This is a genomic window from Methylobacterium sp. 1973 (assembly GCF_040545035.1).
Classification (GTDB): Bacteria; Pseudomonadota; Alphaproteobacteria; order Rhizobiales; family Beijerinckiaceae; genus Methylobacterium; species Methylobacterium fujisawaense.
The window spans coordinates 1-226,647 of the sequence record NZ_JBEPLA010000005.1 but is presented as its reverse complement, the minus strand read 5'-3'; the positions used below and the strand labels follow the sequence as shown (position 1 = coordinate 226,647).

General features: G+C 70.4%; 199 protein-coding genes, 2 tRNA genes and 3 pseudogenes (1 of these 204 only partly in view). 99 read left to right on the top strand and 105 right to left on the bottom strand.

The window, feature by feature from the left end:
- Positions 1-1,930, bottom strand: partial view of a rhamnan synthesis F family protein gene (locus tag ABIC70_RS12300; RefSeq protein ID WP_043350000.1) — the 5' portion only. Its footprint begins 1,217 nt before the window's first position; the window shows 1,930 of its 3,147 coding nt (coding positions 1-1,930); the start codon lies at positions 1,928-1,930; its stop codon lies beyond the left edge, outside the window.
- 356 nt (positions 1,931-2,286) lie between these two features.
- Here ABIC70_RS12300 and ABIC70_RS12295 point away from each other — a divergent pair, with 356 nt between their 5' ends.
- From ABIC70_RS12295 to ABIC70_RS12260, 8 genes are all read left to right on the top strand, one after another.
- The gene (locus ABIC70_RS12295; protein ID WP_043381190.1) at positions 2,287-3,291 is read left to right on the top strand and encodes an AAA family ATPase; all 1,005 of its coding nucleotides are present in this window, start codon (positions 2,287-2,289) and stop codon (positions 3,289-3,291) included.
- Positions 3,292-3,394: 103 nt separating this feature from the next.
- The gene (locus ABIC70_RS12290; RefSeq protein WP_043758949.1) at positions 3,395-4,306 is read left to right on the top strand and encodes a DUF58 domain-containing protein; all 912 of its coding nucleotides are present in this window, start codon (positions 3,395-3,397) and stop codon (positions 4,304-4,306) included.
- 7 nt (positions 4,307-4,313) lie between these two features.
- Positions 4,314-7,133 carry a DUF4159 domain-containing protein gene (locus tag ABIC70_RS12285; protein ID WP_354439790.1) on the top strand — a complete coding sequence of 940 codons (2,820 nt, stop codon included), beginning with the start codon at positions 4,314-4,316 and terminating at the stop codon, positions 7,131-7,133.
- 214 nt (positions 7,134-7,347) lie between these two features.
- The gene (locus ABIC70_RS12280; protein ID WP_043381197.1) at positions 7,348-9,432 is read left to right on the top strand and encodes a membrane protein; all 2,085 of its coding nucleotides are present in this window, start codon (positions 7,348-7,350) and stop codon (positions 9,430-9,432) included.
- 150 nt (positions 9,433-9,582) lie between these two features.
- Entirely contained in the window at positions 9,583-11,496 is a 1,914-nt protein-coding gene (locus ABIC70_RS12275) for an extracellular solute-binding protein (protein ID WP_354439789.1), read from the top strand.
- Positions 11,497-11,558: 62 nt separating this feature from the next.
- Positions 11,559-13,358, top strand: a complete 1,800-nt coding sequence (locus ABIC70_RS12270; protein ID WP_354439831.1) for an extracellular solute-binding protein — start codon at positions 11,559-11,561, stop codon at positions 13,356-13,358.
- A gap of 4 nt (positions 13,359-13,362) precedes the next feature.
- The gene (locus tag ABIC70_RS12265; RefSeq protein WP_043381203.1) at positions 13,363-14,469 is read left to right on the top strand and encodes a microcin C ABC transporter permease YejB; all 1,107 of its coding nucleotides are present in this window, start codon (positions 13,363-13,365) and stop codon (positions 14,467-14,469) included.
- 224 nt (positions 14,470-14,693) lie between these two features.
- On the top strand, positions 14,694-16,157 hold the full coding sequence (locus ABIC70_RS12260) for an FAD/NAD(P)-binding protein (protein ID WP_354439788.1): 1,464 nt from the start codon (positions 14,694-14,696) through the stop codon (positions 16,155-16,157).
- Positions 16,158-16,170: 13 nt separating this feature from the next.
- On the opposite strand, the gene ABIC70_RS12255 is transcribed toward ABIC70_RS12260, so the two are convergent.
- Positions 16,171-16,962, bottom strand: coding sequence for an AraC family transcriptional regulator (locus tag ABIC70_RS12255; protein ID WP_043350024.1), 792 nt, complete (start codon positions 16,960-16,962; stop codon positions 16,171-16,173).
- Between the two features lie 80 nt (positions 16,963-17,042).
- Here ABIC70_RS12255 and ABIC70_RS12250 point away from each other — a divergent pair, with 80 nt between their 5' ends.
- Together ABIC70_RS12250 and ABIC70_RS12245 are read left to right on the top strand one after the other, a co-directional pair.
- Positions 17,043-18,239, top strand: coding sequence for an MFS transporter (locus tag ABIC70_RS12250; protein ID WP_043758956.1), 1,197 nt, complete (start codon positions 17,043-17,045; stop codon positions 18,237-18,239).
- Between the two features lie 64 nt (positions 18,240-18,303).
- Positions 18,304-18,813, top strand: a complete 510-nt coding sequence (locus ABIC70_RS12245) for a GNAT family N-acetyltransferase (protein ID WP_354439787.1) — start codon at positions 18,304-18,306, stop codon at positions 18,811-18,813.
- 81 nt (positions 18,814-18,894) lie between these two features.
- Here ABIC70_RS12245 and ABIC70_RS12240 read toward each other — a convergent pair whose 3' ends face one another.
- Positions 18,895-20,076 carry a multidrug effflux MFS transporter gene (locus ABIC70_RS12240; protein ID WP_043381210.1) on the bottom strand — a complete coding sequence of 394 codons (1,182 nt, stop codon included), beginning with the start codon at positions 20,074-20,076 and terminating at the stop codon, positions 18,895-18,897.
- Positions 20,077-20,219: 143 nt separating this feature from the next.
- The gene (locus tag ABIC70_RS12235) at positions 20,220-21,197 is read right to left on the bottom strand and encodes a c-type cytochrome (RefSeq protein WP_179697108.1); all 978 of its coding nucleotides are present in this window, start codon (positions 21,195-21,197) and stop codon (positions 20,220-20,222) included.
- Between the two features lie 308 nt (positions 21,198-21,505).
- Between ABIC70_RS12235 and ABIC70_RS12230 the strand changes: the two genes are divergently transcribed.
- Positions 21,506-22,249, top strand: a complete 744-nt coding sequence (locus tag ABIC70_RS12230) for a 3-deoxy-manno-octulosonate cytidylyltransferase (protein WP_043347096.1) — start codon at positions 21,506-21,508, stop codon at positions 22,247-22,249.
- Between the two features lie 24 nt (positions 22,250-22,273).
- Complete coding sequence (locus ABIC70_RS12225; RefSeq protein ID WP_354439786.1) at positions 22,274-23,131, top strand: prephenate dehydratase; 858 nt, start codon at positions 22,274-22,276, stop codon at positions 23,129-23,131.
- A gap of 3 nt (positions 23,132-23,134) precedes the next feature.
- On the opposite strand, the gene ABIC70_RS12220 is transcribed toward ABIC70_RS12225, so the two are convergent.
- Positions 23,135-23,860: a tyrosine-protein phosphatase gene (locus ABIC70_RS12220; RefSeq protein ID WP_354439830.1), complete on the bottom strand. Its 726-nt coding sequence runs from the start codon at positions 23,858-23,860 to the stop codon at positions 23,135-23,137.
- Between the two features lie 223 nt (positions 23,861-24,083).
- On the opposite strand from ABIC70_RS12220, the gene ABIC70_RS12215 reads away from it, so the two are divergent.
- Positions 24,084-24,590: a GNAT family N-acetyltransferase gene (locus tag ABIC70_RS12215; RefSeq protein WP_043347102.1), complete on the top strand. Its 507-nt coding sequence runs from the start codon at positions 24,084-24,086 to the stop codon at positions 24,588-24,590.
- 111 nt (positions 24,591-24,701) lie between these two features.
- Entirely contained in the window at positions 24,702-25,235 is a 534-nt protein-coding gene (ppa, locus tag ABIC70_RS12210; protein WP_043347104.1) for an inorganic diphosphatase, read from the top strand.
- A gap of 39 nt (positions 25,236-25,274) precedes the next feature.
- Here ppa and ABIC70_RS12205 read toward each other — a convergent pair whose 3' ends face one another.
- Positions 25,275-25,808 (bottom strand): gamma carbonic anhydrase family protein, encoded by a 534-nt coding sequence (locus ABIC70_RS12205; protein ID WP_182592839.1) that lies wholly within the window; start codon positions 25,806-25,808, stop codon positions 25,275-25,277.
- A 157-nt stretch (positions 25,809-25,965) separates the two neighbouring features.
- Here ABIC70_RS12205 and ABIC70_RS12200 point away from each other — a divergent pair, with 157 nt between their 5' ends.
- Positions 25,966-26,244, top strand: a complete 279-nt coding sequence (locus ABIC70_RS12200) for a hypothetical protein (RefSeq protein WP_043347108.1) — start codon at positions 25,966-25,968, stop codon at positions 26,242-26,244.
- 604 nt (positions 26,245-26,848) lie between these two features.
- Here the strand turns inward: ABIC70_RS12200 and ABIC70_RS12195 are convergent.
- A complete protein-coding gene (locus ABIC70_RS12195) occupies positions 26,849-27,364 on the bottom strand; it encodes an META domain-containing protein (RefSeq protein WP_043381219.1) in 516 nt (171 codons plus the stop codon).
- A gap of 221 nt (positions 27,365-27,585) precedes the next feature.
- On the opposite strand from ABIC70_RS12195, the gene ABIC70_RS12190 reads away from it, so the two are divergent.
- From ABIC70_RS12190 to ABIC70_RS12175, 4 genes are all read left to right on the top strand, one after another.
- Positions 27,586-27,909, top strand: a complete 324-nt coding sequence (locus tag ABIC70_RS12190; protein WP_354439785.1) for a helix-turn-helix domain-containing protein — start codon at positions 27,586-27,588, stop codon at positions 27,907-27,909.
- Between the two features lie 171 nt (positions 27,910-28,080).
- Positions 28,081-28,818, top strand: a complete 738-nt coding sequence (locus ABIC70_RS12185; RefSeq protein ID WP_354439784.1) for a PIG-L deacetylase family protein — start codon at positions 28,081-28,083, stop codon at positions 28,816-28,818.
- Positions 28,815-29,408 carry a class I SAM-dependent methyltransferase gene (locus tag ABIC70_RS12180; RefSeq protein ID WP_182592837.1) on the top strand — a complete coding sequence of 198 codons (594 nt, stop codon included), beginning with the start codon at positions 28,815-28,817 and terminating at the stop codon, positions 29,406-29,408. Before ABIC70_RS12185 ends, ABIC70_RS12180 begins: the two co-directional genes overlap by 4 nt.
- Positions 29,405-30,256 carry a glycosyltransferase family 2 protein gene (locus tag ABIC70_RS12175; protein WP_354439783.1) on the top strand — a complete coding sequence of 284 codons (852 nt, stop codon included), beginning with the start codon at positions 29,405-29,407 and terminating at the stop codon, positions 30,254-30,256. The genes ABIC70_RS12180 and ABIC70_RS12175 overlap by 4 nt, the downstream gene beginning before the upstream one ends.
- A 204-nt stretch (positions 30,257-30,460) precedes the next feature.
- Here ABIC70_RS12175 and ABIC70_RS12170 read toward each other — a convergent pair whose 3' ends face one another.
- The 8 genes from ABIC70_RS12170 to ABIC70_RS12135 form a co-directional block, all read right to left on the bottom strand.
- Positions 30,461-31,432 (bottom strand): HpcH/HpaI aldolase/citrate lyase family protein, encoded by a 972-nt coding sequence (locus ABIC70_RS12170; RefSeq protein ID WP_043355694.1) that lies wholly within the window; start codon positions 31,430-31,432, stop codon positions 30,461-30,463.
- A 147-nt stretch (positions 31,433-31,579) separates the two neighbouring features.
- Complete coding sequence (locus ABIC70_RS12165) at positions 31,580-34,330, bottom strand: phosphoenolpyruvate carboxylase (protein WP_053609022.1); 2,751 nt, start codon at positions 34,328-34,330, stop codon at positions 31,580-31,582.
- Positions 34,331-34,618: 288 nt separating this feature from the next.
- Positions 34,619-35,509, bottom strand: coding sequence for a succinate--CoA ligase subunit alpha (gene sucD / locus ABIC70_RS12160; RefSeq protein ID WP_043355698.1), 891 nt, complete (start codon positions 35,507-35,509; stop codon positions 34,619-34,621).
- A gap of 15 nt (positions 35,510-35,524) precedes the next feature.
- Positions 35,525-36,703 (bottom strand): malate--CoA ligase subunit beta, encoded by a 1,179-nt coding sequence (locus ABIC70_RS12155; protein ID WP_111473641.1) that lies wholly within the window; start codon positions 36,701-36,703, stop codon positions 35,525-35,527.
- A 237-nt stretch (positions 36,704-36,940) separates the two neighbouring features.
- A complete protein-coding gene (fchA, locus tag ABIC70_RS12150; protein WP_043355701.1) occupies positions 36,941-37,585 on the bottom strand; it encodes a methenyltetrahydrofolate cyclohydrolase in 645 nt (214 codons plus the stop codon).
- A gap of 14 nt (positions 37,586-37,599) precedes the next feature.
- On the bottom strand, positions 37,600-38,463 hold the full coding sequence (locus ABIC70_RS12145) for an NADP-dependent methylenetetrahydromethanopterin/methylenetetrahydrofolate dehydrogenase (protein ID WP_043381233.1): 864 nt from the start codon (positions 38,461-38,463) through the stop codon (positions 37,600-37,602).
- 234 nt (positions 38,464-38,697) lie between these two features.
- Positions 38,698-39,639 carry a D-2-hydroxyacid dehydrogenase gene (locus ABIC70_RS12140; protein ID WP_043355704.1) on the bottom strand — a complete coding sequence of 314 codons (942 nt, stop codon included), beginning with the start codon at positions 39,637-39,639 and terminating at the stop codon, positions 38,698-38,700.
- Positions 39,640-39,742: 103 nt separating this feature from the next.
- On the bottom strand, positions 39,743-40,951 hold the full coding sequence (locus ABIC70_RS12135; protein ID WP_043385155.1) for an aminotransferase class V-fold PLP-dependent enzyme: 1,209 nt from the start codon (positions 40,949-40,951) through the stop codon (positions 39,743-39,745).
- 537 nt (positions 40,952-41,488) lie between these two features.
- Here ABIC70_RS12135 and ABIC70_RS12130 point away from each other — a divergent pair.
- The 3 genes from ABIC70_RS12130 (at position 41,489) to rnhB (ending at position 44,110) form a co-directional block, all read left to right on the top strand.
- On the top strand, positions 41,489-42,286 hold the full coding sequence (locus ABIC70_RS12130; protein ID WP_502916020.1) for a UDP-2,3-diacylglucosamine diphosphatase: 798 nt from the start codon (positions 41,489-41,491) through the stop codon (positions 42,284-42,286).
- A gap of 10 nt (positions 42,287-42,296) precedes the next feature.
- Positions 42,297-43,343: a glycosyltransferase family 4 protein gene (locus tag ABIC70_RS12125; protein ID WP_043355708.1), complete on the top strand. Its 1,047-nt coding sequence runs from the start codon at positions 42,297-42,299 to the stop codon at positions 43,341-43,343.
- A gap of 167 nt (positions 43,344-43,510) precedes the next feature.
- Positions 43,511-44,110, top strand: a complete 600-nt coding sequence (gene rnhB, locus ABIC70_RS12120) for a ribonuclease HII (RefSeq protein WP_043385177.1) — start codon at positions 43,511-43,513, stop codon at positions 44,108-44,110.
- A 16-nt stretch (positions 44,111-44,126) separates the two neighbouring features.
- Here rnhB and ABIC70_RS12110 read toward each other — a convergent pair.
- Both ABIC70_RS12110 and ABIC70_RS12105 read right to left on the bottom strand, forming a co-directional pair.
- Positions 44,127-46,228: pseudogene (locus ABIC70_RS12110) on the bottom strand (methyl-accepting chemotaxis protein).
- Positions 46,229-46,495: 267 nt separating this feature from the next.
- Positions 46,496-47,611 carry a PA0069 family radical SAM protein gene (locus ABIC70_RS12105; protein WP_354439779.1) on the bottom strand — a complete coding sequence of 372 codons (1,116 nt, stop codon included), beginning with the start codon at positions 47,609-47,611 and terminating at the stop codon, positions 46,496-46,498.
- 157 nt (positions 47,612-47,768) lie between these two features.
- Between ABIC70_RS12105 and ABIC70_RS12100 the strand changes: the two genes are divergently transcribed.
- Together ABIC70_RS12100 and ABIC70_RS12095 are read left to right on the top strand one after the other, a co-directional pair.
- Entirely contained in the window at positions 47,769-48,299 is a 531-nt protein-coding gene (locus tag ABIC70_RS12100; protein WP_081948715.1) for a hypothetical protein, read from the top strand.
- Between the two features lie 134 nt (positions 48,300-48,433).
- Positions 48,434-49,882 carry an amino acid permease gene (locus ABIC70_RS12095; protein WP_043385144.1) on the top strand — a complete coding sequence of 483 codons (1,449 nt, stop codon included), beginning with the start codon at positions 48,434-48,436 and terminating at the stop codon, positions 49,880-49,882.
- Positions 49,883-49,967: 85 nt separating this feature from the next.
- Here the strand turns inward: ABIC70_RS12095 and moaB are convergent, their stop codons facing one another.
- A complete protein-coding gene (gene moaB, locus ABIC70_RS12090) occupies positions 49,968-50,525 on the bottom strand; it encodes a molybdenum cofactor biosynthesis protein B (protein ID WP_043355725.1) in 558 nt (185 codons plus the stop codon).
- Between the two features lie 140 nt (positions 50,526-50,665).
- Between moaB and maiA the strand changes: the two genes are divergently transcribed.
- The 4 genes from maiA to ABIC70_RS12070 all read left to right on the top strand — a co-directional run bounded on the left by maiA (position 50,666) and on the right by ABIC70_RS12070 (position 53,455).
- Positions 50,666-51,313, top strand: coding sequence for a maleylacetoacetate isomerase (gene maiA, locus ABIC70_RS12085; RefSeq protein ID WP_043385141.1), 648 nt, complete (start codon positions 50,666-50,668; stop codon positions 51,311-51,313).
- A gap of 131 nt (positions 51,314-51,444) precedes the next feature.
- Complete coding sequence (locus ABIC70_RS12080; protein WP_043355729.1) at positions 51,445-52,776, top strand: NAD(P)/FAD-dependent oxidoreductase; 1,332 nt, start codon at positions 51,445-51,447, stop codon at positions 52,774-52,776.
- Between the two features lie 65 nt (positions 52,777-52,841).
- Complete coding sequence (locus ABIC70_RS12075; protein ID WP_179697114.1) at positions 52,842-53,153, top strand: EthD family reductase; 312 nt, start codon at positions 52,842-52,844, stop codon at positions 53,151-53,153.
- Positions 53,150-53,455 (top strand): hypothetical protein, encoded by a 306-nt coding sequence (locus ABIC70_RS12070; protein WP_043355733.1) that lies wholly within the window; start codon positions 53,150-53,152, stop codon positions 53,453-53,455. Before ABIC70_RS12075 ends, ABIC70_RS12070 begins: the two co-directional genes overlap by 4 nt.
- A 60-nt stretch (positions 53,456-53,515) precedes the next feature.
- Here ABIC70_RS12070 and ABIC70_RS12065 read toward each other — a convergent pair whose 3' ends face one another.
- The 3 genes from ABIC70_RS12065 to ABIC70_RS12055 form a co-directional block, all read right to left on the bottom strand.
- Entirely contained in the window at positions 53,516-56,854 is a 3,339-nt protein-coding gene (locus tag ABIC70_RS12065; RefSeq protein ID WP_354439778.1) for an ATP-binding protein, read from the bottom strand.
- 54 nt (positions 56,855-56,908) lie between these two features.
- A complete protein-coding gene (locus tag ABIC70_RS12060) occupies positions 56,909-58,180 on the bottom strand; it encodes an O-antigen ligase family protein (RefSeq protein WP_043355737.1) in 1,272 nt (423 codons plus the stop codon).
- Between the two features lie 125 nt (positions 58,181-58,305).
- Entirely contained in the window at positions 58,306-59,313 is a 1,008-nt protein-coding gene (locus ABIC70_RS12055; protein WP_043385135.1) for a CobW family GTP-binding protein, read from the bottom strand.
- 293 nt (positions 59,314-59,606) lie between these two features.
- Between ABIC70_RS12055 and ABIC70_RS12050 the strand changes: the two genes are divergently transcribed.
- From ABIC70_RS12050 to ABIC70_RS12040, 3 genes are all read left to right on the top strand, one after another.
- On the top strand, positions 59,607-60,929 hold the full coding sequence (locus tag ABIC70_RS12050; RefSeq protein ID WP_043385132.1) for an efflux RND transporter periplasmic adaptor subunit: 1,323 nt from the start codon (positions 59,607-59,609) through the stop codon (positions 60,927-60,929).
- A 16-nt stretch (positions 60,930-60,945) separates the two neighbouring features.
- Positions 60,946-64,095, top strand: a complete 3,150-nt coding sequence (locus ABIC70_RS12045; RefSeq protein WP_354439777.1) for an efflux RND transporter permease subunit — start codon at positions 60,946-60,948, stop codon at positions 64,093-64,095.
- 143 nt (positions 64,096-64,238) lie between these two features.
- Positions 64,239-65,774: an efflux transporter outer membrane subunit gene (locus tag ABIC70_RS12040; protein ID WP_043358068.1), complete on the top strand. Its 1,536-nt coding sequence runs from the start codon at positions 64,239-64,241 to the stop codon at positions 65,772-65,774.
- A 100-nt stretch (positions 65,775-65,874) separates the two neighbouring features.
- Here the strand turns inward: ABIC70_RS12040 and ABIC70_RS12035 are convergent, their stop codons facing one another.
- The 4 genes from ABIC70_RS12035 to ABIC70_RS12020 all read right to left on the bottom strand — a co-directional run bounded on the left by ABIC70_RS12035 (position 65,875) and on the right by ABIC70_RS12020 (position 70,145).
- Positions 65,875-66,666: a flagellar hook basal-body protein gene (locus ABIC70_RS12035; protein WP_043358075.1), complete on the bottom strand. Its 792-nt coding sequence runs from the start codon at positions 66,664-66,666 to the stop codon at positions 65,875-65,877.
- A 211-nt stretch (positions 66,667-66,877) separates the two neighbouring features.
- The gene (locus ABIC70_RS12030) at positions 66,878-67,360 is read right to left on the bottom strand and encodes a secondary thiamine-phosphate synthase enzyme YjbQ (protein WP_354439776.1); all 483 of its coding nucleotides are present in this window, start codon (positions 67,358-67,360) and stop codon (positions 66,878-66,880) included.
- Positions 67,357-69,090 carry a cisplatin damage response ATP-dependent DNA ligase gene (locus ABIC70_RS12025; protein WP_354439775.1) on the bottom strand — a complete coding sequence of 578 codons (1,734 nt, stop codon included), beginning with the start codon at positions 69,088-69,090 and terminating at the stop codon, positions 67,357-67,359. Before ABIC70_RS12025 ends, ABIC70_RS12030 begins: the two co-directional genes overlap by 4 nt.
- Complete coding sequence (locus ABIC70_RS12020; RefSeq protein ID WP_043358063.1) at positions 69,087-70,145, bottom strand: ligase-associated DNA damage response exonuclease; 1,059 nt, start codon at positions 70,143-70,145, stop codon at positions 69,087-69,089. Before ABIC70_RS12020 ends, ABIC70_RS12025 begins: the two co-directional genes overlap by 4 nt.
- A 68-nt stretch (positions 70,146-70,213) precedes the next feature.
- Between ABIC70_RS12020 and ABIC70_RS12015 the strand changes: the two genes are divergently transcribed.
- Together ABIC70_RS12015 and ABIC70_RS12010 are read left to right on the top strand one after the other, a co-directional pair.
- The gene (locus tag ABIC70_RS12015; protein WP_354439774.1) at positions 70,214-71,161 is read left to right on the top strand and encodes a methyltransferase domain-containing protein; all 948 of its coding nucleotides are present in this window, start codon (positions 70,214-70,216) and stop codon (positions 71,159-71,161) included.
- Between the two features lie 69 nt (positions 71,162-71,230).
- Positions 71,231-72,025: a YoaK family protein gene (locus tag ABIC70_RS12010; RefSeq protein ID WP_043358073.1), complete on the top strand. Its 795-nt coding sequence runs from the start codon at positions 71,231-71,233 to the stop codon at positions 72,023-72,025.
- A gap of 24 nt (positions 72,026-72,049) precedes the next feature.
- On the opposite strand, the gene arfB is transcribed toward ABIC70_RS12010, so the two are convergent.
- Both arfB and ABIC70_RS12000 read right to left on the bottom strand, forming a co-directional pair.
- Entirely contained in the window at positions 72,050-72,481 is a 432-nt protein-coding gene (arfB, locus tag ABIC70_RS12005; protein ID WP_342141548.1) for an alternative ribosome rescue aminoacyl-tRNA hydrolase ArfB, read from the bottom strand.
- 169 nt (positions 72,482-72,650) lie between these two features.
- A complete protein-coding gene (locus ABIC70_RS12000) occupies positions 72,651-72,947 on the bottom strand; it encodes a BolA family protein (protein ID WP_043385118.1) in 297 nt (98 codons plus the stop codon).
- A gap of 109 nt (positions 72,948-73,056) precedes the next feature.
- On the opposite strand from ABIC70_RS12000, the gene ABIC70_RS11995 reads away from it, so the two are divergent.
- The 4 genes from ABIC70_RS11995 (at position 73,057) to cobT (ending at position 77,300) form a co-directional block, all read left to right on the top strand.
- Complete coding sequence (locus ABIC70_RS11995) at positions 73,057-73,683, top strand: J domain-containing protein (RefSeq protein ID WP_043358056.1); 627 nt, start codon at positions 73,057-73,059, stop codon at positions 73,681-73,683.
- A 208-nt stretch (positions 73,684-73,891) separates the two neighbouring features.
- Positions 73,892-74,875 (top strand): cobaltochelatase subunit CobS, encoded by a 984-nt coding sequence (cobS, locus tag ABIC70_RS11990; RefSeq protein WP_043358054.1) that lies wholly within the window; start codon positions 73,892-73,894, stop codon positions 74,873-74,875.
- Positions 74,876-74,892: 17 nt separating this feature from the next.
- On the top strand, positions 74,893-75,387 hold the full coding sequence (locus ABIC70_RS11985; RefSeq protein ID WP_354439773.1) for a DUF29 domain-containing protein: 495 nt from the start codon (positions 74,893-74,895) through the stop codon (positions 75,385-75,387).
- 5 nt (positions 75,388-75,392) lie between these two features.
- A complete protein-coding gene (gene cobT, locus ABIC70_RS11980) occupies positions 75,393-77,300 on the top strand; it encodes a cobaltochelatase subunit CobT (protein WP_043385115.1) in 1,908 nt (635 codons plus the stop codon).
- A 276-nt stretch (positions 77,301-77,576) separates the two neighbouring features.
- Here cobT and rpmB read toward each other — a convergent pair whose 3' ends face one another.
- Positions 77,577-77,879 carry a 50S ribosomal protein L28 gene (gene rpmB, locus ABIC70_RS11975; RefSeq protein ID WP_043351177.1) on the bottom strand — a complete coding sequence of 101 codons (303 nt, stop codon included), beginning with the start codon at positions 77,877-77,879 and terminating at the stop codon, positions 77,577-77,579.
- A gap of 370 nt (positions 77,880-78,249) precedes the next feature.
- Here rpmB and ABIC70_RS11970 point away from each other — a divergent pair, with 370 nt between their 5' ends.
- The 8 genes from ABIC70_RS11970 to ABIC70_RS11935 all read left to right on the top strand — a co-directional run bounded on the left by ABIC70_RS11970 (position 78,250) and on the right by ABIC70_RS11935 (position 86,677).
- Positions 78,250-79,191 (top strand): DUF3108 domain-containing protein, encoded by a 942-nt coding sequence (locus ABIC70_RS11970; protein ID WP_396652030.1) that lies wholly within the window; start codon positions 78,250-78,252, stop codon positions 79,189-79,191.
- Positions 79,192-79,263: 72 nt separating this feature from the next.
- Positions 79,264-79,554 (top strand): DUF1330 domain-containing protein, encoded by a 291-nt coding sequence (locus ABIC70_RS11965; RefSeq protein ID WP_043351173.1) that lies wholly within the window; start codon positions 79,264-79,266, stop codon positions 79,552-79,554.
- A 192-nt stretch (positions 79,555-79,746) separates the two neighbouring features.
- Complete coding sequence (locus ABIC70_RS11960) at positions 79,747-80,064, top strand: hypothetical protein (protein ID WP_043351171.1); 318 nt, start codon at positions 79,747-79,749, stop codon at positions 80,062-80,064.
- Entirely contained in the window at positions 80,030-83,506 is a 3,477-nt protein-coding gene (locus ABIC70_RS11955) for a helicase-related protein (protein ID WP_391526417.1), read from the top strand. Before ABIC70_RS11960 ends, ABIC70_RS11955 begins: the two co-directional genes overlap by 35 nt.
- Positions 83,507-83,518: 12 nt before the next feature.
- The gene (locus tag ABIC70_RS11950) at positions 83,519-83,812 is read left to right on the top strand and encodes an RNA-binding S4 domain-containing protein (RefSeq protein WP_043385109.1); all 294 of its coding nucleotides are present in this window, start codon (positions 83,519-83,521) and stop codon (positions 83,810-83,812) included.
- A 219-nt stretch (positions 83,813-84,031) separates the two neighbouring features.
- A complete protein-coding gene (fdxA, locus tag ABIC70_RS11945; RefSeq protein ID WP_043354612.1) occupies positions 84,032-84,370 on the top strand; it encodes a ferredoxin FdxA in 339 nt (112 codons plus the stop codon).
- A 506-nt stretch (positions 84,371-84,876) separates the two neighbouring features.
- Positions 84,877-85,482, top strand: coding sequence for a CarD family transcriptional regulator (locus tag ABIC70_RS11940; protein WP_043354614.1), 606 nt, complete (start codon positions 84,877-84,879; stop codon positions 85,480-85,482).
- A gap of 319 nt (positions 85,483-85,801) precedes the next feature.
- Positions 85,802-86,677: an RNA polymerase factor sigma-32 gene (locus tag ABIC70_RS11935; RefSeq protein ID WP_012320644.1), complete on the top strand. Its 876-nt coding sequence runs from the start codon at positions 85,802-85,804 to the stop codon at positions 86,675-86,677.
- A 206-nt stretch (positions 86,678-86,883) separates the two neighbouring features.
- Here the strand turns inward: ABIC70_RS11935 and ABIC70_RS11930 are convergent, their stop codons facing one another.
- Both ABIC70_RS11930 and secB read right to left on the bottom strand, forming a co-directional pair.
- Positions 86,884-88,116, bottom strand: coding sequence for an MFS transporter (locus tag ABIC70_RS11930; RefSeq protein ID WP_278305951.1), 1,233 nt, complete (start codon positions 88,114-88,116; stop codon positions 86,884-86,886).
- Positions 88,117-88,524: 408 nt separating this feature from the next.
- The gene (secB, locus tag ABIC70_RS11925; RefSeq protein WP_012320646.1) at positions 88,525-89,025 is read right to left on the bottom strand and encodes a protein-export chaperone SecB; all 501 of its coding nucleotides are present in this window, start codon (positions 89,023-89,025) and stop codon (positions 88,525-88,527) included.
- A gap of 349 nt (positions 89,026-89,374) precedes the next feature.
- Here secB and ABIC70_RS11920 point away from each other — a divergent pair, with 349 nt between their 5' ends.
- From ABIC70_RS11920 to mltG, 5 genes are all read left to right on the top strand, one after another.
- The gene (locus ABIC70_RS11920) at positions 89,375-90,088 is read left to right on the top strand and encodes a Tim44/TimA family putative adaptor protein (protein WP_043354619.1); all 714 of its coding nucleotides are present in this window, start codon (positions 89,375-89,377) and stop codon (positions 90,086-90,088) included.
- Between the two features lie 32 nt (positions 90,089-90,120).
- The gene (mltA, locus tag ABIC70_RS11915) at positions 90,121-91,317 is read left to right on the top strand and encodes a murein transglycosylase A (RefSeq protein ID WP_354439772.1); all 1,197 of its coding nucleotides are present in this window, start codon (positions 90,121-90,123) and stop codon (positions 91,315-91,317) included.
- Positions 91,314-91,949 carry a Smr/MutS family protein gene (locus ABIC70_RS11910; protein WP_075380804.1) on the top strand — a complete coding sequence of 212 codons (636 nt, stop codon included), beginning with the start codon at positions 91,314-91,316 and terminating at the stop codon, positions 91,947-91,949. Before mltA ends, ABIC70_RS11910 begins: the two co-directional genes overlap by 4 nt.
- A gap of 152 nt (positions 91,950-92,101) precedes the next feature.
- Positions 92,102-92,992 carry a bifunctional DNA-formamidopyrimidine glycosylase/DNA-(apurinic or apyrimidinic site) lyase gene (mutM, locus tag ABIC70_RS11905; protein ID WP_043354623.1) on the top strand — a complete coding sequence of 297 codons (891 nt, stop codon included), beginning with the start codon at positions 92,102-92,104 and terminating at the stop codon, positions 92,990-92,992.
- A 175-nt stretch (positions 92,993-93,167) separates the two neighbouring features.
- The gene (mltG, locus tag ABIC70_RS11900; protein WP_043354625.1) at positions 93,168-94,583 is read left to right on the top strand and encodes an endolytic transglycosylase MltG; all 1,416 of its coding nucleotides are present in this window, start codon (positions 93,168-93,170) and stop codon (positions 94,581-94,583) included.
- A gap of 71 nt (positions 94,584-94,654) precedes the next feature.
- Here mltG and ABIC70_RS11895 read toward each other — a convergent pair whose 3' ends face one another.
- Positions 94,655-95,278, bottom strand: coding sequence for a PAS domain-containing protein (locus ABIC70_RS11895; RefSeq protein WP_274927716.1), 624 nt, complete (start codon positions 95,276-95,278; stop codon positions 94,655-94,657).
- A gap of 255 nt (positions 95,279-95,533) precedes the next feature.
- Here ABIC70_RS11895 and ABIC70_RS11890 point away from each other — a divergent pair, with 255 nt between their 5' ends.
- Both ABIC70_RS11890 and gmk read left to right on the top strand, forming a co-directional pair.
- Positions 95,534-96,391 (top strand): YicC/YloC family endoribonuclease, encoded by an 858-nt coding sequence (locus tag ABIC70_RS11890; RefSeq protein ID WP_043385162.1) that lies wholly within the window; start codon positions 95,534-95,536, stop codon positions 96,389-96,391.
- 52 nt (positions 96,392-96,443) lie between these two features.
- Positions 96,444-97,106, top strand: a complete 663-nt coding sequence (gene gmk / locus ABIC70_RS11885; RefSeq protein WP_043354630.1) for a guanylate kinase — start codon at positions 96,444-96,446, stop codon at positions 97,104-97,106.
- A gap of 13 nt (positions 97,107-97,119) precedes the next feature.
- On the opposite strand, the pseudogene ABIC70_RS11880 reads toward gmk, so the two are convergent.
- Positions 97,120-97,398: pseudogene (locus tag ABIC70_RS11880) on the bottom strand (DMT family transporter); the annotation flags it as partial.
- Here ABIC70_RS11880 and ABIC70_RS11875 point away from each other — a divergent pair.
- Positions 97,396-97,662 (top strand): annotated as a pseudogene (locus ABIC70_RS11875) (LysR substrate-binding domain-containing protein); the annotation flags it as partial. The pseudogenes ABIC70_RS11880 and ABIC70_RS11875 sit on opposite strands and share 3 nt — an antisense overlap.
- Before the next feature lie 5 nt (positions 97,663-97,667).
- On the opposite strand, the gene ABIC70_RS11870 reads toward ABIC70_RS11875, so the two are convergent.
- From ABIC70_RS11870 to ABIC70_RS11825, 10 genes are all read right to left on the bottom strand, one after another.
- Positions 97,668-98,261 (bottom strand): biliverdin-producing heme oxygenase, encoded by a 594-nt coding sequence (locus ABIC70_RS11870; RefSeq protein ID WP_043385097.1) that lies wholly within the window; start codon positions 98,259-98,261, stop codon positions 97,668-97,670.
- Positions 98,258-100,873: a histidine kinase dimerization/phosphoacceptor domain -containing protein gene (locus ABIC70_RS11865; protein WP_354439771.1), complete on the bottom strand. Its 2,616-nt coding sequence runs from the start codon at positions 100,871-100,873 to the stop codon at positions 98,258-98,260. The genes ABIC70_RS11870 and ABIC70_RS11865 overlap by 4 nt, the downstream gene beginning before the upstream one ends.
- Before the next feature lie 84 nt (positions 100,874-100,957).
- The gene (locus ABIC70_RS11860; RefSeq protein ID WP_354439770.1) at positions 100,958-102,343 is read right to left on the bottom strand and encodes a dihydrolipoyl dehydrogenase; all 1,386 of its coding nucleotides are present in this window, start codon (positions 102,341-102,343) and stop codon (positions 100,958-100,960) included.
- Positions 102,344-102,477: 134 nt separating this feature from the next.
- Complete coding sequence (gene truB / locus ABIC70_RS11855) at positions 102,478-103,494, bottom strand: tRNA pseudouridine(55) synthase TruB (protein WP_051044951.1); 1,017 nt, start codon at positions 103,492-103,494, stop codon at positions 102,478-102,480.
- Positions 103,495-103,561: 67 nt separating this feature from the next.
- Positions 103,562-103,990 (bottom strand): 30S ribosome-binding factor RbfA, encoded by a 429-nt coding sequence (gene rbfA / locus ABIC70_RS11850; protein WP_043354641.1) that lies wholly within the window; start codon positions 103,988-103,990, stop codon positions 103,562-103,564.
- 103 nt (positions 103,991-104,093) lie between these two features.
- Positions 104,094-107,024, bottom strand: a complete 2,931-nt coding sequence (gene infB / locus ABIC70_RS11845) for a translation initiation factor IF-2 (RefSeq protein WP_043385089.1) — start codon at positions 107,022-107,024, stop codon at positions 104,094-104,096.
- A gap of 76 nt (positions 107,025-107,100) precedes the next feature.
- Positions 107,101-107,823, bottom strand: coding sequence for an RNA-binding protein (locus ABIC70_RS11840; RefSeq protein WP_043354654.1), 723 nt, complete (start codon positions 107,821-107,823; stop codon positions 107,101-107,103).
- Between the two features lie 25 nt (positions 107,824-107,848).
- Entirely contained in the window at positions 107,849-109,492 is a 1,644-nt protein-coding gene (nusA, locus tag ABIC70_RS11835; protein WP_043354656.1) for a transcription termination factor NusA, read from the bottom strand.
- A gap of 64 nt (positions 109,493-109,556) precedes the next feature.
- The gene (gene rimP / locus ABIC70_RS11830; RefSeq protein WP_043385087.1) at positions 109,557-110,321 is read right to left on the bottom strand and encodes a ribosome maturation factor RimP; all 765 of its coding nucleotides are present in this window, start codon (positions 110,319-110,321) and stop codon (positions 109,557-109,559) included.
- Positions 110,322-110,688: 367 nt separating this feature from the next.
- Positions 110,689-111,699, bottom strand: a complete 1,011-nt coding sequence (locus ABIC70_RS11825; protein ID WP_043354665.1) for an aldo/keto reductase — start codon at positions 111,697-111,699, stop codon at positions 110,689-110,691.
- A 209-nt stretch (positions 111,700-111,908) separates the two neighbouring features.
- Here ABIC70_RS11825 and msrQ point away from each other — a divergent pair, with 209 nt between their 5' ends.
- Entirely contained in the window at positions 111,909-112,838 is a 930-nt protein-coding gene (gene msrQ / locus ABIC70_RS11820; protein ID WP_111473635.1) for a protein-methionine-sulfoxide reductase heme-binding subunit MsrQ, read from the top strand.
- A gap of 68 nt (positions 112,839-112,906) precedes the next feature.
- The gene (locus ABIC70_RS11815; RefSeq protein WP_179697127.1) at positions 112,907-113,302 is read left to right on the top strand and encodes a hypothetical protein; all 396 of its coding nucleotides are present in this window, start codon (positions 112,907-112,909) and stop codon (positions 113,300-113,302) included.
- Positions 113,303-113,799: 497 nt separating this feature from the next.
- Here the strand turns inward: ABIC70_RS11815 and ABIC70_RS11810 are convergent, their stop codons facing one another.
- Together ABIC70_RS11810 and ABIC70_RS11805 are read right to left on the bottom strand one after the other, a co-directional pair.
- Positions 113,800-113,976, bottom strand: coding sequence for a hypothetical protein (locus ABIC70_RS11810; RefSeq protein ID WP_164706367.1), 177 nt, complete (start codon positions 113,974-113,976; stop codon positions 113,800-113,802).
- Positions 113,977-114,113: 137 nt separating this feature from the next.
- Complete coding sequence (locus ABIC70_RS11805) at positions 114,114-114,512, bottom strand: DUF4174 domain-containing protein (protein WP_043385084.1); 399 nt, start codon at positions 114,510-114,512, stop codon at positions 114,114-114,116.
- A 124-nt stretch (positions 114,513-114,636) separates the two neighbouring features.
- Here ABIC70_RS11805 and curA point away from each other — a divergent pair, with 124 nt between their 5' ends.
- Together curA and ssb are read left to right on the top strand one after the other, a co-directional pair.
- Positions 114,637-115,656 carry an NADPH-dependent curcumin/dihydrocurcumin reductase gene (curA, locus tag ABIC70_RS11800; protein WP_354439769.1) on the top strand — a complete coding sequence of 340 codons (1,020 nt, stop codon included), beginning with the start codon at positions 114,637-114,639 and terminating at the stop codon, positions 115,654-115,656.
- A gap of 168 nt (positions 115,657-115,824) precedes the next feature.
- A complete protein-coding gene (gene ssb, locus ABIC70_RS11795; RefSeq protein WP_043354664.1) occupies positions 115,825-116,400 on the top strand; it encodes a single-stranded DNA-binding protein in 576 nt (191 codons plus the stop codon).
- Positions 116,401-116,704: 304 nt separating this feature from the next.
- On the opposite strand, the gene ABIC70_RS11790 is transcribed toward ssb, so the two are convergent.
- From ABIC70_RS11790 to xth, 7 genes are all read right to left on the bottom strand, one after another.
- Complete coding sequence (locus tag ABIC70_RS11790) at positions 116,705-117,181, bottom strand: hypothetical protein (protein WP_043759047.1); 477 nt, start codon at positions 117,179-117,181, stop codon at positions 116,705-116,707.
- Positions 117,182-117,344: 163 nt separating this feature from the next.
- Positions 117,345-117,644: a GCG_CRPN prefix-to-repeats domain-containing protein gene (locus ABIC70_RS11785; RefSeq protein WP_043385077.1), complete on the bottom strand. Its 300-nt coding sequence runs from the start codon at positions 117,642-117,644 to the stop codon at positions 117,345-117,347.
- Between the two features lie 139 nt (positions 117,645-117,783).
- A complete protein-coding gene (locus ABIC70_RS11780) occupies positions 117,784-118,098 on the bottom strand; it encodes a hypothetical protein (protein ID WP_043354509.1) in 315 nt (104 codons plus the stop codon).
- A gap of 89 nt (positions 118,099-118,187) precedes the next feature.
- Entirely contained in the window at positions 118,188-118,475 is a 288-nt protein-coding gene (locus ABIC70_RS11775) for a hypothetical protein (protein ID WP_279901298.1), read from the bottom strand.
- 91 nt (positions 118,476-118,566) lie between these two features.
- On the bottom strand, positions 118,567-119,349 hold the full coding sequence (locus ABIC70_RS11770) for an SDR family NAD(P)-dependent oxidoreductase (RefSeq protein ID WP_043385070.1): 783 nt from the start codon (positions 119,347-119,349) through the stop codon (positions 118,567-118,569).
- A gap of 277 nt (positions 119,350-119,626) precedes the next feature.
- Positions 119,627-120,505 (bottom strand): SDR family oxidoreductase, encoded by an 879-nt coding sequence (locus ABIC70_RS11765; protein WP_043354517.1) that lies wholly within the window; start codon positions 120,503-120,505, stop codon positions 119,627-119,629.
- A 276-nt stretch (positions 120,506-120,781) separates the two neighbouring features.
- Entirely contained in the window at positions 120,782-121,591 is an 810-nt protein-coding gene (gene xth / locus ABIC70_RS11760; protein ID WP_043354519.1) for an exodeoxyribonuclease III, read from the bottom strand.
- A 160-nt stretch (positions 121,592-121,751) separates the two neighbouring features.
- On the opposite strand from xth, the gene ABIC70_RS11755 reads away from it, so the two are divergent.
- Positions 121,752-122,492: a lysophospholipid acyltransferase family protein gene (locus tag ABIC70_RS11755; RefSeq protein ID WP_043354521.1), complete on the top strand. Its 741-nt coding sequence runs from the start codon at positions 121,752-121,754 to the stop codon at positions 122,490-122,492.
- A gap of 9 nt (positions 122,493-122,501) precedes the next feature.
- On the opposite strand, the gene ABIC70_RS11750 is transcribed toward ABIC70_RS11755, so the two are convergent.
- Together ABIC70_RS11750 and ABIC70_RS11745 are read right to left on the bottom strand one after the other, a co-directional pair.
- Entirely contained in the window at positions 122,502-123,416 is a 915-nt protein-coding gene (locus ABIC70_RS11750) for a LolA family protein (protein WP_053610096.1), read from the bottom strand.
- A gap of 283 nt (positions 123,417-123,699) precedes the next feature.
- Complete coding sequence (locus ABIC70_RS11745; protein ID WP_354439768.1) at positions 123,700-126,963, bottom strand: DNA translocase FtsK; 3,264 nt, start codon at positions 126,961-126,963, stop codon at positions 123,700-123,702.
- A 343-nt stretch (positions 126,964-127,306) separates the two neighbouring features.
- On the opposite strand from ABIC70_RS11745, the gene ABIC70_RS11740 reads away from it, so the two are divergent.
- From ABIC70_RS11740 to ABIC70_RS11730, 3 genes are all read left to right on the top strand, one after another.
- Positions 127,307-129,370 (top strand): NAD(+) synthase, encoded by a 2,064-nt coding sequence (locus tag ABIC70_RS11740; RefSeq protein WP_354439767.1) that lies wholly within the window; start codon positions 127,307-127,309, stop codon positions 129,368-129,370.
- Between the two features lie 116 nt (positions 129,371-129,486).
- Positions 129,487-129,717 (top strand): hypothetical protein, encoded by a 231-nt coding sequence (locus ABIC70_RS11735; RefSeq protein WP_043351157.1) that lies wholly within the window; start codon positions 129,487-129,489, stop codon positions 129,715-129,717.
- 293 nt (positions 129,718-130,010) lie between these two features.
- Positions 130,011-130,415, top strand: a complete 405-nt coding sequence (locus tag ABIC70_RS11730) for a PilZ domain-containing protein (RefSeq protein WP_043351152.1) — start codon at positions 130,011-130,013, stop codon at positions 130,413-130,415.
- Positions 130,416-130,418: 3 nt separating this feature from the next.
- Here the strand turns inward: ABIC70_RS11730 and ABIC70_RS11725 are convergent, their stop codons facing one another.
- Complete coding sequence (locus tag ABIC70_RS11725; RefSeq protein WP_043387800.1) at positions 130,419-130,856, bottom strand: HIT family protein; 438 nt, start codon at positions 130,854-130,856, stop codon at positions 130,419-130,421.
- A 193-nt stretch (positions 130,857-131,049) separates the two neighbouring features.
- Between ABIC70_RS11725 and ABIC70_RS11720 the strand changes: the two genes are divergently transcribed.
- Complete coding sequence (locus ABIC70_RS11720; protein WP_043351145.1) at positions 131,050-132,009, top strand: cation diffusion facilitator family transporter; 960 nt, start codon at positions 131,050-131,052, stop codon at positions 132,007-132,009.
- A gap of 547 nt (positions 132,010-132,556) precedes the next feature.
- The gene (locus ABIC70_RS11715) at positions 132,557-132,817 is read left to right on the top strand and encodes a PepSY domain-containing protein (RefSeq protein ID WP_078947335.1); all 261 of its coding nucleotides are present in this window, start codon (positions 132,557-132,559) and stop codon (positions 132,815-132,817) included.
- A gap of 182 nt (positions 132,818-132,999) precedes the next feature.
- Here the strand turns inward: ABIC70_RS11715 and ABIC70_RS11710 are convergent, their stop codons facing one another.
- The 5 genes from ABIC70_RS11710 to ABIC70_RS11690 form a co-directional block, all read right to left on the bottom strand.
- Entirely contained in the window at positions 133,000-133,854 is an 855-nt protein-coding gene (locus ABIC70_RS11710; RefSeq protein WP_354439766.1) for an SDR family oxidoreductase, read from the bottom strand.
- 10 nt (positions 133,855-133,864) lie between these two features.
- Positions 133,865-134,044 carry a DUF1328 domain-containing protein gene (locus ABIC70_RS11705; protein WP_043351142.1) on the bottom strand — a complete coding sequence of 60 codons (180 nt, stop codon included), beginning with the start codon at positions 134,042-134,044 and terminating at the stop codon, positions 133,865-133,867.
- 112 nt (positions 134,045-134,156) lie between these two features.
- Complete coding sequence (locus tag ABIC70_RS11700; protein WP_052083668.1) at positions 134,157-135,536, bottom strand: chloride channel protein; 1,380 nt, start codon at positions 135,534-135,536, stop codon at positions 134,157-134,159.
- A gap of 103 nt (positions 135,537-135,639) precedes the next feature.
- The gene (locus ABIC70_RS11695) at positions 135,640-135,927 is read right to left on the bottom strand and encodes a GCG_CRPN prefix-to-repeats domain-containing protein (RefSeq protein ID WP_043351140.1); all 288 of its coding nucleotides are present in this window, start codon (positions 135,925-135,927) and stop codon (positions 135,640-135,642) included.
- A 284-nt stretch (positions 135,928-136,211) separates the two neighbouring features.
- The gene (locus ABIC70_RS11690; RefSeq protein ID WP_354439765.1) at positions 136,212-137,600 is read right to left on the bottom strand and encodes a deoxyribodipyrimidine photo-lyase; all 1,389 of its coding nucleotides are present in this window, start codon (positions 137,598-137,600) and stop codon (positions 136,212-136,214) included.
- A gap of 541 nt (positions 137,601-138,141) precedes the next feature.
- On the opposite strand from ABIC70_RS11690, the gene ABIC70_RS11685 reads away from it, so the two are divergent.
- On the top strand, positions 138,142-139,254 hold the full coding sequence (locus tag ABIC70_RS11685; protein WP_075380821.1) for an NHL repeat-containing protein: 1,113 nt from the start codon (positions 138,142-138,144) through the stop codon (positions 139,252-139,254).
- A gap of 114 nt (positions 139,255-139,368) precedes the next feature.
- On the opposite strand, the gene ABIC70_RS11680 is transcribed toward ABIC70_RS11685, so the two are convergent.
- Positions 139,369-140,781, bottom strand: coding sequence for a phosphatase PAP2 family protein (locus tag ABIC70_RS11680; protein WP_043351132.1), 1,413 nt, complete (start codon positions 140,779-140,781; stop codon positions 139,369-139,371).
- 138 nt (positions 140,782-140,919) lie between these two features.
- A complete protein-coding gene (locus tag ABIC70_RS11675; RefSeq protein ID WP_236952723.1) occupies positions 140,920-142,053 on the bottom strand; it encodes a TRAP transporter substrate-binding protein in 1,134 nt (377 codons plus the stop codon).
- Between the two features lie 147 nt (positions 142,054-142,200).
- Here ABIC70_RS11675 and ABIC70_RS11670 point away from each other — a divergent pair, with 147 nt between their 5' ends.
- A complete protein-coding gene (locus ABIC70_RS11670; RefSeq protein WP_043387791.1) occupies positions 142,201-142,770 on the top strand; it encodes a tyrosine phosphatase family protein in 570 nt (189 codons plus the stop codon).
- 12 nt (positions 142,771-142,782) lie between these two features.
- Here the strand turns inward: ABIC70_RS11670 and ABIC70_RS11665 are convergent, their stop codons facing one another.
- The 4 genes from ABIC70_RS11665 to ABIC70_RS11650 all read right to left on the bottom strand — a co-directional run bounded on the left by ABIC70_RS11665 (position 142,783) and on the right by ABIC70_RS11650 (position 146,236).
- Entirely contained in the window at positions 142,783-143,919 is a 1,137-nt protein-coding gene (locus ABIC70_RS11665; protein ID WP_182592810.1) for a branched-chain amino acid ABC transporter substrate-binding protein, read from the bottom strand.
- A gap of 150 nt (positions 143,920-144,069) precedes the next feature.
- The gene (locus tag ABIC70_RS11660; protein WP_043761414.1) at positions 144,070-145,239 is read right to left on the bottom strand and encodes a polysaccharide biosynthesis/export family protein; all 1,170 of its coding nucleotides are present in this window, start codon (positions 145,237-145,239) and stop codon (positions 144,070-144,072) included.
- A gap of 261 nt (positions 145,240-145,500) precedes the next feature.
- On the bottom strand, positions 145,501-145,749 hold the full coding sequence (locus ABIC70_RS11655) for a Flp family type IVb pilin (RefSeq protein ID WP_053608421.1): 249 nt from the start codon (positions 145,747-145,749) through the stop codon (positions 145,501-145,503).
- A 202-nt stretch (positions 145,750-145,951) separates the two neighbouring features.
- Positions 145,952-146,236, bottom strand: a complete 285-nt coding sequence (locus ABIC70_RS11650) for a DUF3072 domain-containing protein (protein WP_354439764.1) — start codon at positions 146,234-146,236, stop codon at positions 145,952-145,954.
- Between the two features lie 175 nt (positions 146,237-146,411).
- Here ABIC70_RS11650 and ABIC70_RS11645 point away from each other — a divergent pair, with 175 nt between their 5' ends.
- The 7 genes from ABIC70_RS11645 to ABIC70_RS11615 all read left to right on the top strand — a co-directional run bounded on the left by ABIC70_RS11645 (position 146,412) and on the right by ABIC70_RS11615 (position 152,075).
- Positions 146,412-146,984, top strand: coding sequence for a gluconokinase (locus tag ABIC70_RS11645; protein ID WP_051044788.1), 573 nt, complete (start codon positions 146,412-146,414; stop codon positions 146,982-146,984).
- Between the two features lie 4 nt (positions 146,985-146,988).
- Positions 146,989-147,810: a Cof-type HAD-IIB family hydrolase gene (locus ABIC70_RS11640; RefSeq protein ID WP_354439763.1), complete on the top strand. Its 822-nt coding sequence runs from the start codon at positions 146,989-146,991 to the stop codon at positions 147,808-147,810.
- Between the two features lie 188 nt (positions 147,811-147,998).
- Positions 147,999-148,994: a lytic transglycosylase domain-containing protein gene (locus ABIC70_RS11635; protein WP_354439762.1), complete on the top strand. Its 996-nt coding sequence runs from the start codon at positions 147,999-148,001 to the stop codon at positions 148,992-148,994.
- Positions 148,995-149,226: 232 nt separating this feature from the next.
- A complete protein-coding gene (locus tag ABIC70_RS11630; RefSeq protein ID WP_391526971.1) occupies positions 149,227-150,213 on the top strand; it encodes a helix-turn-helix transcriptional regulator in 987 nt (328 codons plus the stop codon).
- A 227-nt stretch (positions 150,214-150,440) separates the two neighbouring features.
- Positions 150,441-151,292 (top strand): serine O-acetyltransferase, encoded by an 852-nt coding sequence (gene cysE, locus ABIC70_RS11625; RefSeq protein WP_043388169.1) that lies wholly within the window; start codon positions 150,441-150,443, stop codon positions 151,290-151,292.
- Between the two features lie 93 nt (positions 151,293-151,385).
- Positions 151,386-151,601 (top strand): DUF3126 family protein, encoded by a 216-nt coding sequence (locus ABIC70_RS11620; protein WP_007565940.1) that lies wholly within the window; start codon positions 151,386-151,388, stop codon positions 151,599-151,601.
- Between the two features lie 144 nt (positions 151,602-151,745).
- A complete protein-coding gene (locus ABIC70_RS11615) occupies positions 151,746-152,075 on the top strand; it encodes a DUF6949 family protein (RefSeq protein WP_043358025.1) in 330 nt (109 codons plus the stop codon).
- A 6-nt stretch (positions 152,076-152,081) separates the two neighbouring features.
- Here the strand turns inward: ABIC70_RS11615 and ABIC70_RS11610 are convergent, their stop codons facing one another.
- Complete coding sequence (locus ABIC70_RS11610) at positions 152,082-152,789, bottom strand: transglutaminase-like cysteine peptidase (RefSeq protein WP_051976324.1); 708 nt, start codon at positions 152,787-152,789, stop codon at positions 152,082-152,084.
- 319 nt (positions 152,790-153,108) lie between these two features.
- On the opposite strand from ABIC70_RS11610, the gene ABIC70_RS11605 reads away from it, so the two are divergent.
- The gene (locus ABIC70_RS11605) at positions 153,109-153,366 is read left to right on the top strand and encodes a hypothetical protein (RefSeq protein WP_043358027.1); all 258 of its coding nucleotides are present in this window, start codon (positions 153,109-153,111) and stop codon (positions 153,364-153,366) included.
- A 6-nt stretch (positions 153,367-153,372) separates the two neighbouring features.
- On the opposite strand, the gene ABIC70_RS11600 is transcribed toward ABIC70_RS11605, so the two are convergent.
- From ABIC70_RS11600 to ABIC70_RS11570, 7 genes are all read right to left on the bottom strand, one after another.
- Positions 153,373-154,005 (bottom strand): transglutaminase-like cysteine peptidase, encoded by a 633-nt coding sequence (locus ABIC70_RS11600; protein ID WP_043356110.1) that lies wholly within the window; start codon positions 154,003-154,005, stop codon positions 153,373-153,375.
- 322 nt (positions 154,006-154,327) lie between these two features.
- A complete protein-coding gene (locus tag ABIC70_RS11595; RefSeq protein WP_278305980.1) occupies positions 154,328-156,061 on the bottom strand; it encodes an AMP-binding protein in 1,734 nt (577 codons plus the stop codon).
- 64 nt (positions 156,062-156,125) lie between these two features.
- Entirely contained in the window at positions 156,126-156,905 is a 780-nt protein-coding gene (locus ABIC70_RS11590) for an enoyl-CoA hydratase (protein WP_043347510.1), read from the bottom strand.
- On the bottom strand, positions 156,902-157,795 hold the full coding sequence (gene mmsB / locus ABIC70_RS11585) for a 3-hydroxyisobutyrate dehydrogenase (RefSeq protein WP_278305981.1): 894 nt from the start codon (positions 157,793-157,795) through the stop codon (positions 156,902-156,904). Before mmsB ends, ABIC70_RS11590 begins: the two co-directional genes overlap by 4 nt.
- A gap of 182 nt (positions 157,796-157,977) precedes the next feature.
- Positions 157,978-159,039 (bottom strand): enoyl-CoA hydratase/isomerase family protein, encoded by a 1,062-nt coding sequence (locus tag ABIC70_RS11580; protein ID WP_354439761.1) that lies wholly within the window; start codon positions 159,037-159,039, stop codon positions 157,978-157,980.
- The gene (locus tag ABIC70_RS11575; RefSeq protein ID WP_043347504.1) at positions 159,036-160,181 is read right to left on the bottom strand and encodes an isobutyryl-CoA dehydrogenase; all 1,146 of its coding nucleotides are present in this window, start codon (positions 160,179-160,181) and stop codon (positions 159,036-159,038) included. Before ABIC70_RS11575 ends, ABIC70_RS11580 begins: the two co-directional genes overlap by 4 nt.
- A gap of 196 nt (positions 160,182-160,377) precedes the next feature.
- Positions 160,378-161,874 carry a CoA-acylating methylmalonate-semialdehyde dehydrogenase gene (locus ABIC70_RS11570; protein ID WP_043385717.1) on the bottom strand — a complete coding sequence of 499 codons (1,497 nt, stop codon included), beginning with the start codon at positions 161,872-161,874 and terminating at the stop codon, positions 160,378-160,380.
- Positions 161,875-161,990: 116 nt separating this feature from the next.
- Between ABIC70_RS11570 and ABIC70_RS11565 the strand changes: the two genes are divergently transcribed.
- Both ABIC70_RS11565 and ABIC70_RS11560 read left to right on the top strand, forming a co-directional pair.
- On the top strand, positions 161,991-162,899 hold the full coding sequence (locus tag ABIC70_RS11565; protein ID WP_274926762.1) for a LysR family transcriptional regulator: 909 nt from the start codon (positions 161,991-161,993) through the stop codon (positions 162,897-162,899).
- Between the two features lie 88 nt (positions 162,900-162,987).
- Positions 162,988-164,151 carry an iron-containing alcohol dehydrogenase gene (locus ABIC70_RS11560; protein WP_179697174.1) on the top strand — a complete coding sequence of 388 codons (1,164 nt, stop codon included), beginning with the start codon at positions 162,988-162,990 and terminating at the stop codon, positions 164,149-164,151.
- 104 nt (positions 164,152-164,255) lie between these two features.
- Here the strand turns inward: ABIC70_RS11560 and ABIC70_RS11555 are convergent, their stop codons facing one another.
- Positions 164,256-165,485 (bottom strand): ABC transporter substrate-binding protein, encoded by a 1,230-nt coding sequence (locus ABIC70_RS11555; protein WP_354439760.1) that lies wholly within the window; start codon positions 165,483-165,485, stop codon positions 164,256-164,258.
- Positions 165,486-165,743: 258 nt separating this feature from the next.
- Here ABIC70_RS11555 and cpaB point away from each other — a divergent pair, with 258 nt between their 5' ends.
- The 7 genes from cpaB to ABIC70_RS11520 all read left to right on the top strand — a co-directional run bounded on the left by cpaB (position 165,744) and on the right by ABIC70_RS11520 (position 173,739).
- Positions 165,744-166,559: a Flp pilus assembly protein CpaB gene (gene cpaB / locus ABIC70_RS11550; RefSeq protein WP_043349290.1), complete on the top strand. Its 816-nt coding sequence runs from the start codon at positions 165,744-165,746 to the stop codon at positions 166,557-166,559.
- A 5-nt stretch (positions 166,560-166,564) separates the two neighbouring features.
- Positions 166,565-168,127, top strand: coding sequence for a type II and III secretion system protein family protein (locus ABIC70_RS11545; RefSeq protein ID WP_420845322.1), 1,563 nt, complete (start codon positions 166,565-166,567; stop codon positions 168,125-168,127).
- A gap of 36 nt (positions 168,128-168,163) precedes the next feature.
- Positions 168,164-168,907, top strand: a complete 744-nt coding sequence (locus ABIC70_RS11540) for a CpaD family pilus assembly protein (RefSeq protein WP_051044735.1) — start codon at positions 168,164-168,166, stop codon at positions 168,905-168,907.
- Positions 168,908-168,982: 75 nt separating this feature from the next.
- Positions 168,983-170,227 carry a CpaE/TadZ family protein gene (locus ABIC70_RS11535; RefSeq protein WP_043349286.1) on the top strand — a complete coding sequence of 415 codons (1,245 nt, stop codon included), beginning with the start codon at positions 168,983-168,985 and terminating at the stop codon, positions 170,225-170,227.
- A 57-nt stretch (positions 170,228-170,284) separates the two neighbouring features.
- Positions 170,285-171,727 carry a TadA family conjugal transfer-associated ATPase gene (locus ABIC70_RS11530; protein ID WP_043759097.1) on the top strand — a complete coding sequence of 481 codons (1,443 nt, stop codon included), beginning with the start codon at positions 170,285-170,287 and terminating at the stop codon, positions 171,725-171,727.
- A 4-nt stretch (positions 171,728-171,731) separates the two neighbouring features.
- Positions 171,732-172,730, top strand: coding sequence for a type II secretion system F family protein (locus ABIC70_RS11525; protein WP_043385699.1), 999 nt, complete (start codon positions 171,732-171,734; stop codon positions 172,728-172,730).
- A gap of 31 nt (positions 172,731-172,761) precedes the next feature.
- A complete protein-coding gene (locus tag ABIC70_RS11520) occupies positions 172,762-173,739 on the top strand; it encodes a type II secretion system F family protein (protein WP_043385697.1) in 978 nt (325 codons plus the stop codon).
- Between the two features lie 25 nt (positions 173,740-173,764).
- Here ABIC70_RS11520 and ABIC70_RS11515 read toward each other — a convergent pair whose 3' ends face one another.
- Complete coding sequence (locus ABIC70_RS11515; protein WP_020095642.1) at positions 173,765-173,998, bottom strand: GcrA family cell cycle regulator; 234 nt, start codon at positions 173,996-173,998, stop codon at positions 173,765-173,767.
- Between the two features lie 403 nt (positions 173,999-174,401).
- Between ABIC70_RS11515 and sseA the strand changes: the two genes are divergently transcribed.
- On the top strand, positions 174,402-175,247 hold the full coding sequence (gene sseA / locus ABIC70_RS11510; RefSeq protein ID WP_111473628.1) for a 3-mercaptopyruvate sulfurtransferase: 846 nt from the start codon (positions 174,402-174,404) through the stop codon (positions 175,245-175,247).
- 162 nt (positions 175,248-175,409) lie between these two features.
- The gene (locus ABIC70_RS11505) at positions 175,410-175,886 is read left to right on the top strand and encodes a hypothetical protein (protein ID WP_354439759.1); all 477 of its coding nucleotides are present in this window, start codon (positions 175,410-175,412) and stop codon (positions 175,884-175,886) included.
- Positions 175,887-176,094: 208 nt separating this feature from the next.
- Here ABIC70_RS11505 and ABIC70_RS11500 read toward each other — a convergent pair whose 3' ends face one another.
- The 4 genes from ABIC70_RS11500 to ABIC70_RS11485 are packed head-to-tail and all read right to left on the bottom strand — an operon-like array spanning position 176,095 to position 179,319.
- The gene (locus ABIC70_RS11500; RefSeq protein WP_043351362.1) at positions 176,095-176,919 is read right to left on the bottom strand and encodes an FTR1 family iron permease; all 825 of its coding nucleotides are present in this window, start codon (positions 176,917-176,919) and stop codon (positions 176,095-176,097) included.
- Between the two features lie 53 nt (positions 176,920-176,972).
- A complete protein-coding gene (locus tag ABIC70_RS11495; RefSeq protein WP_043385688.1) occupies positions 176,973-178,406 on the bottom strand; it encodes a 4Fe-4S binding protein in 1,434 nt (477 codons plus the stop codon).
- A complete protein-coding gene (locus ABIC70_RS11490) occupies positions 178,403-178,738 on the bottom strand; it encodes a cupredoxin domain-containing protein (protein ID WP_043351359.1) in 336 nt (111 codons plus the stop codon). Before ABIC70_RS11490 ends, ABIC70_RS11495 begins: the two co-directional genes overlap by 4 nt.
- Positions 178,739-178,755: 17 nt before the next feature.
- On the bottom strand, positions 178,756-179,319 hold the full coding sequence (locus ABIC70_RS11485; RefSeq protein WP_354439758.1) for an iron transporter: 564 nt from the start codon (positions 179,317-179,319) through the stop codon (positions 178,756-178,758).
- A gap of 353 nt (positions 179,320-179,672) precedes the next feature.
- Between ABIC70_RS11485 and ABIC70_RS11480 the strand changes: the two genes are divergently transcribed.
- Positions 179,673-181,799 (top strand): carbohydrate porin, encoded by a 2,127-nt coding sequence (locus ABIC70_RS11480; RefSeq protein WP_354439757.1) that lies wholly within the window; start codon positions 179,673-179,675, stop codon positions 181,797-181,799.
- Positions 181,800-181,833: 34 nt separating this feature from the next.
- Here ABIC70_RS11480 and lipB read toward each other — a convergent pair whose 3' ends face one another.
- Positions 181,834-182,565 carry a lipoyl(octanoyl) transferase LipB gene (lipB, locus tag ABIC70_RS11475; protein ID WP_354439756.1) on the bottom strand — a complete coding sequence of 244 codons (732 nt, stop codon included), beginning with the start codon at positions 182,563-182,565 and terminating at the stop codon, positions 181,834-181,836.
- Between the two features lie 88 nt (positions 182,566-182,653).
- On the opposite strand from lipB, the gene ABIC70_RS11470 reads away from it, so the two are divergent.
- The 3 genes from ABIC70_RS11470 (at position 182,654) to ABIC70_RS11460 (ending at position 185,229) form a co-directional block, all read left to right on the top strand.
- Entirely contained in the window at positions 182,654-182,959 is a 306-nt protein-coding gene (locus tag ABIC70_RS11470; RefSeq protein WP_043351350.1) for a FliM/FliN family flagellar motor switch protein, read from the top strand.
- Positions 182,960-183,080: 121 nt separating this feature from the next.
- Positions 183,081-183,165: transfer RNA gene (locus ABIC70_RS11465), tRNA-Leu, on the top strand.
- A 513-nt stretch (positions 183,166-183,678) separates the two neighbouring features.
- A complete protein-coding gene (locus ABIC70_RS11460) occupies positions 183,679-185,229 on the top strand; it encodes a DEAD/DEAH box helicase (protein ID WP_043759103.1) in 1,551 nt (516 codons plus the stop codon).
- A 319-nt stretch (positions 185,230-185,548) separates the two neighbouring features.
- Here ABIC70_RS11460 and ABIC70_RS11455 read toward each other — a convergent pair whose 3' ends face one another.
- The gene (locus ABIC70_RS11455) at positions 185,549-187,687 is read right to left on the bottom strand and encodes a molybdopterin-containing oxidoreductase family protein (RefSeq protein WP_043350130.1); all 2,139 of its coding nucleotides are present in this window, start codon (positions 187,685-187,687) and stop codon (positions 185,549-185,551) included.
- 138 nt (positions 187,688-187,825) lie between these two features.
- Complete coding sequence (locus ABIC70_RS11450; protein ID WP_354439755.1) at positions 187,826-189,724, bottom strand: tetratricopeptide repeat protein; 1,899 nt, start codon at positions 189,722-189,724, stop codon at positions 187,826-187,828.
- A 303-nt stretch (positions 189,725-190,027) separates the two neighbouring features.
- Between ABIC70_RS11450 and ABIC70_RS11445 the strand changes: the two genes are divergently transcribed.
- From ABIC70_RS11445 to ABIC70_RS11430, 4 genes are all read left to right on the top strand, one after another.
- Positions 190,028-190,213 (top strand): YegP family protein, encoded by a 186-nt coding sequence (locus ABIC70_RS11445; RefSeq protein WP_043385745.1) that lies wholly within the window; start codon positions 190,028-190,030, stop codon positions 190,211-190,213.
- A gap of 166 nt (positions 190,214-190,379) precedes the next feature.
- A complete protein-coding gene (locus tag ABIC70_RS11440) occupies positions 190,380-190,649 on the top strand; it encodes a hypothetical protein (RefSeq protein ID WP_043385676.1) in 270 nt (89 codons plus the stop codon).
- 149 nt (positions 190,650-190,798) lie between these two features.
- The gene (locus ABIC70_RS11435; RefSeq protein WP_164706365.1) at positions 190,799-190,936 is read left to right on the top strand and encodes a hypothetical protein; all 138 of its coding nucleotides are present in this window, start codon (positions 190,799-190,801) and stop codon (positions 190,934-190,936) included.
- A 26-nt stretch (positions 190,937-190,962) separates the two neighbouring features.
- The gene (locus tag ABIC70_RS11430; protein WP_051976177.1) at positions 190,963-191,415 is read left to right on the top strand and encodes an acyl-CoA thioesterase; all 453 of its coding nucleotides are present in this window, start codon (positions 190,963-190,965) and stop codon (positions 191,413-191,415) included.
- Here the strand turns inward: ABIC70_RS11430 and ABIC70_RS11425 are convergent.
- Complete coding sequence (locus ABIC70_RS11425; protein ID WP_043348341.1) at positions 191,408-191,947, bottom strand: superoxide dismutase family protein; 540 nt, start codon at positions 191,945-191,947, stop codon at positions 191,408-191,410. The two genes, ABIC70_RS11430 and ABIC70_RS11425, sit on opposite strands and share 8 nt — an antisense overlap.
- A gap of 109 nt (positions 191,948-192,056) precedes the next feature.
- On the opposite strand from ABIC70_RS11425, the gene ABIC70_RS11420 reads away from it, so the two are divergent.
- The 5 genes from ABIC70_RS11420 to ABIC70_RS11400 all read left to right on the top strand — a co-directional run bounded on the left by ABIC70_RS11420 (position 192,057) and on the right by ABIC70_RS11400 (position 197,701).
- Positions 192,057-192,836, top strand: a complete 780-nt coding sequence (locus ABIC70_RS11420) for a TlyA family RNA methyltransferase (RefSeq protein WP_075380836.1) — start codon at positions 192,057-192,059, stop codon at positions 192,834-192,836.
- Positions 192,833-194,086: a class I SAM-dependent RNA methyltransferase gene (locus tag ABIC70_RS11415; protein WP_287089336.1), complete on the top strand. Its 1,254-nt coding sequence runs from the start codon at positions 192,833-192,835 to the stop codon at positions 194,084-194,086. Before ABIC70_RS11420 ends, ABIC70_RS11415 begins: the two co-directional genes overlap by 4 nt.
- Before the next feature lie 53 nt (positions 194,087-194,139).
- A complete protein-coding gene (locus ABIC70_RS11410; protein WP_043348336.1) occupies positions 194,140-194,412 on the top strand; it encodes a hypothetical protein in 273 nt (90 codons plus the stop codon).
- Between the two features lie 501 nt (positions 194,413-194,913).
- Positions 194,914-195,918, top strand: coding sequence for a magnesium transporter CorA family protein (locus tag ABIC70_RS11405; RefSeq protein WP_043348324.1), 1,005 nt, complete (start codon positions 194,914-194,916; stop codon positions 195,916-195,918).
- A gap of 97 nt (positions 195,919-196,015) precedes the next feature.
- The gene (locus ABIC70_RS11400) at positions 196,016-197,701 is read left to right on the top strand and encodes a methyl-accepting chemotaxis protein (RefSeq protein ID WP_354439754.1); all 1,686 of its coding nucleotides are present in this window, start codon (positions 196,016-196,018) and stop codon (positions 197,699-197,701) included.
- Between the two features lie 3 nt (positions 197,702-197,704).
- Here the strand turns inward: ABIC70_RS11400 and ABIC70_RS11395 are convergent, their stop codons facing one another.
- The 5 genes from ABIC70_RS11395 to ABIC70_RS11375 all read right to left on the bottom strand — a co-directional run bounded on the left by ABIC70_RS11395 (position 197,705) and on the right by ABIC70_RS11375 (position 203,603).
- Positions 197,705-198,025: a DMT family transporter gene (locus ABIC70_RS11395; protein ID WP_043348319.1), complete on the bottom strand. Its 321-nt coding sequence runs from the start codon at positions 198,023-198,025 to the stop codon at positions 197,705-197,707.
- Positions 198,026-198,305: 280 nt separating this feature from the next.
- Positions 198,306-199,991, bottom strand: coding sequence for a B12-binding domain-containing radical SAM protein (locus tag ABIC70_RS11390; protein ID WP_043348316.1), 1,686 nt, complete (start codon positions 199,989-199,991; stop codon positions 198,306-198,308).
- A gap of 243 nt (positions 199,992-200,234) precedes the next feature.
- Positions 200,235-201,041, bottom strand: a complete 807-nt coding sequence (locus ABIC70_RS11385; protein ID WP_043348313.1) for an SDR family NAD(P)-dependent oxidoreductase — start codon at positions 201,039-201,041, stop codon at positions 200,235-200,237.
- 32 nt (positions 201,042-201,073) lie between these two features.
- Positions 201,074-201,853, bottom strand: coding sequence for an enoyl-CoA hydratase-related protein (locus ABIC70_RS11380; RefSeq protein WP_354439753.1), 780 nt, complete (start codon positions 201,851-201,853; stop codon positions 201,074-201,076).
- 10 nt (positions 201,854-201,863) lie between these two features.
- Positions 201,864-203,603 (bottom strand): acyl-CoA dehydrogenase family protein, encoded by a 1,740-nt coding sequence (locus ABIC70_RS11375; protein WP_354439752.1) that lies wholly within the window; start codon positions 203,601-203,603, stop codon positions 201,864-201,866.
- Between the two features lie 137 nt (positions 203,604-203,740).
- Here ABIC70_RS11375 and ABIC70_RS11370 point away from each other — a divergent pair, with 137 nt between their 5' ends.
- Entirely contained in the window at positions 203,741-204,739 is a 999-nt protein-coding gene (locus ABIC70_RS11370) for an L-threonylcarbamoyladenylate synthase (RefSeq protein WP_179697185.1), read from the top strand.
- A 133-nt stretch (positions 204,740-204,872) separates the two neighbouring features.
- On the opposite strand, the gene wrbA is transcribed toward ABIC70_RS11370, so the two are convergent.
- Positions 204,873-205,475 (bottom strand): NAD(P)H:quinone oxidoreductase, encoded by a 603-nt coding sequence (gene wrbA / locus ABIC70_RS11365; protein WP_043348306.1) that lies wholly within the window; start codon positions 205,473-205,475, stop codon positions 204,873-204,875.
- A gap of 131 nt (positions 205,476-205,606) precedes the next feature.
- Between wrbA and ABIC70_RS11360 the strand changes: the two genes are divergently transcribed.
- Positions 205,607-206,479 carry a LysR family transcriptional regulator gene (locus ABIC70_RS11360; protein WP_111473622.1) on the top strand — a complete coding sequence of 291 codons (873 nt, stop codon included), beginning with the start codon at positions 205,607-205,609 and terminating at the stop codon, positions 206,477-206,479.
- Between the two features lie 6 nt (positions 206,480-206,485).
- Here ABIC70_RS11360 and greA read toward each other — a convergent pair whose 3' ends face one another.
- The 16 genes from greA to ABIC70_RS11280 all read right to left on the bottom strand — a co-directional run.
- Positions 206,486-206,959 carry a transcription elongation factor GreA gene (gene greA / locus ABIC70_RS11355; RefSeq protein WP_274926751.1) on the bottom strand — a complete coding sequence of 158 codons (474 nt, stop codon included), beginning with the start codon at positions 206,957-206,959 and terminating at the stop codon, positions 206,486-206,488.
- Positions 206,960-207,057: 98 nt separating this feature from the next.
- Complete coding sequence (gene acuI, locus ABIC70_RS11350; RefSeq protein WP_043348299.1) at positions 207,058-208,062, bottom strand: acrylyl-CoA reductase (NADPH); 1,005 nt, start codon at positions 208,060-208,062, stop codon at positions 207,058-207,060.
- Positions 208,063-208,128: 66 nt separating this feature from the next.
- Positions 208,129-208,713 carry a hypothetical protein gene (locus ABIC70_RS11345; protein WP_043348296.1) on the bottom strand — a complete coding sequence of 195 codons (585 nt, stop codon included), beginning with the start codon at positions 208,711-208,713 and terminating at the stop codon, positions 208,129-208,131.
- Positions 208,714-208,925: 212 nt separating this feature from the next.
- On the bottom strand, positions 208,926-210,023 hold the full coding sequence (locus tag ABIC70_RS11340; protein ID WP_043348328.1) for a cell wall hydrolase: 1,098 nt from the start codon (positions 210,021-210,023) through the stop codon (positions 208,926-208,928).
- A 266-nt stretch (positions 210,024-210,289) separates the two neighbouring features.
- Entirely contained in the window at positions 210,290-214,498 is a 4,209-nt protein-coding gene (gene rpoC, locus ABIC70_RS11335) for a DNA-directed RNA polymerase subunit beta' (protein WP_043385733.1), read from the bottom strand.
- 176 nt (positions 214,499-214,674) lie between these two features.
- Positions 214,675-218,799, bottom strand: coding sequence for a DNA-directed RNA polymerase subunit beta (rpoB, locus tag ABIC70_RS11330; protein ID WP_043385649.1), 4,125 nt, complete (start codon positions 218,797-218,799; stop codon positions 214,675-214,677).
- Between the two features lie 246 nt (positions 218,800-219,045).
- Positions 219,046-219,423, bottom strand: a complete 378-nt coding sequence (gene rplL, locus ABIC70_RS11325; RefSeq protein WP_012320773.1) for a 50S ribosomal protein L7/L12 — start codon at positions 219,421-219,423, stop codon at positions 219,046-219,048.
- 48 nt (positions 219,424-219,471) lie between these two features.
- The gene (gene rplJ, locus ABIC70_RS11320; protein WP_043348291.1) at positions 219,472-219,990 is read right to left on the bottom strand and encodes a 50S ribosomal protein L10; all 519 of its coding nucleotides are present in this window, start codon (positions 219,988-219,990) and stop codon (positions 219,472-219,474) included.
- Between the two features lie 516 nt (positions 219,991-220,506).
- Positions 220,507-222,150 (bottom strand): B12-binding domain-containing radical SAM protein, encoded by a 1,644-nt coding sequence (locus ABIC70_RS11315; RefSeq protein ID WP_043348289.1) that lies wholly within the window; start codon positions 222,148-222,150, stop codon positions 220,507-220,509.
- A 478-nt stretch (positions 222,151-222,628) separates the two neighbouring features.
- Positions 222,629-223,327 (bottom strand): 50S ribosomal protein L1, encoded by a 699-nt coding sequence (gene rplA / locus ABIC70_RS11310; RefSeq protein WP_043348287.1) that lies wholly within the window; start codon positions 223,325-223,327, stop codon positions 222,629-222,631.
- A gap of 11 nt (positions 223,328-223,338) precedes the next feature.
- On the bottom strand, positions 223,339-223,788 hold the full coding sequence (gene rplK, locus ABIC70_RS11305) for a 50S ribosomal protein L11 (protein ID WP_043348285.1): 450 nt from the start codon (positions 223,786-223,788) through the stop codon (positions 223,339-223,341).
- A gap of 217 nt (positions 223,789-224,005) precedes the next feature.
- Positions 224,006-224,539 carry a transcription termination/antitermination protein NusG gene (nusG, locus tag ABIC70_RS11300; RefSeq protein ID WP_012320778.1) on the bottom strand — a complete coding sequence of 178 codons (534 nt, stop codon included), beginning with the start codon at positions 224,537-224,539 and terminating at the stop codon, positions 224,006-224,008.
- A 73-nt stretch (positions 224,540-224,612) separates the two neighbouring features.
- Positions 224,613-224,909: a preprotein translocase subunit SecE gene (secE, locus tag ABIC70_RS11295; RefSeq protein WP_043348282.1), complete on the bottom strand. Its 297-nt coding sequence runs from the start codon at positions 224,907-224,909 to the stop codon at positions 224,613-224,615.
- A gap of 182 nt (positions 224,910-225,091) precedes the next feature.
- Positions 225,092-225,168: transfer RNA gene (locus tag ABIC70_RS11290), tRNA-Trp, on the bottom strand.
- Positions 225,169-225,232: 64 nt separating this feature from the next.
- Positions 225,233-226,123, bottom strand: a complete 891-nt coding sequence (locus tag ABIC70_RS11285; RefSeq protein ID WP_354439751.1) for a DUF1444 domain-containing protein — start codon at positions 226,121-226,123, stop codon at positions 225,233-225,235.
- Positions 226,124-226,326: 203 nt separating this feature from the next.
- On the bottom strand, positions 226,327-226,647 hold a 321-nt coding region (locus ABIC70_RS11280; RefSeq protein WP_455709732.1), incomplete at its 5' end, for an EF-Tu C-terminal domain-related protein.

Sequence of the window (226,647 nt, the reverse complement as noted above, 5' to 3'; positions counted from 1 at the left end):
CGAGGTCGAAGCCGCGCTCGGCGATCGCCTCCCGCACCGCCGCCCCGCCGATCGCGGCGTGCTCGCCCAGCAGCGAGCGCTTCACGAACGGGAAGCCCTGGGCCAGCATGTTCTCCCAGTCGAACAGGGTGCGGTTGTTGCGCGGGTCGTTGACCAGCGACATGTGCTTGTTCTGGGCCGAGAACAGGCTGCGCATACCGAGGCCGGCGGCGCGCATCCGTCCCGAGAAGGTCAGCTCGCACTCGGTGATCACCGCGTTCTTGTCCGGCCAGTTCGCCACGGCCTGGAGGAACTGGCTGAACGCATAGGAGGACAGGCAGCGCTTCTTCAGGGCCAGGAAGAAGCTCTGGAGGTGGTGGCTGTAGTAGAAATTGTCGGCGAGCCCGATCACCGCCTCCGGGAAGGCGTCGATCTTGGCGAGCAGGCCGGCGAAGTCGGCGCGGTCGAGGGGCCCGACGAGGCTGTCGTTGGCGAGGTAGAGCGTCTCGGAATCGAGGAGGTCGGTGTCCTCTAGGAGGACATGCGCCCAGGCGGCGAAGTCGAAGCCACGGTTCTCGCGGAGATAGACGGAGGCGCAGAGATCCAGGATCGCCTGGGGCACGGCGTTCTTGTGCTGGTCGGCGGCGATGATCAGGACGAGGTCGGTCCCGTTCTCCGCGAAGGCCCTCAAGTAGGGCTCGACATGGCCGCGGATCCGCCCCTCGGGGCAGTGGGTGATGAACAGGGCCGTGCGGCCGTGCCGGCGGGCCGTGCGCTTCAGGCAGGAGAGGCGCGCGTCGGAGGCTTCCGGCACAGCGGCGCCGGGGACGCGGCGGGTCAGGCGGCCGGCCTCCAGGCCGGTGGTGACGTAGTCGACCAGCGGGTTGAGGCCCAGCGCGGCGACCTTCGGGTAGCGGGCGCGGTACCAGGGCGCGTCGAAGCGCGGCGACGGGCTCGTCGTGCGCCCGCCATCGGCGAGGAAATGCGCCAGCGGGTTCTGCCCGGCCGCGTCGTCGGCCGCGCGGGTCGCCAAGTAGGTCTCGGCGTACCAGCGCGTGTCGAACCAGGGCCCGGGATCGAGCCCCTCGGCGGCGCCGTGCTCCAGGTAGTGGACCAGGGGGTTGAGGCTGTCGGCCCGGACCGCGGCGGATTGCGCCGCGTACCAGTCGGGATCGAACAGCGGATGGGGCGCGTAGCGGCGGTAGCCGCCGGCCATCACGTAGTGCTCCAGCGGCTCGAGCCCGCTGGTCTCCGCCTCGGGGCAGCGCGCCCGGTAGAACGCCGCGTCGAACAGGCCCGACCGGCGGATCAGGTCGACATGCCGGGACAGGCCGGCGAATTCCTCCGGGTTGCGCAGGTAGCCCTGCTTCCGGCCGGTCTCGAAGAAGTGGCTGAGGGCGTTGCCGCCGGCCGCGCGGGCATCCGGGTAGCGGGACAGGTACCAGGCGGTGTCGAACAGCGGCGACGGGTCGGTGTCGGACCGGGACAGGAAATCGGAGAACGCCCGGGCGCGGTGCTCGGCGCCGCCGAGATAGCGCTCCGCGTACCAGTCCGGATCGAACAGGGGGTTGGGCCGGAGACCCGCCGCGGCGCCGCGGTCGATATAGTGGAGCAGCGGGTTGATGCCCTCGGCCCGGAGGCCGGGAACGGAATCGAGGTAGAGATCGCCGTGGAACAGCGGGTGCGGCCAGCGGCCCTCGCGGCCGCCATGGACCGCGTAGTGGAGCGCGGGATCGAGTCCCTCGCCGACGACGTCGGGATAGCGCCGCGCGTACCAGGCCGGATCGAACAGGCCGGATTCCTTGACCGCGCGGACGAGGTCCGCCTGACGGGGCTCGCTGCGGCGGCGGCGCTTCAGGCGCCGGGTCAGCGGGCGCGCGAGGGATTGCGCCGCACCGGCGAGGCCGGCCTTCTCCGACGATCCGACGACGAACACATCTCGAAGGCGCATGGTCAGGTCCGGATACGCGGGAAGCCCGCAAAGCTGCCCACGCCGCGATCCGCGAGAGACATCAGAGGGTTCGGCCGGCCCGGCGGTCGCGGGTGAGGACCGCCCCGGCTTGGGCGCCTTCCTAAAGGTCCGGGTCGCCGACGCCAAGACCTGCGCCCGGGGAGGCGGTTTCGCTTCGGGTTGTGGTGTCGGGTCCACGCCGCGATAGCGGCGCCGCGGACCGAATCATCCGGGCAAAATCGTGCGACGATGGCGTGCGGCGATCCCGACCTTGCCAGCCCGGCACCAGAAGCCCCACACTTGTCGGAATGGCCAGAGGGGTCCCGCGGGGCTCCGGACAGGAGATGGATAGCGGCATGACGCAGGGGATCAGCCCGGCCACGACCCTCGACGACGGCATCGTGGCGACCGCGGAGAGCTGCCTCGCTGCCGTCGGCGCGGCCCGCGAGGCGATCCACGGGGTGATCTTCGGCCAGGAGAAGGTCGTCGATCTCGCCCTCGTGACCATCCTGGCCGGCGGCCACGGGCTGCTGGTGGGCCTGCCGGGGCTGGCCAAGACCAAGCTCGTGGAAACGCTCGGCACCGTGCTGGGCCTCGACGCGCGGCGCGTGCAGTTCACCCCGGACCTGATGCCCTCCGACATCCTCGGCACCGAGATCCTGGAGGAGGATGCCGAGCGTCGCCGCGCCTTCCGGTTCGTGCAGGGGCCGGTCTTCACGCAGCTCCTGATGGCCGACGAGATCAACCGGGCGAGCCCGCGCACGCAGTCGGCCCTGCTCCAGGCCATGCAGGAGGGCCACGTCTCGGTGGCGGGCGCCCGCCACGACCTGCCGCGGCCGTTCCACGTGCTGGCGACGCAGAACCCGATCGAGCAGGAGGGCACCTACCCCCTGCCCGAGGCACAGCTCGACCGGTTCCTTCTGGAGATCGACGTCGGCTATCCCGACCGCGCCGCCGAGCGGCGGATCCTGATCGAGACCACCGGCGTCGACGAGGCGCGGCCGCGCGCGGTGATGTCCACCGAGCAGCTGCTCACCGCCCAGCGCCTCGTGCGCCGGCTGCCGGTGGGGGAGGCCGTGGTCGAGGCGATCCTCGACCTCGTCCGCGCGGCCCGGCCGGATAGCGGCGACGCCCTGGTGAAGGACAAGCTCCTCTGGGGGCCGGGCCCCCGCGCCAGCCAGGCCCTGACGCTCGCCGCCCGCGCCCGGGCCCTGATCGAGGGCCGGGTCGCGCCCTCCGTGGCCGACGTGAAGGCGCTGGCCGAGCCGGTGCTCAAGCACCGCATGGCGCTGAGCTACACCGCCCGCGCCGACGGCGAGACCATCGAGGGCCTGATCGCCAAGCTTGCGGAGAAGCTCTGAGCCTTCGGCAGTATCGAGTGAGGCGGATGCCGGCGAACGTGAAGAACATGCGTGGTCCAAAGCCGTCGTCAGCGCGGAACCCCGCCGAAGGACTGCGCTGACGATGGTGGCGACGAACGCCCTCGACGCGGGCAGGCGCACCCCCGGCCGGCGCGAGAGCGAGGGCGCGGCCGCCCTCTCCGACAAGTTGCCCCGCCTCGTCCTGGAGGCGCGGCGCGTGTCGAGCCTGCTCGCCCACGGCCTCCACGGCCGCCGCCGGGCCGGACCGGGCGAAAGCTTTTGGCAGTTCCGCCCCTTCGTCACCGGCGAGGCCGCCGCCCGGGTCGACTGGCGCCGCTCGGCCCGGGACGACCGGCTCTACGTGCGCGAACGGGAATGGGAGGCCGCCCACAACATCTGGCTGTGGATCGACCGCTCGGCCTCGATGGGCTTCGTTTCCGATCTCGCGTCGGCGTCCAAGATCGAACGGGCTCTGGTCCTCGGTCTGGCCCTGGCGGACGCCTTCGTCGAAGGCGGCGAGCGGGTGGGCCTCCTCGGGCTGACCCGTGCAAGCGCGTCGCGGGGGATCGTCGAGCGTCTCGCCCAGGCGCTGGTGGCCGACCCTGCGGGCCTCACCCAGGACCTGCCGCCTCGGGCCAATCCCGCCCGCTTCGACGAGGTGGTGCTCATCGGCGACTTTCTGACCGCGCCGGACCGGATCGCCGCCGCCGTGCAGAACCTCGCCGGCCGCGGCAGCCGCGGCCATCTCCTGATGGTGGTGGACCCGATCGAGGAGACCTTCCCCTTCACCGGGCAGGCGGTCCTGCACGATCTGGAGGGCGGCCTCAGCCTCGATATCGGCGACGCCGATGCCTGGGGGGCGCGTTACCGCGCCCGGATCGCCGAGCACCGGGCCGCCCTTTCGGCGATCACCCGCGGCCAGGGCTGGACGCTGACGATCCATCGGACGGACCGGCCGGCGAGCGAGGCGGCCCTGCGGCTCGCCACGCTGATCGCCGCCCGCGGCACGGAGTGAGGTGGCCATGCTGGGTCTGACCTTCGCCGCCCCGCTGGCGCTCGCCGCCCTGATCGGCCTGCCGGCCCTGTGGTTCCTGCTGCGGGTGACCCCGCCGCGCCCGCGGCGGATCAATTTCCCGCCGCTGAAGCTCGTCGCGGACCTGATGCCGCAGCGGCAGACCCCGGCGCGGACACCGCCCTGGCTGCTGATCCTCCGGCTGCTGATCGCCGCCGCCCTGATCCTGGCGGTGGCCGGCCCGGTCTGGAATGCCGGGGGCATCGGGGCCGGTGGCGGCCGCAGCGCCCTCCTCGTGCTCCTCGACAACGGCTTCCCCGCCGCCCACGACTGGCGCGACCGGCTGCGCGTCGCCACCGACGCCGTGGAGGGCGCGGCCCGTGACGGCCGTCCGGTGGCGGTGATCGGGCTCGCCGACGCGCCATCGGCCTTCGAGGCGAAGACGCCGGCCGCCGCCCTGGAGCGTCTGCGCGCCCTGGCGCCGCGCCCGATCCTCCCCGCCCGCGACACGCATCTCGCCACGATCGAGACGTTCCTGGACAAGAACCGGGGTGCCGCCCTCGTCTGGATCAGCGACGGCGTCGCCGGCGCGAACGATACGCGCTTCGCAAAGGGTCTCGCCGATCTCGCCGGCGACAAGGGCGCCGCCCTCACGGTGCTGCGCGCCGACAGGCCGCCGGCCCTGGCCCTCACCGCCACCGAGAACGCCGGCAAGCTCGTCACGCACGCCCTGCGGGCCGCGCCGAACGGGCGCGATACCGGTTTGATCCGGGCGCTCGACCAGAAGGGCCTGCCGCTCGCCGAGCGCGACTTCGCCTTCGCGGCCGACGCCACCGAGGCGGACGCGACCTTCGAGCTGCCGGTGGAGCTGCGCAACAGCATCAGCCGGCTTGAGATCGCGGGCGAGCGCTCGGCCGGCGCGGTGGTGCTGCAGGACGAGCGCGGCAAGCGGCGCCGGGTCGGCCTCGTCTTCGGCGGCACCCTCGACCAGGCACAGCCCCTGCTGGCGCCGACCTACTACCTGTCCCGGGCGCTTCAGCCCTTCGCGGACGTTCAGGAGCCGCGGGGCGCCAAGGGGATCGCCGAGTCGATCAACCAGCTCCTCGACAATCAAGTCTCGGTCCTCGTTCTGGCCGATGTCGGCGCGCTGGACGAGAAGACCACCGCCCGGATCGAGAGCTTCGTGAAGGAGGGCGGGATGCTGCTGCGCTTCGCCGGCCCGCGGCTCGCTGCCGGCAACGATCCGCTGGTGCCGGTGCGGTTGCGCCGGGGCGGCCGGACGCTCGGCGGCACCCTCTCGTGGGACAGCCCCAAGACCTTGGCGCCGTTCCCGCCCGAGAGCCCCTTCGCGGGCCTGACGCCGCCGGCCGATATCGGCGTGCGCCGCCAGATCCTGGCCGAGCCGGACGGCGACCTGCCGAATCGGACCTGGGCCTCCCTCCAGGACGGCACCCCGATCGTCACCGCGCAGAAGCGCGGCCAGGGCACGATCGTGCTGTTCCACGTCACCGCCGACACGACGTGGTCGAACCTTCCGCTCTCGGGCCTGTTCATCGACATGCTCCGGCGCGTCGTGGCGTTGGCTGGCGCCTCGGCACCCGTGCAGGGGGATCCTTCCCGGGCCACCGCGCCGGTGCTCGCCCCGCGGGTGACCCTCGACGGGTTCGGCGCATTGGGCTCGCCGCCGGCCTCGGCCACCGCGGTGTCGGCCGACTACGCCGACCGGGCGACCCTTGAGCATCCGCCGGGCTTCTACGGCCCGCCGGACGGAGGCATCAGCGTGAACGCCCTGAAACCGGATGATCGGTTGAAGCCCCTCGACGCCGCAGCCCTCGACGGCGCCCGGTTCGGCTCCCTGGCGGGCGCCGAGACCCTGGACCTGCGACCGAGCCTGTTCACCCTGGCGCTGCTTCTGCTGGCCCTCGACACCCTGGCGGGCCTGTGGCTCGGCGGCTTCCTGCGGCGCGGCGGCCTGGCGGCTCGCCTCCGCGGGCGGCCGGTCGCTCTGGCTCTCGGCGCCCTGCTCCTGCTCGCCGCCCTGCCGGTGCGCCCTGCCCAGGCCGAGGAGCCGCCGGCCAACCGGCCGAACGGCGTCGAATCGGCACTGGTCACGCGCCTCGCCTACGTGATCACGGGCGACGCCGCCGTCGACGAGGCGAGCCGGACCGGCCTCACCGGGCTGACCCAGATGCTCGCCGCGCGCTCCGCCCTGGAGCCGGGTGAGCCCGCCGGCATCGATCCGGCCAAGGACGAGTTGGCCTTCTACCCGCTGATCTACTGGCCGATCGCCCCGAACCGGCCGCAGCCCTCGGACGTGGCGATCCGCAAGATCGACGCGTTCATGCGCAACGGCGGGACCGTTCTATTCGACACCCGGGACGGACTCACCGCCCGGCCCGGCGGTCCGCCCACCCCGGAGGCCGCGTATCTCCGCAAGATGCTGGCGACGCTCGAGGTCCCGGAGCTGGAGCCGGTGCCCCTCGACCACGTGCTGACCAAGGCGTTCTACCTGGTGGACAGCTTTCCGGGTCGCTACGCCACCGGCCAGACCTGGGTGGAGGCTCTGCCACCGGCCGCCGATGGCGTCGAACGCCGTCCCGCCCGGGCCGGTGACGGCGTGAGCCCGATCATCATCACGAGCAACGACCTCGCCGCCGCCTGGGCGGTGGGGCGTCGGGGCGAGCCGCTCTATCCCGTCGTGGGCGGTGACCAGCGCCAGCGCGAGATGGCGTTCCGGGGCGGCGTGAACATCGTGATGTACACGCTCACCGGCAACTACAAGGCGGATCAGGTCCACGTGCCCGCGCTGCTGGAGCGGCTGGGGCAGTGACGACCGTCGCGACGTTCCCAAGGCCGCGCGTGCTCCCATCCATCGTCCTCGTCCTGAGGTGCGGCCGCGCAGCGGGCGCCTCGAAGGAGCCCTCCAGAGGTCTCGGCGATCCCTGGAGCCCTCCTTCGGGGCCGCCGACGCGGCGCCTCAGGCTGAGGGGATTTGATCGGTCGACCGCCTTGTCCCGCATACGCATCCCGGAGGCCGGACCATCATGCTGAGCCTCAGCTTCACCCCCCTCCTCCCCTGGCCGGCGATCGCCGTCCTGGGCGTCATCGTCGTCGTCCTGGCGGTGTTCGCCGTCCTGGCCCGGGGCCGGACCGCTCTGCTGCGCGTGCTCGTCCTCGCTCTCGTTCTGGCAGCGCTCACCAACCCGGCGCTGGTGCGCGAGGACCGGGAGCCCGTGAAGGACGTCGCCGCCATCGTGGTCGACCGGTCAGGATCCCAGGCCCTGGGCGACCGGCCGCAGATGACCGACGCGGTCCGTGCCGAGTTGCAGCGCCGGTTCGGTGCGCTCACCGACATCGAGCCCCGCTTCATCGACGTGCCGGATTCCAAGGACGGCGATGACGGCACCAAGCTGTTCACGGCCCTGAGCCAAGCCCTCGCCGACGTGCCGCCGGAACGCCTGGCCGGGATCGTGATGCTCACCGACGGCGTGGTGCACGACATCCCCGCCTCCCTGGCGCAGCTCGGCATCAAGGCGCCGCTCCACGTCCTCGTCACCGGTCATCCGGACGAGCGCGACCGGCAGATCAAGCTCCTGGAGGCGCCCCGCTTCGGCATCGTCGGCAAGGATCTGACGATCCGCGCCGAGGTCATGGAGCGCGGCGGGACCGGCCACGCCGTCGTCACCGTGCGCCGCGACGGCGAGGAGATCGGCCGGCGGGACGTCGCCACCGACAAGCCGTTCTCCCTCAACCTGCGCATCGAGCATGGCGGCCCGAACGTCGTCGAGATCGAGGTCGAGCCGCTGCCGGGCGAGCTGACCACGGTGAACAACCGCGCGGTCCTGCCCATCGAGGGGATCCGCGAGAAGCTCAGGGTGCTCCTCGTCTCCGGCGAGCCGCACCAGGGCGAGCGCACATGGCGCAACCTTCTGAAGTCAGACGCCAATGTCGACCTCGTCCACTTCACCATCCTGCGCCCTCCGGAGAAGCAGGACGGCACGCCGATCTCGGAACTCTCCCTGATCGCCTTCCCGACGCGCGAGCTGTTCGTCCAGAAGATCAAGGACTTCGACCTGATCATCTTCGACCGCTACGCCAATCAGAGTGTGCTGCCGCAGGCCTATTTCGACAACATCGTCCGCTACGTCCGCGAGGGCGGCGCACTCCTCATCGCGGCCGGGCCCGAATTCGCCGGACCGGCGAGCCTGGCGCGCACCCGGCTGGCCGGGATCCTGCCGGGCGACCCGGACGGGCGCGTGGTCGAGAAGCCCTACAAGGCGACGCCGACGCAGGTCGGCCAGCGCCACCCGGTGACCCGGGCCCTGCCGGGCTCGGATGCGAACCCGCCCGCCTGGGGCGACTGGCTGCGCATCGTGGAGGCGCGCACCCGCCCCGGCATCCAGCCGATCCTGTCGGGGGCCGAGGGGCTGCCGCTGCTCGCCCTCTCGCGCGAGGACAAGGGCCGGGTCGCCCTGCTCCTGTCCGACCACGCCTGGCTCTGGGCCCGGGGCTACCAGGAGGGCGGGCCGTATCTGGATCTGCTGCGCCGCCTCGGCCACTGGCTCATGAAGGAGCCGGCCCTGGAGGAAGAGGCGCTGCGCGCGCAGACCACCGGACGCGGCCGCGAGGTCCGGGTGGAGCGCCAGACCATGGCGGATCAGGCCGAGCCGGTCACCGTCACCGGTCCCACGGGCAAGGTGACGACCCTCACCTTGAAGCCCGGTGAACCGGGTCTGTTCACGGCGACCTTCGATGCGGAAACACTGGGGCTGCACACGCTGCGCTCGGGAAACCTCGTGGCCTTCGTGAGCGTCGGCCCGGCCAATCCGCGCGAACTCGCCGACGTGTTCAGCGACACCGACCGCCTGAAGGCCGTGGCCGACGGATCGAGCGGCTCGGTGCGCCGGGTCGCCGAGGCCGGCGGCGGCATCCAGGTCCCGCGCCTCGCCCTGGTGCGAGGCGGTCGCCTCGCGGGCAGCGACTGGATCGGCTTCCGGCCGAGCGACAGCGCCAATATCCGCGGCGTCGAGGTCTATCCCCTGGCACTCGGCCTCGCGGCGCTGGCCGCCCTGGCGGCCGCCCTGCTCGCCATGTGGCTGGTCGAGGGCAGACGGGGCCGGGCGGCGTGACAGGCCTTCGGATGGGGAATGGCCGTCGCTCGCGCCGGGCGGCGTGCGGCCCCGCATGGTCGACGGATGGCGGCCCGCGTCCTATGACCCCCTGATATTTTCGAGTTGTCCGCGCCCGCGCGGGCCCGATGCAACGGAGACAGCCTGCCCGTGACAGCGCAGACCGTGACTCGACGCCTCCTCGCCGCGACGCTCCTCCTCGCCTGCCTCCAGCTCGGTCCGGCCCACGCGCAGGAACCGGTCGCGATGCCGTCGACGCCGGCCACCCTGCCGGCCGCCAACGGCCAGTGGACCCACGCGATCACGCTGATGGGCCAGCCGAAATACGGCCCCGACTTCAAGCATTTCGACTATGCCGACCCGGCCGCGCCCAAGGGCGGGATGGTCCGGTTCGGGGCCCAGGGCGGCTTCGACAATTTCAACATCGTCGTCGCCGGCCTGAAGGGCGACCTCGAGAACGGCATCCAGCAGATCTACGATTCGCTGATGACCGAGTCCTCGGACGAGCCGTTCACCTCCTACGGCCTGCTCGCCGAGGCTGTGCGGATCGCCCCCGATCTCGGCTCGGTCTCGTACCGGCTGCGCGAAAACGCCCGCTGGCATGACGGCAAGCCGATCACCCCCGAGGACGTGGTCTGGTCTTTCGACGTGCTGAAGGCCAACAGCCCGTTCTACGCCGCCTATTACCAGACCGTGGCCAAGGCCGCGGTGACCGGGCCGCGCGAGGTGACCTTCACCTTCACGGAGACCGGCAACCGCGAGCTGCCGCAGGTGATCGGGCAGCTGCGCGTCCTGCCCAAGCACTGGTGGACCGCCCAGGACGCCAACGGCAAGCCGCGCAGCGTCACCGAGACCACCCTGGAGCCGCCGCTCGGCTCGGGCCCCTACCGGCTCGCGAAGTTCGAGCCGGGCCGCACCACGACCTACACCCGCGTCCCCGACTACTGGGGCAAGGACCTGCCGGTGAATGCCGGGCGCTACAACTTCGACACCGAGCGCTACGAGTATTTCCGCGACGGCACCGTGCTGGTCGAGGCGCTTAAAGGCGATCTCTACGATTTCCGCGTGGAGAACATCGCCCGGAACTGGGCGACCGCCTACGAGGATTTCCCGGCCGTGAAGGAGGGGCGGCTGATCAAGGAGGCCTTCCCCGAGCGCGGCATGGGCATCATGCAGGCCTTCGCGTTCAACACCCGCCGGGACAAGTTCAAGGACCCGCGCGTCCGCCGGGCCTTCAACCTCGCGATGAACTACGAGGAGATGAACAAGGCCCTGTTCTACGGCCTGTACAAGCGCATCAACTCCTACTTCTTCGGCTCGGAACTCGCCTCATCGGGCCTGCCGGAGGGCGAGGAGAAGGCGATCCTCGAGAGCGTCCGGGACAAGGTCCCGCCTGCCGTCTTCACCACGCCCTACGCCAACCCAATCAACGACGGCCCGGAGGCGGTGCGCAAGAACCTGCGCGAGGCCGTCGGCCTGCTGCGCGAGGCCGGCTTCGAGCTGCGCGGCGGCAAGATGGTCAGCAAGGCGACCGGCGAGCCGCTGACCGTCGAGTTCCTGGAGTTCCAGAACACGTTCGAGCGCGTGATCCTGCCGTTCTCGGCGCAGTTGAAGCTGATCGGCATCGACGCCACCCTCCGGGTGATCGATCAGGCCCAATACCAGAACCGCATCCGCAACTTCGATTTCGATGTCACCACGACGTCGTGGGGCGAGTCGCTCTCGCCGGGCAACGAGCAGCGCGAGTACTGGGGCTCGGCGGCGGCCGACAAGCCCGGTTCGCGCAACCTGATCGGCATCAAGGATCCCGGCATCGACGCCCTGATCGAGAAGGTGATCTTCGCCAAGGACCGGCACACCGTGATCGCGGCGACGCGGGCCCTCGACCGCGTGCTCCTGGCGCATGATTACGTCGTCCCGCAATGGTCCTCCGACCAGCAGCGGACGCTGCGCTGGAACCGGTTCGGCCACCCGGCGATCCTGCCGCTCTATGCCAGCTCCGGCTTCCCGACGACGTGGTGGTACGACGAGAAGCTGGCCACCAAGACCGGGGCGCCCCGTTGACGGGCGGTCCCGGGTTGCCGACCCGGCGCGGGCTGGTCCTCGGGGCCGGCGCCCTGGCGGCGATGCCGCCGTGGCGCCGCGCCAAGGCGGCCGACGCCGCCGAGCGCCACGGCCTGTCCAGCTTCGGCGAGCTGAAATACGGACCCGACTTCGCGCATTTCGACTACGTGAACCCGATGGCGCCGCGCGGCGGGCGCTTCTCGGCGCAGCTCGCCGCGACGACAGGAAACCAGTCGCTCAACACCTTCAACACGCTCAACATCTACGTGCTGCGCGGCGACGGGGCCGCCGGCATGCCCCTGACCTTCGACAGCCTGATGGTCCGGGCCCTCGACGAGCCGGACGCCCTCTACGGGTTGGTGGCGCGCGCCGTCACGGTCAGTCCGGACGGCCTGACCTATACCTTCGCCCTGCGCCCGCAGGCGCGGTTCCACGACGGCTCGCCGCTGACCGCGCGGGACGCGGCCTTCAGCCTCAAGCTCCTGCGCGACAAGGGCCACCCCGAGATCGCCGAGGTGATCCGGCCCATGACCGACGCCCGGGCCGAGGGCGACGGGCGGCTGGTGGTGACCTTCGCGCCGGGCCGCGCCCGGGACCTGCCGCTGTTCGTAGCGCAGCTGCCGCTCTTCTCCGCCGCCTACTACGCCGGCCGGGACTTCGAGGCCTCGACCCTGGACGCGCCCCTCGGCTCCGGGCCCTACCGGGTCGGCACGGTCGATCCGGGCCGGTCCATCGGCCTGGAGCGCGTGCCGGATTACTGGGCCGCCGAGCTGCCGGTGAATGTCGGCCAGAACAATTTCGACGCGATCCGCTACGAGTATTTCCGCGACCGCACCGTGGCGTTCGAGGCGTTCAAGAGCGGCGCCTTCACGTTCCGCGAGGAGTTCACCGCCCGGGTCTGGGCGACCGGATACGATTTCCCGGCGATGACCGAGGGTCGCGTGGTCCGCGAGATGGTGCCGGATGCCCGGCCGAGCGGCACCCAGGGCTGGTGGATCAACACCCGCCGCGCGGCGTTCCGCGACCCGCGGGTGCGCGAGGCGATCGGCCTGTGCTTCGATTTCGAATGGTCGAACCGCAATCTGATGTACGGCGCCTACACGCGCACGGCCTCGTTCTTCGAGAATTCCGACCTCAAGGCGACCGGCAAGCCCTCGGCCGAGGAACTCGCCCTGCTGGAGCCGTTCAAGGACCTGCCGCCGGAGGTATTCGGCGAGGCCTGGACGCCGCCGGTTTCCGACGGGTCCGGCCAGGACCGGGCGCTGCTCAAGCGCGCCGACGCGCTCCTGCGGGAGGCCGGCTGCACCCGCCAGGGTGGCAGCCTCATGCTGCCCGGCGGCCAGCCCCTGACCCTCGAGTTCCTCGATGAGGATCCGGTCTTCCAGGCGGTCACGCAGCCGTTCATCCGCAACCTGGGCCTGCTCGGCATCAAGGCGAGCCTGCGCACGGTCGACCCGTCCCAGTACCAGGCGCGGCTCAAGGATTTCGACTTCGACGTCACGCCGCGCCGCTACAGCAGCGGGCTCACCCCCGGCGCGGAGCTGCGCGAGACCTACGGCTCCCGGTCCGCCGGGACCGCGGGCTCCAACAACCTCTCGGGGATCGCGAACCCGGCGATCGACGCGCTGCTCACCGCCGTCGCCGACGCGACGTCGCGGGCGGACCTGACCACCGCCTGCCGGGCCCTGGACCGGGTCCTGCGGGCCGGGCGCTACTGGGTGCCGATGTGGTACGCCTCGACCCACCGCCTCGCCCTGTGGGACGTGTTCGGCCGCCCGGCCACGCCGCCGAAATACGATCTCGGCGCCCCCGGGACGTGGTGGTTCGACGCCGACAAGGCCAAGCGGATCGGCCGGGACTGACGCCATGCTCGCCTACATCCTGCGCCGCATCGGTCTGATGATCCCGACCCTGTTCGGGATCATGCTGATCACCTTCACGATCGTGCAGTTCGCCCCAGGCGGCCCGGTGGAGCGGGTTCTGTCGCAGCTCCAGGGCCAGCGCGACGGAGCCATGTCCCGCGTCACCGGCGGATCGGGCGACCTCGGCGGCGCCAGCCGGCCGTCGGGCGGTGGCGGCGACGCCAGCTCCCGCTATCGCGGCGCTCAAGGATTGAGCCCGGAATTCATCGCCAAGCTCGAGAAGCAGTTCGGCTTCGACAAGCCTGCACCCGAGCGCTTCGCCAAGATGCTCTGGGACTATGTCCGGTTCGATTTCGGACGCAGCTACTTCCGCGATGTCAGCGTCATCCAGCTGATCAAGGAGCGGCTGCCGGTCTCGATCTCGCTCGGCCTGTGGATGACGCTCCTGTCCTACGCGATCTCGATCCCGCTGGGCATCCGCAAGGCGGTGGCGGACGGCACGCAGTTCGACCGCGCGACCTCCTTCGTGGTGATCATCGGCTACGCGATCCCGGGCTTCATGTTCGGACTGATGCTCATCATCCTCTTCGCCGGCGGATCGTTCTACCAATGGTTCCCGCTGCGCGGGCTGACCAGCGAAGGCTGGGAGAGCTTCTCGACCTGGCACAAGGTGACCGACTACGCGTGGCACATGGTGTTGCCGCTCACAGCCCTGGTGATCGGCGCCTTCGCAACCTCGACCCTGCTCACGAAGAACTCGTTCCTCGACGAGATCCGCAAGCAATACGTGCTCACCGCACGGATGAAGGGGCTCTCCGAGCGGCGCGTGCTCTACGGCCACGTGTTCCGCAACGCCATGCTGATCGTGATCGCGGGCTTCCCCGGGGCCTTCATCTCGGCCTTCTTCACCGGCTCGCTGCTGATCGAGACGATCTTCTCCCTCGACGGCCTGGGCGAGCTGTCGTTCCGGGCGATCGTCGGGCGCGACTATCCGGTGGTGTTCGCCACCCTCTACATCTTCTCGCTGCTTGGTCTCGCGGTGAACCTGCTCTCCGACCTGATCTACGTCTGGATCGACCCGCGGATCGACTTCTCCGCGCGGGCGACGTGAAGATTTTCCAGGGCGCCCACACCATACGAAAGGATACGGATCGCTGAAATTTCTTCCGCATCCCGCGGGACAGAAAAGATTCACCCCGACCCAGACCCCTTCAACACGCATACGCCGGCTGACACAGACCGCCTTTGCTGGCAATGTCAGGGCAGGATCGATCCTGATCCGCGACTTTAGGCAGACGGGTCGTGGCATTGTCTTCTGGCGCAGGCTCGTCGTCGATGTCGGACCAGCACGAAAGCTTGGAAGCCGGGCCGCACCCCGCTCCCATTGCCGTCATCGGGGCAGGCTTCAGCGGCACGATGGCGGCGATACAGCTGCTCGCCCGCTTGCCGCCGCACCAGTCGGTTCTGTTGTGTGAACGGGCGGAGCGCTTCGGGAGCGGTCGCGCCTACGCCACCGGGAACCCCGACCACCTGCTCAACGTGCGCGCCGCCAACATGAGCGCCTATCCCGACCGGCCCTCCCATTTCGAAGACTGGCTTTCGAAGATCGCCGCGGGTGAGGCGGGCACCGGTGCCGGCAACCCCGCGATCGGGCAGGGACATGTGGGCATCTGGCGGACCCCGGCCGGGACCTTCGCGGCACGCGGGCTATACGGAGATTATCTGGCGGCGCTTCTGACCGAAGCGGTGACAGGCGGTTCGACGCCGCGGCTGCACCTGATCAACGACATGATCATCGACCTCGTGCCGGACGAGGACCGTCTGGTCATGGTTGCCGAGGGCGGCCGACGCGTCGACGTCGCGGGTGCGGTGCTGGCGATGGGCAACCTCGCCCTGCCCCAGGAACCGGAAAGCCGCTTCCGGGGCGATCCGTGGAAGCCGGAGCATGACGCGCGGCTGCATCCGGATCATCCGGTTCTCATCATCGGGACCGGTCTCAGCATGGTCGATGCGGTGATCAGTCTTCGGCGCCAAGGCTTTCGCGGGCAGATCATCGCGCTCTCGCGGCGGGGGCAGATCCCGGCCGTGCACGTACGCGCCGCCCCCTGGCCGCGTCCGGACTTCACGGCCGCAGAGACCCGTTCGATCACCCGGCTTCTGGGCCGGATCCGCCGGGAGGTCGCCTCCGCGGCGGAGGCTCGCATCGCCTGGCACGGGGTGATCGACGCTCTGCGGCCGGTTACGGACGCCCTCTGGCTCGGCTTGCCGCCAGCCGACCAGGCGCGCTTCCTGCGCCATCTCCGCCCGTTCTGGGACACGCATCGGCACCGCTCCGCACCGCCCACGGGCGCGGCCATCGCCGACGAGATCGAAGCCGGCTCGCTTCAAGTGCTCGCCGGAAAGCTGGTGGCGATCGAGGATCAGACCGGTGAAGCGCGCGTCACGTACCGGCCGCGGGGGGCATCCGAACCCAGAACCCTCGGCGTGCAGCGCATCTTCGATGTTCGCGGCGTCGGACGGGTCGCGGATACGACCGACCCGCTTCTGCGCAATCTGATCGGTCGCGGCCTTGTCCGAGCCGGTCCGTTCGGCCTCGGTCTTGCCGTGCGCCTCGATCTGACGGTCCTGGGTGCATCCGATACAGCGGCGCGCCTCTGGACTCTGGGCCCCTTGCTCCGCGGCGCATACTGGGAATGCACGGCCGTGCCGGACATCCGCAACCAAGCCGTCGACCTGGCTCGGTCCGTCGCGGCGGCGCAGGAACCGTCCGCATCGCTTGAGCCCTCTGCACAGGCTTGAGAGTCGGTCCCGATCAGGTTGCCGAGCGGGGAGGGTGAGCGTCGAGCACCCGCGCCACCGTCAGTCGTAGTGTCTGGACACTTCGATACCCCACCGCCGCCGCCACAACCCGGGGCGGGCGTCCTTCGGCCGCAAGCGCGAGTGCGCGGATCACCCGGGCCCGGGCCCGCCAATCACCGAAACTCAGGCCCGTCTCGGCGCGGAACCCCCGGGTCAGCGTCCGCCGGCTCGCCCCGGCCCGGTCGGCCCAGGCATCGAGGTCGTCCTCCGAGGCCGGATTCTCGATCAGCTCCAGGCAGACCCGGCGCAGGCGTGCGTCGCGCGGGAGTGGCAGGGCGAGCGGCGTGGCGGGGGCCCGGCCGATCTCGTCGAGGACCAGAGCGGCGAGATGGCCGCCACGGCCATCCTCTGCGTAAAGCACAGGCTCCTCGGCCAGCGCCGTAAGCGCGGAGGCGAGGAGCCGCGACACCGCGATCACCCGGCAACTCGCCGGGAAGGACCGAACCGCGGCGGGATCCAGATAGGCCGAGCACATCGAGACGGCGCCGTGGGTCGCGACCGCGTGCGGCAGCCGCGGCGGGATCCAGAGCGCGTGCCCCTCGGGAACGACCCAGGTGCCGTCCTCCGCGAACGCCATCATCAGCCCGGCCGTGGCGTAGAGCAGCTGCGCGCGGGGATGGAAGTGCCGGGCGAGATGCATCCCGGCCGCGTAGGTCTTGGGCATCACTGCGACCGGGCGCGGGACGTCCTGATAGTCGGCCGCCTCGGTCGACCGCTTCGCGGCGACAGGTGCCTCCGTCAACATTGGCCCGTTCGCATACATATCCGGCCCAACACCACCATCGGGTCAGGCTATCAGCGCGCAGTCCCGGAGGATACGCCGCGATGGATTCCGATACGCTGTCCCGCCGCACCCTGCGCTTCGTCAACGTCGCGCATGCCCTCGACCATTTCGTACTGCTGATCTACCCGACCGCCGTCATCGCCATCGCGGCCCAGACGGGGCTCGGCTACGGCGAGTTGATCGGGCTCGCCACCGGCGCCTTCGTGGCCTTCGGCCTGTGCTCCCTCCCGATGGGTTCGCTCGCCGACCGGTTCGGGCGGCGCAACATGCTGGCGGTGTTCTTCTTCGGTTACGGCCTGTCCTGCCTCGGCGTGGCGAGCGCCTCGACGCCGCTGGCCTTCGCCCTCTGGCTCTGCGTGCTCGGGCTCGCCTCGGCGATCTACCACCCGGTCGGCTCGGCCATGCTGGTGACCCATGCCCGCCGGCTCGGGCGCGATCTCGGCATCAACGGCGTCTGGGGCAATTTCGGCGCGGCCTCGGCTTCCGGACTCACGGCGCTGCTCGCCGCCGCCGTCAGTTGGCGCGCGGCCTTCGTGGTCCCGGGCCTCGTCTGCCTCGCCTGCGGGGCCGCCTTCCTGGCCCTGGTGCCGGGCGACGGGGACGCCTCGGGCCAGAAGGCCGGCGGCGCGGCGGTGATCCCGGTGACCCGGCCCTGGGCGCTGCTGGCGATGTTCGCCCTGTCGATCTTCGCGGGCGGCCTGACCTTCAACCTGACGACGATCAGCCTGCCGAAGGTGATCGACGAGGGCGTCGGGCAGGCGCTGCCGCTGGCGCTCACCGGCTCCCTCGCCACCGGCGTGTTCCTGTTCGGCGCGCTGATGCAGTTGGCCATGGGCCGCCTCATCGACCGCTACAGCCTGCCGTCCCTGTTCGTGGCGCTCTCGGTGTTGCAGCCGGTGGGGCTCGGGATCGCCGCCCTCTCCACCGGCCTGCCGCTGCTCGCCGGGCTCGTGCTGGCCATGACGGCGATCTACGGGCAGGTGGTGATCAACGACGCGATGATCGCCCGCTACGTCCCGCCCGTCTACCGGGCCCGGGCCTACAGCCTGCGCTACTTCGTGGGCTTCACGGCGAGCGGCTTCGTGGTGCCGGCGATCGCCCTCCTGCATGACCGCGGCGGCTTCGCGCTGGTTCTCGGCGTCGCCTCCGCCTGCGGCGCGGTGATCTGGCTCTCGGCCCTCGGCTTCCTGCGGCTGACCCAGGGCGGCGGACAGTCCGCTCTGGCGGCCGCCGAGTAGCGCGGCGGTTTGCGGGTCCGGCCCGGCGCTGCTACGCGGCGCCGGTCCGAGCCGCGAGCAACCCGTGACCGATCTGTCCCTCGTCATCCGGCCCGAGCGGCCGGAGGATGCCCCCGCCATCGAGCGGCTTCATGCCCGGGCCTTCGGCCCCGGCCGCTTCGCCCGTACCGCCTACCGCCTCCGCGAGGGCGCGGCCGAGCGGATCGATCTCGGCATCACCGCCTCGGTGGGCAGCTTCCTCGTCGGCTCGGTCCGGATGGGGCCCGTGCGGACCGGGGCGACATCCTTCGTGATGCTCGGTCCGCTGGCCGTCGATCCGAGCTTCGCGGGCCGCGGCATCGGCGGTACCCTGACCCGCGCGGCGATCGAGGGGGCGCAGCAGGCGGGCGAGGGTCTCGTGATCCTCGTCGGCGACGCGCCCTACTACGCCCGCTTCGGCTTCACGCCGGTCCCGCCCGGGCGCCTGAGCCTGCCGGGACCGGTCGACCCCGCGCGCCTGCTGTGGCTGGAACTGGCCGACGGATTCAGCGCAGGCGCGTCCGGCCTCGTCGAGGCCCGCGGCGCGTCACTTTAAGGGACACCGCCGCGCGCCTCCGGCAGCGCGCGGGGGCCATGGCGGCGAAGAAAGCTGACGCCGTCGGCGAGCGCGAGCCCGTCAGGCCCGCCGGAGCGCCAGCGCGGCGATCAGCCCGGCGGAGAGGAGCGCCAGCGCCACCGGCGTCGCCGAGGTCGCGGGCCAGGCCGAGGCGGCCGCCGTGAACAGCGCCCCGAAGGTCATCTGCGTGAAGCCGTAGAGGCTGGAGGCTGAGCCGGCCGCGTGCGGATCGACGTTCATCAGCCCCGCCACCGCGTTGGGGCTGAGCAGGCCGACGCCCACCGCGTAGGCGAAGAGCGGCACGATCAGGCTGACGACGCCGAGCATCCCCGTGCGGTCCACGATCAGCAGCGTCAGCGCCGCGGCGATGCAGAGGAGATTGCCGCTCCGCGCCGCCTTTCGGATCGGCACCCGGGTGGCGAGTCGGCTCGCCAGGACGGCCCCGCCGACCATGCCGAACACGACGATCAGGCAGTCGAATCCCACCTCCTGAGAGGAGCGCCCGAGCCGGTCCACGAGGAGGAACGGCGCCACGGCCAGGAAGGCGTAGAGGCTGGTCCCGCCGCAGGCCCCCGCCACCAGATAGGCGCGGAACACGGGGATCCGCACGAGCCGGAGGTAGCCGGACAGAACCGCGACGAATCCCGGCAGCGCCACCTTGTGGCGGTTGGTCTCGGGCAGGGTGAAGACCACGAGCGCGCCCAGCAGGGCGACGAGGCCGGCCAGCACCACGAACACGGCGCGCCAGCCGAAGGCCTCGGTCACGACGCCGCCGATCGCCGGCGCCAGGGCGGGCGTGAGCGTCATCGCGGTGGTGAGGATCGCGAGCTTCCGGGCGGCGTCCTCGCGGGTGGAGACGTCGCGCACCATCGCCCGGCCGATCACCAGGGAGCCGCAGGCGCCGAGCGATTGCAGGACCCGGGCGACGAGCAGGACGCCGATGTTCGGCGCCGGGATCGCGAGCAGCAATCCGGCGAGATAGAGGCCGAGGCCGCCGATCAGGACCGGCCGCCGGCCGTACCGGTCCGAGAGCGGGCCGTAGAGCAGCTGACCGCCCGCAAGCCCGATCAGGTAGACGGTGATCGTCAGTTGCGCGCCGGCGGCGTTGGTGCCGAGGTCCACGGCCGCCGCCGCCAGCGCCGGCACGAAGATGTGCAGCGCCACCGTCCCGGTCATGGTCACGGCAACGAGCAGCGGGAGGGGCGCCCGGCGCTCCTCCCCAACGGAACTTCGGTCAGCCAAGGGGTCCTACGCGGTTTTCAATCCGGCACGATGCCGGGGCGCGGCCGCCTTAGAGCAAGGGGCGCGCCCGGAGCCATGCCGGCGGAACGCGCCTGACACGCGAGGGGCGGGACCGTCCGGAGCCCCGCACCCGGCCCGTGCCTCTACTCCTTCGGAAGCGGCTGCGGGGTCGGCAGCGGCGCGTTCAGGTCCTTGGTCGGGCCGCCGACCTCGAGATCCTTCGCCCGGTCGACCGCCTCGGGATTGGCCTGCGCGGGCGGCTCCTTGGCGGCCGGCGCCGTCGGCGCGGTCGGCTCGGCGGGGATCAGGCTCGAAGGCTGACCCTGCTGGTCGCTGTCATGGGCGCCGGCCGGCGGAGCCGGGGCGTTGCGGTCGCTCGATTCGCCGGTCGTCCGCGGGCTGCCGGGCGACTTCGCCTCGACCGGCTTGGCGGTGCCGGTATCGGCGGGCTTGGCCGGGCTGTCCTTGCCCTCGGACGCCTTGCCGGCGGCGGGCTTGTCGGCGGACGGCTTCTCGGCGGGCGCAGCCGCAGGCTTGTCGTCAGGCTTGGCCGCCGCAGGCGCAGCCGACGGGGCCTCGTCCTTCTCGACGGCGGGCAGCGGCTTCGGCGTCTCGGCCAGGGTTCGCAGATAGGCGATGACGTTGGCCCGCTCCTGCGGCGAAGCGATGCCGGCGTAGGCCATCTTCGTGCCCTTCACGTAGCCCTTCGGGTTGGTGAGGAACCCGTCGAGGTCGGCATAGGTCCACGTGCCGCCCTTCTCCTTCAGGGCCGCCGAATAGTCGAAGCCCGGATGTGAGGCCTTCGGCCGCTCCACGACCCCGTACAGGTCGGGACCGACCTTGTTCGGGCCGCCCTTCTCGAAATTGTGGCAGGCATGGCAGGCCTTGGTGCCGGCCTCGCCCTTCTCGACATTGGCGCTGGCGAGGCGGACGGCGATCGGCTCAACCTTGGCCTCGGGCGCCGCGGCGGCGGCCTCGGGCTGCGGCTCGGGGAGGTCGTAGCCGGCGTTGCCCGCCGGCTTCGGGTGGTAGATCAATTCGGCGACGAAACCCGATCCGGCCGCGAACAGAAGGGCGCCGAGGACCGCACCCAGGACCTTGTTCACCTCGAACGAGTTCATGCTCTTCTCGCAACTCGGCCGTGCCGATCGCGCGCCTGACACGGGCGAGCGGGCTCGGACACCGGACATTGGAAGATTTCGAGGTTGCCTTAGCGGTTCCGGGCGGCTCCTGACAATGCCACCAGAGGGCTCCGCGTCGCTCCAGCGCAGGATTGTTCCACTGAATTGCCCAGCTTGTCACCGAGTGGCACATTTTCTCCACTGCGCTCCGGCCCGTCTCCAGGGGGACGACAATCGGGGGCCGGCCTGTTAAGCAGCCGGCCGCCTGCCGCCGCGGCCCCGATCCGCGCATCCGGATCCGAATCTCGATGTCCGATCCCCTGGTCCTGATCCCGGCCCGCCTCGCCGCGACCCGCCTGCCGAACAAGCCGCTGGCCGACATCGCCGGCGAGGCCATGATCGTCCATGTCTGGCGCCGGGCCATGGAGGCCGGCATCGGCCCCGTGGTGGTGGCCACCGACACGGCGGAGATCGCCCGGACGGTCGAGGCCGCGGGCGGCCTCGCGGTGATGACCCGGGCCGATCATCCGTCGGGCTCCGACCGCCTCGCCGAGGCGCTCGACATCGTCGATCCGGAAGGTCGCCACGACGTGGTCGTCAACGTACAGGGCGACCTGCCGACCATCGACCCGGCGATCATCGGCGCCTCCATCGTGCCGCTGGCCGACCGCACCGTCGACATCGTCACCCTCTGTGCGCCGATCACCGACCCCCACGAGGCCGACAACCCGAACGTGGTCAAGCTCGTCGGCCACATGGTCGGTCCGGGGCGCCTGCGCGCCCTGTACTTCACCCGCGCCCGGGCTCCCTGGGGCGACGGGCCGCTCTGGCACCATATCGGCCTGTACGCCTACCGGCGCAGGGCGCTCAGCCGATTCGTGGCCTTGCCGCCCGGCGAGCTGGAGATGCGCGAGAAGCTGGAGCAGCTGCGGGCGCTCGAAGCCGGCATGCGCATCGACGCCGCCATCGTCGACGACCTGCCGCTGGGCGTCGACACCCCCGCCGACCTGGAGCGCGCCCGCGCCCTGCTCCAGAGCCGGCGCCTGAACTGACCCGACGAACGAATCCAGACCGCCATGACAGACCGCACCATCGCCTATCAGGGGGAGCCCGGGGCGAACTCGCACATCATCTGCGCGGAGGCGTATCCGGACTGGACGCCGCTGCCCTGCCCGACCTTCGAGGACGCCTTCGCGGCGGTGACAGAGGGGCGCGCCCGGCGGGCGATGATCCCGATCGAGAACTCGATCGCGGGTCGCGTCGCCGACATCCACCACCTGATCCCGATCTCGCCTCTTCACATCGTGGCCGAGCACTTCCTGCCGATCCACTTCCAGCTGATGGTCCTGCCGGGCACGCAGCGCGAGGCTTTGAAGAGCGTCCACAGCCACGTCCATGCCCTGGGCCAGTGCCGCCGGATCATCCGCCGGCTCGGCCTGAAGGCCGTGGTCGCCGGCGACACCGCCGGGGCCGCCCGCGAGATCGCCGAGATCGGCGACCCGAGCCGGGCGGCTCTGGCGCCCGCACTCGCCGCCGGAGTCTACGGCCTCGACATCCTGGAGCGCGACGTCGAGGACGAGGCGCACAACACCACCCGGTTCGTGGTGTTCTCCCCGGAGCCCCAGCCGGTGGAACAGGGCACCGTGCCCTGTGTGACGAGCTTCGTGTTCCGTGTGCGCAACATCCCGGCCGCGCTCTACAAGGCGCTCGGCGGATTCGCGACCAACGGCGTCAACATGTCGAAGCTCGAGAGCTACATGGTCGACGGCGAATTCACCGCCACGCAGTTCTACGCCGAGGTCGACGGCCATCCGGACGATCCGGGCCTCAGCCGGGCGCTGGACGAACTCGGCTACTTCTCGCGCGAATTGCGGGTGATCGGCACCTACCCGGCCCACCCCTTCCGCGAGATGGCGCGGCCGGCGGCGGAGTGATCCTCACTCCCGCCGGAGCACCCGGTCCACCGCCAGATCCGACCAGAAGCCCGGCCGGAAATCGCGCTTGAGCGCCTCGGGGTCGTAGATGGTCTCGACCCAGGTCAGGAAGTCGAGCCCCCTCGCCTCGCCCTCGATGCGATACCGGGCGAAGAATGCGTCGAGGATGCCGGTCTTGGCGAAACGGAGATGGCCGTAGCGGGCGGAGAGCTGCCGGGCGGCCTCGGCCACCGGGCGCCCCTCGTGCAGGATCAGGTAGAGGGCCGAGGCGAGGCCGGCCCGGTCGGCGCCGGACTTGCAGTGCATCACCGCCGGGTACTCGATGCCGGCGAAGAAGGCCTTGGCGCCAAGGATGGTGGCCCGGTCCGGCGCTTCCCGCGAGCGGAGCACGAACTCGACCAGCTTGAGCCCGTGGCGCTCGCAGGCCTCGCGCTGCAGCGGCCAGGACCCGTGCTCGCGCCCGCCGCGCAGGGAGATGATCGTCCGCACGCCCTCGGCCCGGAAGCGGGCGAGCTGATGAGGACCGGGCTGGGCCGAGCGCCAGAGGGCGCCGGAGCCGACGCGGTGCCGGTTGAGATAGGCGAGGCGGAAGACGCCGTGGTCGATCAGCAGCATGCTGGCCCAGGCCATGAGACGGTCGCCGGGGCCGGCGATCGGCCGCTCGAAGCGGGCGATCCGGGCCATGCGGCGCGCGTAGCGCCTCTCGGGCTTGAGGAAGCGGTTGAACAAGGCCGTGCTGCCGGGGGAACCGAGCCCGGGCTCTACCAGCCGCCCGCCGGCCCGGCAATTCGCGGGCCGGCGGGCCGGCACCGGCATCACGCGACGTCACGCGACCTCACGCAGGCCGACGCGACGCGGCGCCATTCTTGCCTTCACTCCGCCTGGATCGGCATCGAACCTGCGCGGGCCGCGCGGGTTATCCGCCGGTCGGACGACGGGAGGCCCGAAGCCCATGAGCACGCGCACCACGAGCATCCGCCGGGCCCGCGAGGCCGATCTCGGCGGCTTGTCCAAGGTGTTCGATGCCTCCTGGCGCGAGGCCTATCGCGGCATCATCCCGGGCGTCGCTCTGGAGCGGGTGATCTCGACCCGGGACCGGGCCTGGTGGCAGAGCGCCCTGCGCCGCGGCCGGCCGATCGCGGTGGTGGAGACGGGCGAACTCGTCGTCGGCTACGCGGCCTACGGACGGACGCGCAGCCGGGCGCTCGGCACCGAGGCCGAGATCGACGAACTCTACCTGTTGCCGGAGTATCAGGGCGTCGGCCTCGGCCGGCGCCTGTTCCGGGCGGTGCGCAACGACCTCGCGGATCACGGCCTCACGCGGCTGGGCGTGTGGAGCCTGGAGGACAATGTCCGCGCCGGCGCCTTCTACGAGGGGCTCGGCGGCGTCGCCGGCCCGCGGGCGCTGGACCGCGTGGCGGGCATCCCGCTCCCCAAGGTGGGCTTCCTGTTCGGCTAACGTTTTCCAGCGCTCGTTGCCGGGCCGCACCATCGGCCGATTTGCTTTGCCAAGCGGCGCCACTAAGAGATCCGGGAAGCGGACGAGACCGCATTCCGGAAGCGACACGCCATGAAGATCGACGCCATCCCGCTCGGCAAGAAGCCGCCGCACGACGTCAACGTGATCGTCGAGGTGCCGCTCGGCGGCGAACCGATCAAGTACGAGATGGACAAGGAATCCGGCGCGCTGGTCGTCGACCGGTTTCTCTATACCCCGATGTTCTATCCGGGGAATTACGGCTTCATCCCCCACACCCTGTCGGGCGACGGCGATCCCTGCGACGTGCTGGTGGCCAACACCCGCGCCGTGCTGCCGGGCGCGATCATCAGCGCGCGTCCCGTGGGCGTGATGGTGATGCAGGACGAGGGCGGCGAAGACGAGAAGATCATCGCGGTGCCCTCGCGCCACCTGACCAAGCGGTACGACCGGGTCGAGAACTACACCGACCTGCCCGAGATCACGATCCAGCAGATCCAGCACTTCTTCGAGCACTACAAGGATCTGGAACCCGGCAAGTGGGTCAAGTTCGTCCGCTGGGGCGACAAGGAAGAGGCCCACCGGCTGATCGAGGAAGCGATCGAGCGCGCCAAGGCCAAGAAGTAAGCGGGGCGGCCGCTCCCGCCCGGGAGCGGCCCATGTCCCTCAGCCGTCGATGCGGCGCAGCCCGACCTTGTAGCGCCGGGCATTCTCCACGTAGCGCAGGGCGGCCTGCCGCAGCCCCTCGACCGCGGCCTCGTCGAGGGTGCGCACGGCCTTGGCCGGCGCCCCGACGATCAGGCTGTGATCCGGGAATTCCTTGCCCTCGGTGACCAGCGCGTTGGCGCCGATGAGGCAGCCGCGGCCGATCCGGGCGCCGTTCAGGACCGTCGCCCCCATGCCGACGAGGCTGCCGTCGCCGATGGTGCAGCCGTGCACGATCGCGCCGTGGCCGACCGTGACGTCGCTGCCGATGACGAGGGGAAACCCGGGATCGACGTGCATGATCACGCCCTCCTGGACATTGGTGCGATCGCCGATGCGGATCGGCTCGTTGTCGCCGCGCAGAGCCGCGCCGAACCAGATGCCGACATCGAGGCCGAGATGCACGCGGCCGACCACCTGCGCGTCGGGCGCGATCCAGACCCGGGCGGGGTCGGCGAGGTCGGGGACGTGATCGTCGAGGGCGTAGAGCGGCATGGCGGCCTTTCGTGGGGATCGGGCTTAACGGCCGCGCGATGCGGCCGGGATCGCGACGGATGACGCGCATCGCCTGTCGCGGGAATGGTACGGCGCGTCCAGGCTGCCAATGCTAGGCTGGTTCCGCAAGCAGCCTCGACCTGGACGGGAAACAGAGATGGCGCGATTCCCGGCTCTGATCGGTCTGACGGTGATCCTGCTGACGCAGGGGGCGGGGGCGGCGGACCTGCGGGAGCGGTCGCCCCTGGGCCGGTTCCGGGCGACCTGCGAGGATCTCGCGACCTTCTGCTTCGCCGATGCCTGCGGCGGCGACCAGATCGCTGCGGCCCAGGGCTGCCGGGCGCGCTGCCCGAGCGCGTCGATCATCGATGTCGTGCCGAGCGTCTGCCGGCCGCCCGACGTCCAACCGGCGATAGGTCTCCGGCGCCGGGGCTGAGTTTCCGTCGCGTCCGGTCTCCGGGAGAAAATTCCGCCCGCTGCGGCAACGAAACGCGGAGCGCGGCATTGACCGGTCTCGGACAGTTGAACAACGGGGACGCGCACAGATGCTCGTGAACGCGCGCGAGGCCCGCCGTCGCACTCTGCTGACAAGCAATCTTCACCCGCCCGAGGGCGGCCTGAACGCCGATCCAATTCTATATGGTGTCGCCGCGGGTTTGGCCTCGCTGTTTCCGCCCGTAACGGCGCAAGCGCAGGATCGTTCCGAGCCGCGCGGACATGCCGAGGGTGACCGGCCCGGGGACAGGACGGCGTCCCGGTAAGACGCCGCCAGCGCCGCCTGTCAGGAAGCCAGTCGCGCGAGAAGGAGCAGCGTCGCCACAGCCGGCACGGCGGTGGCGAGCCATAGGGCGCCGGGATGAAACCCCTCGGGCCCCGTGAAACGGAGGCTCCGCGTCACCGTGGGACGCGAGCGGTCCCCGCGTCCGATCCCGATTCCGACTGGCATCCGTGGCCTCCTCGATACACGAGGAATGAGCCCCGACGCCCCTCAAGGCCGTCTGAATCGGCGGCCGCCATCATGCGGCGTGGTGAACCGCTCCTTAAAGGGCGCGGTCGAACTTCAGCTCGCCGTTCGGGCTCTTGAGCACGAGCTGCGAGCCGACCAAGTCCCACACCGCCGAGGTGCGCAGGGCGATGAAGAACGCCTGCTCGGCGGCGGCGAGGCCCTTGTCGCAGCTCTTCTTGGTGAGTGCGAGCGGGCCCACGGCGATGTGCTGCTCCTTGAGCGGGAATGCGGTCGCCGCGAAGGTGTTGCAACCGCCGTAGCCGCGGGCGCGGTACTGCTTGTCGATGATGAAGCTCGGCCGGTCGCCACCCGTGAAGGGCTTTCCGTTGAGGCTCACGGCGGTCCAGGTCGAATCGAGCGGGAAGATCTTCTCGCTGGCCTTGGTCCCCGGCACGTACTGGGGCTTCTTCTCCTCTTCGCCGCCGGGGCGGCGATTGCCCCGGCCGAAGCCCGTCGGCGAACCGCCCATCTGGGCCTGCGCCTGCGTCACCGCGGATAGGTCCATAGCCAGCACGGCACAGGCCAAGCTCGCGATCAGCACCCCTCTCATCGTCCAGTCCCCATGTCGCGCGCACCGCGCGCAGGTTGTCCCGGTCCGGAGGCGCCACGCCGGCCGCGCAGCACGGCCCCGCGAGAGACCGCTCCGAATCCTTGCGCCTTGGCGGATGCGACAGGATTTCAGCACAATTATGGTCGCGCTCCGACCGGATGTTCCCGGAAACGATCCGCGACCGCAATCGTTGTTGATGATACCCGAGGAGGAGAGTGAGCGTGGCAGGATCGGACGAGGGCGCACAGAGCGGAACGCAGGCGCCCATCATGAGCCCCGCGCAGTCGCGGGCGGCCCGTGGGCTGCTCGGCTGGTCGCAGGCCGATCTCGCGGGCAAAGTCGGCCTGGACGAGCACTTCGTGCGGGATTTCGAGGGCGGCTACAGCGACCCGCCGAGCGGGCAGATCGAGGCCCTGCGGAGCGCCCTCAGCGCAGCCGGCGCGGTGTTCGCCGACGCCCCGACCCTCGGCGTCCATCTGGCGGCCGGACCGGGCGTCGACGAGGGCACCCGCGCCGACGCACTCACCACCGAGAACGATCGGTAACGCCCGCCGGAATTCCGGAACGCGCCGCTCATGGCGTGTTCAGGCGCAGGATCCGAGAACCAGGGACGCCCGAACCCGCGCACCGTCCTTGGAGCGTCCCGTGATCGATCTCGTCAGCAGCCCGTCGCCGCGCGACCGGCGTCCTGTCTTCGAACGGACCGGAGGCCAGTGATGCGCGCCGACACCTTTCTGGCCGCCGCCGACGCGTTGCCCCTGGCGAGCCTCGATGCCCTCCTGGGGAGCCGGGGGCTGGTAATCGTCGCGCCCCACCCCGATGACGAGAGCCTCGGATGCGGCGGCCTGATCGCAGCCGCTCGGGCGTCCGGGCGGCCCGTTCACCTCGTCGTGGTCAGCGACGGATGCGGCTCGCACACGCAGTCCCGCCTCTATCCGCCGGAGAAGCTGCGCGCCCTGCGCGAGGCGGAGACGCAGCGGGCCGGAGCGGTGCTCGGCCTCGGATCCGGGGACGTGACCTTCCTGCGCCTGCCCGACGCCCATGTCCCGAGCGACGGGCCGGAGGCCGACGCGGCTGCGGCGGCCGTCGCCCGCGCGGCCGCGGCGATCGGGGCCGGCGCGGTCTTCGTCACGTGGCGCCACGATCCCCATTGCGATCACAAGGCGGCCGCCGCGATCGTCGCCCGCGCCCGACCGCAGATGCCGGGAGTCCGGGTCTATGAGTATCCCGTCTGGGGCTGGACCCTACCGCCCGAGACCGAGGTCGGCCCAAGCCCGACCGGCCTGCGCCTCGACGTCTCCGCCTATCGCGAGACCAAGGCGCGGGCCGTGGCGGCGCACGAATCGCAGACCACCGACCTGATCGCGGACGATCCCCAGGGCTTCCGGCTCGAGCCCGCCATGATCGACCGGCTCTGCGGTCCCTACGAGCGCTTCGTCGCGATCCCCGCATGACCCGGCGGACCCAGACCCTGCCGGAGGATTACTTCCGCGGCATCTACGCCAGCGACCCGGATCCCTGGCGCTTCACCTCCTCGCCCTACGAACGCGAGAAATACGCGGCGACGCTGGCGGCCCTTCCCCAGCCGCGCTACCGGTCCGCCTTCGAGCCGGCCTGCTCGATCGGCGTCTTCACCCGCGCCCTCTCGGAACGCTGCGCCAGGCTCCTCGCCACCGATCTGGTCCCGGCCGCCGCGGAGGCCGCCCGGGCGCGATGCGCGGATCGTCCCCATGTCGAGATCCGGCAGGGGACCATGCCGGCGGACTGGCCGACCGGGCCCTTCGACCTGATCGTCCTTTCCGAGTTCCTGTACTTCCTGGCCCCGCCGGATTTCGCCGAGCTCGTGCGCCGGGCCGGCGAGACGATCGCGCCCGGCGGGGACATCGTTCTGGTGCACTGGCTGGGCGAGACCGATTACCCGCTTTCGGGCGATGGTGCCGCCGATGGCTTCATCCGCCTCTCCGCCGCCTTCGCCCAGGTCCTGAGTCAGTCGCGGACCCCCGATTATCGGATCGATGTCCTGCGCGCCGGAGCCGCGTCGTGAGCATCGCGGTCATCACGCTCAACAAAGGTCGGCGCGCACACCTGACCCGCCTGCTCGACGGTCTCGGTCGCGGCGATCCGCCCGATCGCTGCGTCGTCGTCGAGATCGGCGGCGATGAGGCGCCCTACCCGGCGCTACCCTTCCCGGTGGAGCGCGTCGCGTTCCCGCATGCCGGCCTGCCCCTCGCGGCGGCGCGCAATGCCGGGCGCCGGGCGGCCCAGGCCGAGACGCTGATCTTCCTCGACGTCGATTGCATCCCCTCGGCGGGGCTCGTCGCGGGCCTGTCGCGGGCGGTGGCCGAGCAGGACGGCCTGATTTGCTGCGAGATCGGCTACCTGCCGGCCGGCGCGGTGGCGGATGGATGGTGCGCGGCGGATCTGGAGCGGTTCGGCCAGCCGCACCCGGTGCGGGCCTTCCCGTCCGCAGGCGTGGTGGCGCCGGCACCGCAGGCCGGGCTGTTCTGGTCGCTCGCCTTCGCGGTGCGCGCCGAGACCTATGACCGCCTCGGCGGGTTCGACGAAACCTTTTCCGGCTACGGCGCGGAGGACACCGATCTGGCGTTCCGGGCGGAGAAGGCGGGGGTGCCGATCCTGTTCCTGGGAGGCCCCCGGGCCTACCACCAGCATCATCCGGGCTACGACCCGCCCCTGCAGCATTTCCGCGACATCGTCGCCAACGCGGCCCGCTTTCACGACCGGCACGGGATCTGGCCGATGGACGGCTGGCTCGACGGGTTCGCCCGGCTCGGGCTGATCGCGGCGGATCGGTCGAACGGGATCGTCATCCATCGCGACCCGACTCGGGACGAGATGGCTGCGGCGCGGCTGCCGGACGATCGGCCGTTCTAGGGCCGTCGCGGCCGCCGCGCCGCAGAGTTTGTCCCTTCTCCCGAAGAGACTGGTGAGGGGTGAACCCGCTCCGGGGCCTTCTCCAACCCTCATCCGAACCTGTCACGCGGTCACGGGCTTGCCCGCGATCCGCTCTGATCTGCCCCGGGGCCCGGCAAGCCCGGCCCCGGTCATGCAGCTGCTTGGCGCGCCGTTCGGGCGGCCTCAGCCCTTCATGGCGTTCGCCTTCTCGATCAGCGCCTCGGCCATGCGGATCGAGGCGATGTCGATGAGGCGTCCGTCCAGGGACACGGCGCCGCGGCCGGCCTTGGCGGCCTCTTCCATGGCCTCGAGAATGCGGCGGGCCTTGGTGACCTCGGCTTCCGAGGGGGTGAACACCTCGTTGGCGAGATCGATCTGCGACGGGTGGATCGCCCACTTCCCTTCGAAGCCGAGGGCGGCGCAGCGGCGGGCCGCCGAGCGGTAGCCGTCCGGATCCGAGAAGTCGCCGAACGGTCCGTCGATCGGGCGCAGGCCGTAGGCGCGGCAGGCCACCAGCATGCGGTTCTGAGCGAACAGCCACGGATCCTGCCAGTGGGTCTGGCGATTGCCGGCCTCGTCCTTGTCGGTGAGCACCGAGAAGTCGGGGTTCACGCCGCCGATCACCGTCGAGCGGGCGCGGGTCGAGGCGGCGTAATCGGCCACGCCGAAGGACATCGCCTCCAGGCGCTTCGACGACTGGGCGATCGCCTCGACATTGGCCATGCCGAGCGCGGTCTCGATCAGCACCTCGAAGCCGATCTGCTTGTCACGCTTCTTGGCCTGCTCGATCTGGGTGACCAGCACGTCGATGGCGTAGACGTCGGCCGGCACGCCGACCTTCGGGATCAGCACCATGTCGAGGCGCGGGCAGGCTTCGACGATGTCGACCACATCGCGGTACATGTAGTGGGTGTCGAGACCGTTGATGCGGATCATCATGGTCTTGTTGCCCCAATCCAGGTCGTTGAGCGCCTGGATGATGTTGGTGCGGGCCTTCTCCTTGTCGTCGGGGGCGACCGCGTCCTCGAGGTCGAGGAAGATCACGTCGGCGGCCGACTGCGCCGACTTCTCCATGAAGGTCGGGTTGGAGCCGGGGACCGCGAGTTCGGACCGGTGCAGGCGCGGCTTGGCCTGCTGGATCAGGGTGAAGCTCATCTTGGATTCTCTCTCCTGGTGACGGTTCTGATGCCGTTGCGGGGCTGGACCCCGTTCACCGGCGGCAAATGGCGCGCACTGAGCTGCCTGACAGGGCGCGCAGGCGCGTTTCGATCCGATCCCTCAACGTGCGAGGCCCGCACCGCCTCACCCGGTCGCCCCGAAGCCGACCGCGATGCAGTTGATGGACAGGAGCAGGGCCGACTTCACCGCCTCGCGCCGGTCCTCGTCGGTCTCGGCGCGGTAGCGGGCGAGCAGTTCCACCTGCTCGCGGCTGACCTGGTTGATGGTCGGAAGCCGCCCCTTCAGGCGGTCCCGGAACAGGGGGAAGCGCTCGGCGAGATCCGCGCCGCCGCTCACCCGCAGCACCATCTCCCGGGTCAGTGCGTATTCGGCCTCGATCATCGAGAAGATCCGGTCCCGGATCGCCGCATCCGGGACGAGGCCCGCATAGGCGCGGGCGATGTCGAGATCGACCATCATCAGCGTCTTCTCGACCTCGTCGAGGACGAGGCGGAGGATGCGGGATTCGTTGAACAGCCGCTTGAGGGTCGCCTCGCCGTCGCGGCCGCGCACGTCGATGAAGCTCGCGAGCCCGGACCCGACCCCGTACCAGCCGGTGATCACGTGCCGGTTCTGCGACCACGCGAACACCCAGGGGATCGCCCGCAGGTCCGAGAGCGAGCGGGCGCCGAACCGGCGGGCCGGCCGCGAGCCGATGTTGAGGAGCGCGATCTCGTCCAGCGGGCTCGCGGCCTGGAAGTAATCGACGAGGCCGTCGGTCTGGAGCAGCTGGACGTAGGCCGCCCGGGACGCGCCGGCCAGCGCCTCCAGGGCGTCGTCGTGGCCGGGGCCCGCCCGCTCGCCGTCGCCGGCGAGCGCGTGCTCGAACACCGAGGCGGCGAGCAGCTCCATCTGGTAGGCGGCGGTGCCGCGGTTGGCGTACTTGAACGAGACGACCTCGCCCTGCTCGGTGGTGCGGAACCGGCCGCGGATCGAGCCCGGCGGCTGGGCCATGATGCCGCGATGGGTCGGCACGCCGCCGCGGCTCACCGAGCCGCCGCGCCCGTGGAAGAAGGCGATGCCGACACCGAGTTCCTCGCCGAGCCGGGTCAGCTTGCTCTGCGCCTTGTAGAGCTCCCAATTGGCGGCGACGAAGCCGCCGTCCTTGTTGGAGTCGGAATAGCCGATCATGACCTCCTGGACCCCGCCCTGCCAGCGGGTGGAGCGGCGCACCACCGGCACGCCGAGCAGCGCCCGCATGATCGCCGGGGCGGCACGCAGGTCGTCGATGGTCTCGAACAGGGGCACGATCGGCAGCGGGCAGATCTCCGTCCCGGCCGCGTCGAGGAACACCCCCGCCTCCTTGGCCAGCAGGTAGGCGCCGAGGACGTCCTCCACCGAGCGGGTCATCGACAGCACGAAGGCGCCGAACGCCTCCCGGTCGAGGGCCTCGCGCATCTCGGCGACGAGGGCGAAGGTGGCGAGGGTCTCCCGGGCGGCGTCGGGCAGGTCCTCGAAGGACCGCTCGGGATCACGGGGCCGGGCGAGTTCGGTATCGAGCCACTGGCGCCACGCGGTCGAACCGAGGGCCGGCGGCTCGCCGTCGCCGTTGCGCTGGCGCCAGAGGGCATGGAGCGTGTCGGTGGTCCGCGTGGTGTTCTCGCGCAGGTCGAGCCGGACCGTCGAGAAGCGGAAGATCTCCACCATGCGCCGGACAGGGCGGACGAGATCCCGCGCCAGCGCCCCGCACTTGGCCTCCGTCAGGCCGCGCTCCAGCGTGCGCAGGTCCTCGATCAAGCCGTCGGCGCTGGCGTAGTCGGGACCGGACGGGTGCTCACCTTCGTTGCGGGCGATCGTCGCCTCGATCTTGCGCAGGACGCAGGAGAGATATTGGCGATAAGGCTCGCCCGGGTTGCGCCGGGTGATGGCGCGGGCCTGGCCGCTCTCGGCGAGCTGCCGTTCGAGTTCCGCGTGAAAGCTTTCGGGCAGCGGCAGCGAGCGCTCGGTGAGCGAGAGGGTCCGGCCCAGTTCGCGCACGCCGTCGCGGTAGCGGGTGAGCGAGGCCAGGGCGTTGCGGTGCAGGGTCTGCCGGGTGACCGCGGCCGTGACGTAGGGGTTGCCGTCCCGGTCGCCGCCGATCCAGGAGCCGAACTGGAAGAACGGCGGCACCTTGAAGTCCGTGCCCGGATAGGTCTCGGCGAGGGCCTCGTGCAGGGTCTCCAGGGTCTCGGGCAGCATCTCGAACAGGGTCTCGTCGAAGAAGTGCAGCCCCCAGGCCACTTCCCGCTCGACCGTCGCCTTCTCCAGGTGCAGCTCGCCCGTCATCCAGACCAGCTCGATCTGGTCGCGGAGCTCGTTCATGAGCCCGTTGCGCTCACGATCGGTCCAGCGCGGCATCTCCAGCTCGCGCAGCACGAGGTAGATCCGGCGGAACTTCTCCAGCACCGTCACGCGCTTGCCCTCGGTGGGGTGCGCGGTGAGCGTCGGGCGGATGCGCAGGTCGCTGAGCAGCGCCTGGATCTTCTCCGGGGGCACGCCCTGCCGGCGGGCATCCGCGAAGACCTTGGCGAAGGAGCCGCTGAGCGCGGCACGGCCTTCCGTGCGCTCCACGTGCCGGCGGCGGCGCATCGCGGCGTTCTGCTCGGCGATGGAGATCAGCTGGAACCAGATGCCCTGCACCTGCAGCGCGCGCGCCAGCATCTGCGGCGAGAAGCGCGAGATGTCGGCCGTGCCGTGCAGGACCGCCTCGAGGTCGGGATCGTGCCGGCGGGCGACATCGAGCAGCGCCTGGAACAGGATGTCCAGCGCCTGCTCGGCCGAGGTGCCGACGATCACCGGCGGCGCGAAGGCTGTCGCGTCGACGAGACCTGGATGTGCGTGAAGGGTGCGGGTCATGAGGCCACCTCGTGGCGCGCGGTTTTCTTGGAGGATGTTCAGCGCGAAGCGTCGTCACCGCCGGCTCGGGAGGTATGCGCATCGGCCGGTGCCCAGCGCGACGAGCCCCCTCTTCCGTGCGGGAGAGGGTCGGGGTGAGGGACGCGATGGTTCAGGATCGAGCGCGCCGCCGGTACGCCGATGGACCGCGCCTTCTCCGGAAGGATCCGATCCCTCACCCTGTCCCTCTCCCGCACGGGAGGGGGGACCCACGCCGCATTCTGAGACTGTGCGGCAGGCTGGCTGCGGCTACGCCGCCCGGGCCAGCACGTCGGCCACCGTCTGGCCGAAGGAACCCGGATCGGGCGCCACGGTGAGGCCGTAGGAGCGCATGATCTCGGCCTTCTCGGCGGCGCTGTCGCCGGCAGCCGAGATGATCGCCCCCGCATGGCCCATGCGGCGGCCCTTCGGCGCCGTGAGCCCCGCCACGAAACCGATCACCGGCTTCGACATGTTCTCGCGGATCCAGGCCGACGCCTCGGCCTCCTGCGGCCCGCCGATCTCGCCGATCATCAGCACCGCGTCGGTGTCCGGATCGGTCTCGAACAGGGCGAGGTGGTCGAGGAAGGACGAGCCGTTGATCGGATCGCCGCCGATCCCCACCGAGGTGGAGATGCCGAGCCCGAGCTCCTTGAGCTGCGAGGCCGCCTCGTAGCCGAGCGTCCCCGAGCGGGAGATCACCCCGACATTGCCGGGGAGATAGATGTGACCGGGCATGATGCCGAGCATCGCCTTGCCGGGGGAGATGATGCCGGCACAGTTCGGGCCGACCACCATCGTGCGGCGATCCCGCGGATAGCGCATCAGGTAGCGCTTCACCCGCATCATGTCCTGGGCCGGGATGCCGTCCGTGATCGAGCAGACCAGCCGCAGGCCGGCATCGGCCGCCTCCATGATGGCGTCGGCCGCGAAGGGGGGCGCCACGAAGGTGATGGACGTGGTGGCGCCGGTCGCCGCCACCGCCTCCTTGACGGTGTTGAACACCGGCAGGCCGAGATGGGTGCGGCCGCCCTTGCCCGGGGTGACGCCGCCGACGACGTTCGTGCCGTAATCCAGCATCTCCTTGGCGTGGAAGGTGCCCTTGTCGCCCGTGATGCCCTGGACGATGATCGGGGTGGTCTCGTCGATGAGGATGCTCATGGCGCGGTCTCCCCTTCAGTGCTGCGTCTGGGCGGTGGCGCAGGCGTCGACCGCCTTCTTGGCCGCCTCCGACAGGGTGTCGGCGGTGATCAGGTCGAGGCCGCTCTCGGCCAGGATCTTCTTGCCCGCCTCCACGTTCGTACCGGCGAGCCGGACCACCAGCGGCACGTCGATCTTCACTTCGCGCGCCGCCTGGACCACACCCTCGGCGACCCAGTCGCAGCGGTTGATGCCGGCGAAGATGTTGACGAGGATCGCCTTCACGTTGCGGTCCGACAGGACCAGCCGGAAGGCCGTGGCCACCCGCTCGGGCGAGGCGCCGCCGCCGACATCCAGGAAGTTCGCCGGCTCGCCGCCCGCGTGCTTGATCATGTCCATGGTGGCCATGGCCAGCCCGGCGCCGTTGACGATGCAGCCGATCTCGCCCTCGAGGCCGATGTAGCTGAGGTTGTGCTCGGCGGCCTGCGCCTCGCGGGGATCGCCCTGCGAGGGGTCGTGCATGTCGGCGATGCCCGGCCGGCGGAACATCGCGTTGTCGTCGAAGGACATCTTGGCATCGAGCGCGAGCACCCGGTCGTCCTTGGTGACGACCAGCGGATTGATCTCCAGCATCGTGCCGTCGCAGTCGCGGAACGCCCGATAGGCGTTCATGATCGTCTTCACCGCGGCCGAGACCTGCTTGATGTTGAGACCGAGCTGGAAGGCGATCTCCCGGGCCTGGAACTGCTGCAGGCCCACCGCCGGCTCGACCACCACCTGGATCAGGGCGTCGGGCTCGTTCGCGGCGATCTCCTCGATGTCCATGCCACCGCGCTGGCTGGCGATGACGCGCACGCGCTCGGCCTTCCGGTCCAGCACGTAGCCGAGGTAGAGTTCACGCTCGAACGGGTCGGCGGTCTCGACGTAGACCCGCTGGACCGGCTTACCCTCGGGGCCGGTCTGGTGGGTGACGAGGCGCTTGCCGAGGAGATCCTTGGCGGCGTCGCGGACCTCGTTATAGGTCCGGCAGAGCTTGATGCCGCCGGCCTTTCCGCGGGCACCCGCGTGGATCTGCGCCTTCACGGCCCAGAAGGATCCGCCCAATTCCGTAGCCGCGTAGACCGCCTGATCCGGGCTGAACGCGATCGCGCCCTTCGGGACGGCCACGCCGAAGCTCGCAAGCAGCTCCTTGGCCTGATACTCGTGGACGTCCATTCGGCGCCTCCTCCGCGGTTCGTTGCCGCCGTTGATGCCCTTCACTTTAGTTGAGTCGAAGGAATAAGCCCGTCAAATTTTTTGATCTCGGGCTTGACGACGACTTTTTCGCGGTCGCAGCACGGATCGTATTCGATGCTGCGCTGCGGCATACTCAAAAACAACGAGGCCGGGGCATGATGCACCCGGCCTCGACTGTCGATGGTTTGCCGGCGCCAGGATCAAGCGCCGCGGGCGTCAGTTCACTTTGGTCTTCACCACCTCGTAGACCTTCTCGGTCAAGGCCCCGGCCCCGGCCAGAAGGTCTTCGAGTTCCTTCAGCCGCTCGTCGGCGAAGTCCCGGTCCTCGAGACCCTTCGCGTTCACGTAGACGTTGAGCGCCGCGCTGCGCAGTCCGGCATAGGCGGAGAGCACGGCCACGCCGGCATCCGACACGACGTTGAGGTTGCCCTTGTCGGCGGTGATCGCCGCGAGGTCGATCACCGCGCGGCACGCCCGGCAGCAGGCGAGCGGCACGTCGCAGGCCGTCTTGAGGGCCGCCTGGATTTTCTCCGCGCGGGCCGCCTTCTCGTCGTCGGTGGCCTTGGGCAGGCCGTAGGCCCCCATCACGGCGTCGAAGGCCTGGACGTCCTCCCCGATCATGCCGGTGAGCACGACCCGCAGGCCCTCGGATTTGGCCAGGACTTCCTTCAGCTCGGCCTCGACCTCGACATACTTCTTCTTGCCGATGGTGAGGTTGCAGACCATCGACACCAGAGCCGCGCCCATGGCGCCGGAGATCGCCGCCGCGCCGCCACCGCCGGGGGTCGGGGCGGCGCTAGCGAGTTCCGTCAGGAAGGTCTGGATGGACGCGTTTTCCGGCGCCTGCTGCGTGTCCGACATGGGCGTCCCTCCCGTCAGGCCATCGACTTGGCGAGCGAATAAATCTCCTCGGCGTCGAGCACCTTGTCGGTGCTCTCGAAGAGCTGGCCCACGCAGGCCCGGTGCAGCTTGAGCTTCAACCCGCCGATGCCCAGCGCGCCGAAGGCCTGCTTGCCGTTGCGCTCCTTGCCCTTGTCCATCACGTCGATGCCGCCGATGCCCGTCGGGGGCTGGGCGTTGTAGTCGGCGACGAACTCGATGGACGATTCCTGCGCCCAGGCGGATTCGGGCAGGAGCTCGACGCCGATGGCGCCGGCCGTGAACACGAGGTTCGTGCCCTTCACGAGGGCCACGCGGGAGGCCTCGTCGGGGGTCGCGGCGGCCTTCACGTTGACCTTGAAGCGCTTGTTGATCTGGTCCGCGGCAGCCTGGGTCTTGTCGAGGGCGCGGCCCGCGATGGTGACCTCGGCGCCCTCGCCGGCGAGCAGCGCGGCCGAGCGCATGCCGACCGGGCCGGTGCCGGCCAGCACGACGGCCTTCTTGCCCTGGAGCGAGCCTGCGGCCTTCGCCACCAGCGCGACGCCCGCGGCGGCCGTGGTGTTGGAGCCGTTGGAATCGAGCATGACCGAGACGCGGAACGGGCCGAAGAACCGCTTCTTGACCGCGGTGAACAGCTCCTCGCCGGCCGCCATGCTGCCGCCGCCGACGAAGATCGCCGTCGACTTCTTCTCGGAACCGCCACGGGTGTAGATCGTGCCGTCGACCAGAGCGCCGACATTGTCGGGGTTCACGCCACCGTAGCCGGCGATGTGGTCGGCGCCGCCGTCGTAGCCGACGACCGTGTCGAACACGTTCGGCACGGCATCGGTGTCGAACAGGAACAGCAGCTTCTTCGTCACGATTCAGACCTTTCTGTCGCGCCCTGCGGCGCTATCGTCTTGTTTTCAAGGGGCGGTCGCAGCGCGCGACCCATCCGCGTCATCGTGCGCCCGAGCTTTCAGATGGCATAGCGGGCGAGGCGCGGGCCCCCTCCCCCGTGCGGGAGAGGGACAGGGTGAGGGACGTGCCTCATCCGGAGAGTTCTCCTCCCTCACCCCAACCCTCTCCCGCACGGGAGAGGGGGCCTGTCGTGCCTACTCGACCACGTTCTGCGGCTTGCCCGCCACGAACGCCTCGACGTTGTCGACGAGCTGGTCGGCCAGGATCTGCATCGCCTCCTTGCTCGCCCAGGCGACGTGCGGCGTGACGATCAGGTTCGGCAGGTCGGCCTCGCACAGGATGTTGCCGTCCTTGGGCGGCTCCTGCGCCACCACGTCGAAGCCGGCGCCCGCGATGGTGCCGTCCTTGAGCGCTTCGAGCAGGGCCGCCTCGTCCACGAGCCCGCCGCGGGCCGTGTTGATGAGGATGGCGCTCTTCTTCATCTTCTTGAACTCGGCCGCGCCGATCATGCCCTTGGTCTCGGGGGTCAGCGGCACGTGCAGCGTGATCACGTCGGACTGCGTCAGGATCGTCTCGAAATCGACCAGCCCGTCCTGCGGGAACACGTCGTAGGCGATGACCGTCATGCCGAGCGCCTCGGCGCGCTTGGCGATCGACTTGCCGAGCGCCCCGTAGCCGACGATGCCCAGCGTCGAGCCGGCGATGTCGTAGATCGGGTAGTCGAAGTAGCAGAACTGCTTGGACTTCGCCCAGTCGCCCCGCTTCACCGAGTTCGCGTAGGGCACGATGGCCCGGCGCAGGGCGAACATCAGCCCGACCACGTGCTCCGGCACGGTGTTGAAGGCGTAGTTGCGGATGTTGACGACGGTGATGCCCTGCGCCTTGGCCGCGGCCTTGTCGACCACGTCGGTGCCGGTGGCGGCGACGGCGATCAGCTTCAGGTCGGGGAGCTGCTTCAGCGTCTCGGCCCGCATCGGGACCTTGTTGATCAGCGCGATCTCCGCCCCCTGGAGGCGGGAGACGATCTCTTCCGGCGTCCAGGTCGAGTCGTGCTCGACGTATTCGTGAGGGAAGTTGAACGGTCGGACCCTGGCATCGAGGGATTCACGATCCAGGAACACGATCTTCTTGGTCATAGGACCCCTCTCGTACGACGGGCAGTTTCCTCGATAGTCTTGTTCTTACTTGCGCGTCGGGGCGGGCCCGGCAACCCGGCCCCGCCCCGATCGCGTGCGCCGATTACGCCTTATGCAGCGGATTCTCGCGCAGATAGCTGGAGGCGGCGGCGACGCCCGAGCCCGGCGTGACCTTGATGCCGCAATCGATCATGGCCATCTCGGCGCCCGCGATGGCGCCCAGCAGCGAGAGCTCGTTCAGGTCGCCCAGGTGGCCGATGCGGAACACCTTGCCGGCGACTTTCGAGAGGCCGGCCCCGAGCGACAGGTTGTAGCGCTCGTAGGCGTGGATGATCACCTTGGCGGCGTCGGCGCCCTCCGGCACCACGATCGCCGTGACCGTGTCGGAGTTCCACTTCGGCTCCTTGGCGCAGGGCTTGAGGCCCCAGGCCGCCACGGCCTGACGGGTCGCCTCGGCGAGCACGTGATGGCGGTGGTAGACGTTCTCCAGCCCCTCCTCCTTCACGATCGCCAGGGCCTCGCGCAGACCGTAGAGCAGCGGCAGGACGGGGGTGTAGGGGAAGTAGCCGGTGGCGTTGGCGGCCAGCTGGTCCTTCCAGGCGAAGTAGGCATGGCCGAGCCGGTCGTTGCGGCCGGTGCCGCCCTCGGCGATCTTGAGCGCCTTCGGGCTGATGCAGATCAGGCCGAGGCCGGCCGGCAGCATGAAGCCCTTCTGCGAGCCCGCGATGGCGCAGTCGACCTTCCAGTCGTCCATGTAGAACGGCAGCGAGCCGATCGACGAGATGCCGTCCACGAACAGCAGGGCCGGGTGGCCGGCGGCGTCGATCGCCTTGCGCACCGCGCCGATGTCGCTGGTGACGCCCGTGGCGGTCTCGTTGTGGACGACCATGACGGCCTTGATCTTATGGTCCTTGTCGGCGCGCAGGGCCTCCTCGATCTTCTGCGGATCGGCGCCGGTGCCCCACTCCTCCTCCTGGACGACCACGTCGAGGCCGAGGCGCTGGGCCATGTCGACCCAGAGGTGGCTGAACTGGCCGTAGCGCGAGGTCAGCACCGTGTCGCCGCGGCAGAGGGTGTTGGACAGGGCCGATTCCCAGATGCCGGTGCCCGAGGACGGGAACAGGATGACCGTCCCGGCGGTCGAGCCGAACACCATCTTGGAGTCCTGGAGCAGCGGCTTCACCAGCTCGGGGAAGCTCGGCGAGCGGTGATCCTCCGACGGCACGTGCATGGCGCGCAGGACGCGCTCCGGGATGTTCGTAGGGCCGGGAATGAAGAGGTGGTTGCGACCGGGGCGCCGGGTTGCGGCCATGATGTTTCCTCCGAAAAATCCATTGTGCGCGGGCGTGAACCCGCGCCGGGTTGTCCAAGCGTCCTCAGGGAGTCGGTCCGGCGCCGTCGAAAGCGGCTCGCGCCGCGCCCCCTCGAACGCCATCCTCTGCCGTGATCGGGGGGCCTCCGCGGAGCGGCAGGCGGCCTCACGCCGCTCGCGTCGCGGCACGCCCCCGCGCGCCGGTCGCCTCCGAAATGCCGTCCCGTCCAACGGCCTCAGGGCCGTCCTCGCCGCCTTCCTGTCAAGGTCCGGCCGAACTCGTGCCGAGCCGCCGGTTCCTGGTATTATGAGCGGGCGAAGCTCGAAAGGAAAACCGGAAAAACTTCCAGAACTTGGCAAAAAAATTTTTTGTGCGGCGCAACGAAGCCGAGGTCCGGTTGAGATGCTTTGCGGCGCCGCAACGCGGACGGGTGGCCCCGCCGGGACTCCGCGTCATCAAACTGAGATGGGATCGCGCTCTGGATCCCGGCACCGTTCAGCCGCCGGGAGAGGGTTGCCGTGGCCGAGGTTGAGGAGATGCCGGTCCGCGTGCGGACGCTGTTCCTGTCCGACCTGCATCTCGGAACGCGCGGCTGCCAAGCCGGCCTGCTCCTGTCGTTCCTGAAGGATTACGACGCCGACACGATCTATCTCGTCGGCGACATCGTGGACGGGTGGCAGTTGCGCTCGGGCTGGTACTGGCCGCAGGAGCACAACGACGTGGTGCAGAAGCTCCTGCGCAAGGTCCGCAAGGGCACGCGGATCGTCTACCTGCCCGGGAACCACGACGAGTTCCTGCGCGACTATGTGGGCACGAGTTTCGGCGGCATCGAGCTGGCCGAGACCGCGATCCACGAGGCGGCGGACGGCAAGCGCTACCTCGTGATCCACGGCGACCAGTTCGACATGGTCGTGCGGCACTCGCGCTGGCTCGCCCATCTCGGCGACGGCGCCTACACCCTGGCCCTGTCCCTCAACACCCTGATCAACAAGGTGCGGCGGCGCCTCGGCCTGTCCTACTGGTCGCTCTCCGCCTGGGCGAAGCTGCGCGTGAAGAACGCCGTGAGCTTCATCGGCCGCTTCGAGACGATCCTGGCCGAGGAGGCGCGCCGCCAGGGTGCCGACGGGGTGATCTGCGGCCACATCCACCATGCGGCGGACCGGCCGATCGGCGACCTGCGCTACCTCAACACCGGCGATTGGGTGGAATCCTGCACCGGTCTCGTGGAGCATTACGACGGCCGGATCGAGGTTCTGCACTATCCGAGCCTCCTGCGGGCGCAGGCGGCCGAGGCCGTGCCGCAACCCCTGGCGGGCCGGCGCGCGGTGGCTTGAGGGCACCGCCGTGAAGCTTCTGATCGCCAGCGACGCGTGGCATCCCCAGGTGAACGGCGTCGTCCGCTCCCTGGAGCAGATGGTCCGCCGCGCCCCGGAACACGGCTTCGCGACGGCCCTGCTCTCCGTGGCGGATTTCCGGTCGCTGCCGCTCCCGGGCTATCCCGAGATCCGCCTCGCCTATGCCAGCCGGGAGCGGGTGGCGGCACGCTGGACGGCGGAACGGCCGACCCACGTGCATATCGCCACGGAGGGGCCCGTGGGGTTGGCCGTGCGGCGCCATTGCCTGGCGCACAACCTGCCGTTCACGACGAGCTACCACACCCGCTTCCCGGAATATCTCGCGGCCCGCGCGCCGGTGCCGGAAGCGTGGTCCTACGCCTATCTGCGCCGGTTCCACGGCGCGGCGCGGGGAACGATGGTCAGCACCGCCTCGCTCCAGGGTGAACTGGCGGCGCGGGGATTCGGCCGGCTGATGCGCTGGACCCGGGGCGTAGACACGGAACGGTTCCGGCCCGCCGGACCGGGGACGCCCGTGCCGGCGGAACTCGCGGACCTGCCCGGGCCGCTGTTCCTCTATGTCGGGCGGCTGGCGGTGGAGAAGAACGTCGCCGCCTTCCTCGCCCTCGACCTGCCCGGCACCAAGGTCGTGGTGGGCGACGGGCCGGACCGCGCGCGGCTGCAGGGTCTCGCGCCGGGGGCGCGCTTCCTCGGCACCCGCACCGGCGCGGACCTCGCGGCGGTCTACGCCGCCTGCGACGTCTTCGTGTTCCCGAGCCTCACCGACACGTTCGGCATCGTGCTCCTCGAGGCCCTGGCAAGCGGCCTTCCGGTGGCGGCCTTCCCGGTGCCGGGCCCCAACGACGTGGTCGGCGGCCGCCGCGTCGGGGTTCTCGATCAGGATCTCCGGGCTGCCGCGCTGGCGGCCCTGCGGCTGTCGCGGGCCGAGTGCCGGGCCGAGGCCCTGCGCTGCGGCTGGGACGTGAGCGCGCGGCAGTTCTTCGGCAATATCATCGAGGCGCATGGCGGCGCGCGCGGCACCCGGGACGCCGCCTGACCCGTGACGGCGCCCGCGCGGGATGGCAGGACGGCGTCATGCCGCCCGCCAAGCCGCCCGCCAAGCCGTCCGCCCCGCCCATCGCCAAATCGCCTGCCAAGTCGACTGTTAAGTCGGTCGGCAAGTCGGTCGGCAAGTCGGTCGCCGCCACGTCGCCGACCAAGCCGATGGCGGGCCGGCCGCCCTTCGATCCCAACCGGGCCGCAGCCTACCCGGCGGTGATCGGCTGCGACGAGGTCGGTCGCGGCGCACTCTGTGGGCCGGTCGTGGTGGCCGCGGTCTGGTTCGATCCGGCGGCGATCCCCGCCGACCTGCTGGGCGCCCTCGACGACAGCAAGCGCGTCCCGGAGCCGGCCCGGGAACGTCTGGCCCCCATGATCCACACCCATGCCCGGGTCGCGGTGGCGGCGGGCTCCCGGGCGCTGATCGACCAGATCAACATCCGCGGCGCAACCCTCGATGCGATGGCGCGGGCGGTCGCCCGGCTCGGCCTCGCCGCGCCCGTGCTGGTCGACGGGCGCGACGCCCTGCCGGGCCTTCCGGGTCGCGCCGTGGTCGGCGGCGACCGGCTGGTGCCGCAGATCGCCGCCGCATCGATCGTCGCCAAGGTGTTCCGCGACCGGCTGATGCGGCGCCTGGCTCAGCGCCATCCCGGCTACGGCTGGGAGCGCAACGTCGGCTACGGCACGGCCGTCCACCGCGCCGGCCTGACGCAACTCGGCCGCAGTCCGCATCACCGGCTCAGCTTCACCCGGGCCTTCGACTGATCCCGGCCCCCAGGGGTCACGCAGCCCGGACGCCGGCCAGGAAGCGACCGACCTCGACGGCGAGCTGCTCCGACTGACGCGTGAGCGCGGTCGCGGCCGTCAGGACGTGGTCGGCCGCGCGCCCCGTCTGGTCGGCTGCCTGCGCAACCCCGGCGATGGTGCCGGTCACCTCCTGCGTCCCCGTAGAGACCTGCGTGATGTTGCGGACAATCTCCTGCGTGCCCCCCCCTGCTGCTCCACCGCCGCCGCGATCGCGGCGGCCACCGCACTGATCTCCCCGATCCGGCCGGTGATCGTCCCGATCGCCTCCACCGCCTGACCGGTGACGGTCTGGATGTCGCAGATCTGCCGCCCGATCTCCTCGGTGGCGCGGCCTGTCTGGGCTGCGAGGTCCTTCACCTCGGTGGCGACCACCGCGAAGCCCCGCCCCGCCTCGCCGGCCCGCGCCGCCTCGATGGTGGCGTTGAGCGCCAGCAGATTCGTCTGTGCGGCGATGCCGGCGATCAGCTCGACCACCGCGTCGACCCGGGCGGCCGCCGTGTTGAGCGCGGCCACCAGCACGGCGGTCCGGTCGGCCTCGCCGACGGCGGCCCGCGCCAGTTCGGACGAGCCCTGGACCTGGCGCGCAATCTCTTGGACGGAGGTGCCGAGTTCCTCCACGGCGGCGGCCACGGTATCGGACTGGCTGGCGGTCTGCTGGGCGGTCGTGGTCATCTGCCAGGCCGTGGTCTGCAATTCGGCCGCGGCGGCGGAGACCTGACCGACGATGCCGGCCACCGCCGACTCGAAACCCTGCGCCATCGTGAGCGTCATGCTCCGACGCTGCGCCTCCGCGGCCAGCGCCGCCTCGGCCGCCTCGGCCTCCAGGGCGCGGGTGCGGACGAGGTTGTCCCGGAAGACCTGCACGGCCGCCGCCATCGCGCCGATCTCGTCCCGCCGCTCTCGGGCCGGGATCGGCACGTCGGCGTCTCCTCCCGCGAGCGCCTGCATGGCCTGGGTCATGGCCCGCAACGGCCGGAGCACCCAACGGAACACGATGACGATACCGCCGACCGCCAGCAGGACCGCTGCGGTCAGGAACAGCACGGCCCCGAAAAGCGCGCGCTGCGACTCGGCGGCGAGGAGCTGGGCCCGGTCGATCATCGCGTCGAGACCCGCGTGGGCCAGATCGAGAAGCGCCCTCCCGTCGGCGATGTCGCGCGCGCGCAACGCATCGGCCTCGATGCCGGGCGCCCTGCCCCGGCTGAGCGCGTCCGTGATCGCGACGCGCCGCCGCGCCGACTCGCCCTCGAAGTTGCTGGCCTGCGCCTTCTGGAAGGCGGCACGCAGGGCGACCGGGACGTCTTCCGTGAACAGGTCGACGACTTTACCCCAGTCCGCCATCAGGCGACCCCGCTCCTCGGCCGCCGCGATGATCTCCTCCTGCGACCAAGACGCCTTGGCGGCCACCGAGGTTTCCATACGGCGCCAGGAATTGCCGAGTGCGACCCGCGTCGCCCAGCTGGCACGCTTGATGTCGAGGGCCTGCGCGACCGCCGTGTCCCGGCGCGGGATGGCCGCGTCCACCGCGGCGTTGGTTGCCGCGAAGGCGTTGAGGAGGCTCGTGACGGCTGTGTCGAAGGTCTGTCTGAACGCCGCATCGCGGCGTTCCCTCGGGAGCGCGACGACCGCGTCGATCTGTGGCCTCAGCGCCGCCAAGGTCGCCTGCGCGCTCCGAAGCGGCTCCAGCGTCGCCTGGACCGACGGCACGGCGAGGTCGCGCACAAGGGTCCAGAATTCCGTCTCCGCGTCCATCAGGGCCTGCCGCTCGGACAGCTGATCCGCCCTATCGGCCACCGAGATCGGACCCTCGACGGCCAGGACCTTCTGAACGATGCCCCGCGCCATGCGGGTCGCGATCACCGACCGGAGCAGCGTGCGGCTGACCCGCGTGAGCGTGACGACGCGCTGCCCCTCTCGCGCGTGCTCCACAGCGCTCAGGAGCGTGTCTGTACGCACGGCAAGCAGCATTACTCCCATACTCAGCAATACTAATCCGATAATTGATCCTATTGAAAATCTGGAATATCGAGACAACGCGTAAGTCCTTTCCAATGAAAACCTAGAAAACGACTTCATAGATGACAAAAGATCTTTGCTGTCAACCTCGAATTCAAGACTCAATTGAAATATGTATTTTGGCAATTAAGATTAAACCTAGAGTCAACAAGCCGAGTATTCGCGCAATCGAAGTCCCGATTGACGCGACGAGTGCGGTACGTCGCCATTTCCAGCGGAATTGGAGATGGATGATCGATAAGCTGCTGCACCGACGGCGGATTCATCTGGCCCGGCAGGCGCTCCACTCATACGATCCTGGCCAGCCGGGCTCGACGCCGCGCCGTCTCAGAACAGCGACAACTGTGCCCCCGGTCTGCGGAAGAAATCCCGGTTCAGCGCCATCCGCCCGAAGGCGAAGCCGAGTCGCGTGCCGGCGAGCCGGACCCGCTGGCCGATCATCGCCGCGTAGGCCCCCTCCCCGCGGAAGCGGTGGCCGAAGCGCGGGTCGTTCTCGCGCCCGCCCCGGGCTTCCCGCAGGAGTGCGAAGGCCCGCGCCCTGCGCTCCGGATAGTGCTCGGCGAACCAGTCGGCCACGAGGTCGGCGACTTCGCCGGGGAGGCGCAGCAGCGCGTGGCCGATGCGACTCGCCCCGTGCGCACGCGCCTCGGCCAGGATCGATTCGATCTCGTGATCGGTCAGGCCGGGAATGATCGGCGAGACGTTGACCATGACGGGCACCCCGGCCGCGCTCAGCGCGCGCATCGCCGCGAGCCGCTTGTCCGGCCGCGGCGCCCGCGGGTCGAGGCGGCGGGCGAGGTCCGGATCCAGCGTCGGCAACGAGATCGCCGCGAGCACGAGATTGTCCGCCGCCATCGCCGCCAGGATATCGAGGTCGCGCAGCACGAGGTCCGACTTGGTGGTGATGCTGACGGGATGTCGGGCGTCCCGCAGCACCTCCAGCACCGCGCGGGTGATCCGGTGCGCGCGCTCGACGGGCTGGTAGGGATCCGTGGCGGTGCCGAGGGCGATCGTCTCGGGCCGGTAGCCCGGCGCGGCCATCTCGCGGGTCAGCAGCCTTGCGGCGTCCGGCTTGGTGAAGATCCGCGACTCGAAGTCGAGCCCCGGCGACAGGCCGAGCCAGGCATGGGTGGGGCGCGCGTAGCAGTAGATGCAGCCGTGCTCGCAGCCCCGATAAGGGTTGATCGACCGGTCGAAGGGGATGTCGGGCGAGCTGTTGCGGGCGATGATCCGCGTGGAGCGCTCCGGGGTGACCTGCGTGCGCAGGGGCGCCGGCGCGTCCGCCATCCCGGTCTCCTCGTGGAACGTCTCTCGCCGGGCCGGCTCGTGGCGGCCGGTGGGATTGGCCGTGGCACCACGCCCGCGCCGAGCATCCCGCGGCACGCCGCTCGGGCCGAGTCGCTGGGCGGGCCGGCCCGAGACGTCATCGGGTATCGACACCATGGCGACTCGTCTCCTGCCCGATCCCGCTCGGAACATAGAGCGAACAGCCGGCGGCCGAACGCCTCTTTTTCAGGCAGACACAGCTTTGTCGCCTGTCCGGACAGCGACACGGCCGCCCGACGGCGGCCGGGCGGTTTACGGCGGCGCAGAATCGTCTATGCGCGCGCTCATGCTCTCCGCCGTGACCTATCTGGCCGACCCGGCCGATCCGGACGCGATCGATCGCCTGGCCGACACGCTCAGCGTGCTGGTCTCCGGCGTGGCCGGCGGCCTCATCGGCGACGCGGTGATCGTTTCGGGCAGCGAGAGTGAAGCCGTGGCAGCCGTCGCGGAGGCCACGGGCGCGACGCTCGTGCTGCACCGGAGCGGCAATCCCTACGCCGCGGGCGCTGCCGCAGCCCGCCGGGACTGGATCCTGTGCCTTGAGGCCGGGGACGTTCCGGCCGAGGGCTGGATCCGCACCCTCGACCGCTTCGTCGGGACGGCGCGGCCGGAGACGGCCCTCGGCCGCCTGCACCGTACGGCCGCGGGCTGGCTCGAACGGCTCGTGGGCCGGTTGGAGAGCGTGATGGGCGCCCGGCAGGCCCGGGCCGGGGACGTCGTCCGGCGCGAGGCCCTGCGGAGCGGCGGCCCGTTCGCGGCGCGCCTCAAAGTCCGGCCCTTGATCGCCCGGATCGAACGCGCCTGACCGGCAGAATCTTGCGCTGGCCCTCGTTGTTGTCGGTCAGTCCGCCTCTACAACACTTGAAGCGCGGCAGAAATTTCGCCGACTCTACATCTGTGGAAGCGGGCTGACCCGGCTCGACCTGGAAGGATGGTGCAATGGAATCGTCGGGCCTGATGGGGCGCAAATCGGTCGACGACATCGTCGAGAGCGGTGAGGGCGAGCAGCAGCTCTCGAAGTCGCTCGGCGCCCTCTCGATCACCGCGATGGGCATCGGGGCGATCATCGGCGCCGGCATCTTCGTTCTCACCGGCACGGCGGCGGCCCAGTATGCCGGACCGGGGATCATGCTGTCCTTTGTGCTCGGCGGCATCGCCTGCGCCTTCGTCGGCCTGTGCTATTCCGAGATGGCCGCGCTGATCCCGGTGGCGGGGTCGAGCTACACCTACACCTACGCGACGCTGGGCGAGTTCTTCGCGTGGCTCATCGGCTGGGACCTGATCCTCGAATACGCCATGGGTGCCGCCACCGTGGCGGTGGGCTGGTCGGGCTACGTCATCAGCATCCTGAAGACCGTCGGGATCGTGATCCCGGCCCAGTTCGCGAACGCGCCCGGCACGCCGATCGACGGCGGCGGGACGGCTCTGTTCAACCTGCCGGCGGTGCTGATCGTGGCGCTGATCACGATTTTGCTGATGCGCGGGACCAAGGAATCGGCGCGCTTCAACAACATCATGGTCGCGGTGAAGCTCACCGTGGTGGTCGCCTTCATCGCACTGGGCTGGGGCCACGTCGACACCGCGAACTGGAGCCCGCTGATCCCCGACAACGACGGCACCTTCGGGCATTTCGGCGCCAGCGGCATCCTGCGCGGCGCCGGCGTGGTGTTCTTCGCCTTCATCGGCTTCGACGCGGTCTCCACCGCCGCCCAGGAGGCGCGCAAGCCCCAGAAGGACATGCCCATCGGCATCCTGGGCTCGCTGGCGGTCTGCACGATCCTGTACGTGCTCGTCGCCGCCGTGCTCACCGGCCTCGTCCCCTACAAGGAGCTGAACGTCCCCGACCCGATCGCCAAGGGCGTCGACGTGATCGGCATCGGCTGGTTCGCCCTCCTGATCAAGCTCGGGGCGCTGACCGGGCTCACGACGGTGATCCTCGTGCTGCTCTACGGCCAGAGCCGGATCTTCTTCACCATGGCCCAGGACGGCCTGCTGCCGAAGATGTTCTCCCACGTCCATCCGACCTATCAGACGCCGTATCGCAGCCAGGCGCTGATCGGGGCCGTGGTCGCCGTGGTGGCGGCCCTGGTGCCGATCCACATCCTCGGGGAGATGGTGAGCATCGGCACGCTCGCCGCCTTCATCCTCGTCTGCGGCTCGGTGCTCTACCTGCGGCGGACCGAGCGCCACATGAAGCGGCCGTTCCGGGCCCCCGCCGTGCCGGTCGTGCCGATCCTCGGCATCCTGTTCTGCCTGCTCCTGATGATCGGCCTGCCCCTCGACACGTGGCTGCGGCTGGTGATCTGGATGGCGATCGGCCTCGTCGTGTACTTCTTCTACGGCCGCAAGCACTCGGTCCTGCGCCGGAAGGAGGGGAACGCGGCGTAGGTCAGACGGACCGGCCCCTCACGATCCTCCATGACGATCCCGTCATTCCGGGCCGCCGCGGGCGGGCCCGGACTGAGGCTCATCCTCACACCGCGATGCTGGCCCCGCGCCGCAGGTGCTCGTCGAGACGCGGCATGATCTCCACGAAGTTGCAGGGCCGGTGCCGGTAGTCGAGCTGCTGGGCCAGGATCCCGTCCCAGGCGTCCCGGCAGGCGCCCGGTGAGCCCGGCAGCACGAACACGTAGGTCGCGTGCGCGACCCCCGCGGTGGCGCGGGATTGCAGGGTCGAGGTGCCGATCTTGTCGTACGAGATCCGGTGGAACACGGCCGAGAAGCCGTCCATCCGTTTCTCGAACAGCGGCTCCAGCGCCTCGGGGGTGACGTCGCGGCCGGTGAAGCCGGTCCCGCCGGTGGTGATCACCACGTCGACGCCGGGATCGCGCAGCCACGCCTCCACCTGGCCGCGGATCGCCGGGACCTCGTCCGGCACGATCGACCGGGCCGCCAGACGATGTCCCGCCTCGGTGAGGCGCTGCGTCAGGGTGTCCCCCGAGCGGTCGTCCTCCGGGCGGCGCGTGTCGGAGACGGTCAGGACCGCGATGTTCAGGGGGATGAAGCGGCGGGCGTCGGTCTGATCGGCCATCGTGCGGGCTCTCCGGGACGGAAGACCGATATGGGCCGGCCGAAGCCGCTTGTCGCCCCCGGGCGGCCGCGTCCACGTCCCACTTGCGGTGCGCGGCAAACTCGGCTGTGCTCTTCCGATCCCGTCGGAGATCGCTCCCCATGCACATGTACGGCAACTGGCGCTCGGCTGCGGCCTTCCGGGTGCGGATCGCCCTGAAGCTGAAGGGCATCGCCTACGAGGAGACCTTCATCGATCTCGACGCGGGCGACCAGCACAAGCCGGAGTTCCGGAGGATCAACCCGCAGGGCGCGGTACCGGCCCTGTTCGACGGCGACGGGCCGCCGCTCACCCAGTCGCTCGCGATCCTCGATTACCTGGAGGAGACGCGGGGCGGCGTGCGCCTCCTGCCGGAGGAGCCGCGGGCGCGGGCCCGGGCCCGCTCGCTGGCACAGGTGGTCGCGTGCGACACCCACCCGCTCTACGTGCCCCGGGTGCGCACCTTCCTGATGGAGCATTACGGTCTGCCCCGGGAGCGGATGCTGGATTTCCTGCGCAACGCCTTCACGACCGGCCTCGTGACCCTGGAGACGCGGCTGTCCACCGAGGCGGGCACGGGACGCTTCTGCCAGGGCGATTCGGTGAGCCATGCCGATCTCTGCCTCGTCAGCCTCTGGGTCGGGACCGGCATCTTCGGCATCGACACGGCGGCCTACCCGACAGTCGCGCGAATCGCCGAGGCCTGCCTCGACCTGCCCGCTGTCGCGGAGGCACACCCGTTGCGTCAGCCGGGTGCCCCGTCGGCGTGATCGCACGCCACGCGTGCGCGTGAATCCGCGCTGGTGACCTGGGGCCGCGACAAGCGGTTGTGGAATTCGGCGGCCCAAGCCGTGTAAGGAGGCCGGCGATTAATCCCGGTCCGGGGAAAGAAAGAGTGTCGATGGCATCCGTCGAGAACGAGTCCGGCCTGCATCGTGTCGTGGTGGTCGGCGGCGGCGCCGCCGGCCTCCAGCTGGTGACGAAGCTCGGCGACAAACTCGGGCGCGGCAAGCGCGCGCACATCACCCTCGTGGACCGCGCCCGGACGCATATCTGGAAGCCGCTGCTTCACGAGGTGGCGGCCGGCAGCCTCGATGTGGGCCACCACGCGGTGGATTACCTGCATCACGCCCACATGCACGGCTTCCGCTACCGGATCGGGCGCATGACCGGCCTCGACCGCGAGGCGCGCACGGTCCAGCTCGCGGCGAGCCACGACGCGGAAGGGCGCGAGGTCACGCCCGAGCGCGCCGTCCCCTACGACACGCTGGTGATGGCGGTGGGCTCCACCACGAACGATTTCGGCACGACGGGCGTCGCCGAGCATGCCATCGCCCTCGACACCCAGGAGCAGGCGGTGCGCTTCCACCAGCGCCTCGTGAACGCCTCGCTGCGGGCCCACACCCAGGTCGGCCCGGTCCGGCCCGGCCAGCTCCACGTCACGGTGATCGGCGCGGGCGCCACCGGAACCGAACTCGCCGCCGAGTTGCACCGGACGCTGCGCCACGTCGTCTCCACCGGGCTCGACAAGATCGACCCGGGCAAGGACATCCGCATCACCCTGGTGGAGGCCGCGGACCGGATCCTGCCGGCGGTGCCGCAGCGCCTCTCGGCCGAGGTGATGCAGCTCCTCAACAAGATCGGCGTCGACGTGCGCGTGAAGGCCCGGGTGACCGAGGTGCGCGCCGACGGCGTCCAGCTCGCCGACGGGACCTTCATCCCGTCCGAGCTGGTCGTGTGGGCGGCGGGGGTGAAGGCGCCGCCCTTCCTGCAGGGCATCGGCGGCCTGGAGACCACGCGGACCAATCAGCTGGTGGTGACCCCGACGCTGCAGACGACCCGCGACCCGGATATCTTCGCCATCGGCGACTGCGCCTATCTGGTGGAGGCCGGCTCCGACACGCCGGTGCCGCCCCGCGCCCAGGCGGCCCACCAGCAGGCGAGCCACCTCATCAGCCAGATCCCGGCCAAGATCGCCGGGAAGCCGCTGAAGCCGTTCCGGTACAAGGATTTCGGCTCGCTGGTCTCGCTCGGCGAGTACTCGACCGTGGGCAGCCTGATGGGGTTCGTCCGCGGCAAGAACATGCTCATCGCCGGCCTGTTCGCCCGCATGATGTACCGCTCGCTCTACAAGATGCACGAGCGGGCGCTCCACGGCACGGCCAAGACGGTCCTCGACACCCTGGCGCGCGCGCTGACCCGACGCACCGAGCCGCGGGTGAAGCTGCACTGACCGTCGCCCCACGAACCGAGGACGGGCGCCCGGGCGGACCGGGCGTGACACAGAAAGGAAGCCCCATGATCCTGGTAAGCGTGATGTATCCGGCCGGCCCGAGCTTCGACATGAGCTACTATCTCGGCCATCACATGCCGCTGGTGCGCGAGCGCTGGTCGTCCCTCGGCCTGCACGAGGCCAAGGTGGTCAAGGGCGCCGGCACGCCGGACGGCGGCACCGCCCCGTTCCAGGTGATGGCGCTGCTGACCTTCGCGTCGGTCGACGCCTTCCAGAAAGCCGTCGCCGCCCATGGCGAGGAGATCTTCGCGGACATCCCGAACTTCACGTCGGCGCAGGCCCAGGTTCAGATCAACGACTTCGCGGAAAGCCCGTGATCGACATCGTCAAGGCTGTTCAGGAGGCCGATCCGAGCCTCGGCACCTACGTGGTCGTGCTGCGCACCGACGCCCGGGCCCTCGACGGCCCGGAACGCTTCACGCCGGACGCGCAGGCCTGGATCGCCGACAAGGCGCCCAGCGGCCGGCTGGCGCGGGTGCGGATCCTGCTCGCGCCCTATCCGGGCGCGGAACCGGCCGAGCGGGAGGTCACCGTGGCGGCCTTCACCGACGCCCGGGAGCTCGCCGCCTTCGCGACGACCTGGACCGGCGACCCGCTGCCCGAGACCGACGAGGCATAGGGCCCAACCGCGCGGGGCGGCCCCTGTCGGGGCTCCGGCCCGCGCCTCAGCCGCGTCGCATCAGGCCGCGCGCAGCTGCCGGATGGCGCGCAGCGCCGTCGCCCGCTGGATTTCCAGGCGCCGGATCAGCGGCATCAGGTCGGCCCCCGCATGGGCGGCGGCCTCGACCTCGCGGCACAGGCTCGACAGGCCGACGAAGCCCAGGAGCCCCGCCGCCGCCACCAGGGCGTGCGCGTCGTGAGCGATCTGAAGACGGTCGGTCTCGCTCGGCCGGAACCGCTCGGACAGCTCGTTGGCCAGGAGATCGAGCAGCGCCCCCACCCGGTCGGAGCCGAAGCTCGCCGTCATTTCGGTGAGAACCGCGGCATCGAGGACGGCGGGATCGATGTCGGGTACGGTGCGCGGCTCCTCGGCCCGCGCCGGGCGGCGGGCGCCCGGGGCCGTCCAGCGGCTGATCGTGGCGAAGAGATCGGCCCGCCGGAACGGCTTGCCGACATAATCGTCCATCCCGGCCTCGCGCAGTTCCTCGATCTGCGACGGCAGGACGTTCGCCGTCATGGCCACGATCGGGATGTCGCAGGCGGGCGGCGCCAGGGCGCGGATGCGCCGGGTGGCCGTGAGCCCGTCGACCCGGGGCATCTGGACGTCCATAAGCACGAGATCGTAGGCGCGCCCCGCCGCGACGGACGATCCGACCGCCGTGATCGCCTCGGCCCCGTCCCCGGCGACATCCACCGTGTAGCCCTGGGATTCGAGCACCGCGCAGGCCAGTTCCTGGTTGAGCGGGACGTCCTCGACCAAGAGCAGCCGGATCGGGGAGGCTGGCACGGCGCCGGCCGCCGGGGCGGCCACGGACTGCGACCGCAGCAGCGCCGGATCCGCCTCGATCCGGTCCTCCGCCGCGTCGGCGCCCTGCTCGCCCCGCGGCAGCACCAGGCGGAACCAGAAGGTCGAGCCCTCCCCCTCGCGGCTCTCGACGCCGATCTCGCCGCCCATCAGGGTCACGAGGTGCCGGGAGATCGCGAGACCGAGGCCGGTGCCGCCGAACCGCCGGCTGATGGAGCCGTCGACCTGACTGAACCGCTTGAACAGTCTGTCCTGCTGCGCCGGCGCGATGCCGATGCCGGTATCGATCACGGAAAACCGCACCGCGTCGCCGGGGCGACCGTCGGCGGCGCGATCATCGCCTTCCCGCTCCACGGTCACCGTGACGGAACCCTCGGGCGTGAACTTCACGGCGTTGTTCAGGAGGTTGAGCAGCACCTGACGCAAGCGTCCCGCGTCACCGATCACGAAGGTCGGAAGGGCCGGGTCGATCCGGGCCTCGATGGCGAGGCCGCTGCGCAGCGCGCTGCCGCGCACGATCGAGACCGTCCCGTCCACGATCGAGACCAGCGGGAAGGGGACCGGATCGAGGGTCAGCTCGCCCGCCTCGATCTTCGAGAAGTCGAGGATGTCGTTGACGACCGTGAGCAAGGCCGCTCCGGAACTCTGGATCAGCTCCAGGCGCCGCCGGTCCTCGCTCTGGATCGCATCGCCGTCGAGGAGCAGCTCGGCATAGCCGAGGATGCCGTTGAGCGGCGTGCGGATCTCGTGGCTCATCGCGGCGAGGAACTCGCTCTTGGCCGCGCTCGCGCGCTCCGCCTCGGTGCGGGCCGCCTCGGCATCCCGCGTGGCGGTGCGCAGGGCCGCCTCGACCGCCTTGCGCTCGGTGATGTCGAGATGAAGGCCGACCATGCTCTGAGGGTGCCCCTCGGCGCCGCAGAGCGTCCGCCCGCGCGCGTAGAGCCAGCGCCCGCCGGCCCGGAATTCGGCCGCATAGGAGGTCCCGGACTCGACCGCCCGTCGGATCTCGATCCAGACATCGGCGACGTCGTCGGGATGAATCAATGCGGTCCATTCGGACGCCGACAGCGTGTGCGCAGCGCCGTTATCCCGCAGACCGTGCATCCGGGCGCTTTCCGGGCTCAGCGTGACGAGCCCCGTGCGCATGTCCCAGTCCCAGGTGCCAGCCTCGGCCGCGTCCAGGGCGATGCCCAGCAGGCCGCGGGCCTCCTCGACGGCGAGCCGCGCCGTGATGATGTCGTCGACATCGAGTGCGGTCCCGAGCCACTCCGCCACAGCGCCGTCCGCCGGATCGAGGCGGATCGGAATCAGCGAGATCTTGTGCCACCGGTAGAGGCCGTCGTGGCGGCGGATCCGCCACTGGCCGCTATAGCCCGTCCCGGTCTCGACCGCCCGGGTCCAGGCCGCCTCCATGGCGGGCGCATCCTCCGGGTGGTTCCGGATCAGGCGCTCCGCGCGCTCGGGCCCGATCGGCCCGTAATAGGACTGGAACTGGGCGTTGGCGTAAGTGGACTGTCCGTCCCCGACCCGCATGGTCCAGACCAGCAGCGGCAGCGCCTCGGCGAGGCCGCGATAGCGCAGCTCGCTCCGGCGCACCTCGTCTTCGGCGCGCCGGCGCTCGGTCACGTCGATGAGAACGCCGACGAGGCCGGCATTGGGGTCCTCTCCCCGGCACATGCCGCGGACGACCACGTCGCGGAGCTCGCCGTCCGGACGGATCAGCCGCGCCTCGAAATCGAATCGCGTTCTGCGGGCGACCGCGTCGGCGACGATCGCCTCGAGCCGGGCGCGGTCGTCGGGATGGTAGATCTGCGAGAAGGCGTCGAGACGCGGCGGCGGTGTCGCGGGGTCGCGACCGGCGATGGCGTAGAGGCTGGCCGACCAGACCGGCTGACCGTCCGAGAGGTCCACGCGCCAGTTTCCGACGCTGGCGAGTTGCTCGGCCATCAGGAGCTGGTGGTTCGCCGCCTCCTGAGTGCGGGACCGGGCATGGATCTCGCGATGCTGCTCGCGGATCACCGCCTCGCGGATCGCGGCCTGCGCGATCTCGCGTTCGCGCTTGGCATTGGCCTCCGTCAGCCTCAGATGGGCCACGACGATCGCGGCGAGGTCGCGGAAGGCGGCGGCGTCCGCCGGCGAGAGACCGGCTCGGGGTTCCGGGTCGGCGAGGCAGAAGGTGCCGATCCGCAGGCCGGGCTCGAGGCTCAGCGGGATACCGGCATAGAACCGGATCCCGTCCGGCGCAGCGACGGCGGGCAGGTCACGGAAGCGCGCGTCGAGACGGGTGTCGGGTACGACGAGCAGGGCATCGCTGCGAATCGTGTGCTGGCACAGGCTCTGATCCCGCCGCATCGTGGTCGGCAAGGCCTGGCAGGGCGTCTTGAGCCACTGATGCGTGTCACCGAGGAAGGCCACGAACGCGTGGCGCACGCCGAACAGGCGGCAGGCTGTCCGGCAGACGGCCTCGAAATGCGGCTCGGGCGGCGTGCCCACGATCCCGAGGGCCTCAAGGGCGGCGAGCCGATCGCCCTCGTTGTCCGGCTGTGTGTTCACGTACCGTCTCCGGGTGCGGATTGGCAGCTCGGCCGGAGCCGAGCGATGCCGCGCCTAGCGCCGCGTTTCAAGCGCACCCGCCTGCGGCGCGCCCGCGCGCAGCCGCGCCGCCTCCAGCGCCCAGACCATGCCCAGCATCATGTAGACGTGGCGCCACTTCTCGATATCGATCTGGACCGCCTGCAGGAAGAACATCAGCAGCGCCGGCCAGACGATCTGCGCGTGCGCCCGGACGGGCGACGGCCGTGCCAGGAGCCGGAACCCGACGATGCCGGTGATCACCACGAGGCCGATGAACACCGTGCCCCCGAGCCAGCCCCCGTTGGCGAAGGAGCCGATATACGAATTGTGCGGTTCGAGCCCGAAGATCAGCCGCCAGTGCATCGGCCCCATGCCGAACGGCCGCTCCAGCAGCATCGCGAAGCCGCGGATCTGGTTGCCGAAGCGGCCGGTCTCGCCCTGGTCGTAGTCCTGGGTCAGGGCCGCGCGGGTTTCGAACATCTTGTGGACGTGGTCGACCGAGAGCAGCCCGATCACCGCGACGGTGCCGAGGACGACCGTGGCGAGGGTCAGGAGCACGATGCGGCGGCGCAGGCGCGGGGCGGTGCTGCCGGCATAGACCGATCCCACCATCAGAAGCACCGCGACGACGCTCCCGCCCCAGGAGCCCCGCGAGAACGACAGGAAGATGCCGGCGACGATGATCAGCAGGCCGACGAGCGAGACCAGCGGTCGCCGGGTCGAGCCGGTGAGCAGGCCGTGCATCAGGTAGAGGGCGCCGAGCGTCAGGAAGGAGCCGAACACGTTCGGGTCCTGGAAGGTGCCCGAGGCCCGGTCGTATTTGTAGAACAGGTCCTCGATCCCGAGCCACTGGAGATAGCCGACGATGCCGAGCACCGCCGAGAACACGCAGCTCGCCGTGTAGGCCTTGAGCGCCAGCTCCATCCGGGCGTGGGTGTCGTCCGCGAAGAACATCGCGAAGAAGATGCAGGTGATCGCGAGGTAGATCAGCTGCACCGTCCAGGTGACCGGGAACTCCTCGTTCAGGTAGGGCAGCAGCGCGGAGACGATGGCCGCGAGGTAGAGCAGGAGGAGTGCGACCAGCGGCACCGCCCCGCGGTGCAGCCGCACGCCGAGGCAGAGCCAGAGCAGGATCGTGGGGATCGCCACCGCGTCGTACGGGGAGGTCTCCGAGAAGGCGAAGCAGGCGAAGAAGATGAACGCCGCAAACAGCGCCTTGGCCAGCCCCTCGACGGCCACGATGAGCGGGAGTCCGCCCGCGATCCCGGACGGGACCGGGCCTGCAGGCGCTGCGGTGTGGGCCATGGCTACGCGGGCTCCACGGGCCGGTTACGCTGGCCCGCTCGTGCCGTGATGCCATCCAATCGTTGAGAATCGCCTTCGGGCGGCGCTCAGGGCCCGGCCGCCCCCGTGGGAGGCGGCCGGTCGGCTCACGCGCGGCAGGCCTCGAAGCCCTCCGTGATCGCCGCCGGATCGAGGTTGCGCCCGATGAACACCACCCGCGAGACCCGCTTTTCGTCCTTCCCCCAGTCGCCCTGCACGTCGCCGTCGAGGATCATGTGCACGCCCTGGAAGACGAAGCGCTTCGGCTCGTTCGGGAAGGCCACGATCCCCTTGCACCGGAGGATGTCCGGACCCTGCGACTGGGTCAGGTTCGAGATCCACGGCATGAACTTGTCGGGATCGACCTCACCCTCGATCTTGGCCGAGACCGAGCGGATGTCGGAATCGTGATGGTGGTGGTGTCCCGCCTCCAGGAAGTCGGGTTCGACGTCGAGGATGCGGTCGAGGTCGAAGGCGTTGCGCTCCAGCACGGCCTCGAGGGGCACCGCGCAGTTCTGCGTGCGGTGGAGCTTGGCCAGGGGGTTGATCGTGCGGATCTCGGCCTCGACCCGGTCGAGGTCGGCCGGGGAGACGAGATCGCTCTTGTTGAGCAGGATCACGTCCGCGAAGGCGATCTGGTTCTTCGCCTCGGGCGCGTCCTTCAGGCGGTCGGACAACCATTTGGCGTCGGCCACCGTCACCACCGCGTCGAGGCGGGCGGCCTCGCCCACGTCCTGGTCGACGAAGAAGGTCTGCGCCACAGGGGCCGGATCGGCGAGGCCGGTGGTCTCGACGATGATCGCGTCGAACTTGCCTCGGCGCTTGACCAGCCCATCCATGATCCGGATCAGGTCGCCGCGCACCGTGCAGCAGACGCAGCCGTTGTTCATCTCGAACACTTCCTCGTCCGCGCCGACGACGAGGTCGTTGTCGATGCCGATCTCGCCGAACTCGTTGACGATCACGGCGTAGCGCTTACCGTGATTCTCGGTGAGGATCCGGTTGAGGAGCGTGGTCTTGCCAGCGCCGAGATAGCCGGTGAGCACGGTGACCGGGATCTTGCCGGCGGCTGAGCCGGATGCGGCCGGGGCGGGAGCGTTGCTCGTTTCGGACATGACGGGTTCTTCGGTGACGGAATCGGGATCGGGCGGGTCAGGCCCCGCGAGCGTTGTCATATTGTAACAAATCCCGTCAAAGGAAGACGGGGCCACACGGTTTCGCGACTGGGGCGCCAGATCGATTGCCTGTCTGACAAGCTTTGCTCTAGGCACGCGTTGCTGCCGGGAACCATCCCGCGCAGCGCCATAGAAAAGCACCAGCGATCGCATTGATCTTGGCGTCGTCCTGGCACGAATCGTACCCTCGTCAATCAGCCCGGTCCCTCGCCCGGACCTAGAAGATCATCCGCATGGACGCCCGAAATCCGCTGGACCAGGACGAGGCCGTCACCGTGCCCCCGCGCAACCGTCGGTGGTCCGGCCTCCTGGTCGTCGCCGTCCTGCTCGCGGCCGCTGCGGGCCTGGCCTTCGCGTTCTCCGACCGGACCCGCGAGACGGCCTCGAACCTCGTCGCCGCGCTGACGGGGCTGTTCGCACCAGCCAACCCTGACCCGGGCATCGATGTGGAGAAGGCCGGCCCGGTGGAACGGGTGTTCCGGCCCTCCAAGGAGCAGCGCGCCGCCTTCGAGATCCTGCCGGTCGCCAACCTGGTGTTCCGGCCCGAGGGCACCGCCGAGGGACGGATCGCCCTCAACGAGGACGACAACGTCCCGGTCGTCTCGCCCTATGCCGGCCGCGTGACGAAGGTCCTGGCCCGCGCCGGCGACGACGTGAAGGCCGGCGACGTTCTGCTGACGCTCGAGGCCACCGACATGGTCCAGGCGCAGAACGACTATCAGGCGGCCGTGAACAACCTCCAGAAGCAGCAGGCGCTTCTGAAGCTCGATCAGACCATCGCGCAGCGGCAGCAGGAGCTGTTCCAGGCCCACGCGACGGCCCTGAAGGACTACCAATCGGCCCAGAACGACGTCATCGCCGCCCAGAGCGACCTGAAGACCGCCGAGGGCGCCCTCGACGCGGTGAAGAACCGTCTCCGGATGCTGGGCAAGACCGACGCCGAGATGGCCGCCTTCGAGAAGAAGGGCACGATGAGCGCCGAGACGCAGATCCGGGCACCGATCGCCGGCACGATCGTCCAGCGCAAGGTCGGCACCGGCCAGTACCTCTCTGCCTCCAGCGACCCGGTCTTCGTGATCGGCGACCTGTCGACGGTGTGGCTCGTCGCCAACGTCCGCGAGAGCGAGATCCCGAAGATCCGCATCGGCCAAGAGGTCGAGGCGAAGGTGGCGGGCTTCGGCGCCCGGGTGTTCAAGGCCCGGGTGAACTACATGGCCTCCAGCCTCGACCCGGCGACGCGGCGGCTGGCCGTGCGCAGCGAGGTCGACAACCCGGACCGGGTGCTGCGCCCGGAGATGTTTGCCACCTACACGATCATCACCGGCAAGGGCGAGCCGAGCCCGAGCGTGCCGGTGGCCGCCATCGTGTACGAGGGCGACCGCACCCATGTCTGGGTGGCGCGGCCCGACGGAGCCGTGGAGGCGCGCGACGTCAAGCTCGGCCTGATCAACGGCGACAATGCCCAGGTCGTCCAGGGCCTGCGCGCGGGCGAGCAGGTGGTCACCCGGGGGGCCCTGTTCATCGATCGGGCGGCCACCGGCGACAAGGCGTCCTGAGCGGGGATCCGGTCCGATGAACGCCCTGATCACCTTCTCGCTGCGCCAGCGCGTGCTGGTGGTGCTGCTGTTCGTCGTGATGCTCGGCGTCGGCTACGGCGCCTACACGCAGCTCAACATCGAGGCCTATCCAGACCCGGTCCCGCCGCTGGTCGACGTGATCACCCAGAACCCGGGCCAGTCCGCCGACGAGATCGAGCGCTACATCACCATCCCCCTGGAGGTGGCGCTCGCCGGCATCCCCAACGCCCAGGTCGTGCGGACGATCTCGCTGTTCGGCCTCTCGGACGTGAAGGTCCAGTTCAACTACGAATACACGTACGAGCAGGCGCTGCAGCGGGTGCTCAACCGCCTGTCGCAGGCGCCGACGCTGCCCAACGGAGCGACGCCGCAAATCTCGCCGACGAGCCCGGTGGGCGAGATCATGCGCTACAAGCTCGTCGGCCCGGCGGGCTACTCGCCCATGGACATGAAGACCCTGCAGGACTGGGTTCTGCAGCGCCGGTTCAAGGCGATCCCCGGCGTCGTGGACGTCACGGCCTTCGGCGGCAAGGCCAAGGAATACGAGGTCGCGGTCGATCTGAACCGCCTCCAGGCCCAGGGACTGACCCTGGTGCAGCTGACCAACGCGCTGAACAACGCCTCGATCAACGTCGGCGGCCAGACGCTGAACGTCGGCCAGCAATCGGCGGTGGTGCGCGGCATCGGCCTGATCCGCGACATGGACGACATCAAGGACACGATGATCAGCCTCGTCAACGGCACCCCGGTGCTGGTGCGGGACGTGGCGGAGGTGCGCGTGTTGAACGCCCCGCGCCTCGGCATCGTCGGCCACGACAACCAGCCCGACATCGTCGAGGGCATCGTGCTCATGACCCGCGGCGGCAAGAGCCTGCCGACGCTGGAACGGGTCGAGGCCGAGATCGACAAGATCAACAGCTCCACGATCCTGCCGCCCGACGTGAAGATCGAGCGGATCTACGACCGCTCGGGCCTGATCCACACCACCACCCACACGGTGATGCACAACCTCGTCTTCGGCGTGGTGCTGGTCTTCGTCGTGCAGTGGCTGTTTCTCGGCTCGCTCACCAGCGCGATCATCGTGGCGGCGACGATCCCGTTCGCCCTCGGCTTCGCGATCCTGATCCTGGTGGTGCGCGGCGATTCGGCGAACCTCCTGTCGCTGGGCGCCATCGATTTCGGTCTGATCGTCGACGCCACCGTGATCATGGTGGAGAACGTCTTCCGCCACATCTCCGAGCCCGACCACGTGAAGGGCGAGACGCCGCCCGACGGCCTGACGGGCCGGCTCGGCACCATCGCGGTCGCCGGGCGCGAGGTGAACCGGGCGATCTTTTTCTCGGCGACGATCATCATCGTCGGCTTCCTGCCGCTGTTCACGATGACCGGCGTCGAAGGCCACATCTTCGGCCCGATGGCCAAGACCTACGCGTACGCCCTGCTCGGCGGCCTGCTCGCCACCTTCACGGTCTCGCCTGCGCTCTCGGCCCTGATGCTGCCGAAGAAGCTTGAGGAGCGCGATACGCTCATCGTGCGGGTGCTGCGCGTCGGCCATGAACGCGCGCTGGCCTTCGGCCTGCGCAACCGCGTCCTGGCGCTTGCCGTGATGCTGGCGGTCCTGCTGGTCTCGGGGCTCACGGCCCGCAATCTCGGCCTCGAATTCCTGCCGCGGCTCGAGGAGGGCAATCTCTACGTGCGCGGGACGATGCCGGCCTCGATCTCGCTGGAGGCCGGCAACGCCTACGTCCAGCGCATGCGCAAGATCTTCCAGGAGGTCCCGGAGGTCACCACCGTCCTATCGCACCAGGGCCGCCCGAACGACGGGACCGACGCCACGGGCTTCTTCAACGTCGAGATCCTGGCGCCGCTCAAGCCCATCGACCAGTGGCGCAAGGGCCTCGACAAGGAGACGCTGATCCAGGACCTGAGCAAGAAGCTGGAGGCGGAGTTTCCCGGCATCGAGTTCAACTTCTCGCAGTATATCGAGGACAACGTCCAGGAGGCCGCCTCGGGCGTGAAGGGCGAGAACTCGGTCAAGATCTACGGCAACGACCTCACCCAGCTCACCAAGACCGCCAATGCCGTGAAGGCAGCCCTCGCCAGCGTCCCGGGCGTCACCGACCTGTCGGTCTTCGAATCCCTCGGCCAGCCGACGGTGCGGATCGATGTCGACCGCCACAAGGCCGCCCGCTACGGCCTCTCGATCAGCGACGTGAACACCACCATCCAGGCGGCGATCGGCGGCCAGACCGCGGGCGACCTCTACGAGTACGGCTCGGACCGTCACTTCCCGATGCGGGTGCGGCTCGCCAAGGAGTACCGCTCGTCACTGGCCGGCATCCGCAACATCGCGGTCGGTGCCCAGAACCCCAACGGCGGCGTCATCCAGGTACCGCTCTCCGAGATCGCCGATGTCGACCTCGTCTCGGGGGCCTCGTTCATCTACCGCGAGGACCAGGAGCGCTACATCCCGGTGAAGTTCTCGGTGCGCGGCCGCGACCTCGGCAGCGCGGTGATCGAGGCGCAGCGCAAGGTCGCCGACGCGGTGGACCTGCCGCCGGGCTACCGGCTGGAATGGGTCGGGCAGTTCACCAACCTGAAGGAGGCGGCCACCCGGCTCAGCCTCGTGGTGCCGATCACGCTGCTGCTGATCGCGCTGCTCCTCTACATCAACTTCTCGTCGGTGGCCGACATGCTGCTGACCCTGTCGGTGATCCCGATGGCGATGATCGGCGGCATCTTCGCCCTGGCGCTGACCGGCACGCCGTTCTCGATCTCGGCGGCGATCGGCTTCATCGCGCTGTTCGGGATCTCGACCATGGAGGGCGTGATCCTGCTCGCCTACTACAACCAGCTGCTCGATGAAGGCTGGAAGCGGCAGGAGGCGGTCTGGCACGCCGCCGTGGTGCGCATGCGCCCGGTGATGATGACCTGCGTGGCGGCCTGCGTCGGCCTGCTGCCGGCGGCGGTTTCCACCGGCATCGGCTCGCAGGTGCAGAAGCCGCTGGCGCTCGTGGTGGTGGGCGGCATCATCCTGGCGCCGAACCTGATCCTCGTGGTCGTGCCGGTGCTGATCTCCCTGTTCTCCCGACGGCACCCGAACCCGGACGCACAGGCTCGGTCCGCGCATCGGGCCGCCGCGTGAGCCGGTTCACGACCGCACGGGCGGGGGCTCTGCCCGTTGCAGGGGCGCCACAACGGCATCCCCGCGGGCGCCAACAGGGGACAGCTGCATTGACTTGGATGCGGTCCGCGCCGCTCTACCGAGGTGGGGTTTTCGGGGGCGGGATGGTGGACTTTGCGCCGGGACGGTGCAGACGGGCAGCCGCTGTGCTGGCGGCCTCCCTGTGCCTGTCGGCCTGCGCGGTCGGCCCGAACTTCGTGCCGCCCGAGGATCCGCCGGTCGGCCGCTACACCAAGGAGCCCCTGCAGAATCCCTCCGCGGCCGACAAGATCCGGACCCGGCAGGGCGGCTCGGCCGACCAGAGCTTCGTCTCCGGCGCCGACATCCCCGGCCAGTGGTGGACCCTGTTCCACTCGAAGGCGCTGAACCGCCTCGTGGAGCAGGCCCTCGCCAACAACCCGACGCTGGAGGCCGCGCAGGCCTCCCTGCGGGTGGCGCAGCAGAACGTGCTGGCCCAGAAGGGCACGCTCTATCCGAGCCTGACCGCGACCCCGCAGATCCAGGGCGCCCAGGCGCCCGGCCTCGACCTGCAATCGCCCCTCAACAACCAGAACCAGTATCTCTACAGTCTCTCCACGCCGCAGGCGGTGGTCTCGTACAATCCGGATGTGTTCGGCGGGAACCGCCGGCAGATCGAGTCCCTGGAGGCCACCACCGAGAACCAGCGCTTCCAGCTGGAGGCGGCCTATCTGAGCCTGACCGCCAACGTGGTCGCCGCCGCGATCCAGGAGGCGTCCCTGCGGGCGCAGATCGACGCGACCCGCAAGGTGATCCAGGCGCAGACCGAGGTGCTGCAGCTCTACAACAAGCAGCTTTCCCTGGGGCAGATTGCCGGGGCCGACGTGGTGCAGCAGCAGGCGGCGCTGGCGCTGTCGCAGCAGCTGCTGCCTCCGCTGGAGAAGGCGCTCGCGCAGCAGCGCAACCTGCTCACCGCGCTGGCCGGGCGCCTGCCCTCGGACGAGGTCTCCGAGACCTTCGACCTCGCCGCCCTGCGCCTGCCGACGCGGCTCCCGGTGAGCCTGCCCTCGCGGCTCGTGCAGCAGCGGCCCGACGTGAAGGCGGCGGAGGCCCTGGTGCAGCAGGCGAGCGCCACGGTGGGCGTCGCGGTGGCGAACCGCCTGCCGCAATTCAGCCTGACCGCCACGGGCGGCTCCAGCGCCACCCGGATCGCTCAGGTCACAAGTCCAGGGGCGGCGTTCTTCACGATCATCGGGCAGGCGACGGCGCCGATCTTCGATGCCGGGACCCTGTTCCGGCGGCAGCGCGCCGCCGAGGAATCGCTGACGGTGGCGCAGGCGCAGTACAAGGCGACGGTGATCACCGCCTTCCAGAACGTCGCCGACGCGCTGCGGGCGCTCCAGGCCGACGCGAAGGCCGTGGCCGCCGCCGACGCGGCGGTGAGCGCCACGAACCAGAGCCTCGGGCTGATCCGCAAGCAGTACACGGCGGGGGCGATCACCTCCTCGCAGGTGCTGATCGCCCAGCAGGGTTACCTCTCGGCGCTGGTCACCTCGGCCGCGGCGCGCGCCACGCAGTACGCCGACACCGCCGCCCTGTTCGTGGCCCTGGGCGGCGGCTGGTGGAACCGCGCCGACGTGGCGCCGCCCCCGCCCGAGAAGGACCCGCTGAAGTTCCTGTGACCGGTTGCCCCGTGTCGTGACCGACCGCGTCCTGACATTCGCCCCCGTCCCGGGGGCCACCCTGATCCTGGACGACCGCTCGGGCCGCCCCGCTACCGCGTCAGGTGTACATCGCGATGGCGTCCTGCAGCATCTGGTCGGTGGTGCTCATGACCTTGGTGTTGGCGGTATAGGCCTGTTGGGTCTCGATCATCTTCGAGAACTGATCCGAGATGCTGGCGTTCGACTGCTCCACGGAGCCGGCGGCGATGGTCGCGCCGTTGAGGCCGTAGCTCGGCGTGCCTGACTGACCCGTCGCCACGTAGGTCCCCCCGTCGAGGGAAGCGAGATTGTCCTGCAGTCCGAACTGCGCCAGCTGCAGCGAGCCGAGCGCCACGGAGCTGCCATCCGCGGCCGTGCCGGTGAGCGTGCCGGCCGGCGAGACTGTGAGGCTCGACAGGGTATTGGCGCCGGTGGGGACTTGGACGGGCGCGGTCGCCGACGGGCCGGCGAACAGGTAGTAGCCCGCACCGTTGCTGAGATAGCCGCTGGCGTCCGGTGCGAAGTCGCCGCGTCGCGTGTAGCCGGTATCCCCGGTGAAGCTCGGGCTCTGGGTCGTCCCGGTGTTCTTCCGGACGATGAAATAGCCGTTGCCCGAGATGGCGAGATTGGTCGATACGCCGGTCGACTGCACCGTACCCTGGATGTTCAGGCTGTTGCGCGTGCCCGGCGACACCCCGCCGGCCAGCTGTGTGCTGCGATCGGTCTCGGCCAGCATGTCGGCGAAGCTCGTCTCGGTGGACTTGAACCCCGCCGTCTGGGTGTTGGCGATGTTCCCCGAGATGTTGTTCAGGGCCAGCGACTGCGCCGAGGCGCCGGAAATCGAATTCGAGAGCGCGGTGAAAAGGCCCATCGGGGTCTCCATTCGCCGGAGCGGCACGGCTCCCGATCCGACGACGACCCATAGGCGTGCACTATGGTTAACCGACGGTGTGTTTACACATGTTGCTGAGCCGGCCCGGGGGCGTCGGGGGTAGCGGGGCGCCGCAATCCCGCCGCGCCGAGCCCGATCCGGTCGCGCTGGCCCGGGTCGCTTCGCTCCACCTGCGGCGACCGTGGAGGCGTCAGGCCCCGAGGGCGCTCAGCACGATCTCCCGCCGATGCGGCCGGTCGCGGTGCTCGATCAGGTAGATCCCCTGCCACGTGCCGAGCGCCAGCGTTCCGTCGACCAGCGGGATGGTGAGGGCCGAATCGGTGACCAGGGTGCGGATATGGGCCGGCATGTCGTCCGGTCCCTCGGCGCCGTGGACGTAGCCGGCATTGCGCGGCGCGAACCCGTCCAGCGCGGTCATCAGGTCGGTCTGGACGTCGGGGTCGGCATTCTCCTGGATGGTGAGCGAGGCCGAGGTGTGCCGGCAGAACACCGTGACGAGACCGTCCCGGATGCCGCTGCCGCGCACGAAGGCCGCCACCGCGGCGGTGAAATCCGTGAAGCCCGGCCCCGCGGTTGCGATGGTGAGGCGCCCGCTCGCGTGGCGCTCCAGGGCGCCGGAGGCCAGCGCCTCGACCGGACCGATCGTGCCGGCCCTGGTGTTTCCCCGTCTCATCCGGTCTCCTCCATCAGGGCCGCCCCCGGCGCGATCTCGCGCTCGCCGCGAGCGAGGATCCGTTCCAGCACGTCGATCCGGTCGGCCTCGGCGGGTGGCTTGTCCCAGCGGATGCGGCTGACCCGGGGGAAGCGCATCGCCACCCCCGATTTGTGCCGGGTCGAACGCTGGACGCCCTCGAAGGCGATCTCCAGCACCAGCCCGGCGTCGCGTCCATGGGCGACCTCGCGCACCGGGCCGAAGCGCTTGGTGGTGTTGTTGCGGACGTAGCGGTCGAGCTTGGCGAGTTCCGCGTCGGTGAAGCCGTGATAGGCCTTGCCCACCGGCACCAGCTCGTCGCCGCCCTCGGGCGCCGCCCGCCAGACCCCGAACGTATAGTCCGAGTAGAAGGACGAGCGCTTTCCGTGCCCGCGCTGGGCGTACATCATCACGGCGTCGACGATGTGCGGCTCGCGCTTCCACTTCCACCACGGTCCCTTGGGACGGCCCGGCAGGTAGGGGCTGTTCCGGCGCTTGAGCATCACGCCCTCGATGGCGTCGGCATCCTCGCCCGCCCCCACCGAGGCCGGATCCGCCCGGGCGGCTGCCAGCGCCGCCCAATCCGCGAAGGGCACATGGGGCGAGATATCGATCCGGGCGTGGTCGAGGCGGGTGACCAGCGCCTCCAGCTTCTCCCGCCGGGCCTCGAAGGGTTCGGCCCGCAGATCCTCGCCCGCGAGGGTGAGGAGGTCGTAGGCCCGGACATGGGCGGGAAACTCCTCCAGGAGCTTGGCCGTCACCGCCTTCCGGTTCAGGCGCTGCTGGAGGACATTGAAGCTCTGCACGCGCCGCTCGCGCAGGATCAGCAATTCGCCGTCGATCGCCCCCGTGAAGGTGATGGCCTCGGCGAGATCCGGGAACGCCCCGGTGATGTCCTCGCCGGTGCGGGAATAGACCTTTCCGACTTGCTGACCCGCCCGGTCGGGGCCGCCGACGAGCTGGACGCGGATGCCGTCCCACTTCCACTCGGCCGAGAAGGCCTCGGGCTCCAGCTTCTCGAGGTCGGCCTCCTCCTCGATCGGGTGCGACAGCATCGGCGGCCGGAACGGGGCGGGATTCAGGGTCTCGGGCCGCTCGGCCCGGCCCTCGACCCAGGCGAACAGGGTCGCGAAGGGCGGGGTCAGCCCGTGCCAGACCTCCTCCACGGCATCGGCCTCGTGGCCGCCCAAGGCGCCGACGGCCGTCTTGGCGAGCCGCGCCGAGACGCCGACCCGCAGGTTGCCGGTGACGAGCTTCAGGAGCGCCCAGCGCCCGGTCTCGTCGAGGGCATCGAGCCAGCCGGCGAGGTGACGGGAGAGCTCGCGCTTGGGGATCGTGCTGAGCGTCTCGACGACTTCGGCCAGACTCGGTGGCGGCGGGTTGTTGTGGCCGATCCCGGCGGCCCCATCCCCTCCCGCCTCTGCGGGGGGGGAGAGAGATGGGACGGGCCAGATCAGCGCCGTCGTCTCGGCGAGATCCCCGACGTAGTTGTGCGACAGCCGGAACAGGACCGGGTCGATCCGCTCCTCGACGAGTCCGCGGATCAGCGCCGGCTTGGCCTCGCGGAAGCTCAGCGTGCCGGTCATGGCGCCGAGCGCGTAGCCGCGTTCAGGATCGGGGGTGCGCGAAAAGTAGTCCTGCAGCATCCGCAACTTGGCGTTGCGGCGCGGCTCGTAGGCGAGGCGGTCGAGGAGGTGGGCGAATGCGTTCACGCCGCCGCCTCCGTCCCGGAGCCGGCCTCGACGGAGCCCGGCTCGGCCTCGCCGTCATCGCCGTAGCCGAGCAGGTGGAGGGGCTTGGCCTTGATGCCCTGCGTCCCGCACCAATGGACCAGCGCATCCTCCTGACCGTGCGTGACCCAGACCTCGCCGGCACCGGTGTCGCGGATGGTGCGGCACAGGTCCGGCCAGTCGGAATGGTCGGAGATCACCAGCGGCAGCTCGACGCCCTTCTGGCGGGCGCGGGCGCGCACCCGCATCCAGCCCGAGGCGAAGCAGGTCACGGGATCGGGGAATTTCCGGGACCACAGATCCTGGATCGACGAGGGTGGGCAGATCACGATCGCCCCCTGCAGGTCCTTGCGCTCGGCAGCCACGACCTTGGGCGTGTCGCCCAGCGGCACCCCCTCCTCCTTGTACAGCGTCGTCAATTTCTCCATGGCGCCGTGCAGGTGGATCGGGCGGTCCCAGCCCTCCTCCCGGAGAAGCGCCATCACCCGCTGCGCCTTGCCGAGCGCGTAGGCGCCGACGATGTGGGCGCGTTCGGGGAAAAGCCGCGCCGAGTCGAGGAGCTTGCGGACCTCGCCCCGCGTGTCGGGATGCGTGAAGACCGGCAAGCCGAAGGTCGCCTCGGTGATGAACACGTCGCAGGGTACCACCTCGAAGGGCAGGCAGGTCGGATCCGGCGCCCGCTTGTAGTCGCCCGAGACCACGACCCGGACCCCGTCCCGTTCGATGGCGATCTGCGCCGAGCCGAGCACGTGGCCCGCCGGCGCGAAGCGCACGGTGACGTCGCCGACGCGGAGTGCCGCACCGAGCGGCGCCTCCTGCCGCTGGCGGCAGAACTCCGCGCCGTAGCGCACCGCCATGATCCGCAGGGTCTCGGGCGTCGCCAGAACCTGTCCGTGGCCGGCGCGGGCATGGTCGGCGTGCCCGTGGGTGATCAGCGCGCGCTCCACCGGCCAGGTCGGATCGACGTGGAAGCGCCCGAGCGGGCAATAGAGACCCTCGCGGGTCAGGGTGAGGAGATCGCTGGCGCGTATCGGCATCGGGTCCGTGCAGCCGGTGGAGTCCGCCGGTGGCCCCGATATATAGGCGCCCCCGACCCGGCAGACGCATGGCCTCGCAGCTCAGTTCCGGTGACCTCCTCGCCGATCGCCGCTATCGCTACGCGGAGGCCTGCTTGGCCGACGGCGACCATGCGGGCGCCGCCGACCTCGCCGAGCAGGTCCTGGACCTTGCTCCGCGCTACGCGCCCGCCTGGCTCCTGCTGGGCCGGGCGCGGGAGGGTCTGGCGGCCTCCGGCGCCGATCCGGCCCTGCGTGCCGCGGCGGCACGCGCCTATGCCAGCGCCCTCGAGATCGATCCGGAGGACAGGCTGGGCGTGCGCACGCATCTCGTCCGCCTGGATGTCGGCGACGGCCTCCCGGTCCTGTCGCCCGCCTATGTCCGGGCTCTATTCGACGACTACGCGCCGCGTTTCGAGCACCACCTCGTGGAGGGCCTGGGCTATGTCGGCCCGCAACGCGTCCGCGACGCCTTGCCGGGCGTCCCGGAGCGCTTCCCGGTCGCGCTCGATCTCGGCTGCGGCACGGGGCTGATGGGCACCGTTCTGCGCGACCGGGTCGATCATCTCACCGGGATCGACCTCTCCCCCGGGATGCTGGCGCTGGCGCGGGCCAAGACGTGGCGGGATCGGCCGCTCTACGATCGCCTGATCGAAGGCGACCTCGCCGCCGCCCTGGCGGACCTGCCGGAGGCCTGCGCTGATCTCTGCCTCGCCGCGGACGTCCTGATCTACGTGGCGGACCTCGCCGCGTTCCTGACGGGGATCGGCCGGGTCCTGCGACCGGGCGGGCTCGGCGCCGTCACGGTGCAATCCCACGACGGTGCCGGCTCGGTCCTGGGCAAGGACGGACGCTATGCCCATGCCGATGCCCACATCGCGGCGACGGCCGCCGGCGCCGGACTGGAGATCCTGACTCTGCGTCCCGCCCACATCCGGCGCGAGGGTGGGCGGCCGGTGCCGGGGCGCGTCGTTGTGCTGCGCCGCACATCGGCATGAAACCGCTTGGCTCTTCGTCCATTGTTTGTCGGCCGCGAATGGGCGCGGCCGCTCGATCGGGGGATCAGCATGGCGGATTACGGAAACAGGACAGGCCGCGCGACACCGGAGCGGAAGCCAGAACCGCCGGCCGACAAGTCCTTTCCGGCCGATCCGCGAACCCGCATCCCGTTCGCGATCGCCCTGGCCGCGCTCGCGGGCTGCGCCGATTCCATCGGCTTCCTGGAATTCTCGCAGCTGTTCATGTCGTTCATGTCGGGCAACACCACCCGCTTCGGCGTGGCGGTGGCCAATGGCGACTGGGAGAACGTCACCCGCGTCGCCAGCACCATCTGCATGTTCTGCTTCGGCGCCTTCCTGGGGACCCTGATCGCCGCCTGGGTCGGGCGTTGGCGCCTCGCCGTGCTGCTGACGCTCCAAGCCCTGCTGCTCGCCGGCGGCCTGCTGATGCCGTGGGGCACCTTCGCCTATCCGCTGCACGCCTATCCCATCGTCCTGGCGCTGGGCCTTCAGAACGCGACGCTGCAGGACGAGGGCGGCCGCTCCCTGGCGCTCACCTACGTCACCGGCGCCGTGGTGCGTTTCGGCACCGGCTGCGCGAACCTGCTGCTCGGCACGGTGGCGCCCTCCTTCTGGATCCAGGCGCCGCTCTGGGCCGGTCTCAGCACCGGCGCGGTGGTGGGCGGCCTGCTCGACATCCGCTACGGCGAATCGGCCTTCCTGTTCCCGGCGGCGCTCGCCGCCATCCTGGCGCTGATCGCGATCGTGCTGACCATCGCCAAGCCGGGCAGCACGCTGGTGGCGGGCTCCTCTCCGGCGCCCGACGCCAGCCCGAAGGCCGAGGTCATCGACGCCATCCACTGAGATCCCACCGGGGCGGGTGCGGGATCAGCCGTCGGAATCCCGGTAGCTGCCCCGGCCCTGCTTGATCGCGGCACGGCTCTTCTTGGCGACGATCCGCCGTTCCTTGGAGCCTTTCGTGGGCTTCGTCGCCCGGCGGATCGGCGGCGGCGGCTTGGCGGCCTCGGCCACGAGGTCGACGAGGCGCTGCAGGATCTCGGCCCTGTTGCGCTCCTGCGTCCGGTGCCGCTGCCCGATGAGGACCAGGACGCCGTCCTTGGTCATGCGCCGCCCCGCGAGCCGCACCACGTTCGCCTTCACGCGGTCATCCACGGAGGGCGAATCCAGGACCGGCCAGCGGAGCTGGACCGCCGTCTCGACCTTGTTGACGTTCTGGCCGCCCGCGCCCGAAGCACGCATGAAGGACAAGGTGATCTCGTCCTCCGCGATGGCGATGCGCGGCGTCACCCGCAGGGACATGGCGGCCTCTCCGACAGGATCGTCAACGGCCGCCGCGCCCGCGTATCGGGCGCGGGGCGGAGGATGCAGAGGGGTATCCCCATAACCACATTCCCCTCAATCCGCTGCCCCGCTCACGCCACCGCCCCGGGCGGACCGAGGGCTGCCCGCGGGCGGCCGCGCGGCCGGGTCAGGCGGCCTCGGCCGGCGTGCGGGCGCGCACGGCGAGGGCGTGGAGACCGCGCTTGAACGCATCGTCCAGGACTGCGTTCACCAAGCGGTGCCGCTCCACGCGGCTCTTGCCCTCGAACGCCGACGCGACGATGTCGAGCCGGTAGTGGGTCTCGCCCCCCGGCCGTGCCCCCGCATGACCGGCATGCAGATGCGACTCGTCGATCACGTCGAGGCGCGCCGGCGCGAGTTGCTCCCGCAGCCGCGTCTCCATCCAGTCCCGCAGGGTGCCCCCCGCGCCCGCACCATCCGTCATCCTGCCCTCGCGTCGCGTTCGTGGGCTGCCGTCAAGCCCGATCCCGCGCATGCGTCATCAGGCCCGGTGCCCTTGTGTCTCAGGTCTGCCCCCTCATAATCGGCCCGTCATGGATCTCAACTCGCGCCTGTTCGACAGCATCCGGATCAAACCGTCCTGCGACGAGCCGAAAGCCGCGGCCGAGGGCGTCTGCGAGAGTCCGGGCTGCACCCATCCGGGTCTGTACCGGGCGCCCAAGGGCCGGAAGGCGGAGGGCCAGTACTGGCGCTTCTGCATGGACCACGTCCGCGCCTACAACGCGACCTACAACTACTTCGACGGCATGAACGATGCCGCCGTCCAGGCCTACCAGAAGGACGCGATCATCGGGCATCGCCCGACCTGGGCGATGGGCGTGAACCGGACCGGCCAGGCGAAACCGGCGGACGAGCCGGCCCGCGACTGGGCCTATGTCGATCCGCTGGGCATCCTGCGCGGCGAGGGCGTCGGCGATGCCCGCCGGCGCGCGCGTCAGCCCGAGGAGCCGCGCAAGCCCCGCCACTCGGCCACGGTCCGCCGGGCCCTCGACGTGATGGGCCTTGAGGAAGGCGCGGATTCGGCCGCCATCAAGGCGCAGTACAAGATCCTGGTGAAGCGCTTCCACCCCGACGCCAACGGCGGCGACCGGTCGTTCGAGGAGCGGCTGCGCGACATCATCCGGGCTCACGACGTGCTGCGTGGGGCCGGACTCTGCTGACCGGCACGAACCCTGCACGCCGGTTCGCATCCGGGATAGGGCAATCCGCACGGCGCGACCCTATATGGGGTCGATGCCGGTCGGTGGCGCCCGGGCGCGTCGCCGTCTAAGGATGGCTTCGCCCCGCCGCGGAGGCCCGGCTCGACGTCCTTTCGCGCGGATGCTCCACTGCTAGGGAGTGGAGCGACCGCGCCTCACGAGGTTCCGAATGCTCTCTGACGATACGCCCGCCGCGCTGCCCGACCGCACCGTCTCCGTCCGCGATGTCTTCGGCATCGACCTCGACCTCAAGGTCCCGGCCTATGCCGAGCCCGAGGAGCACGTGCCGGATCTCGATCCAGACTACATCTTCGACCGGGAGACGACGCTCGCGATCCTGGCGGGCTTCGCGCGCAACCGCCGCGTGATGGTCACCGGCTATCACGGCACCGGCAAGTCGACCCATATCGAGCAGGTGGCCGCCCGGCTGAACTGGCCGTGCATCCGCATCAACCTCGACAGCCACGTCTCGCGCATCGACCTCGTCGGCAAGGACGCCATCGTCCTGAAGGACGGCAAGCAGGTCACCGCCTTTCAGGACGGCATCCTGCCCTGGGCGCTGCAGAACAACGTGGCCCTCGTATTCGACGAGTACGATGCCGGCCGCCCGGACGTGATGTTCGTGATCCAGCGCGTGCTGGAACTCTCGGGCCGCCTGACGCTCCTCGATCAGAAGCGCGTGATCCGCCCGCACCCGGCCTTCCGGCTGTTCGCCACGGCCAACACCGTGGGACTGGGGGACACCTCGGGCCTCTATCACGGCACCCAGCAGATCAACCAGGGTCAGATGGACCGCTGGTCGATCGTCACGACGCTGAACTATCTGCCCCACGACCGCGAGGTCGACATCGTGCTCTCGAAGGCCACGCATTACCGGAGCGACCAGGGCCGCGACATCGTCAACCGGATGGTGCGGGTGGCGGATCTCACGCGCAACGCCTTCATGAACGGCGATCTGTCCACCGTCATGAGCCCGCGCACGGTGATCACCTGGGCCGAGAACGCCGACATCTTCAAGGATATCGGCTTCGCGTTCCGGGTGACCTTCCTGAACAAGTGCGACGAGCTGGAGCGGACGCTGGTGGCCGAGTTCTACCAGCGCGCCTTCGGCAAGGAGCTGCCCGAGAGCGCGGTGAACGTCGCGCTGAGCTGATCTGCATGGAGGACGCGATGGCGCATCCGGCCCCGACCCGCGAGGACGCTCCGGCGGCTCCGCATGCCGAGGGGCGGACGCGCTACGCGGATGATCTCTATAGCTGGGTTCAGGAGCAGGTGGCGTTGCTCCGCGCCGGCCGGGTGGACGCCCTCGACCTCGACAACATCGCCGAGGAGCTGAGCGACGTGGGCCTGAGCGACTATCATCGGCTCACCAGCGCTGTGGAGATCGTCGTGCTCCACATGCTGGAATGGGATCATCAGCCGGAACGCCGCAGCCGCAGCTCGACGCTCAGCATCGCCGAGCACCGTGAGCGCATCCTGATCCAGCTGCGGAAGAGCCCCGGGTTGAGATCCAGCCTGGACGAGGCGCAGCGCGACGGGTTCCGCCTCGGTCGCCTCGGGGCGGCCCGGCAGATGAGGCGCTCGCCCAAAACCCTGCCCGCGGAGTGTCCCTACAGCTGGGACGACATCCTGAATCGCCCCTTCGAAGTCGACGTCGACCGGTAGCCCGCATGTCCATCTCCAACCGCAAGCCCGGCGAGCGCCGCGAACCCGTGGCCGAGCCCCTGAAGCGCTCGGTGGCCGGCTGCCTGCGCGCCATCGCCCGGCGCTCCGAGGTCGAGGTCACCTACGCCACCGACCGGCCGGCGCTCACCGGCGACAAGGCCCGGTTGCCCGAGCCGCCGCGCAAGCTCTCGGCGCAGGACGTCGCGGTGCTGCGCGGCAATGCCGACGCCATGGCGCTGCGGCTCGGCTGCCACGACGTCGCCGTCCATCGCCGCCTCGCCCCCGAGAATGCCGCCGCCCGGGCGGTCTACGACGCGGTCGAGCAGGCCCGGGTCGAGGCGATCGGCTCGCGCCGGATGGCGGGCGTCGCCAGCAATATCTCGGCGATGCTGGAGGACCGCTACCACCGCGGCGGCAAGTACGAGACCATCACCGACCGGGCCGACGCCCCCATGGAGGACGCGGTCGCCCTGATGGTGCGCGAGCGCCTGACCGGCCAGAAGCCGCCCGAGGCTGCCACCAAGATCGTCGAACTGTGGCGCGAGCATATCGAGTCCAAGGCCGGCCCGAATCTCGACGGGCTGATCGGCTCGATCGAGGACCAGCGCAAGTTCGCCCGCTCGGTGCGCGATCTCCTCACCTCCCTCGACATGTCGGACGAGACGCCGTTCGACGCCGAGGATGACGAGAACGACGACGAGAACGACGCCCAGGACGAGGAGCAGAACCCGAGCGAGGGCGATTCGGAGGAGAAGAGCCAGGGCGAGCGCGCCGAGATCGAGACCTCCGAGGAAGCGTCCGACGAGATCGAGGACGGCGCCCAGGAATCCGCCGATGCGCCCTCGGGCGAGCTGCCCGAGGAGGCGGAGGATGCGGAATCCGAGGAGGCCTCGGAGGCCTCGCGGCCGCCCCAGCGGCAGGGCAACGAGGCGCGTGGACCCGAATACCGGGTGTTCAACCCCCGGTTCGACGAGGTCATCCACGCCGAGGAGCTGTGCGACGCCGACGAGCTGGCGCGCCTGCGCTCCTACCTCGACAAGCAGCTCTCCCATCTGCAGGGGGTGGTCGGCCGCCTCGCCAACCGGCTTCAGCGCCGTCTCCTCGCCCAGCAGAACCGCGCCTGGGACTTCGACCTGGAAGAAGGTCAGCTCGACCCGGCGCGGCTCGTGCGCGTGGTCATCGACCCCTACCAGCCCCTCTCCTTCAAGCAGGAGAAGGATACGAACTTCCGCGACACGGTCGTCACGCTGCTCCTCGACAATTCCGGCTCGATGCGCGGCCGGCCGATCACCGTGGCGGCGACCTGCGCCGACATCCTGGCGCGGACACTGGAGCGCTGCGGCGTGAAAGTGGAGATCCTGGGCTTCACCACCCGGGCCTGGAAGGGCGGCCAGAGCCGCGAGGCGTGGCTCGCCGCCGGCAAGCCGCCGAATCCCGGCCGCCTGAACGACCTGCGCCACATCGTCTACAAATCGGCCGACGCCCCCTGGCGGCGGGCGCGCAAGAACCTCGGCCTGATGATGCGCGAAGGTCTGCTCAAGGAAAATATCGACGGCGAGGCGCTGGATTGGGCGCACAAGCGCCTGCTCGGCCGGCCGGAACAGCGCAAGATTCTGATGGTGATCTCGGACGGCGCGCCGGTGGACGATTCGACTCTGTCGGTCAATGCCGGCAACTACCTCGAACGGCACCTGCGCTGGATGATCGAGGAGATCGAGACGCGCTCGCCGGTGGAACTGCTCGCCATCGGCATCGGCCACGACGTGACGCGGTACTACCGCCGCGCCGTGACGATCATCGACGCCGAGGAACTCGGCGGGGCAATGACCGAGAAGCTCGCGGAGCTGTTCGAAGAGAACGGCACGCCGGCACCGACCGGCCGGATGCTGCGCGCGGCGGGCGGGCGGCGCTGACCGTCCGCGGACCTTCTTCGGCCTCGAGGCCCATCCGCTCCGGCCTCTCATCCTGAGATGCCGGAGCGCCGCGGAGGCCGCGAAGGAAACCTCCGTCAGGCCGTCCGATCCCTGGAGCCCTCCTTCGCGGCCCGCTGCCGCGGGCCCCTCAGGATGCGGTCGTGAACGGGATTTTCCGGATCACGGTGCCTGTTGCGCGCAAGCGGAAACCGCCGCGGCCTCGGGGGCCACGGCGGTTCGAACCGTCCGATGAAGGATGGCGTGAAGCCAGGAGACTCAGGCCGCGACGGCCGGGGCCTCGGCGAGCTTCTTGTGGATCTCGCGCTTCAGGAGGCGGGCGGTCTGCGACAGGTCGCCCTCGCCAGCCTTGATCAGGAAGGCGTCGAGCCCACCGCGGTGCTCCACGGAGCGCAGGGCGTGCGCGGTGACCCGCAGACGGACGCGCTTGCCGAGCGCGTCGGACTGGAGAGTGACGTTGCACAGGTTCGGCAGGAACCGGCACTTGGTCTTGCGGTTCGAGTGGCTCACGAGGTGGCCGACCTGAACGGCCTTGCCGGTGAGTTCGCAGCGGCGCGCCATGATAAAAAACGATCCCGTCTCGTTCCGCCCGAATAGACCCGATCGCGACCGGCGCGATCATCGTCGCAGCAGGCGGTGCCCATTGCGTGTTCCAGGTCCGGCGGAGTCCTGTTGAAGGCGCGAGCCTATAGGCGACGAAGGCGCGCCGCGTCAAGGTGCCCGCCAACCGCAGAGCCGCCCGGGCCGCCCCGGCCGCCCCGGCCGCCCAACGGTCTGTTAACCACGATGCCGGGATATAGCCTTCTTCCACCTGCAGGAAGGTGCCTCTCCCGGCTCCGGGCCTCGAGAGGCGTCCGACGCGCGGGGGTGTTCGAGAGGGTGTGTCCGAGCGCGTGTCTTGGGCCGCCCGCCCTGGGATGCGATCCGGATCATGAGCGCCACGCCAATCCGTCGGATGATCAAGCCTGTGACAAAGCACGCTGCCGGGCGCCTCGCGGGCAGCCTCCTCGCCCTCGCTGCCCTCATGGCTCCGGCCGATGCCGCCTCGCGGGCGTCGCGCGCGAAGCGGGCCGCGGGGGCTGCCGCGACCGTGGCGGTCGATTACGGCATCAACCTCGCCGGCCTGCCGATCGGCACGGCGCGGCTGGCCGGTTCGTTCGACCGCGACCGCTACCTCATGGACGTGTCGGCGGTGCTCACGGGCCTCGTCGGCGCGATCACCGGCGGCAAGGGCTCGGCCCGGGCCTCCGGAAGCTTCGCGGCGGCACCGCAGCCCGGCGCCTTCGCCATCGCGACCCAGACGGCCAGTTCCGGCATCGCGGTGCGCATGGCCCTGGCGCACGGCAACGTGGTCCAGGCCGAGATCACGCCGCCCCTCGTCGACATGCAGGACCGCGTCCCGGTCACAGCCTCCAACAAGCGCGGCATCATCGACCCGGTCAGCGCCCTGCTGATGCCGACTCAGGGACGCGGCGAGCCCCTCGATCCGGAAAACTGCAACCGCACCCTGCCGGTCTTCGATGGCGCCACCCGCTTCAACGTGGTGCTGAGCTACGCCGAGACGCGCCCGGTTCAGAAGCCCGGCTATGCCGGCCCGGTGCTCGTCTGCAACGCCCGCTACCAGGCGGTGGCCGGCCACCGCCCGGACCGGCCGGGGGTGAAGTTCATGGAGGAGAACCGCGAGATGTCGGTCTGGCTCGCCCCCGTCGAGGGGACGCGGGTCCTGATCCCGCTGCGCATCTCGGTGCTCACCACGATCGGCACCAACATCATCGAGGCGACGCGCTGGAGCCAGGGCGGCAATGCGGGCACGACCGGGACGGCCGGCGCCGCCGGCACCAGCGTCGCACAGGCGAGCCTGCCCGGGCAGTAGCGGCGGTTTGACCGCCCGCGGCTTTCCCGGCACGTCCGCGCGGCGCGACAGCCGCGCCAGGGAGGTCAGCCAATGCCCAAGGGCTACATCATCGTCCGGATGACGGTCACCGATCCGGAGACCTACAAGGACTACGCCGCCATGGCCTCCGAGGCCATGCGCAAGTACGGCTGCACGCCGCTGGTGCGCGGCGGCCGCTGCGAGGCGCTGGAGGGCGAGGCCCGTCCGCGCAACGTCGTGCTGGAGTTCGAGTCCTACGAGGCGGCGCGCGCCTACTATTTCTCGCCCGAGTACCAGGCCGCCGTCGCCAAGCGCCGGCCGGCGGGGATCGGCGAGGTGGTCCTCGTCGAAGGCGTCGACTGATCCGCCTGGCGTTCGGAGACCGCGGTCGATGCAGCCCGCGCCGCCCTCAGCCCGGAGCGCCGTGCCCTCGGGCAGCGCGAGGCCTGAAACCGTGGCGCTCTCCCTCAGGTGCCTGCGGGCCCAGAGGAGGCGGCTCCGGAGCGCGCGGCCGGCGGTGGAGGAAATCTTCACGTTCCCGGCGATAATCGGCGGATGCGCCCGCTTGCTCTCCGAATCGCCCTCGCCTTGGCCGTCGTCACCGGCCCGGCGGCCGCGCAGCCCCTGAGCGCCGGCACCGCCGATCCGGGCTGCGGCGGTGACGCCTTCTCGTCGGCCGAAGTCGTCGAGCACCGGCCGCCGCGGCGCGGTCCCCTCGTGGCGGTGCCCGACACGCTCTGCGCCGACGTGGCACCGCAGCCGGGCACGCCGACGACGCAGATCGACATCTTCCCGATGATCACGCCCCAGATTGGACCTGGCGGGGGCGGCATCCCATATGAGGGCGGACCGTCCCGGCCCTACCGTCCCTGAGACGCGGCCGGCCGGTCGAACCCGCCTCCCCGCCCGCGCCGCGACGGCGCCGCGACGGCCTTCCCGTTCGAAGGAACCGCCGACCATCGACGCGCTGCTCCGCCCCTCGCCCAGCCGCTCGCTGTCCCGCGATGCCCGCGCCCGCGGCGTCACCGCGGTCCTCGGGCCGACCAACACCGGCAAGACGCATCTCGCCATCGAGCGGATGCTCGCGCACCCGACCGGGATGATCGGGTTGCCCCTGCGGCTTCTCGCCCGGGAGGTCTACCTGCGCGTCGTCGCCAAGGTCGGCCCCGAGAAGGTCGCGCTGGTCACCGGCGAGGAGAAGATCAAGCCGGACCGGCCGCGCTACTGGATCTGCACCATCGAGGCGATGCCCCGCGACCTCGACGTGGCCTTCGTGGCAATCGACGAGATCCAGCTCGCCGCCGACATGGACCGCGGCCACGTCTTCACCGACCGCCTGCTCTACGTCCGCGGCCGGGAGGAGACCCTCCTGATCGGCTCCTCGACCATGCTGCCTTTGGTTCAGGACCTGATCCCCAACGTCCACACCACGACCCGGCCGCGGCTGTCGCAACTGACCTTCGCGGGGGAGAAGCGGTTGTCGCGCCTGCCCCGGCGCACCGCGATCGTCGCGTTCTCGGCCGAGGAGGTCTACGCCATTGCCGAGCTGATCCGGCGTCAGCGCGGGGGCGCCGCAGTGGTGCTCGGCGCGCTCTCCCCCCGGACCCGCAACGCCCAGGTCGAGATGTACCAGGCGGGCGACGTGGACTACCTCGTCGCCACCGATGCCGTCGGGATGGGCCTCAACCTCGACGTCGACCACGTCGCCTTCGCGGCGAACTGGAAGTACGACGGCACCCGCTTCCGCAAGCTCACCCCCGCCGAGATGGGCCAGATCGCCGGCCGCGCCGGACGCCACCTCGCGGACGGCACCTTCGGCTCCACCGGGCGCTGCCCGACCTTCGAGGCCGAGCTGGTGGAGCGGCTCGAGAGCCACGACTTCGATCCCCTCCGCATCCTGCAATGGCGCAATCCGGACCTGCGCTTCGGCAGCCTGGAGGGCTTGCAGGCGAGCCTCGACGAGCACCCGCGCGAATCGGGGCTGACCCGCGCCCCCATGGGCGAGGATCAGCAGGCCCTCGAGATCCTCATGAAGGAGGACGACATCCGCGACATGGCGCGGAGCGCCGCCACGGTGAGGCGGCTCTGGGACGTCTGCGGCGTGCCGGACTACCGCAAGGTCCATCCGCAGGTGCACGCCGATCTGGTGGCCCAGCTCTACCGATTCCTCATGAAGGGGATGGCCGGCCGCATCCCCGACACGTGGTTCGCCGAGCAGGTGGCGATGATCGATCGGACCGACGGCGACATCGACACGCTGTCCCGTCGGATCGCCCAGGGACGCACCTGGACCTTCGTGGCCAACAGACCCGACTGGCTGCGCGACCCGGAACATTGGCAGGGCGAGACACGTCGGGTAGAGGACAGACTGTCCGACGCCCTGCACGAACGCCTCGCGAGCCGCTTCGTCGACCGGCGCACCAGCGTCCTGATGCGGCGCCTGAGAGAGAACACGATGCTCGAAGCCCAGATCACCGCCGACGGTGACGTCACCGTCGAGGGTCAGCATGTCGGCCACCTTCACGGATTCCTGTTCGTTCCCGATGCCAGCGCCGAAGGGCACGAGGCCAAGACCCTGAGGAGCGCCGCCGAGAAGGCGCTCGCGGGCGAGATCGAGGCGCGGGCCGAACGATTCGCCGCGACCGCCGATTCGACCCTCGTGCTCTCGCATGACGGCACGATCCGGTGGACCGGCGCGCCGGTGGCCAAGCTCACCCCCGGCGAGAAGCTGTTCGCCCCGCAGATCCGTCTGCTGGCGGACGACAGCCTGACCGGTGCGCACCGGGAGAAGGTGGAGGCCCGCCTCGATGCGTGGCTGAAAGCCTACATCGTGCGCCTGCTCGGCCCTCTGATGGAGATCGAGACCGCGGCGGACCTCACGGGTCTCGCCAAGGGCATCGGCTACCAGGTCGTCGAGGCGCTGGGCGTGCTGGAACGCTCGAAGGTGGCGCACGAGATGCGCAGCCTCGATCAGGACGGCCGCGGGGCGCTGCGCCGCCACGGCGTCCGCTTCGGCGCCTACCACATCTTCCTGCCGGCCCTGCTCAAGCCGGCGCCGCGGACGCTCGCGGCGCAGCTCTGGGCCCTGCGCAACGGCGGCCTCGACCAGCGCGGCCTCGACGAGATCGCGCATCTGGCCGGCTCCGGCCGCACCTCGATCAAGGTGGACCGCGAGATCGCCAAGGGGCTGTACCGCGCCGCCGGCTTCCGGGTCAGCGGCGAGCGCGCGGTGCGCGTCGACATCCTGGAGCGGCTCGCCGACCTGATCCGCCCGGCCATCGCCTATCGCCCCGGCACCACCCCGGGCGCCCCACCGGACGGAACGGCCGACGGCGACGGCTTCGTGGCCACCGTCGGCATGACCTCCCTGGTCGGCTGCTCGGGCGAGGATTTCGCCTCGATCCTGAAGTCCCTGGGCTACAACGTGGAGACGCGTCCGGGCCCCGCCATCACGGTGCCGCTCGTCCCCGCCGCGGCCACGGCGCCGGCCGCACAGGCCGCCCCGGCCGAGGCGTCTTCCGACGAGGCCATTGCCGCGCAGGCGGATGCCGCGGAGCCGGCCGGCGACGAGGCCCCGGCCGCGGAGGACGTCGAGACCGCCGCGGAACACGCCTCCCCGGGGGATGAGGTCCCGGCCGTCGAGGCCGAGGCGTCCCCGACCGAGGATCAGGCGCCGGACCTCGCAGCCGATGCGACCGCCGGAGAGCAGGCCGAGGAGCCCGCGGGCGATACGCCGCACGCGGAGGCGACCGGCGCCGGATCGGAGCAACCGGACCAGGCTCCCCAGGAGGCTGCGCCGGCCGCCGAGCCGGTCTCCGCCACCGAGGAGGCCGCGCCCGGCACGGCCGAGGCGGAGCCCGCTGCGGCCGATGCGGCCGAAGGCACGGCCGCGGAGGGCGAACCCGCCGCGGAGGTTCCGCAGATCGACGTCTGGCGCCTGCAGCGGCATCAGCGCCCGGCGCACCAGCGTCCGCAGAATCGCCCCCGCGGCGCGGGACGCGGCCGGGATGCGGGCCAGCCGGGCCAGAACCCGGGCCAGGGACGCGCGGATGGCGGCCGGCCGGAGCAGCGCCGCGCCGAAGGTGGCGACGGCGGCCCGCGGCCGGGACGGGATCGCGGTCCACGCCGCGACCGGTTCGAGGGTGGTCGGCCGGAACGCCGCGACGATCAGCGCAATGCGGAGCAGCGCCATGCCGGCCCGCGGCCTGACCAGCGGCCGCCCCGGCGCGAGCGGGCGCCCGATCCGGATTCGCCCTTCGCCAAGCTCGCCGCGCTGAAGGCGCAACTCGAGGCCGGCGACGGCGGGAAGCGCTGACCTTCACCGCGGATGCGGGAGGACCGGCAGCGCCTCGACAAATGGCTGTGGTTCGCGCGCTTCGCGCGGACCCGGTCCCTGGCAGCGCGGCTGGCCTCCGACGGGTTCGTCCGGGTGAACGGCAGCCGGGCCGAGAACCCGGCGCGGGCGATCGGCATCGGTGACGTGGTGACGGTGGCCGCGCCGCACGCGACCCTGGCTGTAAGGGTCCTCGGCCTCGGCGTACGGCGCGGCCCCGCCCCGGAAGCGCGGCTGCTGTACGACGATCTGTCCGGCGGCGGGCCGCCGGTCGAGACGCACGAGTGATGAGGCTGTGCCACAGCCCCCACGCGAGCGGGCCGTCGCGGACCGCATGCGGCGCACACGCGCTTGTCAGCCCGGGAGGCAGGGTCTAGAGCCGTTGGCCTCCGAAGCCCGGCTCCGCGCCGGGCCTCACCGGCGTTCCCCTCGCAGCGCCCGCTGGCGCGCGCAGGCCGTCCCCAGGCTCTGCCCGGGCCAAGTCGAGTTTTAGGACGAAGACATCCGATGACCTACGTCGTCACCGACAATTGCATCAAGTGCAAATACACGGACTGCGTCGAGGTCTGTCCGGTGGATTGTTTCTATGAAGGCGAGAACATGCTCGTCATTCATCCGGATGAGTGCATCGATTGCGGCGTGTGCGAGCCGGAATGCCCGGCCGAAGCGATCAAGCCCGACACGGAGTCGAATCTGGACACGTGGCTGAAGCTGAACGCCGACTACGCCAAAACCTGGCCGAACATCACGCAGAAGAAGGAAGCTCCGGCCGACGCCAAGGAGTGGGATGGAAAGGCCGGAAAGCTGGAGGCGCATTTCTCGCCGAATCCTGGATCTGGCGACTGAGCTTGGGACGAATTCACAGGATCTGACGCGCATGCGCCCGCGGCTTTCCAGTGGGCGGGAAGTTTTTTCAGCCCGGCCGCTTCGCTGAAGGCCCCCTCGGGGCTGCGTCATACGAAGCCCAGATACGCGGCCAGGTCATTCCTGTCCCATGGCACCAGTGTAAAACTCTTTGACGCCGCGCTTGGTCCGCGCGTGCGTCTTCAGGGATGCTTTGATCTGCGCGCCGGATTGTGGTAGACAATCCGCCTGCCGTCGCTTGCGCCTGACGTGCTCCCTCCGGCTGAAACGCCTTCGATTTTCGGTTGTTAGGAGTAGTACGCGATCGGCCGCCGAAGGAGACTTCGGCGGACGCGCCAGGTGTTTGCACGGCCGCGCCGGGGAATGACCGGGATCGTCGCGCTGGGCGCGGGGGTTTCGGGAGCGGCGAGGCAGACCGGGTGTCCCGCCCGGAAGAACACGGTTTCGCGCGGCGCCGAACGCTGCGCGCCAGTGGAGGCCCTTCTCGCATGACCACAGCCAAGAAGACGACGACCACAGGCCGGCAGGGCTTCAAGACCGGCGAGGCTGTCGTGTATCCGGCCCACGGCGTCGGTCGCATCACCGCGATCGAGGAGCAGGAAATCGCGGGCTACAAGCTTGAGCTGTTCGTGGTCTCGTTCGAGAAGGACAAGATGGTCCTGCGCGTCCCCACGGCGAAGGCCAACAGCGTCGGCATGCGCAAGCTCGCCGAGCCGGAACTGGTGAAGAAGGCTCTCGACCTTTTGACCGGCCGCGCCCGGATCAAGCGCACCATGTGGTCGCGCCGCGCGCAGGAATACGAGGCCAAGATCAACTCGGGTGATCTGCTCTCCGTCACCGAGGTCGTGCGCGACCTGTTCCGCTCCGAGGCCCAGCCCGAGCAATCCTATTCCGAGCGCCAATTGTACGAGGCGGCTCTGGACCGGATCGTGCGCGAGATCTCTTCGGTCAACCGCATCACCGAGACCGAGGCGCTGAAGCTGATCGAGCAGAGCCTCGCCAAGTCGCCCCGCCGGGCGAAGAACGAGGCCGAGCCCGAAGCCGAGGCCGAGGGGGACAGCGAGGGCGACGACCTTCAGGAGGAAGCCGCCTGAGGCGGGCATCGCATCGCGACAACGACATTCAACCCGGCCCTGGTGGCCGGGTTTTTTTATGCGTCCGCGCGGCCGGCTCCCCCCGACGGCCCTGACCGTTCGCGAAGGCCTGGGCTGGACGGCGCGGGGCGGGATCCCATGTCTTCCCGACGGAACACGAATTCGTGGCCGCTGCGTTGTCGCATTGTGGGGCATCGGGACGGAACTTTCCCGTTTTGCCTTCCGTTGTCGGTTGCCTGGCGTCACCCCCCGGTGGCGCCTGCGCGTCGGGCCCTTGGGTCCGACGCCGCAACAGCACTCGGCAACAAGAGGCAGGCGGATGGCTGAGATCGCGGGAATTCGACGGCAGTTCATACGGACTGCCATGGAGGCGCCCTTCCTGGCCCGGGAAGAAGAGCGGGGCCTCGCCGTCCGATGGAAGGACGAGCGCGACGAGCGGGCCCTCCACCGTCTGATCTCGGCCCATATGCGCCTCGTCATCGCCCTGGCGGGGCGTTTTCGTCACTACGGCCTGCCCATGGCCGACCTCGTCCAGGAAGGGCATGTCGGCCTGATGGAGGCCGCGGCCCGGTTCGAGCCGGAGCGGGACGTCCGCTTCTCCACCTATGCGACGTGGTGGATCCGCGCCTCGATCCAGGATTACATCCTGCGCAACTGGTCGATCGTGCGCGGCGGGACCTCCTCGGCGCAGAAGGCCCTGTTCTTCAATCTGCGCCGGCTGCGCGCCCGGTTGATGCAATCCACCGAGGAACATGTCGGCGACGAGATCCATCGCCGCATCGCCAGCGCGATCGGCGTCTCCCGTGACGACGTCGCCCTGATGGATGCACGCCTGTCCGGCCCCGACATGTCGCTCAACGCCCCCGTGGGCGAGGACAGCGACGCGTCCTCGGAGCGGATGGATTTCCTGGTCGACGGGGCCGACCTGCCGGACGAGACCGTGAGCGCCACGGTCGACGGCGAGCGCCGCCTCAGCTGGCTGCAGCAGGCTCTGACCGTCCTGTCCGAGCGTGAGCTGCGCATCCTGCGCGAGCGCCGCCTCGCCGAGGATCAGGCGACCCTCGAAGCCCTCGGCCAGCGGCTCGGCATCTCCAAGGAGCGGGTCCGCCAGATCGAGAACCGGGCCCTGGAAAAGCTGCGCCGTGCGCTCGCCGACCGCTTTCCCGCCGCCACGGGCAGCCCGCATATCGGCTGAGCGGCACGCAGCGTCATCGTCACGAAGCCCGGCCCGGCGGCCGGGCTTTCGTGTTTCAGAAGGGTCGCCCATGCGACGGGCCGCCGTTGTCGGGCCGGCTGCGCGACATCTCCGGCGCAGCGGGTGTGCCTGCGGATATACCTGCCTGCGCGTGCGATGACGGGGGCCGGTGCCGTGGTCGCGAGCGGGATACCGCCGCGCGCCCGTTACGCCCCCTGAACGACGGGGCTGCGCCGCTCCCGCCGGCGCCGGCGGCGGCCGGCTTCAGGGGTGGCGTCGAGCCAGATCACGAGCGCCAGGGCGACGAGCGCCGGCACGCCGAGGGCCAGGAAGGCACCGGTCCAGCCGAACAGCCCGTATGACAGGCCGCCGTACCAACTCGAGAGCGCGCCGCCCACGCCCTGCACCGCGTTGACGCTGCCGAGCGCCGTCTGGGTCCGGCCCGATCCCCAGGTCAGGTCCGCCACCACCACGGGCACCGCCACCCCGACGATGCCGGAGGCCACGCCGTCCAGCACCTCGGCGGCGATCAGCCACACCGGATCGTCGATCAATCCGGACATGAGCGCGCGCACCGGCAGCACGGCGAAGGCCACCATCAGCAATTGACGGCGTCCGCGCCTGTCGGCCAGCGAACCGGCAAACAGAGCCACGGGCACCATGACGAGTTGCGCCACCATGACGTAGCGCGCCGTCCACGTGGTGGCGTCGGCCGCGGTCGCCACGAGCTTCTGCCCGAGCAGCGAGAGCATGCCGCCGTTCCCCAGGTTGAACAGGGTCAGCGCCACGGTCAGCACCAGCAGACGGCGGTTGCCGAGAACCTGACGCAGGCCGCTGCGCTCGGGTTCGTCCGCGTCGTCCTCCTTCCAACCGACGGCGCGGCGCCGGTTCCAGGCGCCGGCGGGCGTCGTCAGCGTGGCGCCGATCGCCGCCACAGCCATGCCGCCGAGGACCCAGAAGGCGATCGCAGGCCCGAAATAGCCGGTGCCGAGGCTGATGCCCCCCGCCGCGACCAGGATGCCGATGTGGTTGAAGGCCTGGTTGCGGCCCTGCTGGGCGGGGAAGCGGTCCTTCCCGACGATGCCCAGGGTCAGCGACGCGACCGCCGGCAACAGCAGGGTGCCGCCGGCCGCGGCGAGCAGCTGCGCGCACAGGACCGCCGGAAAGCTGCGCGCCGGGAGGAGCAGCAGCGTGCCCGCCAGGATCGCCCCGCAGGCCAGGGCGATCAGCAGGCGTGGCCGGGGGAACCGATCCACCAGGGCACCGAACGGGCCGCTCAGGAACAGCGTGCCGAACCCCACCAGCGTGACGACGAAGCCGACCCGGGCGGGGCTCCACGAGGCGGATTCCGCCAGCCAGGTTCCCAGAAAGGGGCCGAGGCCGCCCTGGATGTCCCCGATGAACAGGTTGATCAAGGCGAGGTTTGTGGTGGGGGCCATGCGATCCTGGAGCCGTTTCGGGCCCCGGACGTGAACGGGGACCCCGGAACGGTCAAGCCCGGAACGCAGCCTCCGTCGCGGAGCAGGGCGGCGACACCCTCATGCGGGGCGACGTGCGGCGTCTTCGGCGAGAGAGCGGGCGAAACCCTGCACGGTCCGCGGCGCGGCCGCCCTTACCGGGACCGGGGTCCTCGTCGGCGGCGTCGATGGGCAGGCTCGCGGTGGCAGCCCTGGCGCCCAGCACGGCACCCGAAGGCGCCGGGAAGGTCAGCGGCCGGTTCGGGGGCTGCCCGACCTGCCGGGCAGCTTCGTCGCACTGAGCGCCGCGCTCCTGAGCGGACGCCCTGTGCGCGCGGGCGGCGGCCTCTCGGGGTCCCGGCGGCCGCCGCGCGGCCGCCGGTCGTCACCTCAGGAGGCGAGCGGGCCCTGGGCGCCCTGCTGCTCCATCACCTTCTGCCGGTAAAGGCCGACGAAATCGATCGGGTCGATGTACAGGGGCGGGAAGCCGCCGTTGCGCACCGCCTCGGCCACGATCTGGCGGGCGAAGGGGAAGAGCAGGCGCGGGCACTCGATCATCACCGCCGGATGGATCTGGTCGGCCGGGATGTTGAGCAGCCGGAACACGCCGGCATAGGTCACCTCGAAGGCGAACAGCACTTCGTTCTGGATCTTGGCGTCGCCCTCGAGCTTCAGCTCGACCTCGAAATCGGTCTCGGAGAGCTGCTGCGCGTTGACGTTCACCTGGATGTTGATCTGCGGCCCCTGGCCCTCCTTGGGCTGAAGGGAGCGCGGGGCGTTCGGATTCTCGAAGGAGAGATCCTTCGTGTACTGCGCCAGGGCATTGATGGTCGGCACATCGCCCTGCGGCATGCCGCCGCCGTTGCCGTTCGCTGCCGGGGAATCGGCCATGCGGATCATCCTTCTCGATCGACCGGCGGGGCCGGCGCGGGTTGTTGTCGCGGCGGGAGCCGCTGGATCACGCCGCGGAACTACCCAAACGGCAGGGCCGCTAACACGCGCGCCGGGCCTGGACAAGCGAAGTGACAGGCGAGGTGACGGGGCGCTGGCGCCGGCGGCACCGGCAACCCATATCGCGATTGCGTGCGGGACCAGTTGACCCCGACGATACAACCGGCTCGCTCCCGGCGCGTTGGTCGGATATGAGTCGGCCAGACCTATGCGCGCTTAGCCGGCGCCGCACCGGGCATGACCTGAGCAAGGGGCACAGGGTCTCGCCGCGGCCACCATCGGATCGGTGATGCAGGACAGTTTCGACGTAACGACGATCATCTTCCTGGCGCTGGCCGTCTTCGTGATCTGGCGTCTGCGCTCCGTGCTCGGTCAGAAGACAGGCGCCGAACGCTCGCCGTTCAAGCCGGTCGACCGCAGCCGCACCGAACCGCAGGCGCGTTCCGACGGCGACAACGTCGTCCGGCTGCCGGGTGCCGACCGGGTGCAGGCCGCGCCGCCGACCGCCGCCGCGCCGCGGGACTGGCGGGGGATCGCCGAGCCGGGATCCGAGGTCGCCCGCGGCCTCGAGGCCTGCGTCCAGGCGGAGCCCGGGTTCGACCCGCGCGCCTTCGTCGAGGGCGCGAAATCCGCCTACGAAGCCATCATGATCGCCTTCGCCAAGGGCGATCGGAAGACCCTGCGCGGCCTGCTGTCCAAGGAGGTCGGCGAGGCCTTCGAACGCGCGATCGCCGAGCGGGAGCGCAACCGGCAGACCCTGGAGACCACCTTCGTCTCCATCGACAAGGCCGAGATCGTGGCCGTCGAGGTGCGCAACCGGGTGGCTCACGTCACCGTGCGTTTCCTGTCGAACCTCATCACCGCCACCCGCAACGCGGACGGCAAGGTGGTGGACGGCAGTGCCGAGACGGTGGTCGAGGTTCCGGATGTCTGGACCTTCTCCCGCACCCTCGGCTCGCGGGACCCGAACTGGCAGCTCGTGGCCACCGAGGCCGGCGCCTGAGCCCGTGACAGGCGTGCCGTGACGATCTTGCCGTGCCGATTCACCATGCCCGGTCCGGAGCAGTCCCGGCCGCCCTCCTCGCGTTCCTGCTGAGTCCATCCGTGTCCGCCGCGCCAACGGCGGTCGGCGGTGCGGTCCTGCGCCCCGTCGCCCCGGCGGACCTGCCGGGCTTTCCCGGTGCGCAGGCGGAAGCGGCGCTCGACGCCTTCCGGCGGGTCTGCGCGGCACCGGCGCCTGCCCAGCCCCAGCCGGACGGCGTCGCGGGCGATCCGGCCGCCCTCGCCGAGGCCTGCACGGCCGCGGCCGGCCCAGTGCCGGACGCCGCCGCGTTCTTCCGCGAGCGGTTCGACGCCTTCCGCATCGATCGGCCCGGCGCGGATCGGCCCGGCTTCCTGACCGGCTATTTCGAGCCGGAGCTCACGGGCTCCCTCGCGCCCGGGCCGGATTTTCCGACGCCGGTGCTCGCCCGTCCCGACGACCTGATCTCCCTCGCCCCCGGCGAAACCCGTCCGGGGCTCGATCCGACCCTGCGCGCCGCGCGGGCCACCGCGGACGGATTTGCCCCCTATCCCGACCGCGCCGCCATCGACGACGGAGCCCTCGGGGCGCATGCGAAGCCGATCCTGTGGCTGCGCGACGCGGTCGATCTGCTGGTCTTGCAGGTCCAGGGCTCCGGGCGCGTCCGGCTACCGGACGGTCGCGCGGTGCGGGTGCTGTACGACGGCCGCAACGGACGCCCCTATACGGCGGTGGCCAAGCTCATCGTCCAAGAGGGGCATCTGCCGCTCGAGGGCCTGACGCTCGCCCGCTGGACCGGCTGGCTGCGCGCGCATCCCGAGATCGCCAAGCGCCTGATCCGCACCAACGCCTCGTACATCTTCTTCCGCCTCGCCCCGGTCGCGGATCCGGCTCTCGGGCCGCCCGGCGCCGCGAACGCGCCGCTCAGCCCGGGCCGCAGCCTGGCTGTCGATTCGACCCTCTGGCGGTACGGCCTGCCGTTCTGGCTCGCGGGGCCGCTGCCCGGCGCGGCGCAGGACGGAGCCCCGGACGCTACCGGGCGCCTCGTCATCGCCGCCGATACCGGATCGGCGATCGTCGGCCCTGCCCGCGGCGACCTCTTCGTCGGCACCGGTCCTGCGGCCGGCGTGGTCGCCGGAAACCTCCGCGACGCCATCGGATTCGTGGTCCTGTTGCCGCGCCGCGCCGCTGCGCCCGGAGCCGCACCGTGAGGCCCCCGCGCCGCGGGCGCCGCCTGACCGCGGGCGAGGTCCGCCTCTGGGACGCGATCGCCAAGCTGGTGACGCCGTTGCCGGGCCGCGCGTCCCCGACCCCCGAACTTCCCCCACCGCCGGCGCCCCCGACCGCCGCCATGCCGCCCCTGTCGGCCCCGATCCTGAAGCCCAGCGCGCCGCCAACCGCCAAGAGGCCGCGGGCGAAGCATCCGCCGAAACCGGCACCGGAGCCGCCGCGTCCGGCAACCGCTGCGCCGTATCAGCCGCCGCCGCAGCGCCACAGCCCGAGCACCAGCCTGGAGCGGACCGCCAAGGTCGGCCTGCGCCGCGGGCGACTGGCGATCGAGGCGCGGATCGACCTGCACGGGATGGTGCAGACGGAGGCCCATGCCGCGCTGACGGGCTTCCTGCTCCGGGCGCGGGCCGCCGGGCATTCCTACGTGCTGGTCGTGACCGGCAAGGGCGGACCGGATTACGCGGAGGCCTTCGCCGAGCGCGGGGTGCTCCGCCGCAGCGTACCGCACTGGCTGCGGGGGCCGGAACTGCGCGGCATCGTCCTCGGCTTCGAGGAGGCCGCCCGCCACCATGGCGGCGGCGGCGCGCTCTACGTCCGTCTGCGGCGCCGATAGGGGTCCGGAACCCGGCGCGCAGCGGCCTGTTCACCGGTGTCCGCAGCCTGCGCGGCAAACCGCGCCGGAGCCGCGCGGTTGCGGCCCGGACCGATCCCGCCGATATCCGGAGCCGGCGCATGAGGCGCCACGCACGCAAAGTCGCGAGAGAGATGCCGGAGCTTCCCGAAGTCGAGACGGTGCGGCGGGGCCTGGCGCCCGCCCTGGTCGGAGCCCGCTTCAGCCGTGTCACCCTGCGCCGGGCCAACCTGCGCTTCCCCTTCCCGGATCGCTTCGCCGCCCGGCTGGAAGGGCGGACCGTGACGGACCTCGCGCGCCGGGCGAAATACCTCACCGCCGCGCTCGACTCGGGCGAGACCCTGGTCATGCATCTCGGCATGAGTGGGCGGTTCGACGTGGCCCTGCCGGACGGCAGCAACCTGTCGCCGGGGGATTTCTACCTCGAAGGGGCCCAGGGCACGCCCAAGCACGACCATGTGGTCATGGCGATGAGCACCGGCGCCACGGTGACCTACAACGACGCCCGCCGCTTCGGCTTCATGGATCTAGTCCCGAGCGCGGATCTCGCCGGCTGCCGCCACTTCGCCAGGATGGGCATCGAGCCCCTCGACGGACTGACGGGGGCGGTAATCGCGCAGCTCTTCCGCCACAAGATCGCGCCGCTGAAGGCCGCCCTGCTCGACCAGCGCCTGATCGCAGGCCTCGGCAACATCTACGTGTGCGAGGCGCTGCACCGGGCGCGCCTGCACCCCGAGGCCCCGGCCGGGAGCCTCGTCCGGCCCGACGGGCGCCCGACGCCCAAGGCCAACGCCCTCGCCAAGGCGATCGTGAAGGTCCTGCAGGAGGCCGTGGAGGCCGGCGGCTCGACCCTGCGCGACTACGCCCACACGGATGGCAGCGCGGGGGCGTTCCAGCACGCCTTCCGGGTTTACGACCGAGTCGGATTGTCCTGCAGCCGGCCGGGATGCGGCGGTTCCATCACCCGCATCGTCCAGGCGAACCGCTCGACTTTCTTCTGCGCGACCTGCCAGCCCCCGGACTGACCGCAACGAACCTTGCGTCGAACCTTGCGTCGAACCGTGCGTCACTGCGCCGCGAAACGGCAATTTCGCCACAAACCCGGCTAGGGTCTAGCGCCTCGACGTGCGCACCCGGTTGCGGGCAGCCGATCCCGGCCCGCAACGCGTGACGGGTCGCGCGGGCCCAGACAGGATCCCGATGTTCTTCCGCCGCTCAAAGACGCCCGCGCCCGAAACCACCGCGCAGGATCCGACGGGCGAGCCCGCCCTGCCGCAGCGGCTCTCGCCGCGCTCCCCCGGCGAGGCGATCAAGCCGACGGTCGCGCCCCCGCCCCCGGAGAAGCCCCAACGCGAGCGGAGCGGCCTCGTGGGCCTCATCAGCGGAGCCCTGACCTTCGCGGTCGTCATCGCCATCGCGGCGATGATCGGGATCACGCTGTTCCAGCGGCAGGTGCGCGAGCCGGGGCCGCTCGCGGCCGACAAGGTTGTTGTGATCCCGACCCACAGCGGAACGGCGGAGATCGCCGAGACCCTGAAGCGCGAGGGCGTGATCGACCATACCGGCCTGTTCGAGTTCGCCGCCCGCTTCGGCGGCCGGCCGGCGCTCCGGGCCGGGGAATACGTGTTCAAGGCGCATGCGAGCATCTCCGACGCCCTCGACACCATCGCCACCGGCCGGCAGGTCCAGCACGCCATCACCTTCCCGGAGGGCCTGACCTCCGAGCAGATCGTCAGCCGCCTCAACGACAATGACGTGCTCACCGGCGAGATCAACGAGATCCCCCCGGAAGGTTCGCTCCTGCCCGACACCTACAAGTTCGAGCGCGGGGCCACCCGTCAGCAGATCGTCAACCTGATGAAGGCCAAGCAGCGCGAGGTTCTGAACCAGATTTGGCTGCGGCGCAGCGCCGACGTGCCGGTGCGGACCCCGGCCGAGATGGTCACCCTCGCCTCCATCGTGGAGAAGGAGACCGGCCGCGCCGACGAGCGGCCCCGGGTGGCCGGCGTCTTCATCAACCGCCTGAACAAGCGGATGAAGCTGCAATCCGACCCGACGATCGTCTACGGCCTCGTGGGGGGCCGCGGCACCCTCGGGCGCGGCATCCTCCGGTCGGAGATCGACCGGCCGACGCCCTACAACACCTACGTCATCGAGGGCCTGCCGCCGGGGCCGATCGCCAATCCCGGCCGGGCCGCCCTGGAGGCGGTGGCCAACCCCTCCCGGACGAAGGACCTCTACTTCGTGGCGGACGGCACCGGCGGCCACGCCTTCGCCGACTCTCTCGAGGCGCATCAGCGCAACGTCGCCCGCTGGCGGGCGGTGGAGAAGAGCCGGCAGGCGCCGCCGGACGCCGTCGACAAGGTCGAGCCGGGTCCGGACCCGGCGACGCCGGGCCGCGCCTCGGCCTACGCGCCGGGCGGTGCGCCTGCGGCCAACGGGATCAACACCAACGCGGCCTTCGCCGCGGATACGGGCACGCCGGGTTCGCGGGCCTTCGACGCCTCCGAGGGCACGCGCCTCGATCCCCTGAAGAACCGCAGCTACGACCTGGGCTCGCCCAAGACGGTGCCGGCCCTGAGCGAACCGGCCCCGGCGCCCCGGGGCCGGCGCTAGGGACCAGCTCCGGCCGGATTGCTGCGACGCGTCGTCAGACGTGACGCAGCCGCGCCGGGCTCACGCAGGGCTCAATGCGCCTTCGGGTTTCGCGGGCGCCGCTGCCCGTCCGGAGGAGGGCCCGACAGGGACGCCGCGATCTGGCGTCCCAGCTCATACAGCAGGGCCTCCAGCAGCGGCTGCACCCGCTTCGCCTCATCGAGCCCGAGATCGCCGAGGCGCTCCCACATACGCATCGCGCCATCCGCCATCTGCTCGACGACGGAGCCCTGCTCGGCCGGCGCCCCGAGAAAGCCCGCCGGGGGCTCGAACGGCCCCTCGGTCCGGCTGTCGGTGATGTCGATCACGATCCCACGCCCATAGACCAGCCCGTCCGCGCGGCGCTCGAACCGGCCGCGGGCCAGCACCCAGCGTACGAGCCCGGGGGCGGGCACGATGCGATGCTCCCACGCGAAGAGGCCGCCCTCGTCGCGGACACGGCGGCGCTGAATCTGGTCCCGGGCGAGGTCCTCCGGATGGAAGAGCGCGGAGAGCTGCTCCCAGCTCACGCCCTGCGCCGCCTCGGCCTCGGTCAGCCCGAAGATCCGGGCCATCGTCGCATCCCCGCGCACGCGTCCCAGATGCGGCACGTCCTCCCACATGCCGACGCCCAGCGCGGACATGCCGAACGGCGTGAGCGCGGACCTGGTCAACACTGATCGTGGCATGCGCCATCCGGGTTCTTGTGAAAACGACCCGGACCTACGAACACAACTTGATCTTGAAATGCAATGTTGGCGGCGTCGTACGAAAGTCGATCCGTGACGTCCTCGGTGGCGCGGGGGCGACGGGACCCGCGCGCGGGCCGGGATGGGTCCGTCGCAGGGACCGGCCTCTTCCCCGTGGAGAGATCCGTGCTACAGGCCCCGATCTTCACGGGGACGGGGGTCGGCGTGGCCCAGATCACGAGCATGACCGGTTTCGCCCGGGCGGCCGGCAGTACCGGACCGGTCCACTGGGTCTGGGAGGTCCGCAGCGTCAACGGGCGCAGCCTCGACGTGCGCACCCGTGTGCCGGCCGGCTATGACGGGCTCGGCGAGACCGCCCGCACCGCCCTGCAGAAGACCCTGACCCGCGGCCAGTGCCAGCTGACCCTGACGCTCACCAAGCCGGAGACCACCGCGCGGGTGCGGATCAACGAGACGCTGCTGGCGAGTCTCGCCCAGGCGGTGGCCCGGGTGCCGGTCCCCGAGGGTGTGGCCCCCGCCACGATGGACGGGCTGCTCGGCGTCCGCGGCGTGATCGAGGTCGAGGACGAGGCGGCGGACACCGACGCCCTCGCCCGGGATCTGGCCGCAGGCGTGGTCCAGCTGGTCGCGGATCTCGTCGAGGCCCGCCGCGCGGAGGGGCGGCAGCTCGAACAGGTCGTCATCGGCCAGGTCGACCGGATCGCCGCGCTGACCGAGGCCGCGGAGGCGAATCCCGCGCGTCAGCCCGAGGCCGTGCGGGCGCGTCTGGAGGCGGCCGTCGCGGCGCTGGGCGGCAGCGGCCTCGATCCGGACCGTCTGCATCAGGAGGCGATGCTGCTCGCCGGCAAGGCGGACGTGCGCGAGGAACTGGACCGGCTTCGGGCCCATGTGACGAGCGCCCGGGAGCTGCTGGCGGCCGGCGGCGCGATCGGCCGGCGCCTGGACTTCATCGCCCAGGAGTTCGGCCGCGAGTCCAACACGCTGTGCGCCAAGGCCAACGACATCAGCCTGTCGCGGATCGGCCTGGACCTGAAGGCCGTGGTCGAGCAGTTCCGCGAGCAGGTCCAGAACATCGAATGATGCCGGATCAGGATGTGAGAGTACGGATGCGAAACGTCGGGGAGCCACGCGCATGACCGAGCAGGGTGGGAGCGTCTCCGATTCCATCGCGCGGCGGGGGTTGATCCTGATCCTCTCCTCGCCCTCCGGGGCGGGGAAGACGACCCTGACGCGGGCGATCGCCCAGGATCCGAGCTGGGCGCTGGACCTGTCGATCTCCGTGACCACGCGGGGGCGCCGCCCCTCCGAGATCGACGGGCGACACTACCACTTCATCGATCGCGAGGCCTTCGACGACCTGCGCAACCGGGACGACCTGCTCGAATGGGCGGAGGTCCATGGCAATTTCTACGGCACGCCCCGGCGGCCGGTGGAAAAGGTGCTCGGCTCCGGCCGGGACATGATCTTCGACATCGACTACCAGGGCACGCGGCAGGTGCGCTCCAAGCTCGCCCAGGACGTGGTGACGGTCTTCATCCTGCCGCCCAGCATGGCCGAGCTGCGTCAGCGCCTGGAGCGCCGGGCAGAGGATTCGGCCGAGACGATCGAGAAGCGTCTCGCCAATGCCCGGACCGAGATCCAACGCTGGGTCGAGTACGACTACGTCATCGTCAACGACGACCTGCAGAACGCCTTCCGGGCCCTCCAGGGCATCCTGGCGGCGGAGCGGCTCCGGCGGACGCGCCGCACCGGCCTCACCACCTTCGTCGAGGGGTTGCTGGCGGAGACGCCGTGACGCGGACCTCGCTCTACCGGCGGATCAGCACGACGCCGCCGATCAGCAGCGCGACCCCGAAGAGGCGGGGCAGATCGACGGGCCGTTGCGCAAGGCCGAGCAGGCCGACCTGATCGAACAGCACCGAGGTGAGCATCTGGCCCGTGACCAGAAGGGCGAAGAAGGTCGCGGCGCCGAGCTTCGGGACGAGCAGGATGGCGAGTCCGATGAACAGCGCGCCGAACAGGCCGCCGCTCCAGGTCCACCACGGGATCCGCCCGGCCACGCTTACGGCCGGGGCGGGATCGCGCAGGCCGGCGTGACCCCGCATTTCGTCCTGATGGCCGAGTACACCGCGGCGCGCTGTGGCCTCGTCGCCGAGGGTCTCGGAGTCGCCATCGTCGACCCGGTCCCGGCCCGGGCTCTCGGCGGATGGCCCATCGTGCTGCGGCCGTTCAGGCCCGAGATCCCCATCGAGACCGTGCTGGTGCGGCCGGCGGGACGGCCGCCGGGGCGCCTCGCCGAGCGGCTGATGGTCCATCTGGCGGCGGAGCGTGACGCCCTCGGCGTACGCTGATCGGCTCAGGCGGCGACCGGAGTCTCCGGACCGGGACCGAGCCACGCGCCCATCGCCGAGAAGGTCGACACGGCCGCGCCGGTGAGCGCGGCCTCCGCGGCCGGGTCCTCGCCGAAGATCTCCAGGCGCGTCCGGAAGGCTGCCCACATCGCCCCCGCGGCGGGCCCGTGCGCCCGGTAATAGGCGAGGCCGTCGCCGGAGAAGCCGTGCAGGCCGGCGATGTGGCGGCCGATCAGCTGGCCGCCCAATGTCGAGCCTTCCAGCACGTAGAGCGCGCCCATGGCGGCGGCCGGTCCGTCGAAGACCAGGGAGGTCGGTCGCGGGAGCGCCGCGACCGCGGAGGGCGTCAGGCCGAGATGGTCGAGATCGGCGGCGAGGCGCGTGAGACGGCGGCGCGGCGCCAGGAAAACCTCGTCGGCGAGCCCGGACCCGATGGCGGATTCCCAGACCGCGTGGAACCCGTAGAGACGCCCCAGCAGGTTGCGATAGCCGCTCAGGGTCGCGACCCGCGCCTGCCAGTCCAGGGACGCCTCCAGCGCCCGGTGAGCCGGATCGGTCGCGGCACGCAGCCGCGCATGCAGGCCGTCGCGGGTTCTCACGCGGTGATCGTGAAGCAGGCGCCGGGATTGTTGGCGACGGTGAGCTTGGCGTTGATCTGATCGAGCATCGCCCGGATCAGCTTCATGCCCAGTCCCGAGCCCTTGCTCCGCGCCTTGGCGTCCGCCCAGTCGTCGGGCAGGCCCGATCCGTCGTCGCAGACCCGCAACTGGACCTCGCCGGGGCCCGATGCCGAGACGCTGACCTCGACACGGCCGCCGCCTGTCGGGTTGGCCGCATACTTGAAGGCGTTGGTGACGAGTTCCGTCGCGATCAGCGAGAGCGCCACCGCCTTGCGATAGGGCACCATCAGGCCCGGCTCCGCCGAGAGATCGACGGCATGCCCGTCGCCTGCCAGCCCCGCGAGGTCGTTGCACAGGCTCTCGATGGTCTGGCCGAGATCCACCTCGTCGAACCGGTCGGCCTGGTACAGGCTGTCATGCACCCGCGCGACGCTCATCACCCGCGCGGAGGTGTCGGCGAAGGCCTGCCGCGCCTCGCCGTCGGCGATCTGGCGCCGCTGCATCTGCAGGAAGGCCGAGACGATCTGCAGGGAGTTCTTCACCCGGTGGTCGATCTCCCGGGTGAGCAGATCCTTCTGCTCGAGGAGGCGCTCCTTCTCGGCGAGCAGGCCGGTGAGCTCGTCGATCTTGCGGCGTTGGCGCAGCACCACGCCCTCGACGGCCTCCGCCAGGGAGCCGGCGAGGTGGACCTGCCATTCCGCCCAGGGCGCGGCGAAGCCGGTGCGCTCCTCGACCCAGCGCTCGAAGGAGCGGCGGGGCAGCACCGCCACCGGGCCGCTGCCGGCGAGGACGGGCTTGCGCGGGTCGCCACCCCAGGTCACCGTGCTGGGCACCTCCGGCCGGAACCACAGCAGCAGGTTCTCGCGCGAGGCATCGACGAAGACGGCGAGCAGGCCGCTGGCGATCTCCCGATGCGGGCCCGCCTCCGGATAATCCGCGGTGAAGCTGTCGCTGCTGTAGGCGACCTCGCCCGCCGGCACGCCCGCCCGCAGCCAGCCCGCGATCGCCGCCACCATGTCGACCGGCGGCGTCCGCCCGATCCCCGTGACCCGGTCGCCTGAAACGATGCCGGCGCCGGTGGCGCCGAACAGGTCGAGCAGCGTCGTCGTGCCGTCGGTCAGGGCCGCCACGAAATCGTCGGATCGGGTCAGGCCGCGCACGAGACGCCCCTCGACGTCGAGATGGGCCTGCCGCTCGGCCCAGAGCCGGCGCGATTCGATCTCCTGCACCCGCATGGCGAAGGCGTCGGTCAGCACCGTGGCGGCCGCACGGGTCTCCGGCGTGACGTAGTGCGGGCGGCGATGATGCCCGATCATCAGGCCCCAGAGCCGCCCCTCGACCATGATCGAGATCGACATGGAGCCGTTCACGCCGAGATTGCGCTGGTACTCCAGGTGGATGGGCGACAGCGTGCGGTGCTGGGCGAAGGTCAGGTCGATCGGGCCGTTGCCGGCGCCGGGCGCCGAGACCAGCCCGACGGGCACGCTGTCCCGATCGATGACGAAGCGGCTCTTGGCCTTGGTGTAGAGGGCCCGGGCCTGGGCGGGGATGTCGGAGGCGGGGAAGCGCAGGCCCAGCAGGCTGCGCGACCAGTCGGGCACCTTGTCCTCGGCCACGGCCTCGCCGTTCCAGTCCGTGTCGAAGCGGTAGACCAAGACCGCCTCGAAGCCGGTGAGCGCCCGGATCTCGAGGGCTGCGATCCGGGCGATATCCGCCAGGGTCCCGGCCTCGCGCAGGCGGCCGACGGCGAGTTCGGTATCGGCCTGACTGGCGGTGGCGAAATCGTCGGCCGAATCGGGCTCCAGCTCCATCTCCACGATGAGGCGGCCGGCATGGGCATGGGCGACGGCGTGATAGGCGGTCCCGCGGCCCGGGAATGCCAGGGTCCGGCGCAGGGACGCGCCGTCATGGAGGGTCCCGCGCGCCAGACGGGCGCGGATCGCCGCCACGAAATCCGCCGGCAGCACGTCCGCGAGGGGGCGCCCCGCCAGAGGCGACTCGATCGGATCGACGATCTCGCCGACATTGGCCGAATAGGCGACCACCAGGAGCGTCCCGGCGTCGGCGGCGAGCATCACGGCATTGGGCTGGATCGAGCCCGGGATGTGGATGGGCTCACGCTCGCACAGGCTGGCATCCACCGGCTCGGCGCGCACCCGCCGACCGATCGCCGCCATGACGGCCTCGCGCGAGTGGTCGGCCCCGAGGCTCTCCACCGGATCGATGGTCAGCCATGTCACCGGGCTGCCCCCGGCGATCTGGCCATGGCGCATATGGATCCGGGCCCGCAAAGGCTGCGGCAGCCGGCCGAAGACGTAGTCGAAGGTCTCGTCCAGCGTCCCGCGGCGGGCCCCTGCCAGAAACCGGCCCCGGAAATTCGGCACGTTGGTGCCCGGCATCACGTCGCGGAAATAGTCCCGCCCCAGCACGGCCTCGCGCGACAGGCCCGAGATGGCGCTCGCGCCCTCGCTGAAGGCCACGACGGTGCCAGCCGAATCGAGCCCGATCACGCCCTGGTCCAGGCGGTCGAGCGCGTCCGGCGCGATGACGTCGAGATCGACGTCGGTATTGGGGGCCTGGCTGGGCGGCATCAGGAGCGAAACCGGCTCATTCAACTGGGTATGGCGACGGGATGGGCCGAGCGCAATGCTTGTGATGTCAGCAAGATCAAAACCTCAAGTGCTCTGTACGATCTTAGACATCGCCTTGAACAGCCCTTCCTCAACCGTAGGGTGGTACACTGGCTGATCGTGCAGGGTCTGGGCGGTCTGCTTGTGCGCGACTGCGTAGGTGAGCAGGTGCGCGAGGTGCTCTACGGACGGTCCGAGCATCTCGCCGCCGAGGAGGTGCCCCGACCGGTCGGCCCAGAGCCGGATGCCGCCGCGATTCGTCCCCTCGACGCGGGCGCGGCCCTGATCCGAGAAGTCCATCGTGCCGACGACCCGTGCCGCATTCTCCGGATCGTAGGGGGCGCCGATCACCGCCGCCTGAGGATGGGTGAAAACCATGGCGAGGCGGGTCCAGGGGGCGGGGGCCGCGACCGGGCGGCCCGCGGCCAGGGCGGCAGCGTTGCCCCCCGCGATCCGGCCCTGGCGGCTGGCCTCGTGCAGGACAGGGCGCCAGCCGTCGGCATCGCCCGCGATCAGGATCGGCGCGCCCGCGCAGACGAGGCTGTGCCGGTCGAATTCCGGCACTCCGTCTTCGTCGCGGCGGAGGCCCGCCGCCTCAAGCCGCAAGGCATCCAAGTTGGGGGCCCGGCCGGTAGCGGCCAGCACCCGCGACGCCCGGGTGACCTGTTCGCGCCCGTCACGGTCGATCCAGTGCAGGCATACGCCGTCGCCGTCCGGCGCTGCCGTCCGAACCTCGGCACCGAGGTGAAGATCCAGGTCCGCGCCGAAGATCGCGGCGGCCTGCCGGGCGAGTTCCGGCTCGCTCAGGCCGGCGACGGTGTCACCCGCATCGATCACCGTGACGGCGACACCGAGCCGCGCCATCGCCTGGGCGATCTCGATCCCCACGGGCCCGGCCCCGAGAATGGCCAGCGAATCCGGGAGATCGGGGATTTCGAAGAGGGTATCGGTGGTCAGGACGCGCGCGCCGAGACCCTGCAGGGCTTCCGGCACGATCGGGCTCGACCCGGTGGCGATGACCGCCGCCCGGAAGCGGATCCGCATGGCGTCTCCGATCACCAGCGTGCGGTCGCTCTCGAATCGGGCGGTGCCGCGGAGGCGTTCGTCCTCGGGGAGATCCGCGAGACCGTCGACGACGCTGGCGACGAACCGGTCGCGCTCCGACCGGAGACGCCGCAGCACCGCAGGCCCGTCCACCGTGACGCCGGAGACCCGGATGCCGAACAGCGCGGTGTTGCGGGCCGCGTGGGCGGCAGCGCCCGCGGCGATCAGGAGCTTCGACGGCATGCAGCCGACGCGCGCGCAGGTCGTCCCGCCGGGCCCGCGCTCGATCAGCACCGACCGCGCCCCCGCGGCCGAAGCGGCGCGATGGGCGGCGATGCCGGCTGTGCCGGCACCGATCACCGCCACGTCGTAGTCGAGTTCGCGCATGAGCATCCCGGACCGTTCGCCGGAGCCAAAGCGGTACGGCCGAGGTTCGTTCCGCCTGCGCGATCACGTCTCAGGGCGGCACGGACCGGGCGGGGCTCCGCACGCACCGGACCGGGCGGTGCGGAGCCGGCGTTTCAGGCGCTGCGGCCAGGGGCCGTGCCGCCGAGGTGGAACACCCGGTGGGGGATCAGTTCGCCGCGCTCCACATCGCCGACGGCGACCAGAATGCCAGCACAGGTTGCGAAGGCCTTGCCCTCGACGGGGGCGTCCCGGCCCCGCAGGATCACCGGCTGGCCCCGCATCAGGCGCAGGCCCAGATCACGGGAGACCGCGACTTCCGGGATGGCATCGAGGGCCGTCTCCACCGGACGCAGATAGGCGAGCGCCGCCTCCGGGCTGCCGTCGGTCAGGGCCGAGACCGGGCAGGCCTCGGCCTCGGAGAAGGGACCGACACGGGTCCGGCGCAGGGCCGCCACATGGCCGTAGCAGCCGAGCATCCGGCCGAGGTCGCGGGCCAGCGCCCGCACGTAGGTGCCCTTGCCGCACTCCGCCTCGATCACGGTGCGCTCGCCGTCATGCTCGACCACCGCGAGCCGGTCGATCTGCACCGGCCGGGCCACGAGTTCCACCACCTCGCCCTCGCGGGCGAGGTCGTAGGCGCGCTCGCCCTGGATCTTAATCGCCGAGTAGCGCGGCGGCACCTGCTCGATGGCGCCCACGAAGGCCGGGAGCGCGGCCTCGACCGCCGCACGGTCCGGGCGGGTCTCGCTGGTGGCCACGGGACGCCCCTCGGCATCGTCGGTATCGGTCTCGATGCCCCACTGCACGGTGAACCGATAGGCCTTCCGGCCGTCCATCACGAACGGGACGGTCTTGGTCGCCTCACCGAGGGCGATCGGCAGGATGCCGGAGGCCAGCGGATCGAGGGTGCCGGCATGGCCCGCCTTCTTGGCGTTGAAGGCGCGCTTCACCACCGCGACCGCGTGGGTCGAGGTCATGCCGACATGCTTGTCGAGGATCACCCAGCCCGAGACGTCCCGGCGCTTCGGGCGGTCGGGACGCGGCCCGCGCTGCGGACGGCGGCCCTCCGGGCCACGACGCTCAGCGCCCGGCACGGGAGCCTGGTGCTCGGCCGGCGGAAGATCTTCCATGGAAACCGTCATGTCCGCGTTGTCCCCCGGGGTCGATGCCCCGTCCCTTTCTGTTGGGTATCGGGACTCAATGCCCCGTCCCGGTCTCCGGTTCGTCGTCCTCGTGCCCGGTCTCAAGGTCGCGCTGGACCCGCTCGTCCCGCAGCAGCTTGTCGATGCGGGCCGCCTCGTCGAAGGTCTCGTCCCGTCGGAACCGCAGCTCCGGGGCGAATTTCAGGTTCACCCGCCGCGCCACCTCCTGGCGCAGCACCTTCCGGTGACGCTCCAGGGCGGCGATCACCGGCGCCTCGTCGAGACCGCCGAGCGGCATCACGTAGGCGGTGGCGAGCTTCAGGTCGGGCGACATCCGCACCTCCGGGACGGTCACGACATGCGTGCCGAGCACCGGATCCTGGATGTCGCCGCGCTGGAGCACCTCGGCGAGCGCGTGGCGCACGAGTTCGGCCACGCGCTGCTGGCGCTGCGAGGGGCCGGTGGAAGTCGGTTTCTGGGCCATTCTGTCTCGGGCCTTTCCGCCGGAGCGGACGGCTCACGTCCTGAAAACGAAAAGACGGCCGCGGCAGGTGCCGCGGCCGCCCTGTCCGGATGAGTCCGGTGTGTCAGAGGGTGCGGCGGATCTCCTCGACCCGGTAGCACTCGATCACGTCGCCGGCGCGCATGTTCTCGAAGTTCTCGAAGGCCATGCCGCACTCCTGGCCGGAGGTGACTTCCTTCGCATCGTCCTTGAAGCGCTTGAGGGTCTTCAGCTTGCCCTCGTGGATCACGACGCTGTCGCGGATCAGGCGGACATGGGCGCCGCGCTCGACGATGCCGTCCTGGACGCGGCAACCCGCGACCTTGCCGACCTTCGAGACCTCGAAGACCTCCTGGATGACGGCCTCGCCCAGGCGCTCCTCGCGGAGCGTCGGCGGCAGCATCCCCGACAGCGTGGCTTTGATGTCGTCCACGAGGTCGTAGATGATGTTGTAGTACCGGATCTCGATGCCGGCCCGCTCGGCGGCCTCGCGGGCCTCCTTGAGGGCGCGCACGTTGAAGCCGATAACCACCGCCTTGGAGGCCTGCGCCAGGGTGATGTCCGACTCGGTGATGCCGCCGACACCCGCCAGAAGAATGCGGGCCGCGACCTCGTCGTTGCCGAGCTTCTCCAGCGCGCCCGAGATCGCCTCGACCGAGCCCTGCACGTCGCCCTTGATGACGACCGGCAGTTCCTTCCGGCCGGCGCCTTCCTTGAGGTCGCGCATCATATCGACGAGCGACCGGTTGGCGCCGCCGGTCCGGGCGTTCTGACGCTCGCGCTTCTGGCGGGCGCGGTACTCGGTGACCTCGCGGGCGCGGGCCTCGCTCGGCACCACGGTCACGCGGTCGCCGGCGTCCGGCGTGCCGTTGAAGCCCAGCACCTCCACGGGGACCGAAGGCCCGGCGTACTGGACGTTCTCGCCGAGGTCGTCGATCAGGGCGCGCACGCGGCCCCACTCGGCGCCCGCCACGACGATGTCGCCGGTGAACAGGGTACCGCGCTGGACCAGGACCGTGGCCACGGGGCCGCGACCGCGGTCGAGCTGCGCCTCGATGACCGTACCCTCGCCGTCGCGCTTCTCGTTGGCGCGCAGGTTCATGATCTCGGCCTGGATCTGGATACCCTCCAGAAGCTCCGGCAGTCCTTCGCCGGTCTTGGCCGAGACCTCGAACTCGAGGGTCTCACCGCCCATCGACTCGACCTGGATGTCGTGCTGCAGCAGCTCCGTGCGGACCCGCTCCGGCTTGGCATCCGGCTTGTCGATCTTGTTGACCGCGATGATCAGCGGGACACCGGCCGCCTTGGCGTGCTGGATGGCCTCGATGGTCTGGGGCATGACGCCGTCATCGGCCGCGACCACGACCACGACGATGTCGGTGACCTTGGCGCCGCGGGCGCGCATCGACGTGAACGCCGCGTGGCCCGGGGTGTCGATGAAGGTGATCATGTCGCCGGACGGCGACGCGACCTGATAGGCGCCGATGTGCTGGGTGATGCCGCCGGCCTCGCCCTCGACCACGTTCGCCTTGCGGATCGCGTCGAGCAGCGACGTCTTGCCGTGGTCGACGTGGCCCATGATGGTGACCACCGGCGGACGGGGATCGAGATCCTCCTCCAGATCCGGCTCGTCGGACGACAGGCCCTCCTCGACATCGGATTCGGCGACGCGACGGACCGTGTGACCGAGCTCCTCGGCGATGAGCTGGGCGGTGTCCGAATCGATCACGTCGGTGATCTTGTGGATCTGGCCCTGCTTCATCAGCATGCGGATCACATCGACGGCCCGCTCCGACATGCGGTTGGCGAGTTCCTGGATCGTGATCGTCTCGGGGATCGTCACCTCGCGGGACAGCTTCTCCTTCTGCTCCACCTGACCGCGGCCGCTCATGCGCTGCTGGCGGCGGCGGAACGAGGCGACCGAGCGTGTCCGCTCGTCCTCGCCCGAGGTGGCGTTGGCGATGGTCAGGCGACCGCGGTTGCGGTCACCGCCCGGAGACTTCGGCGTCTTGGGCGGCGTGATGATCTTGAGCGGCATGCCGGGACGGCGGATGACCCGCTTGGTCTCGGACTCGTCGTCGTTGGTCTGGGCACCGCGACCGGCCGGCCGCGCCGCGGCGCCGGCACCGGCGGGACGGGCGGCGGTCGCCGGCGTCGCGCTCTTCTCGGGCTCGGGCGCCGGAGCGGGCTTGGCCATGAAGTTGAGATCGCGCGGCTTGCGCGAATCGGCCGTGATCGTCTTGCGCGGCTCGCCCGTGGAGGGTCGGGGCGTCAGCGGGGGGCGCGGCGCGGCCGGAGCCGCGGCGGGCGCAGCCGGACGCGCAGCAGCCGGACGGGCCGGCGCAGCGGCCGGACGCGCGGGCGCAGCCGCGGCCGGACGGGCAGCGGCAGGCGGCGCGGCAGGCGCTTCGGCCGGACGGGCAGGTGCAGCAGCGGCAGGCGCAGCGGCGGTGGGGGCGGGAGCGGGTGCGGGAGCGGCCGCCTGGGCTTCGGCTGCCTTTTCTGCAGCCTTGGCGGCCTCAGCCGCCGCAGCCGCGGCTGCCGCAGCCGCGGCCTTGCGCTCCTCCTCCTCGCGGCGGCGGGCCTCGGCGGCCTCGCGTTCGCGGCGGGCCTGCTCCTCGGCTTCGCGGCGGCGCGCCTCGGCCTCGGCCTCGGCCTTGCGGCGGGCCTCGGCCTCACGGCGCTGCGCGTCGGCGAGGGCTGCCGCGCGGGCGGCGCTCTCCTGTTCGCTCAGCGTGCGCAGGACCACACCCGAGGCCGGCCGCTGGGCCGGACGGGGGGCCGCGGCCGCGGGCGCGGCCGGTGCCGGACGCGGTGCGGGTGCAGGCTCACGGGCAGGAGCGGCCGGAGCCGCGCCGATCACGCGGCGCTTCACCGTCTCGACCACGACCTGCTTGGAGCGGCCATGGGAGAAGCTCTGACGCACGGTGCCCGCCTCGATCGGCCGCTTGAGGGAAAGCGGCTTCGGGGAAGTCCGATTCAGAGTCTTGTCGCCCGGGTTATTCGTATCGCTCATTCAGCCTGAACCCTGAGGGTTTCCATCGTCCCGTGAACCGACGCCCGGTGGCGCCGGCCAAATCCGTCCTGCGTCGTCAACGTGAGGCTTCATCGATCCCGCCGATTCGGGCTGGATCGGGCTCCCCGGTCGCCGCGGCGGCGCCCTCGAAGGAGCGTAGCCGACGCCAACGCGACAGGCAGCCGGCGGCTCCGGCTCCTGCGACGAGCGCAGCGTGTATCACATGACCCCGACCTAAAGCCATGTCCAATTCGTCTTCGAACAGGTCATCGATGATCGGGATCCTTGACATGGCCTCGCCATGGCGCCTGTGCAAGGCCGACGCGATCTTCCGCCGGCCATCCGGGCTCGCCTCGGCGGCGTGGATCACCGCGATGGCACCGGGCTGACCGCCGATCGCCGCCTCGACCTTCGAGAAGCCCGCGACGATGCAGCCCGCCTTGTTGGCGAGCGCGATGGCCTGCCGCAGATCCTCCCGGAGCCCCGCGGCGATCCGGTCCGGCAGATCGGGCGCGGCCGGGGTCGGCCCCTTGAAGGCCCGCGAGAAAAGATTCTTGCGCACGGCGGTGGCGACCGCCTCGCGCCGGGCGCTGATCCAGGCGCCGCGCCCCGGGAGCTTGGCGCGCAGGTCGGGGACGACGCTGCCGTCCGGCCCGCGCACGAACCGGATCATCGCCTCCGGCGCCTGGGCGACGCGCGTGACGAGGCAGGTCCGCTCGGGCGCGCGGCGGCCAGGGCCGGCATCGAGCCCCCCGGCAGCCAGCCCGTCCTCGGGCAGGGTCGTGTCGTCCGCGACCATCGCGTTTCCGCCGCCGGCCTTCGGCTCAGCCCTCGGCCCGGGCGGCTTCTTCGCCCTCGGCCGCCTCGGCCCCTTCCTCGGCCCCTTCCTCGGCACCGTCTTCGCCTTCCGGCTCCGGCAGCGCCTCGATCCAGCCGGCCTTGAGGCGGGCGGCCATGATCAGAGCTTCCGCCTCGGCGCGGGACAGGTCGAAGCCGTCGAGGTAGCCCGCATGACGCACCGCTTCGGGGCCGCGGCCTTCCGTGTAGCCGACGAGGTCGTCAGTGGCGCAGCCCGCCAGATCCTCGACGCTCTTCACGTCGTTCTCGCCGAGGGCGACCATCATGGGCGTGGTGATGCCCTCGATCTCGCGGAGCTCGTCGGCGACGCCGAGCTCGGTGCGGCGGGCGTCGTGGGCCTGCTCGATCCGGGCGAGGTGGTCCTGGGCGCGGGCCTGGATCTCGGTGCCGGTCTCCTCGTCGAGACCCTGGATGCCGGAGAGCTCCTGGATGTCGACGTAGGCGATCTCCTCGACGTTGCGGAAGCCTTCCGCCGCGAGCAGCTGGCCGACGGTCTCGTCGACGTCCAGCGCCTCCATGAAGACCTGGGTCCGCTCGGCGAACTCCTTCTGGCGGCGCTCCGACTCCTCGGCCTCGGTGAGGATGTCGATGTCCCAGCCGGTGAGCTGGGAGGCGAGGCGGACGTTCTGGCCGCGGCGGCCGATGGCCAGCGACAGCTGGTCGTCCGGCACCACCACCTCGATGCGGTCGGCCTCCTCGTCGAGCACCACCTTCACCACCTCGGCGGGCTGGAGGGCGTTGACGATGAAGGTCGCCTCGTCCTCGGACCACGGGATGATGTCGATCTTCTCGCCCTGCAGCTCGCCGACCACGGCCTGCACGCGCGAGCCGCGCATGCCGACGCAGGCGCCCACCGGGTCGATGCTGCCGTCACGGGAGATCACCGCGATCTTGGCGCGGGAGCCCGGGTCGCGGGCCACAGCCTTCACCTCGACGATGCCGTCGTAGATCTCGGGCACTTCCTGGCCGAACAGCTTGGCCATGAACTGCGGGTGCGAGCGCGACAGGAAGATCTGCGGCCCGCGCACTTCCGAGCGCACGTCGAACAGGTAGGAGCGGATGCGGTCGCCCGGCCGGAAGGTCTCGCGCGGGATCATTTCGTCCCGGCGCACGATGCCCTCGCCGCGGCCCAGATCCACGATGACGTTGCCGTACTCGACCCGCTTCACGATGCCGTTGAGGATCTCGCCGATGCGGTCCTTGTACTCGTCGAACTGGCGGGCGCGCTCGGCGTCGCGCACCTTCTGGACGATGACCTGCTTGGCCGACTGGGCGGCGACGCGGCCGAAATCGAAGGGCGGCAGGGTGTCGGAGATGACGTCGCCGACGAGGGCCCCCGGGTTGTAGCGGCGGGCCTGGTCCAGGGTGATCTCGCGGGCGTCATTCTCCACCTGATCGACGACCAGGAGGTGGCGCGAGAGGCGCAAAGCCCCGGTCTTCGGGTCGATCTCGGCGTGAACGTCGGTCTCGGCGCCGTAGCGGGAGCGCGCGGCCTTGGCGATCGCCTCCTCCATCGCGTCGATGACGATGGAGCGGTCGATCACCTTCTCGCGGGCGACCGCATCGGCGATCTGGAGGAGTTCGAGCCTGTTGGCGCTGACGACGGCCATCGGTGTCGGTCCTTCTCTTCCGTCAAATCTTCGAGCCGGCCGCCGGGCGGCCGACATTGGGGTCTCAATGCAGCGAATCGCGGTCCTTCAGCCGGGACGCCTTGGTCACGACCGGCTTCTTCGGACCGGTCCGCGCCGGCTTCTGGAGCTTGGCCGCGGGGCTGGCCTTCCGGGGCCCCTTCGGCTGGAAGGGGCTGCGCGCCGGCGGCGCCGCGCGCTCCTCGGCGGGCTCCGCGTCATCCGTCTCCTCGGCCTCATCCGCGGGGGGCGGTCCGCCGCGGCGGAGCGATTCGCGGATCAAGTCGTCGGTGAGGACGAGATGGGCCTCGGCGAGGTCCTTGAGCGGCAGGTCGATGCGGCTCGGCAGCCCTTCCTTCACGTCGGGCAGGTCGATCGGGACCGTCTGCCTGTCCAGATCCGGCGCGCCGAGGATGCCGCGGAAGCGCTTGCGCCCATCGAGCGGCGGGCTCAGCTCGACCTTGGCCTCGTAGCCGACCCAGCGGGCGAAGTCCGAGATCCGCACCAGCGGCCGGTCGATCCCCGGCGAGGACACTTCCAGGTTGTAGGCGCCGCCCACCGGATCGTCGACGTCGAGGATCGGCGAGATCGCGCGGCTCACCGCCTCGCAATCGTCGATGGTGAAGGAGCCGTCCGGCCGCTCCGCCATGATCTGCACGGTGCAGCCGTTGATGTTGGACATCTTCACCCGGACCAGCCGGAAGCCGAGGCCTTGGAGCGGCCCCTCGATCGCCTGCGCGACGCGCGCGGCGACACCGGCCTCGCGGACGAGGCGCTTTTCGGACAGATCCGCTTCGATCTCGGACGACATGGGTTTGAGCGCGCAACCTTCGCGGCGTTCTGCGTGGCCCGCCCGCGGCGTGCGGCCTTGTGCGGCGAGAGGCTCTGCGGCGAAAAAAAAGAGCGGACCCGGTGGGGCCCACTCCCGAACCGCAGCCTCTCGACTGCCATCAGAACTGTTGAGAGCTAGATAGCGACCCTCGGCCGGGAGCGCAAGACGGATCAGGCGCACGACGCAGCCCTGTTCGTCCCGGTCTCGGCCTCATCCTGAGGTGCCGGAGCGTCGCGGCGGCCTCGAAGGAGGCCTCGAAGGCGGTCTCCAGGGATCGCGCGCTGTCCGGAGGGCTCCTTCGAGGCGCGCGCACCTCAGGATGAGGGGGTTGGGGATCGGCTGCCTTTCAGCCGCCCCGCGGCACCCGCCCCTCCAGCGGATAGGCGGGATCGTTGTAGCCCGGCGTGGTCGGATGGCCCGCGGCCACGAACCCGTCTACCAGCGCCTCGTCCTCCGGGGTGAAGGCGTAGTCGAGGGCGCCGAGATATTCCTGCCATTGCGCCTCGGTGCGCGGCCCGGCAATGACGCCGGTGACGAGGCGGTTGTTCAGCACCCAGGCGGTGGCGAACTGGCCGGCCGTGATGCCCCGCGCCTCGGCATGCGCCTTCAGGGTCCGGGCGATGCGCAGGGATTCCGGGCGCCACTCGGTCTGCATCATCCGGGTGTCCTGGCGACCGGCGCGGGATTCGGCCGGCGGCGGGGCATCCGGGTCGTACTTCCCGGTGAGCACGCCGCGGGCGAGCGGCGAGTACGGCACGACGCCGAGCCCGTAATGGGCGCAGGCCGGCAGGTGCTCGGTCTCGGGCATGCGGTTGAAGGCGTTGTAGTAGGGCTGGCTCACCACCGGCCGGTCGATCCCCAGCTCGTCGCAGAGCCGGCAGATCTCGGCGACCCGCCAGGAGCGGTGGTTCGAGACGCCGAAATGGCGGATCTTGCCCGCCCGCACGAGGTCGGCCATCGCCCGCACCGTCTCGGCGAGCGGCGTATCGTGGTCTTCCTTGTGCAGGTAGTAGATGTCGATGACATCGGTGCCGAGGCGGCGCAGGCTGTCCTCGGCGGCCTTCATCACGTGGACCCGCGACAGGCCGCGGTCGTTGACGCCCTCGCCCGTCGGGTTGGCGACCTTGGTGGCCAGGATCCAGGCGGCGCGGTCGCCCTTGATCGCCCGGCCGGTGATCTCCTCCGAGCGGCCCTCCGTGTAGACGTTGGCCGTGTCGATGAAGTTGATCCCCGCCTCCCGGGCGCTGCCGACGATGCGGCCGGCGGTGGCCTCGTCGGTGGGGCCGCCGAACATCATCGTGCCGAGGCAGATCGGCGAGACCTTGAGGCCGGAGCGGCCGAGTTTGCGGTACTGCATGGGATCCATCCGGTGTCCGTCGCCCCGCTATCTCGCCGCGGCGCGGCCGAGGTCAACCGTGCCGGGCGACAGGCCCGTGTAACCTGCGCCCGGCCGCGGCGAACCGACCCGTGCCGGCACCGGAGCCCGGGGGCGGCCGTTCTCGCCGTGGCGCATGTCGCTGGCGGGTCGCCGCCGTCCCTCACCGAAAAAGAGCCTGTCCGAGACCCATGATCGACCGCTCGGCCGTTCTCCCCGCCATCCCCCGCCCCTGGCTCGACCGGGCCGGTCGCCTCTCCTGGCTGAAGCTCGCGGTCTTCCTGGCCTGCATCGCCCCGGCCCTGTACCTCGCGGCCGCCTACCGGCTCGACGCGCTGGGCGCGAAGCCGATCACCGCGCTGATCCACGCGACCGGCGAGTGGGCGGTGCGCTTCCTGCTGTTTTCCCTGGCGATCTCGCCGCTCCGCCGCATCGCCGACTGGGCGAAGGTCATCGCGGTGCGGCGGATGCTCGGCATCACCGTGATGGCCTACGCGGTGGCCCATCTCACCCTCTACGCCGTCGACCAGAACCTGATCCTCACCAAGGTCGTCTCGGAGATCGCCCTGCGGCTCTACCTGACGATCGGCTTCGTGGCGCTGATCGGCCTGATCGCCCTCGGCCTGACCTCCACGGATGCGGCGATCCGGAACCTCGGCCCGAACTGGAACCGGCTGCACCGCCTCGTCTACACGATCGCCGTCCTGGCCCTGGTCCATTATTTCCTGCAGTCCAAGATCGACGTCACCGATCCGGTCTTCTCGGCCGGCCTGTTCCTGCTGCTGATGGGCTGGCGGGTGATGCGGCGGTTCAAATGGCCGGAGCGGCCCTGGTCGCTCCTGCTGCTCGCGATCCTCGCCAGCCTCGCCACCGCGGGTCTCGAGGCCGCCTGGTACGGGCTCGCCAGCGGCGTCCCGGCCAGCCTCGTACTCGCCGCCAACCTGGACTTCTCCGGGCCGATCCGGCCGGCCTGGTGGGTGCTGGCGGTCGGCCTGTCGCTGCCGCTCCTGGCGCTGGTGCGCGGTCCGAAGGCGCGCGCCGCCGGCCCGGCGCCGACGAGGCGGCCGGCCGCCACGCCCCGCCGGGATCCGGTCCGGGAGCCCTTGTCGCCGCGGGCCTGATGCCGCAGAACCCGCTCCCGGTCCTCCGCCGCCGGCGGCCCCGGGCCCAGCGGAGCTTTCAAGACGCCATGCGCGGCACGCTTCTCCTGATCGCGGGCTTGCTCGCGCCGACGGTCGCCCTCGCGACACCGCCCGCACCCGGGAAGCCGGCCGCCAAGGCGGCTCCCGCCGCGCCGCCCCCGGCGGCCGCGGCACAGGCCGTCGCAGCCTGCACGGCGCCCGAGCCGCCGCCGGCCTCGGCCCGCCCGACCAAGCCGGCGCTGCCGCAGAAGCCCGCCTGCCTCGACGCCAAGGAGGGCTGCCCGGGCTGGGAGGGCTACAGCTACAACGACGCGATCAAGGCCTATAACCTGCAGGCGCAGGCCTTCCGGCCGATCGCCGAGGCCTACCTGCAGAAGCTCAACGCCTACGTGAAGGCGAGCGCGGACTACGCCCAGTGCGAAGTCAACGCGATGCAGAAATAGCCGGCTGAACGGCACCCGACAGCACCACACGGGGAGGGTTCAGGCGCATTGGCGCTAGCTCCGGTGATGATGGCCGCGATCCCCGCGCGCCCGATCACGCCGAGGCCCCCGTGCCCGCTCGTCGTTCCCTCGTCCGCACAGCTTTCTGCGCCCTGCTCCTCGCCACGGGCCCGGCGCTGGCCGCCGATTTCGACGGTCCCTCCGCGCCTCCTCATGGCTATGGCGATCCCGCTCAGGAGGAGGAGCCGGAGCGCCGACCGCCGCCGCCGCCACGTCCCGAGGCCGAGTTCCGCGGCCCACGCTTCACGGCGGCGCCCCCCGAAGCGTGCCGGGAATTCGTGCGGCGTCGGTTCGATCCGGATGGCGCGCCGGTTTTACGCCGGGTGCGGGTCTGCGACGAGCCGGTCGTCGACCGCGGGCCGCCCCCGCCGCCTCCGCCGCCGGAGGACATTCCGCCCCGTCGCTGGGGCGGACCGCGCTGGTAGCGTCGCGCCGGCTCAGATGCGGGCCGGCGCCTTCTTGAGGGCGGCCGCGAAGGCCTTGAGCTGGCGGTTCAGATCCGCCAGTTCGTTCAGCGCGATGGTCTTATGGCCGTCGCGGACCGCGCGCTCGATATCCTCGACCTGCAGGTCGACGAGGCGGCGGATGGCGGTGGCGACTTGTTGTCGGGTCATCGATTCGAGCGTCTCGTCCGAGCGTCCTGGCGGGCCTCAACGGACGGCCGATACGCGGCCGTCGACACGTTTCGGTGATAGGCCGGTAGGCTTAACCGTTGGTGTCCGCACCCCGTCGGTTCACAGGGGATCCGGCCCTAGCGGCGCTCGCGCATCTCGGCGCGGCGCATCGGCATCGCGTCGATCGTGGCGAACAGCGCCTGCGGGGCGATCGGCTCCTCGGCGGTGAGCTTGGCGCCGCCGTCCTTGCCGATCAGAACGGCGCGGAAGCTGTCCGCGGGCAGGCCGAGCCGGGTGCGCAGGGCCTGCGCCTGCGCCCCGGACCCGACCGCTTCCAGCACCACGAGGTCGCGGTCGGCGAGACCGGTGCGGGCCGAACCCAGGGCCGCCCGCTGCGCCCGGAGATCCGCGTCCCCGGCCTCGGGCGCCGACAGGACCAGCACCCGCGCGCGGTCCCGATAGGCGTCGAGGGGACCGGCCAGGGCGGCCCCTGTCGCCATCGCCGCCAGCCCGAATCCCAGTGCCGTTCCCCGCATGCCGCCGCTCCGCGCTCCCGAGACGGGACAACGCGCGAGCCGTCCGGGAGATCACAGCCGCGCCTTTGCCTCCACGGTCCGGCGCCCCAGATCGGAGGCGACAGGCAATAACCGGGAGTTCGCCATGACCACCGCCATGAACCGACGCATCGTCCTGGCCTCGCGCCCGCACGGTGAGCCGCGGCCCGAGAACTTCCGCCTGGAGGAGGTGCCGGTGCCGCAGCCCGGACCCGGCCAGGTCCTCCTGCGCACCCGCTGGCTGTCCCTGGATCCCTATATGCGCGGCCGGATGAGCGACGCGAAATCCTACGCGGCGCCCGTCGAGATCGGCGCGCCGATCACCGCCGAGACGGTGGGCGAAGTGGTCGCCTCGAACCACCCGGACTATGCCGTGGGCGAGATGCTGACCGCCTTCGCGGGCTGGCAGGACTATTTCGTCACCGACGGCAAGGGCTCGCGCAAGGTCGATCCCGCCGCCGCCCCGCCCTCGACGGCGCTGGGCGTGCTCGGGATGCCGGGCATGACCGCCTATACCGGCCTCCTCAACATCGGCCGGCCGAAATTCGGCGAGACCGTCGTGGTGGCCGCCGCCGCCGGCCCGGTGGGCTCCCTGGTCGGGCAGATCGCCAAGATCCACGGCGCCCGCGCCGTCGGGATCGCGGGCGGCCCCGAGAAGTGCCGCTACCTCACGGAGGAACTCGGCTTCGACGCCGCCGTCGATCATCGCGGCCCCGACCTGCCCGGCGCGCTGGCCGCCGCCTGCCCGAAAGGCATCGACGTCTACTTCGAGAATGTCGGCGGCGCGGTCTTCGCCGCCGTGATGCCCTTGCTCAACCCCTTCGCGCGGATCCCGGTCTGCGGCCTCATCTCGGCCTACAACGCCACCGAGGTGCCCGCCGGCCCGGACCGCCTGCCCGGCCTGATGCGTGCGGTCCTGACCAACCGGCTGCAAATCCAGGGCTTCATCGTCTGGGACTTCGCCGAGCAGGCCGAGACGTTCCGCAAGGAGGTCGCCGGCTGGATCCAGGACGGACGCGTCCGCTATCGCGAGGACGTGGTCGAAGGCCTGGAGAACGCCCCGGAGGCGTTCATGGGCCTGTTGAAGGGCCGGAATTTCGGCAAGCTCGTCGTCCGCGTGTCCTGAAGGCTTCTTGCCGCCGATCTGGAACGGATATAGAACAAACAGACCCGGCGGCGCTGCGGAAAGCGGGCACAAGCCCGCCCCGCAGGTTGCCGCTCCGGAGGCCCGGGCGCATGGTTCGCGCGCCGCCGGGCAAGTGCCCAGTGAGATCCGTACGACTAGGAGAGAGCGATGGCGGGCAGCGTCAACAAGGTGATTCTGGTGGGCAATCTCGGGCGCGATCCCGAGATGCGCCGCCTCGGGTCGGGCGACCCGGTCTGCAACCTGCGGCTCGCGACGTCGGAGTCGTGGAAGGACAAGGCGACCGGCGAGCGCAAGGAGAAGACCGAGTGGCACTCGGTCGTCATCTACAACGACAACCTCGCCCGGGTGGCCGAGCAGTACCTGCGCAAGGGCTCGAAGGTCTATATCGAGGGCCAGCTTCAGACCCGGAAGTGGACCGACAATTCCGGCGTCGAGAAGTACACGACCGAGGTGGTGCTCCAGCGCTTCCGCGGCGAGATGACGATCCTCGACGGGCGCGGCGGCGGCGGCGACTTCGCCGGCGAGGAAGAGGGCGGCGGCCAGATCAGCCGCGGCGGGGATTTCGGGGGCGGCCGGGGCGGTGACCGCGGCGGCGATTTCGGAGGCGGTCGCGCCCAGGGCGGCGAGCGGCGTCCGGCTCCGGCCTCCTCGGGCGGTGGCGGCAACGGCGGCGGCGGCGGAAGCCGCGGCGGCTACGACCTCGACGACGACATCCCGTTCTAGGCGCCGTCGGTCCGGTCGGGACAACGCCGCCGGCGCCGGTCGTGGCGCCGGCGGCGTCTCTGCAGGCTCGGATGCTTCCCCATCTCGGGCCTCTGCATGCGCGCCTCCCCTCGCGGTGAGGAACCGAAGGTGGGGGCGACGCCGGATCGCGCGATCCGGTGCCCTCTCCACCAATCCCAACCCGGCCCCCCTCCCCACCAGAATGAGGGAGCCGGTCGCATCGCTTCGACCGTCGGGGCCTGTCTTGTCGGGCGCCAGGTCCGAGCGGGATCGGGACCCGCTCGGGCCGCGGCCGCGAAGCGGCTCAGCCCTTGAGCTGCTTGTTGCAGGCCGAATAGTAGCCGCCGCCCTTCTCGATCCACTTCATGCCGCCCAACGTGCCGGCGGCCTTGGCCGCGTTGTAGCTGTCGAGACAGGTGTGCATGCGGGCCTTGCCGGCCGATTCCTTGGCGTATTTCGGATCGATGGCGCGGGGGAAGGCGGCCGATCCGGCGGCGGCGGGCGGTGTCGTTCCGGCGCGCGAACCGGCTGCCGGCGGGGCCGCGGGCGCGGCGGTCGTCGCGGTCGGCGAGACCGGGTTGGGGGCGGTCGTCGGGGCGGTATCGGCCGCCGCGCCGCACTCGGCCTTGCGGAAGTCGTTCCACTTCTGCCCGTTGAGCGTCCCCGCCTGCTTGGCGGCCTGATACTTTGCCGAACACTCCTTGGTCGACAGGGCAGCGGCCGGCGAGGCACCGGCCGCCACGCCGGCAATCATCAGGGATGCAAATACATAGCGGCGCATATCGAAAAATCTCCGGGACACTATGTGTCGTCCCGGAAGAGACTAATACGGCTCTATCCCGTCGTGAATATGCGGGTGTCCGTTCCGGCGGGACAAGTCGGCAACCAGGCCCGGATCCGGTCCGATCCGGATCCGGGGTATGGTCCCGAGCCGGCCGCGCGGGCTACCAGCCGCCGTGGAACCGGCGCGGGCCGTCATAGCCGCCATAGCCGCGCTCGTAGCCGCCGTAGCCCGGCCGCCCGTAGGGCCCGCGGGGACCGCCCCAGCCCCAGCCGCGCTCGTTGGGCCGGCAATGGCCCCAGGGATTGGGGTGGAAGCCGGGACCGCAGCCGCCGGCCACGCGCTCGATCACGACCCCGGCATCGGGGGGGCCGTAGCCGAACGGTGCCGCGTTCGCCGCCGTGGCGGTGGCGAGCCCCGCCGTGACCACCGCGACCAGGCCGAGCATCTTGGAGCGCATCATGACACGATCTCCTGAACCAGCGGGCCGGACGCACCGGACCGATGGCAGGAGGATGCGCCGGTCGCCGTGAACCGGGACAGGTCCGGCCATTCATCAACCCGACGGGATCGGCCGGACGGGCCCACGCGCGACGGATCGGTCAGGCGGCCTGAAGCCGGACCGGGGTCGGCGCGGCGGCCCGTGAGCGCGCGTAGAGGTCGGCGCCGACGGCTTGGCCCGCCGCTTTGACGAGCGTGGCCTCGTCGCAGGACCGCGCCACCTTTAGGCCGAGCGCCGCGAGCCGCGCGTTGTCGGCGCAATAGGCCGCGATCCGGGCTCGCCCATAGGCCGGCATCGGGGCGAGCAGCCGGTCGCGCTCCGCGTCGTCGGCGCGGAACAGCGCCGAGATCAGCTCGATCGGAACCGGGTACCGCGCCAGGGCGCTGGGATGGGGGCGGTTTCCGTCGCGCGTCATGGATGCCTCTCCGCTTCGCTGTGCGGTGGAAGGTTCGGCAACCATAGTTAACGATCAGTTGTGATGGTCGCCGGCCCGAGGCGGATGTCTCAGCGGCGCGGCGGGTTCACCCAGGCGCCGCCGTCGGCGTGGTGCGGCCGATCCGTGTCCGCGGCCGGGATCAGGAGCTGCGCGTCCGCCCAGCGAGACGCCGCGCCCGGCGCCGCCGGTGTGATCGCCCCCGTCGTGACCGGATCGATCCAGGCAGGCGGGCCTTCGGCGAGTGACGCGCCCGGATCCGGCAGATTGCGCTCGTAGCCGACGACGACCGCCGTGAGGGCGATCGCGGCCAGGAGGAACGCTAGACCGTCGAGGATCATGGAGCCGAGTCTCGGCATGGCACCCGCGCCTGTTGACCAAGCTTCGGGGCTACGGCGGCAGGGTTAACGAACCCTGTCCGAAACCGGGAGATCCGGCCCTGCAGCGGGCTCAGGCGTTCCGTCCGCCGCGCAGGGTCTTCAGGCCGATGCCCGTCGCCTCGAAACCGCCGTCGACGGCGAGTTGCTGGCCGGTGATGTAGGAGGCGCGCTCCGAGCAGAGGAAGACGATCGCCTCCGCGAGTTCCGTCTCCAGCCCGTAGCGGCCGAGCGGGACGGTGTCGTGGTAATCCGCCCGGATCTCGGGGCTGTGGACCGCCTTGGCCATCGCGGTATCCACCGGGCCGGGGGCGACGGCGTTCACGCGGATGCCCCAGCGCGCCAACTCGACGGCCTGCTGCTGGGTGAGCTGCGCCAGCGCCGCCTTGCTGGTGCCGTAGGCCGTCCGCAGGGTCGAGGCGCGCAGGCCCGAGATCGAGGTGACGTTCACGATCGCCCCGCCGCGCTCGGACAGGAGCGGCACGGCGGCCTGCGTGCACAGGAACGGACCGGACAGGTTGACCGCGAGCACCCGCGACCAGTCCGCAAAGGTGGTCTCCATCAGCGGCTTGAAGATCGCGATGCCGGCATTGTTGACCAGGGCGTCGAGCCGCCCGAACCGGTCGCCGACCTGCCGGATCGCCGCCGCGACCGCCTCGGGCTCGGAGACGTCGGCCGTCACCGCCAGCGCGGCCTCCGGACGGCCGAGCCGCTCCGTCGCCGCGGCCACGCCCGGACCGTCGATATCGAGCAGGGCGACGTTCCAGCCGTCCGCGAGGAAGCGGGTCGCGGTGGCGAGCCCGATGCCGCGGGCAGCCCCCGTCACCAGTGCGGTCCGGGTCTGGGCATCGCTCATCGTCGTCTCCGTCGGGGGCGGCCGCACCCGGATGGCGCGACGCGGCGTTCGGGTCCGCAGCGGTGCGACCGCCGCAGGCCAAGCCCGGGACACCTACAGGTCCCTCCCGCCGTTGAAAACCGATCCGCCGTCGATGTCCGATGGATCGCGCGGGCGCCGTCGCGCCTGTCGGCCACCGACCGGTCCGCGGCGGCCGCCAGGCGCGCCGACACGACCGAGGCGGCTTCCCCCTCTCGGGATGCGAAGATGGGCTCGAGCCTCCGCGCGGACCCGGCGCTCAGAGCATCGGGATGCCGCCGGTGACCGGCACCAGCGCCCCGGACATGTAGCTGCCCTCGCGGGAGGCGAGCAGCACGTAGGCCGGAGCGAGTTCCGCGGGCTGGCCGGCGCGGCCGAGCGGGGTTTGCGCGCCGAGCTGCTCGATCTGCTCCGGACTCTTCACGATCGGCTGGATCGGCGTCCAGACCGGGCCCGGGGCGACGCAGTTCACCCGGATCCCCTTCGGCGCCAGCAGGTTCGACAAGCCGATGGTCAGGCTCGCGATCGCGCCCTTGGTGGCGGCGTAGATCAGCATGCTGGGATCGGCGACCTTGGCCTGCACGCTCGTGCTGTTCACGATCGCCCCCCCGGGCTTCATGTGCGGCACCGCCGCCTGGGCGAGGTGGTACATGGCGAAGACGTTGGCGCGGAACGAGCCCTCGATGTCGGGAGCCTTCACGTCGTCGAGGCTGTCGTTCACCACCTGGGCGGCGGCGTTGTTCACGAGGACGTCGAGGCGCCCGAACGCCGCCACGGTCCTCGCCACGAGGTCGCGACAATGGTCCTCGTCGCGGATGTCGCCGGGAAGGAGCAGGCAGCGCCGGCCGGCCTTCTCGACCCAGGCCTTCGTGTCCTCGGCATCCTCCTGCTCGACGTCGAGATAGGAGATCGCCACGTCGGCGCCTTCACGGGCATACGCGATGGCCACCGCCCGACCGATGCCGGAATCGCCGCCGGTGATCAGCGCCGCGTGGCCCGTGAGGAGCCCCTTGCCGACATAGCTGTCCTCGCCATGGTCGGGCCGCGGCGTCATCTTGGAGGTCAGGCCCGGCCGGGGCTGCTGCTGGTCGCCGGGAAAGGGCGGCTGCGGCCCGGCCTCGCGCGGATCGTCGGTCATCGGGGAGGCTCCGGGTCGTGGGCGATCCACGGGATCTAGGGCTGACTTCAGGGCCGCCGCCTGCGCCCGGCCGTCACAGGCCGGGCGAGGGTACCGAACCGTCTCAGAAGGCGCGGGTGCGCCCGGAATGCGGGCCGCCGTAGCGGCGGCGCAGGAAGGAGACGACCTTGGGGAGGAGGAAGGCGATCAGGATCTTGCGCATCGGGGCTCGCTCACGTCACGGGTTCGTGAGCGGGCAATGCTCGGACCGCACCCCGGTTCCGTGCGGGCGCCGGATCAGAGTTCGAGGGTCAGGGTGACCGGCGCGTGGTCGGAGGGACGCTCCCAGGCGCGGGCCTCGCGCAGCACCTCCACCTTGCGGACCGTCCCGGCGAGGTCCGGGGACACCCAGGCGTGGTCCAGGCGCCGCCCCTTGTTGGCCGCCGACCAGTCGGGGGAGCGGTAGCTCCACCACGTGTAGATCTTCTCGGGCTCCGGGGTGAGGTGGCGCGCCGCGTCGATCCACCCCGCCTCCCCGCGCAGGACCTCCAGCGCCTCGGTCTCCACGGGCGTGTGGCTGACCACGTCGAGGAGCTGCTTGTGCGACCAGACGTCGTGCTCCAGGGGCGCGACGTTGAGGTCGCCCACGAGGATCGCCGGCCCGGAGACGCGCTTGCCACCCCAGGCGCGCAGTTCGGACAGGAAGTCGAGCTTGTGGGCGAATTTCGGGTTGAGGTCGCGGTCCGGCACGTCGCCGCCGGCCGGGACGTAGAAATCGTGCAGCACGATGCCGGCGGCGGCCCCCGCTTCCGGCCCCAGCACCGCCGAGATGTGGCGGGCATCCTGGCGCTCGCAGAATCCCATCACGGCGCGGGTGTGCAGGGGGAAGCGGGAGAGGATCGCGACGCCGTTGTAGCCCTTCTGCCCGGCGAACATCACGTGCTCGTAGCCCGAGCCGCGCAGAGCCTTCAGCGGGAAGGCGTCGTCCGGGCATTTGGTCTCCTGGAGGCAGAGCACGTCCGGCTTGTGCTCGGCCAGGAAGCGCAGCACGAGGTCGATGCGCAGGCGCACCGAGTTGATGTTCCAGGTGGTGACGGTGAGCTGCACGGGCGGCGCCGGGGTTCGGTCGGAGGTGCGCTCCGATAGCCGATTTCGCGGGCCGCGACAGTCCGCTCGACGCCGGCGGCGCGAAATGCCGTGCGTCGGTGCCCGGCAGGCGCTATGCCCGTGCCCTGCCCTGTCCCGGGCCCCTCGTCGAGGCGCCGCCATGGCACATGCCCGCTCGCTCCTGTTCGCCGCCTACTGGGCCGCCTGGACCACCCTGTTCCTCGCGCCGCTCGCGGTCTTCCTCCTGTCGGGGTCCCCCGAGCGGCCGATCCGACGGGCGACGCGCCTCTGGGCGCGCGGCATCCTGGCCGGGCTCCGGCACATCGTCGGCCTGCGCTACGTGGAGGAGGGCCGCCAGCACCTGCCGGCCAAGCCCTGCCTGATCGTCGCCAACCACCAGTCGACCTGGGAGACCCTCGCCTTCCTGGTGCTGGTGCCGGACGTGGCGATCGTCGCCAAGCGGGAGCTGCTGGCGATCCCGGTGGTCGGCTGGTTCCTGCGACGCTCGCCGATGATCGTCATCGACCGCGGCAACGGCACGCAGGCCTTGCGCACCATGATCGACGAGGGCCGCGCCGCTGTCGCGGCGGGCCGGTCGGTGCTGATCTTTCCGGAAGGCACTCGCGGCGGCATCGACGCGCCGCTGCGCTTCAAGCGCGGCGTCGAGCTGCTCTACGGACGGCTCGGCCTGCCGGTGGTGCCGGTGGCGCTGAATTCCGGGCTGTTCTGGCCGGGGGGCATGGCGACCCGGGCCGGGACCGTGGTGGTGAGCTACCTCACGGCCGTCGCGCCGGGCCTGACGGCCGCGGAGTTCCTGCGCGGCACCGAGGGGGCGATCGACCGGGAGCTCGACCGCTGGCGCCCCATCGGCCTCGACGGCCTCGGCGCGAAGGCGGCCTGAGGGCGCCCCCTAGGGCTGCGCTTGCTGGATCTGCTGCTGCACGGCCTTGTCCTCGGCACGCCCGTAATTGATGAAGAACAGGTTGCCGTCGACGCTCTTGCCCTTCTGGAGGTTCGAGAGCGTCACCGTCGTGATGTAGCCCTGCGGATCGGTGATCCGCCACTGCGACAGGGTCTTCACGTCGGCATCGAAGAACAGCTGGATCTTCGAGGTGCCGCCGAGGGTGGCGCGGTCCTCCAGGCTGATGCGGACGCCGCCCGGATCGTTGGCCACGTCGGTGACGGTGAGGTCGCGGGCGAGGTCGATCTTCTCGCGCAGCAGGAATTTCAGCGGCGTCTGGGCGATGAAGTAGAGGTCCTGCGTGTTGAGCTTGCGGTCGCGCACCGCCACCGAGGTGCCGTCGGCGATCACCTCGAGCGGAGAGGGTTGGTCGTAGTCGAAGCGCAGGCGGCCGGGCTTGGCCAGCGTCAGCTTGCCGCCGATCCGGCGCCCATCGGCGCCGATCTGCATGAAGTTGCCCGTCAGGGTGTTGATCCCGTTGAAGTAGGCGTTGGCCTGGGCGAGCAGCGTCGCGGCATCCGCGGGCTCGCCGGGGGCGATCGCCGTCGGCGCGCCCACCGCCGCGACCTTGGGCTCTGCGGCCTTGTGCTCGGCCTTGCCGGACTTGGCATTGGCCGCCTTCGTGTCCTTGCCCGCCGGGTCCTTGCCGGAATCCTTGCTCGCCTCCTTGTTGGCCTTGGGCGCGGGCTTCTTGGCCGGCGCGGGGGCCGGCGGGGCAGCCTCGGGCTGCGGCGCGGGCTCCTCCTTATGGCCGAACAGGCTGTCGATGAAGGCGCCCACCTGCGCCTCGGCCGGGTTGGCGGTCGCGAGCCACAGCCCGGCGGCGATCAGGGAGCCGGCTGTGCGGATGCGGCGGCCGATCATCGGCAGAGTCTCCTGGGGAACCACGGCGTGGGCTCCGGCGGCAAAGGGAAAGCGGAACGTGACGTCAGCGAGCGGGTGAAGACGTCGCGCCCCCCGTCGTCTGCGCGAGCGGCGCGCGGCAACCCAGGAGCTCCGCGGTGCCGGACGGCGCGCTGCCCTGGGCTGCTTCGCTCCGCTCTCACGGACGGGACGGGTTTCGCAGCGGCCCGTTAGAACCCCGCCCTGTGGCGAAGATGCGACGTCCGGGCCGCTCCCATGGGGGAGCGGCCAGGGGCGCGGCGTCTCACTCGTCGTCGTACACGCCGCTCGACATGTGGGCTGCGCCGGCGACCAGGATCTCGCGCTTGCCGGCATGGTTGGCCGGGCCGACGATCCCCTCGATCTCCATCCGCTCCATGATCGAGGCGGCGCGGTTGTAGCCGATCTGCAGACGGCGCTGGATGTAGCTCGTCGACGCCTTCTGGTCGCGCAGCACCACCTCGATCGCCTGCTTGTAGAGGTCGTCCGACTCGCCGCCGGTCGCCGCCGCGAAGGCGCCGATGTCGAAGACGGGGGCCTCCTCCTCGGGCTCGTCGCCGCGCTCGGCCTTGTCGGCCGCGGCGGCCTTGCCCCGGCCGGACCGGCCGCCCTCCTTGGCGGGCTCCTCGGGCGAATCGTCGGCCGTGACGGCGTCGAGGTAGCTGGGACGGCCCTGGCGCTTGAGATGCGCCACGACGGTCTCGACCTCGCTGTCCGAGCAGAACGGCCCGTGCACCCGGGTCGTGCGCCCGCCGCCGGCCATGAACAGCATGTCGCCCTGGCCCAGAAGCTGCTCGGCGCCCATCTCGCCCAGGATCGTGCGCGAGTCGATCTTGCTCGTCACCTGGAAGCTGATCCGGGTCGGGAAGTTCGCCTTGATCGTCCCGGTGATCACGTCCACCGAAGGCCGCTGCGTCGCCATGATCAGGTGGATGCCCGCCGCCCGCGCCATCTGCGCCAGACGCTGGATCGCCCCCTCGATGTCCTTGCCGGCCACCATCATCAGGTCGGCCATCTCGTCGACCACGATCACGATGTACGGCAGCGGCGCCAGGTCCATCGCCTCCTCTTCGAACACGGCCTCGCCGGTGTGGCGGTCGAAGCCTGTCTGGATCGTGCGCGTGATGGTCTCGCCCTTGTCGCGGGCCTCCTTCATGCGGGCGTTGTAGCCGTCGATGTTGCGCACCGCGATCTTGGCCATCTTCTTGTAGCGCTCCTCCATCTCGCGCACGGCCCATTTGAGGGCGATCACCGCCTTCTTGGGGTCGATGACGACCGGAGAGAGCAGGTGCGGGATGCCGTCGTAGACCGACAGCTCCAGCATCTTCGGATCGACCATGATCAGCCGGCACTCCTCCGGCTTCAGCCGGTAGAGCAGCGACAGGATCATGGTGTTGATCGCCACCGACTTGCCCGAGCCGGTGGTGCCGGCCACCAGCAGGTGCGGCATGCGCGCGAGGTCGGCGATGATCGGCTCGCCGCCGATGTTCTTGCCCAGGCACAGGGCCAGCTTGTGCTTGCTCTCGGCGAAGTCGGCCGACGAGAGGAGCTCCCGCAGGTAGACGGTCTCGCGGGTCTCGTTCGGCAGCTCGATGCCGATGACGTTCCGGCCGGGCACCACCGCGACGCGGGCCGAGACCGCCGACATCGACCGGGCGATGTCGTCCGACAGGCCGATCACGCGGCTGGACTTGGTGCCCGGTGCCGGCTCCAGCTCGTAGAGGGTGACGACCGGGCCCGGCCGCACCGCCAGGATGTCGCCGCGCACGCCGAAATCCTGGACCGTCTGCTGCAGGTTGAGGGCGTTCTGCTCCAGCACGTCGGCATCGACCTCCTCGCTGCCGCCCGGCGCCGGCAGGGCGAGCAGTTCGAGGGACGGCAGCTCGTAATCGGCGTTCTCGATCGGCGCGATCTCGAGATGGCGGCCGGCCGGGATCAGGTGGGCGCGGGGCGCTACGAGCGGGACCGCAACCGGCGCGGGGGCCGGCAGGGCGGCGACCGGCTCGGACGGCTCGTCCGCGACGGGCTCGGCCTCGCTCTCAACCTCGGCTTCGACCGGCTCGGGCTGCGGCGCCAGCTTGCCCCGGAGCAGGACCGGGCGCGGGGTCATCGGGATCACCACGCGCTCGGCTTCGGCGCGCGCGGCGGCCGGCGCGGCCGCAACCGGGGCCACAACCGGGGCCGGGACGGCTTCGGGCTGGGCCGGGGGCGCCGGCGGGAGGGTGCTCGGCTGGCCGGCCGCGCGGATCGCCGCCCGGGCCGCCATGGCGCTGAGCGCCGGGACCCGGCGCGGAGCCTCGGAGACCGGCGCGGTCGGAGGCTCGGCCGCGGCGCTGCCGGGACCGAAGACCAGCGACAGGCCGGAGGCCGAGGTCGCGGCGGGGGGCAGGAAGGCGCTCCGGATCGCGGCGGCCTCCTCGGTCCGCGGGCCGGAATCCGTGCCGTTATCCTGCCCGTCGGCGGGGCGCGGCGGCTGGTCGAACCGCACGAGCCGGTCGAGCACGTAGACCGGCCGCGGCGGCAGCGAGCGCAGGTGCGAGATGTCGAGGGGCATCGAGACGAAGCGCTCGTCGGACGCCGCCGGCGCGGCGACGGCCTCCGGGGCCGGGGGCGCCTCGGCGGACTGCGCCTCCAGGGCCGACCAGGCCTCGACGGACGACCAGTCGCCGCCGTCGAACCAGGGCTGGACCTCGGACCAGTCGGGCAGGTCGGACCAGTCGCGGGCCGGGGCCTCGGCGACGGTTTCGACGCTCTCAGCGACGAAAGGCGCCGCCGCGACGGGGGCGATCACCGCCGTGGACGCGGCCAGCTCGACGGCGGGCCGGACCGGGCGGCGATCCGGCGTGCGGAAGAAGCGGACGCCCGGCGGGGCGACGAAGGGCTGGCGCCACAGGGGCACCGGCTCCGCGTCCGGCGCGGCGGCTTCGGGCGGGACCGGCATGACGGCGACGCGCTCCGCCGCCTCGGCGGCGGTCTGCTCGTGCGCGATGCGCTCCCGCTCGGCCTCCTCGCGGGCGGCCCGCTCGGTCTCCAGGGCGAGGGCGGCCGCCTGCGCCTCGGCGCGGGCGCGCTCCAGGGCGACGCGCTCGGCCTCCAGGGCGCGTTGGCGGCGCTCCTGCAGGACCGAATCGGGGGTGCGGGTGTAGCGCACGGCCGAGGGGGCGGCGGCCTGGACCGGCGCGGCGACCGGCGCACCGGCCGGCACGCCCTCGGGGGCGATGGCGGCGGGGCGGCGCGGCTGGCGCACCAGCACGCCCGGCGAGGACGCGCTGCGGTCGATCCGGCTCTCGAAGGCCGGCGCATCCAGGGCGTCGAGGCTCGCCCGGTCGTCGAAGACCTGCTCCGGCCAGTGCGCTTCGGGCGCGGCCGCGCGCGGGGCGCGCTCGGCGGCCTCGCGGCCGACCATCGCGCCCGGCGGCGTGAGCCAGCTCGGCTCCGCCCGGCGCCCGGGGGCACCGTAGGACGGGCGGGCGGGGAGTCCGGCCGGGGAGCCGGACAGGCGGCGGGTGAGGCTCGCGCGGAGCGCCATCAGCCGGTGCGCCAGGGCTCCCAGAGAGAGGCCCGAGCGGTCGCCGCCGCGGACGGGGCGGGCGGGGTCACGGTGGGAGTACGGAGGCCGTCCCGATGCGCGCATGGGTTCTCAGACGATACTCGAAACAGGGATCCGCCGACGCGCGGCGGCTGTTCCTGAGTTAGGCCATTCGTCGTTAATGGAGGCTTGCCACGGGCCGCGCTGCGGAAACCATGCCGGGAACAGAGCGGTTCGTGCGCCGTGCAGCCAACCCGCCGCGGGCGCCGACCGCGTCCGATCGCCCGTGCCGGGCCGCATGCCATATGATACCCGCAGCCATTCCTCATCCGGACAGGTGCCCGTGTCTCCAGCCACCTCCGAATCGCCGGCGCGCTTCCGCTCCCTCTACCGCCACGGCTTCGCCCGGGTTGCGGCCTGCACAGGCCGGAGCCACCCGGCCGAGCCCGAGCGCAACGCCGACGCGATCCTCGACCTCGCCCGGAGGTGCCACGATTCGGGGGCCGCGCTGGCGGTCTTCACCGAACTCGGCCTCTCGGCCTACGCGATCGAGGACCTGCTGCTCCAGCAGACCCTGCTGGACGCGGTCGAGGCCGCCGCCGCCCGGGTGATCGCCGAATCGGCCAATCTCCGGCCGCTGCTGCTGGTCGGCGCGCCGCTCCGCTGGCGCCACCGCGTCTACAATACCGCGCTCGCCATCCAGGGCGGCCGCCTGCTCGGCGTCGTGCCGAAGACCTTCCTGCCGAACTACCGGGAGTTCTACGAGAAGCGCCACTTCGCCTCCGGCGCCGGGATCACCGCCGAGACCATCCGGGTCGCCGGCCGCGAGGCGCCGTTCGGCACCGACCTGCTGTTCCCGGCCGAGGACCTGCCGGGCCTCGTGGTCGGGGTGGAGATCTGCGAGGATCTGTGGGTTCCGGAGCCCCCGGGCATGCGCGCGGCCCTCGCCGGCGCCACGGTGCTGGCCAACCTCTCGGGCAGCCCGATCACCGTCGGCCGGGCCGAGTCGCGGGCGCTCCTCTCGCGGGCGGCCGCGATGCGCGGCGCCTGCGCGTATGTCTATGCCGCCGCCGGCCAGGGCGAATCGACCACCGACCTGTCCTGGGACGGCCAGACCAGCATCGACGAGCTGGGCGTGCGGCTGGCCGAGGGCGAGCGCTTCCCCGCGGGCCCGGTGACGACGCTCGCCGACATCGACCTCGACCTGATCGCCCAGGAGCGCCTCCAGGCCGGCAGCTTCGACGACGACGCCCGGCGCCATACCCTGCCCTATCGCCGGGTCCCGTTCCGGCTCGACCCGCCGGAGGCCGATCTTGGGCTGATCCGGCGGATCGAGCGCTTTCCCTTCGTGCCCGCCGACCCGACGCGCCTCGCCCAGGATTGCTACGAGGCCTACAACATCCAGGTCGCCGGCCTCGCCCAGCGCCTGGAGGCCACCGGCACCCGCCGGGCCGTGATCGGCGTCTCGGGCGGCCTCGATTCGACCCACGCGCTCATCGTGATCGCCAAGGCCTTCGACCGCCTCGGTTATCCGCGCTCGGACATCCTGGCCTACACGCTGCCGGGCTTCGCCACCTCGAACGCCACCAAGACCAATGCCCACGCCCTCATGAAGGCCCTGGGCTGCACGGCCGCCGAGATCGATATCCGCCCGGCCGCCCGGCAGATGCTCGCCGACATGAACCACCCCTTCACCAGGGGCGAGGCGGTCTACGACGTGACCTTCGAGAACGTGCAGGCGGGCCTGCGCACCGATTACCTGTTCCGGCTGGCCAACCAGGCGGGCGGCATCGTGGTCGGCACCGGCGACCTCTCGGAGCTGGCGCTCGGCTGGTGCACCTACGGCGTCGGCGACCAGATGAGCCACTACGCGGTCAATGCCGGCGTGCCGAAGACCCTGATCCAGCACCTGATCCGCTGGGTGATCGGCCACGGCGAGGTCGGGCCGGACGAGGCGCGCACCCTCCAGGCGGTCCTCGACACCGAGATCTCCCCCGAGCTGGTGCCGGTGGACCAGGATGACAGCCCGCAGAGCACGGAGGCCACGATCGGCCCCTATGCGCTGCAGGACTTCAACCTGTTCTACACGCTGCGCTACGGGTTCCGACCCTCGAAGATCGCCTTCCTGGCGCTCCACGCCTGGGGCGACAGGGACAGCGGCTTCTGGGCGCCGGACTTCCCCGAGGCCAAGCGGGTCGCCTACGACCTGCCCGAGATCCGCCGCTGGCTCGGCGTGTTCCTCACCCGCTTTTTCGGCTTCAGCCAGTTCAAGCGCTCGGCGCTCCCCAACGGGCCGAAGGTCTCGGCCGGCGGCTCCCTCTCGCCCCGGGGCGACTGGCGCGCGCCCTCCGACGGGTCGGCGCGCATCTGGATCGCGGAGTTGAACCGAAACGTCCCCGAAACTTGACCGACACAAACTCGACCGATTGTGCCATTATGAGCACGGTCAAGCCGATTCTTCGCAATGCAAAATACCGTATTGGGAAAATTTGGCTTTGAGGGCGGCCAGGCGGAGGACTTCGGATGCGAAGCTACAACCTGTTCCAGCTCAAGAGCGTCGAGGGTCTCTGCTGCGCGGTGCCTGAGGCCAGCACCGTCCCGCCTTTCATCGGCGCCGGCCGCTGGACCTTCGGCGGAAAGCTCTGCGACGGCAGCCGGCAACCCCTCGACTTCGACGACCGAGCCGCCGACACCGCCGTGCGCTTCAACGGATTCTACCTGTTCCAGACGGTGGACCGGCGCTTCATCGCGTGAGCGGGGGCATCGGGAAGGACTGAGCGCGCCCATGCGGCGCGCGGGCCGAGCCGCCGGCCGGCGTTCCGCAACGCAGCACGAAGAACGCCGTCCGCCCGGCGGCGCCAGCCGCGCCGGCTTGAAACCGGATCGCCCCGCGCGCCGAGCCGGGACCTGGCGATGGGACCCGGCGATGGGACCCCCGTCGGCAGGGATCCCGCCGCGAGGCGGGCCCCGACTCTGCGATCGCAACGAAGATTCCTTAAGGGCTGGCGTGCAGGACTGGCGGCATCGTCAGCTTCGGAGCCGGCCGCATGTCGGAGCATCGCAGAGAGGCGCGCCAGAGGGTCTTCCTCAAGGGCCGCATCGTCTTCAACAACGGCTCGTCGAGCTTCGATTGCCTCGTGCGCGACATGTCCTCCGCCGGTGCTCGGCTCGTCATGAGCGACGCCACCACGCTCCCGGAGGCCTTCGATCTCTACATTCCGCAGAAGGATCGGACCTACCGGGCCATCCTGCGCTGGCGCCGGGAGGACGGCATCGGCGTGACCTTCGAGCAGCCGGCCAGCGCCGCGCCCGCGGCGCCCGTTGCGGCCGCGACGGACGCCTCCGTGACCCTGCTGCTGAAGCGCGTCAGCGAACTCGAGACCGAGAACGCCGCCCTGCGCCGCCTGCTCGCCAGCATGGCCCAGTCGGCCGATCCGGCGAGCGCGGCCTGATCCTCAGCCCTGCCCCTCCAGGGCCGCGCGGATGCGTGCGGCATGCTCGGCCAGGACCGCGTTGTCGGCCATCCCGCCCTCGTGGCGCTTGAGCGGCACGCCCTCACGCCGCGGGATGATGTGGACGTGCAGGTGAAAGACGGTCTGGCCGCCGGCCGGCTCGTTGAACTGGAAGAGGGTCAGCCCCTCGGCCTGGAACGCCGCCTTCACGGCGCGGGCGACCTTCTGGACGCGCGCCATCAGGACGCCGAGCGACTCCGGATCGGCATCGAGCAGGCCCCGCGCCGGCGCCTTCGGGATCACCAGGGTGTGGCCTTCCCCCTGGGGCATCACGTCCATGAAGGCCAGCGTATGGTCGTCCTCGTAGACGCGGTGGCAGGGGATCTCGCCCCGCAGGATCTTGGCGAAGATGTTGTCGGGATCGTAGGGGGCGTCGGCCATGCTGCCTCCGGGTCTCCGTGAGCGGTCGTCGAGCGGTTGCAGGTTGCACGGGCGACCCACCCGCGTCCACACGGGAACAAGCGGCCTGCCGCAACGCTTGCCTCGCCGCGGCCGCAGCGCCGTGCCGGGCTCCGTCGGTCCGGCTTCCAACGAGGCGCGCAGGTCGGCACGCGGCGCGCGCAAGGAGTTCCGGATGGCGCACGAGAGCACGGGGGCGATCTACGCGGCCGCGGGGGCCAATCTCGCCATCGCGGCGGCGAAGTTCGTGGGCGGTGCGCTGACCGGCTCGACGGCGATGCTCGCCGAGGGCGTGCACTCGGTGGTCGACACGGCCAATCAGGTGCTGCTGCTCGTCGGCATGAAGCGGGCCGGGCGCCCGGCCGATGCCCGCCACCCGTTCGGCTACGGGCGCGAGATCTACTTCTACGCCTTCGTGGTGGCGCTGATGATCTTCCTCGGCGGCGGCCTCTTCGCGATCTACGAGGGGATCGAGCGGATCCGCCATCCCGAGCCGGACGTCGATGCCGAGCTGTTCGGCTATCGGCTGCCGGGCCTCTGGGTGAATGTCGGGATCCTCGGCTTCGCCATCGCGGCGGAGGGCACCTCCTTCTTCGTGGCGATGCGCCAGTTCTGGGCCGAGAAGGGCCAGCATTCGGCCGTGCGGGCGATCCGGCGCAGCAAGGATCCGACCCTGTTCACGGTGCTCGCCGAGGACACCGCCGCCCTGATCGGCCTCGTCATCGCGCTCGCGGGCGTGGCCCTGTCGCATATCCTGGAGATGCCAAGCCTCGATGGCTGGGCATCGGTGGGCATCGGCCTCGTGCTCGTCGGCATGGCGGTGTTCCTCATGGTCGAGACCCACGGCCTTCTGATCGGCGAGGCGGCCGATCCCGAGATCGTCGCGGCGATCACGGAGCTGGCCCGGGCCGAGCCGGGCGTGCTCCACATCAACGAGGTGCTGACCCAGCACCTCGGCCCCTCCGACATCCTGGTCAATCTCAGCATCGACATGGCCGACGACCTCAGCGCCGGGGATGTCGAGAGCCTCGTCACCCGTCTCGACCGGGCGCTGAAGGCGCGCAGCCCCGACGTGACCCGGGTGTTCATCGAGATCCAGCACCACGGCGACCACACGGTGCGGCGGGCGGCCTGAACGGGACTCGCTGGGCCCCCGGCCCGCAGGTCTCGCATCTGAAGCGGCGGAGCCGGATCGCGGCGTCGATCCCGCGTCCTCACGCGGGGACACGTCAGACGGCGGCCGGTCGAGCATCCGGGCGAGGAGGGTCGGCCCCTCGCCGGGACGGCCCTGAGAACGTGCGGTGCCCCCGATCTCGTGGCGGAGATCGCCGCGCTTGCGACCACCCACGTCATCGCCCGCGGGGCGCTGCGTCCCTTGTGCCCTCTCGGGCGAGGGTCAGTATCGCCCGGCTCGTCCCGATGACGGCCTGTTCCACGTTTGCGCGGCTGCCCCCTTCGAGGGACGCGGCGTCTGCGAGACAGACCTGAGTTCGGCCATCTTCTGCATCGCGACGAGAGCGGCGTCGCGACATTGGCTCAGTCTTTCGGAACGGCAATTCTATCGTTCGGCCGTCCGCCAGGGCCGGTGACTGAAGCGGCCGGCAGAAAATGACGATGCGATACCCCCCGGATGACTGGGGCGCCCTAGATCATTCTCTGCGTGACCTCATGAGATACGGACAATGATCAAGCGAACGATGCTCGCACTCGCCCTTGCCCTCGGCGCAAGCGCGCCCGTCACCGCCATGGCCGATCAGCCGGGGCCGGACTGGATGCCGGTGGAACAGGTCAAAGCCAAGCTTCTGTCGTCGGGCTACACGTCGATCACGAAAATCGAGGCCGACGATGGGCATTGGGACGGCGAAGGGATCAAAAACGGACAGAAAATGAAGTTCGAGCTAGATCCCAAGACGGGGGAAATCCTTGGCGAGGCCCCCCATTAGGGAGGCCGAGGGCGGACCATGCGTTGCGGGTGTGCCGCCGGATCGTCGGTCGTTCGTGCTTCGACCTGACGCGTTTTCGGCTTGCCGGGCTCAACGCCGATGAAGGTCTCGTCTGAAGGTCTCGTCCGCCTCCACGTGGCCAGTGCCGCCAGCCGGCGCGTCCATCGGGACGGGCGCGCCGTTCAGTCGCTCCGGCCGACCTGACGGAGGCTGAGCGCCCAGAGCCGTTCCTGCACGGCCTCGTCGCGGCTCTCGGCCGAGGAGACCTTCGGCTGCCCGTGCGAGAAGTAGCGGCCGGTGACGCCGTCGAGGTCAGGGGCGCTGGCCACGCGGAGGGAGGTCCGTGCGCCCTTCTCGGGCGTGATCAGGAACGGCCGCATCAGGGCCCAGGCCGCGCCGAACAGGCCGCCGGTGTTCTTGGCGAAGCCGGTGTTGACCACCCCCGGATGGAGGGCGTTCACCGTGATGCCGCTGTCGCGCAGCCGGCGGGCCAGGGCATAGGTGAACAGCACGTTGCCGAGCTTGGCCTGGGTATACGCTCCCATCGCCCGGTAGCGCCGGGCGCCCTCGATGTCGTCGAAGTCGATATGCCCCCGGTAATGGGCCGCCGAGGCGACGTTGACGATCCGCGGCCTTCCGCCGGCCGCCGCCGCTTGCCTCAGGGGATCGAGGAGTTCGAGGGTCAGGAGCACGTAGCCCAGATGGTCGAGCGCCCAGGTGCGCTCGATGCCGTCGGCGGTCAGCGTGCGCCGGTCGAAGATCGCGCCGGCATTGTTCACCAGCACGTCGAGGCGTGGATAGGCGGCCCGCAGGGTCTCGGCGAGCCGGCGGATCTCGGCCTGCGCGGACAGGTCCGCGCAGTGCGGCTCCACGGCGGAGCCGGGCACCGCGGCGCGCATCCGGTCGGCGCAGGCCTGCAGCTTCCCGGCGTCCCGGCCGACGATCGCGACCCGCGCGCCGAGGCGCGCGAGCCCGAGGGCCGTCTCGTAGCCGATGCCGCCGGTCGCCCCGGTGACGAGGCAGACCGTGCCGCGCACGGCGCCGGCCTCAGAAGACCGCCTGACCGACCGCGAAGGCGATGACCACGATCACGATGGCGATGACCAGGAACAGCCCGAACAGGATGCGGGCCAGCGAGCCGGCTCCCGAGGCGATTCCGGTGAAGCCGAGACCGCCGGCGATCAGCGAGATCACGAAGCAGATGAGGGCCCATTTCAGAAGGGTCATGACGTCACTCCGGCTGCGGCCCGGCGCGGGGCCTGTCGCTTCTGCCTCAACCGACGCCAAGCGAGACCGTTCCGCGGATTCCGGCCCGCGCCGCTTATAGTCTTACGTGAGGTCAACCGGTCTTCGCCACGGGCTGCGCCGGCACGTCGGCGCGCTCCAGCATGATCTCCGCCAGGGTGTGGTAGAGCCCGCCCCGGCAGACCGCCTTGGAGGCGGCGTCGGCCAGGAGGGCCGCGACCATCAGCGGAATCACCATCGCGTGGTTCTGGGTCATCTCGGTGACGATGACGAAGCTGGTGATCGGCGCCTGCAGCACGCCGGTCAGGTAGGCCACCATCCCGATCAGCACCACGGCGCCCACGGGCATGTCCGGCAGGAGGCCGTGGACCGTGCCGCCGAGGCCGGCGCCGACCGCCAGGGACGGCGCGAACAGGCCGCCGGGGATGCCGCTGATCGAGCTCAGCACGGTGGCGCCGAATTTCAGGGGCGCGTAGGTCCAGCCGGCCGCCGCATCCCCGTGGAGGATGGCCCGGGCCTCCTCGTAGCCGGTCCCGTAGGCCGCGCCCCCGGAGGCGAGGCCGCAGAGGGCGACGCACAGCCCGCAGACCGCGGCGAACACGACGGGCCGCCGCCGGATCAGCCGCCCGGCCGCCCCGGGCAGGCCGCGGGCGAACAGGATCACGACGCGGCTGAACAGCCCGCCCGCGAGGCCGCCGACCACGGCGACGAGCGGCACGATCCAGGCCGCCGCCAGCGGCAGGGCGGCATCGGTCGTCCCGAAATAGGTGTAATTGCCCAGAAGCCCGAGGGAGGTCAGGCCCGCCGCGACGATCCCGGCGACGATCAGGCCCGAGGAGCGCGCCTCGTAGGCGCGGCCCAGTTCCTCTATGCCGAACACGATGCCGGCCAGCGGCGTGTTGAAGGCCGCCGCGACGCCGGCCGCGCCGCCCGCGAGCAGCAGCCCGGGCAGGCGCTCGGGGGTCAGGCGTCCGAAGGCCGCCATGATCGCCGCGCCCACCTGCACGGTGGGCCCCTCGCGGCCCGCCGAGGCGCCGCAGAGCAGGCCCAGGAACAGGACCAGCACCTTGCCCACCGCCACCCGCGGCGAGATCAGGGAGAAGCGGAAGCGCGCGTCCCGGGCATGCCGGGCGGCGATCACCTGCGGGATGCCCGACCCTTGCGAATTCGGGAAGACCGTGCGGGCCAGGAGCGCCGCGAGGGCGAAGCCCGCCGGCGTCAGCACCAGGGCGATCAGCGGCGAGGGCGCGGTGAGGCGCCGGAACCCGTCCTGCGCGAGGTCGGCGCCCTTGGCCATCAGCACGGCGGCGAGGCCCACGCCGATGCCGCCGACCAGGAAGAGCAGGCGCCCGCGCCAGAGGGGAAAGGCCTCCATCGAGGCCGACCGCAGGCGCATGATCGAGCGGCGGTAGCGCGAGCGTTGCGGCGGCGGGGCATCCCTGGTGTCCCCAACGTCGTCCCGCATCTCGACCATGAAAGAGCACCTCGTCCGCGCAGCCGGAGCGGACGCTATAGCGCAACGGTCGAGGAAAGACCCGTTTCAAGGGAGGCCGGCACGCGCGTGCCGGCCCCACCGCTCACCAGCGGTAATGCCACGCGGCCCGACGCCAGCCCCCATGATGGTGCCAGCCCCAGGGGCGGTGCCAGCCGACCCGGCGCCAAGCCCAGGGACGGTGCCAGCCATAGACCACCGGCCGGGCGTAGTAGACCGGGCGGTAGGCGTAGGGCCGCCAGTTCGGCTTGCACCAGCCGGACCAGCCCCGGTGGAAGCCCGGGCCGCAGCCCTGGGCGGCGTCCGCCGTGCCGACCGTGGCGGTCAAGGTTCCGAGCGCGAGGAGTGCTGCGCCTGCAAGCTTCATTCGCATCGTCGTCCTCCTTTCAGTCGCAAGCTATAGCGATGATCCGGCCTCGGTCGGACCGAGATGTCACCGGATGATGTCCGGCCGTTTGCGAGGAGCCGGAAGTGCGCTCGAAACACCCGGAGCCGGGACAGCGTTTCTTCACAAACCTGTGTGCTGCTGAGACCCGGGATCCGGCCGAAGAAAGCGTTGCAATACGGTGGGGGACCGCACGGACCGGGCGCGCCGTCGCGCGATGATTGCGACGATGCTCCTGCGCCCGGAAAACGCCGGACGGGCGGCGCGCCCCCTCACCCCTCGGCCGCGCAGAGCGTCTCCACGGCCCGCACATAGGCCTTGGCGTCGAACTTCTTGAGCGAGTTCTCGCTCTGATACCGCACGGTGCCGAAGATCTTGCGCTTCTGCCAGGGCCGGTCGTGCAGGCCGTACACCCAGGCGACGTTGGTGAAGGAGTTCGGATCGCGCCCGTCGAGGAAGTAGCGGTTGTTCAGCCGCAGCGTCCGGGCGAAGCCTTCCTTCGGCGACGGGGACCATTCGAGGATCTTCTTGCCCCAGTACATCCGCAGCTGATTGTGCATGTAGCCGGTCTCGCGCATCTCGCGCATCGCGGCGTTCCAGTAGCGGTCGTGGGTCTCGCCGGCGGCGAGCTGCTTCTCCGAGTAGGCGTGCGGGCGCGCGTCCGTCGCGTGCTCGGCCAGGGTCTTGCGCGCCCAGCCCGGCACGGCCTTGTCGTAGTCGTCGTAGCCCTCCGTGTAGAAGACGTGGTTCATGGCGAGCTCGCGCCGGACGATCAGCTCCTCCAGATAGGCACCGCGGTCGTCGGAATCGCCGATCCCGGCCTCCCGGACCGCCAGGGCGATCTCGACCGGCGAGATCTGCCCGAAATGCAGGTACGGGCTCATGTGCGAGGCGGCCGCCGCCTCCGGCCTGTTGCGCCCCGCGCCGTAGCCGGCAAACCCATCCTTCAGGAACGCCTTCAGGCGCTTGCGGGCCTGCGTCTCGCCGCCGGTGAACCGCTTCACCGGCCCGACCTCCCGGTCGAGGCTCATCCCGGCGAGCACCGCCTCCGGATCGGAGACGTCGACCGCGCTCTTCAGCTTCAGGCGATCGGCCTTGTGCTTCACCGTGCGGGGCTTCAGCGCCGCGATGAACGGGTCCCACAGCCGGTTCAGCTTCGGCCGCAGCGTCCGGGCGGCGTATTCGTGCTTTCCCGAGGCCGTCTCGACCGGCACGACGACGTCGCCCTCGACCTGGACGATCCGCGTCGTCACCGCCTCGGCGATCTCCCGGTACCAGCCCTTCTGGATGGCGAGATAGCCGCGGTCGAGCACGAGGAGCGCCGCGTCCGCGGCGAGGTCGATGGCGATTTGCGCGGGCGAGACCTTGCGCATGACGAAGCCGATCCCGCGCTTCTCCAGGCCCGCCTTCGCATCCGCGAGACCCTGCAGCAGGAAGGCGTAGTGCCGGGCATTGGCTTCGGGAAAGCCGCTGGCGCCGTCGAGCAGGCCGAAGCAGGCGACTACCGGCAGGCCGAGGCGGTTCGCCTCCTCGATGGCGAGTTCGAGGGCCGGGTTGAACGTCGCCCGGTTGGCCTGCTGCAACAGGTACAGGACGTAGGCGCCGTCTCCGCGGGGCTCGACATCGTTGAGGATCCGGATCCGCTCACCCTGGATCGCCATGCTGACCTGCCCCTTGCTTGGCGCGCCGCGCCGGAAACTTGGCTGGAGAAGGTAGAGCGTTCGGGCAATTCGTCCGTCCGGACGGCGCGGATGAAAAGCCGCAGTCGAACCCTCGGGCCGGGCCCGGGTTCGATCCTGCAAAATCGCGATTCATCAGCGACTTGCGCAATGATCGATCGGATTCCGTGGACACAAAGCAGGTTTCGACCGGGCCGGCCGATCTGCGACATTTTCAACACAGGCCTGCGGCGATGCGTGCGCGGGCACACAAAGGACAGCCCTGCTGTCCTGAATGCCCTTGAATTTTCCGTCCAGGGGCGCAGATTGTGCAGCGCGGGAAGGCGATGGCGTCGCCCTCTCGCAGCCCTTCTTGGGCGTTTCCTCCCTAGACTTCGGGCCGCTCCTTCGGGAGTGGCCTTTTTTCTGTCCGGATGGTGGTCGGGCAGCCTCTGTCACCGAAGCGCGTGCGTCCCGCTGGATCCCGCCGGACCCGGCCGCCATGCTGGCGGTGAGCGCCGGGACAGGCGCCGGAGGACACGCCATGAGAATCGTCACCGCCCTGCCGGCGCTCGCCTGCCTGCTCGCCCTCGCGGGCCCTGCGACCGCGGAGCCGCCGCGGTTCCAGGTCGACCCGTCCTGGCCGAAGCCGCTGCCGAACGACTGGATCATGGGTCAGGCGGCCGGCGTCGCCGTCGACGCCCAGGATCATGTCTGGGTGGTCCAGCGGCCGCGGACGCTCACCGACGACGAGAAGGCGGCCAGCCTCGATCCGCCGCGCACGAAGTGCTGCAGGCCCGCCCCGCCGGTTCTGGAATTCGCCCAGGACGGGACGCTGCTGCGGAGCTGGGGCGGCCCCGGCACCGGCTACGACTGGCCGTCCAACGAGCACGGGATCCAGATCGACGGCCAGGGCTTCGTCTGGATCGCCGGCAACGGCGAGCAGGACGGCCAGCTCCTGAAATTCACCCCCGAGGGCAAGTTCGTCATGCAGATCGGCAAGTCCGGTCCGCAGACCGACAGCCAGGACACGACCCGCCTGGGCAAGCCCGCCAACGTCGATTTCGACATGGCGGCCAACGAGGTCTACGTCGCGGACGGCTACTTCAATCACCGCATCATCGTCTTCGACCGGGACACGGGCGCGTTCAAGCGGATGTGGGGCGCCTACGGCAAGCCGCCGACCGACGACAAGCTCGGCCCCTACGATCCGGCGGCGGCCCCGTCCCGGCAATTCGCCAACCCGGTCCATTGCGTGCGGATCGCCCGGGACGGCCTGGTCTATGTCTGCGACCGGACCAACGACCGCATCCAAGTCTTCAAAAAGGACGGGACCTTCGTGAAGGAGATCCTTGTCGAGAAGAACACCCGGGCCAACGGCTCGGTCTGGGAACTGGCCCTCTGGCCGGACGCCGACGAGACCTACCTGCTCAATGCCGACGGGGCCAACAACGAGGTGCGCACGCTCGCGCGGGATACGGGTGAGGTGGTCGGCGCCTTCGGCCGGAACGGGCGCATGGCGGGCCAGTTCCACTGGGTCCACAACCTCGCGATCGACTCGCAGGGCAACGTGTTCACCACCGAGGTCGACACGGGCAAGCGGGCGCAGAAGTTCCTGGCCCTGGGACAGTTCGTCCTGCGCAAGCGGACGCCGTAAGCGGCGGCGCCGGGATCCGCGGCGGCGCCCTCGGCCCTGTCCCGACGGCGCCGGCCGCGCCGGCGTGCCGTCGTTCCGGGCCGGGTGGAGGGAGCGGTCGAGACCGCCGGCCCCTCAGCGCGTCGCGCTGGTCCCCGCCCGTTGCGCCGCCAGCGCGGCGGCCTTGCCGGCCGCCGTATAGAGGTCGAGGCGGGCGTAGACGCCGAATTCCGAGCCGTCGTCGAGGAAGCCGCCGCCCGGTCCCTGCGTCTCGGTGAGGATGGCGTTGGCCTCGTCCAGCGTCAGCGCCGGGAAGGCCGCGGTAAGCAGGTGCCCGGCCTCCGGGGCGATCTTGGCGACATCCTCCTGCCGGCCGGCGGTCTCCGGGTGCACCACCGGCAGGCCGTAGGTCTGGGTCGCCGCGTAGAAGGCCGCGTTGGCGGCCGGGTCCTTGAAGCGGCCCGTATCCTTTGCGGCACAGGCCGCCACCGTATCGCCGCAGCCGGCCTTCAGCGCCTCGGCCATCGCCGCGCGGGCCTCGGCCAGGAGCGCCCGGTAATCGGTCACGCCCACCGTCCTGTCGGCCTCGGCGGTCGCCTGATCGAGGACGGCCGGATTCTTCCGGATCTGGCCGACATAGACCGGATCGTTGGCGAGCAGATGGGCCAGGGCGTGCAGCGAGGTCGCCCGGCCGCCCAGCACGTCCATGGCGTAATGCGCCCCGACGATGATCCGGTCGTTGCCGTACTCGGCGGCGCGGGCGACCATCTGCTGGTAGCGCTCGGGGACGAGGAGCGCGAGCACCATGGACTCGGTGTAGCCGTAGGTGGTGTGGCCGCTCGGATAGGACGGGCTGTTGACGAGATCCTGCGCGGGGCCGCGCAACCAGTCGAGGCTGTGGGACGGAGCGCCGAAGTAATCCTGGCCGCGATAGGCCCGCAGGCGCGGCAGGGTCTGGAACGGGCGCGAATTGCCGTAGCGGTCGGCGCCGGGGCTGCCGGCGGGCCGGTCATAGGCCTTGCCGAACACGTCGGTCACGGCGCCGTCCGCCAGGATCGCGGCAGCCGCGTCGGTGACCGGGGTCTTGCCGTTGGTGGTGGCGTTGGCGAAGAAGTATTTGCCGGAATTCGAATCCGACTTGGTGACGTTGTTGGTGTAGCCGATCAGGTTGGCCACCGCCGGCGCGATGCTCGTGAAGGTCTTGTAGTCGCTGTAGGTCGCCTTGGCCTGGTAGGCCTGCGCGAGGGTCGTGCCCAGACCGTCCGCGAGGCCGGCGGCGTTGCCGTCGGTGATGAAGCAGTCCCGCAGGGCGAGCTGCTGCTGCTCCGGGAACGGCAGGAGCGTCGGCTGCTTGAGGTCGCCGGTCTGGATGTCGCCGGTGACCTGCAGGTTCGCGTCGAGCGCCGCCTTGCCCGCGGGCGAGGCCTGCAACCGCGCCACCGGGACCAGCCCGCGCAGGGCCGTCAGGTTGGCGGCCGATTGTGCGACGGCCTGAAGGGGCAAGGCCGCCCCGAGCAGCGCCAATCCGACCCGCAGCGTCCCGAACATGCAGCCGTCTCCCTCGCCGAAGCCGTGCCGGACGCTAGAGCCGGCCGCCCTCGCGTTGCAATCGCGCGCGGCCCCGGCATCCCCATCTTTGACGGGCCCCCCGAGGCCGGAGCCGGATCCCCTGCGGCGGCGCGCGCTTCAGCCCCGCGCCCGGGCGCGGATCATGAAGTTGTCGTAGGTGTATTCCGCCACCTGGAACCAGAGGTACTCCTCGTTGCGGAAGGTGCGCATCGCCTCGTAGACGCGACGGAAATCGGCGTTCTTGGCGGCGATCTCGGCGTAGACGTCGTTGGCGTTCTTCAGGGCGGCTTCCATGACGTCCTGGGGGAAGGGCCTCAGCTGCGCACCCCCGGCCACCAGCCGGCGCAGGGCCTGCGGGTTGCGGGCGTCGTACTTGGCCTGCACGTCGGCGCCGACCTCGGCGGCGGCGGCCCGGAGGATCGCCTGGTAGGATTTCGGCAGCGCCTTCCACGCCTCGGCGTTGAACCAGAAGTGCAGCATGGCGCCGCCCTCCCAGAAGCCGGGATAGTGGTAGATCGGCGCGACCTTCTGCAGGCCGAGCCGCTCGTCGTCGTAGGGGCCGATCCACTCGGCGGCGTCGAGCTTCTTGCTCTCCAGCGCCGCGTAGATCTCGGGTCCCGGCACCGCCTGCGGCTGGACGCCGAACTTGGTCAGCACCTGGCCGCCCATGCCGCTGATCCGGAACTTGAGGCCCTGGAGGTCCGCGAGACTCTTGATCTCCCGGCGGAACCAGCCGCCCATCTGCGCGCCGGTATTGCCGCCCGGCAGGCAGACCAGCCCGGCCTTGGCGAAGATCTCGCCGAACAGCTCGGCCGCGCCCCCGGCCAGCCACCACGCGGCGGCGCCCCGGGCGTTCAGGCCGAACGGCACCGCGGTGGCCAGCGCGAAGGTCGGATCCTTGGCCATGCCGAGGGTCGCGGGCCCATGGCCCATCTCGACGGTGCCGGCGGCCACGGCGTCGAGCAGCCCGTCGGCCGGCACCGGCTCGCCGGGGCCCTGAACCTGGATCTGGAAGCGCCCGTCGGTGGCCTCGGCGACGATCCGGCTGAGCGCCTCGGGGGCGCCGTACAGGATGTCGAGCGTCTTGGCGTAGGCGGAGGACAGGCGCCAGCGCAATTCCGGGGCACTCTGGGCCCGGGCCGGGGCGGCGAGCGGCCCGGTGAGCGCCGCGGCCGCGCCGAGGCCGGCGGTCAGCACGCTCCGGCGCCGGGTCCCGGCCGAGGGGGATCGCGCGAGGTGAGGTTCGTCCAACGGCATCTCGTCCGAGCAGGTCCGGTCCGACCGGGGCCGGATCGGAGGTCGCAGGTAGCACGTCCGTGCCGGTACTCGAAAGCCGCGGGCGCCGGGGCGGTTCCGTCGCGCCTCGAAACCGGCCTCCGCCCGTGCTAGGCGCCGGGGATGCGAACCGAGCCCGCCGTCACCCTGCACACCGTCTGCGGCCTTGAGGAGCTGGCCGGCCACGGCGCCCGCGGCGTCAGCCACGTCCTGTCGCTGCTCGATCCCGGAACGCCGGAGCCCGAGGCCTTCACCGCCTACGGCGCCCATGCCCGCACGACCCTCCGGTTCCACGATTGCCTCGCCCCGGGCGAAGGCCTCACCCCGCCGGAGCCCGAGCATGTCGGGGCGATCCTCGATTTCGGGCGGCACCTCGACGGCGCCGGCCATCTCCTGGTCCATTGCCATTACGGCCTGTCGCGCTCCACCGCGGCGCTGCTGATGTTGTTCGCGCAGGCCGAGCCCGCCACCCCCGCCGCCGCTCTGGTCGAGCGTCTCCACGCCCTGCGCGAGCCCGCTTGGCCGAATGCGCGCATGATCGGCTTCGCCGACACGATGCTGAATCGGGAGGGACAGCTCAGCGCGGCGGTGCGGCGGCTGCACGCTCTGCAACTGCAGGTCCGCCCGCATCTCGCCGAGCTGCTGCGCGGTCTCGGCCGCGGCGCCGAGGTCGAGGCCGCGCAGGCGCTGTGAGCGGCGGGGCTCTCACTTCCCGGCCGGCGTGAAGCTCCCGTCCTTCCAGACATAGAGCACATAGCCCTGCGCGGTGACGTCGCCCTTGGCGTCGAAGCCGACCGTGCCGAGCACGAGATCGAACCGCTCCGTATGCAACGCCTGCGCGATGGGACGCGCCTCGGTTGAATGGGCGAAGTTGCCGGCCGCAACCAGGGCCTGCATCGCCGCATACCCGTAGATCGTCGAGCCGGTGGGATCGACGCCCTCGGCCTTGAAGGCCTTCACGACGGCCGCGGCGGCGGGCTGCCGGCTCGGGTCGAGGTAGAAGGTCATCAGCACGCCGTTGCTCGCCGATCCGGCGGTCTTGGCGAAATCCGGCGTGGCGATGGCCGAGGTGCCGAACCATTGCGGCCGGTAGCCCCGGTCCGCGGCGATCTTCACCAAGCGGCCCATCTCGGCGGCGTCGCCGCCATAATAGACGACCTCGATCCCCGCGCTCTTGAGGCGGTCGGCCAGGGCGGAATCGTCGGCGTCGCTGGGCGAGAACGACAGGAACAGCGACTCGTTCACGCCGATGCGGTTGAGATTGTCCTTCGTGGCGGCGGCGAGGCTGCGGGCGGCGGGCGTCTGGTCCTGGATGAGAGCGATCTTCCGGTCGCGGAACCGCTCGGCCAGAACGGCGGCGGACAGGCGGGCCTGATCGTCGTCGCGCCCGCACACCCGGAAGATCGTCGGCAGCCCCCTGTCGGTGAGCCGCGCCGCCACCGAGGCCGCGGAGATCATCACCACGCCGTTCTGGGCGTAGATGTCGGAGGCGGCGATCGAGGCGTTCGAGCAGACATGGCCGACCACGAGCCGGACGTTGCCGCGCACGAAATGGTTGGCCACCGCCGTGGCGGTGTTGGAATCGCAGGCATCGTCCTGCACGTCGAGGGTGACGGGCTGGCCGTCGAGTCCCCCCATGGCGTTGGCGTCCCGGGCCGCAGCCTCGACCCCCCGCAGCACCTGCTCGCCGACCGCCACGTAGGGCCCCGACCGCGGGACGGCCACGCCGATCACCACGTCGGCCGCCGCAGGAGTGGCCGGCAGGAACGCGAGACACAGGCTCAGGGCGATCAGTGCGGGCCGGAGCGGCCCGTGGGCGGGGACGAAACGTCCGATCTTCATCGGGCTCTTCTGGGCATCCTTGCGCGGCGGGTCAGCGCGACGGCGGATGCGGCTCCGTAGCCCCGATCCCGCCCCGCACCCTGTGCCCATACGCGAGGACGCGGAGAAACGCGATTTTTTTCCGCCGCTGTCCCGTATGCGGACCGCCTCCTACTTGGCGTAGGAGTAGGCCAAGGCGGCGGAGGAGACCGGTCCGGTGATGCCGCTGAAGACGGTGAGCACCTTCTGGACCTCGGTGAACGGCGCGTTCGACACGTAGACCAGATCGCGGTTGCGCATGCGGAACGCCTGGGAGACGAACAGGCTGTTGGGATCGCGCATGTCGATCCGGTAGACCACCGGCACCAGCGGCGTGCCGAGCAGCCGCGAGCTGGGGCTGAGGCGCCGCACGACGCTGGCCGGCTCGAACCGGAAGATGAACGTCCCAGCCGGGTCGGCGGCGAAGTCCGACAGGCCGCGCGCCTTGGCCAGCGCCTGGGCCAGGGTGATGCCGTCGGCCTGGAACGGTAGCTCGGTGCTGTTGCCCAGCGCGCCCACCGCGATGAAGGTCTGCGGGTCGCGCACCAGAGTGAGCACGTCGTTGGGCCGCAGGTAGATGTTCTCCTTGGGGTTCGACACCACCGTGGTCAGCGGCACGGTCGCGGTCACCGGGCCGCGCGAGAGCCGCACGAAGGTCTCGTTGACCGGCGCGCGGTTGCCGCCGGCGGCGGCGATGACGTCGAGGATGCGGTCGCCGTGGCCCGAGAGCGGCAGGCGGGCGCCGGCGGCGCCCTCGCCGGTGACGGTCACCGCCTGGCTGATCGGCCGGGTGACCGAGACCAGCACCTGCGGCTGGATGGCCTTGCCGGCGAGTTCGTTCTCGATGAGCGCCTGGACGTCCTGGGTGCGGCGGCCGGCGACCTTGATGCGGCCGGCATAGGGCACCGAGATGGCGCCGTCGCGCCCGACGGGCTGCTCGGGGATGAGGGCGGACTTGGAGCCCGCCGAGAAGCGGTCGGCCACCAGCGGCCCGGAGAACAGGCCGCCCGACCCGGCTTCCCAGATCGAGACCGAGACCATGTCGCCGACGCCGATCACCGGCTCCGAGGAGGGACGATGGTCGCCGAAGGAGGCGAGCAGACTGTCCAGCGGCCGGCCGCGCAGGGCCTCGACCACCGAGGGCGTGACGTCGATGATCTCGTAGCGGGCGATCAGGCCGCCGTCGGCGGTGGCCACCTCCGCCCCCGCCTGGATCGCGCTCGCCGTCGGACCCGCCGCAGGCAGGTACGTGCAGCCCGACATCGCCGTGACGGCGAGCAGGACAAGGGGAAGTTTGCGCATCCAGATGTTGCCCATCGGTATTGCCGAGCCCGTGCCTAGCCCATGGCGGCCCAGGTGTCCGTAGCGGGTGAGCCACACTCCAGCCGGCACGGCCAAGACTGCGAAGTCATCCTCGTTAAGCACAGCTTTTTCGGGGCATAGAGACGACGAATGCCGGGCGTTCGCCCGCGGTCGAAATATCGAGATACAAATCGGGACGTCATCAGCGGCCGCACATTGGTCGCTCCAGCCCAATGGCCAAAAATCCCGCGACCGATCGGCTCAATTTCCCTGCGTGACTGCCGCGGTGATGTCGCCGTAGACGACGCTGACGCGGGACACGTAGTACCGGATGCTGCCGACGGCGACGAGGAAGATCATGCCGCCGAGCAGGGCGTATTCCATTGCCGTGGATCCGTGGACGTCGCGGACGAACCGTACGGCCTCGGCACGAATCCGATCCGTCAAGCCGAACGCCGTCGGAATCCGCACCGCACGCCGTCCTGCTTCGCCGCCGCCCGGCTCATCCATGGTCGAACGTGCCTTCTTAGTCCCGCTGCCCGCGCGGCCTCACGCGCTGAATGGGGCATAACCTCTCGCCATTGCCGCCGGCTTAACGAGGTGTTCGAAACAGGCCACCTTGTCCATTCCGGCCGGGATACGCCGCCCGGACGTACACGGCGACGGGCGCGCCCCGGGCAAGCGCGCCCGGGGGAAACGCGCCCGGCTTGGCTCAGGCGTGGTCGGCCTTGTGGCGAAGATCGTCGATCCGCTTCGAGGCTTCGGCCTTGTCGAGGTCAGGATCGAACGCCGCCGGCTCCTTGGCCTCTTCCGAGAGCGTCTTCAGATAGGAGGCCTGCGCGCCGGTCATCGGCTCGCCGCCAGTCGTCCACTGATCCGGATCCTTGATCTGGTTCGACACGTCCTTCGGGTCGGTCTTGGGGTTCTCCGTAGCGTCCTGATGCGATCCGGTACCCCGGCCGGCCTTCGGTGTTGCCTTCGCGGTTGTGCTAGCCATGCGACTCATGTTCCCTAAATGTTCGGCGTCTGCGGGGTGAACGCGCCCGGCCGCGCCGCGGTTCCTGCGGGCGCCGCAGCCCGTTTGCATCCCCGGCGATCTTCCCTTCTGGAAACCCGCTCCTATTGATGTGAAGGGCAGCGCCCCGACGCGCCTCGGAGCCAGGGTGGTCCGGATGACGTCCCAATCGGAGCCGGCGCCGGATGCCGGAACGGCCGCCGCCGGTCAGGTGCTCGTTGTCATGGGCGTCTCGGGTTCCGGGAAGAGCACCGTGGCGGCGCTGATCGCCGAGACGCTTGGCTGGATCTTCGTGGACGGCGACAGCTTTCACACGCCGGAGCACGTGGCGAAGATGCATGCGGGCCTCGCCCTCGACGATGCGGATCGCGCGCCCTGGCTGGCCCGGATTGCGACTTGGATCCAGCAGCGCCTCGACGCTGGCGAGTCGGGCGTGGTGGCCTGTTCGGCCCTCCGCCGCGCGTACCGGGACGTTCTCACCCGCGGGAGCCAGCGGGTTCGCCTCGTCTATCTGGACGGCGACCGGACCCTGATCGCGCAGCGCCTCGCCGAGCGGCAGGGCCATTTCATGCCGCCGCGTCTCTTGGACAGCCAGTTCGCGGCCCTGGAGATTCCGGGGGCCGATGAACACCCGATCACGGTCGGCATCCGCGAATCGCCCGAGGCCATTGCCGACCGGGTGGTCGCGGAACTCGCGGCCGAAATGCGCCGGGATACCGTTGGGAAGTGAGCGGATGATTGCAGGATCCGGCAAGGCTTCGGGCATCGCCCTGGTGATCTCGGACGTCGATGGAACCCTGGTGACCGGCGACAAGCGCCTGACCGAGGCGACGGTCACGGCCGTCCGGCGGCTGAGAGCGGCCGGCATCGGCTTCAGCATCGCCTCGGCCCGGCCGCCGATCGGGCTGCGGAATCTGGTCGCCGAACTCGAGCTCGACCTGCCGATGGGGGCGTTCAACGGCGCGAGCGTCGTGCGGCCGGACCTCTCGACCATCGAGGAACGAACCATCCCCGAGGCGGCGGCCCGGTCGGCCCTCGACCGGCTGTTGGCCGAGGGACTGGACGTCTGGGTTTTCGCCGAGGGGGCGTGGTGGCTGCGCGACCCGGAGGGTCCCTATACCGACCTCGAACGCCGCACGATCGGCGCGGAGCCCCGCGTCGTCGCCGATCTCGGCCCACTCATGGGGAGCGCAGCCAAGATCGTCGGCGTCAGCCGCGACCACGCCCATCTGGCAGCCTGCGAAGCCCGGATCGGTTCGGCCCTGGCCGGTCAAGCCACCATCCACCGTTCGCAGAAATACTACCTCGACGTGACGCCACCCCATCTCGACAAGGGGCGATTCGTCACCTGGATGAGCGCGCATCTCGCCATCCCGCCGGAGCGGATCGCCACCTTCGGCGACGCCGGCAACGACCGTCCGATGTTCGCGCAAAGCGGATTCTCCGTGGCGATGGGCAATGCCGAAGCGGCGGTGAAGGCGGCTGCGCGCGCGGTCACCGACAGCAACGACGCGGACGGCTTCGCCCATGCGGTCGAGCGCTTCCTCCTTCCCTGACCGCCCGGCCGCCGCCCCGGGCATCCCTTTGGATCGCCGCGCCGCCGCGTGACGCGTCGCTGTGGCCCGCGGATCACAAACGCTCCCGACACCCCGGCCGCCCACAGGCTGCCGAACCGGGGCCGCTTTCCGGCCTCATTTCCCCGTGACCTAGCTTGACCACAGAACAAGCAGCACCGGGTCTCGGAATGCATCGCCTCATCCTGGCCGCCGTCCTCGCGGTCGTGCCCGCAGCCGCCTTCGGGCAGAGCGCGCACGACAATATCGACGCGTTGATCGAGCAGCAGGCCAAGGCGAACGGCGTGCCGGCAAGCTTCGTTCACGCCGTCGTCAAGCGCGAGAGCAACTACAATCCGCGGGCCAAGGGCGGCAGCGCCCTCGGCCTGATGCAGATCAAGCACGCGACTGCCCGCAGCCTCGGCTACACCGGCGATGCGGCCGGCCTGTACGATCCCGAAACCAACCTTCGCTACGGCGTGGCCTATCTTGCCGGCGCCTATCGGACCGCCAAGGGCAATCTCGGCCAAGCGTATCAATACTATAACCGCGGCTACTACTACGCAGCCAAGCGCCAGGGCATTTCCACGGAAGTCGCCGCGGTGGTGGCGCCCGTCGCGGCCTCGGCCAGCGCCCTGGCGAGCCTGTTCAGCGGCGGCGCCGCCGAGACCCGGAACACCGCGGCGGCCTCAGCCCTGGCCTACGCGCCCACCGCGGCCGCAGTGGCGGAGGTCCCGACCGAGGCCGTCGAGGTGCCGCTGCCGCCGCGTCGACCGGCCGCCCTGGCCGGCACCACGATCGAGCTCGCCAGCCTGTCCCTAGATCCCGCCGCGGCTTCAGCCGCGAATTCTGCGGCGACTCCGGCCGCCGCGCAGGCGGCGGCGGTTCCGTCCGTGGAGGTGCCGCTGCCGCCGCGTCGACCCGCGGGTCTCGGGAGCGCCCTGGCGGCGACGGAGGCCGCGCCGGCGCAGATCGCGGAACTCCGGCTCTCGCCACAGGCCACGGCCGCATCCGCTCCGATGTCCCCGGCCGCCGCTTCGGCACCGGCCAACGAGGCGGCGGTCGAGGCGATCGAGGTGCCGCTGCCGCCGCGTCGCCCGTCCCTGCAGATGCTCGCCGCCGCCACGCCGCGCCGCGCCCCGGTCGCGGCCCCCGTGCGCGAGGCCACCGCTCTCCCGGTCGAGTAGCTCCGCCATTCCGGAGCGGCCGCGCGTCGGGGAACCCGGTGCGGATCGGCCCTCTGCCCACACAAGGATCATGCCCAAGGCTTGACCATCGCACCGTTCCGCAACACATAGGCGCCACGCCAGCAACGTGGTTGGATCGGCACGGACCGAAGCCGCAAAACAGCGGCCGTGCGCGCATGGCGCGCGACGGATCTCAGGGCAGGAACGCCGGTTCAGGCGCGCGAGGTCGGGCATTCTATCGCCCGACGGTACGGTAGGGCGCGATCGATCTCGAAGCGGCAGGCATGCAGGGCACCGACCCTGCTCTCAAGCTGGCAGGAAAGCGAACGGCGCCATGAGCGGCGTGGTGGAACAGGAATCACTTTTTCTCACAGACCTCGGGCGCCGCGTCAGGCACGCGCGCACCGTGCGCGGTCTGTCGCGCAAGGTTCTGTCACAGACCTCCGGCCTGTCCGAGCGCTACATCGCGCAGCTGGAAGGCGGCCAGGGCAACGTCTCCATCATCCTGCTCCGGCGGGTGGCCAACGCCATGGGTGTGCGACTGGACGACCTGATCACCGGCAATGACGGGCTGCCCGATTGGCCGGTGGTGCGCGACCTGCTCGCCCAGGCCAGCCCGGCCCAGATCGCCGCCGCCAAGGACGCCCTGTCCGGCGGTAGCCGACCGGAATCGAGCAACCGCCCGCGGGTAGCGCTGATCGGCCTGCGCGGCGCCGGCAAATCGACCCTTGGCAAGCTCGCGGCCGAGCGCCTGGGCTGGACCTTCGTCGAACTCAATGCCGAGATCGAACGGGAGAACGCCCTCTCGGTCCAGGAGATCTTCGCGATCTACGGCCAGGAGGGCTACCGCCGGCTGGAGCAGGCGGCCTTGCGTCGCCTCACCGAGCATCCCGGGCCGCTGATTCTGGCCACGAGCGGCGGGATCGTTGCGGAGCCGTTGACCTACGACCTTCTGCTGCAAGCCTTCTACACGATCTGGCTGCGCGCGCGGCCGGAGGAGCACATGAGCCGGGTCCGCGAACAGGGGCACCTCGCCACGACGGGCGACCATGCCTCTGCGATGCAGGAGCTGCGGGCCGTCCTGGCGAGCCGCGAGCCGCTCTACGCCCGGGCACCCGCCACGGTGGACACCTCCAACATCCCGGTCCAGACGATGCTGGACCGCCTGACGGCAGCCATCGAGGCGCGGTTCGGCCAAGCTGCGCCGCTGGCGGACTGACCGTCGCTCGTTCGCTGACAGCCATGCAGCCAATGCGGCTTTCGGGTCGCGCCGGCCCTTGATCGCGGCGGTGCAGCGCACCACGCTAGGTCCGAACGCGCGGCCCAGCGATGGCCCGGCCCGTTTCCGCCCCGGACAGCGCCCCCTTCCGCTCGATCGGGCGACGGGTCCGCCGCCGCAGGCATGACCGACAGCGAATCCGAAGTTCCGGACATGAGCATCCGCCTATGAGCGCCAGTCCTGCCTTCACGCACCAGTCGCACGACCTCACGCACCTCGACCCGGTCTGGTCGCGGCTGCGCGCAGAGGCGGAGGATGTCCTGCGCACCGAGCCGCAGCTCGCCTCCTTCATCGTGGCGACGATCCTGAACCACACCACGCTGGAGGGCGCGGTCTCCCACCGGGTCGCCGCCCGGCTGGGGCATCCGTCGCTGCCGGCAGAACTCGTCGCCCACGCCTTCCATGAGGCGATCACGGTGGATCCGGACATCGGGCAGGCCTTCCGCGCCGATATCGGCGCGGTGATCGACCGGGATCCGGCGACACTCCGGGCGCTGGAACCGGTCCTCTACTTCAAGGGGTTCCACGCGCTCCAGGCTTACCGCCTCGCCCATCATGTCTGGAACCGCGGCCGGCGCGACCTCGCTCTCTACCTCCAGAGCCGGGTCTCGGAGGTGTTCCAGTGCGACATCCATCCGGCGGCGCGGATCGGGCGGGGCGTCTTCCTCGACCACGCCACGGGGCTTGTGGTCGGCTCGACCGCGGTGATCGAGGACGACGTGTCGATCCTCCACGCCGTGACGCTGGGCGGCACCGGCAAGCAGCGCGGCGACCGCCACCCCAAGATCCGCCGCGGCGTGATGATCGGCGCCGGCGCCAAGATCCTGGGCAATATCGAGGTCGGCGCCTGCGCCCGGGTGGCGGCCGGCTCGGTCGTGCTGAGACCGGTACCGCCCAACACCACGGTGGTCGGCGTGCCGGCGCGGGTGGTCGGCACCGCAGGCTGCGACGATCCCGCCCGGGCGATGGACCAGTTCGTCGCCTTGGACCAGTTCATCCACTTGGGCGACGGGATCTGAACCGCAACGCCGTCGCGCTTGCCGCTCCGCCCGAGGCGTGGCAAGCCCTCGGCCCATTCGCGGCGCCAGCGCCGCCAGGGGAGATCGATCAGCGTGACCAAAGCCGAGACCGCGAAGCTTCAGGACTATCTGCGCCGCAAGTTCGCGAACAACAACATCCGCCTCACGGCGATGAAGACCGGCGACTCCGCCGAGGTATTCATCGGCGAGGAATCGATCGGCGTGATCGCCGACGACAAGGAGGATGGCGACGATTCCTTCGTCTTCCGGATGGCAATCCTCGACATCGATCTTGAGGAAGAGGCCTAGCCGACGACGCGGCTGACCCCGCATCCCCGGTGGGGCTGCGCCAGCCCACACCTGTGCATGGATTAACCCTACCCAACACTCGTGCTTAACAAGCGGTAAACGGCATGAGTACAGTGCGCGCAACCTGTATCAGGAGCGCGAATAATGGTCCTCACGCCCGCCGCCATCGAGTCGATCCGGACCCTGTGCATCGGACTGGCACTGTCCGGCTTGATCGCCAGCGCCTTCGAGCTGTTCGCAGCACGGCGGGCGAGCTTCAGTCTGCTGGAGCGGGGCGGCCTCCCGGCAGTGGCCGCCCTGCCGATGCTGGCCTTTTCGGCGCCGTTCATCATCCTGCGCAACACGGTGCGCGGCCGGCGGATCGAGGGCCGGCCGATGCCGTTCGTGATGCTGGCGACCATCGTCGCGTGCGGCTGGAGCCTGCTCTCGGGCCGGGTCGCCCTTGACCTCGCCGCGATGCTGGTCGGCGTCTGACCAGATTCAGGGCTCGGCGGTGGCCACCTGTGCGGTGCCGTCCTTGCCCTCGAGGGAGACCCAGGCCGGCCCGTCCTGACCGGCCTGCTTGATGAAGCTGTAGCCGGTACGCCGCCAGGAGCGGATCGCGTCGGTCTTGTTGTCGAGAATGAAGTCGCCGCGATCGGTGCGAACCGTGAGCACCGCGTGGCCTTCGTTGGTCTCGTCGATGACCACGGTCATCAGCAGGGCACGCCGCGGCAGGCCGCGCTCCACCAGCATCCGCCGTTTCAGCAACTGGTAATCCTCGCAGTCACCGAAGCCGTCATCGGGAAAATCCCAGCGATCCACGACGCCCCAATGGGCCTGATCGGTGATGGGCTTGATGCGGGCGTTCACTCGACGGTTGACGCTCTGCAGGGTCCGCCACACCGCCATGGTGAGCGGGATCGCGTTGGGCTCGGCAATGTCGACCACGCACTCCTGGGGCGTCCGCGCGCAGAAATCCGTCCAGCCCGCGATGGCGCGCACCGACCCAGCCTGTTCGACGGCGGTCACCTGATCCGGAAGAACGAGCCGGGCATGGGCGTGGGTCGTCGCGCCGCCCATCGTGAGGATCGCGCCCACCAGCGCGAAGCTCGCGGCTTGGCGCGCCCGGCGCACCGCATGAGCCCAGCCCCGCCATTGCAGGGCGCCGAACACCTGACACGAGATTCCGCCATCCGCGTGCCGCATGGCCCAAGCCCCCGCCGCCCGATGATGACGGAAGGGTGACACGACCACGTGCGACGCACAATGGGTCAGGGCGAGACGGATAACGCGCGTCGAGCCCTATCGGTTCCGATTTAAGAGATGTTTTCATCCGCAGGGCTGACCCGAAACACATGCACGGAGCGAATAGCCGCTCTGCGCCCCCTCCGAGGGTCTTGATTCAGGTCAGTTTTGCCGGCTTCTCAGGGATGCTCACGCGCAGGATTCGCGGCGGGCCCTATCGAATTGCAAGAAGCCAGCCAGCCCGTCGCGGACGGGACTGCGCCTGAGGAAAGGACCCGCAATGCAGCCCGCCATCCAGCAGGTGATCAGAGCGCTCGCCGAGGATGGTCGGGCCGGCGCGATCAATATCGCGGAGCACGCGGTGGATTCCTATCTCGCCGATGCGCCGAGCGAGGGCGACAGGGCGCTGTCGCGGGACATCCTGGTGCGGGATCTCGCCAGCCTTCGCGGCGTCGCCCCCCATCTCGCTGCCTTCATCGGCCGGGTCGAGGCCTATGTGGCGAGCCTTGCCCAGCCGTCGCTGAGCCGGGCGGCCTGAGACGGATCAGCGGTTGGCGGTGGTGACCGGGGAGGTGACGCCGCCGAGCGAGACCCAGGCGACGGCGTCCTGGCTCTCGCGCTTGATGAACACGTAGCCGGTCTTGTGCCAGGGCAGGATCGCGTTGGTCTTGTTGTCGAGCACCAGGTCGCCCCGGTCGGTGATCAGGGTGAGCACCGCGTGGCCTTCGCCCTTCTCGTCGATCACCACGGTCATGCGCATCGCCCGCCGCGGCAGGCCGGCCTGGGCCAGCAGATGGCGCTTGAGCAGCTGGAAGTCCTCGCAGTCGCCGATGCCGTCCTCGGCCAGATCCCACCGGTCGGCCACGTGCAGGTGGTCCTGATCGGTCATCGGCTCGACCGCCTTGTTGACCCGCCGGTTCACCGACACGATCGTCGCCCAGGTCGCGGGCGTCAGGCTGATCCGGGCCGGTTCGCCCCGGTCGAGCGCGCATTCGGCCGCGTAGTTCTGGCAAAAGGTCACCCAGGCCGCGATCGGCTTGGCGTCGCCCAGCACCCGGGCATTGTCTTCCGTCGGCAGGCTCGCAAGCGTCTGCGCCTGGGCCGTGGCGGCGAGGCCGAGCAGCGTCGCTGCTCCGACCAGCATCCCCCGAACCGTCTTGAGAAGCCCCGCGCCCATCGAACCCGTCCCCGTTGTTGAGAACAGGATTGCGCCGCAGAGCCTCCGCGCCGCTGAAGCGGATGCGCGCAATTTTATCGATCGGCCGGCGCGGGCCGGATGACATGCGGCAGCGTCGACGGGAGACTTGAGAAGCCTTGTAAATCGCGGGCTTCGGTTTGGGGAAACGGAAACCTTGAGGGTTTGTCACCCGCCAACATGCAGTCTTGGCGGGGCGCCATCGTCGTTGCGAGCGGAGCCCGGCAATTCCCTGGCGCCCCATCGGCCGGCGTCGCGCTGCCCCGGATCGCTTCGCTGGCGTGCGACGACGGCGTGGACGCGGTCAGCCCGCGGTCTGGTCGAGCTTGCGCTCCGCCTCACCCTTCAGTTCCGGGAAGTCCGCCTGCGTGTAGGCCCGGCCCCGGTGCGGATCCTCGGTGATACCCTCGTGCTCCAGGCGGCGCAGTTGCACCCGCCGGATCTTGCCCGAGATCGTCTTGGGCAGGTCGGTGACGAATTCGAGGCCGCGCAGGCGCTTGAACGTCGCGAGCCGGGCATTGGTGAAGCGGAAGATGTCGAGCGCCGTCTCCGGCCCAGGCGTGGCCCCCGCCACCAGGGACACGTAGGCTTTCGGGATGGTGTGGCGCATCGGATCGGGCACCGGCACCACCGCCGCCTCGGCCACGGCCGGATGCTCGATCAGCACGCTCTCCAGTTCGAAGGGGCTGATCCGGTAGCCCGACGACTTGAACACGTCGTCGGCACGTCCCACGAAGGTGTAACAGCCCTGATCGTCCACGAAGGCGACATCGCCGGTATGGTAGAGATCGCCGTCGGCTCCCGACAGATGGCCCTGGCCGTCGTCGTAACCCTGCATCAGGCCCGCGGGCCGGTACGCGCCGAGTTCCAGGCAGACCTCGCCCTCTGAGGCCGGCTGTCCGTCGAGGTCGAGGACGCGCACCCGGTAGCCCGGCAGCGGCCGACCCAGGGCGCCCGGCACCACCGGCTGCCCCGGCGTGTTGGCCATGAGCGCCGTGGTCTCGGTCTGGCCGTAGCCGTCGCGGATCGTGAGGCCCCAGGCGCTCTTCACCCGCTCGATCACTTCGGGATTCAGGGGCTCGCCCGCCGCGCAGACCTCGCGCAGGGCGAGCCGCTTCCCGGTCAGATCCTCCTGGATGATCATCCGCCACACGGTCGGCGGCGCGCACAGCGTGGTGGCACCGGTGCGTTCCAGCTGCGCCAGCAGGGCGGCGGCGTTGAACGGCGCTTGATTGATCACCAGGATCGTCGCGCCGGCATTCCAGGGCGCGAAGAACGAGGACCAGGCGTGCTTCGCCCAGCCCGGCGAGGAGACGTTGCAATGCACGTCGCCGGGCTGGAGCCCGAGCCAGTACATCGTCGAGAGCGCTCCCACCGGGTAGGAACGGTGGCTGTGACGGACCAGCTTCGGCTTCGCCGTCGTGCCGGAGGTGAAGTAGAGGAGCATCGGGTCGTCGGCCCCGGTTGGCCCGTCCGGCGCGAAGGTCTCCGGGGCCCCGAACGCGTCGTCGTAGGCCGCCCAGCCCTCCGTCGCAGCCCCGGTGACGAGGCGGATGGCGCCGCCCGTGTCGAGGCCGGCGAACCGCGCGATCTGCTCCGGCCCGGCCACGATCGCCCGCGGGCGCCCGCGGGCGAGGCGGTCGGCCAGCTCGTCGGCGGTGAGCAGCGTGGTCGCCGGGATGACAACGGCGCCGAGCTTCATCGCCGCCAGCATGGTCTCCCACAGGGCCGGCACGTTGCCCAGCAGCAGGAGCAGGTGGTCGCCGCGCTTCAGGCCGAGCTGCCGCAGGTGGTTGGCCACCTGGTTGGAGCGGCGGGCGATCTCCCCGAAGGTGAGGCTCTGCTCGGCCCCGCTGCCGGCCTCGACGATCCGCAGGGCGGCCCGGTCGCGGCTCTCGGGACCGGCGAGGACGGCATCGAACCAGTCGAGCGCCCAGTTGAACGGCACCGGATCCGGCCACGCGAAAGCCGAGACGGCAGCGCCATAATCGGTGCGATGGGCCAGCAGAAGGTCGCGGGCCTCCCGGAAGCTCGGCATGGTCGTTCCCCTCCCCGTCTTGTGGTCTTGGCGCCCCGACCCCATCGGCCGGGGCGGGCTGCGCTCAGGTATTCTCGAACCGAGGCGGCCGCTTCTCCACGAAGGCGGCCATGCCCTCCTTCTGGTCCTTGGTGGCGAACATGGCATGGAAGACCCGCCGCTCGAAGCGGATGCCCTCGGTCAGCGTAGTCTCGTAGGCGCGGTTGACCGCCTCCTTGGTCATCATGGCGATCGGCAGCGACATCGCCGCGATGGTCGCGGCCGCCGTCATGGCCTCGTCGAGGAGCCGGTCGGCGGCGATCACCCGCGAGACGAGGCCCGAACGCTCCGCCTCGGCGGCGTCCATCATCCGGCCGGTCAGGCACATCTCCATGGCCTTGGCCTTGCCGACGAAGCGGGTGAGCCGCTGGCTGCCGCCGATCCCCGGCATCACCCCGAGCTTGATCTCGGGCTGACCGAACTGTGCGGTGTCGGCGGCCAGAATGATGTCACACATCATGGCGAGCTCGCAGCCACCGCCCAGCGCGTACCCCGCCACCGCGGCGATGATCGGCTTGCGCACGGCGATGAAGCGGTCCCAGTCGGCGAACCGGTCGCCCGCGTACATCTCCGCGTAGGTGGCGTGCTGCATCTCCTTGATGTCGGCCCCGGCCGCGAAGGCCTTGGCCGAACCGGTGATGACGATGCAGCCGATATTCGGATCCGCATCGGCCTCGGTGGCCGCCCGGATCACCTCGCCGGTGAGTTGTGCGTTGATGGCGTTCAGCGCCTTCGGCCGGTTGAGGGTGATCAGAAGGACGCGCCCGCGCGTCTCCGTCAGGATCGTCTCGTACGCGTCGCTCACGACTCGCCTCCCTGCCCGCGGAGCATATTGATGATCGCGGAAAAGTCCTCTCCCCCGTGACCGGCGCCCTCGAACAATCCGTAGACCTGCGCGGCCTCTGCGCCGAGGGGTGTCGCGGCGCCGGAGGCCAGGGCGGCGGCCTGGGCGAGACGGAGATCCTTGAGCATCAGCGCCGCCGCGAAGCCCGGTTTGTAGCCGTTGTTGGCCGGCGAGGTCGGCACCGGGCCCGGAACCGGGCAGTAGGTGGTCAGCGACCAGCACTGGCCCGAGGAGACCGAGGCCACGTCGTAGAGCGCCTGGTGCGACAGGCCGAGCTTCTCGCCGAGCGCGAAAGCCTCGCTGACGCCAATCATCGAGATGCCGAGGATCATGTTGTTGCAGATCTTGGCCGCCTGCCCGGCGCCGGCATCGCCGCAATGGAACACGTTCTTGCCCATGGCCTTGAGCAGAGGCTCGGCCTTCGCGAAGGCGGCCTCGGCGCCGCCGGCCATGAAAGTCAGCGTCCCGGCCTTGGCGCCGCCGGTCCCGCCGGAGACCGGCGCGTCCACCGACAGGCAGCCCCGCGCCTCCGCGAGGGCGTGGGCCTTGCGGGCGCTCTCGACGTCGACGGTGGAGGAATCGATCAGCAGCGTGCCGGCCGGCAGCGCCGCGGCGAGCTGCGTCCAGACCTCGACCACGTGCCGTCCGGCGGGCAGCATGGTGATGACCACGTCCGCGCCCTCGGCCGCCGCCAGGGCCGAGCCCGCAACGGTAATCCCCTCGGCGCGGGCGGCCTCCAGCGAGGCCGGGACAAGGTCGAAGCCGCGCACCGTATGGCCCGCCTTCACGAGGTTGGCCGCCATGGGGCCTCCCATGTTGCCGAGACCGATGAACCCGATGGTCTGTGCCATCCCGCCCTCCCTGAATTGTTTATCGCCTGTCCCACCCTCGCCCTCATCCTGAGGTGCCCGCGTCAGCGGGCCTCGAAGGAGGGCTCCAGAACACGCCGCGATCCCTGGAGCCCTCCTTCGAGGCCTCCGCTGCGCTCCGGCGCCTCAGGATGAGGGGATGAGTGGGTGAAGACGAAGCCTCATCACACCGCCCCAATGCGCGATTCTGGAAAGACCGGCGCCGCCCGCTTCTCCAGCCAGCGGGCGATCCGGGCCGGATCGACCGCGTCGAGGCTCGGCGGGTTCCAGCGCGGGGTCTTGTCCTTGTCGATCACGGCGGCGCGGATGCCCTCGCGGAAATCGCCCTCGTCCAGCACCGCCAGGGACGCGTGGAACTCGCGTTCCAGGCAGGCCTCCAGGCTCGGCGCGCCGCGCCCGAGGCGCAGCAGGCAGAGCGTCAGGACGAGGCTCGACGGCGATTTCGTCAGCAGGATGTCGCGGGTCGCCGCCGCGAAATCCGAGCCGTCGGCCGCCAGCGCCGCCAGGATCTCGTCGACCATGTCGAAGGCGAAGCAGTGGTCGATCATGCTCCGGTGTGCGGCCAGGGGCGCCGGATCCGGTTCCCGGGCGAGACGCCCGATCAGGTCCCGCACGCCCGCGTCGCCGGCATCCGGCGCCAGGGCCGAGAGCGCGTCGAGGAGATCGGGAAGGGCCCGGGACGGCACCATCGCGTCGGCCAACCCGCACAGGATCGCGTCGGCGGCACCGACCGGCTCGCCGGTCAGGCCGAGATAGGTGCCGAGCTCGCCGGGCGCGCGGGGCAGGAGCCACGTGCCGCCGACATCCGGCAGATAGCCGATCCCGGTCTCCGGCATGGCGATGCGCGAGCGCTCGGTGACGATCCGGTGGGCGGCATGACCCGACAGGCCGACCCCGCCGCCCATGGTGATGCCGTCCATCACCGCCACGAAGGGCTTCTCGTACTGGGCGATGCGGGCGTCGAGGCGGTACTCGTCCCGCCAGAAGGATTCGGCGAAGGCCGTGCCGTCGCTCTCGTAGAGGCCGCGCAGGTCGCCGCCGGCGCACAGCCCCCGCTCCCCCTCCCCGGTGAGCAGCACCGCCGCGATGCCGGGATCGGCGGAGAACTCATCGAGGGCCCGATCGATCGTGCCGACCATGCCGTGGGTCAGGGCGTTCAGGGCCTTCGGGCGGTCGAGGCGCAGGCGCCCCAGGGCGCCGACCCGCTCGACGATCACGTCGGTCATCGGCGGTCTCCGGTCAGCGCGCGGGCGATGATCACCCGCATGATCTCGTTGGTGCCTTCGAGGATCTGGTGCACGCGCAGATCCCGGACGATCTTCTCCACCCCGTACTCGGCGAGGTAGCCGTAGCCGCCGTGGAGCTGGAGCGCGTCGTTCGCCACCGCGAAGGCCGCGTCGGTGACGTGGCGCTTGGCCATGGCGCAGAGCTGGGTGGCGGCGGGATCCTTGGCGTCGAGGGCGGAGGCCGCGTGGCGCAGGAAGGTGCGCGAGACCTCCAGGCTGGTCGCCATGTCGGCAAGCCGGAACTGCAGGGCCTGGAAATCGGTGAGCTTCGCCCCGAAGGCGCGCCGGTCGCCCATATAGGCGAGCGCCTTGTCGAGGGCCGCCTGGGCGCCCCCGAGGGAGCAGGCGGCGATGTTGAGCCGCCCGCCGTCGAGGCCGCTCATGGCGATGCGGAACCCCTGGCCCTCGGCGCCCAGGCGGTTGGCCACCGGCACGCGGCAGCCGTCGAAGCGTACGGCGCGGGTCGGCTGGGCGTTCCAGCCCATCTTGCGCTCGTCGGCGCCGAAGGAGAGGCCGGGCGTCCCCTTCTCCACCACGATGGCCGAGATGCCCGAAGGGCCGGCCTCGCCGGTGCGGACCATGCAGACGTAGAGGTCGCTGGCACCGGCCCCCGAGATGAACTGCTTCTCGCCGGTGAGGACGTAATGGTCGCCGTCGCGCTCGGCGCGGGTGCGGAGCGCCGCCGCGTCGGAGCCCGAGCCCGGCTCGGTGAGGCAGTAGCTGGCGATCCGCTCCATCCCCATCAGGGATGGGATCCAGCGCCGGCGCTGGTCATCGTCGCCGTAGGCGTCGATCATCCAGGCGCACATGTTGTGGATCGACAGGAACGCCGCCACGGTCGGGCAGCCGGTGCTGAGCGCCTCGAAGATCAGGGTCGCGTCGAGGCGGGAGAGGCCGGAGCCGCCGAGATCCTCGCGAACGTAGATCCCCGCCATGCCGAGGGCGGCGGCCGCCCGCAAGGTCTCGACCGGAAAGGTCTTGTCGCGGTCCCAGTCGAGGGCGTGGGGGGCGATGTGCTCGGCCGCGAAGCCCTGTGCCATCTCGCGGATCGCGATCCGGTCCTCGTCCAGCCCGAAACTCATTGGGCACTTCCTCTCGTTCGCCACCCAACTGCACGGGGCTCGCACATCCACCGCCACGATGCGCGACGTGCCCCCTCTCCCGTGCGGGAGAGGGTTGGAGTGAGGAATCAGGTCTTTCCGGAGAGTCCCCGCCCCTCACCCTGTCCCTCTCCCGCACGGGAGAGGGACCCGCGCCCCATCCTTGGACCGTCGCGGCCTACCGCATCGTCGGGATCGAGAATTCCGCCCCGCTCTTGATGCCGCTCGGCCAGCGCTGCGTCACGGTCTTGGTCTTCGTATAGAAGCGGATCGAGTCCGGCCCGTGCTGGTTCAGGTCGCCGAAGCCCGAGCGCTTCCAGCCGCCGAAGGTGTGGTAGGCGATCGGGACCGGGATCGGCACGTTGACGCCGACCATGCCGACGTTCACCCGGGCGGTGAAGTCCCGGGCCGCGTCGCCGTCCTGGGTGAAGATCGCGACGCCGTTGCCGTACTGGTGGGTCGAGGGCAGGGCCAGCGCCTCCTCGTAATCCTTCGCCCGCACGACCGAGAGCACCGGGCCGAAGATCTCCTCCTTGTAGATGGTCATGTCGGGGGTCACGCGGTCGAACAGCGAGCCGCCCATGTAGAAGCCGTTCTCGTAGCCCTGGAGCTTGAAGCCGCGGCCGTCGACCACGAGCTCGGCGCCCTCGGAGACGCCCTGGTCGATGTAGCCCGCGACCTTCCGGACCGCCTCGGCGGTGACCAGGGGGCCGTAATCGGCCGAGCCGTCATGCGACGGGCCGATCTTGAGCGACTCGACCCGCGGGATCAGCTTCTCCATCAGCCGGTCGGCAGTCTTCTCGCCCACCGGCACCGCCACCGAGATCGCCATGCAGCGCTCGCCGGCCGAGCCGTAGCCGGCGCCGATCAGCGCGTCGACCGCCTGGCCCATGTCGGCGTCCGGCATGATGATCATGTGGTTCTTGGCGCCGCCGAAGCACTGCGCACGCTTCCCCGTCTCGGCGGCGCGCACGTAGATGTATTCGGCGATGTGCGACGAGCCGACGAAGCCCACCGCCTTGATGTCCTCATCATCCAGGATCGCGTCGACCGCTTCCTTGTCGCCGTTGACGACGTTGAGGATGCCGGGCGGCAGGCCCGCCTCCAGGAAGATCTCGGCGATGCGGATCGGCACGCTCGGGTCGCGCTCGGACGGCTTCAGGATGAAGGCGTTGCCGCAGGCGATCGCCGGAGCGCATTTCCACAGCGGGATCATGGCCGGGAAGTTGAACGGCGTGATGCCGGCGACCACGCCCAGCGGCTGGCGCAGGGAGTAGACGTCGATGCCGGGCCCGGCGCCCTCCGTGTACTCGCCCTTGAGCAGGTGCGGGATCCCGCAGGCGAACTCCACCACCTCGACGCCGCGCTGGATGTCGCCCTTGGCGTCCGGCACGGTCTTGCCGTGCTCGGAGGCGAGAAGCTCAGCCAGGGAATCGTTCTCGGCGCGGATCAGCTCCAGGAAGCGCATCATCACCCGGGCGCGCTTCTGCGGGTTGGTGGCCGCCCAGGCCGGCTGGGCCGCCGCCGCGTTCTCGACGGCGGCGCGCATCTCGGCCTTGCTGGCCAGCGCCACCTTGGCCTGGACCTCGCCGGTCGAGGGATGGAACACGTCGGCGAACCGCCCGCTCTCGCCGCCGACAGCCCGGCCGCCGATGAAGTGCCCGATCGTGCGCATGCGCGCCTCCCTGTGATGATGCGTTTGATTTTGATGCACCCTAACAGGATCCCTTGAGCGATAAAGCCGGATGCGCTTACAGCCGTCGTGCATCGATGCACAGCGGGAGTGCGGCCATGGCCAGGACGGGGCCCAACTGGGACGACCTGCGCTTCTTCCTCGCGGTGGCGCGGACCGGGACCCTGAGCGCCGCCGGAGCACGCACCGGCACCGAGCACACCACGGTCGGCCGGCGGATCCGCGCCCTGGAGGAGGGTCTCGGCGCCCGCCTGTTCCATCGCAGCAATCTCGGCTACGCGCTCACCGAGGACGGGGCGAACCTGCTGGGCGTCGCCGAGGCCATGGAGAGCGCGTTCCTGTCGGCGAGCGCCGCCACGGGGGCGGCCCAGGCGGTCTCCGGCACGGTGCGGATCGGCGCGCCGGACGGCTTCGGCAGCGTGTTCCTCGCCCCCCGGATGCACCGGCTCACCGCCCGCCATCCGGGGCTGGAGGTGGAGATCATGGCCACCGCCCGGATCTTCAGCCTGTCCAAGCGCGAGGCCGACATCGTGATCAGCCTCTCCGGCCCGCAGCAGGCCCGGGTGGTGGCACGCCGGCTCACCGATTACCGGCTGTTCGTCTACGCGGCCGAATCCTACCGCGCGGCCGCGCCGCCGATCGCCGAACTCGCGGACCTGCCGGCCCATCCGTTCGTCGGCTACATCGAAGACATGCTGTTCACCCGCGAGTTGAACTACCTCGGGGCGCTCGGCCCCGCGGTCTCGGCGCGGCTGCGCTCGACCAACCTCCTGGCCCAGGTCCACGCGACGCTCGGCGGAGCCGGCCTGTGCATCCTGCCTGCCTTCATCGCGGCGGCGCATCCCGGCCTCGTGCCGGTGCTGCCGGAGGCGGTCTCGCTGACGCGCTCGTTCCACATGCACATCCACGAGGACCACCGGAAGGCGGCCCATATCCGCGCCGTGGCGGGGTTCATCGCCGGAGAGGTGAAGGCCGCGGGGGCGCTGTTCGCCGGGCCGGCGGTGTAAGCCGGGACGGTTTCGCGGAATCCGCCGGCGCCGTAAGATCGGCCGGCTCCGGCAGGTCAGGTCACGCGCCGGGTGGAAGGATCAAGAGATGGTCGCCTCGATCGCCCTGCCCCGGCTGATGCGCGTCGGCGCCGGCGCCTCGCGGCTCCTGCCGGAGGTGCTCGGCCAGCTCGGCCTGTCGCGGCCCTTCGTGGTCACCGACCCCTACCTCGCTGGCAGCGGACGCACCGACACGCTGCTGGAACGGCTGACCAGGGCGGGCGCCAAGGCGACGATCTTCTCCGAGACCGTGCCGGACCCGACCGTCGCCTCCGTGGAGGCGGCGCTCGCCGCCCTGCAGGCGGGCGACTTCGACTGCGTGGTCGGCTTCGGCGGCGGCAGCCCGATGGACACCGCCAAGGCGGTGGCGGTGCTCGCCCGCCACGGCGGCCACATGCGCGACTACAAGGCGCCCCGTCAGCAGGACGAGCCCGGCCTGCCGATCGTGGCGATCCCCACCACCGCGGGCACCGGCTCGGAGGCCACCCGCTTCACCATCGTGACCGACGAGGCCTCCGACGAGAAGATGCTGTGCATCGGACTCGCCTACCTGCCGGTGGCGGCGCTGGTGGATTACGAGCTGACGCTCACCAAGCCCAAGCGGCTCACGGCGGATACCGGCATCGACGCGCTGACCCATGCCATCGAGGCCTACGTCTCGCGCAAGGCGAACATGTTCTCGGACGGGCTGGCACTTCAGGCGATGGGCCTGATCGCCCCGAACCTGCGGCGGGTCTGGACCGATCCGGGCGATCGGGCGGCCCGGGAGGCGATGATGCTCGGGGCCACCCAGGCGGGCATCGCCTTCTCGAACGCCTCGGTGGCGCTGGTCCACGGCATGAGCCGGCCGATCGGGGCACATTTCCACGTGGCCCACGGGCTCTCGAACGCGATGCTGCTGCCGGCGGTCACGGCCTTCTCGGCCCCGGCCGCCATCGACCGCTACGCGGCCTGCGCCCGCGCCATGAAGATCGCCGGGCCGGACACCGACGACCGGTCCGCGGTCTCGGCCCTGGTGTCGGAACTGGAGGCGCTCAACGACGACCTCGACGTGCCGGGGCCGCAGGAATACGGGATCGACCCGGCCCGCTGGGAGGCGCTGCTTCCCACCATGGCGGCCCAGGCGCTGGCCTCCGGCTCCCCGGCCAACAACCCGCTGGAGCCCAGCGCCGACGAGATCGTGGCGCTGTACCGGCGCGTCTGGGCGGGGTGAGAGGGTTCGTTGCGAGCGCCAAGGCGGCGCGAGGCCGGTGATCCGAGCGCCGCCTTGGCGCTCGGATCGGCTCGCACAGCGCGGTGTTCGACGAGTCCTAAACCCTACTTCGCCGCCGTCAGCGGGCAGCCGCTCTCGGCCGGGGACGCGAAGGCCTCCTTGCCGGGGATCGTGGCGAGCTGCCGGTAGAGATCCCACGGGCCCTTCGACTCGGCCGGCTTCTTGACCTCGAACAGGTACATGTCGTGCACCATGCGGCCGTTCGGCTGGACGATCCCGCCATGGGCGAAGACGTCGTCCACCGGCAGCGCCTTGAGCTTGGCGTTGACCGCATCCGTCTCGTCGGTGCCGGCCGCCTTGACGGCCTTCAGGTAGGACAGGACCGCCGAGTAGGTGCCGGCCTGGATCATGTTGGGCATCCGGCCGGTGCGCTTCATGTAGCGCTGGCCGAAGGCCCGGGTCTCGTCGTTGGCGTCCCAGTACCAGCCCTCGGTGAGCGTCAGGCCCTGCGCGACCTTCAGGCCGAGCCCGTGCACCTCTGAGAGGGTGAACAGCAGGGCCGCGAGCTTCTGGCCGCCTTCGACGATGCCGTATTCCGCGGCCTGCTTGATCGCGTTCGAAGTGTCGAGCCCTGCATTGGCGAGCCCGATCACCTTGGCCCTCGAGCCCTGCGCCTGGAGCAGGAAGGACGAGAAGTCCTGGTTCGAGAGCGGGTGCCGGACGCTGCCCAGCACCTTGCCGCCGTTGGCGAGCACCACCTTGCTGGTGTCAGCCTCCAGCGCCGAGCCGAAGGCGTAGTCGGCGGTGAGGAAGAACCACGTGTCGCCGCCCGCCCGGGTCAGCGCGCCGCCGGTGCCCACCGCCAGCGCCCGCGTGTCGAAGGCCCAGTGATAGCCGTAGGGCGTGCAGGCCTTGCCGGTGAGGTCGCTGGTGGCCGCTCCGGTGGTGATGGTGATCTTCTTCTTTTCCCTGGACAGGCCCTGGACCGCCAGCGCCACCGATGACGTGGTCAGCTCCATGATCGCGTCGACATTGTCGCGGTCGTACCATTGCCGGGCGATCGCCGAGGCGATGTCGGGCTTGTTCTGGTGGTCGGACGAGAGGATCTCGATCGGCACGCTGCCGATCTTGCCGCCCATGTCCTCCACCGCCATGCGGGCGGCCTCGACCGAGCCCTGACCGCCATACTCCGCGTAGAGGCCGGATTGGTCGTTGAGGATGCCGATCCGGACCGCATTGTCCGAGAAGGTCCCCTGCGCGGCCGCCGGAACGGAGCCGAGTGCGGTCCCCGCGAGGGCAGCCGCCAAAACCGCGCTGCCGAATGTCCTGATCATGTTTCCCCCCGGTTCGCCCGAGCGCCCGCTTCTGAGGCGGTTCCGGTGGCACGATAGGTCACGAAGCGGTGATGCACCACGGCCGAGTTCGGGCGGATGCTGAAGGATCCTGCGGATTGTGACGCGCTTCTCGGGCGCCCCGTTTCCGGACCGGCGACAACGCCAGAGGTTATAATACCTTAACCATAATTACACGAATCCCCGCGCAGGTTCGGGTCATGGACGGCAATTCGGCCGTCTCCGGCGCGTGGCGATGCGATGAACCCAGCCCGTTTCGCCGTCCTCGGTATCGCCCTCGCGGCGGGAACCGGGGCGGCCTTCCTGATGAGCGGCGGCGATCCGCCACCGCCGCCTCCGCCGCCGAAGGCCGAGGCGCCGCCGCAACCGATGACCGACGTGCTCGTGGCCGCCATCGACATGCCCATGGGTCAGGTTCTCCGGGCCGCGGATCTGCGCTGGCAACCCTGGCCGGACAGCGCCGTGACGGCGGGCTACGTGACCCGCAAGATCAACCCCAAGGCGCTCGAGGAGACCGTGGGCGCCTCGGTGCGCGCAGGCTTCCTGGCGGGCGAGCCGATCCGCGCGCAGAAGCTCGTGCGCCCGGAGAGCGGATTCATGGCGGCGATCCTGCCGGCCGGCATGCGCGCCGTCGCCATCGTCACCGACAGCCGCGGCACCAACTCGGCCGGCGGCTTCATCCTCCCGAACGACCGCGTCGACGTGATCCGCACGTTCCGCGACGAGTCCAATTCGCGGGCCAACAACAGCGACGTGCAGCTCTCCCAGACGATCCTGACCGACATCCGCGTCCTCGCGATCGGGCAGCTGGTCCAGGAGAAGAACGGCACCAACGTGGTGACCGGCGAGACCGCGACGCTGGCCGTCACGCCCGCGCAGGCCGAGACCCTGGCGCTGGCCCAGAAGGTCGGCGCCCTCACCCTTTCGCTGCGCAGCCTCGCCGATGCCGGGCGGCCGCCCGAAGCCACGCCGCTGGCCGATGCGTCCGTGGCGCAGATGCCCGAACCCGCCTTGACCGTGGTGCGCTTCGGCGTCGCGCGGCAGCAGACGCCGTGATCGCCATGACCGCTCCGTCCCCCCACCCGCGCCCGATGAGCCGCCCCGCCGGCCGCGCGGCCGGCGCCCTCGCCCTGCTGGCCGTCCTGTCCGGACCGGCCCCTGCGCAGGACCGCCAGACCTTCGGTCCCGCGCCGATCCTGACGGTCGGCGCCGCGGAATCCGCCTCGACCCGGCGGGTCGAGCTGACCGCCGGCCGCTCCGTGATCGTCGACCTGCCGCGGGACGCCAAGGAGGTGTTCGTGGCCAACCCCGCCGTGGCCAACGCCGTGGTTCGCTCGACCCGCAAGGTCTTCGTGATCGGCATGGCCGACGGCGCGACCTCGATCTTCATCATGGATGCCGAGGGCCGCCAGATCGCCGCCCTCGACGTGTCGGTGGCGCGGGATCTCAACCTCGGGACCCTGCGCGAGTTGCTCGGCCAGAGCATCCCGGGCGGGCGCTTCGACGTGCGCTCCTCGGGGGCCTCGGTGCTGCTCTCGGGGTCGGTGAATTCCTCCGCGGACGCGCAGCAGGCGATCGACATCGCCAATGCGTTCGTGGGGCTGGGCGGCGGGGGCGCGGCGGGGGCCGCGGGGGCACCGAGCGGCGGTGTCACCGCGGGCGCGCGCGGCGCCGTGATCAACAACCTCACGATCCGCAACAAGGACCAGGTGATGCTCCGCGTCACCGTGGTGGAGGTGTCGCGCAACGTCCTGAAGCAGTTCGGGATCAACATGACCGGCAACTGGTCGGCGCTGAACCCGCTCGGTTCCGCGACGTCACCGGCGCTGATCAACAACCTGCCGTTCCCGATCAACCCATCGGCTCCGAGCGGCAACCAGATCCAGGCCTCGATCCAGTCGGGCGGCTTCTCGCTCCAGGCAACCCTGAAGGCCTTCGAGCAGGCGGGCGTCTCGCGGATCCTGGCCGAGCCGACGCTCACCGCCATCTCCGGGGAGGCCGCGAAGTTCCTGGCCGGCGGCGAGTTCCCGGTGCCATCCTCGGCCGCCTGCACGGTGGGCGGCGTGTGCACCCCCGGCATCACCTACAAGCCCTACGGCGTCGCCCTGTCGTTCACGCCGGTGGTGCTCGCCGACAACCGCATCTCGATCCGCGTCGCAACGGACGTGACCGAGATCGATCCACAGCAGAACTTCACCTACGTCGTCGGGAACAACTCGGTCGCGGTGCCGGGCACCCGGGTGCGGCGCTCCGAGACCACCGTCGAGCTGCCCTCGGGCGGCGTGATGATGACCGCCGGCCTGATCCAGCAGGTGAACAAGCAGGCGATCTCCGGCCTGCCCGGCCTGATCAATCTTCCGATCCTCGGCGCGCTGTTCCGCTCCCGCGACTACCAGCGCCAGGAGACGGAGCTGATGATCATGTGCACCCCCTACATCGCCCGGACGATGGAACCGAAGCAGGTGAGCCGGCCGGACGACAACTTCGTCGATTCCACCGACGGCCAGGCGGTGCTGCTCGGCCAGATCAACCGGCTCTACGGCAAGGTCGCCTCCCCCGGGGCGGCCGCCGCGCCGCCGCTCGGACGCACCTATCGCGGCCGCGTCGGCTTCATCGTCGAGTAGCGCCCCGCGTCACCGCCGCGCCCCAGGATCGGAACCATGACCGGACGTCCCCCGCCCACCCTGCCGCGCCGCGCCGCGAGCCTGCTCGCCGCCTGCGCGCTGGGCGCCCTCGCGGCGGCCTGCAAGAGCGATCCCGCCACCACCGGCGGGATCGACGTGACGGATTACCGCGCACGCCACCCGATCGTCCTGACGGACGGGGCCCGCAACCTCGACGTGTTCCCCACCGGCGTGGGGCATCTGGATCCGCGCCAGGCGGCCGATGTCGATGCCTTCATGCTCGAATACCGCCGGTACGGCCGCGGCGCCCTGCTGATGGAGGTTCCGCAGGGCGTCCCGCCCAACCAAGTGGCCGCCGTCCAGCGGACCGCCTCGGTGCTCGGCCGGTTCGGGACGCAGAACGGCATCGGCGTCCGCGAGATCACCGTCACCGGCTACGTGGTCACCGCCCCGACCCTCGCCGCGCCGATCCGGCTGAGCTTCCAGCGCATGCAGGCCAAGGTGTCCGACGCCTGCGGCCTCTGGCCTCAGGATCTCGGGACCCGAAGCTTCGCCTACGATTACAGCAACCAGCCGAGCTGGAACCTGGGCTGCGCCACGCAGTCCAACGTCGCCGCCCAGGTCGCAGATCCGGTCGACCTCGTGCGCGGCCGCCCCGAGGGTCGGATCGATACGGTCAAGCGCGTCCGGGACATCGGGCAATTGCGGGACGGCAAGGATCCGTCAACCACATGGCGGCAAGATGGGCAGACCGCCGTGAAGTCCCAAGTCACCAACTGAGACAGCCGGCGTTGGGACGGGCAGCCCCGCCGCTCCCCGACGCCGCGCCCCGAACGCGAACCCGAAAGCGCCGTCATGGCAGACCTGTCCGAGACGAGCGAGCGCACGATCGCCCCGGTGCCCCGGATCACCATCCAGGCATTCTGCGAGACCGGCGAGACCGCCGCGATGATCGAGGGCGCAGCCCTCGACCGGCGCATGCAGAAGGCGCAGGTCAAGGTCCGGATGGGCGGCGGCGCCGCCGCGATCGAGGCCTATCGGCACGCGCCGACGCCCAACGTCATCATCATCGAGATCCAAGGCGCGCGCTCGAAGCCGATCGAGTGCCTCGATGCCCTGGCCGAGGTCTGCGACGAGGGCACCCGCGTCGTTGTGATCGGCCACCTCAACGACGTGATGCTCTACCGGCAGTTGATCCAGCGCGGGGTGTCCGACTACCTCATGGTGCCGGTCGAGCCCCTGACGCTGATCGCGGCGATCTCCGACCTGTTCACGGCCCCGGGCGTCAAGCCGGTGGGACGGACCGTGGCGGTCTACGGCGTGAAAGGCGGCATCGGCGCCTCCACGGTGGCGCACAATTTCGCGTGGTCGGTTGCCCGGAACCAAGGCGTCCAGACGGTGATCGCCGATCTCGACATCGCCTTCGGCACCGCCTCGCTGAACTTCAACCAAGATCCGCCGCAGGGCATCGCCGAAGCGGTCTTCGCCCCCGAGCGGCTGGATTCCGCCCTGGTGGAGCGGCTGCTGTCCAAGTGCAGCGACAACCTGAGCCTGCTCTCGGCGCCGGCGAGCCTCGACCGGACCATCGACCTGTCCGAGCCGGCCTTCGACGCGCTGATCGAGCACATGCGGGCGAGCGTACCCTGCGTGGTCCTGGACATCCCGCATCAGTGGAACGCGTGGTCGAAGCGCATCCTGACCGCGGCCGACGAGATCCTGATCGTGGCCGGTCCCGATCTCGCCTGCCTGCGCAACGCCAAGAACCTTCTCGGCGCGCTGAAGCACGGGCGCCCGAACGACCAGCCGCCCCGCGTCCTGCTGAACGGCGTCGGCGTACCGAAGCGGCCCGAGATCGGCACAGCCGAGTTCGCCAAGGCCTTGGAGACCCCGGTCGCCCTGTCGATTCCGTTCGAGCCGACGCTGTTCGGCACCGCCGCCAATAACGGCCAGATGATCGCCGAGATCCAGGCCGGATCGAAGGTGGCGGAGCTGTTCAACGATCTGGCCGCCATGACTCTCGGGCGTCCGGAGAGCCGGCGGGGACGTCCGAGCCTGCTCGAGCCGCTGCTCGCCAAGCTCGCCGGCCGCAAGGCATCCTGATGCGGATACGATCCTTCGTCCCACGGGCTCCGCAGGTCAGCGTCGGAGGGCTGACCCATGTTCGGTAGGCGACACGCCGGCGGCACATCGGTGGCCCCCCCGCCGATCCCGCAGGCCCGGACCCCGGCGCCGGCCACGCCGGTCCTGCGCGATGCGGCGGCTCCGGTCGCGCGTCCGGCACAGGCGGCGCCGGTCGTCGTCGAGACCGCGCGGTCCGAGGATTATTACCGCACGAAGAGTCTGATCTTCGGCGCCCTGATCGAGGCGATCGACCTGACGCAGCTCTCGCGCCTCGATGCCGAGACGGCGCGCGAGGAGATCCGCGACATCGTCACGGAGATCATCGGGCTCAAGAACATCGTCCTGTCGATCTCCGAGCAGGAGGAGCTGCTCGACGACATCTGCAACGACGTCCTCGGCTACGGCCCGCTGGAACCGCTGCTCGCCCGCGACGACATCGCCGACATCATGGTCAACGGCGCCCATCGGACCTTCATCGAGGTCGGCGGCAAGATCCAGCTGACCAGCGTCCGGTTCCGCGACAATCAGCAGTTGATGAACATCTGCCAGCGGATCGTCAGCCAGGTGGGCCGGCGCGTCGACGACGCCTCGCCGATCTGCGACGCGCGCCTGCCGGACGGGTCCCGCGTCAACGTCATCGCGCCGCCGCTGGCCATCGACGGCCCGGCGCTCACCATCCGCAAGTTCAAGAAGGACAAGCTGACCCTGGAGCAGCTCGTCCGCTTCGGGGCGATCTCGCCCGAGGGCGCCGAGGTTCTCAAGATCATCGGCCAGTCGCGCTGCAACGTGGTCATCTCGGGCGGCACGGGCTCGGGCAAGACCACGCTGCTGAACTGCCTGACCGCCTTCATCGAGCACGACGAGCGGGTGATCACCTGCGAGGACGCGGCCGAGCTGCAGCTCCAGCAGCCCCATGTGGTCCGCCTGGAGACGCGGCCGCCCAACATGGAGGGCCAGGGCCAGGTCACCATGCGCGATCTCGTCAAGAACTGCCTGCGCATGCGGCCGGAGCGGATCATCGTCGGCGAGGTGCGCGGACCGGAAGCCTTCGACCTGCTCCAGGCGATGAACACCGGCCACGACGGCTCGATGGGCACGCTCCACGCCAACAGCCCGCGCGAATGCCTGTCGCGTATCGAGTCGATGATCTCGATGGGCGGGTTCACCCTGCCGTCCCGGACCCTGCGCGAGATGATCTGCGGCTCGATCGACGTGGTGATCCAGGCCATGCGCCTGCGCGACGGCTCGCGGCGCATCACCCACATCACCGAGGTGCTCGGGATGGAGGGCGACGTCATCACCACGCAGGACGTCTTCCTCTACGACATCGTCGGGGAGGACGCGAACGGCAAGCTGATCGGGCGCCACCGTTCCACCGGCGTCGGCCGGCCGAAATTCTGGGAGCGGGCCCGCTACTACGGCCTGGAACAGCGGCTCGGCGAGGCGCTCGACGCCGCCGAGATCATCGACCGGAGCTGAGCGCATGCCGGACCTGCCCGCCGCGGCCGCCGGCGCCTCCAACCTGCCGCTCGCCGCGGGCCTCATCGGCATCGCGGTCGCGGCGGTCGCCTACGTGGCTGTCCTGCCCCTGCTCGGCGGCGAGCGCCGGGCGAACAAGCGTCTGAAGTCGATCAGCGTCTCCGCCTCCGGCGCGGCGACCCGGGGCGTCGCGGTCAACCGGCGCGAGCAGGTCGCCAAGACGCTGAGCGAGATCGAGGCGAAGGCCAAGGGCGCCTCGAAGGCCAGCGTGGAGCTGAAGCTCGCCCGCGCCGGCCTCGGATGGACGAAGCGGACCTTCTATACGATCTCAGCCGCCAGCGGCGGCGTCCTCGGGCTGCTGATCTTCGTGATCACCGACAATGCCCTCGCGGCGCTCGGGGCCGCTTTCGCGGGGGGCTTCGGCCTGCCGGCGTGGCTGCTGCGCCACCTGCGGCTCAAGCGCATCGCGAAGTTCAACAAGGAGCTGCCCAACGCCGTGGACGTGGTGGTCCGCGGCATCCGAACCGGCATCCCGGTGGGCGACTGCTTCCGCATGGTCTCGCGCGAGGCCGAGGAGCCGGTGCGCAGCGAGTTCCGGACCGTCGTGGAGACACAGGCCATGGGCCTGTCGCTCGGCGAGGCGTGCACGCGGCTGTTCGAGCGGGTGCCCACCGCCGAGGTGAACTTCTTCGCCATCGTGATCAACATCCAGCAGCAGTCGGGCGGCAACCTGTCGGAGGCGCTGAACAACCTGTCCACGGTGCTGCGCGACCGCGCCAAGATGCGCGGCAAGGTCCAGGCGATGAGCATGGAGGCCAAGGCCTCCGCCTCGATCATCGCCTGCCTGCCCTTCGCGGTGGCGGGCATCACCGCCCTGACGAGCCCCGACTACATCTCGCTGCTCTGGACGACCGATACCGGAAAGGTCGCCCTGGTCGGCGCGGCGATCTGGATGTCCATCGGCATCTTCACGATCAAGAAGATGATCGCGTTCGAGTTCTAGGCGCGGTGCGCCCTCTGCCGGATACCGCCCGATGATCGAAGACATTGCCGAGAAGCTGTTCGATCCCCGCTTCATGGGCACGCTCCTGACCGCGGTCGCGGCGGCGGCGACCGCCTACGCGGTGGCGCAGCCCTTCCTGGAAACCGACAAGCTCAGCAAGCGGATGAAGCTCGTCAGCGACGAGCGCGAGCAGATCCGGCGGCGCGAGCGGGTGAAGGCGGACGGGCCGGCGACCCGGGCCACGCTGCGCGTGGAGCCGAAGGCCTACATGAAGTCCATCGTCGAGCGGTACCAGCTGCGCCGCTGGCTCGGCACCGACACGGCCAAGCGCATGCTGATGCAGGCAGGCTATCGCGGCCCGGGGTCGGAGACGGCGTTCCTGTTCTTCCGGTTCGTCGTGCCGCTCGCCTCGGTGATCGCGGCCCTGTTCTACCTGTTCGTGCTCGAGGTTCTGGATTCGTCCTACCTCGTGCGGTTCGGGCTGGTGGTCGGCGCGGCCTATGCCGGCATCAAGGCGCCGGAGCTGTTCCTGGTCAACGCCGCCAAGAAGCGCCAGACCGAGATCCGAAAGGCGTGGCCGGACGCCCTCGATCTCACGCTGATCTGCGTGGAATCCGGCATGGCGATCGAGAACGCCTTCCGGAAGGTCAGCACCGAGATCGCCACCTCCTCGGTCGTGCTGGCCGAGGAACTCGCCCTGATGACCGCCGAGATGTCGTTTCTGCCCGACCGGCGGCAGGCCTACGAGAATCTGGTGCTGCGCACCGGCCTCGAGCCGGTGAAGTCCGTCGCCACCGCGCTGATCCAGGCGGAGCGCTACGGCACGCCGGTGGGACAGGCGCTGCGGGTGCTGAGCCAGGAGAGCCGCGACCTGCGCATGAACGAGGCCGAGAAAAAGGCGGCCGCCTTGCCGCCCAAACTCACCGTGCCGATGATCTTGTTCTTCCTGCCCGTGCTGTTCGTGGTCATCATCACCCCCGCCGTCATCCAGGTCATGCGGACACAGTGACGGCCGGGACGAAGAGACGCTTCGCTCAGCGGATGCGGCCGGGCCGGGTCGGCTCGAACACGATGCGGCGGTGATAGGCGCACCAGCTCTTGCCGTCGGACACGGGTGCCCCGCAACAGACGGCTCGGTCGTTCGGCTCACCGATAATGTACTTGCACACGAAGGCTCCGGACTGCGCGAAGGGCACGCGCAGGTCGGCCGACGGCTCCTCGACGGTCTCGGCGTCGCCAATCTGGGACATACGGACGAGTTGATTCATGGCGTTGATCGGCTCAATAAGTATCCTGCTCGGTGGATCATGCACCCCGGCAGACAAGGGAAGTTTGAACGCGTCTCGTTCAGGCGACGGACCCGGCGCGCATCCGCAAGCGGGGCGCCCGGGTCGGCCAACACGATGCCGGCCGGACGACCGACGCGATTGGCGTCATTATGTTGTCGTAACTGGGGTTACGGCTCTTTAAAACAAGACCAGCCTGCGTCGGGTGCATCGGACCACGGTGCGGGATGCGTAGCTCGGCGCATTCGCGCATCGCTTCGATTGGCATTGGCCGGGCCTGACGAATCCGCCGGACGCTCGCCTCCGAGCCTGTCCCGGGCGTGCAACGCGGTGCGACCTGTGGTTCTGTGAGCCTGCAACGCGAACAGAGCCGGATCCGCTGACCATGGCCCACGCGCCCCTCGTGTCACCCGAATGGCTGCACGACCGCCTTCAAGCTCCCGACATCGTGGTCCTGGACGCCTCCTGGTACCTGCCGGCCGCAGGCCGGGACCCCGAGGCCGAGTATCGCGCGGCCCACATTCCCGGCGCCCGCCGCTTCGATCTCGACGCCATGAGCGACACCGAGTCGAGCCTGCCGCACATGCTGCCGCGGCCCGAGGTGTTCGCCGCACGGATGCGCGCCCTCGGCGTCGGCGACGGCATGCAGATCGTGGTCTATGACGGTCAGGGCCTGTTCTCGGCTCCGCGCGTCTGGTGGATGCTCAAGGCCTTCGGCGTGCGGGACGCCCTGGTGCTGGACGGCGGCCTGCCGGCCTGGATCGCGGCAGGCTACCCCACCGAGGAAGGCGAGCCGCACCCGCACGAGCGTCGCCACTTCTCAGCCCGCCTCGATCACGGCGCGGTGGCGGATGCGGACGACGTGGCGCGGGCGCTGGAAACCGGGTCGGCTCAGGTGGTCGATGCCCGTTCGGCGACACGCTTCCGCGGCGAGGAGCCCGAACCCCGGCCCGGCGTCCGACCGGGGCATATGCCGGGCGCCTGCAATCTGCATTACGCGGCACTCCAGCGTGACGGCCGGATGAAGACCCCGGAGGAATTGAAGTCGGTCTTCGCCGAGAACGGCGTCGATCCGGACCGGCCGATCGTGACCACCTGCGGCTCCGGCGTGACCGCGGCGATCATCGCGCTCGCTCTCGAGACCATGGGCCGCCCGGCGCGAAGCCTCTACGATGGCTCCTGGTCGGAATGGGGCGCCGATCCGGCCCGCGCGGTCGCGACGGGCGCTTGAGGAAAACGGGCGCCTGAGAAGCGGGCGGGCCGCCAGAAACCTGCCCTCGGACATGGCGGGCTGCCGCCGTGTCCGGACCGATCTGATCGTGTCCTTGAAACCTTCGTGGCAGATTTCGATATATCGAATGCGCCTGCGGTTGGGCGCTCCACGGAGAAAATCATGCCGCTTCACGACACGATCGCCCTCTCGGGCACCATCCGGCACGTCTTCGCCCATCGTTTCACCCTCGAGGCGGGCGGCGAGACACATCTGGCCGATCTCGGCCCGAAGGGCGTGGACGCGTTTCCGATCACGAGCGGGCTGCACGTGACCCTGGAGGGCGAGCGCCGTCCCTCGGAGATCAAGGTCACACGGATTTCGGCCGCGGGCCGGGATCCGGTGGAGATCCACCACAAGAAGCCCCACCACGCCCCCGGCTCCAAGCGGGCGGATGGCCCCGCCGATCCCGCGCATGCCCTCGCGGCGGCGGCCTCGGCGGGTTGGATGGTCGTAGACGCGCCGCGCCGCAAGCCGAAGCATTTCGAGGTGCTGGCGCGCCGGCGCGAGGGGGCCGACACGGAACTGCACATCGATTTCGGCGGCACGATCTACAGGGAGAAGCCGGCCGATCGCGCGAAATGGGCTGCCCCGGCCTGAGGGCCGCAGCCCGATCCCCCTCCGCCGCATCGCCGATCGGTGCGGCGGAGCCGGTCGCCTCGCGTCGAGGACACACAGCCGGGCGATCCTTGACTCGGGACGCCCGCACCCCGCGCCGGATCTGCCCCGACCGGGTCAGCCGGGCAGCGCACAGTCTCCGCACATCACGCTGTCCGACGGTCCGGCGGCCCTGCGGTCGGGCGGCGTTCTATGCCGCCCGCACCGCGCGGCGCTGGTCGGCGGCGCTCCATTGCATCAGGCCGATCATCACCGCGATGGTGGCGATGTAGACCAGACCCTGCAGGGCGGTCGGGCGGTCCGTGTAGCCGACCAGGGCGTGCAGGACGCGGCCGGGCCAGGAATTCTCGGCGATCAAACCGGAGCTGTTCCACAGGGTGTGGCCGAGGACGTCCACCACGCCGGCATTGCTCAGAAACTGCGCGGCCTGCGCAGCCAAGCCGGCCGCGAGGAAGATGATCAGCACGCTCGTCACCGAGAAGACGTAGCGGCTCGGAATCGAGGCGAGGCCGAGATAGGTGACCGCCGAGAGGAGCACGCCCGCACCGATGCCGGCGACGGCGCCGAACTGGATGTCGGCCCCCGAGGTGCCCGAGGCCACGAGGCCATACAGGAACAGCACCAGCTCGGCGCCCTCGCGCAGGATCGCGGCGCCGATCACGATCGAGAGGGCCGCCGCCTCCCGCTCCCCCGATCGCACCGCCGCGCCGGCGGCGCGCAGCTCGCCCGCCAGTTCCTTGCCGTGCTTGCTCATCCAGGTGTTGTGCCAGACGAGCAGCAGCACGGCGACGATCAGGACCGCGGCGTTCAGGATATCCTGCCCGCTGCCCTCGAAGGCATCGGAGATCTTCTCGGCGAACAGCGCCACCAGGGCGGCACCCGCGAGGCCGCCGGCAACGCCGAGCAGGACCCAGCGCATCCGGCCCGGGATGCCCCGGGTGGCCGCCAGCACGATGGAGATGATGAGGCCTGCCTCGATGACTTCGCGGAAGGCGATGACGAAGGCGCCGATCATGGCGGTCTCCAGGGGTTATGCGAGAGCGTGAAGCACCGCGCGCGGACCGCGCGCTACCAGATCCAGAACAGGAGCACCCAATTGGCCACCGACAGGGCGGCCGCCCCGGCGATGCAGGCTGCGGCCGCCACCCGGCGGACCCCACCGACGGCAAGCCCCGCCACCTGCCAGGCGAGCCAGACGCTCCACAGGCTCGCGCCGGCGAGCAGGGCCGTGCGGATCTCCGCCACGTAGGGGATCACGATGCCGTCGCCGCGGAGGAACGTGACGGTCAGCGCCGACAGGCCCAGGAAGACGCCGCAGCCCGCCACGGGGATCAGCGTCTGGGTCAGGTGGTGGAAGCGGCGCAGGGACCAGCCCCCGAGGGACAGGGTCGCGAGCGCCACGATCCCCGACAGGGCGAGCCCGAGGACGATCGTCGCGGCGCCGATGTAGGCCAGCAGCAACCCGCCGTCGAGGAGGGTCATGACGTCGTTGCGGTCGGGGTAGTTCGTCAGCACGAACCAGGGCGCCGAATGCTCCAGGGGCCACGTGGTCCCGCGTTCGATGAGCCACGTGGCGGCCCATTGCTTGGCGTCGACGTACCAGGGACTCGACGACCACTGGAAGGCGCCGACCGCCAGCGCCAGCATGCCGAACAGGATCAGCATGGTCTGGTCGAGGCTGGGCTCCTCGCCCGCAACGCGGACGATCTCGTGATTGGGGGAGCGCAGGGCGAGGCGCACGGCGCCGCGATGGCCGCTGCAGCGCCCGCACATATGGCAGGCGCCCGCGCCGCGCATGGTCTTTACCGGCACGAGGGGCGCGCAGTTGAAGCTCTCGGTGCCCCCGACGGGCTTGGGCGAGACCGCCCAGGCGGCGCTGTCGACCTGGAAGCTGACCGGCGCCAGCTTCGACAGCACCGCGAAGACGCCGTTGACCGGGCAGAGGTAGCGGCACCAGACGCGCTTGTTGCGCCCGTAGAGCAGGCCGACCACGATCGCCGCCAGCGTCGAGCCCCCCAGGACCGCGAGGACCGGCTTGGGATAGCCGTAGACGCTGGTCATCTGCCCGTAGACGGTGGTGCCGGCAAAGGCCACGAAGGGCCAGCCCTGCCAGGTGATCCAGCGCGGCACGGCATAGCCGCGGCTCCAGCGGCTTGCGAATTCGCTGAGCGCGCCCTCGGGGCAGAGCACGCCGCACCACGCACGGCCGACCAGGACCATGCTCACCAGCACGAACGGCCACCAGATCCCCCAGAACGCGAACTGAGCGGCCAGCGTCAGGTTGGTCCAGATATGGGCGGCGTTGTCGGGGAGCGGCAGCAGCGCCGGAACGATCACCAGAACCGCGTAGACGGCAACGATCAGCCATTGCACGGCCCGGATGATCCAACCGTACCGGCGCAGCCCGTCGCCGAACCGGGCCAGCGCACCGTCGATGACGGATCGACGCGGCGGAACACGGCTCAGGGCAAGGGAGGCTGGCGCTGTCGTCGACGCGCTCATTTGGCCACCAAAGTCGCCTTCGCCTCCGGGTGGAAGTCGTCGAACACCTGGTAGGTGCCGGCATCGAGGGTGCGGAACACGATCGCCGAGGTCGAGCCCGCGGCCAGCGCCTTCTCGCGCTTGAGTTCCGTGCTCTCGAACTCAACCGGGCTCTGGCCGGTATTCGAGATCTCCAGCTTGAACCGGGTGTTGGCCGGCACCTCGATCACCGCCGGAAGGATCACCCCATCGCGCATCTCGACCTTGATGACCGGCATGTCGTCGGCCCGCGCGGACGCGACGGCGACCAGCAGCACGGCGGCAGGGGCGAGGAAGCGCGACAGGCGGGACACGGACAGCTCCGGCAAATTCAGTAGGCGCCCTTCTTGCCGACACCGGCGAAGGTGAAATCCTGCGTAACCGCGAAGGGCTCGAACCACGGACCGACCCCTGTCTCCTTGTCCACGTGGCGACCGAAATGGCTGTCCTTGCCCGGGGGCGCGACCATTACTTTGAGGCGATAGCGGCCGGGGCCGAACAGCTTGACGTTATCGCCGTAATGCGGCCCGTCATTGGCGACCATCGGCATCAGCACCCCCGACACCGTCTGGTCGGTGGGCTTGTCGCCATCGAGCTTCACCGCCTCGAACCGGACGTCGAGGGCCGGCACCCAATCCCCCTCGGCGAAGCCGTTGCGGTTGTCCTTGGCGGCGCGGATATCGGTTTCGAGGTGGATGTCCGACTTGGCGGCCTCGCGCATCATGCCGGGGGGATCCATCTCGATCGGCTGGAGATAGACGGCGGCGACCTCCAGGCCGTTCTGCGTCACATGCGGACCGATCGGCACTTCCTTGGCCGTCGCGGCGCCCGCGAAGGCGAGGAGCGAGGCCGCGGCGAGGCCGCGGAGAAGCGGAGTGATGTGCGACGCATGCATGCGGTCGCACATAATCCACCCCGCTCGAAGTTCAAACTGGAATCGCATCGATCTCAAATAATAACAATTCTAATCTGAGACCACCTTGGGGAGCCATGATCGTATTCGCATGTCTTTCCGGCACCAAGACGCGGTCATTGCAAAAGCTCACGGAGATGTTCGCTATACGATGACCCTCTGCATCTTGACCGAGACGGCGGGACCGGGATTGTCATTCCACTGCCATGCCGAGCGTCGAGGATGGCGGGCGGAACGGAGATGACTTGCGAGGCGGCCTGTGGCGAGAAGGCGCACCCTGGCTTGCGCGATGCCAAAGACCGTTTTAGCAAGTGCTATACTTTTTTGTGAGTCGGATGAGAACCCGTTCCGTGCCCCTGGTCCGCACCGCAGCCCTCATTCTGACGACGCCCCTTCTCGTCCCGGTCGCCGCGCGGGCGGCCGACTTCGCCGCGCCGCGCCCCGACGCCACCCGGCCGACCTACACCGACTGGTCGGGCGGCTATGTTGGCCTCGAGGGCAGCGCCGGCGGATCCTACGGGGCCTACAATTTCGGTCCGACGACGATCGGCGGCCGGCCGATCCCGGCCTTCAAGAGCGGCGATTCCACGGGCCGCAGTGACCAGGGGCGCAACGCCACCACGGCCGTGGGCGGCGTGTTCGGCGGCTGGACCTGGCAGGCCGGGCCGTGGGTCTACGGCATCGAAGCGAATCTCGATCTGGCGAATCTGAAGCGTCCGGTCCCCGCGACCGTCGCGGGGTTCGGCTACGCGGATGCGGATCCGGCCTTCAACGTCGTGCGCGCCAAGACGAATCTCTACGGCGCCCTGCGTGCCCGACTCGGCTACAGCTTCGATCGCTATCTGATCTACGGCACCTTCGGGCTCACCGGTGCGAACGCCCGGTTTCTCGCCAGCTATCCGGATCTCGACACGGGCAGCCAGACCACCGCGCAGCGGGAATTGGGCTATGTCGGCTTCACCCTGGGCGCGGGCGTGCAATACGCCATCACCGACAGCCTCGCCCTGGGCATCGACTACCGCTACATCGATCTCGGCGGTAGCCGGCGCTTCCCGCTGGGCGTGGTGCCCGGCGACACGGGTGGACCGGTCACGACCCGGGCGAGCTTCACCTCCAACCAGCTGTTCGCACGGCTGATGTGGTTTCCGGGCGGCTTGAAGGTGCCGCCGGACCCGGACGAGACCGCTCCGCACGACCCCGACAACGGCGATACCGGCCGCTTCTCGCTGCACGGGCAGACGACCCTGATCGCGCAGGCCGTGCCCGGCTTCCGCTCGCCCTACGAGGGCGCGCAGAGCCTGATCCCCCATCAGGCCCGGCAGACCACCACGGCGACGATCTTCCTCGGCCTCAAGCTCACCGACAGCACCGAGATCTACTACAACCCCGAATTCAGCCAAGGCTTCGGCCTGTCGCGGACGCTAGGCGTCGCCGGCTTCGTCAACGGCGAGGCGCAGAAGGCGGGCGCCCCGTTCCCGAAGCTGCGCTCGAACCGCTACTACGTGAAGCAGACCTTCGGGCTGGGCGGCGAGACCGTGGATGTTCCGGACGGTCCGAACCAAGTGGCCACCCGTTACGATGCCGAGCGGATCACGCTGATCGCCGGCAAGTTCGCGCTGGGCGACTTCTTCGACGGCAACATCTACGCGCACGACCCGCGCGTGGACTTCTTCAACTGGTCGCTCTGGGGCGCCTCGGCCTGGGACTTCCCGGCGAACCTCCCGGGCTTCACGCAAGGCGTCTACGCCGAGTACAACCGGCCGGAATTCGCCATCCGCGCAGCCTACACGCAGGTGCCCAAGGAACCGTCGAGCGACGTGCTCGACCCGCGGGTGTTCCGGCGTGCGGGGCTGAACGTCGAGTTCGAGGAGCGCCACGTCCTCCCGTGGCTGGAGCAGCCCGGCAAGATCCGGATCGGGCTGTTCTCGAATGTCGGTGTCTCGGCCAACAACCGCGACGTGGTCACCCTGACGCAGCTCGGCCTGTTCGACGACATCAACGACGCCGTCGCGGCGACAAGGCGCCCCCGCCGCAAGACCGGCGGCTACATCAACCTGGAGCAGGGGCTGACGCCGGAACTCGGGCTGTTCGCCCGGGCGAGCCTGAACGACGGGCGCACCGAGAACATCTCCTTCACCGACATCGACCGGAGCTTCTCCGGAGGCCTGTCGCTGAAGGGCAAGGCCTGGGACCGGCCCGACGACACGATCGGCATCGGCGCCGCGATGAACGGGCTCTCGCCCTCACACCGGGCCGCCTTCGCGGCCGGCTACCTCGGCCTGCTGATCGGCGACGGGCGGCTGAATTACGGCACCGAGCGCGCGCTGGAGACCTACTACGCCCTGAACCTCACGAAATTCGTCACCCTGACCTTCGACTACCAGTTCATCGACAATCCCGGATACAATCGCGACCGCGGCCCCGCGCATTTCTTCGCCTCGCGGTTGCACGCGGATTTCTGATCGGCGCGGCCGGAGGCATCGGCGGCATGCCCGATCAGTCCGCAGCCTCGGTCACGGTGGCCCCGAAGAACGCCTCGAAGGCGGCGCGGAGCTGCATGTCGACCTCCGGCAGGCTCACGGGCAGGCCGAGATCGACGAGGCTCGTCACCCCGTGCTCCCGGACGCCGCACGGCACGATCCCGTCGAAATGCGCGAGATCGGGCTCGACGTTCAGGCTGATGCCGTGGAAGCTGACCCAGCGGCGCACCCGGATCCCGATCGCCGCGATCTTGTCCTCGACGCGAGGCCCCTTCTCGGGCCGGCGTACCCAGACGCCGACCCGATCCTCCCGGCGCTCGGCGCGGACATTGAAGGCGGCGAGCGTCTCGATCAGCCACGCCTCCAGGCTCGCCACATAGGCGCGCAGGTCGCGGCTGCGCCGGTCGAGGTCGAGCATCACGTAGGCGACCCGCTGGCCGGGGCCGTGATAGGTGTATTGCCCGCCCCGGCCCGTGGCGTGGACCGGGAAGCGGTCCGGTGCCACCAGATCCTCCGGTCGGGCCGAAGTCCCGGCCGTGTAGAGCGGCGGGTGCTCCAGCAGCCAGACGCATTCGGGCGCCGCGCCGCGGGCGATCGCCTCCACACGCGCCTCCATCCAGGCGAGGGCGGCCGCGTAGCCCACGGGCGCGTCGCTCACGCGCCAGCCCACCGGGCCGGCGACCGGATCTGCGCCGGGCCGCTTCGGGAAGGCGTGCGGGCGGACCGTGAGGCGGGGCGCGTTTACCAAGAGTTCATCATCCTGCGTCGATGGTCGCAGCCTTCAACATTCGCGGCCGGCGCTGGCAAGGACCGGCCGTGAGACAGGATGGCGGCTGGTGGCGATCTTCGAGACCCTGAAGGTCGATCTGACAGTGGTGCTGGGCCGCGCCCGCATGCCGCTGCACATGCTGCTGCGCATGGGCCGCGGCGCCGTGATCGAGCTGGAAGCCAGCGACAGCGACATGGTCGAGATCCTGGCCAACGACCACCCGATCGCCCGCGGGCAGATCGTGGTGACCGGCGACCGCATCTCCGTCGAGGTGACCGAGCTGATCCGCAAGGCGGCCTCGATCGTGGAGCCCGGCATCAGCATCGGCGACGGCGCGGCGCCTTTCCTGGAGGGCGGCTACGATTCCCCGTGAGCGAGGCGCTTGTCGGCGGCGGAACGATCTGTTATCCGCTGCGCCGCGCGACACGAAAGCGGCCCCGGGTTTTCCCGCGGCGCGCGACGGTCGGGCAAACGGACCGGTCTTCGCGTCCGATGCGGCCATGGCGGAATTGGTAGACGCGCTAGCTTGAGGTGCTAGTCCCGAGAGGGGTGGAGGTTCGAGTCCTCTTGGCCGCACCACATTGTTTCGGTTGCCCCGGATCTGCGGCAGCCCGGATGTGGTGCAAGACAGGGCGGTGCGCCGCCGATTGCGACACAACATCAGAGTAAGCCGATCCGCTCTGCGGAATCGCGGCCCGGTCCCGATCGACCGAAAGCTCGGGCGCCCTGGCGCTGCGGGAGGCGGAGAGCCATGCCCGGATCGCCGGCCGTGTTCGCGGGCTCGACGGAGCACTGGTACCGGTCCGCGTGGCCCTCGGCCTGATCGCGCCGCAACCCGGCCCTGCATTGACTTCGCAGTCGCACAGCCGCATATCGGCGCTGCAGCGTCAGCGGCCGTCATGGCCCGCTTGAGGGGGCTGCGTGACGGATCGGGCGCCTTCCCGGCGTGATCCGGCCCCCCTCTTCATAACGTGCATGCACCCGGGCCGCCCCATCACGCGGGCTGCCCCCTGCCAACGGACCGGCCCCAACACGGCATCGATCGCGTGCGACGCGAGGCGCCCGGCCGGCCCTGCTGCATCGGATACATCCTTGACCCAATTCACCGATTTCGGCCTCGCCCAGCCCGTGCTGCGGGCGCTCAGCGAGGCCGGCTACGTCGCGCCGACCCCGATCCAGGCCCAGGCGATCCCGCCCGCCATGGAAGGCCGCGACCTCTGCGGCATCGCCCAGACCGGCACCGGCAAGACCGCGGCCTTCGCGCTGCCGATCCTGCACCGCCTCTCGCTCTCGGACCGCCGCGCGCCGCGCCGCGGCTGCCGGGTGCTGGTGCTCTCGCCCACCCGCGAGCTCGCCAACCAGATCGCCGAATCCTTCTCGGATTACGGCCGTCACCTGTCCTTCACCAACACGGTGGTGTTCGGCGGCGTCACCATCAGCCGGCAGGAGCGCGCCCTGGCGCCGGGCGTCGACATCCTCGTCGCCACCCCCGGCCGGCTGATCGACCTGATCGAGCGTCGCTCACTGATCCTCGACGGCGTGGAGATCCTCGTCCTCGACGAAGCCGATCAGATGCTCGACCTCGGCTTCATCCACGCCCTCAAGCGCATCGTGAAGATGCTGCCCGAGAAGCGCCAGAGCCTGTTCTTCTCGGCGACCATGCCGAAGAATATCGCCGGCCTCGCGGCGCAGTATCTCACCGATCCGGTCCAGGTCGCGGTGACGCCCGTCGCCACCACGGCGGAGCGGGTCGACCAGCAGGTGATCTTCGTCCACACCGGCGCCAAGCAGGCGCTGCTCGGCCACATCCTGCGCGATCCGGCGATCGAACGCGTCCTGGTCTTCACCCGCACCAAGCACGGCGCCGACCGCGTCGTCCGCGGGCTCGACAAGGTCGGCATCGCGGCGGCGGCCATCCACGGCAACAAGAGCCAGCCGCAGCGCGAGCGGGCGCTGGCGTCCTTCAAGGACGGCTCCTGCCGGGTTCTGGTCGCCACCGACATCGCGGCCCGCGGCATCGACGTCGAGGGCGTGAGCCACGTGGTCAATTTCGACCTGCCGAACGTGCCGGAGAGCTACGTCCACCGGATCGGCCGCACCGCCCGGGCCGGCGCGGACGGGCTCGCCATCTCGTTCTGCAACGACGAGGAGAAGGCCTACCTGCGCGACATCGAGCGGGTGACCCGGCAGAAGGTGCCGGTGGCGGGCTTCCCCGAGGGCTTCACCCCGCCGTCCCGCCAGGAGGCGGCCGAGATCGCCCGCGAGGAGGAGCGCCGGCCCGAACGGCAGCAGCAGCGTCCCGGCGGCGGCCGCCAGGGTCAGCGGCCCCGGCAGTCGCAGGGCCGTCCCCAGCAGGGTCGGCCGGAGGGTGGCCGCGGCTTCGGCGGTCCCGGCCAGGGTGCGCCCCGGCAGGGCCGGCCCCAGGAGGGCCGGGCCGACGCCCGCGGCGACGGGCGGGGTCATGCCCCGCAGGGCCGCGACGTCCGCGCCGACCGGCCGGCACGACCGCAGGGCGAGCGCCCCAACCAGGGCCGTCCGAACCGCGACGCCCGGCCCCAGCGGGCCGATGCCCGGCCGCGCAGCGGCGGGGGCGGCGGCGAGGGTCGCAGCATCGGCTGGCTGGAGCGGGCGCCCCGCTCCTGAGCGTCACATTCGAGCCGCCCGGGACGGATCCGTCCCGGGCGGCTTTCCATTTCAGCGCAGGCCGCGGCCGCGAAGCCGCGCCGCGCGGCGATCAGTTTCCCCCTGACGCCCGTGACCATGCCTCGGGCCCTTGCGGCCCCGCACGCGGCGAGGGCGCCGCCGGCCGGATGGCGGGCGGGGACGCCCCGCGACCCCGTCTCCCCATGAGGGCTCCGCTGTCCCCGCGCGCGCAGCGACGCACGCCAGCCGGCACCACATCCCCGGCTGTGACGCTGCCCCGGCTCCCGTCGCTGCGCGCGGTTCCCATCACAGGACTCGGTCAGTTCGCCCGCGAGACCTCGACGAGGTTGTCGGAGAACGAGGGGGCGTGGCCCATATCGGTGAAGGCCGCCGACGAGATGCTGTTGACTGTCCCCTCGTTGAGCTGGCGCCAGTAGCCGAGGGTCGCCACCACGATTCCGTGCGTGACGTCGTCGGTGACGCGCGCGACGCCCTTGAAGGCGCCCCGGGCATTGGCGACCTGGACGCGGTCGCCGTCGACGATGCCCCGGGACTCGGCATCGGCCGGGCTGATCATCACGAACTGCTCGCCCTGGCCCTTCTGCTTGTCCGCCATGTTGGCGTAGCAGGAATTCAGGAAGTAGTGGCTCTTGGGCGAGACGATGTTGAGCGGGTAGCGCTTGGCCAGCTCCGGATCGTTCGCGTGCGATTCCCGCGCACCGACATAGTCGGGCAGCGGGTCGAGGGGTTCGCCGGGCTGGAAGCCCTCGTACATCTGCCGGAACGGCGGCGCGACGAAGTTCGTGGCGCCCTCGATCTTGAGCATGCACTTGCCGGTATCGGTCGGGAAGTTGCCCTCCCGGTGCGGGGCGCGGTCGTCCGGCGTGCCCACCTTCAGGCGGGCGAAACCATGCGCGCGCATGTAGGCGAGGTCGATCCCCGCGCAGGCGGGCGAAGCCCAGTCGACGTAGTGCTCCAGGCACTCCGCGTCCGACCATTTGAAGTTCTCTTCCTCGAAACCGAACCGGGCGGCGAGCCTGCGGAAGATCTCGTTGTTGGGGATCGCCTCGCCGGGCGCCTCCGCGCACTTGGTGTTGTAGGTCAGGTAGAGGTGGCCCCAGGAGAGGATCATGTCCTCCATCTCGGCGCCCATCGCGGCCGGAAGCAGGATGTCGGCGTAGGCGGCCGTGTCCGAGATGAAGTGCTCGGCCGAGACCATGAACAGGTCCTCCCGCATCAGGCCCGCGACGATCTTGTCGGTCTCGGGGGCCTGCGTCACCGGGTTCGAGTTCCAGCACATCATCGACATGATCGGCGGGTCGAGCTTCAGCTCCCCGGTGAGCGCGCGGCCGATCTGCAGGTTCGAGACGACCCGGGTGCCCTCCGGGATCAGGTCGGGCCGGCACATGACGTCGAACTTGTAGGGATGCTCCCAGACCGGGAACTGCGTGACGCCGCCGCCGACATGGCGCCACGCACCGGTGAGCGCCGGGATGCAGGTGACCGCCCGGATGGTCTGGCCGCCGCCGAAATGCCGCTCCAGCGCCACGCCCATGCGGATGCCCACCGGCTGGGCCGTCGCCATCTCGTGGGCGAGCCTGCGGATGTCGGCCGCCGGGACCCCCGTGATGGACTCCGCCCATTCCGGCGTGCGCGGGGCGGCCCGCTCCTTCAGATCGGCGAAGCCGATCGTGTGGTTGTCGACGTAGTCCTGGTCGACGAGGCCCTGCGCGATGATCGAGTTGATCAGCGCCATGGCGAGGGCGCCGTCGGTGCCGGGCTTCGGGGCGATGTGCCAGTCGGCGGCCTTGGCGGTGCGCGACGCGTAGGCGTCGATGACGACGACCTTGGCGCCCTTCTTCTGTGCGTCCTTCACGATCGCCCAGTGGTGGAGGTTCGTGCTGACCGAGTTGCAGGCCCAGATGACGATGTACTTGGAGTGGATGTAGCTCTCCGGATCGAGGCCGGCGGTCGGCCCGACGGTGAGGAGCCAGGCCGTGCACGAGCCCTCGCCGCAGAAGGTCCGCTCGGTCACGGTGGCGCCCAGGCGGTTGAAGAAGGCGTCGCCGCCGTTCAGCCCGTGCACGAGGCCCTGGTTGCCGAGATAGCTGTAGGGGGCGATGGCCTGCGGCCCGTACTGGTCGATGATCGCCGTCCAGCGGCTGACGATCTCGTCGAGCGCCTCGTCCCAGGTGATGCGCGCGAATTGCTTGGAGCCCTTCGGGCCGACGCGCTTCATCGGGTAGAGCACCCGGTCCGGATGATAGTGGCGCTTCTCGTAATCCTTCAGCTTCACGCAGAGGCCGCCCCGGGTCATCGGGTGGTCCGGGTTGCCGCGCACGCTCAGAAGCTCGCCGCCCTTCACCTCGAACAGCATGGAGCAGGTGTCGGGACAATCATGCGGACAGGCGCCGTAGAAGACCTCTGAGACGGCCTCGGCCTGGACGATCTCGTTCATCGTTTCCTCCCTGACCGGCCGCAGGCGTCTCGTTATTATGCGTGTTTCTCGGCGCGGGTCGGGGCCAGCCTATATCGGGAAGAAGAAAAATTCTAATTCGAGCGCGGTGCCCGGTCCGTGCCGGGCGGACGCGCGGGGTCAGCCCTCCGGCAGTCCAGCGCGGCGCAGGCCCTCGTAGATGCGTGCCCGCTGGGCCAGGAAGGTCGGATCGGTGGAGGTCAGGCTTCGGTAGCGGGCGAGGGTGTAGCCGGGGCGCAGCCTGAGGAACTCGGCGAGGGAGGCCCGCGCCTCCACATCCCGGCCGAGCCGCGCGAAGGCGCAGGCGAGATAGAGGTGGGGGAAGTCGAAGAGCGGGTTCACCGCCGCCGCGCGGCGCAGCGGCTCGATCGCCTCCTGATCCTGCCCGAGATGGAGCTTGGCCAAGCCGTCCCGGGCGAGCCACGCCCCGAGCAGGGGATCCTTGGGGCTGAGGCGGATGGCGGCGGCGATGTCGCGCTCCGTCTCCTCGGCCCGTCCGAGGAAGATCTGGATGAGGCCGCGATAGGCGTAGGCCCGGGCGAAGCTGGGATTCAGGGTGAGCACCCGGTCGAACGCCGCGAGGGCCTCCGCGTAGCGCGATCGGGCGCGCAGGGTCTCCCCGCGCAGGTAATGCGCGAAGGGATGTGTCGGGTCGCCCTGGAGGACCGATGCGATCGCCTGCTCGGCCGTGTCGAGATCCGCCGTCCGCTCGGTCGTCCAGCCGTTCAGCACCCCGTCGACGAGCACCTCGGCGAGCCCCAGGCGCGCATCGACATTGGCCGGATCGAGGCCGAGCGCGCGCTCGAACAGCGGGCGGGCCTGGGCGTGGTTGTCGCGGGCGAAGGGCCGGTTGAGCAGCGCCTGTCCGCGCATGACCAAGTCCACCGCATCCGCCGGCTGGCCCGACCGGGCCTGCGTGGCGGCCTCGAGAAGACGCACGCCGAGGGCGCGGCCGACCTGGGCGACGAGGACATCCTGCGCGGCGCCGACGGCGGTCCGCGGTCCGTCGTAGCGGTCGGCCCAGAGGGCGGCGCCGGTCTCGGAATCCGTCAGTTGCACGGCGAAGCGCACCTGCTCGCCGCTCTGCCGAAGGCTTCCCTGCACGACGTAGCGGACGCCGAGTTCGCGGCCGACGGCGCGCGGCTCGACGGGCCGCCCCCTGTAGGCCTGGGCCGTACCGTGCGCGATGACGAAGGTTCCCGGGGCGCGGGCGAGATCGGCGGAGAGATCCTCGGCGAGCTGCTCGGCGAGGTAATCCTGGTCTGCTTCGCCGCTCTGGTTCGCCAGGGGCAGGACCACCAGGGACAGCCTCGGGCGCAGAGGCTCGCCCGGCCCATCCGTGCGCTCGGATCCGACGAGACGGGGCCAGGTCAGAGCCAGCCCCGCGGCGGCGAGGACCGCGACGGCGCCGAGCGTCGGCCGGAGGGCGGCGCGGGCGCGGCCCGCCCGGATGGCGCGCGACGTCCGCTGGTCGGGAGGCGGCACGGCGTAGACGCGCACGGGGCGTGCGATGTTCTTGAGGCGCTGCGGGCCGAGATCGATGAACGGGATTTCCGAGAGACCACGAACCTGCAGGTAGGCGGCTTCCGAAAGCCTCAGGGCACCGGGCTCGGCGGCGCTCTGCAGACGCGCGGCGATGTTGACGCCGTCGCCGAAGAGATCGCCGTCATGCACCATGATGTCGCCGAGATGGATCCCGATGCGGAGACGGAACTGCGCGGCCTCCCCCTCGGCCTCGGCGAGGGCTCGCTGGATCGCCACCGCACAGCAGACGGCATCCATGACCGAGGCGAACTCGGCCAGAACGCTGTCCCCGGCCGTGTTGGCGATCCGTCCGTGACGGGCCGCGATCATCCGGTCGACGATCCGCCGCGTGGCCTGGAGGGCGCGCATGGCGCCGCTCTCGTCGGCATGCATCGCCTTCGAATAGCCGGCGATGTCGGCTGCGAAGATCGCGGCCAGCCGGCGTTCCGGAACCGACCATTCCGATGCGCTGGACAGTGCCCTGTTCTCGCTCATCGCGATCCGTTCACGCCACGGCGACCCGGCAAGCCCGACCGTGGCCGCGTGATTCGCCACCCGCAGCGATGCAGCCGAATACTGCTTTGATCCAATGATGTCGAGCGAACACAGGCATTCGTACGCGCAAAACAAAGAATCGAGCCGGATCCGAGTCCGTCGCCGGGACTTCTCGAGCGCCCCGCAGCGGATGGCCCTTCCGCGACCGTCGCCCGACAGGACGGCCGCTCCGGCGCGGGCAGATCCTTTTATTGGCCGCGCCGTGCCCCCATTTCTGCCGACAGACGAATGGGGGCCTGCATCATGCGGTTCGAACTCTATCGGGACGCCAAGGGTGAATGGCGCTGGCGCCTCCGGGCGCGCAACGGCGAGGTGATCGCCGAATCCGGCGAAGGCTATAGCCGCCGCGAGGATTGCGAGCACGGCATCGCCCTTGTGCGCCAAAGCGCCGAGGCCCGCATCGAGGACATGACGACGAAGATCGCCTGACCGGTCGGGTCTCAACCCGCGATCAACCCTGTCCGAAACGTCGCAGCGGTTATGCTGCAACGCTTCCGCTCGCCTACGCGTTGCAGCGTTTCGAACCGGGCGGAGGGCCCTCGCTTCCCGTGCGGTTCGTCGACCAGGACGTAACCACACGAAGGGAGTCGAGACCGTGCTGAGGAAATTCCTGCTCGCGGCCCTGCTGGTGCTGGGCTTCGCGGCTGCGGCGCCGGAGGGCGCGTCCGCCGCGCCCATCGGCCCGGGGCTGGCCCTGCCCGCCGAAGCCGCGCCGGCAGTAGCCGAGAAGGCCCAGTACTACTACCGCCGCCGCTTCTACGGCCCGCGGCCCTACTGGCGCCGCCCCTATTACCGTCGCCGGTTCTACTACGGCCCGCGGCCGTTCTACCGCCGTCCCTATTACGGCCGCCGGTTCTACTACTGAGCGGTTCTCCGACCTGACCGGCCCGGCGGCTCCCTCGAGCCGCCGGGCTTTTTCATGCGCCGATTCGGGGTGCGCGCGGGCGGCCCTTGCTTTATCGTGCCGGGAACGGGACCGCCGACGGCAGATCGGTGCGCCCGAGAGGAAGCCCAATGAACGATATTGCGCAACGCGCCGAGCCTGCGGCGGCGACGCCGGACCTCTGGCAATCCATCCCGCTCGAATGCATCCTGAGTGCGGTCGCCGTGCTGCTGGCGGCGGGTCTCAAGCTCGCCGGCCTGATGTCCTGACGGCGCAGACGGGGCGGATGGACGGCATGCAGCACGTCACACTCTCACCGGCCGGAAGCGCGACACCGCCCGTGGAGGTCGATCTGCCCAAGGGCGACCTCACGGTGCGCACCATCGCCATGCCGGCCGACACCAATGCCAACGGCGACATCTTCGGCGGCTGGGTGCTCTCGCAGATGGACCAAGCCGGTGGCATCGCGGGGGTGGACCGGGCGCAGGGCCGCGTGGTCACCGTGGCGCTCGAATCCATGACCTTCATCCGGCCGGTCCGGGTCGGCGACGTGCTGTGCGTCTATACCCGGGTGGCGCATGTCGGCCGGACCTCGATGAAGATCGAAGTCGAGGCCTGGGCGCGGCGCTTCTGCACCCAGGTTCGCGAGCGGGTCACGCAGGCCACGTTCACCTTCGTGGCCATCGACGAGGCCGGCCGCCCGCGGCCGATCCCGCCGGCGGTGCCCTCGCCCTCCGCGACTACTTGATCACCCCGCAGGCGATCCGGTCGCCGGCGCCGCCGATCGGCTGGCTGGTGTGGTCGTCCTCGTTGGCGTGAATGATCAGTGCCGCGCCGTCACCATCCTTGAGGCCGCCCTCGCCGTTCAGCGGCGTCTCGCTCGAGACCTCGGCATTGGCCGAGCCGTCCTGCGCGGCGTAGAGGTTCGGCAGGTCGCCCTCGTCGGGCCCCTCGGCGTTGAGCAGCCCGTGCTTGCTCTGGTCGTGGTTCACGTGGGCCTTCGAGTTCATGAACTTCGGATCCGAGCAGTCGCCCACGGCATGGAAATGCATCCCGTGCCAGCCGGGCGGCAGACCACCGGGCTGGATCGTCACGCGCAGGACCAGGGCATTCGCCCCGTCGCGGATCGACAAGGCGCCGATCGCGTCGCCCTTGGCGTTCTTGATCGGCGCCGTGTAGGTCTCTGCCGGTTTGGCGACCTCCTTCGGAGGCTCCTGCGCCAGGGCGGCGCCGGCGGCGACAGTCCCGAGCAATGCGAGCAGCGGCAGGGTGCGGGTCATACGGTGGCTCTCCTCTCCGGCCCGGTCTAGTTAGGGAGCGCGCCGGCCTTCGACAGGGCGGCGGCCCGAAACCTCCGTCGCAGATCTGCCGGGACCGCACGAAGCCCTGATGACCCGAGACCGGCCTATCCCGGACCGCGCGCCGCCCACGGACGATCCGTCCCCGCGTCGCGCCGACCTGTTCCTCGTGGCGCACGGCCACTTTGAGAGCCGGGCCCGGGCCCAGGCTGCGATCCGCGCCGGGCTCGTGCGGGTCGACGGGCACCCGCTCGCCCGCCCCTCGGACACGATCGCCCCGGGGGCACGGGTCGAGGCGGAATCCGAGCATCCCTACGCCTCCCGCGGCGGCATGAAGCTCGCCGCCGCCCTGGATGCGTTCGGCCTCGACCCGGCCGGCCGTACCGGCCTCGACGTCGGCGCCTCGACGGGCGGCTTTACCGACGTGCTGCTGGCCCGCGGCGCCCGCCACGTCCACGCGCTGGATGTGGGCCGGGGGCAATTGCATCCGCGCCTCGCCGGGGATCCGCGGGTGACCAACCGGGAGGGGACCGACATCCGCGTCCTCGACCCGGACGCCCTCGTCCCGCGCCCCGATCTCGCCAGCGTGGACGTGAGCTTCATCGGTCTGCGCCTCGTCCTGCCGGTCCTGCCGCCGCTGCTCGCCCCGGGAGCGGAGGTCGTCGCGCTGATCAAGCCGCAATTCGAGGCTGGGCGCGGGCGGGTCGGCCGCGGCGGCCTCGTGCGCGACCCGGCGGTCCACGCAGAAGTCTGCGCGGCCATCCGCAAAACCCTGGAGGCGCTCGGCGCCGAAATCCTGGGCCTCATCGACTCGCCGGTGCCGGGCGGCGACGGCAATGCCGAGTTCCTGATCGGTGCGAGGTTGCCGTGAGCGAGACAGCCGACATCGAGACGGTCACGATCCGCGACCTCGGCACCCGCGGCGACGGGATCGCCGAGGATGGGATCCTCGTGCCCTACACCTTGCCCGGGGAACGCGCGGAAATCCGCCGGGAGGCGCGGCGAGGCGACCTCATCGCCGTCACGCAGGCCTCCCCCGACCGGGTCGCGCCGTTCTGCCCGTACTACATGCGCTGCGGCGGCTGCCGCACCCAGCACCTCGCGCGGCCCGCGGAACTCGCCTGGAAGCGCGGCCTCGTCGCGCAGGCCCTGTCCCAGGCCCGCCTCGACGTGGCCCCTGCCCCGATCATCGACGCGCACGGGACCGGGCGTCGCCGCCTCACACTGCACGTGCGGGAGATCGATGGCCGTGCCGAGGCCGGGCTGATGGCGGCGCGCAGCCACGCGCTGGTCCCGATCGACCATTGCCCGATCACCGTGCCGGCGCTGCACGCGGCCCCTGCGGTGGCGCGCCGCCTCGCCGCCCCCCTGGGCCATGGGCGCAAGCCCCTCGACGTGGCCGTTACCGCCACCGACCAGGGCCTGGACGTCGATCTGCGCGGCCACGGCCCGGTGAGCGCCGGCGTGGGCACCGCGCTGGTGCGGATCGCCGGCGAACTCGGCCTCGCCCGCCTCTCCCTCCACGGCGAGCGGCTCATGGAGGCCGAGCCGGTCTCGGTCACTGCCGACGCGATCCGCCTCTACCCGGCGCCCGGCGGATTCCTGCAGGCGACCGCCGCCGGACAGGCGACGCTCTGCGATCTCACCCTGACGGCCCTCGGCCCCCGTGTCCGACGTGTCGCCGACCTGTTCGCGGGCTGCGGGCCGTTGAGCCTGGCGATCGCCCGGACGGCCGCCGTTCACGCCGTCGAGTCCGACGCCGCCGCCCTGGCCGGGCTCGAACGATCCGCGCGCATGGCCTCGGGCCTGCGCAGGATCACCACCGAGCGCCGCGACCTGTTCCGGCGGCCCCTGCTCCCCCTCGAACTCGAGGCCTTCGATGCGGTGGTGTTCGACCCGCCCCGGGCCGGCGCGGAGGCCCAGGCCCGCCAGCTCGCCGCCGCGCGCGTGCCCCTCGTGATCGGTGTCGCCTGCGACGCCGGCACCTTCGCCCGGGATGCGGCGACGCTGGTTGCCGGCGGCTACCGGCTGGAGGCCGTCACGCCGGTGGACCAGTTCCGCCATTCGGGCCATGTTGAGATGGTTGGCGTGTTCCGACGCGAGCCGGCGCGGCGCCGATGAGGCAAGCAACCCGCAGTGAAGTTCGGCGTTCTCTCGAAGACTGGAGAGGTTCCATGAGCCGAGGATATTTTCGTCTCGCAGGTCTGGCCGCGCTGAGTCTCACCCTCTCGGCTCCCCTCGCGGCACAGACGGTCGCGCCCGATCAGACGGGCACCGGCGGCGGCCCGGCCTCGACGATCACGGCGCCGAACACCAACAGCCTCGGCGTCACCAAGCCGCCGGGCACGTCGCTCGGGGCCGCCGAAGTGCCGTCCCGCACGGAGGAGCGGCGCGAGCGCGCCCTGACCGATCGGATCGAACGCAGCATCTGCGACGGCTGCAACTGAGCCTGGGTCCTGGGCACTCGCTCGCGGTCGGCGGACCTTGCCGCCGCAGGGTCGTCCTGGGCCGGGCGGCAGGCGACCACCGCCGCCAGGGTGAGCCCGGCTCGCCGGACGCGGGGACGATGCCACCCGGACCGAGCAGGCGCCTCTCCGGGCGGCGATGGCCGAATTCGGCGGGATCGCCCAGACGACGGTCGGCTGACGGCGCCCAGGCCGGACGAACCGGTTGCGCCCGCGGCGGTCCATGAGACGGTCCATGAGAGGGCGCGCGACCGCTCCGTCACCCCTATTCAGCGCCCTTTCGACCCCAAGGCCCTCGGCGAGGCGGCGACCGGCCCCGCACCGACCGACCCCGAGCTGTTCCGAGGGATTGGGCGGCGATGTCACGGAAGCGTCAGAAAACAGCGCCACATCCGCGGCACAGCTTGCATCGATCGTCGCGGTGCCGGATGCGGGCTGCGGCCCTGCGCTGTCCCGTGACCGATCCGTATCCGAGACCTGCTCGTGATCTTCATCCACCAGCCCGCCATCGGCGCCGGAGCCACGCTGCTTGAACGCCGCGTCATCGATCTCCAGGACACGATCCCCGAAGACACCGTCTGGCTCGACCTGATCCGCCCGAGCCGCGAGGAGGAGCTGAAGGTCGAGGCCTTCGCCGGCATCGAGGTGCCGACCCGCGAGGAGATGAAGGACATCGAGCCCTCGGAGCTGCTCTACGTGGAAGACGGCGCCCGCTACATGACCGGGCGCGTGCTCTCGAAGGTCAGCGATGCCGAGGAGCCGGGCCTCGCCGGCATCACCTTCATCCTGCGCGGCAACCGGCTCGTCACCGTGCGCCACGAGGAGCCGCAGGCCTTCCGCATGTACACGCAGCGCGCCGGGCGCTCGATGGGCAACGGCAGCGCGTCGGCCACCTCGGGCGAGACCATCCTGGCCGGGCTGATCGAGGCGGTGATCGACCGGGCCGCCGACGTGCTCCAGCTCCAGGGCGAACGCATCGACCGCCTGTCGGGCAAGATCTTCGAAGTGCAGGAGGATCCGTCCGCCCGCAACACCGCCCTTCAGGACACGTTACGCGCCCTCGGCCGGCACGGCGATCTCATCTCCAAGCAGCGGGAGAGCCTCGTCTCCATGGAGCGTATTCTGCTCTCGCTGTCGGCGACCTACCGGACCAACAAGGCCCCGCGCGATCTGCGCGAGGATGTCCGCTCCACCCTGCGGGATCTGCAATCCCTCGAGGAGCATGCCACCTTCCTGTCCACGAAAATTCAATTTTTGCTCGACGCAACACTCGGTCTTGTCAATCTTGAACAGAACAACATCATCAAGCTGTTCTCGGTCATGGCGGTCGTCTTCATGCCGCCGACGCTGATCGCGTCGATCTATGGCATGAATTTTAAAGCCATACCCGAACTAGATTTCTCATTCGGATACCCGATGGCGCTGGTCATGATGGTTGTCGCAGCGGTATTCCCTTACTTTTTCTTTCGCTGGAAGAAGTGGCTTTAACGGCAAAGTCTGCTCCAGGACCGGAAAAATATTAAGGTCTCTGCGGGAGCATGGTGAGACCTGCAGGCGCGGCATGGCCGCGATGACGGAACCTCCCATGCGTTTCTCCCTGAAAACGGTTCTCGCCGGTGCGATCGGCCTGCTTGCCCTCGCCGCCGTCGGCCAGGGAATCGCCAGTGTCGTGAGCCTGTCGGAGATCGAGCGCAACGCCGCGGCGATCTCCCAGCAGGCCCTGCCCACGCAGAACCAGGCCGAGGCCATCGGGACGGCCGTGCGGGACGCCCGCCTGCGGCTCTACCGCCTCGCGGTGGCCTCGCCCGACGCGGCAGCCCTGGACAAGAACCAGACCGCGCTCACCGACACCCTCGGCGAGCTTTCCGGCCTCCGTCAGGCTTACCAGGAGCGCCTGACGGGTTCCCAGGACCGGGAGATCTACGAGCGCTTCACCACCGCCTGGAACGCCTACCAGAACGTGCAGCTACAGGTGGTCGAGCTGATGATCGCAGGCGATCAGCCGGGCGCGCTCGCGCTGGTGCTGGACCCCGCGACGGGTGCGCAGAACGATGCCGCGGTGGCGAGCCTGACCGAGTCCATCGCCTCTGCCCGGGCACAGACCGCGGCCAATGTCGCCGTGACCGTGCAGGCGGCGACGCGCGCCAATCTGATCGCGATGGCCGCCACCGTGGTGGGCCTCGTGGTCGCCGCCGCCGCGATGCTGTTCGCCCTGTTCGGGATCGCGCGCCCGATCGAGCGCATGACCGGGGCGATGGGCCGCCTCGCCCAGGGCGACGAGAGCGTGCCAGTCCCGCACACCGGGCGCCGCGACGAGATCGGCGCGATGGCGGCGGCCGTACAGGTCTTCAAGGACAACCTGATCCACACCCGCGCCCTGGAGCGGGAGACGGCCCAGGCCCGGGAGGGCGCCGAGGCGCAGCGCCGGCGGGCCGTTCACGCCCTGGCCGAGTCCTTCGAGGCCGCGGTCGGCGGCGTGCTGACGCGGGTGGCGGACGCCGCCCTCGGCCTGCGGGCCGAGGCCGAGGCGATGACCAGCACGGCCACGCACACGGCCGAGCGCTCGGCCACGGTGGCGGGGGCCGCGCAGGAGGCCGCCCAGCATGTCGGCACCGTCGCGGCGGCCGCGGAGGAACTCGGCGCCTCGGTGCAGGAGATCGGCCGCCAGGTGGACGGGTCTGCCGAACTCGCCCGGAGCGCGGTGGTCCAGGCCGGCGCCACCGCCGGCCTCGTGCAGGACTTGAGCACGGCGGCGGGCCGGATCGGCGATGTCGTGCGCCTCATCACCGACATTGCAGGCCAGACGAACCTGCTGGCGCTCAACGCCACGATCGAGGCGGCCCGCGCCGGCGATGCGGGACGCGGCTTCGCGGTGGTCGCCAGTGAGGTGAAGCAGCTCGCCGCCCAGACCGCCAAGGCCACCGAGGAGATTGCCGGTCAGGTCGGCCGAATCCAGGGCGCCACCGGACAGACCGTGGACGCCATCGACGGCATCGCATCCCGCATCCGCGAGATCGATGGCGTGGCGACCTCGATCGCGGCCGCCGTCGAGCAGCAGGGCGCGGCGACCCGGGAGATCGCCCGGAACGTCGCCGAGGCCGCATCCGGAACCGGCGCGGTCACCGGGACGATCGACGCAGTGGCGCGGGCGGCCGACGACACGGGCTCGGCCGCCACACGGATGCTCGCCTCGGCGACAAGCCTTTCGGAAGAGACCGCCGAGCTGCGGCGAGAGATCGACGGCTTCCTGCACACCGTGCGCGCGGCCTGACGCTCAGCCGGGGCTCGACAGCTTCATCAGGACGAGCCCGGACCCGATCAGGCCGGCCGCGAGGATCCGGCTGGCGCTCGCCTGCTCGCCGAGCACGGCGATGCCGACCAGGAAGGCGCCGACCGCGCCGATGCCGGTCCAGATCGTGTAGGCGGTTCCCAGGGGCAACGTGCGCATCGCCAGCGCCAGGAAGCCGACACTGCCGGCCATCGACACGGCCATGATCGCGGTCGGCCACAAGCGCGTGAAGCCGTCCGACTGCTTCATCGCGTAGGCCCAGACGACCTCGAGGACGCCCGCGATGACGAGAGAGATCCAGGCCATGGCGGCCCTCCTGAAAGGGCCGGGCCGTCCCGGACTTGTGCCCCGTTAACCGGAGGGAGGACGTGGCCTCGCGCGGGATCAGCTAAGGTTTACGGGGGACGGCGGCAAGGGCGCCGCACGGGCCCGATCCACGGACCTTATCATGAGGTGACCGCGAAGCGGGCCTGGAAGGCGGCCTCCCGGAAGCGCGCCGCCCGGTGGCGGTCTCGTTCGAGACCAAAGCTGCGCTCCGGCACCTCGGGACGAGGGCGCGGGTCGGATGACCCGAACCGACGCCCCGTCACGCCACCGCAGCCAGGTGCTTCACCTCGGCCCGCGCCACAACCTTGCCCACGGGCGGCGCCTTGCAGGTCTCAGCCTCGGGGGCCAGGACCGGCGGCTGCACCCAGCGGCCGGCGTCGAGGTCCGCGATCCGGCTGTTGATCTCGCGGATGACGTACCGCGAGAACGGGTAGACGTGCAGGTAGATCACCATGTTGGTGACCACCGCCTCCAGGGCGGCCGGATTGCGCCGGGCGGTCTCCAGGAACACACTCCAGAAGTGCTTGGCGAGCTCGGGACGGCGCACGGTCATCCGCCAGCACACGCGCAGCAGCGAATAGAGATCGTGGGCGATGTGGCGCCAGTTCAGCTTCTGGGCGGCGAATTTCGGCCGCTTCACCTGCCGCGCGACCACCCGGACCCGGTCGAAGAAGTTCGGCGGGTCGTAGATCTCCTGGAGGACGTCGCGGTAATCGGCCAGCACGTCGCGCTGCGGGCGCAAGGTCACGAAGTTGATGCCCTGCGTGCACTGGTCGCCCTGGTCGGCCGTGGTCGCCGCGTAGTTCTCGTAGAGGCGGCCCTCCTTGCGCAGGCGGCGCGAGAGCTGCGTGTTCGGCAGCGCGAAGAGCAGGCCGACCATGGCGATCGGGATGCCGGTCTGGCTGATACACAGCGACATCGCCTTGCTGATGCTGTCCTTCTCGGTGTCGAAGCCGACGATGAAGCCGGCCGTGACGAACATGCCGTGCTCGTAGAGCTTGTGCACGCTGTCGGCGATCGAGCGCTTGGTGTTCTGCTTCTTCTGCGTCTGGATCAGCGTCGCCTCGTCGGGCGTCTCGATCCCGGTGAACAGGGCGAAGAAGTTCGCGTCCCGCATCATCCCGAGCAGCTCGTCGTCGTCCGCGAGGTTCAGCGAGGCCTCGGTGGAGAACTTGAACGGGTAGCCGTGATCCTCCTGCCACTTGATCAGGTGCGGCAGGAACAGCTTGATGGCCTTCTTGTTGCCGATCAGGTTGTCGTCGACGAAATCGACATGGCCGCGGTAGCCGAGGCCGTAGAGCCGGTCGAGCTCCGCCAGCATCTGCGGCGTGGTCTTGGTCCGCGGGGCGCGGCCGTAGAGCTCGATGATGTCGCAGAACTCGCAGGTGAACGGGCAGCCGCGGGAGAACTGGACGCCGATGTAGAGGTAGTGGCTGAAGGTCAGCAGGTCGAAGCGCGGGATCGGGCTCGTGGTGACGTCGGCCTTGAACTTCTCGGCCGTGAGCCGGCCGCGGCGCTCGCCGGCCTCCCAGGCGGCCACGAACTTGTCGAGGATGCCCTCGGCCTCGCCCAGCACCAGGAAGTCGGCCTTGTCGTAGACCTCGGGCGTCGAGGTCGGCGCGGGGCCGCCCACGCAGACCGGGGTGCCGAGCGCCACGCAGCGGTCGATGACCACGAGGCAATCCGGCTCCTGGGGGAGCATGCCGCCGGTCATCACGAGGTCGGCGGCGCGGATCTGCTCGTCGGTCAGCTCCTCGCAATTGCGGTTGACGAGCGACACCTGCCAGGCCGGCGGCAGCATCGCGGCCAGCGTGATGAGGCCGAGCGGCGGCGCGGGCGCGCGGGCGCCCTGCAGCTCCATGGCCTCTTTGAAGTTCCACATGGAGTTTTCGTAGAACTTCGGGAACACCATCAGCACGCGCGGGGCCGTGTTCGCTTCCGACATGCCAGTTTCCCTCGTCCACACATACCCGGCCCCGCCGGCTCCAGACGGAACCGGGTGCAGGATCGCCCTCTGACCTGCGGGTCAATTAAGGCCGTTTTTCGCTCCCGCAGCAATCGGCACCGCCAATCCCGACAGGACGCCGGACCGAACGCCGAAAATCGCCCCGCCGGGGAGCGTTGAGGCTCGTGTGGCCCGTCCGTCGGGAGCGTGCGCCGGTTCCACGACACGCCTGACAAGGCTCCGTCACGGCCCGACCCGGAACCGCTCCGGCTGCGTCCCGTCGGCGTCCGTGAAGCCGTAGATCCGGGCGAGGTCGCCGGCATGCAGCACCGCGCCGGCCCGGGCGGCGATATCCGGATCTGCCGCCAGCGCCGCCAGCGCCCGGCCGGCATAGAGCGGGCTCTCGGTGGCGTGCACCTCCTGGCCGAGATCGCGCGCCCGCTCGGTGGCGACGAAGCCCGGTGAGAGGCCGAGGGCGGTGACGCCGTGGGGCGCGAGTTCGCGGGCGAAGGCCAGGGTCAGCCGATTGGTGGCGGCCTTGGCGGAATCGTAGAACACGTCACCGAGGTAATCCTCGGTCCCGAAGGAGACGAGCGCCAGCAGCCCGGTCCGCGCCGCCACCAGGGCGGGGGCGACCGCGCGGGCGAGCAGCAGGGCCGGCAGCGGCCCGGCTTCGAGCAGCCCGAGATACGGCTCGGCCGAGCGGCGCCAGAACGGCGTGCCCCATCCGGCCCCGTCCGGGTAGCGCTCGCCGTCATAGCCCTCGTTGCCGCTCCACACGCTGCAGGCCACGACGTCGATCCGACCGAACCGGCGCAGGGTCCAGTGGACCAGCGCGTCGGTGGCGCGCTCGGAGCGGTGGTCGCAGAGGTAATGGTGACCCCGCCCGCCGGCCGCGTCGACCATGCGGGCGGTGTCCTCGATCGCCTCCGGGCGCATCTCGGTGCGCGGGCCGGTCTCGCTGGAGCGCGCCGTGACGATCACCGTGGCCCCGGCCTCTCCCAGCGCCCGGGCGAGCCCCCGGCCGACGCCCCGCGACGCGCCCGCCACGAGGCAGATCTTCTTGGAGAGGTCGGGCGGGCTCACGCCGAGACGGGCTTGGTGCGGTTGAGGAAGGCGGCGAGCCGCTCCTGGGATTCGGGCGAGCGCAGCTGCGCGTCGAAGGCCTTGGCCTCCGCTTCGAGGGCGGCCTCGACCTGCGCCTGATCGCCCCGGATCAGCGCCCGGGTTGCCGCCAGCGCCCCGCGGGGCAGGGCGGCGAGGCGCGCCGCCTGCGCGACCGCCTGCTCCACCAGCATGTAGGCCGGCAGCACCGCGTTGACGAGGCCGAGCGCCTGCGCCTCGTCGGCCTCGAGCGGCCGGGACAGGAGCAGCAGCTCGGTCGCCCGGAGGCGCCCGACCCGCAGGGGCAGCAGGTAGCTCGAGGCCGCCTCCGGCACGAGGCCGAGTTCGACGAAGGGCATGCGCAGCCGCGCCGCCGGGCTCGCATAGACGAGGTCGCAATGCAGGCAGAGCGTCGCGCCGATGCCCACCGCGATCCCGTCGACCGCCGCCACCATCGGGGTTCGGGTGCGGGCGAGCTGGCGGATGAAGGCCAGCGCCGGCGAGGCGCTGAACCCGTCCCCGGCACGATCCCCGGAGGACTGGCCCATGAAGTCGGCGAGGTCGTTGCCGGCGCTGAACATGCCGGGCTGCCCGGCGAAGACCACGGCGCCGATCCGGTCCGAGGCGTCGGCCTCGACCAGAGCTGCACGCATCGCGTCGTACATGGCGCCGGTGAGCGCGTTCTTCTTCTCCGGGCGGTTCAGGGTGATCAGGCGGACGCCGCCCGAGAGGTCGTCGATCGCGACGGGTTCGGCCATAATCCGCTCCTCAAACCGCCAGCGCCAGGGGGGCGTCGTCCGTGAAGGCGCCGCCCGCCACGACGGTTTGCTCCAGGCCGCCGGCTGCGGTGAGCAGGTTCTCGGCGTAGAACCGGGCGAGCGCGATGCGGGCGGCCTGCGCCGGATCGGTCTCGCCGGCCTTCAGGGCGGCGCTGGCGGCGAGCGCGCTGCGGGCGAGGCAGGCGCCCCCGAGCGTCAGGCCGAACAGGCGCAGATATGGCGTCGCGCCCGCCAGCGCCGCCTCGGGGCGGTTGGAGCTCAGCGCGGCGAGCTGGTGGCTCGTGGCCCGGTCGAGGCTGCCGATCCCGTCGCGCAGCCGTGCCGCCATGTGGCCGAAGGCGGGATCGCCGGCCTTGAGCAGGCCCTCGGCCGCCCGGCGCATCCAGGCGATCTGTGACCGGGCCGTGGCGCCGCCGTTCAGCGGCAGCTTGCGGGCGGTGAGGTCGATCGCCTGGATGCCGTTGGTGCCCTCGTAGATGCCGAGGATGCGGGCGTCGCGCATGAGCTGCGCCGCCCCGGTCTCCTCGACGAAGCCCATGCCGCCATGGACCTGCACGCCGAGCGAGGTCACCTCGTTGGCGAGGTCCGTCGCGAAGGCCTTCGCCACCGGCGTCAGAAGCGAGGCGCGGTCCAGGGCGGGTTGCCCCTCGGGGCCCTTCGACGCGTCGAGGGCGGCGGCGGTGAGGTAGCAGATGGCGCGTGCCGCGGCCGTGTACGCCTTCATGGTCAGCAGCATCCGCTGCACGTCCGGATGCGCCACGATCGGGCTCGTCGCCTCGTCGGCCCCGATGGCCTTACCCTGGCGCCGCTCTTGCGCGTAGGCGAGCGCCCGCTGGGTCGCGGCCTCGGCCACGCCGACGCCCTGCAGGCCGACGTTGAGCCGCGCCGCGTTCATCATCGTGAACATGCAGGCGAGGCCCTTGTTCTCCTGGCCGATCAGCCAGCCGGTGGCGCCGCCATCGTCGCCGAAGGCCATGGAGCAGGTCGGCGAGGCGTGGATGCCGAGCTTGTGCTCGATGCCGGAGCAGCGCAGGTCGTTGCGGGTCCCGTCCGGCAGCACCTTCGGCACCAGGAACAGGGAGATGCCCCGCGTGCCGGCGGGCGCGTCGGGCAGCCGGGCCAGGACGAGGTGGACGATGTTGTCGGCGAGATCGTGCTCGCCGTAGGTGATGTAGATCTTGGACCCGGTGATTCGGTAGGTGCCGTCGCCCGCAGGTTCGGCCCGGGTGCGCAGCAGGGCGAGGTCGGAGCCCGCCTGCGGCTCGGTCAGGTTCATCGTGGCGGGCCATTCCCCCGAGACCAGCTTCTCGAGGTAGCGCGCCTTCAGGTCGTCGGAGCCGTGGGCCGCGAGCGCCTCGATGCCGCCCTGGGTCAGGAGCGGGCAGAGGCCGAAGGCGAGGTTGGCGCCGTTCCACATCTCGGTGCAGGCGGCCTCGATCAGCTTCGGCAGGCCCTGGCCGCCATGGTCGGCCTCGGCCGAGAGCCCGTTCCAGCCGCCCTCCGTGAAGGTGCGGTAGGCCTCGCGCCAGCCGGGCGGCGTGGTGACCCGCCCCTCCGCGAAGGGGGTGCCGTGCCGGTCGCCGACCCGGTTGAGCGGCGCGATCACGCCGGCGGCGATCCGCCCGGCCTCGCTCAGGATCGCCTCGGCGTCGTCCGGATCGACGGAATCGAGCCCGGCCACGTGCCGGAGGGTGAAGAGCATCTCGGGGACCGGGGCGCGGTAACTCATACGATCCTCCCGTGTTGCGGCCCGCCCGCTCGTTCGATCCGGGGCGGGTTTGACCGCGCCCGCGCACCGGCGCTAGGGCGGGGCGAGGATAGGCGCGCGGGGCTCGCATCGCCATGACCTCGGAGACGGCTTCCCGCATGAATGATCCCGGGTCAACGGGTCCGACCGCGACCCGCCGGCTTCCTCCCGACGCGGCCGGCATCGCGGAGGCCGCCGCGCTCCTGCGGGCGGGGCGCCTCGTCGCCTTCCCCACCGAGACGGTCTACGGGCTCGGGGCGGACGCGACCCATGCCGCCGCGGTGGCGGGCATTTTCGCCGCCAAGGATCGGCCGCGCTTCAACCCGCTGATCTCGCATCTGGCCGATGCGGACGCGGCCCTGGCGGAGGGGGTCTTCGACGCGCAGGCCCGCCGCCTCGCCACGGCTTTCTGGCCGGGTCCCCTGACCCTGGTCGTCCCGGCCCATCCGGGCACGCGGGTCTGCGACCTCGCCCGCGCCGGCCTGCCGAGCCTCGCCCTGCGGGTGCCGGCGCACCCGCTCGCCCAGGCGCTCCTCGCGGAAGTCGGCCGTCCGGTGGCGGCGCCCTCGGCCAACCGCTCCGGGCGGGTGAGCCCGACCCGGGCCGCCCATGTCCTCGACGATCTCGCCGGGCGGATCGCCGCGGTGCTCGACGGTGGCGACACGATGGTGGGCGTCGAGTCGACGGTGGTGGCCTGCCTCGGCGGCGCGCCGCGGCTGCTGCGGCCGGGCGGCATCACGCGGGCGGCGCTCCGGGACGTGCTCGGCCTCGATCCGGCATCTCCGGAGGCGGCCGACGCCGACAGGCCGGCAGGCCCCGGCATGCTCGCCTCGCATTACGCGCCCCGGGCGCGGGTCCGCCTGGATGCGGTGCGGATCGAGTCCGGCGAGGCGGTGCTGCTGTTCGGCGCCGAGCGCCCGGCCGGTCACGAAACCGCGCGGGCCAGCCTCAACCTAAGCCCGTCGGGCGATCCCGCGGAGGCCGCGGCCCGCCTGTTCGGCGCCCTGCGCGACCTCGATGCCTCAGGGGCCGGCACCATCGCGGTGGTGCCGATTCCGGAAGACGGCCTCGGCGAGGCGATCCGCGACCGCCTCGCCCGGGCCGCCGCGCCCCGCTGACGGCGCAGAAATTTTTGCCGGCAGCGGAACAGATGTCGGCCTGATCCGTTTATTGATCACGAAGGCCTTCTCAGCCCCCAATGGCCTTTTTCCTTTCAGGCTCGGAGCAATCCGAGCCTTTTTTCTTGCCTTCTCAGTCTCGGGCCAGCTTGGCGGCAATGCCGGCCACATGGCGACCCTGGAAGCGGGCCCCCTCCAGTTCCACGGCGCTCGGCTGGCGGGATCCGTCACCATCCGCGATCGTGCTGGCTCCGTAGGGCGTTCCGCCCTTGACCGCCTCGACACCGCCCTGGCCCTGGAAGCTGTAGGGCAGGCCGACCACCACCATGCCGTGGTGGAACAGCACCGTGTGGAAGCTCGTCAGCGTCGTCTCCTGGCCGCCATGCTGCGAGGCCGTCGAGGTGAAGACGGAGCCGACCTTGCCGACCAGCGCGCCCTTCATCCAGAGACCGCCGGTCTGGTCGATGAACTGCTTCATCTGCGACGCCATGTTGCCGTAGCGGGTCGGCGTGCCGAAGATGATGGCGTCGTACTGCGCCAGTTCGTCCACGGTGGCGATCGGGGCCGCCTGATCGAGCTTGAAATGGCTCTGCCGGGCGACCTCCTCCGGGACCAGCTCCGGTACCCGCTTCACGACGACCTCGGCCCCGGTCTCGCGGGCGCCCTCGGCGACCGCGTAGGCCATCTGCTCGACGTGACCGTAGGTCGAGTAGTACAGCACCAGAACCTTGGCCATGGACGGGTCTCTCCTGTGTGTCGGGCGGCCGAATCGTCGGCCAGCGTCGTGCCCCTCCATCGCGCATTTGGCGCCTTGCAAGAATGCCCCACCATGCAAGAGTGATCTTGCGCAGACGCAAGGACCCGGGTGTGGCGCTCGACTGGGACGAGTTTCGGTTCGCAAAGGCCGTGGCCGACCGCGGCGGCCTGACCGCGGCGGCGGCGGACCTCGGCATCAACCACTCGACGGCGTTTCGACGCCTCGCGGCCCTGGAGGCGAAGCTTGATACGCGCCTGTTCGAGCGGCTGCGCACGGGCTACGTGCCGACCCCTGCCGGACAGGCGATGATCGCGGCGGCCGCGCGGATCGAGGCGGACGTGGCGCGGTTCACCCGCGTGGTCGCCGGCCAGGGCGAAACCCCGTCCGGCGAATTGCGGGTGACCGCGCCGGCCGGCTTCGCCGCAGAGCTGCTGATGCCGATGCTCGCGAGCTTCACGGAGCGGTACCCCGACATCCGGATCGAGCTGATCCTCGCCGAGGCGACGCTCAACCTGTCGCGCCGGGATGCCGACGTCGCGATCCGGATCAGCCGCGAGCCGAGCGAGACTCTGGTCGGGCGGCGTCTCGCAGTCACGGCGTGGGGGGTCTACGGCCGGGCCGACCGCGCCTATGGCGACCTCGCCCGGGAGGCGTGGATCAGTCCGGGACCGCTGGTGGCAGGGGGCTCGTTCATGCGCTTCGTGGAGGCGCGGGTGCCGCCCGACCACATCCGCCTCCGGCTCAACGCGGTGATCGGCCTGGAGGCGGCCGTGCAGGCCGGCCTGGGAATCGGCCCGCTCCCCTGCTTCACCGCCGACGTCAATCCGGCACTGCAACGCCTGTCCGGGCCGCATCCGGAGCTGGGGGCGGATCTCTGGATCCTGACGCATCCGGACCTGCGCCACGCGGCACGGGTCCGGGTCTTCATGGAACATATTGCCGAGGCGCTGTTGCCCCTGCGACCGCGCTTCGAAGGCCGATGAACCGGCTCAGCGGATCTCCGCCACCTCGACCTCATTGCCGTTCACCTCGACCACGTCACCGATCGTCTTGCCGGTGATCGCCCGGGCGAGCGGCGCCACGTAGGAGATCGAACCCTTGTGCGGATCGGCTTCGTCCTCGCCGACGATCCGGAACGTCTGGCGGGTCTCCTTGCCGGACTCATCCTCCCGGATCACCGTGACGGTGGAGCCGAACTGAACCGTGTCGCCGGCCTTGGGCTCGACGAGCTGCGCGGTGTTCTTCCGGGCCGCCCAGTAGCGCAGGTCGCGCCCGATGCGGGAATCCTCCGCCTTGTCGGCAGGATCCAGCGAGGCGACTTCCTTCTCCAGGCGGGCAACTTCGGCCTCGATCTGCGCGAGGCCTTCCGGCGTCACGAAATTCGTGTGCGGCGAGATCGGCCGATCCGGCAGATTCTCGAACGCTTCTCCACCCTCGGGCTCTTTGACGAATGCAACGCTCATGAAAACATCAACACGCGATGCACGGCAAAGGTTCCGGGGCCGCGGCAAAATTCCGGTCCAGCCCGGTGCCGGGACGGGTTAGCCGAAACCCCTGAGGATCAGCGAGGACCGCCCGCCCGATCCACCTCCACCACGATCCGCCCGCGCACCTTCCCGGCCAGGATCTCCGCGCCGAGCCGGCCGACTTCCTCCAGGGGGACACGGCTCGTCATGGCGGCGAGCTTGCCCAGATCGAGATCCCGGGCGAGCCGCGCCCAGGCCTCGCGACGCTTCGGCTGTGGGGTCGTGACGCTGTTGATGCCGAGCAGCGAGACGCCGCGGAGGATAAACGGCGCCACCGAGGTCGGCAGATCCATGCCCTGCGCCAACCCGCAGGCGGCGACGGCGCCGTCCGCCTTGGTCATGGCCAGCACGTTGGCGAGCGTCGTGGAGCCGACCGCATCGACCCCCGCGGCCCAGCGCTCCTTGCCGAGCGGCTTGCCGGGCTTCGACAACTCGGCCCGGTCGAGGATCTCCGCAGCGCCGAGGCCCTTCAGGTAGTCGGATTCGCCGTCCCGGCCCGTAGAGGCGATGACGTGCCAGCCCGCCCGCGCGAGGAGGGCCACGGCGACCGAGCCGACGCCCCCGGAGGCGCCGGTGACGATGACCGGGCCGTGCTCCGGCGTCACGCCGTGGGCCTCGAGGGCCATGCAGCACAGCATCGCCGTGTAGCCGGCGGTGCCCACCGCCATGGCCTGCTCGGGCGTGAGTCCCTGGGGTAGCGGCACCAGCCAGTCGCCCTTCACCCGGGCGCGCTGGGCGTAGGCGCCGAGATGCGTCTCGCCGACGCCCCAGCCGGTGAGCACCACCGCGTCGCCCGGCTTGTATTCGGGATGGTCCGAAGTCTCGACGATCCCCGAGAAATCGATGCCGGGGATCATCGGGAAGCGGCGCACCACCGGCGACGTGCCGGTGAGGGCGAGGCCATCCTTGTAGTTCAGGGTCGAGTGCGTCACCCGCACGGTGACGTCGCCGTCCATCAGGTCGGCGTCGTCGAAGTCCTTGAAGGCGAGGCTCTGGCCGGCCTCATTCTTCTCGACCACCCAGGCCTTGAACGTCCCCATCGTCACCTCCCGTGTTGCGCGGTGAGGTGTCGCCGGGACGTCCGGAATCAAGCCTTCGCGGCCGGATCAGTACCCCTCGTACCGGCTGCCCGTGTAGAAGCCGAGCCCGACGCCGATATCCGAAGAACTGGCCCCCGTGATGCCGACGGCGTCCGGGATCGAGCCGACCAGCGGGCCACCGTAAGAGGCCGGCCGGTAACCGTAGCCGCCGCCGACCGGCACCCAGCCGGCCCGGGCGGGCGCCACGAGAACCCGGCGGCTGACGCTGGCGTATTCCGGCGGGATCGTCTCGGGGATCGATTGCGCCGGACGGACCAGCACGGTCCGCGTGCGCACGGCGAAGCGCGGCGGCGTGGTGACCCAGCAGCCAATCAGCTCACCGCCGGGACCGCGGCTCGTCTGCCAGTAGCGGCCACCCGGCGAGACCATCACGCGCTCGGACACCGTATCGTAGACTGGCGGGGTGGTCCGATAGACGGTGCGGGGCGGACGGACCAGCACGTTCTCCTGCACGGTGTCGTAGACCGGCGGCGTGACGACGTGGCGGTAGCATTCGGAGCCGTAACAGCCGCCGGCCTGGGCGGGTGCGGCAAGGAGAACGCCGCCGAGGGCGGCGGCCAGGAGAGCGGTGCGAGCGACCGGCGCGGTCATGGAAGTCCTCTGATACGCATTACAACGAGAAGCGGCGCGCAAGCGGCGCTCGTCTCGACGTACCAGAGGCCAGACTCGTTGCCCGGCGCGCAAGCATTATCGGGAACGAAGGTAAAATTAACCCTTGGTTTCGACTGCTTAGTCGTCGCCTACCTAGGTAGCATTGTTCGAATTTTCCACAGTCTCTCTTACGAAGTCAGGCCAGAGCCGCCTCAGGTCTGACCCGCCCGGAGCTGGTAGAAGATGTGCCGGCCGATCACGTCCATCTTGCGCAGGCGGCGCGCCCAGCCCGGACGGACGTAGTCGGCGTGGTAGTGGGTCGCGGCGCCGACCTCGGCGAGGTAGGTCCGGCCCTCGATCACCGAGCGGGCGATGCGGGTCGCCGATTCCCAGGCGCCGGCATCGGTGATGCGCAGGGACTTGCCCTCGCAGGCGAAGGAGAACTGGCAGCCCATGTAGTGGTGCCGGTTCTGGTAGACGACGCCGCAGACGCTCGCCGGGTAGAGGCCGCTCTTCACGCGGTTGAGCACCACCTGGGCGACGGCGGCCTGGCCGGCCTCCGGCTCGCTCCGGGCCTCGAAATAGACCGCCTCGGAGAGGCAACGCTGCTCCTTGTCGAGGGCGTTCGGGTCGATCAGGTCGGCGTAGCGCCGGCGCGCATCCTCGGGCACCGGCTGGGCGCTGTCCGGGCGCTCCGTGCGGATCGCGAAATCGGGGAGCGCGAGACTCGCCGCGGCGATCTCCACGGGGATCGCGTCCGCGGGCGCCGGCGTCGTGGACGAGAGGGCGATGGCGCGGGGCACCGGCGGGGTCGAGCCGTCGAAGCGCTCGGGCCCGCCATCCGCGGTGAGGTCGGCCGTGCCTTCGCCCGTGGAGGCGGCCGTGCCGGCGCCGGTGGTCAGGCCGAGATCGGGCACGGGGACGAAACCGGCCTCCGGCTCGGAATCCGGATCCCAGACCGCAGCCCCCTGCGTCAGCACGCCGGTGACGCTGCCGGTGACGTCGCCGAACACCAGGGCGCCGCCGGGCTCCCGCAGGTTGGCGGCCCGGCGGGCGAAGCTCTCGGCCGGCGGCCGGGTGGGGTTGCCCTTGCCGCCCCGCTGCACAACCGGGAAGACGTGCGCACCGGTCTTGAACACCGTCTGGGGCGGCTCGTCACCGAGGCGGCGCAGGGCGGATCCGATCAGCAGGGTGCCGGGCGGCAGGGGCGGAACGGTCTCGGCATCGATCACCCCGAGCCGGCTCGCCCCGATGGCGTTCTCCGTGCCGGCATCGGCCGTGAACGACACCAGCAGGCCGAGCCCGACCATCCAGGGCGTCATCGCCGCCGAGAGCCAGCGCAGGCTCGATTCCCGTCCTCGTCTCGTGCCCACGACGCCAGACCCGCACTCACGCACCCGAACCGGCCCGATCCTCCCCGTTTCCAGGGTGTTTCTGGGGCCGCTCAGGATTTATCGCGCGGCATGGTTGAGCCTCGGTTAAGTCGGCCGCCGTGCAGGCGTCCCGGTTTGGAGAGCAACCACGAAAAAGGGCGGCCCGAAGGCCGCCCTTGTCTCTCTCAATCCTGCCTGTCGCCCTATTCGGCGGCGGGCGGAAGCTCCTCGACCGGCATCGCGCCGCTCTCGGTCTGCTTCTGCTGCAGGATCATCGCGTCGCGGCGGCGGGCGATGGAGCGGATGTCCGCCACCATCGACCCGGTGCCGGCCGGGATCAGCGATCCGACGATCACGTTCTCCTTGAGGCCTTCCAGGGTGTCGACCTTGCCGTTGACCGCCGCCTCGGTGAGGACGCGGGTGGTCTCCTGGAACGAGGCCGCCGAGATGAACGACTTCGTCTGCAGCGATGCCTTGGTGATGCCGAGCAGGACCGGGACGCCCTGGATCGGCTTCTTGCCCTCGGCGAGCAGCTTCTCGTTGAACTCGGTCAGCTCCGTCCGGTCGATCTGGTCGCCCGAGAGGATGTCCGAGTCGCCGCCATCGGTCACCTCGACCTTCTGCAGCATCTGACGGACGATCACCTCGATGTGCTTGTCGTTGATCGACACGCCCTGCAGCCGGTAGACCTCCTGGATCTCGTTGACGAGGTAGGCGGCGAGTTCCTCGACGCCCTTGATCGCCAGGATGTCGTGCGGAGCCGGGTTTCCGTCGACGATGTAGTCGCCGAGTTCCACCACGTCCCCGTCCTGCAGGTGGATGTGCTTGCCCTTCGGGATCAGGTACTCGACCGCCTCGGAGCCGTCATGCGGCGTCAGCGTGAGCCGACGCTTGTTCTTGTAGTCGCGGCCGAACGCGATGGTGCCCGACTTCTCGGCGATGATCGCCGCGTCCTTCGGGCGCCGTGCCTCGAACAGCTCCGCCACCCGCGGCAGACCGCCGGTGATGTCGCGGGTCTTGGCCGAGTCGGTCGAGACGCGGGCCAGGATGTCGCCGGCCTTGACCGTCGCGCCCGGATCGAAGCCGATGATGGCGTCGACCGGCAGGAAGTAGCGGGCGTCCGAGCCGCGCGGCAGCTTGAGCGCCTTGCCCTCCCGATCGACCACGACCATCGCGGGCTTCAGGTCCGAGGTCCGGGCCGAGCCGCGCCAGTCGACGACGACGCGCTTGGCGATGCCGGTCGACTCGTCGGTGGTCTCGGTCATGGACTGGCCGTCGACCAGATCCTCGTAGGCCACGAGGCCGTCGACCTCGGTGAGGATCGGACGGGTGTAGGGATCCCACTCGGCGATCCGCTGCCCGCGCTTGATCTTGTCACCCTCGTCGACCCGGAGCTTGGCGCCGTATTGCAGGCGGTGGACCGCCCGCTCGACGCCGTCCGACCCCACGATCACGACCGCCACGTTGCGGCCAGTGGCGATCAGGTCCCCGTCCGTGTTCTTGGCGACGGCGCGGTTGCGGATCTTGATCGTGCCTTCGAAGCTCGACTCGATGAAGGACGAGTCGGCGATCTGGGCCGCACCACCGATGTGGAAGGTGCGCATCGTGAGCTGCGTGCCCGGCTCACCGATCGACTGCGCCGCGATGACGCCGACGGCCTCGCCCATGTTGACGGGCGTGCCGCGGGCGAGGTCGCGCCCGTAGCAGGTGGCGCAGACGCCGCTCTTGGTGGCGCAGACCAGCACCGAGCGGATCTTCACCTCCTGGATGCCGGCGGCGTTGATCGCCGGCAGGTGCCGCTCCTCGATGGTCTCGCCGGTCTTGACGATCACCGTGCCGTCCGCGGCCACGAGATCCTCGGCCGTGGCGCGGCCCAGGATGCGGGTGGCGAGCGTCGCCACGACCTGGCCGGCATCCACGATGGCGCGCATCTTGATGCCGTTGGTCGTGCCGCAATCCACCTCGCGGATGACGGCGTCCTGGGCCACGTCGACGAGACGGCGGGTCAGGTAGCCGGAGTTGGCGGTCTTCAGGGCGGTGTCGGCCAGGCCCTTACGGGCACCGTGCGTGGAGTTGAAGTACTCCAGAACGTCCAGGCCTTCCTTGAAGTTCGAGATGATCGGGGTCTCGATGATCTCGCCCGACGGCTTGGCCATGAGGCCGCGCATCGCCGCGAGCTGCTTCATCTGGGCGGGCGAACCACGGGCGCCGGAGTGGCTCATCATGTAGATCGAGTTGATCTGCTTGTCGGCGCCGTGCTCGTCCTTCTGGACCGCGGAGATGCGGCCCATCATCTCGGCGGCCAGCTTGTCCGAGCACTTGGCCCAGGCATCCACCACCTTGTTGTACTTCTCGCCCTGCGTGATCAGGCCGTCGTTGTACTGCTGCTCGTAATCCTTCACGAGCGCGCGGGTCGTGTCGACGATCGACCACTTGTTCTCCGGCACGACCATGTCGTCCTTGCCGAACGAGATGCCGGCCTTGAACGCGTGGTTGAAGCCGAGCGCCATGATCCGGTCACAGAAGATCACCGACTCCTTCTGACCGCAGTGGCGGTAGACGGTGTCGATCATCGCCGAGATCTCCTTCTTGGTCATCAACTTGTTGACGACCTCGAAGGGCACCTTGGCGTGCTTCGGCAGGGCACCGGACAGGATCACCCGGCCAGGCGTGGTCTCGTAGGTCTTGGTCAGGGGCTGATTGTCCGGGCCGATGCCGGTCCAGCGCCACTTGATCTTGGTGTGCAGCGACACGGCCTTGGCGGCCAGGGCGTGCTCCAGCTCACCCATGTCGCCGTAGACGCCCTGCATCGGGTTCTTGGCGTTGTCCGCCTTGAACTCGCCCGGCATGCCCTCGGCCACGATCGACAGGTAGTAGAGGCCGAGCACGATGTCCTGCGACGGCACGATGATCGGCTGACCGTTGGCCGGGTGCAGGATGTTATTGGTCGACATCATGAGGACGCGCGCTTCCAGCTGCGCCTCGAGCGACAGCGGGACGTGCACGGCCATCTGGTCGCCGTCGAAGTCGGCGTTGAACGCGGCGCAGACCAGCGGGTGCAGCTGGATCGCCTTGCCCTCGATCAGCTTCGGCTCGAAGGCCTGGATGCCGAGGCGGTGCAGCGTCGGCGCGCGGTTCAGCATCACCGGGTGCTCGCGGATCACCTCATCGAGGATGTCCCAGACCTCCGGCTTCTCCTTTTCGACCAGCTTCTTGGCCTGCTTGACGGTGGCCGAGAAGCCCTTGGCGTCGAGGCGCGCGTAGATGAACGGCTTGAACAGCTCCAAAGCCATCTTCTTGGGCAGGCCGCACTGGTGCAGCTTCAGCTCCGGGCCGACCACGATGACCGAGCGGCCCGAATAATCGACGCGCTTGCCGAGCAGGTTCTGGCGGAACCGGCCCTGCTTGCCCTTCAGCATGTCGGCGAGCGACTTCAGCGGACGCTTGTTGGCGCCCGTGATGACGCGGCCGCGGCGGCCGTTGTCGAACAGGGCGTCGACCGCCTCCTGCAGCATCCGCTTCTCGTTGCGGATGATGATGTCGGGCGCGCGCAGCTCGATCAGCCGCTTCAGGCGGTTGTTGCGGTTGATGACGCGGCGGTACAGGTCGTTGAGGTCGGAGGTCGCGAAGCGGCCGCCGTCCAGCGGGACCAGCGGGCGCAGGTCCGGCGGGATCACCGGGACGACCGTGAGGATCATCCATTCCGGCTTGTTGCCGGACATCTGGAAGGCCTCGATGATCTTGAGCCGCTTCAGGAGCTTCTTGGGCTTCAGCTCCGACGTCGTGACCGCGATCTCCTCGCGCAGATCGTTGGCGATCTTGTCGAGGTCGAGTTCCTGCAGGATGCGCCGGATGGCCTCGGCGCCGATCATGGCGGTGAACGAGTCCTCGCCGTACTCCTCCTGGGCGCGCAGGTACTCCTCCTCCGACAGGAGCTGACGCTCCTTCAGGGGGGTGAGGCCCGGCTCGATGACGCAGTACGACTCGAAGTACAGGATCCGCTCGAGGTCCTTGAGGGCCATGTCGAGCAGCAGGCCGATGCGCGAGGGCAGCGACTTCAGGAACCAGATATGCGCGACGGGGGCGGCCAGCTCGATATGGCCCATGCGGTCGCGCCGGACGCGCGCGAGGGTGACCTCGACGCCGCACTTCTCACAGATGACGCCCTTGTACTTCATGCGCTTGTACTTGCCGCACAAGCACTCGTAGTCCTTGATCGGCCCGAAGATGCGCGCGCAGAACAGGCCGTCGCGCTCGGGCTTGAAGGTCCGGTAGTTGATGGTCTCGGGCTTCTTGATCTCGCCGTACGACCAGGAGAGGATCTTCTCCGGGGACGAGATCGAGATCTTGATCTGATCGAAGCTGACCGGCGTGGCCTGCTGGTTGAAAAGGTTCATGACCTCTTGGTTCATGATCCGCTCCTTGTTGACGCCGGCAGCCCCGCGCCGGGCCACCGCGTCCTGAAAAAGATCCGGCGCCGCACCCCGCACGGGCGCTGCTCACCGTCGTCAAACCCGGAAGGCCCCTCCCCTCCCCGCTCAACCGTGGCGGCGGGATCCGCCGCCACGGGAGGTGTTTATGACTGGCTCTACTCGGCCGCGTCGGCCGGCGGCTCCAGCTGATCGTTCGCGGCCTTCTTCGAAGACGTCAGCTCGACGTTGAGGCCGAGCGAGCGCATCTCCTTGACGAGCACGTTGAAGCTCTCGGGTATGCCGGCCTCGAAGGTGTCGTCGCCGCGGACGATCGCCTCGTAGACCTTGGTGCGGCCGGCCACGTCGTCCGACTTCACCGTGAGCATCTCCTGCAGCGTGTAGGCCGCGCCGTAGGCCTCCAGCGCCCAGACCTCCATCTCACCGAAGCGCTGGCCGCCGAACTGCGCCTTGCCGCCCAGCGGCTGCTGGGTGACGAGCGAGTACGGGCCGATCGAGCGCGCGTGGATCTTGTCGTCCACGAGGTGGTGGAGCTTCAGCATGTAGATGTAGCCCATCGTGACCTTGCGGTCGAAGGGCTCGCCGGTCCGCCCGTCGTAGAGCGTCGACTGCGCCGAGCGGTCCAGCCCGGCCATCTCCAGCATCTGCTCGATGTCGGCTTCCTTGGCGCCGTTGAACACCGGCGTGGCCATCGGCACGCCACGGCGGACGTTGTTGCCGGCCTCGGCCAGCTCCTCGTCCGTCAGCCCGTCGAGCTCGCCCGGGGAGTAGATCGCCTTCATCTCCTCCCGCAGCGGCGCAATGTCCTGCGACTTCAGATAGGCATCCACCGCCTTCGACACCTTGCGACCCAGGCCCGCAGCCGCCCAGCCCAGATGCGTCTCCAGGATCTGGCCGACGTTCATGCGCGACGGCACGCCCAGCGGGTTGAGCACGATGTCGGCATGCGTCCCGTCCTCCAGGAACGGCATGTCCTCGATCGGCACGATCCGCGACACGACACCCTTGTTGCCGTGACGGCCGGCCATCTTGTCGCCCGGCTGGATCTTGCGCTTCACCGCCACGAAGACCTTGACCATCTTCATGACGCCGGGGGGCAGCTCGTCGCCGCGCTGCAGCTTCTCGACCTTGTCGAGGAAGCGCTGCTCGAGGCGCTTCTTCGACTCGTCGTACTGCTTCTGCATCGCCTCCATCTCGGTCATGAGACGGTCTTCGATGACGGCGAACTGCCACCATTGCGAGCGCGGGTAGTCGTTGATCAGCTCGCGGGTGAGCGTGGTGTCCTTCCGGAAGCCCTTCGGGCCGGCCACCGGCGCCTGACCGATCAGCACGTCCGCGAGGCGCGCGTAGGTGTTGCGGTCGAGGATCGCCTGCTCGTCGTCGCGGTCCTTGGCGAGCCGCTCGATCTCCTCCCGCTCGATCGCCTGGGCGCGCTCGTCCTTGTCGACGCCATGCCGGTTGAACACCCGCACCTCGACGATCGTGCCGGTGACGCCCGGCGGCACCCGCAGGGAGGTGTCGCGCACGTCCGAGGCCTTCTCGCCGAAGATGGCGCGGAGGAGCTTCTCCTCCGGCGTCATCGGGCTCTCGCCCTTCGGGGTAATCTTGCCGACGAGGATGTCGCCCGCATTCACCTCGGCGCCGATATAGACGATGCCGGCCTCGTCGAGGTTCTTGAGCGCCTCCTCGGAGACGTTCGGGATGTCGCGGGTGATCTCTTCCGGCCCGAGCTTGGTGTCGCGGGCCATCACCTCGAACTCCTCGATGTGGATCGAGGTGAACACGTCATCCTTCACGATCCGCTCGGAGAGCAGGATCGAGTCCTCGAAGTTGTAGCCGTTCCACGGCATGAACGCGACGAGCACGTTCCGGCCGAGCGCCAGCTCGCCGAACTCGGTCGAAGGACCGTCGGCGATGATCTCGCCCTTCTTCACGAACTCGCCGACGCGGACCAGCGGCTTCTGCGTGATGCAGGTCGACTGGTTGGAGCGCTGGAACTTCTGCAAGCGGTAGATGTCGACGCCGGGCTTGTTGGCGTCGGCCTCCTCGGTGGCGCGGATGACGATACGGGTGGCGTCCACCTGATCGATGATGCCGGCCCGGCGAGCCGCGATGGCGGCGCCGGAATCCCGGGCGACCACCGCCTCCATGCCGGTGCCCACGAACGGGGCGTCGGCGCGGACGAGCGGCACCGCTTGGCGCTGCATGTTCGAGCCCATGAGGGCGCGGTTGGCGTCGTCGTTCTCAAGGAACGGGATCAGCGCCGCGGCGACCGAGACGAGCTGCTTCGGCGACACGTCCATGAGATCGACGCGCTCGGGCCCCACGACGATCACCTCGCCGGCCCGACGGCAGACCACGAGATCCTCCGTGAGCTTGCGGGCCTCGTCCATCTGGGCGTTGGCCTGAGCGACGTAGTACTTCGCCTCCTCCATGGCCGAGAGGTAGGCGACCTCATCGGTGACCACGCCGTCGCGGACGCGGCGGAACGGGGTCTCGATGAAGCCGTACTTGTTCACCCGCGCGAAGGTGGCGAGCGAGTTGATCAGGCCGATGTTCGGGCCTTCCGGCGTCTCGATCGGGCAGATGCGGCCGTAATGGGTCGGGTGCACGTCGCGCACCTCGAAGCCGGCGCGCTCGCGGGTCAGACCGCCCGGGCCGAGCGCCGACAGGCGGCGCTTGTGCGTCACCTCGGAGAGCGGGTTGGTCTGGTCCATGAACTGCGAGAGCTGCGACGAGCCGAAGAACTCGCGCACGGCCGCGGCGGCGGGCTTCGCGTTGATGAGATCCTGCGGCATGACCGTGTCGATATCGACCTGGCTCATGCGCTCGCGGATCGCGCGCTCCATGCGCAGGAGGCCCAGGCGGTACTGGTTCTCCATGAGCTCGCCCACCGAGCGGACGCGGCGGTTGCCGAGGTGGTCGATGTCGTCGACCTCGCCCTTGCCGTCGCGCAGCTCCACGAGCGCCTTCACCACCGCGAGCATGTCCTCCTTGCGGAGGGTGCGCACGGTGTCGGCGGCGTCGAGGTCGAGGCGCATGTTCATCTTCACGCGGCCGACGGCCGAGAGGTCGTACCGCTCGGAGTCGAAGAACAGCGAGTGGAACATCGCCTCGGCGGTCTCGAGGGTCGGCGGCTCGCCCGGGCGCATGACCCGGTAGATGTCGAACAGCGCGCCTTCGCGGTTGGAGTTCTTGTCCACCGCCAGCGTGTTGCGGATGTAGGGGCCGACATTGACGTGGTCGATGTCGAGCACCGGGAGCTCGGTGATGCCGACATCATCCAGGCTCTTCAGGAGCTTGTCGGTGATCTCCTCGCCGGCCTCGGCCCAGATCTCGCCGGTCTGCGCGTTGACGAGATCCTCGGCCACGTACTGGCCGACGAGATCCTCGTCGGTGGCCTTGAGGAACTTGGTGCCCTTGTCGGTGATCTGACGGGCGTTGCGGGCGTTGAGCTTCTTGCCGGCCTCGAGCACGACCTCGCCGGAATCGGCGTCGATCAGGTCGACGGTGGCCTTCATGCCCTTCATGCGCTCGGCGTCGAAGGGCACGCGCCAGTCGGCGCCGTCGCGGTCATAGACGACCTTGTTGTAGAAGGTCGACAGGATCTCCTCGCCGTCGAGGCCGAGGGCATAGAGCAGCGATGTCGCCGGCAGCTTGCGCTTCCGGTCGATGCGGACATGGACGATGTCCTTGGCGTCGAACTCGACGTCGAGCCAGGAGCCCCGGTACGGGATGATGCGGGCGGCGAACAGGAGCTTGCCCGAGGAATGGGTCTTGCCCTTGTCGTGGTCGAAGAACACGCCCGGCGAGCGGTGCATCTGCGAGACGATCACGCGCTCGGTGCCGTTGACGATGAAGGTGCCGTTCTCCGTCATCAGGGGCATGTCGCCCATGTAGACGTCCTGCTCCTTGATGTCCTTGACCGACTTCGCCTGCGTGTCGGGATCGACATCGAACACGATGAGGCGCAGCGTGACCTTCAGCGGGGCCGCGAAGGTGATGCCGCGCTGGCGGCACTCGTCGACATCGTACTTGGGCGCCTCGAAGGTGTAGCGCACGAACTCGAGCAGGGCCGTGGAAGCGAAGTCGGAAATCGGGAAGACCGACTTGAACACGCTCTGCAGCCCCTCGTCGGCGCGCCCACCCTCGGGCTCGTCGACCATCAGGAACTGGTCGTAGGACGCCTTCTGAACCTCGATGAGGTTCGGCATCTCGGCAACTTCCTTGATCTTGCCGAAGAACTTCCGAATGCGCTTGCGACCGACCAGCGTGTTGGCCATGTGACCTCGCTCCTACCCGCGTACCTCTCGCCCGGGGAAGCGTTCCCGAAAGGGACCTCCCGCACCGGGCCGCGACGCGCGCCCCGCCGGGCAGCGCCACCGAACCGAAACTTCTCGCCGGTCCCTTCCGGGACCATCCGCCGAAGCGGCCTAAAGCCCGCGGGTGTTGCACCCGCGGGCTCCGGTCACGACAGGCCCGAAGCGGACCTCCGTGGGGTGATGGGCCGGGACCGGCCCATCGTCGACTTACTTGAGCTCGATCTTGGCGCCGGCCTTCTCGAGCTGGGCCTTGAGCTTCTCGGCCTCGTCCTTGGCAACGCCTTCCTTGACCGGCTTCGGCGCGCCCTCGACGAGGTCCTTGGCTTCCTTGAGGCCGAGGCCGGTGATCGCGCGGACCTCCTTGATGACCTCGATCTTCTTGTCGCCGGCGGAGGCCAGGACGACCGTGAACTCGGTCTGCTCCTCGACGGCGGCGGCGGCGCCACCGGCAGCCGGGCCGGCGGCAACGGCGACGGCAGCGGCGGCCGAGACGCCCCACTTCTCTTCGAGCATCTTGGCCAGGTCAGCGGCCTCGAGCACGGTCAGCGAGGACAGGTCGTCGACGAGCTTGGCGAGATCAGCCATTTTGAATTCCTCTCAATATCGGTTCGAACGGATGGTTTTTGAAGGGCCTCAGGCGGCCTCGTCCTTCTTGGCATAGGCCCCGAACACGCGGGCGAGCTTGGCCGCCGGCGCGTTGACGACCTGAGCGATCTTCGTCGCGGGAGCCTGCACGAGGCCCACGATCTTGGCGCGCAGTTCGTCGAGGGACGGGAGCGAGGCGAGGGCCTTCACGCCGTCCGGGTTCAGGGCGGTCTTCCCCATCGCGCCGCCGAGGATCACGAGCTTGTCGTTGGCCTTGGCGAAATCGACCGCGACCTTCGCGGCTGCGACCGGGTCGCCGGAATAGGCGAGCAGGGTCGGGCCCTTCAGGAGCGGCTTGATGGAGGCGACGTCCGTGCCATCGAGTGCGATGCCGGCGAGGCTGTTCTTGGCGACCTTCACGGTGGCGCCAGCCTGCTTCATCTGCGAACGCAGCTTCTGCATGTCGGCGACCGTGAGGCCCTTGTAGTGGGCCACGACGACAACGGCGCTCTCACTGAACACGCCGTTGAGCGTCGAGACGAGATCAGCTTTAGCTGTCCGGTCCACTGGGCTCTCTCCGGTTGGCGGAACCCGATCTCGGGTCCGCCGGTTGCACATGCCGCCCGGACGTCATCTCGGCCAAGAGACCGGGAACGTCCGAACGACGCTTCGCGGCCCTGTCCCCGCGCGTGCCCCTGGAGGCCGCCTCGGGCGAGTTGGTTCAAACCGACACCCCTCCGCGGCCGAGGCCTGGGCGAGGCTTTTCGAATTCGGTCTTCCCCGTCTGTGCAGGCTTGGGGGATTAAGCCGGCGAGCCGGCACCTGCAGTCTCGGACAGGACATGGCCGGACAAGGCTCCGCGGGGCTCGTCGCCCCTGGGATCCGTCCGGCCTTTGCCACCCGGTTGCCCGGGCGACATTTCGAGCGGAAACCGGCCGATCGGCCGTCTCCTTCCGTGAGGATGAAATGCGTGAGGCGCGGTGTATAGAGCCTAGCAAGCCGCCTGCCAAGGGCTGAAGCGCGACTTTTCCGCCGCAGGCAAGGACTTGCTGCGGAATCTCCGTGCCTGACCGGCAACCCGCCTCACGCGGCCTCGCGTTCCGGCGCCAGCCTGCGCCGGGCCGATTCCCACCAGCTCCGGTCGCGGGCCGCCTTCGCCTCCGCGGCCTTGGCGGCGTAGAAGGAGGCGTTGTGCTCGCCGCGCAGGGCCTCGCGGGTGAAGCGGATCAGGTGGTGGGCCACGAAGCCCATGTTGAACACCGCCTCGATCTGCCCGCGCTTCAGCGCGTAGCCGGCCGCACTCCAGAACGGCTTGCGGTAATCGGAAAAGATCCCGACCCGGGTGATGATGTTGAACCCCAGGATCAGGCCCCGGCGGAGATTGGTGAAGGTCAGCTTGCCGGCGGTCGGCGTGGTGATGCGGTTCGGGTAGGTCACCGCGCATTGGTGCTTGAAGCGCTCGAAGATCTTCTCCGGCGTATAGGCGTGCGCGATGGCCCGGCGCCAGCTGCCCACCACGGTGTCGTGCGGGCGCTTGAACAGCACGTTCGATTCCAATGCCGCATCGTGGACGAGCCGGCCCTCGCGTTCCAGCCGGTCCCAGAGCGGGGTCTTGGGCAGGGCCTGGAGCAGGTTGATGGTCAGCACGGGAATGGCCGAGCGGTCGATGAAGTCGATCAGGTTCTGCTCGGATTTGTCGGTGTCGGAATCGAGGCCCAGGATAATGCCCGAGGTCACCTCCAGCCCGTAGGAATTGAGGGTCTCGATCGCCTCGTACATCGGGACGGCGGCGTTGTGGGTCTTGTCGATGCCCTTGAGGGCCTCGGCCTCCGGGGTCTCGATGCCGACGAACACCGTCATGAAGTTCGCCTGCCGCATCAGCTCGAGGATCTCGGGCTGCTTGGCCATGTTCAGCGTCGCCTCGCAGGCGAACTGAAGCGGGTAGTTGTTCTTCTTCTGCCACGCCACGAGGTGCGGCAGCATCTCGCGGGTCGCCTTGCGGTTGGCGATGAAATTGTCGTCGACGAAGTACACGACGGCCGGATGGCCGGGCTGGCTGATGATGGCGTCGAGCTCGGCGCACATCTGCTCGGGGCTCTTGAGCCGGGGCTGGCGGCCATAGAGCTGCGGGATGTCGCAGAACTCGCAGCGATAGGGGCAGCCCGAGGAGAATTGCAGCGAGCCGATCAGATAGCGCTTGAGCGGTGCGTGGTCGTAGGCCGGGGCCGGGAAGTCGGCGAGCGCGAGCCGGTCCTTCGTCTCCAGCACCACCTGGGCGGGCGGCGGCGCGACATCGGCGTCGAGGCGCGCGACGAGCTGGTCGGTGGCGTCGCCGATCTCGCCGACATGGAGATAGTCGAAGTCGCCGTATTTCTCCGGCGCGCCCGAGACCGAGGGACCGCCCAGAACCGTGACCTTGCCGGCGGCCCTGGCACGGTCGCGGATGTCGTGGATCTGCGGTTCCTGGATGTGCATGCCGGAAACGAACACCGCGTCGGCCCAGGCGAACTCGGCCGGGCTCGCGCGGCGGATATTCTCATCGATGAATCTGCATTCCCATGCCTCCGGCATGTAGGCCGCGATCAGCAGCAGCCCCTGCGGCGGCATGAACGCCTTCACCCCGCCCATCAGCGGGTAGGCGTGGGAGAACGTCCCGAAGGACGGCGTGTAGGCGGGAAAGACGCACAGGATGCGTCGCTTGGAGGTGACCGTCAGGGTGCATCGCATGTCGGCCTATCTAGCACAGCCGCGCGCGTTGGCGCCCCCTCTGCCGTTAAGAATGGCGTGAAGGAGAACGGCGCCGCTGTCGCGGCCTGTCGCGTGCCGGGTTCCGGATCAGGATCCGCTTCACCCGTCCGGGACAGGGGTGCGGGTTTATTTCTCACCGGCCCTTCCCGGGCACAGGGCGCGTCAGCGATATGCGACCCGGGATCCAGCACGAGAATCGCCGCGATTCGGCCCCGCCGATCAGATCCGCCGACGGGCCTCGGACGGGACCAGCATGGTCACGCCGTAATCCGGGGCGTTTCCCGGCAAGGTACCCACGCGATGCGTCGGATCGGTCGCCGAGCCCGCGTCGAGCGTGCCGTTCCGGCGGCTCGCCCGACTGTCGCGGCGGGACGGCTGCTCCGTCCGCATGCCCGCAACGGAAAACGCCCGGCCGTTTCCGACCGGGCGCTCCGCAGCGTAGACGCTATGCCTTGCCTCAGGCGGTCAGAACCGTGTTCGGCTCGACCTTCACGCCCGGGCCCATCGTCGAGGTGACGGCGATGCGCTGGACGTAGGTGCCCTTGGCGCCCGCGGGCTTCGCCTTGGCGACGGCGTCCGCGAAGGCCTTGATGTTCTCGACGAGCTTGTCGGCGTCGAACGAGACCTTGCCGACGCCGGCATGGACGATGCCGGCCTTCTCAACGCGGAACTCCACCGAGCCGCCCTTGGCGCCGGCGACGGCGCCCTTCACGTCCATGGTGACGGTGCCGACCTTCGGGTTCGGCATCAGGCCGCGCGGGCCCAGCACCTTACCGAGACGGCCGACCAGCGGCATCATGTCCGGGGTCGCGATGCAGCGATCGAACTCGATCTTGCCGCTCTGCACGATCTCCAGCAGGTCCTCGGCGCCGACGATGTCGGCACCAGCGGCCTTGGCGTCGTCCGCCTTGGCGCCGCGGGCGAAGACCGCCACGCGCACCGTCCGGCCGGAGCCGTTCGGCAGGTTGCAGACGCCGCGGACCATCTGGTCGGCGTGGCGGGGATCGACGCCGAGGTTCATGGAGACCTCGACGGTCTCGTCGAACTTCGCGGTCGCCCGCTCCTTCACCAGCTTGATCGCCTCGTCGAGGGGATAGAGCTTGGTGACCTCGATGCCCTCGCGGGCGGCGCGGATGCGCTTGCCTTCCTTAGCCATGCTATCCTCCCTCAGGCCGTCACTTCGAGGCCCATGGCCCGGGCGGAGCCGCGGATCATGGCAACGGCCGACTCGATCGAGTCGCAGTTGAGGTCGGGCATCTTCTTCTCGGCGATCTCGCGCAGCTGCGCCTCGGAGATCTTACCGACGGTCGGGCCCTTGCCCGGGGTCTTGGAACCGGAGGCCGGCTTCTTGCCGAGCTTCAGGCCGACGGCCTTCTTCAGGAAGAAGGTGACCGGGGGCTGCTTCATCTCGAAGGTGAAGGACCGATCCTGATACGCGGTGATGATCACCGGGATCGGGGTGCCCTTCTCCATCTGCGCGGTCTTCGCGTTGAAGGCCTTGCAGAATTCCATGATGTTGAGGCCGCGCTGACCGAGCGCGGGACCGATCGGCGGCGACGGGTTGGCGGCGCCGGCCGGGACCTGAAGCTTCACGTAGCCCGTGATCTTCTTCGCCATGGGACTGCTCCCAATGAGAATCCGCCCCCACGCGGCCTGAAGCGCGGCGGGTCGGACGGTTGCAGGTCGCGGTGCGAGCCGTGGATCCCGGAGGCGAGGCCGGGCGGATCTCCCGCGGATGATGCCCCAGCCTCAGGAGGATGGGGCAAGTTCGCGGCCGCCGCACAGCGACGGCCGGAAGGACGCGGCGGCCTCAGGGCCGCCGAAATCAGGAGGCTCAGGCCTTCTCGACCTGGGCGTATTCGAGCTCCACCGGCGTCGCGCGGCCGAAGATCGACACGGCCACCTTGAGGCGGGAGCGGGCGTCGTCGATCTCCTCGACGGTGCCGTTGAAGCTGGCGAACGGACCGTCGGCGACCCGGACGGTCTCGCCGATCTCGAAGGAGATCGAGGGCTTCGGCCGGTCGACACCCTCGGCGACCTGGCCCTTGATCCGCTCGGCCTCAGCGTCGGGGATCGGAACCGGCTTCGACTTGTCGGCGCCTAGGAAGCCCGTGACCTTCGGGGTGTTCTTGATGAGGTGGTAGACCTCGTCGGTGAGGTCGCACTTCACCAGCACGTAGCCGGGGAAGAACTTACGCTCGGCATCGACCTTCCGGCCGCGGCGGACCTCCACGACCTTCTCGGTCGGGACCATCACCTCGTCGAACAGCTCGGTCAGCCCGCGCTGAGCCGCCTGATCCTTGATGGACTGGGCGACCTTGTTCTCGAAGTTCGAGTAGGCGTGGACGATGTACCAGCGCTTCGACACGGTTCCGTTCAACTCCGACAAGTCCGCGGGGTCTCCCCCGATCGGCGGCGAGCCGCCCTCGTACGCCTCCGACTCAGACGCCCAAAATCAGGCCGACCAGGAAGCGCAGGGCCTGATCCACGACCGTGAAGAACAAGCTCGCGGCCACGACCATCACGAAAACCATGATCGTCGTGATCGTGGTCTCCCGGCGGGTCGGCCACGTGACCTTGCGGGCCTCGTCGCGAACCTGCGCGATGAACTCGCCCGGCGTGGCACGCTTCTGCGGCGCCCGGTTCGGCGTCGCCGGCCGGGCCGGCGGCGGATTCGCGGGACCGCGGGCTGCGCCGCGCACCAGGTCCACCTTCTTGGTCGCTTCGTTCGATGCCATGGCGCCAGTATCTGTGCGTGTTCGGCCCCGAGGCAGAGACCGCATCCGGGAATGCGAATGTCGGCGCCGAGGACCCGGATGGGCCCGCACCGACGGTCGCTTCAGATCTCGGATTGCGCCCGCTCTAGCGCAACTCCCCCGGCTTGTCGACCGGGCCACCGCGCGGGATCGGGCTGAATGTCTGGCAGGAGTGGAGGGACTCGAACCCGCAACCTCCGGTTTTGGAGACCGGCGCTCTGACCAGTTGAGCTACACTCCTAGCGCACCGCCCAATGCCTCATCGCGGCGCGGCTTGCAAGAGGTTCGCCGCCGATCGCCGCGCATCACCGGCCGTGATCCGCCCGCTCGGCGGCGGTCAGGGGCCGGAGCCCGCCCCGGTCGAAGCGGAACAGCTCGTCGCTGCGGCCGTAGGGGCCGGCGCGCATCTGCGTGGTGGCCTCTGCGGCCAGCTCGCGCCGCGCAGGGCTGTCGGCGGGCCACGCCATGAGCAGATTGCGGGTCGGCCCGGTCAGCGTGATGCCGTCGGCCTTCAGCGCCTTGCGGATCTCCTCGAGCCAGTCCGGCACGAGCAAACGCGCGAGGGCGTAATTGTCGTCCTCCCTGGCGAGGGCGGCGACGGGCGTGCGGTCCGCGACGACGAGCTGGAACGGCACATCCTTGGAGGCCCCCGCGAGGTTCCGCACCGCCGTGGCTTCCACCACGGCAGGATCGACGTGCCAGCCGGCGATCATCTCGCGGGTGACGTACTGGTAGCGCCTGGACTCGTCGAGCACGTAGACGACGTGCAGCGTCTCGGAGAACCGGCGATGCGCGAGCTGCGGGTTCTGCTGAAGGATCTCATCCGGCACCAGCTGCACGCGCAGGCGGCCCTTGATCGCCGCGAAATCCGCCGGCTCCGGCACAGGGCCGGCCTTGGCGAAGGCGAGGCCGAGGAATTCGTCGACCTCCCGCCGGCGCTCGGCCTCGTTGAGACCGCGGACATGCTGGTGGAGGTTGGTGAGATCGAGCGTCTGGGTGCCGATGCCGAGCTGCGCCGGATCGGCATTGAGGTCGATCGCCACGTCCGGTCGATGGATCCGGATCTGCTTGATCACCGCGTCGCGAAAGCGGCCGTCGCTCAGGTCGTCTGCCCGCGCGCCGACCGGCAGGAACACGGAGCCGGCACAGATCAGTGCCAGCAATCGCGCGGCCCACCGCGCGGAATCTCCGAACATCCGAGTCTCCCCCAAGACAAGGCGGAGACAAGACAAAACAACGCCGGCACCCCGTCAAGACGGAGGCCGGCGCGAGTCACATCGAAGCGGATGGCTTGAGCCCTGACGCACCCCCGTGGTCTAGAGATGACCACGGACCATCCGCCGGATGACGGCGCGGGACCGGCGCATCGTCTGTCGCGATGCGCCGGCCCTGCTCGAGCTCAATCGTTGATGGCGGCGACGACGCCGGCACCGACGGTGCGGCCGCCCTCGCGGATGGCGAAGCGCAGCTTCTCCTCCATGGCCACCGGCACGATCAGCGCCACGTCCATGGTCACGTTGTCGCCCGGCATCACCATCTCGGTGCCCTCGGGCAGCGTCACGATCCCGGTCACGTCGGTGGTCCGGAAGTAGAACTGCGGCCGGTAGTTGGTGAAGAACGGCGTATGGCGGCCGCCCTCTTCCTTGGTCAGGATGTAGGCCTCGGCCTTGAACTTGGCGTGCGGCTTCACCGAACCCGGCTTGCACACGACCTGGCCGCG

What these genes read in the sequence shown, in the direction of transcription:
- ABIC70_RS11745 (WP_354439768.1), bottom strand. Translation starts at nt 126,963, where the DNA reads ATGGCGCTCCGCGCGAGCCTCACCCGCCGCCTGTCCGGCTCCCCGGCC.
- ABIC70_RS11575 (WP_043347504.1), bottom strand. Translation starts at nt 160,181, where the DNA reads ATGAGTTTCGGGCTGGACGAGGACCGGATCGCGATCCGCGAGATGGCA.
- ABIC70_RS11600 (WP_043356110.1), bottom strand. Translation starts at nt 154,005, where the DNA reads ATGGGCGCGGGGCTTCTCAAGACGGTTCGGGGGATGCTGGTCGGAGCA.
- ABIC70_RS11970 (WP_396652030.1), top strand. Translation starts at nt 78,250, where the DNA reads ATGAGCGCCACGCCAATCCGTCGGATGATCAAGCCTGTGACAAAGCAC.
- rnhB (WP_043385177.1), top strand. Translation starts at nt 43,511, where the DNA reads ATGGCGGGCCGGCCGCCCTTCGATCCCAACCGGGCCGCAGCCTACCCG.
- ABIC70_RS12285 (WP_354439790.1), top strand. Translation starts at nt 4,314, where the DNA reads ATGCTGGGTCTGACCTTCGCCGCCCCGCTGGCGCTCGCCGCCCTGATC.
- secB (WP_012320646.1), bottom strand. Translation starts at nt 89,025, where the DNA reads ATGGCCGATTCCCCGGCAGCGAACGGCAACGGCGGCGGCATGCCGCAG.
- ABIC70_RS12225 (WP_354439786.1), top strand. Translation starts at nt 22,274, where the DNA reads ATGACAGACCGCACCATCGCCTATCAGGGGGAGCCCGGGGCGAACTCG.
- ABIC70_RS11765 (WP_043354517.1), bottom strand. Translation starts at nt 120,505, where the DNA reads ATGACCGACGATCCGCGCGAGGCCGGGCCGCAGCCGCCCTTTCCCGGC.
- mltG (WP_043354625.1), top strand. Translation starts at nt 93,168, where the DNA reads ATGTTCTTCCGCCGCTCAAAGACGCCCGCGCCCGAAACCACCGCGCAG.
- ABIC70_RS12235 (WP_179697108.1), bottom strand. Translation starts at nt 21,197, where the DNA reads ATGAACTCGTTCGAGGTGAACAAGGTCCTGGGTGCGGTCCTCGGCGCC.
- ABIC70_RS11825 (WP_043354665.1), bottom strand. Translation starts at nt 111,699, where the DNA reads ATGCAGTACCGCAAACTCGGCCGCTCCGGCCTCAAGGTCTCGCCGATC.
- ABIC70_RS11770 (WP_043385070.1), bottom strand. Translation starts at nt 119,349, where the DNA reads ATGAGCGATGCCCAGACCCGGACCGCACTGGTGACGGGGGCTGCCCGC.
- ABIC70_RS12270 (WP_354439831.1), top strand. Translation starts at nt 11,559, where the DNA reads ATGCCGCCGTGGCGCCGCGCCAAGGCGGCCGACGCCGCCGAGCGCCAC.
- ABIC70_RS11390 (WP_043348316.1), bottom strand. Translation starts at nt 199,991, where the DNA reads ATGTCGGAAGCGAACACGGCCCCGCGCGTGCTGATGGTGTTCCCGAAG.
- ABIC70_RS11495 (WP_043385688.1), bottom strand. Translation starts at nt 178,406, where the DNA reads ATGAGCGCGTCGACGACAGCGCCAGCCTCCCTTGCCCTGAGCCGTGTT.
- ABIC70_RS12020 (WP_043358063.1), bottom strand. Translation starts at nt 70,145, where the DNA reads ATGCCGATACGCGCCAGCGATCTCCTCACCCTGACCCGCGAGGGTCTC.
- ABIC70_RS12075 (WP_179697114.1), top strand. Translation starts at nt 52,842, where the DNA reads ATGATCCTGGTAAGCGTGATGTATCCGGCCGGCCCGAGCTTCGACATG.
- ABIC70_RS11420 (WP_075380836.1), top strand. Translation starts at nt 192,057, where the DNA reads ATGACCCGAGACCGGCCTATCCCGGACCGCGCGCCGCCCACGGACGAT.
- ABIC70_RS11920 (WP_043354619.1), top strand. Translation starts at nt 89,375, where the DNA reads ATGCAGGACAGTTTCGACGTAACGACGATCATCTTCCTGGCGCTGGCC.
- ABIC70_RS11500 (WP_043351362.1), bottom strand. Translation starts at nt 176,919, where the DNA reads ATGATCGGCGCCTTCGTCATCGCCTTCCGCGAAGTCATCGAGGCAGGC.
- gmk (WP_043354630.1), top strand. Translation starts at nt 96,444, where the DNA reads ATGACCGAGCAGGGTGGGAGCGTCTCCGATTCCATCGCGCGGCGGGGG.
- ABIC70_RS12050 (WP_043385132.1), top strand. Translation starts at nt 59,607, where the DNA reads ATGGACGCCCGAAATCCGCTGGACCAGGACGAGGCCGTCACCGTGCCC.
- ABIC70_RS12060 (WP_043355737.1), bottom strand. Translation starts at nt 58,180, where the DNA reads ATGGCCCACACCGCAGCGCCTGCAGGCCCGGTCCCGTCCGGGATCGCG.
- ABIC70_RS11985 (WP_354439773.1), top strand. Translation starts at nt 74,893, where the DNA reads ATGGCGCATCCGGCCCCGACCCGCGAGGACGCTCCGGCGGCTCCGCAT.
- ABIC70_RS11805 (WP_043385084.1), bottom strand. Translation starts at nt 114,512, where the DNA reads ATGCGGGGAACGGCACTGGGATTCGGGCTGGCGGCGATGGCGACAGGG.
- ABIC70_RS11370 (WP_179697185.1), top strand. Translation starts at nt 203,741, where the DNA reads ATGAATGATCCCGGGTCAACGGGTCCGACCGCGACCCGCCGGCTTCCT.
- ABIC70_RS11735 (WP_043351157.1), top strand. Translation starts at nt 129,487, where the DNA reads ATGCGAAGCTACAACCTGTTCCAGCTCAAGAGCGTCGAGGGTCTCTGC.
- ABIC70_RS11700 (WP_052083668.1), bottom strand. Translation starts at nt 135,536, where the DNA reads ATGGTCGAGATGCGGGACGACGTTGGGGACACCAGGGATGCCCCGCCG.
- ABIC70_RS11615 (WP_043358025.1), top strand. Translation starts at nt 151,746, where the DNA reads ATGGTCCTCACGCCCGCCGCCATCGAGTCGATCCGGACCCTGTGCATC.
- ABIC70_RS11775 (WP_279901298.1), bottom strand. Translation starts at nt 118,475, where the DNA reads ATGCCGAGACTCGGCTCCATGATCCTCGACGGTCTAGCGTTCCTCCTG.
- ABIC70_RS11605 (WP_043358027.1), top strand. Translation starts at nt 153,109, where the DNA reads ATGCAGCCCGCCATCCAGCAGGTGATCAGAGCGCTCGCCGAGGATGGT.
- ABIC70_RS11725 (WP_043387800.1), bottom strand. Translation starts at nt 130,856, where the DNA reads ATGGCCGACGCCCCCTACGATCCCGACAACATCTTCGCCAAGATCCTG.
- ABIC70_RS11580 (WP_354439761.1), bottom strand. Translation starts at nt 159,039, where the DNA reads ATGACCGACGTGATCGTCGAGCGGGTCGGCGCCCTGGGGCGCCTGCGC.
- rpoB (WP_043385649.1), bottom strand. Translation starts at nt 218,799, where the DNA reads ATGGCCAACACGCTGGTCGGTCGCAAGCGCATTCGGAAGTTCTTCGGC.
- ABIC70_RS11555 (WP_354439760.1), bottom strand. Translation starts at nt 165,485, where the DNA reads ATGATCAGGACATTCGGCAGCGCGGTTTTGGCGGCTGCCCTCGCGGGG.
- ABIC70_RS11635 (WP_354439762.1), top strand. Translation starts at nt 147,999, where the DNA reads ATGCATCGCCTCATCCTGGCCGCCGTCCTCGCGGTCGTGCCCGCAGCC.
- ABIC70_RS11540 (WP_051044735.1), top strand. Translation starts at nt 168,164, where the DNA reads ATGACCGGACGTCCCCCGCCCACCCTGCCGCGCCGCGCCGCGAGCCTG.
- ABIC70_RS12130 (WP_502916020.1), top strand. Translation starts at nt 41,489, where the DNA reads ATGCCGGTCCGCGTGCGGACGCTGTTCCTGTCCGACCTGCATCTCGGA.
- ABIC70_RS11815 (WP_179697127.1), top strand. Translation starts at nt 112,907, where the DNA reads ATGCGCGGCACGCTTCTCCTGATCGCGGGCTTGCTCGCGCCGACGGTC.
- ABIC70_RS11595 (WP_278305980.1), bottom strand. Translation starts at nt 156,061, where the DNA reads ATGCCGAGCTTCCGGGAGGCCCGCGACCTTCTGCTGGCCCATCGCACC.
- ABIC70_RS12135 (WP_043385155.1), bottom strand. Translation starts at nt 40,951, where the DNA reads ATGGCCGCAACCCGGCGCCCCGGTCGCAACCACCTCTTCATTCCCGGC.
- secE (WP_043348282.1), bottom strand. Translation starts at nt 224,909, where the DNA reads ATGGCATCGAACGAAGCGACCAAGAAGGTGGACCTGGTGCGCGGCGCA.
- ABIC70_RS12215 (WP_043347102.1), top strand. Translation starts at nt 24,084, where the DNA reads ATGAGCACGCGCACCACGAGCATCCGCCGGGCCCGCGAGGCCGATCTC.
- ABIC70_RS11345 (WP_043348296.1), bottom strand. Translation starts at nt 208,713, where the DNA reads ATGACCGCGCCGGTCGCTCGCACCGCTCTCCTGGCCGCCGCCCTCGGC.
- ABIC70_RS12230 (WP_043347096.1), top strand. Translation starts at nt 21,506, where the DNA reads ATGTCCGATCCCCTGGTCCTGATCCCGGCCCGCCTCGCCGCGACCCGC.
- ABIC70_RS12295 (WP_043381190.1), top strand. Translation starts at nt 2,287, where the DNA reads ATGACGCAGGGGATCAGCCCGGCCACGACCCTCGACGACGGCATCGTG.
- ABIC70_RS11535 (WP_043349286.1), top strand. Translation starts at nt 168,983, where the DNA reads ATGGCAGACCTGTCCGAGACGAGCGAGCGCACGATCGCCCCGGTGCCC.
- ABIC70_RS12180 (WP_182592837.1), top strand. Translation starts at nt 28,815, where the DNA reads ATGACCCGGCGGACCCAGACCCTGCCGGAGGATTACTTCCGCGGCATC.
- ABIC70_RS11860 (WP_354439770.1), bottom strand. Translation starts at nt 102,343, where the DNA reads ATGCGCGAACTCGACTACGACGTGGCGGTGATCGGTGCCGGCACAGCC.
- ABIC70_RS11715 (WP_078947335.1), top strand. Translation starts at nt 132,557, where the DNA reads ATGATCAAGCGAACGATGCTCGCACTCGCCCTTGCCCTCGGCGCAAGC.
- ABIC70_RS12100 (WP_081948715.1), top strand. Translation starts at nt 47,769, where the DNA reads ATGCGCGCGCTCATGCTCTCCGCCGTGACCTATCTGGCCGACCCGGCC.
- ABIC70_RS12155 (WP_111473641.1), bottom strand. Translation starts at nt 36,703, where the DNA reads ATGGACGTCCACGAGTATCAGGCCAAGGAGCTGCTTGCGAGCTTCGGC.
- maiA (WP_043385141.1), top strand. Translation starts at nt 50,666, where the DNA reads ATGCACATGTACGGCAACTGGCGCTCGGCTGCGGCCTTCCGGGTGCGG.
- ABIC70_RS12040 (WP_043358068.1), top strand. Translation starts at nt 64,239, where the DNA reads ATGGTGGACTTTGCGCCGGGACGGTGCAGACGGGCAGCCGCTGTGCTG.
- ABIC70_RS11610 (WP_051976324.1), bottom strand. Translation starts at nt 152,789, where the DNA reads ATGCGGCACGCGGATGGCGGAATCTCGTGTCAGGTGTTCGGCGCCCTG.
- cysE (WP_043388169.1), top strand. Translation starts at nt 150,441, where the DNA reads ATGAGCGCCAGTCCTGCCTTCACGCACCAGTCGCACGACCTCACGCAC.
- ABIC70_RS12170 (WP_043355694.1), bottom strand. Translation starts at nt 31,432, where the DNA reads ATGAGCTTCACCCTGATCCAGCAGGCCAAGCCGCGCCTGCACCGGTCC.
- ABIC70_RS12055 (WP_043385135.1), bottom strand. Translation starts at nt 59,313, where the DNA reads ATGTCCGAAACGAGCAACGCTCCCGCCCCGGCCGCATCCGGCTCAGCC.
- ABIC70_RS11685 (WP_075380821.1), top strand. Translation starts at nt 138,142, where the DNA reads ATGAGAATCGTCACCGCCCTGCCGGCGCTCGCCTGCCTGCTCGCCCTC.
- msrQ (WP_111473635.1), top strand. Translation starts at nt 111,909, where the DNA reads ATGATCGACCGCTCGGCCGTTCTCCCCGCCATCCCCCGCCCCTGGCTC.
- ABIC70_RS11705 (WP_043351142.1), bottom strand. Translation starts at nt 134,044, where the DNA reads ATGACCCTTCTGAAATGGGCCCTCATCTGCTTCGTGATCTCGCTGATC.
- ABIC70_RS11485 (WP_354439758.1), bottom strand. Translation starts at nt 179,319, where the DNA reads ATGCATGCGTCGCACATCACTCCGCTTCTCCGCGGCCTCGCCGCGGCC.
- ABIC70_RS11965 (WP_043351173.1), top strand. Translation starts at nt 79,264, where the DNA reads ATGCCCAAGGGCTACATCATCGTCCGGATGACGGTCACCGATCCGGAG.
- cpaB (WP_043349290.1), top strand. Translation starts at nt 165,744, where the DNA reads ATGAACCCAGCCCGTTTCGCCGTCCTCGGTATCGCCCTCGCGGCGGGA.
- cobT (WP_043385115.1), top strand. Translation starts at nt 75,393, where the DNA reads ATGTCCATCTCCAACCGCAAGCCCGGCGAGCGCCGCGAACCCGTGGCC.
- ABIC70_RS11285 (WP_354439751.1), bottom strand. Translation starts at nt 226,123, where the DNA reads ATGTTCGGAGATTCCGCGCGGTGGGCCGCGCGATTGCTGGCACTGATC.
- ABIC70_RS12260 (WP_354439788.1), top strand. Translation starts at nt 14,694, where the DNA reads ATGTCGGACCAGCACGAAAGCTTGGAAGCCGGGCCGCACCCCGCTCCC.
- ABIC70_RS12095 (WP_043385144.1), top strand. Translation starts at nt 48,434, where the DNA reads ATGGAATCGTCGGGCCTGATGGGGCGCAAATCGGTCGACGACATCGTC.
- ABIC70_RS11780 (WP_043354509.1), bottom strand. Translation starts at nt 118,098, where the DNA reads ATGACGCGCGACGGAAACCGCCCCCATCCCAGCGCCCTGGCGCGGTAC.
- acuI (WP_043348299.1), bottom strand. Translation starts at nt 208,062, where the DNA reads ATGGGGACGTTCAAGGCCTGGGTGGTCGAGAAGAATGAGGCCGGCCAG.
- ppa (WP_043347104.1), top strand. Translation starts at nt 24,702, where the DNA reads ATGAAGATCGACGCCATCCCGCTCGGCAAGAAGCCGCCGCACGACGTC.
- ABIC70_RS11480 (WP_354439757.1), top strand. Translation starts at nt 179,673, where the DNA reads ATGAGAACCCGTTCCGTGCCCCTGGTCCGCACCGCAGCCCTCATTCTG.
- ABIC70_RS12105 (WP_354439779.1), bottom strand. Translation starts at nt 47,611, where the DNA reads ATGGTGTCGATACCCGATGACGTCTCGGGCCGGCCCGCCCAGCGACTC.
- ABIC70_RS11790 (WP_043759047.1), bottom strand. Translation starts at nt 117,181, where the DNA reads ATGCGCCGCTATGTATTTGCATCCCTGATGATTGCCGGCGTGGCGGCC.
- ABIC70_RS11505 (WP_354439759.1), top strand. Translation starts at nt 175,410, where the DNA reads ATGCCGCTTCACGACACGATCGCCCTCTCGGGCACCATCCGGCACGTC.
- ABIC70_RS11315 (WP_043348289.1), bottom strand. Translation starts at nt 222,150, where the DNA reads ATGCGATGCACCCTGACGGTCACCTCCAAGCGACGCATCCTGTGCGTC.
- ABIC70_RS11670 (WP_043387791.1), top strand. Translation starts at nt 142,201, where the DNA reads ATGCGAACCGAGCCCGCCGTCACCCTGCACACCGTCTGCGGCCTTGAG.
- ABIC70_RS12205 (WP_182592839.1), bottom strand. Translation starts at nt 25,808, where the DNA reads ATGCCGCTCTACGCCCTCGACGATCACGTCCCCGACCTCGCCGACCCC.
- ABIC70_RS11660 (WP_043761414.1), bottom strand. Translation starts at nt 145,239, where the DNA reads ATGCGCAAACTTCCCCTTGTCCTGCTCGCCGTCACGGCGATGTCGGGC.
- ABIC70_RS12140 (WP_043355704.1), bottom strand. Translation starts at nt 39,639, where the DNA reads ATGACCAAGAAGATCGTGTTCCTGGATCGTGAATCCCTCGATGCCAGG.
- ABIC70_RS11525 (WP_043385699.1), top strand. Translation starts at nt 171,732, where the DNA reads ATGCCGGACCTGCCCGCCGCGGCCGCCGGCGCCTCCAACCTGCCGCTC.
- mutM (WP_043354623.1), top strand. Translation starts at nt 92,102, where the DNA reads ATGCCGGAGCTTCCCGAAGTCGAGACGGTGCGGCGGGGCCTGGCGCCC.
- ABIC70_RS12035 (WP_043358075.1), bottom strand. Translation starts at nt 66,666, where the DNA reads ATGGGCCTTTTCACCGCGCTCTCGAATTCGATTTCCGGCGCCTCGGCG.
- ABIC70_RS11445 (WP_043385745.1), top strand. Translation starts at nt 190,028, where the DNA reads ATGCGGTTCGAACTCTATCGGGACGCCAAGGGTGAATGGCGCTGGCGC.
- ABIC70_RS11640 (WP_354439763.1), top strand. Translation starts at nt 146,989, where the DNA reads ATGATTGCAGGATCCGGCAAGGCTTCGGGCATCGCCCTGGTGATCTCG.
- ABIC70_RS12030 (WP_354439776.1), bottom strand. Translation starts at nt 67,360, where the DNA reads ATGAGACGGGGAAACACCAGGGCCGGCACGATCGGTCCGGTCGAGGCG.
- ABIC70_RS11570 (WP_043385717.1), bottom strand. Translation starts at nt 161,874, where the DNA reads ATGCGCACGATCGGGCACTTCATCGGCGGCCGGGCTGTCGGCGGCGAG.
- sucD (WP_043355698.1), bottom strand. Translation starts at nt 35,509, where the DNA reads ATGAGCATCCTCATCGACGAGACCACCCCGATCATCGTCCAGGGCATC.
- ABIC70_RS11865 (WP_354439771.1), bottom strand. Translation starts at nt 100,873, where the DNA reads ATGCCGCCCAGCCAGGCCCCCAATACCGACGTCGATCTCGACGTCATC.
- nusA (WP_043354656.1), bottom strand. Translation starts at nt 109,492, where the DNA reads ATGGCCGTCGTCAGCGCCAACAGGCTCGAACTCCTCCAGATCGCCGAT.
- ABIC70_RS11410 (WP_043348336.1), top strand. Translation starts at nt 194,140, where the DNA reads ATGAGCCGAGGATATTTTCGTCTCGCAGGTCTGGCCGCGCTGAGTCTC.
- ABIC70_RS11810 (WP_164706367.1), bottom strand. Translation starts at nt 113,976, where the DNA reads ATGACCCGACAACAAGTCGCCACCGCCATCCGCCGCCTCGTCGACCTG.
- ABIC70_RS11730 (WP_043351152.1), top strand. Translation starts at nt 130,011, where the DNA reads ATGTCGGAGCATCGCAGAGAGGCGCGCCAGAGGGTCTTCCTCAAGGGC.
- fdxA (WP_043354612.1), top strand. Translation starts at nt 84,032, where the DNA reads ATGACCTACGTCGTCACCGACAATTGCATCAAGTGCAAATACACGGAC.
- ABIC70_RS11720 (WP_043351145.1), top strand. Translation starts at nt 131,050, where the DNA reads ATGGCGCACGAGAGCACGGGGGCGATCTACGCGGCCGCGGGGGCCAAT.
- ABIC70_RS11530 (WP_043759097.1), top strand. Translation starts at nt 170,285, where the DNA reads ATGTTCGGTAGGCGACACGCCGGCGGCACATCGGTGGCCCCCCCGCCG.
- ABIC70_RS11645 (WP_051044788.1), top strand. Translation starts at nt 146,412, where the DNA reads ATGACGTCCCAATCGGAGCCGGCGCCGGATGCCGGAACGGCCGCCGCC.
- ABIC70_RS11940 (WP_043354614.1), top strand. Translation starts at nt 84,877, where the DNA reads ATGACCACAGCCAAGAAGACGACGACCACAGGCCGGCAGGGCTTCAAG.
- ABIC70_RS11680 (WP_043351132.1), bottom strand. Translation starts at nt 140,781, where the DNA reads ATGTTCGGGACGCTGCGGGTCGGATTGGCGCTGCTCGGGGCGGCCTTG.
- ABIC70_RS11755 (WP_043354521.1), top strand. Translation starts at nt 121,752, where the DNA reads ATGGCACATGCCCGCTCGCTCCTGTTCGCCGCCTACTGGGCCGCCTGG.
- ABIC70_RS12010 (WP_043358073.1), top strand. Translation starts at nt 71,231, where the DNA reads ATGGCGGATTACGGAAACAGGACAGGCCGCGCGACACCGGAGCGGAAG.
- ABIC70_RS11650 (WP_354439764.1), bottom strand. Translation starts at nt 146,236, where the DNA reads ATGGCTAGCACAACCGCGAAGGCAACACCGAAGGCCGGCCGGGGTACC.
- ABIC70_RS12265 (WP_043381203.1), top strand. Translation starts at nt 13,363, where the DNA reads ATGCTCGCCTACATCCTGCGCCGCATCGGTCTGATGATCCCGACCCTG.
- rplA (WP_043348287.1), bottom strand. Translation starts at nt 223,327, where the DNA reads ATGGCTAAGGAAGGCAAGCGCATCCGCGCCGCCCGCGAGGGCATCGAG.
- ABIC70_RS12080 (WP_043355729.1), top strand. Translation starts at nt 51,445, where the DNA reads ATGGCATCCGTCGAGAACGAGTCCGGCCTGCATCGTGTCGTGGTGGTC.
- ABIC70_RS11545 (WP_420845322.1), top strand. Translation starts at nt 166,565, where the DNA reads ATGACCGCTCCGTCCCCCCACCCGCGCCCGATGAGCCGCCCCGCCGGC.
- ABIC70_RS11520 (WP_043385697.1), top strand. Translation starts at nt 172,762, where the DNA reads ATGATCGAAGACATTGCCGAGAAGCTGTTCGATCCCCGCTTCATGGGC.
- rbfA (WP_043354641.1), bottom strand. Translation starts at nt 103,990, where the DNA reads ATGGCCCAGAAACCGACTTCCACCGGCCCCTCGCAGCGCCAGCAGCGC.
- wrbA (WP_043348306.1), bottom strand. Translation starts at nt 205,475, where the DNA reads ATGGCCAAGGTTCTGGTGCTGTACTACTCGACCTACGGTCACGTCGAG.
- ABIC70_RS12250 (WP_043758956.1), top strand. Translation starts at nt 17,043, where the DNA reads ATGGATTCCGATACGCTGTCCCGCCGCACCCTGCGCTTCGTCAACGTC.
- ABIC70_RS11455 (WP_043350130.1), bottom strand. Translation starts at nt 187,687, where the DNA reads ATGAACGAGATCGTCCAGGCCGAGGCCGTCTCAGAGGTCTTCTACGGC.
- truB (WP_051044951.1), bottom strand. Translation starts at nt 103,494, where the DNA reads ATGGAAGATCTTCCGCCGGCCGAGCACCAGGCTCCCGTGCCGGGCGCT.
- ABIC70_RS11375 (WP_354439752.1), bottom strand. Translation starts at nt 203,603, where the DNA reads ATGAGTTACCGCGCCCCGGTCCCCGAGATGCTCTTCACCCTCCGGCAC.
- ssb (WP_043354664.1), top strand. Translation starts at nt 115,825, where the DNA reads ATGGCGGGCAGCGTCAACAAGGTGATTCTGGTGGGCAATCTCGGGCGC.
- rplK (WP_043348285.1), bottom strand. Translation starts at nt 223,788, where the DNA reads ATGGCGAAGAAGATCACGGGCTACGTGAAGCTTCAGGTCCCGGCCGGC.
- ABIC70_RS11750 (WP_053610096.1), bottom strand. Translation starts at nt 123,416, where the DNA reads ATGATCGGCCGCCGCATCCGCACAGCCGGCTCCCTGATCGCCGCCGGG.
- fchA (WP_043355701.1), bottom strand. Translation starts at nt 37,585, where the DNA reads ATGTCGGACACGCAGCAGGCGCCGGAAAACGCGTCCATCCAGACCTTC.
- ABIC70_RS11515 (WP_020095642.1), bottom strand. Translation starts at nt 173,998, where the DNA reads ATGAATCAACTCGTCCGTATGTCCCAGATTGGCGACGCCGAGACCGTC.
- ABIC70_RS12200 (WP_043347108.1), top strand. Translation starts at nt 25,966, where the DNA reads ATGGCGCGATTCCCGGCTCTGATCGGTCTGACGGTGATCCTGCTGACG.
- ABIC70_RS12185 (WP_354439784.1), top strand. Translation starts at nt 28,081, where the DNA reads ATGCGCGCCGACACCTTTCTGGCCGCCGCCGACGCGTTGCCCCTGGCG.
- ABIC70_RS11565 (WP_274926762.1), top strand. Translation starts at nt 161,991, where the DNA reads ATGGCCAGGACGGGGCCCAACTGGGACGACCTGCGCTTCTTCCTCGCG.
- arfB (WP_342141548.1), bottom strand. Translation starts at nt 72,481, where the DNA reads ATGTCCCTGCGGGTGACGCCGCGCATCGCCATCGCGGAGGACGAGATC.
- greA (WP_274926751.1), bottom strand. Translation starts at nt 206,959, where the DNA reads ATGAGCGTTGCATTCGTCAAAGAGCCCGAGGGTGGAGAAGCGTTCGAG.
- ABIC70_RS11890 (WP_043385162.1), top strand. Translation starts at nt 95,534, where the DNA reads ATGACCGGTTTCGCCCGGGCGGCCGGCAGTACCGGACCGGTCCACTGG.
- ABIC70_RS11400 (WP_354439754.1), top strand. Translation starts at nt 196,016, where the DNA reads ATGCGTTTCTCCCTGAAAACGGTTCTCGCCGGTGCGATCGGCCTGCTT.
- ABIC70_RS11935 (WP_012320644.1), top strand. Translation starts at nt 85,802, where the DNA reads ATGGCTGAGATCGCGGGAATTCGACGGCAGTTCATACGGACTGCCATG.
- infB (WP_043385089.1), bottom strand. Translation starts at nt 107,024, where the DNA reads ATGAGCGATACGAATAACCCGGGCGACAAGACTCTGAATCGGACTTCC.
- rpoC (WP_043385733.1), bottom strand. Translation starts at nt 214,498, where the DNA reads ATGAACCAAGAGGTCATGAACCTTTTCAACCAGCAGGCCACGCCGGTC.
- rimP (WP_043385087.1), bottom strand. Translation starts at nt 110,321, where the DNA reads ATGTCGTCCGAGATCGAAGCGGATCTGTCCGAAAAGCGCCTCGTCCGC.
- ABIC70_RS11785 (WP_043385077.1), bottom strand. Translation starts at nt 117,644, where the DNA reads ATGATGCGCTCCAAGATGCTCGGCCTGGTCGCGGTGGTCACGGCGGGG.
- ABIC70_RS11960 (WP_043351171.1), top strand. Translation starts at nt 79,747, where the DNA reads ATGCGCCCGCTTGCTCTCCGAATCGCCCTCGCCTTGGCCGTCGTCACC.
- ABIC70_RS11665 (WP_182592810.1), bottom strand. Translation starts at nt 143,919, where the DNA reads ATGAAGATCGGACGTTTCGTCCCCGCCCACGGGCCGCTCCGGCCCGCA.
- cobS (WP_043358054.1), top strand. Translation starts at nt 73,892, where the DNA reads ATGCTCTCTGACGATACGCCCGCCGCGCTGCCCGACCGCACCGTCTCC.
- mmsB (WP_278305981.1), bottom strand. Translation starts at nt 157,795, where the DNA reads ATGGCACAGACCATCGGGTTCATCGGTCTCGGCAACATGGGAGGCCCC.
- ABIC70_RS12015 (WP_354439774.1), top strand. Translation starts at nt 70,214, where the DNA reads ATGGCCTCGCAGCTCAGTTCCGGTGACCTCCTCGCCGATCGCCGCTAT.
- rpmB (WP_043351177.1), bottom strand. Translation starts at nt 77,879, where the DNA reads ATGGCGCGCCGCTGCGAACTCACCGGCAAGGCCGTTCAGGTCGGCCAC.
- curA (WP_354439769.1), top strand. Translation starts at nt 114,637, where the DNA reads ATGACCACCGCCATGAACCGACGCATCGTCCTGGCCTCGCGCCCGCAC.
- ABIC70_RS11955 (WP_391526417.1), top strand. Translation starts at nt 80,030, where the DNA reads ATGAGGGCGGACCGTCCCGGCCCTACCGTCCCTGAGACGCGGCCGGCC.
- ABIC70_RS11655 (WP_053608421.1), bottom strand. Translation starts at nt 145,749, where the DNA reads ATGGATGAGCCGGGCGGCGGCGAAGCAGGACGGCGTGCGGTGCGGATT.
- ABIC70_RS12045 (WP_354439777.1), top strand. Translation starts at nt 60,946, where the DNA reads ATGAACGCCCTGATCACCTTCTCGCTGCGCCAGCGCGTGCTGGTGGTG.
- ABIC70_RS11690 (WP_354439765.1), bottom strand. Translation starts at nt 137,600, where the DNA reads ATGGCGATCCAGGGTGAGCGGATCCGGATCCTCAACGATGTCGAGCCC.
- ABIC70_RS12195 (WP_043381219.1), bottom strand. Translation starts at nt 27,364, where the DNA reads ATGAGAGGGGTGCTGATCGCGAGCTTGGCCTGTGCCGTGCTGGCTATG.
- rplL (WP_012320773.1), bottom strand. Translation starts at nt 219,423, where the DNA reads ATGGCTGATCTCGCCAAGCTCGTCGACGACCTGTCCTCGCTGACCGTG.
- ABIC70_RS11380 (WP_354439753.1), bottom strand. Translation starts at nt 201,853, where the DNA reads ATGGCCGAACCCGTCGCGATCGACGACCTCTCGGGCGGCGTCCGCCTG.
- ABIC70_RS11430 (WP_051976177.1), top strand. Translation starts at nt 190,963, where the DNA reads ATGCAGCACGTCACACTCTCACCGGCCGGAAGCGCGACACCGCCCGTG.
- ABIC70_RS11840 (WP_043354654.1), bottom strand. Translation starts at nt 107,823, where the DNA reads ATGGTCGCGGACGACACGACCCTGCCCGAGGACGGGCTGGCTGCCGGG.
- ABIC70_RS12290 (WP_043758949.1), top strand. Translation starts at nt 3,395, where the DNA reads ATGGTGGCGACGAACGCCCTCGACGCGGGCAGGCGCACCCCCGGCCGG.
- ABIC70_RS11425 (WP_043348341.1), bottom strand. Translation starts at nt 191,947, where the DNA reads ATGACCCGCACCCTGCCGCTGCTCGCATTGCTCGGGACTGTCGCCGCC.
- ABIC70_RS11395 (WP_043348319.1), bottom strand. Translation starts at nt 198,025, where the DNA reads ATGGCCTGGATCTCTCTCGTCATCGCGGGCGTCCTCGAGGTCGTCTGG.
- sseA (WP_111473628.1), top strand. Translation starts at nt 174,402, where the DNA reads ATGGCCCACGCGCCCCTCGTGTCACCCGAATGGCTGCACGACCGCCTT.
- moaB (WP_043355725.1), bottom strand. Translation starts at nt 50,525, where the DNA reads ATGGCCGATCAGACCGACGCCCGCCGCTTCATCCCCCTGAACATCGCG.
- ABIC70_RS11340 (WP_043348328.1), bottom strand. Translation starts at nt 210,023, where the DNA reads ATGGTCGGGCTCGGCCTGCTGGTGTCGTTCACGGCCGATGCCGGCACG.
- ABIC70_RS12165 (WP_053609022.1), bottom strand. Translation starts at nt 34,330, where the DNA reads ATGACCCGCACCCTTCACGCACATCCAGGTCTCGTCGACGCGACAGCC.
- ABIC70_RS11995 (WP_043358056.1), top strand. Translation starts at nt 73,057, where the DNA reads ATGGATCTCAACTCGCGCCTGTTCGACAGCATCCGGATCAAACCGTCC.
- ABIC70_RS11930 (WP_278305951.1), bottom strand. Translation starts at nt 88,116, where the DNA reads ATGGCCCCCACCACAAACCTCGCCTTGATCAACCTGTTCATCGGGGAC.
- ABIC70_RS11435 (WP_164706365.1), top strand. Translation starts at nt 190,799, where the DNA reads ATGAACGATATTGCGCAACGCGCCGAGCCTGCGGCGGCGACGCCGGAC.
- ABIC70_RS11450 (WP_354439755.1), bottom strand. Translation starts at nt 189,724, where the DNA reads ATGAGCGAGAACAGGGCACTGTCCAGCGCATCGGAATGGTCGGTTCCG.
- ABIC70_RS11950 (WP_043385109.1), top strand. Translation starts at nt 83,519, where the DNA reads ATGCGGGAGGACCGGCAGCGCCTCGACAAATGGCTGTGGTTCGCGCGC.
- ABIC70_RS12280 (WP_043381197.1), top strand. Translation starts at nt 7,348, where the DNA reads ATGCTGAGCCTCAGCTTCACCCCCCTCCTCCCCTGGCCGGCGATCGCC.
- ABIC70_RS12000 (WP_043385118.1), bottom strand. Translation starts at nt 72,947, where the DNA reads ATGACGGATGGTGCGGGCGCGGGGGGCACCCTGCGGGACTGGATGGAG.
- ABIC70_RS12255 (WP_043350024.1), bottom strand. Translation starts at nt 16,962, where the DNA reads ATGTTGACGGAGGCACCTGTCGCCGCGAAGCGGTCGACCGAGGCGGCC.
- ABIC70_RS11695 (WP_043351140.1), bottom strand. Translation starts at nt 135,927, where the DNA reads ATGCGAATGAAGCTTGCAGGCGCAGCACTCCTCGCGCTCGGAACCTTG.
- ABIC70_RS11560 (WP_179697174.1), top strand. Translation starts at nt 162,988, where the DNA reads ATGGTCGCCTCGATCGCCCTGCCCCGGCTGATGCGCGTCGGCGCCGGC.